Source organism: Ramlibacter lithotrophicus, assembly GCF_012184415.1.
Taxonomy (GTDB): Bacteria; Pseudomonadota; Gammaproteobacteria; order Burkholderiales; family Burkholderiaceae_C; genus Ramlibacter; species Ramlibacter lithotrophicus.
Window position 1 is genome coordinate 1 of the sequence record NZ_VTOX01000006.1, and the last position, 220596, is coordinate 220596.

Genomic DNA, 220596 nt, shown 5'->3' on the forward strand with positions numbered 1-220596 from the left:
TCGTCAGCCAGTTGCCGCCGCCGCGAAAAACGGCCATGCTTAACCCTCGCTCGGGATGCCCGTTTGCAGCCGCAACTGGCTTGAATATGCCGGAAACGGATTGGCTCGAAAACGGTGAGAGGTGACACGCGGGCGCATTCGCCAGTCCGAGCCGGCGAGCGGCCGAGGCGCGAACGGAGTTCAGCTGGAGTTGCTCGCCCTCGATCTGCGCGGTGGCCAGCGCTTCCTGCGTCCAGCCCGCCAGCTGCAGCTCGGCAAGGTCCATCACGCCCAAGCCGCCCGCCAGCCCCAGCATCCGGCCCTGGGCCAAACGCGCCTGCGCCAGTGGCGCCGTGACGGCGCTCGCGTCCCACGTGAGTGCCGGCCAGCCCGGTTCCTGCCAGAGGTACATGAAGCGTATTCTAGGCATTTGCGCTTCACGGATGAAGCGCAAAAATCCAATAGCGCTTCACGACAGCCGCTGACGTTCCTGTGGTCGCTTGCTCCAATACCTTTGGGGGACGGCGCCAAACACTCCCGTGCTTCTCATCTGCCCCCTATCGCGTGCGCCTGCGCTAGCGTGGCCCAAGTCCCCGCAGGCAACGTCACAATTCAGGGTGAACCCGGTCTCGACGTCAACGACTGTTTCAGACGCACATGCAGGTGCACGCTTGCAGATCCTTCCGACATCGGAGCCTCTTTGACGTCCAGATAGTCCTGCTTGCGCATCAACTCGCCGAGCTTGGCGCAACCATAGTTGCGCGAATCGAAGGACGGGTTGTTCTTGGTGATCTGCCCACCGACGGCGGCAAGCGAGGCCCAGCCGTCCTCGCGAGTCGTTGCTTCAATAGCCGCGACGACCATTGGCCGGAGCGGCGGCAGCGCGGCGGCTTCACCAATCTTCTCCTGCGTCGGGACGGGCCGGAGAATCTCCGTGAAGATGAACTTGTCGCAGGCAGCGACAAACGGCGCGGGCGTCTTGCGCTCGCCAAAGCCGTAGACGACCAGGCCCGCCTCCCGAATGCGCGTCGCCAACCTTGTGAAATCACTGTCAGAGGATACGAGGCAAAACCCATCTACGTTGTCGGCATGCAGCACGTCCATCGCATCGATAATCAGAGCGGAGTCGGTCGAATTCTTGCCGGTGGTGTACCGAAACTGCTGAACGGGCTGGATCGCCATTGCGTGAAGGGTTTCCTTCCACGAGACCAGATTGGGCGTTGTCCAATCCCCGTACGCGCGCTTGATGGTGGCAGTACCGTATCGGGACACTTCAGCCAGCAATTCCTGGATGACCAGAGCTTGCGCATTGTCCGCGTCGATCAGTACTGCGAGCTTCGCAGCTTCCCTTGTTGCCATTTCTCTTCCTAGCAGCCTAGCTTTCGGTACTTCTTGCGACTCTCGAAGAGCGCTGCTTCCGCGGCTGCCCCTTCGCCCTGTCCGGCATTGCGCACAGCCATCTCCTGCGCAGGCAGCCGGGAGTCAAGAGTCGCGCATTCGGTCCGGTCCTTCGGCGGCAGCTTGAACCTCTTGTGGCGCAGCTCATATTGGGCCGCCGTCTCTCCGAGGATTGGCTCTAGCGCCTTGGCCATCGCTTTGTTCGTCTCGCTCCTCCGGACGTCTGCGCCCTTCCTGCTTTGGCCGCTTGACTTGTCCAGGCCTTGCGTGGGAGTAGTGTCGACCACCCGTGCACCGACACAGGGCTCGTGCGAGTACGCGACCGTCCCTTGGGGGGACTTGCATTTGTAGACCGGCTGCGCTCCGACTGACGCAACCGCGCCGGTCAGGAAAACCAGCAGGGTCGAGAGCATCAGCGTCAGCGCCATTGCAGCCCCAGGTCACCGCGTGCCGCGACAGGACGGATATTGCGAACAGCCCCAGAACTGCGCGCCTGCATTCGCGCCCTTCCGAGCGGTCCTGCGCACCATTGACGCGCCGCACTGCGGGCACTCGGGTGTCGCCGCCGCTGCGGTCCTGGCGGCGGGTGTCGGCGAGGGTGCACTCGAAGGCTTCGACCGCCCCGCCGTGGCCTGCTGTATGAGCCCGAACAGCTTGGGGCCATCCACCAGATTCACGTTTCGGCCTTTGGCGAATGCGTGCGCATCCGCTGTGAAGGTACCGGAGGTAACGACAAACCCGCCGGCAGCTCCTTGCGCCGCCATGAGCCCGTACAGCTCGCGAACCACCTTCACGTCGACCTTGAATGCCTTCCACTGCTTGCACTGCACGAGGTAAGTTTCGTCGGCTCTGCGCAGGACCAGATCCACTCCCCCGTCAGCGCCACCACCACCTTGCTCGGTGACCCTGTATCCCTGCAGGCGAAACGCCTCGCCTACGAGCATCTCGAACTCCCGCCATGACATTCCATTGAGCGCGTCTGCTCCTTTGGATCGAACCACCCCGCGCACCAGCGATTCGCGTCGTTGACGGCGGAAAAAGGATCCCAGCGCGCCGAGAAGACAGAAGAATGGAATGAGGAACTGCCCGATCGATGCGAGCGACGCCACCATCGCCCGGGTAGCAAACGCCGCCATCTGACCTGGCTGCGCAGCATTCGGACTGGGGTTGCTTCCCGCCATCTGATGCAGCACCAGATAGGACACAAGGGCCAAGGCAACACCGGCCCACCAAGGCATCATGGCTACGAGATCCATGAAATCCTCTGCCGGAGTCGATTTTCTGCGCCCCATTGCTTACCTCGCTGTTGAGCTTCCATGCTAGCCGCGGTCTGGGGGCAGGCTTAAGAAAATTTCTTAGCAGTCAAGACAGTAGACGGACACGCTCGAAGCAGGCGCAGGGGCAGTCCGGCGGGGACGGCATTTCTTCCGGGGCATTTCTCACGCTTTCCCCCACCATCATCCGGCCAAACCGTTCACCGGTGCGCCCTCTCGGCCATTACTGTACGATCATCCAGTGGATCTGAATTCCAAGCTCGCCATCCTCGCCGACGCGGCCAAGTACGACGCGTCGTGCGCGTCCAGCGGCGGCGTCAAGCGCAACTCGGTGGGCGGGCGCGGGCTGGGCTCGAACGAAGGGATGGGCATCTGCCACAGTTACGCGCCGGACGGGCGCTGCATCTCGCTGCTCAAGATCCTGCTCACCAACTTCTGCCAGTACGACTGCCTGTATTGCGTCAACCGCGCCAGCAGCAACGTGCCGCGCGCACGCTTCACGGTCGACGAGGTGGTGCACCTCACGCTCGATTTCTACCGCCGCAACTGCATCGAGGGCCTGTTCCTGTCCAGCGGCATCATCCGCAGCGCCGATTACACGATGGAGCAGGTGGTGGAGGTGGCGCGCTGCCTGCGCGAGGACCACGACTTCCGCGGCTACATCCACCTCAAGACCATCCCCGATGCCGCGCCCGAGCTGCTGCAGCGCGCGGGCCGCTACGCCGACCGGCTGTCGATCAACATCGAGCTGCCCACCGAACAAGGCCTGGCGGCGCTGGCGCCCGAGAAGGACGGCGCGGCCATCAAGCGCTCAATGGCGCGGCTGCGCATCCACATCGAAGAAGCCAAGGCCGAAGCCCAGGAGACGGCGCGGGCGCCGGCCGTCTCGCTGCCGGGCGCACGTCCCAGGCGCGCCAGGCCCAAGGCATTCGCGGCAGCGGGCCAGAGCACGCAGATGATCGTCGGTGCCGACGGCGCCACCGACGCGACCATCCTCGCCACCAGCGCGCAGCTCTATGGCGGCTATCGGCTCAAGCGCGTGTACTACTCGGCATTCAGCCCGATCCCGGATGCGTCCTCGTCGCTGCCGCTGCAGGCACCGCCCCTGCTGCGCGAACACCGGCTGTACCAGGCCGACTGGCTGATGCGCTTCTACGGCTTCGAGGCCGGCGAGATCGCAGCCGGCTCCGGCGGCATGCTGTCGCTGGAGATGGACCCCAAGCTCGCGTGGGCGGTGGCTCACCCGGAGCGTTTTCCGGTCGACCTGAACGCAGCGCCGCGCGAGCTGCTGCTGCGCGTGCCGGGACTGGGCGTGAAGGCGGTCGACCGGCTGCTACTGGCGCGGCGGGTGCGCCGGTTGCGCGCCGACGACCTCAAGCGCCTGCACGTGCCGCAGCGCCGCGTGCTGCCGTTCGTGGTGCTGGCCGACCACCGGCCGGCCGCGACCAGCGCGCCCTTGGCCCAGGCAGTCGCCATGGCCAAGGCGCCACCGGTGCAATCCGCCCTGTTCTGACCATGCGCGCGCAGCTGGCGGGCGACACCGACTTCGCCGGATTCCGCGCCCAGGCGCGGACGCTGCTGGCGCGCCAGGTGCCGCCGGACCAGGTGCACTGGACCACCTCGGCCGACGCCGGCGATCTCTTCGCGCAGGAGCCCGCGCTGCCAACCATGCCGACGGCCGCCGGGAGCGCGGCATCGGTGCCTTCCGCCTTCCTGGCCCTGTGCGAAACGGTGGTGCTGCACGCGGACCCCCAGCGCTTCGCCCTGCTCTATCGGCTGCTCTGGCGCCTGCAGCACGAGCCCACCTTGCGCCACGACCCGCTCGATGCCGACATGTTGCTGGCGCGCCGCATGGCGCACGCGGTAGGGCACGACATCCACAAGATGCGCGCCTTCGTGCGGTTTCGCGAGATGCCCGATGCGCAGGCGCCGGGGCAGGTACTGCACGTGGCCTGGTTCGAGCCCGAGCACCACGTCGTCGAGGCCAACGCGCCATGGTTCATGCGGCGCTTCACGCAGATGCGCTGGGCCATCCTGACGCCCCGGCGCTGCGTGGAGTGGGACGGCCATGAACTCCACTTCCGGCCCGGTGCGCAGCAGCAGGACGCGCCGCCGGCGGATGCGGGCGAGCAGCTCTGGCTCACCTACTACCGCAGCATCTTCAACCCCGCGCGGCTGAAGCTGGCCATGATGCAAAAGGAGATGCCGCGCAAGTACTGGCGCAACCTGCCCGAGGCGCAGCTCATTGCGCGGCTGGCGGCGGACGCACTCGAACGCAGCGGCGGCATGATCGAGCAGGCGCCGACGCAGCCGATGCGGCGGGTGGTCAAGCTGGCGCGGGACGCCGAGCCGTCGGCGGTGGAGCGTCCCTCCTCCTTGCCCGAACTCGCCCAGGCCGTGCAGCGCTGCCGCGCCTGTCCGATTGGTGCGATGGCGACGCAGGCCGTCCCGGCGAAGGCCCCATGCGCCCGGCGCTGATGCTGGTGCGCGAGCAGCCGGGCGACCACGAGGACCTGCGCGGCCGTCCCTTCGTCGGCCCGGCGGGCGAGCTGCTGGCGCGCGCGATGGACCGGGCGGGCCTGGCGCGCGACAGCGTCTTCCTGACCAACGCCGTGCGCCATTTCAAGTTCGAGCCGCGCGGCAAGCGGCGCATCCACAAGACGCCTTCGCAAGCCGAAGCCGCCGCCTGCCGGCACTGGCTGGAAGAGGAGATCGCCATCGTGCAGCCGCACGCGCTGGTGGCCCTGGGCGCGACCGCGGCACGCTCGCTGCTGCGCCGGCCGGTGGCGGTGACGGCCGAACGCGGCCAGTGGCACGAGCGGCCCGACGGCAGGAAGGTGCTGGTGACCTTGCACCCGTCGGCGCTGCTGCGGATGGACCCCGCACTGCAGCCGGACGCCTTCGAGACCTTCGTCAGGGACCTGCAAGCCTCCACGCAGCAAGAGGGACGATGAGGGTCGCACCCCATTCGTGCCGGACCCGCCATCCCTTAAGCTCGCCGCACTCGAACGAGGAGCGGGGAATGGGACGACGGCGATCTCAGGCCGGGGCGAGGAAGTCGCCCGGCAAGCTTTTTGAGGCGGGCATCGCGGCGGTGGCATTGGGCGCAGTGCTGCTGGTGGTACCAGCGTTCATGGGCAATTCCGCGATCGCCGGCGCGTTCGCCACCGGCGTCCGCATCCCCGCTGTGTTCGCCCTGCTGGTCGGGGCCTGCCTGATCGCGTTCCACTTCGCGCTGCGCGCCCGGGTCAAGCCGCAGCAGCCGGTCGCGCCGCGGCAGGAGCCGGACTGGACCTCCTGGGCCCCGCCCGAGACGCTGGCGGCGCTGCAGCGTGCCATCCCGCAAGCGGGGCCGATCTCCGCGTTTCCCGACACCGGCGATACCGGCGCCGCCAGCCTCGAAGCAGCGCCGCAGCGGCGGCGCGAGATCGCCTGGGGCCAGAAGGTGTTCGACGACATCGAGTGGCGCCGCTTCGAGGCGGTGTGCGAGAAGCTGTTCGGGCAAGCCGGGTTCGAGACCCGCACGCAATCGCACGGCGCCGACGGCGGCGTCGACATCTGGCTGCACTCGAAGCACGCGCAAGGGCCGGCGGCGGTCGTCCAGTGCAAGCACTGGAGCGGCAGGCAGGTCGGCGTGAAGGAGGTCCGCGAATTCCTCGGCGTGATGACGGCGCACGGGCTCAAGCGCGGCACTTACGCCACGACCTCCACCTTCACCGCCGACGCGGCGAAGTTCGCCAGGGAGAACGGCATCAACGCGCTGGACGGCGCGCGGCTGCTGGCGCTGGTCGGCAAGCGCTCGCCCGAACAGCAGCTGGAGCTGCTGCAGATTGCCTACGAGGGCGAGTACTGGCGGCCCACCTGCGCCAGCTGCGGCACCAAGATGGTCGAGCGCGAAGCCCGCAAGACGGCGTCGCGCTTCTGGGGTTGCGCGCAGTACCCCAGGTGCAAGTCGATGCTGCCGATGCGCAGCCTGGCCTGACTCAGCAGCGCAATTCGCGAAATCGCCTGCGGCTTTGCTCCAGGGCCGCGGCGGCGCTGGAGACCTCGTGCGGGTCCGGGTTGTCCATGCGCGCCGCTTCGACCGGCATGCGGGTGTCCAGCCGCGCGCATTCGGCGCGATCCGGCGCCAGCATGGCGGCGCGCCGGCGCCGCAGCTCGAACTGCGGCACGGTCTCACCCGGCCGGCGTCGCAACGACTGCGCCAGGATCCGGTTTTCCCTGAGGCGCCGCACGTCCACCTGGCGCGGGTTTGCCCTGGCCGGCACGGGTGCGTCGGCGGTGTCGACGATGCGGCCAGTGCAAGGCCGGTCGGAGTACTTCACGGCGCTGCCGTATCCGCACTTGTAGACCGTCTGTGCCGCGGCCGGCAGGGCCGCGCCGGCGCAGGCCAGTGCGATCAGCACCAGGAGATTCGGGTTGATTGACATGGGTCGCTCGCAAACTGCTGAGCTTCATCGTATCGGCCGCGCCCGCGGCCTCACGTTGCCGATTGCAACGAAGCTTCAGCAGTTGTGAGCGCGGCGCGGTGGCGCCGTCTCGACGGACAGACCCGCGGCCGCAGCCGCCGCGCCGCTACGGCGCCTTGAACTCGAACTTCGCCGTCACCGGAGACGGCATCCCGGCCCGCTTGATCTCCGTTGTGATGTTGTACGAGTTGCCGCTGGTGAACCTGAAGAAGTTGCCGTAGCTCACCGCGTTGTTGGCGGCCAGCCGCTCCAGCGTCTTGGTCTCCACGCTCATGCCGTCGGAAACCTGCATCGTCACCTGCGCGTCGGTGACCGGCGCCCGCGTCTTGTTGTCTTCCACCGAGATGTTCAGGTGGTAGTAGCCGCGTCCGGCGGGGATGGACAGCTTCGTTCCGCCGGCCTTGGCGCCCTGCGAGCGCAACGCGTCGGCCCGCATCATGCCGAAATAGACGTCCAGCCCGGAGACCAGCTTGTGGTGCGGGTCCGGCGCCGCCGGCGGCTGCGGCGCGGCCACCGCCGGCAGGCCGTAGTTGAACATGTACAGCGTGGCGTCGCGGATGTCCTCGCGCTCCAGGTCCGGCATCCCGCCGCGCGCCGGCATCGCGCCGTGGCCGTGGACGGCCGAAGCGACCAGCCGGTCGAGGCCCTTGGCAAAGCGCGGCGTCCAGGCGGCGCGGTCGCCGATCCTGGGCGCACCGTCCTTGCCTCCCTGGTGGCACGCAGCGCATTGCTGCTGCACGATGGTCTCGCTGGTGAGCGTCGACGTCCGCATCGCGGCGGGCTCGATCCAGCGGCCACCGGAGTTGTTGACCATGTACACGATGGCGCGCTGCAGCTCGAGGTCGCTTACGCCGGTGCTGCCGCCGTGCGCCGGCATCTTGCGGATGCCCTTGAGCGCGTGCTCGGTCAGCATCGTCAGGCCCTGTCCCGTGCGGGCGGCCCAGGCTGCGGCGTCGCCGATCCTGGGGGCTCCGTCCTTGCCGGAAAGATGGCACGCGCCGCACGCGGCGTCGACCACTTCCTTGCCGGGGCGCTCGCGGCGCTGCGCGTCGGCCGGCCCGCTGAAGGCCGAAAGTGCGGTGAACAGGACGACGGCGGACACCGATGCCCAGGCGGGAACGGATGCGAATGGCAGACCCATGACAACTCCTCGATGCAGGGGGCGAGCCCCCTGGCAAGAAGGCTACCCACCCGGTCGGGCGAGGCGTTGACCTGTATCAACGATCAGGAGTCGTGGATGGGCGTCCCCGGCGCCGCGTCCCGTCCTTCGCGCCGCCGCGCGTTCAGTGCGACTTCTTCGCCGCGTTGCGCTTGCGCGTCGCGGCCGCCTTCTTCGCCGAGGCGGAGCGCTCCTCGGCGGAGCGCGAGGCCGAAGCACGGCCGCCGGCCTTGCCGCCCTTCTTCGACGGCCCGGTGTCCATCGCCTTGCCGCGGCCCGATCCGCTCTTCTTGCCGCCGCCCGTTTCCTTGTTGACGGTGGCCCAGGCGCGGCGCTCGGCCTCCTGGTGGCCCACGCCGCGCTCCTCGTAGCCTTCCTCGATGTGCTCGGCCTGGCGTTTCTGCTTGTCGGTGTACGACGACTTGTCACCGCGTGGCATGGCTGTGCTCCCTTGGGATTGAGATGGTTCAATCTAGCGCGCGCATGTGGGCGCCGCTGTAGGAACACGACGGCGCCGCGGGTCGGTGCCGCCGGACCGGACTACGGCTTGCCTTGCTCCAGGGTCCGCGCGCCGGCGCCCCCGCCATGCGCCGCATCGCCGTGGTTCAGGATCAGCGTGACGAGCACCGCGCAGTTGGTGCGCGCGCGCAGCGAATGGCGCTCTTTCGCCGGCAGCACCACCAGGTTGCCGGCCTGCAGGCGCCGCACGCCGCCCGGCCACGCCACCTCGACGTCGCCTTCGAGGCAGTGGATCGTGCACTCTTCCTCGACGTGGTGTTCCGGCTGGTCCTTGTTGGCCGGCAGCACCAGGTGCAGCAGCTGCAACCGGTCGGTCTTGATCAGGCTGGTGCTGACCGCTTCCCGCAGGTCGGGGCCGAGCGGGGAAACGTTGATGATGTCCAGCGGCTGGGCGTGTGGCAGGGCCATGCGAGTCCTTCGGTAGTGACTTCCCGGCATCGAGCGTAGCCCTTCCGCGCGGCCGCGTCTGTCAGCCGGTGCCGCTTGCGGCTCCTTGCACTTTGTGACCTCATCGGTGCACGTCCTCGACCAGCATCACGGCTGGGTTACCGGAAGCAATCGAAATGGCATCCCCTCGGTCTGCGCATGTTGAGACCGGCGCCACGCGCCGGATGCTGGGCGGCATCGGCCGCACGCTGGCCTTCATGGCGCTCGTGGGCGCCGGCACGACCGCCGCCGCGCTCGCGCCCGAGCTCGTGCCGGCGCGTTTCAATGACGGCACCGACGTCGACGGCACCGCGGTGGGCACCCGCTTGCCGGTGCTGCTCGTCCACGGGCTGGGCGGCTCCAACGAAGGCTGGGAGAGCTTCCTGCGCGCCTACGAGCGCCAACCCGCGTGGCGCGCCGCGTTCAAGCCGTACACGTTCCGGTACAGCACCGGCTCCCAGGAAGTGAACGCCGATCCCGCGGCGCCACGCAGCATTCCGGCGGTGGCCGCCGCGCTGCGCGACGCGATGCAGGCGTTCCAGGACCGGCCCGCGAAACCACCGCACTTCGGCTTCGGCGGCAAGCGCGTGATCGTGCTCGCGCACTCGATGGGCGGCCTGGTCGCGCGCTCGATGATGCAGGAGCACGCGTTCCGCGATGGCCAGCGCGGCGGCGAGAAGGTGCTGCGCCTAGTCACGCTCGGCACGCCCCACCACGGCAGCCCGCTGATGGACGCCGGCCTCGCGCTGGGCCTGGACACGATCGCCGAACTGAGCGACACCCACGCCGGCTTCCTGGCGCAACTGACGTGGACCAACTACGACGGCCTCGACATGTTCCTCGGCCGCTGCAACCCGTGGCTCGCGCAATTGAACAACTACGCGCCGGCCACCGGCGGCCGGCACGGGCGCTGCGGGACGGTCGCGGCGAACCCGCTGGCGGGCTACTACGAGAAGATCGTCGCCTACGGCACGAGCGCGGTGCAGGACGAGGACGTGGACTCGGGGGCCATCGGCGCTTACAAGCCCGGTTCGCCCTCTTCGCTGCGCGCCACCTCGCAGTACCTGCTCAGCGCGTATGGGCGGCCGTACCCCAACGACGGCATCGTGCCGATGGCCAGCGCGCAGTTCGCCGGCGCCCCGCTCGCGCAGCGCCGTGCGGCCTTCGCCTGCGACCATCGGTTCATCAAGCGGGGCTACACCGAGCTGGTCCGCAGCGCCACCGGCACCTATTTCGATACGGCGTTCTGCTCCGCCAGCAGCGTGACGCCGACCGTGCCGTCCGGCATGCCGGACGGCTACGCGGTCGCCGGGTCGGTGTTCGGCGATCCGGGCGGGATCGCCGGGATCCTGCGCACGCACTCGCAGGCCGAGCGTGTCTTCGACTGGGCCGAGCAGGCGTATGCCGGACACCTGCAGCCGGCCGGCGCCCGCAGCGACCTGTGGGGCGGCTACATCTACCGCTGGTATCCGGCGACCAACGCGTACGTCGGCGTCCGCGACGGCAACGTCTACTACATGGGGCCGGCGTCCAACGGCGACATGCAGTTCATGGGCACGCTGGCGGAGTTGGCCGCGCAGGCGCAGGGCGCCGGCTTCTAGGCGCGGGTCAGCGCTGGATGCGGCAGGCCACCGGCGGCCGCGGCGCCACCGACCACAGGCCGTCGCCGGTGCGCACCTGGAAGCTGTGCGTCGTGGTCGCGTAGAAACCCGATCCCACCGCCTGCAGCGGCAGCTTCAGGTCCAATCCGCTGTTCAGCTTCGCGATCGCGGTGCGCTGCCCATACTGCACGACCACCACCGTGAGGTCCTCGCACAGGTAGGTCACCTCCGGGCCCTGGTTCAGCCGGGCCGGCGTGCCGGCGTAGGGGTCGGCGGGAGACGCGGTGCCGGTGAACGGGCCGGTTGCCGCGCAGGACGCGAGCAGCACAGCAGCGGGCAGGATTGCAGCCAGTCGGATCATGGTTGGCTCTCGGTTGCCGATGAACCTCGATTCTGCACCTGCGCACGCCTCGCGCCGCGGGCGGGCCCGCGTGCGTTCAGCCAGAGACGCCGCCCATCACCATCCAGGGCGTCCCGAAGCGGTCCGTGAGCATGCCGAAAGCCTCGGCCCAGAACGTCTTGGTCACCGGCATCGTCACCTTGCCGCCTTCGGCCAGCTGGTCGAAGATGCGGCGCGCCTCGTCGGCGCCCTGGTACGCCAGCGAGAGCGAGAAACCGCCCATGGCGGCGGCCTGGCCAGCGGGCGTGTCGCTCGCCATCAGGTTGCGCCCGTCGACGATGAGGTTCGCATGCATGATGCGGTCCTTCGATCCGGGCGGGCACTGCTGCGGGTCGGGCGACTCGCCGTAGGTCATCATCATCTCCAGCTTGCCGCCGAGCGTGCGCTCGTAGAACCGCATCGCCTCGGCGCAGGTGCCGTCGAAGAACAGGTAGCTGTCGAGGATAGGCATGGCATCTCCCTTGGTTGGCTGCCGGAAGGGGAGCGACTGTACGAGGATGCGCGGCCGATGACAAGCCAGCTGCAGCGCAGCTCTGCCGTCCTCCGGCAGGAGGATGGGTGTTTGGCTGACAGCCAGGCGCCGCTCGCGGCGCTGCAATGGAGGACCTGCAACCCAAGGAGCTTCCATGTCCCAGCAAGCGGTCATCCGCGGCGAAGTCTCGTTCCGCGCCGGCGACGGCGTGCTGATGCCGATCCCCCCGGGCCCCGTCGACCTCGACGTCGCCGACGACAGCGTGACCCTCGGCTGGACCGAGAGCAACGGCGCCGCCGGATCGACGGCGATCACCCGCGACGAGTACGAGCGCTACGTTCGCGAAGGCAAGATCCGGGTGGTCGAGCACTGAATCGGGAACCCGCGGACCGGTTGCCGATCCATCGGGGCTGTTCTGCCCGTGTTCCCATGCGCCTGCCTGCTTTCCGTCTTGCGTTCTTCGCCGCGCTCTTGTCCGTGGCTGCCATCCCTGCGACCCAGGCGGCCGCGCGCGGCCGGCCGAAGGCGCCGCTGGCCGCCTTCGACGGCCTGTGGTGCGGCACCGGGCTGCTGCACGAGTTCAGCCTGCAGCTGTCGCAGCAGCAACAGGACGTGCAAGGCACGCTGGTGCGGCGCGAGCGGCGCCGGGAACTCGAGGGGCGGGTGGAAGGCGGAACGCTGCATACCCAGGCCACCAGGCACGGATCGCTGGTGCTGCAGCGTGCCGGCGACGAGCTGCGCGTCACGGGGGGCGACGGCTTGCTGGCCATGGCGCGGGGCGCCACCTTCCAGCGCGCGAGCGGCGCCGCCTGCACAGGCTGACGGGCCCGGCCGCACCGCCGCGCGGGCAACGGCGGAGGCGGCCGGCGCACAGCCGGGCGACTGCGGGTAATTACCGAGTCAACCGCGCGGATGAGTGCCGCGTTGATGGGAGGCAGCCTTTCCAGGCGGCATCCTCCCCAACATCGAATGGAAAAGTCTTATATGAACAAGCTCCTTGCTCTCCTGCTGACCTCCTTCTTCGCCGTGTCGTCGTTCGCCGCCTCGCACGCCGGCGCCCCGATGGCTGGCGCCTCCGCCGCCAAGGCCGAAGCCAAGGCCGAGAAGAAGGAAGCCAAGGCCGAGAAGAAGGCCGCCAAGGCCGATGCCAAGGCCGAAAAGAAGGAAGCCAAGGCCGACGCCAAGGCCGAGAAGAAGACCGCCAAGGCCGAGAAGAAAGAAGAAGCCAAGAAGTAATTCCAGGCTTCGCGCAGCGCCCGCTCGAGGCGCCGCGCCGCGAAATGCCCGCCATCGGCGGGCATTTTCTTTTTGGCCTGGAGCGCGGCCCACCCGGGACGGGCTTCGGGGTTTACCCTTGCCGGAATCGAATCGCTGCGAGAATGGTGGGTTTTGCACTGCCACTCGCCGCGCGGCGAACCCCCTGGAGCCCCTCATGTCGAACAAGATCCCAGCCACCTTGATTCCCGGCGACGGCATCGGTCCCGAAATCGTCGAAGCCACCCTGGCCGCCCTGGACGCGCTGAAAGCGCCCTTCGAATGGGACAGCCAGGTCGCCGGCCTCGGCGGCGTCAAGAGCGCCGGCGATCCCCTGCCGCCGGCCACGCTGGACAGCATCCGCCGCACGCGCCTCGCGCTCAAGGGCCCGCTGGAAACGCCCCTGGGCGGGGGTTACCGCTCGTCCAACGTGCGCCTGCGCGAGGAGTTCCAGCTGTTCGCCAACCTGCGCCCGGCCCGCACCATCATCCCGGGCGGGCGCTACGACAACATCGACCTCGTGGTGGTGCGGGAGAACCTCGAGGGCCTGTACATCGGGCACGAGAACTACATCCGGATCGACGACGATCCGCAGGCCGTCGCCATGGCCACCGGCATCAACACGCGCCAGGGCAGCCGCCGGCTGATCGAATACGCCTTCGAGCACGCGGTCGCCACCGGGCGCAAGAAGGTGACGATCGTGCACAAGGCCAACATCCTCAAGGCGCTGACCGGCATCTTCCTGGATACCGGCGTGAAGCTGTACGAGGAGAAGTACAAGGGCCGGTTCGAACTCGAGACCATGATCGTCGACGCCTGCGCGATGAAGCTGGTCCTCAACCCGTGGCAGTTCGACGTCGTGGTCACGACCAACCTGTTCGGCGACGTGCTGTCCGACCTGGTGGCGGGCCTGGTCGGCGGCCTGGGCATGGCGCCAGGGGGCAACATCGGGCGCGACGCGGCCATCTTCGAAGCGGTGCACGGCTCGGCGCCGGACATCGCCGGCAAGGGCATCGCCAATCCCACGGCGCTGCTGCTGGCGGCCGCGATGATGCTCGATCACGTCCGCCGGCCCGAACTCGCCACCCGGCTGCGCCGCGCCATCGACGAAACCCTCAACGTCGACAAGGTCCGCACCGGCGACCTCGGCGGCAGCGCCAGCACGGCCGCGTTCACGAAGGCGCTGGTGAGCCGCATCGCCAACGCCTGATCCGAAGGCCCGCGCGGCCGCGACCGCCGCTGGCGCCGGCCACGCGCGATGCCTCACGCCAGCGGGGGGCGGATTCCTACACTCGCCGGCGCCGCACCGTCCAACAATGAACTTCCATCGTTCCGTTGCCCGGTGCAGGTGCCAAGGTGCAGGAAGTTTCCTTCTGGACCCTCCTCTATCGCTATTTCTTCTTCGACTGGCTGTTCCAGGACGCCGGCCGCGGCGACGCGTTCCAGCGCGCGGCGGCGTGGCGGCACAACCGCGAGCAGGCGCGCTGGCTGCCGCTGTACCTGTGGCGCTGGGTCTGCCTCGGGCTGATGCTCTACGGCCTGGGCAGCTACTTCGAGGTGCTGCTCGAACTGCCGGAGCTCTCTTCCTTTTTCTACGTTCCGGCTTCCCTCAGCGTGCCTGTCAGCGCCGTGATCGCCGCGGCCTGGATCGGCCTGAAGGCGCTGCCGCGGCCCCTGTGAGCGGCGCGGTGCGCGCCGCGTTTCAGTGCCGCCGGGAGACCAGCCCGTAGATGAACAGCAGGATCATCGCGCCGACGACCGACGCGATGAAGCCGGCGCTGCTGCCCTCGGCGTACCAGCCAAGCCCCTGGCCGAGGAAGGTGGCGACCAGCGCGCCCACGACGCCGAGGATCGTGGTCAGGATGAATCCCATGGGATTGGGTCCGGGCATCAGGGCGCGGGCCACCAGCCCGACGATGAAGCCGATCAGGATGCTCCAGATGAAGTGCATGCCAGTGTCCTTCAGATGACCTTGATGGCTGCCGATCGTAGGAGTGGGCCCGCCGGCCCCGTGTAGGACTGCGGCGTCACTGACCCGTGGCTGGGCGACGGCATCGCACGCCGCCGAGCTACCGTTGAGGGACAATGCCCGGCCGCCAACCGGCAACCGGACATTCCCCCGACGGAGACCGCATGACCCAAGACACCGCGCAGCACACGGTGCGCCCCGAAACCGTGGAACGCTTCAGGCGCGTGAGCACGGCCACCATCTGCACCTGCCTCTACAAGCGCGGCCTGCGCCACCAGTTCGTCCAGGACGTGCAGCCGGTAGGCCGCTACGAGCGCAACATGGTCGGTCCGGCCTTCACCCTGCGCTACATGCCGGCGCGCGAGGACCTCAACGCACTGGAGGTGTTCCGCGATCGCGGCCATCCGCAGCGCAAGGCGGTCGAGGAGTGCCCGCCGGGCGCGGTGATGGTGATCGACAGCCGCAAGGACGCGCGGGCCGCGTCGGCTGGCGGCATCCTGGTCGGGCGCCTGCACGCCCGCGGCGTGGCCGGTGTCGTCACCGACGGCGGGTTCCGCGATTCGAGCGACATCGGCAAGCTGCCGATGCCGGCGTATCACCAGCGGCCGAGCGCGCCGACCAACCTGACGCTGCACCAGGCGATCGACATCAACGTGCCGATCGGCTGCGGCGACGCGCCCGTCTTCCCCGGCGACATGGTGGTCGGCGACGGCGACGGCGTGGTGATCGTGCCGGCCCACCTCGCCGACGAGATCGCCGCCGAGGCCACCGAGATGACGGTGTTCGAGGACTTCGTGGAAGACGAGGTCAGGCGCGGCCGCTCGATCCTGGGCCTGTATCCGGCGACCGACCCGCAGACGCAGGTCGACTTCGCCGCGTGGCGCAAGTCCAGGGGCCGCTGACCGCCGGCGCGGCGGATCACTGGCCGACCAGCATGTTGACGATTTCGCCGTTGCGGCCGATCAGGAGGTAGTTGCCGGGCTCCGGCTGCACCCACTGGTGGCCGGGCGGCGGCGCATACAGGCGGTGTGCCCGCCAGTCGTTGACGACGAACTGGCGCTGGCGGTATTCGGAGGGCAACGGATCGCCGGGGCGCAACCGCGGGGCGCGGGGATTCCAGCGCCGCTCGGCGCGGTCGTCGCCACGGCCCTGCCACTGCGGGGACGGCTGGACCTGGGCTGGCGGCTGGACATGAACGGGTGGCTGGACGTAGACCGGCGGCCCGCCTCGGCCGGGGTGGTCCTGCGGCTGGCGGCCCCAGCGCTCGCCCCCCTGGCCGCGCCAGCCGTCGGGGCGCTCGGCTTCGAAGCGCCGCTGCTCGCGCCGGTCCTGCCGGTCGCGTCCGCCGCGCGGGTCGGCTGGCTGCACCCAGCGACGGTCGCCTCCGCGGTCGCCGCGTGGCTCTCCCTGCTGCACCCAGCGGCGCTCGTCGCCGCGGCCGCCCCGACCGCGGTCGTCGGGCTGGGCGACAGCCGGCGTCCCCAGCCCGGCGACGGCCAGGGCGAGGGCGAGCGCGGCGGCTGTGAAGGGCGAAGCTTTCCCGGACATGGGCCCAATGATGCGGCGAAAAGGTGTCCGCCGTGCAAAGACGGCGTGCCGGGCGTGCAAATGCGCAGGCCCCGGCCCTACTCCACGCCCAGCAGTTCGTAGATCCGGCGGACGTACTCGCCGAACTCGGGGCTCGTCTTGACGTGTAGCTTGCGCGGCTCCTCGAGCTCGATCGGGAAGCAGTCCGCCATGCGGGCCGGGCCCGCGGTGAGGACGGCGCAGCGCGAGCCGAGGAACACTGCTTCGTGGATGCTGTGGGTGACGACGACGAACGTGGTCCGGCTCTCGGCCCAGATCCTCAGCATCTCCAGGTTCATCTTCTCGCGCGTGAGGGCATCGAGCGCGCCGAACGGCTCGTCCATCAGCACGAGCTTGGGCGAGTGGATCAGCGCCCGGGCGATGGCGGCGCGCTGCTGCATGCCGCCGGAGAGCTCGTACGGATACTTGTTGTCGAAACCGGCCAGGCCGACCATCTCCAGCAGTTCGTGCGCGCGCTGCGTCGCCTGCCTGCGGTCCAGGTGCAGGATGTCGGCCGGCAGCAGCACGTTCTCCAGGATGGTCCGCCACTTGAGCAGCAACGGCTGCTGGAACACCATGCCGACGTCGCGCCCCGGATTGAAGTTGCCGCCGCCCACCTCCAGCGTGCCGCCGTCGTGGGACTGCAGCCCGGACAGGATCTTCAGCAGGGTCGTCTTGCCGCAGCCCGACGGCCCCACCAGCGACACCATGTCGCCGGGGAAGATGTCCATCGTGACGTCCGAGACGGCGAGGAATTCCTCGTCGCGCTTGCGGTACACCTTGCGCAGGTTGCGCATGCGGATCAGCGGCTCGCCGGCCGCGGCCTGCGGCTCGCGCGCGGCGTTCATGACAGCCATCGCTGCAGGTTCTCGCTGACGAAGGCGTCGTCCGAGAGGTCCGCATGCATGCGGTAGACGCGGTCGATCTCCCCGGCCTGGCCGGGCCCCAGGCCCTCGGCCGGATCGAGGCACCAGATGCCTTCGAGCAGGCCTTGCCGGCGCAGCACCTCGTGGCAGCCGGCGATGCAGCCGTGAAAGTTGTTGGCGACGTCGAAGAACGCGGAGTTGCAGTCGGTCACGCGCGCGTCGAGCGCCAGCAGCTCGGGGCCGAGGCTGCCGCCGCCCTGCGCCAGTTCGGACTTGATGCGAGCGAGCTGCTGCACCGCGCTGCGGGTCCACACCGACCAGTGGCCGAGCAACCCGCCGCGGAACCGCACGCTGACCGGCGCGCCATCGCGCATGGCCACGAACGGCAGCGCGAGGTCCAGCACGATGTGGTCGTCGTTGCCGGTGTACAGGAACACGCGCTCCTCGGCGCGCGCCGCCACCACTCCGCGCACGACGTCGAGCGTGCGATAGCGGTTGAACGGCGCCACCTTGATCGCCAGCGCATTGGGGATCGAGGCGAAGCGCCGCCAGAAGTCGCTGGAGAGCACCGGGCCGCCGACGGCCGTCTGCAGGTAGAAGCCGACCAGCGGGATCTCCCGGGCCACCGCCTCGCAATGCTCGATCAGCTGGTCCTCGGGCGCACCGGCCAGTGCCGCGAGGCTGAGCAGCCCCGCGTGGTAGCCGAGGCCCACGGCGATCCGCGCCTCGTTCTTCGCCTGCGCGGTGCCGCCGCACAGGCCGGCGATCATCGCCATCGGGCGTTGGTCCCAGTCCAGCCGGTCCTGCATGGCGCTGCGCAGCACGGTTTCGTACAGGCCGTGTTCGCGGATCGCGAACTGCGTGGTGTGCACGCCCACGGCCAGCCCGCCGACGCCGGCGTCGACGTAGTAGCGGGTGAGCGCGCGCTGCCGGCGCGCATCGAAGCGGCGGCTGGCGTCGAGCGCCAGCGGGTGCGCCGGGATGACGGCGCCCTGCGCCAACAGCGACAGCACGTTCTCGGGGAGGTCGGATCGGTTCAAGGCCATGGGATGCTCCTGTCGCGCGGCGCCCTCAGGCGAACTCGGGCCCGGCGACGGCGTGGATGAAGTGGGCCTGGCCCTGGGGCACGCATTGCCCGCCGAGCGCCAGCGCCATGCGGGCGAAGCCGCGCTGCGGCGTGAAACCGGCGTGGAGCAGCGCTTCGCGCAGCCGGGGCCGTTCGTCGGGTACGTCGATCAGCAGCGGCCCGCCGTAGCGCGCGGCCGCGTCCCGCAGGACGGCGATCGCCGCGGCCTCGTCGACGGCGACCAGCGGGCCGATGTGGTGCGCCACGCGCCCGCTGCGCACGATCGCGAACCCCTGCGGCTGCCGCACGCAGCGCGAGTCGGGCCGCTCCAGCAGCGCACGCAGCAGCGCGGGCCGCGAGAAGCCGAGCGCCTCCTGGTCCAGTTCGGCGAGGCTGTCGAGATCGGGATGCGACGGCGGCAGTTCCGGGGCCGTGGCCGGCCGCGCCTCGCGCCGCCACCGCGTGAGCCGCCACAGCACCTCGAAACCGAATTTCGCATACAGCGCCTCGCCCGCCGGCGTGGCGTCCAGCATCGCGATGCGGCCCTGCGCCTGGATGTGGCGCAGGCACTCGCGGAAGACCAGGCGGCCGAGCCCGCGCCCGCGGCTGGCGGGGGTCACGAGGATCATGCTGATCCACGCGACGCCGCGGCCGGTCACGCTGGCAAGGCAACCGGGGCGGCTCTCCCCCATCGGCAGCACGGCGCCGCTCGCCAGGAAGCGGCCGGCGTCGTCGCGCACCACGTAGATCGCGCCGCTGTCGAAGAAGACGCGCCAGTCGTCGAAGGTCTGGTTCCAGTGGCTCTGCTCGACGAGCTCGCCCAGCATCGCCAGCGCCTGCGGCGTCAGCTGCGCCAGCCGCTCGACCTCGGTCACCGCGGCCGGGGCTTGGGGCTCAGTACCTGCCATCCCGCGACTCGAACCTGGTCGGCTTGCCCAGCAGCCGCTGCTCGCGCGCGATCCAGTCCGCCATCCAGCCGACCAGCCGCAGCAGCGGGACGCGCGGATAGCCGAACAGCTGCTCGGCCTGGCTGGTGTTCATGAGCCAGGCGGTCGGCGCTTCCTGGCCGGTGATCGTCACCGGCTTGCCGAACCGGCGGCCGAACTCCTCGGCCAGCCAGCGCACCGAGGTCGTTTCGGGACCGCTCACGTTGATCGGCGAGGTCGGCACGGTGGCGGCGGCAAGGCAGCGCAGCGCCTGCGCATTGGCGTCGCCCTGCCAGATCACGTTGACATGGCCCATCGTGACGTCGACGGGCTCGCCGCGCCAGACCTTGAGCGCCACGTCGGCCAGCACGCCGTAGCGCATGTCGATCGCGTAGCTGAGGCGAAAGAGCCGGCCGGGCGTGCCGTACTGCTGCGAGAAATGCTCGAACAGGCGCTCGCGGCCGACGCAGGAGTTGGCGTACTCGCCGGGCGGCGTGAGCGATTTCTCGTCCTCGCTCGCGCCCTGGCTGATCACCGGCACGAACGGGTAGACGCAGGCGGTGGAGAACGCCACGATGCGCGACTGGCGGAAGGTCTCGGCCACCAGCGCCGGCACGTACGCGTTCATCGCCCAGGTGAGCGGCGTGTTGCCCTCGGCGCCGAACTTGCGCCCGGCCATGAAGACCACGTTCCTGCACTGCGGCAGCTTCGCGACCGCCTCGCGATCCATCAGGTCGCAGGAGATCGTCTCGATGCCGTGCGCCTGAAGGCTTTCGCGCACGCCGGGCTCGGAGAAGCGAGCGACGGCGATCACGCGGCGCTCGCGCGGCATCGCGTTGCGCGCCAGCCGCGCCAGGGTCGGCCCCATCTTGCCGCCGACGCCCAGGATCAGGAGGTCGCCGTCGATGCCGGCCAGGTCCCGGACCAGCTCGCGCGACGGCGTGGCGAGGTAGTCCTCGAGCGCCGCCTCGTTCTCGAAGCGCTCCGGGAACGGCAGGTCGTCGAGCAGCGTGGGTTCGGCGGCAGCGGTCATTGCAGTCTCGCGTCTTGGGTGATGAACAGGCGTTCCAGCAGGAGCACCAGCATGTACAGCAGCACGCCCAGGGCGGTGATCAGCAGCACCGCCATGAAGACGGCGGGGATGTCCAGCGATGCCTGCACCTGGATCATCAGGTAGCCCAGGCCCTTGTCCGAGGCGATGAACTCGCCGACGACGGCGCCCGCCACCGCCAGCACCGTGGCGACCTTCATCCCGGAGAAGACATAGGGCAGCGATCCCGGCAGCTGGATGTGGCGGAACAACTGCCAGCGCGATCCCTTGAGCGCGCGGACCAGGTCCAGCAGGTCGGGCTCGGTCTCGTTCAGGCCGCGGATCGTGGTCAGCAGGATCGGGAAGAAGCAGAGGCTGAACGTGATCAGGATGTTGGGGCCGATGCCGTAGCTGAACCAGACGATGATCAGCGGCCCGAGCGCCACCTTGGGGATCATGTTCAGCGTCACCAGCAGCGGGAACACCAGCAGCATCAGCTTGCGGCTGGTCACGAACAGCAGCGCCGCCAGGATGCCAAGCACCACGCCCAGCGTGTAGCCGGCGAACACCTCCAGCGCCGTCACGGCGGTGTTGGACAGCCAGCTGAGGTTCTCGTTGCCCAGCGACGCCAGCACCCGCGACGGCGCGGGCAGGATGAATTGCTGGATGTCGAACACGCGCACCGCCGCTTCCCACAGCGCGATGCCGGCCAGGTGCACCGAAACGATCAGCGCCCAGCGCTGCCAGCGCGGCTGCCCGGCGGCCAGGCCGGGCAGCACCGGGGCCGCGAGCGCGTTGTCGGAGGAGGTCATGCGGGACGGGGAAAAGTGCGCGAAATGATAGGAGCGGCGCCCGGCAGTGTCAACCAGATGGTTGACAACGCGTCAGCCGGCGCCCTCCGGCCGCAGCGCGTTGAGGGTGAAGGCGATCACGTGGCGGCGCCGCGCCGCCAGCGCCGCGCGCGAGCCGAGCTTGCGGCCGAAGATCGCCGACAGCGTGTGGTTGTTGGAGAAGAAGAAGTACGAGATGCCGGCCATCGAGATGTACACGTTGACGGCGTCGAAGTCGGCGCGAAAAACCCCCTGCTCCACCCCCTTGGCGAGCGTGGCATCGAGCATGTCGAGGAACGGCGTGTGCATCCGGCGCAGCTTTTCCGATCCCAGGATGTGCTCGCCCTTGTTGCGGTTCTCGTCGGCCAGCAGCGCGATGAACTCCGGGTGCTCCAGCAGGTAGTCGAACGAAAAGCCCACCAGTTGCGCCATCGCCTCCACCGGGTCGAGCTCGCCGAGCGACAGGCGCCGCTCCTTCTCGCGGATCTGCACGTACACCGATTCGAGCGCGGCCAGGTACAGGCCCTGCTTGCTGCCGAAGTAGTGGTAGACCAGCTGCTTGTTGAGGCCGGCGCCGGCGGCGATCTCGTCCACCCGCGCCCCTTCGAAGCCCTTGCGCGCGAACTGCGCGACGGCCGCCGTCATCAGCGCCTCGCGGCTGGCGGCGGGGTCGCGCCGCGGCGCCGGCGCGGCGCGGACGGGCGATGGGGAGCGCGCGGTCTTGGTCACGGTGGAGTGCGGGTCGGACTGGTTGCCTGTCAACCAGCCAGTTGATACTATCAGAGACACCTCACCTTCCATCTTCCCGGAGCGATTCACCATGAAACACCTGCTGTCGGCGCTGGGCGCCGCCGCGATGCTGGCCGCCGCCCCCGCCGGCGCCGCGGAGTCGATCAACCTGATGCTGAACTGGACGCCGACGGCCGACCACTCGCCGATCTACTTCGCCAAGGCCAAGGGCTGGTATTCGCAGGCCGGGCTCGACGTCAACATCGAGGCCGGGAAAGGGTCGGCCGTGTCGGCGCAGCGGGTCGGCTCCGGCGGCGCGGACCTCGGCATCTCGGACCTCGCCACGTCGATGCAGGCCAGGGGCAAGGGCGCGAACATCACCGCCGTGATGGTGATCTACGCCAACAGCCCGCAGGGCTTCTACTGGCTCAAGTCGTCGGGCATCAAGGGCCCGAAGGACTTCGTCGGCAAGAAGGTCGGCAACCCGCCCGGCGACGCGGCGCGCATCATGTGGCCGGCGTTCGCGAAAAAGGTCGGCATCGACCCGGCCTCGGTCAACTTCGTCAACATCAGCCCGCCGGCCAAGGTCGCCGCGCTGAAGTCCAAGTCGGTGGACATCATCAGCGACTTCTACAACGAGCACGACCTGAAGGCCAGGGAGTTCGGGGCCGACCTCGGCTTCCAGCCGTGGCGCGAGATCGGCGTCAACCCGTACGGCAACTCGATCATCGTGAACAACGCGTTCCTTCAGGCCAACAAGGAGCGTGTGGCCAAGTTCACCTCGATCACGCAGCGCGCCTACGAAGCCTGCGTGAAGGACTTCAATCCTTGCCTGCAGGCGCTCACGGCCGCGGTCAGCGGCCTCAATCCCGACAACCAGCGCGACCAGTGGGAGCGCATCAAGACGCTGATGCGCGACGACACGACCGCGCTCGGCGCGTTCGACCCGGCGCGGGTGAAGGCCGACTACGAACTGGTGTCGTCGCTGATCGGCGTGGACAAGGCGTTCGATCCGGCCACGATGTTCACCAACGACTTCCTGGACAAGAAGCTGAAGATGCCGGCGAAGTAAGGCGTCGCCGGCGACGCTGGAACGGGCGCCGCGGCGCCCGTTTTCACTGGTCACACGGCCAGGTACCGCCCGGGCTTGTGGTTGATCGCCAGCGTCAGGTTCAGCACCACAGCGCCGAGCACGGACAGCGCCACCCGCGGCAGGTCGGCCACGAACAGCGCCGCGAGCAGGATCAGGCCGTCCAGCAGCATCTGCACCTTGCCGGCGCGCCAGCCGAGCCGCTCCTGCAGGAACAGCACCAGCGTGTTGAGGCCGCCCAGGCTGGCCCGGTGCCGGAACAGGATCAGCATGCCGGTGCCGCACAGCAGCCCGCCCAGGACGGCGGCGAGCACCGGCGAGAGGTGCCGGAACGCCAGGCCGAGCGGCAGGTAATGCGCCATCAGCGCCAGCAGTCCCACCGCCGCGAAGGTCTTGAACGTGAACGCCGCGCCCATCCGCGTCCACGCGAGGACGTAGAACGGCAGGTTCACCAGGAAGTAGGCGGGCCCGAAATCGATGCCGCTGGCATAGTGGGCCAGCAACGCCAGCCCCACGGTGCCGCCCGTCAGGAGGCCCGCCTGGTTGAACATGATCACGCCCAGGGCCACGAACAGCGTGCCGGTGGCCAGCGCCTGCAGGTCCTCGTAGGGGCGATGGCGGGCGGTGGGTTCGCTGGCGGGCGGGACGATGGCGACAGGCTGGCTCATGGTGCGCTGCGACGATAGCGGCCGGCGGCGGCGCTGTCGTTGACGGATGTCATGCGTGGCGGGACCGCTCGCGCACGCGGGGCGTGCAACCGAATGTGAGAGGCCGCCTCCTGTTGACGCGGGTCACTGTGGGAGCGGGTGGGCAGACGAAGAATACGGGCATCCACAGGCGGGAGCACAGCGTGAGCGAGAGCGTTGCGGAAGCCGGGCGTCACCACCTCCTCGGGGCCGCCGCCCTGCACGCCCTGATCGACCATGCGCCCGACGGCATCTTCGTGGCGGACGCCGCGGGCAGCTACCTGTACGTCAACGACGCGGGGTGCGCGATGCTCGGCTACACGCGCGACGAGCTGATGCGGCAGCGCATCCAGCAAGCGGTCCCCGACACCGACCTCGGCCGGCTGGACCGCGCCCGCGCCGCGATGATCGAAGGCACCACCGGCGCGACCGACTGGACGCTGCGCCGCAAGGACGGGAGCCTGCTGCCCGTCGAGGTGACCGCGCGCATCCTCCCGGACGGCCAGTGGCAGGGCTTCGTCCGTGACATCTCGGAGCGCCGGGCGCTGCAGGCAGAGCGCGAAGCGCTGTTCCAGCAGGTCGATGCCGACCGCCGCCAGCTGCAGACGCTGGTGGACACCTTGCCGCTTGCGGTGATGCTGTACCAGCCGGACGGCAGCATCGTGGCCAACCGGCGCTGCGAGGAGCTGATCGGCATGGCGGTGGCGCCCGCGGCGGGCAGCGCCCAGTACGCGGACCGGATCTTCTTCGCCGATGGCAGGCCGGTCCCGCCCGACCAGCTGATGTCGGCGCGGGCCCTGCGCGGGGAGACCGTGATCGCCGAGGAGTTCATCGTCCGGCGCCCCGACGGGTTCGAGCTGCCGGTGCTCGCCAGCGCCGCGCCGATCACCGACGCCGGCCGCCGCACCATCGGCGGCGTCGGCGTGTTCCAGGACATGAGCGAACGCATGCGCCTGGAGCGGCAGGTGCACGACAACGAGCAGCTCCTCAAGAGCGTGTTCGACCTGCTCCCGGTGGGGATCTGGATCGCCGACGCGTCGGGGCGGATCGTCGGCCACAATCCCGCCGCGGAGCGCATCTGGTGCGGCGCACCGCATGTCGGGCCGGAGCAGTTCGGCGAGTTCCAGGGCTGGTTCGTGGACACGGGCAAGCCGATCGCGCCGGACGAATGGGCGATGGCGCGCGCCATCCGCAACGGCGAGACCTGCATCGGCGAACTGGTGCGCATCCGCTGCTTCGACGGCAGCCACAAGACCATCATCCACTCGGCGGCGCCGCTGCGCGGCGAGGACGGGCGGATCACCGGCGGGATCGTCCTCAACGAGGACATCACGGCGCTGCACGCGGCCCAGGAGCGCCTGCGGGCCAGCGAGGAGCTGTTCCGCACCGTGTTCGACCTGCTGCCGGTCGGGCTGTGGATCGCCGACCGCGAAGGGCGCATCACGCGCGGCAATCCGGCCGGCCACCGGATCTGGCAGGGCGGCGGCGACATGGGCCCGGAGCACTACGGGCGCCAGATGGGATGGCGGGTGGACACCGGCAAGCCGCTGCTGCCCGAGGAGTGGGGCATCCCGCGCGCGCTGCGCGACGGGGAGACCTCCACGCGCGACCTGGTCCGCATCCAGTGCTTCGACGGATCGATGAAGACCGTGATCAACTGGGCCGGCCCGATCCGCTCCGACTCGGGCGAGATCACCGGCGCAATCGCCGTGAACGAGGATGTCACGGCCCTGCACCAGACGCAGGAACAGCTGCGCGCGGCGGTGCGCGACCGCGAGGAGATCCTGGCGCTGGTCACGCACGACCTGCGCAGCCCGCTGAGCGCGATCACGACGCTGGCCGCCACGGTGGCGCTCAAGGCGCACAAGCTTCCCGGCGGCGAGCCCGTGCGCGCCATGGCCGACAACATGATGGAGATCGCGCGCCAGATGTCGGCGCTGGTGAGCGACCTGCTGTCGGTGGCCGTGGTGCGCTCCGGCGGCGCCACGCTCAAGCTGGTGCCGGCCAGGGCCACTGCCTTGCTGGAGAAGGCGGCCCGGGCGGCACGGCCGCTGCTGGCGCGCGAAGGCATCGATTTCGAAATCCACGCCCACGGCGAGCTGCCGGCCGTCCACGTCGACTCCGACCGCATCCTGCGTGTCTTCGCCAACCTGCTGGACAACGCCTGCAAGTTCACCAGACGCGGGGGCAAGGTGATCCTGGGCGCGGAGGCGCTGTCGGCAGGCGTGCGCTACTGCATCGCCAACAGCGGCCCCGAGCTGCCCGCCAGGGAGCTCGAGGCGATGTTCCAGCCGTTCTGGCAGGCCGGCCGGGGCGACCTGCGCGGCGCCGGCCTCGGCCTGGCGATCTGCCGCGCCATCGTGGAGGCGCACGGCGGGAGCATCTGGGCCGAGCCGTCGGCCGGCCAGCGGGTGCGCATCTGCTTCCTGCTGCCTTGCGCGCCGGCCGCGATGCAACGGCCGTGAGCCGGTGGCGGCGCCTGCCTCAGAGCGGGCGCGTCAGGTAGACCGCCTCGCGCCCGACGGTGGCGGCGCGGGCCGGCATGAAGATGGTGCAGCGGTCGCAGGGCGAACGGATCTCGGCGGGACCGTCGGTCGCGATCAGCTCCCCCTCGCCGAACTCCTCGAAACCGACCACGGGCCGTGCGAAGCGGAACTCCGGCGTCCGGATCATGACGGTCTGCAGCAGCTCGAAGCGGCGCTGCGCCTGGCGCGGCCTCACGTCGCGCTGGATCAGCCCGAAGTGAGCCAGGAAATCCAGCGTGACCTCGACGGCAAGGTCGGCCGTCGCCTGCAGGAAGTGCTGCCCGCACTCGGCGACCAGGGCCACCCCGCCGCCGCCGGGCTCGCCATGGCGGCCATGCTGGATCACCGGGGTGCCGCTGCCCAACCCGCTGGGCATGACCAGGTGCACCGACGGGCGGCCGATGGCCAGCGCCGCGGCCGCGTTCCGCTCGAACGCGGGATAGACCCAGAAAGGCTGCACCGGCTGCGAGGTGGAATGAAGGTCGAGGATGTGGTCGGCCGCGGCCACCACCGGGCGCAGCTCGCGCGCCCGGCGCAGTTCGGGGCTGTCCTCGCTGCCGTCCAGCCATTCCGGCGACCACACGCGATTGAAGTTGTGCACCAGCTGGCGGCTGTCGAACGGCTTGTCGCGGTCGAACGACTCGTAGGCGGCGACGTTGGCGAAGCTCACCGTGAGCGTGCCGGCCGCCGGCCGCACGCCGCCGTCCAGCAGGTGCGTCGCCGCGACCATTCCGCACAGCTCGTTGCCGTGGGTCAGCGCGTTGACCAGCACGTGCGGCCCGGGGCGGCCCGACTCGAAGCGGTGCACGTAGGGGATGCCGGTGTTGCCGGCGCGGTAGGCCGACAGGTCGCGCGGCACGACCTCCAGCAGCGGCTGTTCGGAAATGGGGGCAATGGGTTGTCGCATGGGCTGCGACTGTACCGAAGCCGGGGCGGACGCGCCGCGGGCGTCGCGCCGCCGGCATGTCGCCGGCGCGGCAAGTGACGTACCATCACCGCACATTCACGACGACGGCGGAGGCCATATGCCCAAGGGCGAACAGCGCAGCAACAAGATGACCAAGAAACCCAAGAAGGACAGCACCCCGCCCAAGCCGGCCACCTCGGACCGGCCGATGCCGCCGACCACCGCCGTGATCCCGCGCGGCAAGATCGCCAAGACGAAGTAGCCGCTCGCCGCCCGCCGGCCCTCGGTCCCTACGGGTTCAGCAGGCCGACGATGATGTCGACGATCAGCTGGTTCTCGTTGCGCACCAGCACGATGTCGTTGCCCACCCGCGCGTAGCGGTAGCCGTAGGGCGGCGGCGGCAGCTGGACGATCACCGGCTGGGGCACCGGGTACAGCGTCACGCCGGCCGGCACCGGCTGCCCCGGCACCAGCTTGCGCGCCTGCCCGGGTGGCATGCAACCGTTGTTCTTCTTGGCGAGCCCGGGCGGGCATGCCTTCGCGTTGGAATAGCGTTCGGTGTAGTACTCCCGCGCGTAGCTGCGGTGGCGGTCGCTGAAGTAGCCGCCCACCGGGACGTCTTCCACCCGGCGTTTCCCGGCGTGCCTGCGCTCCTTGTCGTCGCGCTTGTCGGCCTGCTTCTGCTCCTTGTCCCGGCGCTTCTCGGCCTTCTCGCGCTGCTTCTCGGCGTGCTTGCCCTGTCCGCGTCCCTGGCCCTGGCCGGGGCCGTCGCCCTCCTTGTCCTTCGCCAGCACGGGACCCGCCGCGAAGGCGCACGCGAGCGCGAGGGCAATCAGTCGGGGGAAGGTCGGGAAGTTGCGCATGGTCGCTCCGGTAGTGTGTCGGTACTCAACGGCAAGATTCTGCGCCGCGCCGACCGGGCCGTGTAGGACAACGCCGCGCTCCTGGCTCAGCCGTTGCCTTTTCCATGCAAAAGGCGCAGCGGCAGCGCAGGAAATGGAGGCCGGGCCCCCTTGCGGTCCTGCGTCGCCGGCTGCGCCTCGAGCCAAGGCTGCAACCGCCGGTTCACTACCGGCTGGGCGGCGGGCCGTTTCGGCCCGCCAGGTGGCGGAACGTGATCCGGCCCTTCGTCAGGTCGTAGGGCGACATCTCCAGGGAGACGTTGTCGCCCGCGATGATGCGGATGTGGTGCTTGCGCATCTTGCCGCCCGAGTAGCAGATCACCTGGTGTCCGTTCTCCAGGGTCACGCGGTAGCGCGAGTCCGGCAGCACTTCGTCCACGTGGCCTCGCATCTCGATCAATTCTTCCTTGGCCATGCTGAGTCTTCCTCCTGAAAGTGTGGGCCTGCGCACGCCGCGAGTGCCAGCCCCCGTGCGGCAGGCTGGCGACCATCGAACCCCGGTGGCATTGCCTCGCGCTCGAGGCCGGGACTGCGTCCGGAACGCGCCGGCCGTCGTGGCCGGCGCACGGACCTGCGAGGCCCGGCGAAGACGCGTGCACGATGGAAACCCGGCGCGCCCCGAGGCGGCTTGGCGGCCGCCCGGCGCTTCGGATCACCTGCGCAATCGAAGTGGGTATTCTACCGCGCCACGGGTTTTCCCGCCGGGACTACGGACTTTGGCGCCGCCAGCCGCTCAGACCGCGGCGAGGGCAGGCGCGCTGGCGTTGGCCGCCGGATCGAGCAGCTCGGCGGACACGTACTGCTGCCGGAAAGTCTCGAACGGCACGCGGTCCGCGGCCTCGATCTCGCGCTGGTCGCGCACCGACTGCTCGCTCTCCGCCGCGAACCTCGACTGCAGCGCCGCGCCGAACGGCAGCGACAGCAGCTTGCCCCGCGCCTGCTGGGACTGGGCGCAGCCGAACGCGGTGAACGAGTTGCCGAAATCGCGCTCCATCACGGCGAGCACGCGCGCCGACGGCAGCAGCTCCGGGCTGTGCAGGAGAGTCTGGGCGCTGCGCAGTGCGTCGGTGTAGTCGCTCGTCCGATGCGTGGCGTCGAGCACGGCCGCCACCGGCGCGAACGACTCCATCAATTCGCCGCCCCAGTCGACCAGCGCGACCTCGCCCTGGCCCCGCTCCAGCAACAGCCCCGGCTGCCGCCCGAACGCGGCGGTCTGGTGCTGGTTGCGCCCGAGCGCCGCGATCTCCTGCGGCGTGTCCGGCGGGCTGTCCGAGAGCAGGCAGTGCAGCAGGAACACGTCCAGGAAGCGCAGCGTCTGGGCCGTGATGCCGACCGGGACGAACGGGTTGAGATCGAGCAGCCGTACCTCGACGTATTCGACGCCGCGCTCGCGCAGCGCATGCAGCGGTCGTTCGCCGCGGCGGATCACGCGCTTGGGCCGGATCGTCCCGTAGAACTCGTTCTCGATCTGCAGCAGGCTGGTGGCCAGCTGGTTGTATTCGCCGCCGGGATTGACGATACCCACCGCCTCATAGGCCGGATAGGGCCTCGTGAGCGCCTCGTGCAGCGAGGCCGCGTAGCCGTCGAGCCCGTTGTAGCTGACGGCCAGGCTGGCCTGGGCCGCGCTCTGGTAGCCGAGCCGGCCCATGCGCAGGGAGGTGCCGTGCGGCATGTGCAGCGTGCCCGGACCGAGCGGCTGCAGCCCGTGCTCGCGGCCGGCGACGAAGCCCGAGCAGACCGCCGGCGACGCGCCGAAGAGGTACAGCAGCAGGAAGGCGTGGCGCCGGAAGTTGCGGATCAGGGCGAAGTACTGCTCGCTCGACACGTCGGGCAGCGACCAGTTGTAGTGGATGCCGCAGATCGTCTGCATGCGGCGCCCGTAGCGGTGCGCCAGGCCCATGCGGTACACGCTCTTGGCACGCCCGACGTTCGACGACCCGTAGCGGCCGATCGGGATGTTCTCGTCGGCCGGGAGGTTGCACGGCATGCTCGAGACCCACAGCATCTCCTCCTCGCTCAGCGCGCGGTAGGTGAACTGGTGGATCTGCATCAGCTCCTCGAGGCAGGTCTCGGGCGTGGCATGGACGCCCGTGATCAGCTCCAGCTGGGACTCGCTGTAGTCGGTGGTGATGTGCGGATGCGTCAGCGCCGATCCCAGCGCCTTCGGATGCGGGGTCAGCGCCAGGCTGCCGTCGAGGCTCGCGCGCAGGCTTTCCTTCTCGATGCCCCGACGCATGCCCTTGAGGCGCTCGGGCTGGAGCGCGGCGAGGCGGGCCTGGAGGTTGCTCATGTCGGGCGCGGGGTCTTTTCAGTGGTGGACGAAGTTAGCACGGCCGCCGAATGCATGCTGCCGGGAGGCCAAACGCGGGGCGGCCGCCAATCTTCTCACGGCCGTCCGTCGCCTGCGAAATGGCCCCACGGGGGCCGGCTCACGGACGGGCGAGCACGTCCAGCAGCCAGCGGTTGAAGTCGGCGATCTCGTCCAGGCTCACCGAGTGGCCCATCGGGTATTCGTGCCATTCCACCTGGTGGCCCTGCTGGCCAAGCAGGTCGCGCGAAGCCCGCCCGCGCTCGATCGCGACCACTTCGTCCTGCAGGCCGTGGGCCATGAAGATCGGCGTCAGCGCGTTCGCGTCGCTGCGCTCGGCAGCGGTGTGCTGCGCCAGCGGCAGGTAGCCCGACAGGCCCGCGATGCCCGCGAGCCGCCGCCCGTGCCGCAGCCCGGTAAGCAGCGCCATGGCGCACCCTTGCGAGAAGCCGGCGAGCACGATGCGCCCGGCCGGCATGCCGCGCTCGTGCTCGCGCGCGAGCAGCGCCTCGATGTCGTCGCGCGAGCGGCGCAGTCCGGCCTCGTCCTCGCGCCGCACCAGTTCCATGCCGAGGATGTCGTACCAGGCGCGCATGCGATAGCCGTTATTGATCGTCACCGGAATGACCGGCGCATGGGGCAACAGGAAGCGCACGGGACCGACCGCCGTGAGGTCCAGCGCCCGGACGACCGGCACGAAGTCGTTGCCGTCCGCACCCAGCCCGTGCAGGACGACGACGGTGGCCACCGGCTCGGCAGCCGTGTTCATCTCGATCGCTTCAAGGCCAGCCATTGATCCTCCGCAGGCAAACGCGCAGCATACAGGCGGCCGCGCCGGCTCGCCCGGGCCGTCCGAAGGCGATCAGGGGCGCTCTCCTACACAACGGTGCCGGGTGGGCCCGCACACTGGAAGTCGAGCAAAGAAAGGAACTTGACATGCAAGTGCAAGTGAACACCGGCAACGGCGTCCAGAACAAGGAATCCCTCGAGCGCTGGGCCAACGAATTTCTCAACGGGGAACTGGCCCGGTTCCGCCAGGAACTCACCCGCGTCGAAGTGCAGCTCACCGACGAGAACCGCGGCAAGGGCGGCTCGGACGACATGCGCTGCATGCTCGAAGCCCGGCTGACCGGCCACGAGCCGGTGGCGGTGAACCACCGCGGTCAGACCATGGATGAGGCGATCCGCGGCGCGGCGACGAAACTGGTACGCGCGATCGACCACATCCTGGGCAAGCTCGACCGCCATCAGCACCGCGACCGGGAGAGCATCCGCCGGTCGGAGAGCCTGCTGGGCTGAGCTACGCCGTCCAGAAGGCCCGGTTTGATCGGGGTCAACATTTCCAATCTAACTTAGAACTATTCTCATTCCCGCGGCTTGCCTGACTGGCGGCCGAGGAAGGAATGAGATGCCCCCCACTCCACTGAGCAGCCTGCGCCCCGGCATTGCCGGGACGGTGGCTGCCGTGCTGCCGCCCTCGACCCCGCAAGACGAGCCGCTGGTGCGGCGGCTGGCCGAGATCGGATTCCTGCCTGGCGAGGCCGTGCGGGTGATGGCGCGCGCGCCCGGCGCCGAGCCGATCGCGGTGCGGGTGGGCCGCAGCACCTTCGCCCTGCGCCGCTTCGAGGCGGCGTTCGTGCAGGTGGAGACGCGTTGATGGACGCCGCCCTGCACCTGAGAGTGGCCCTGCTGGGCAATCCCAACTGCGGCAAGACCGCCCTCTTCAACCTGCTCACCGGCAGCCGCCAGAAGGTGGCGAACTACGCCGGGGTCACGGTGGAACGCAAGGAAGGCCTGATGCGCACGCCCTCGGGACGGCTGGTGCGGGTGCTGGACCTGCCGGGCGCCTACAGCCTGAGCCCGCTGAGCCCCGACGAGGCGCTGACGCGCGACGTCGTGACCGGCCTGCGCTCGGACGTGGAGCGGCCGGAACTGCTGGTCTGCGTCACCGACGCGACCAACCTGCGCCTGAACCTGCGGCTGGTGCTGGAAGCACGCCGCCTCGGGGTTCCGATCGTCGTCGCGCTGAACATGAGCGACCTCGCGCGCCGTCGCGGCATCGTCATCGACCGGCAGGCGCTCGAGCGGGAACTGGGGATGCCGGTGGTGGAGACGGTCGGTGTGCACGACGACGGCGCGCGGGCGCTGGTGGCGCACCTGGACGCCTGCATCCGCGACCAGCGCCCGGTGCCGGGCGACTGGACGCCGCCCAGCGTCGCGGAAGTCGTGCAGACGCAGCAACAGGTGCGACGCATCCTGCAGGCCGCCGTGCGCGAGCCTGAGGTGGACACGCGCCTGGACGACGCCATCGACCGGGTCGTCCTGCATCCGTTCTGGGGCGTGCCGATCCTGGCGGCGATCCTGTTCCTGATGTTCCAGGCGGTCTTCGGCTGGGCGCAGCTGCCGATGGACGCGCTCGAGCAAGGCATGCAGCACGCCGGCGCCCTGTTGCAGGATGCGATGCCGCCCGGCGTGCTGCGCAGCCTGCTGGTCGACGGCGTCGTCGCGGGTGTCGGCAGCGTCCTGGTGTTCCTGCCGCAGATCCTGATCCTGTTCCTGTTCATCCTGGCCCTGGAGGACTCCGGCTACCTGCCGCGGGCTGCCTTCCTGCTGGATCGCGTGATGGCGGTGGCCGGCCTGTCGGGGCGCTCGTTCATCCCCCTGCTGTCCAGCTTCGCCTGCGCCGTGCCGGGCGTGATGGCCACCCGCAGCATCACGAGCTGGCGCGACCGGCTGGCGACGATCATGGTCGCGCCGCTGATGACCTGTTCGGCACGGCTGCCGGTCTATGCGTTGCTGATCGGGGCGTTCGTGCCCGAGCGGCAGGTGGCGGGGCTGTTCAACCTGCAAGGCATGGTGCTGTTCGCCCTGTACGTCGCGGGCATCGTGGCGGCCATGGCGGTCGCGTGGGCCTTCAAGCACCTGCGCCGCCAGGAAGGAGCCGCGCCGCTGCTGATGGAACTGCCCGCGTACCGGATCCCGCGCCTGCGCAGCCTCGCGCGGGGCCTCGCGGAACGCGCCGGCATCTTCATCAGGCGCGTTGGCACGATCATCCTGGCGCTGATGGTCCTCGTCTGGTTCATCTCCAGCTTCCCGGCGCCGCCGGCCGGCGCGTCCGGCGCGGCCATCCAGTACAGCATCGCGGGCATCCTCGGCTCGGCGCTCGAGCCGCTGTTCCGGCCGATCGGCTTCAACTGGCAGATCTGCATCGCGCTGATCCCTGGCCTCGCCGCGCGCGAGATCGCGGTGGCAGCGCTGGGCACCGTGTATGCCCTCTCCGCCACCGGCGACGCGGTGGCCGACCAGCTCGGCCCGGTGATCGCCGGCAGCTGGCCGCTCGCCACCGCGTTGTCGCTGCTCGCCTGGTACGTGTTCGCGCCACAGTGCATCTCGACGCTCGCGGTCGTCAGGCGCGAGACCAACTCCTGGCGCTATCCGCTCCTGATGGCCGGCTACCTCTTCGGCCTCGCGTGGGTGGCGTCGTTCCTGACCTACCGCATCGCGCTGGCCGTCGGCGCGTGAACGATACCCCTGGAACTCACCATGACCCAGTTGCTGATCGCCGCCTTCATCGTCGCTGCCGCGCTGGCCTACAGCGCCTGGGTGCTGATGCCGGCTTCCTGGCGCCGCGCCGGCGCGGCCCGGCTCGCCCGGCGCGCCTCTCGTGCCGGGCTGGCGCAGGAACACGCACGTGCCATCCAGGCCAGGCTGGAGCGCGCCGGCGGCTGCAGCGAATGTGCCAGCTGCAAGGGCTGCCCGAGTTCGCCGCCGCCGGCGCGCTGAGACGCGCTCAGTTGCTGTCCAGGGCCCGGGAGCGCTCGACCGGCCCGTGGTAGCCGAGCAGCGCGGCGACGCTCGCGCCGGACGGGTTGCCGCCGGCGTTGGGAGACAGTCCGCTGCACGCGGACATCATGGCGACCACGCTTGCGATGGCCAGCAGCTTGTTCATGAGGTGGGCTCCGTTGCTCGAGCAGGCATTTGGCGACACCCTCGGCAGGCGCGGTGTAGGACCTGTTCCAGCCCAACCGTCGGCGCCGCGCGCTGCCCTTTTTTGTGCCAGTGTGTGAGGCATCGTCGCCCCGGCGGCGCAACGCGGACAGGTGGCACACACAAAGGAGGGCGGCACGCGTATATTGGCCCGGCGCCGCGGCGGGGTCGCCGGCCGGCGCCCGTCCGTAACCCTCCCTCAAGGAGCTGAACATGAGAACCACGATGAAGAAGATGACTTGCCGCGCCCTGGTCGTTTCGTTGCTGGCGTTTTCGTTCCAGACCGCGAGCGCGGGCATGATCGGCGCGGACCAGGCGCTGTCCGGCACGGCCAGCGCCGACCGCGGCATGGTACTCACAGTGCTCGGCCGCGCCGAGACCGCGGCGCAGTTGCAGTCGCAGGGCATAGACCCCGAACTGGCGCGCGCGCGTGTCGCCGCCATGACCGACCAGGAGGTGCAGAGCCTCGCCCGCGACATGCAGACGGCACCTGCCGGTGCGGGGCTGGACACCGGCGGCTGGCTCACCCTGATCCTGGTGGCTGGCCTGGTCTGGTACTTCGCCTTCCGCAAGTGACACGCGCCGCATGAGCGGGCGCGCGATCGCGCGCAGCACGGCGCGCCTGGCCGGCGCGCTGCTGCTGGCCCTGGCCGCCGGGTGCGCGCAACTGGTGCCGCAGACGATCGCGCTGCGCACCGACTGGCCCGCGGGCGTGCCGCAGAGCGTCGAGCTCACTGGCGTTCCCTTCTTTCCGCAGGACGAATACCAGTGCGGCCCGGCCGCCCTCGCGACGGTGCTCGTCCACAGCGGCGTCGCGATCGCGCCCGAGCCGCTGGTGCGCGAGGTGTACCTGCCTTCGCGCCACGGCAGCCTGCAGGCCGAAATGGTGGCCACCCCGCGCCGCCACGCCCGCATCTCGTATCCGCTGGCGCCCCGCTACGGCGACCTGTTGCGAGAGGTGGCGTCCGGCAATCCGGTCGTGGTGCTGCAGGAGATCGGCTACCTGCCGCTCGTGCCCAAATGGCATTACGCCGTCGTCAACGGCTTCGACTATCCGTCAGGCACGGTGTGGCTGCGCTCCGGCACCGAGCGCCGGCAGGCGATGCCGTTCACGGCCTTCGAGCGCACCTGGATGAAGAGCGGGTACTGGGCGATGGTGGTCACGGCGCCCGACCGGATCCCCGTCACGGCAACCGAACAGGGGTGGCTGGCGGCCGTGCTCGCGTTTGCCCGCAGCGAGCAAGGCGAGCCGCTCACGCGCGCCTATGCCGCGACCCTCAAGCGCTGGCCGGACAGCCTGCCGGCCGCGGTGGGCCTGGCCAACCAGCACCATGCGCGCGGCGCCATTGCCGAGAGCGTCGCGGTCCTGCGCGCCGCCAGACGCAAGCACCCCCAATCGGCCGTGGTGGCCAACAATCTCGCACAGGCGCTGTCCGACCTGGGGCGCCAGCAGGAAGCACTGGCGCTGATCGACCAGGTCGCCGACCCGGCCCATCCCTTCGCCGCCGAAGTGCGGGCCACCCGCGAGCTGATCCTGCAGCGCATCGGGCGGCAGAAGTCGGGCAACCGCTGATCGCCGCGAGCAAAAGCAAAAGGCCGGGGGCACGCTGCCACCGGCCTTTCTCATTCCTGCGTCCGCTTAGTTGCGGTCGGCGCGCGCGACGCGCGTCGGCTCGGGTTCGGCCGGTGCCGCGCCCATGGTCGACGTCGCCGGTTCCGGAGCCGGCGCGGCGGCGACCGGCTCGGGCGCGGGCGCCGGAGCGGCGGCAACCGGTTCGGGCGCGGGCGCCGGAGCGGCCGCCACGGGCTCGGGCTCCTTCGTCAGCGTGGCCGTGCGGGTTTCGCCCATCCAGGTCAGCACGCCGGTCTCGCCCATCGGCGTGACGTGGGTGCTTTGCTGGCCGGCGCCGATGGCGTGGTTGGGAATCAGCGGGTTGGGCGGCTGGCCCTGTGCGATGGCGACGCCCAGAACGGCGACCGTGGACACACCGGCTGCAACGCCTGCGATTTTCGTGAACAGACTCATGACGAACGCTCCTTGAAATTGGACTGAGTTGAGAGGCCGGCCTTTTCCTGGCCAGCTGGATGCAAGCCTAGTGCTCGGCCAGCCGCGAAGCGTCAGGTCCAGCCGCCATTGCATGTCGGACGACGGCGGCGCGCCGTGCCGCCCTTGACCGACGCCAGCCCCGGAAGGAGCCACCTTCCCATGGATGAGGCATGCGGCCGCGGGGCGGCGCGCGCTGGCCCGCGCTGCCGGAATGTGCCTACACCGCCTCGAGCGGCCGACTTGCGCGCCGCTGCCACGTGATCGAAGGACACTGGCAGCGCCGGCCGGGCTCCGCGCTACAACGACAGGGATCGAGCTTCCGCACCCCGTGCGAAACGCAAGGCCATTGTCCAGCGGCCCGGCTGCACTTTTTCCGGCGGGCTGCCGCGGCACCGGCGGCAGCCGCACCACCACAAGGTAGAACCGCACCGGCATGACGACCCAGCCCCACGAGGCCCGGTTGTCCGCCGGCGCCGGCGTCAGGGTGCGCTCGCCTCGGCCTTGCTGTGCGCGACCTTCAGCGGCGCCGCGACGTCGTGGAAGGAAGCGAAGACTTCCTGCAGCGGGCGCGTTTCGGGCAGGACGTAGATGACGGCGCCGCTACCCTTCACCAGCGGCCGCAGGACGTCCTCGAAGAAGCCGGCGGGCAGGTTGATGCAGCCGTACGACATGCGGTTGTCGTCGTTGGAGGGCGAAGACAGGGCCTGCAGCCGCTCCGGGACCTTGATCACCCGATGCATGGATACCGCTGCGTCGTAGTCGACCCACACCACGTCCTCGCCGCGACTGCTGCTCATCCCCATTTCGGCGACGAAGCGGCCGGCCGGCGTCGTCCGCTCCTCGGGCAGCACCTGCGCGACCGGCTTGTCGCCGATGCCGGGCACCGTGTGGTCGCCACGCGCCGAACCGAGCAAGGCGGGGACCGCGGCCTGCAGCCGGCCGCGCGGATCGAACGCATAGACCTTCGCTTCCTTCTTGTCGACGATGACGAAGGCCATCCGGCGGTGATCGCCGGACTGCACCACCCAGTGGGCCATGCGGCGCACGTCTTGCGATGGCTTCGCGCCGGCGAAATCGGCCAGGCGCTTGCTGCGCACCGCCGGCACGGGGGCGGTCGGCGCGGGCCGCACCGCCGCCTGCGGGGCCTTGGCAGGCGGGCTCACCGTAAGCACAGGCGGCAACACCACCGTGAGAACGGCAGCCCCGATGAGGAGGCCCTTGCGCAAGGCGTCGGCGAATTCGGACCGTGGTGCTGCAGTGTGGTGCGGTCGGTTCATCGATCAGGCTTGCGAAAAGGCCCATCGGGCGCGCGGCCCGATGGACAGGAGCAGGTCCGGTTCAGTTCCGGTCAGCGCGCGTGCGGCCGGAGTCCATGCCGCCGCCGGTCGTCGTGTTGCTGCTGGAGCCCATGCTGGTGGAACCCGAGGTGCTGGTGTCGGTCGAGCCGGTGCCGCTGGCGCCCATCGTGCTGCTGCCCGATCCGGTGGTGCCGCTCGCGCCCATCGTGCTGCCGCTCGAGCCGGTGGTGCCGCTCGCGCCCGTCGTGCTGCTGGTGCTGCTGGTGTCGTTGGGGTTGGTCGTGGCGCTGGTCGAGCCGGAACCCGCCGTGCCCGAGGAACCAGAGGTCTGCGCGACGGCGATGCCGCCCAGTGCCATGGCGGCGGCCGCGGCCAGCGCGGTCAGCGTCTGCTTGGTGGTGATCATCTTTACTCCTTGAATGAGAACCCCGAAGGGCGTGCTTGGAAGAAGCCGGCCTCCCAGCCGACTGCCACGCAGATTAGGGGGCGCCCCAGCCGTCGGAAGTGGGCCATTCCAGACCCCGTCTGTAGGACACTTGCTGTCACGATTCGATAACGAGCCCGGCAGCAGCGCCGGCAGAGGCGGCCTCGTCGGCGCCCCAGGACTCGATCTGCAGCGCCGGATTCGCGCATTCCCAGCCGAGCGGGACATCCTCGTCCTCGGCGCTGCGAAGGAACACGGTCGCGGCGGCGGCCGGAATCGGTGCGGGAACGTTGTCCATGGGGCCCTCCCAGGCAGTCGTGGCAGGCATCCATGGTGACCTGCAGAGCTTGCGCGGTCGCTTCCGCGGCAGCGCGAGACAGCGTCGGACGATGCCTACTTCGGGGCGGTCTCGGTCTTCGAAACACCACGGACGTTGAGCCCGGCGAGCGCCACCTGCAACGCGATCAGCGCGTACGCACCATCGTGCCAGCCCCACAGCCCCCACAGCACATTGCTTGCGAGAAACACCCAGAACCCGGCGTTGCGCCGGCCCTGTTGATTGGAGGCCACCAGCCATGCGGCCAGCACGGTGGCGACCATCGCGGGCCATTGGAGCAGGTCCAGCCATTCCGGAGAGAAATCCATGCGCCACCGTACCGTGCATCGCCGGCGGCGCACGGCGGAACGCACCGGCCCGCGATGTAGGACCGCGCGCTCAGCGAACCGCGAGCCGCCAGAGGGAGGTGCGCTCCCTCGCCCGCGCTGCGTGCAGCGGATCGGCGGGATCGGTGCTCTTCGGATGGCGCGGCTGCACCTGGGTGCGCGCCAGCACGCGCAGGCCGGCGGCCTCGATCCAGCCGGCGAGTTCGCCTGGCGCGCGCAGGCCGAGGTGCTCGGCCAGGTCGGACATGACCAGCCAGCCTTCGCCGCCGGGCAGCAGGTGGTCGGCCAGTCCCGCGAGGAAACTCCGCAGCATCCGGCTGTCTTCGTCGTAGACCGCGCGCTCGACCGGGGCGCTGGCACGCGCCGGCAGCCATGGTGGGTTGCACACGACCAGCGGGGCGCGACCGTCCGGGAACAGATCCGCCGCCACCACCTCCACCTGCGACTGCAGGCCAAGGCGCGACACGCTCTCGCGGGCGCAGGCCAGGGCGCGCGGGTCGAGGTCGGTGGCGACCACGCGCCGCACGCCGCGCCGCGCGAGGATCGCCGCCAGCACGCCGGTGCCGGTGCCGACGTCGAACGCGAGGTCCGTCGCCGGCAGCGGCGCCGCGGCGACCAGTTCCAGGTACTCGCCGCGCACCGGCGAGAAGACCCCGTAGTGGGGATGGATGCGGTTGTCCGGCGGCGGACCGAGCGCCGGAATGGCCACGCCCTTCTTGCGCCACTCGTGCGCCCCGACCAGGCCCAGCAGCTCGCGCAGCGCCGCCACCGAAGGCTCGCCGTCCGGCGGGCCCCAGGCCTCGCGGCAGGCGTGGCGCAGGTCCGGCGCCCGCGGCAGCGCGATCCCGTAATCGCCATCCAGTTCGATCAGCACCTTGCCCAGGATGCCGGCACGCTGACCTTGCGCCTGCCGGTGCTGGTGGAACGCTGCCAGCGGGGACGTGGCCGGCGCGCGCGCGCCGGGCCGCGCGGCGCGCTGGTCGATGCGGCGGCCGATCGCCTGCAGCAGCTGGCGCGCGTTGTGGAAGTCGCTGCGCCACAGCATGGCCGTGCCTTCGCTGGCCAGGCGCACGGCCTGCGCCGCGGACAAGGTGTCGTCGACTGGCTGCACGCGCGCCGGCGGCGGCAGGCCCGCTTCCGAGCGCCAGCGGGCACGATGCGCGGCGCCGCCTTCGGTCCACTCGAGGACCGGCGGGTTCACGCGGCGGCCTTGCGTCCCGCCAGCCGCTGTCCCAGCGTGACGACCCCGAGCACGATCGCGCCGGCCACGACGCCCGCCAGGCCGTTCATGACGGACGACACCAGCAGGCCGACGCCGGCGGCCATGTCGTGCGCCAGCGCTTCGATCGCGTGGGCGAGCGCCGGAAAACCGTGCACCAGGATGCCGCCTCCCACCAGGAACATGGCGGCGGTGCCGGCGATCGACAGCGCCTTCATCAGCCAGGGCGCGAGGCGCAGGATGCCGCCGCCGACCGCGCGCGCGGCAGCGGACGTCCTTCGGCTCAGGTACAGGCCCAGGTCATCCAGCTTCACGATGCCGGCCACCAGGCCATAGACGCCCACCGTCATCAGCAGGGCGATCGCGGTGAGCACCGCCACCTGCACCATGAACTCGCTCTGCGCCACCGTGCCGAGCGTGATCGCGATGATCTCCGCGGAGAGGATGAAGTCGGTGCGCACGGCGCCCTTGATCTTGTCCTTTTCGACCGCGCGCAGGTCGACCTGCGGGTCCACCACCGCCCGCGTCAGCTCCTCGTGGTGCGCTTCGTCCTCCGCGCGGCTGTGCAGGAACCTGTGCGCCAGCTTCTCGAAACCCTCGTAGCAGAGGAACGCCCCGCCGACCATCAGCAGCGGCGTCACCGCCCATGGCGCGAACGCGCTGATCGCCAGCGCCGCGGGCACCAGGATCGCCTTGTTCACGAACGAGCCGCGCGCGACCGCCCACACCACCGGCAGCTCGCGCTCCGCGTTCAGCCCCACCATCTGGTTGGCGTTGAGCGCGAGGTCGTCGCCGAGCACGCCGGCCGTCTTCTTGGCGGCCACCTTCGAGAGGATGGACACGTCGTCGAGAATGGTCGCGATGTCGTCCAGCAGTGCCAGCAGGCTCGATGCCATCAGGTCCCCTTCAGTTCAATGGGCGCCGCAGGCGGATCTCTTCGAGCTTGACGCCGCCGACAGGGGCGGTCTTGGCGGTGTTCAGCTCGCGCTTGAAGCCGGCGTGCTCCGCGAAGCGCAGGGCGCGTTCGTTGACGAGCGGAATCCACATCGTCACCTCGGTGCAACCTTCCTCCATCAGCCCCTCGCGGGCGGCATCCCACAGCGCCAGCCCGGCCCCCTTGCCCCAGGACCCGGGCTCGACGTACAGCGCCCAGATCTCGCCGGTGGTCGGCTTGGACTTCGGGTCGCGCGAGCGGTCGTAGCCGACGAAGCCGACCACCTGCCCGCCGGCCGCGGCCACCTGCAAGAGCGGCTCGCCGTATTCGATCGCATCGCGCCAGAAGGCGCGGCGCTGCTCGATCGGCGGCACCTTGGGCTGGTCCTGCACGAGGCCCTCGTAGGCGGCGTGGGAAGACGCCGCGTGGACGTCGGTGATGCGGGTTGCGTCGGCGGCCTGCGCGGGCCGCACCTGGTAGCTGGTCATGGGCAGTTTCGTTCCTTCGGCCTGATTATGATGGGCCATGAGCCACGAAGAGCGCGACGCGCCGGCCGCAGCGCGCGAGTCCGCCGCAGTTTTCAAGGTGCAGTTCGAGGACGGCGGCGACGCTTTCACGGTCGGGCCCGACGAGGCGCTGCTGCACGCCGCGGCGCGTGCCGGCATCGAGCTGCCCAGTTCCTGTCGCAACGGCACCTGCCGCACCTGCATGTGCCAGCTGGTGAGCGGCGAGGTCGGCTACAAGATCCGCTGGCCGGGCCTGCTGCCGGAGGAAAAGGCCGCGGGCTGGATCCTGCCGTGCATCGCCCATGCGCAGTCCGACCTCGTGCTGCGGCGCGACCGGCCGCGCATCGACTGGCGGCATCAGCGCGATCAGTAATTGCCGGTCGTGTAGGGGCTGCGCTTGACGTAGCGCTGCTCCCCGTCGGGCTTGTGGTCGGCGCTGGGATCGGGTTCGTGCTCGACCTCGTTGGTCCCCCGGTCCTCGTTGCCGGGCGGCGACTGGCGCTGCTGCTCGTCGGCGGCCTCGGGCGGTTGCGGCTTCGGGGTGGTCATCGTCGCTCTCCAGGTTGGTGGCTCGGCTCCAAATCTAGCGGCGAGGCCGCGGAGGCCATGTAGGACTGGCCCGCGGGCGCCCGTGCGATGGCATAGTCAGCGCGTCGTGAAACACCTGCTTTGCCTCGCGCTGGCGCTGGCCGCGCCCGCCGCCCTCGCCACCCCCGCCTTCGAGGACACCATGGCCCAGCGGATGCTTGCCTGCAGCGCCTGCCATGGGAAGGAAGGGCGCGCCGGGCCCGACGGCTATTACCCGCGCATCGCCGGCAAACCGGCGGGCTACCTCTACAACCAGTTGCTGAACTTCCGCGATGGCCGGCGGCACTACGGACTGATGGCGCGCCTGCTCGATCCGCTCTCGGACGATTACCTGCTGGAGATCGCGCGTCACTTCGCCTCCCTCGACCTGCCGTACCCGCCGCCACGGCCGGCGAATGCGCCGGCCGCACTGCTGCACCGCGGCGAAGCGGTGGTGCGGCGCGGCGATGCGGCGGCCGGGCTGCCGCCTTGCACCGAATGCCACGGCGAGCGCCTGACCGGCGTCGCGCCGAATGTCCCCGGCCTCCTGGGACTTCCGCGCGACTACCTCAACGCCCAGCTGGGCGCCTGGCGCACCGCGCAGCGGCAGGCGCATGCCCCCGACTGCATGGCGCAGATCGCGCGGCGACTGCCGGCCGCGGACCTCACGGCGGCGACGGCCTGGCTGGCCGCCCAGCCGGTGCCGGCCGACGCCAGGCCCGCGGCTTCCCTGCCGCGCCCGCCCTCCATCGCCTGCGGCAGTGCAGTGCTGCCGGCGGGAAGGCCGCGACGATGACACGCCGGTCCATCGCATTTGCGGCGGTGCTGCTCGCGGCGCTGGCGGCCCTCGCCTGGTGGGCGTGGCCGGATCGCGTCGCCGACAACGGGGCCGCCGCCGGGCGGCCTGCGACGGCCGAATCCGTCGCGCGCGGCGCCTACCTCGTGCGGGTCGGCAACTGCACGGCCTGCCACACGGAGCGCGGCGGCGTCCCGTTCGCCGGCGGGCGGCCGATCGAAACGCCCTTCGGCACCGTGTACTCGACCAATCTGACGCCCCACCCCGAAGCGGGCCTGGGCGCGTGGTCGCGCGAGGACTTCTGGCAGGCGTTGCACGACGGCCGCTCGCGCGACGGCCGCTTGCTGACGCCCGCGTTTCCATATCCCAATTACACGGTGGTGGCACGCGCCGATGCCGACGCGATGTACGACTACCTGCGCAGCCTCCCGGCCGCCGGCGAGCCGAACCGGCCGCACCGCCTGCGCTGGCCATATCGCACGCAGGCGGCGCTCGCGCTGTGGCGGGCCCTGTATTTCGAGCGCGCACCGCGGCTGGAGCAGGCGCCGGCAGCGGGGCGCGAACGTGGCGCCTACCTGGTGCAGGGGCTGGGCCACTGCAGCGCCTGCCATGGCCCGCGCAACGCGCTGGGCGCAGGCAGCAACCTGATGGACCTGTCGGGCGGCCTGATCCCGATGCAGAACTGGTACGCGCCGTCGCTCACGTCGCCGGCCGAGGCCGGCGTCGCCAACTGGCCGCTGGCGGAAATCGAACGCCTGCTCGCCACCGGGGTTTCGGCTTCCGGCACGGTGCTCGGGCCGATGGCCGAAGTGGTCCTGCACAGCACCCAGCACCTGGCGCGGTCCGACCTGCGGGCCATGGCGATGTTCCTGCAGTCGCTGCCGCAGGCGGCGGCCCCGGCTGTCCAGCCGGCCGTGCCGACGCCACGCGAGATGGCCGAGCGTGGCTCGAAACTGTACGAACGGCATTGCGCCGCCTGCCACGGGGCGCGCGGCGAAGGCGTGCCCGGCGCGTACCCCGCCCTCGCCGGCAACCGCGCGGTGACCCTCCCCGTGACGGCCAACCTGGTGCAGGTCGTCCTGCACGGTGGCTTTGCCCCGGCCACGGCGGGGAACCCGCGGCCATTCGGCATGCCGCCGTTCGCGACCCTGCTCGGCGACCGTGACGTGGCGGCGGTGCTCACCCACGTGCGCACGTCGTGGGGCAACCGGGCAGCGCCCGTGGCCGAAGTGGACGTCGTCCGCCAGCGGGGCACCACCTACTGACGGATCAGCTTGCACTGGGCACAATGGAACACGGAAGACGAGAAGTGCCATGGAACTGCGCCCAGTGGACCTGCCTGCCAGCGTGAAGGGCACGCTGCTGCTCGGCGGCATGCCGGCGCGCTTCGAGCCCTGGAGCGCCTTCGAGGTGCGGGCACGGGCCGCCTCGCTGGGCCTGGTCGTATGCCTCACGCCGCGCATCGAGGTCGAGGAGCTGTCGCCCGCCTATCATGCCGCCGTCGCGCAGGGCACGCTGCCGTTCCGCTGGCTGAACGTGCCCATGCGCAATTTCGGCCTCCCCGAGGACGCCGCGGCCTTCCGCGACGGCGTCCACCAGGTGGCGCAGGCACTGCGCGCCGGCGACGCCGTGATGCTGCATTGCGCCGCCGGCCTGGGCCGCACCGGAACCACCGCCGCCTGCGTGCTCAAGGCCCTGGGCCTGGGCGCCGAGGAGGCAATGCACCGGGTGCGCGAAGCCGGCTCGAATCCGCAGAACGCCCAGCAGTCGGGCCTGGTCACCTGGTTCTGATCAGGCCACCCGCTCGATCCGCTGGCCAGCCACGGCCTCCAGTTGCGCGGGCGTCACCAGCGCCGGCGCGATGTCGGCCAGCGGCACGAGGACGAAGGCACGCTCGTTCATGCGCGGATGCGGCACCGTGAGGCGCTCGCTGGCCAGGCGCGCCGACCCGAACAGCAGCAGGTCGAGGTCCAGCGTGCGCGGTGCGTTGCGGTAGGGCCGCTCGCGGCCCGCCCGCGCCTCGATGGCCTGCAGCTGCGCCAGCAGTTCGGGTGCGCCGAGCCGGGTGGCGATCTCCGCCACCGCGTTGATGTAGTCGGGGCCGCTCGCTTCCAGCGGCGCCGTGCGGTACAGCGGCGAACTGCGCACCAGCTGCGTGTCCGGCAAGGCGCGCAAGGCTTCGATGCCCTGGCGCACCGCCTGCACCGCGTCGCCGAGGTTGGCGCCGAGGGCCACGTAAGCGGTGACCGGCTCCCGCCGCACGGCCTCAGCTCTCGTCGCTGGGGGCGCTCGGTTCGCCCGCGGCGGCGCCACCCGCGCCGGTCGGCTTGCGGCGGCGGCGCCGGCGCTTGCGCGGAACGTCGGCGCCGGCTTCGGCGCCCTCGGGCGACGGCTCCGCGCCCTCGCCTTCCGCAGGCGGCATCGGCTCGCCGGCGGGCGGTGCCGGCGGCCGCGGTGGACGGACGCGGCGCTGCCCGCGGTGCTGCTCCTGGCGCAGTTGCGCGACGAGGTCCTCGCGCAGCTCGTCGCTGGCCTGGCTGAACTCCTGCCACCAGTCGGCCAGCACCACGTCGACCTCGCCGGTTTCGGCGCGCAGCCGCATGAAGTCGAACGCCGCCCGGAAGCGCGGCTGCTCGACCAGGCTGAACGGCGTCTGGCCGACGCGTTTCTCGAAGCGAGGCTGCATCATCCAGATCTCGCGCATGTCCGCGCCCAGCTTGCCGCGGCCGGACACGTCGCCGATGCGGGCGTTGAAGACGTCGTCGATCGCGTCCTGCAGCGCCGGGAACGGATGCTGCTTGCGCTCCAGGCGCTGCGCCCAGCCGTCGCGAACGTCGGACCACAGCACGCAGGCGAGCAGGAAGCTGGCCGCCACCGGCTTTTCCTCGCTGACCCGGCGATCGGTGTCCTGCAGCGCCGCCTTCACGAACGGCTGCTCGGCCCGCTCCACGACCAGGTCCAGCAAGGGGTAGATGCCCTTGGCCATGCCCAGCGCCTGGAGCTGCTCGATGGTCGCCAGCGAATGGCCGGTCTGCAGCAGCTTGAGCATCTCGTCGAACAGGCGGCTTTGCGGCACGTCGGCGAGCAGTGCCCGGCACTCGAGCAGCGGTTTGGCCGTCTTCGGTTCGATCTTGAAGCCGAGGCCGCTGAGCTTGGCCACGAAGCGCACGGCGCGGATCAGGCGCACCGGATCCTCCCGGTAGCGCGTGAGGGGGTCGCCGATCATGCGGATGACGCGCTTCTTCGCATCCTTGATGCCGCCGTGGTAGTCGACCACCGTCTGCGTCTCGGGGTCGTAGTACATGGCATTGATCGTGAAGTCACGCCGTGTCGCGTCCTCCTCCTGCGGTCCCCACACGTTGTCGCGCAGCACGCGGCCGCTCGAATCGACCGCGTGCTTGAGGCCGGCCAGTTCGTTCTTGCTGGTCTTCTCGTTGCCGGCCACCGCTTCGGCGGCCGCGTTGTCCATGTAGGCGCGGAAGGTGGAGACCTCGATCACCTCGTGCTCGCGCCCGCGCCCGAACACCACGTGGACGATGCGGAAGCGCCGCCCGATGATGAAGGCGCGCCGGAACAGCGCCTTCACCTGCTCCGGCGTCGCGCTGGTGGCGACGTCGAAGTCCTTGGGCCGCAACCCGACCAGCAGGTCGCGCACGGCGCCGCCGACGATGTACGCCTCGTGCCCGGCTTCCTTGAGCGTGTGCACCACGTTGGCGGCGCGTTCGTCCACCAGCGAGGGATCGATGCCGTGCTCCTGGGGCCCCACCTCCTGGCGCTTGCCGAAACTGGGACGCGCGGGTCCGTTGCCGAACAGATTGGCGATGAATTTCTTGATCATGTGTGCGTGAAGAGGTCCAGGATACGCCAGCCGCGCTGGGTGGCGATGGCGCGCAGCCGCGCCTCGGCGTTGGTGGCCACCGGATGGTCGACCCGCTCGAGGAGCGGCAGGTCGTTCATGGAGTCGGAATAGAAGACGGTCTCTACGCCGTGCCAGTCCAGCCCGCGTTCGACCAGCCACCTGGCGACGCGGGTGATCTTGCCTTCGCGCAGCGAGGGAACGCCGAGGATCTCTCCGGTGATCCAGCCGTCGGCCCCGCGCTCGAGTTCGACGGCGATCAGTTCCTCCACCCCGAAAGCGTCGGCGATCGGGCGAGTCACGAACTCGTTGGTGGCGGTGACGATCACCGTGAGGTCGCCGGCCTGCTGGTGGCCGCGCACCAGGTCCAGCGCCGCCGGACGGATCGCCGGCTCGATCACCGACTGCATGAACTGGCGGTGCGCGGCCTGGGCTTCGTGCGGGCTGCGCTGGCGCAACGCCTCGGTGGCGAAGCGCACGTAGTCGTGCACGTCCAGCGTGCCGGCCTTGTAGTGCTCGTAGAACTCGTCGTTGCGCTGCTTGAAGCGCACCGGGTCGGTCCAGCCCAGGACCTGGGTGAACTCGCCCCAGGCGTGGTCCGAATCGATCGGCAGCAATGTGTGGTCCAGGTCGAACAGCGCGATCCTGGGTTTCGTTCGGGTCACCGGTTCTCCAGCATCGATCTGATCAGCGGAATGGTGATGGCCCGCTTGGTCTGCAGCGCATAGCCATCCAGCTGGTCGAGCAGCTGCATCAGGCTGCCCAGGTCACGCGAGAAGCGCGTGAGCATGAAGTCCATCACCTCGTCGCCGAGGAAGATGCCGCGGTCGTCCGCCGCCTGCCGCAGCACGGCGCGGCGCTCGGGCTCGCTCAGCACCTGCAAGTGGAACACATGGCCCCAGCCCAGGCGCGTGCGCAGGTCCTCGCGCAGGCGCAGGTCGGCCGGCGGCAGCGCCCCGGCGGCCAGCACGCCGCGCTGCAGCGTCTGCGCGTTCACGAACCAGTTGAAGGCCGCATGCTGCTGCACCGCGCTGTAGCGATCGACGTCGTCCATCAGCACGACCGCCCACGACTCGTCGAACTCGGGCGGCTCGTGCAGCGACGGGTCGAGCCATCCGGCCGCGGCGCCCTGCTCGCGCAGCGCCTGCGCCACGGCTTCCAGCAGGTGCGTCTTGCCGCTGCCGCTGCCGCCCCACAGGTAGGTCGGCACCGGGGACCGCGTCGGGCTGCCGGCCCACAGGCGCAGGTGCGCCAGCGCGGCCTCGTTGGGGCCGGCGCAGAAGTTCGCCAGCGTCGCGCCGCGCGCGAGGCCGATGTCCAGCGCGATCTGCTTCATCATGCTCAGCTCTGGTACAGGTTGCTGCGGATATAGCCCGCGCGCAGCCGCCGGATGGCGACCAGCAGCACCGCGCTGGCGGGAAGCGCGACCAGCACGCCGACGAACCCGAAGAGCTGGGCGAAGGCGAGCAGTGCGAAGATCACGAGCAGCGGATGCAGCCCGATGCGCGTGCCCACGAGTTTCGGCGTGAGGTACAGGCCCTCGATGACCTGGCCGCTGCCGTAGACCACCGCCACCATCACCAGCGCCTTGGCGGAGGCGAACTGCAGGAGCCCCGCCAGCAGCGCCATGATCAGGCCGATGCCGAACCCTACGTAAGGCACGAACATCGCCAGCCCGGTGAACAGGCCGATCGGCAAGGCAAGGTCGAGGCCGAACAGCGCCAGGCCGGTGCTGTAGTACATGCCCATGGTGAGCATCACCAGCAGCTGCCCGCGCAGGTACTGGCCCAGTACCTGGTCGGCTTCCGCGGTGAACGAATCGAAGGCGGGACGCGCGCGGGGCGGGACCAGTTCCACGATCCGGGCCACGAAGGTCTCCCAGTCAAGCAACAGGTAGAACAGCGCGACCGGCACCAGCAGCGTATAGGCGACGACGATGATCGCCAGGCTGCCGCCCACCTTCAGCGACGAGAGCACGGACGCCACGGCGGCATCGTAGTTGTCGTTGAGGTACTCGAGCAGGCGCGTCTTGAGGCTGTCCAGGTCCAGCGGCACGTAGATGCCGTATTGCTCGAGCCAGGGCGTCAGGCTCGCGTTGAGTCGGTCGAACAGCACCGGGAGCTGCTCGCGCACCAGCGGAACCTCCTTGACCAGGATCGGCGCGATCAGCAGCACCAGCCCGATGAGGACGAGGATCAGGAGCAGTTCCACGACGATCACGGCCAGCAGTCGCGGCATGCGCCCGCGGCCCACTTCGTCCAGCCGGTCGACCAGCGGCGTCAGCGCGTACGCCAGCACCGCGGCGATGACGAACGGCGTCAGCACCGGCCCCAGCAGCCACAGCGCCAGGAATGCCAGGAAGCCGATCAGCAGCCAGGCCGAAACGCGCTTCTGGGAGGTGGTGAACTGCATCGACGATGGCTTGGGGTGGGGAGTTGCCGAGGCGGCCAGGAGCGGCGGCGCCGGCGGGTGCGAAAGCTAGAATCTCCCAAATTCTATCGGGCCCGCCTCAGCCGGGCCCGCCGCCCGATCCAATGAGCTCCTCCCCCCTCTCCTACAAAGACGCCGGCGTCGACATCGAAGCCGGCGACGCGCTGGTCGAGCGCATCAAGCCGTTGGCGAAGAAGACCATGCGCGAAGGCGTGCTGGGCGGCATCGGCGGCTTCGGCGCCCTGTTCGAGGTGCCCAAGCGCTATCGCGAGCCGGTGCTGGTGAGCGGCACCGACGGCGTCGGCACCAAGCTGAAGCTCGCGTTCGAGTGGAACATGCACGACACCGTGGGCATCGACCTGGTCGCCATGAGCGTCAACGACGTGCTGGTGCAAGGCGCCGAGCCCCTGTTCTTCCTCGACTACTTCGCCTGCGGCAAGCTGGACGTCGACACGGCGGCAGCCGTGGTCGGCGGCATCGCCCGCGGCTGCGAGCTTTCCGGCTGCGCCCTGATCGGCGGGGAAACCGCCGAGATGCCGGGCATGTACCCGGCCGGCGAATACGACCTGGCCGGCTTCGCCGTCGGCGCGGTGGAGAAGTCGAAGATCCTCACCGGCGCCACGGTGCAGCCGGGCGACGTCGTGCTGGGGCTCGCCTCGAGCGGCGCCCATTCCAACGGCTTCTCGCTGGTGCGCAAGTGCATCGAGCGGGCTGGCACGGCCCTCCCGGCGACGCTCGACGGCAAGCCGTTCAAGGAAGCGGTGATGGCTCCGACCCGCCTGTACGTCAAGAGCGTGCTGGCGGTGCTGGCGCAGCATCCGGTCAAGGCCCTGGCCCACATCACCGGCGGCGGCCTGCTGGAAAACATCCCGCGGGTGCTGCCCGATGGCTGCGCCGCCCACCTGAAGGCGGGCAGCTGGCCGCAGAGCGAGCTGTTCGCCTGGCTGCAGCGCACGGCCGGCGTTGACGACCAGGAGATGAACCGCACGTTCAACAACGGGATCGGCATGGTGGTCGTGGTCGCGGCCGCCGACGTGCCGGCCACCGCCGCGATGCTGCGCGAGCAAGGCGAGACCGTCCACGAGATCGGCGCCATCGCGCCGCGCGACGGTGGCGCCGCGGTGGTGATCGCCTGACCATGGCCAGCCCGGGCGCCGCCCGGCCCCGCCTGCCGCCCGCCATCTGGGCGCTGGGCTTCGTCAGCCTCCTGATGGACGTCTCCTCGGAGCTGATCCACAGCCTGCTGCCGGTGTTCCTGGTCGCCGGCCTCGGTGCGAGCATGCTCACCGTGGGCCTGATCGAAGGTTTCGCCGAGGCGACGGCCCTCATCGTGAAGGTCTTCTCCGGCGCGATCAGCGACTACTGGGGGCGCCGCAAGCCGATGGCGGTGCTGGGCTACGGGCTGGGCGCCTTGTCCAAGCCGCTGTTCGCGCTGGCGACCACCGCCGGCATGGTGCTGGGCGCGCGCCTGATCGACCGCATCGGCAAAGGGTTGCGCGGCGCGCCGCGCGATGCCCTGGTGGCGGACATCGCGCCGCCGGCGATCCGCGGCGCGGCCTTCGGCCTGCGGCAGTCGTTGGACACGGTAGGCGCGTTCCTCGGCCCCTTGCTTGCGATCGGCCTGATGCTGCTGTGGGCCAACGACTTCCGGGCGGTGTTCTGGGTGGCCGTGGTTCCGGGCGTGCTCTCGGTGGCGCTGCTGGTGTTTGGCGTCCGCGAACCCGCGCATCCGGACGGCAAGCCGCGCACCAATCCGATCCGCCGTGAGAACCTGAGGCGCCTGAGCCGGGCGTACTGGTGGGTGGTCGGCGCCGGGGCGGTCTTCACCCTGGCGCGCTTCAGCGAGGCCTTCCTGGTGCTGCGAGCCCAGCAAGGCGGCCTGGCGCTGGCCTGGACGCCGCTGGTGCTGATCGCGATGAACGTCGTCTACGCCGCGGGGGCGTACCCGTTCGGCAAGCTGGCAGACTCGATGAGCCATCGGGCGCTGCTCGCGTGGGGCCTGGTGGTGCTGGTCGCGGCTGATCTCCTGCTCGCCGCGGCCGAGGCGGGCCCGCTGCTGTGGGCAGGGATTGGATTGTGGGGCCTGCACATGGCCATGACCCAGGGACTGCTCGCGACGATGGTGGCCGACACCGCCCCCTCCGACCTGCGCGGAACCGCCTTCGGCTTCTTCAACCTCGTCAGCGGCGTGGCGCTGCTGGTGGCGAGCGCGCTGGCCGGCTTGTTGTGGGACCGGTGGGGGGCGCCGGTCACTTTTCTGGCGGGCGCCGGATTCAGCGCGCTGGCGCTGGTGCTGCTGGTACTTCGGAAAGGCTAGTTCTTTGCCCGCCGCAGGTGCGCCACCCGTTCGGCGATGGCGTCGATGTCCAGCGCGTCCTGGGCGTGCACCAGGTAGGTTTCGAGATCACTGACCGCCAGGCTGCTGTGCCCCTGCTCGGCGTGGGCCAGGCCGCGGTCGCGGTACTCGCCCCAGGCTTCGGGCAGCAGGATGATCAGGCGGTCTTCGACGGCGATCAGCCGGGTCCAGTCTTCCTGCGCCTGGTGGATCTCCTTCAGGTTGCGCAGCATGCGGGCGATGATGTCGCGCGCCGGCGCGGCCTGCAGGTACAGGCCCAGCGGCACCTCGAATTCGTCGACCAGGCCGCTGCTGCGCTTGTACGGCTCGAGCCGCTCCGCCAGCTCCTCGCGCGACAGCGACTGCCCGGTGAACGGGTCGATCACGACCTGCCCCTTCGGCAGGTTCACCTTGACCATGAAATGGCCCGGGAAGCACACGCCGCGGGCGTGCAGCCCGAGGCCCTGGGCCAGCTCGATCCAGAGCACCGCCAGCGAGATCTGGATGCCGCGCCGGGTGCGCAGCACCACGTTGATGTGGCTGTTGTCCGGGTCGCAGTAGTCGTTGACGTTGCCGCCGAAGCTCAGGTCGCGGAAGAAGAACTGGTTGAGCGCCCGCAGCCGCTGCAGCGGCGCCGCGTCGGCCGGGATCCGGCGCTTGAGGCGGGCCAGCAGCTGGTCGACGTCGCCGAGGACCTGCTGCACGTCGAGGTCGGGGTATTCGTCCTGGGCGATGCTGGCCGCGGCCTCCAGGAGCGGGAACTGCTCGTCGCTCTGCACCAGGACGCTGAAGTACTCCAGGGGCGTCGGATCTGACAGGTTCAACCGCATGAGTTCTTTGTAATGGAGCCGCATGGGCGCGTCAAGAGCGGCAGCGCTCGCCCGTTGATCCAGGCAAGCCCAGGATGAAATCCGTCGCGCCGGCGTGCCGGGGGCCCGCGCGCGCCCGGGCGGCGCAGGCCCTCAGCGCGCGGCGAACTGCCGCAGCTTGACGCCGCCGGCCCACAGCGCGGCGAAGTAGATGACGGCCGATGCGGCCAGCATCGCCGCCATGATCCCGATGCGCTCCCAGTGCTGCGCCCGCAAGGCCACCCAGGCGAAACTGCGCGCCGCCCACAGCAGGAACACGGCCAGCAGCGCGCTGGCGGCCAGTACCTGCAGGCCGAACCGGGCCCAGCCGGGCGCCGGACGGTAACTGCCGCGCCGGATCAGGCCCACCAGCAGCCAGCCGGCGTTGATCAGCGCGCCCAGCCCGATCGACAGCGCCAGGCCCGCGTGCTTGAGGGCCGGCACCAGCGCGACATTGAGCAGCTGGGTGATGACCAGGACCACGATGGCGATGCGCACCGGCGTGCGGATGTCCCGGCTGGCGTAGAAGCCGGAGGCGAGCACCTTCACCGCGACCAGCCCGAGCAGCCCGGCGCCGTAGCCGGCCAGTGCGAGCGACACCTGCGCCACGTCGCGGTCGGTGAACGCACCATAGTGGTACACCGTCGCCACCAGCGGCTGCGCGAACAGCAGCAAGGCGATGGACGACGGCACGGCCAGCAGCACGACCAGCCGCAGGCCCCAGTCCAGCATCGCCGAATAGCGCTCGCCATCGCCGCTGGCGCGGGCGCTCGCCAGCTGGGGCATCAGCACCACGCCCAGCGCGACGCCAAGCATCGCGGTCGGGAACTCCATCAGCCGGTCGGCGTAGGTGAGCCAGGTCACGCTGCCGGTGGGCAGCCACGAAGCGATCTGGGTGTTGATCAGGAGCGAAACCTGCGCCACGCCGACGCCCAGCAGCGCCGGCAGCATCATGCGGGCGACCCCGCGCATGCCCGGGTCGGCCCACGCCGCCCGCAGGCGGGACCAGCCCAGGCCGATCCGCGGCAGCAGGCCCAGGCGTGCCAGCGCCGGAATCTGCACCGCCAGCTGGAGGACGCCGCCCAGCATCACGCCGGCGGCCATGGCGTAGATCGGCTCGATCCCCTGCCGCGCGAACCAGGGTGCGCCCAGCCAGGCGGCGGCAATCATGGCCAGGTTCAGCAGGACCGGCGTGGCGGCCGGGACGGCGAAGCGCTTCCAGGTGTTGAGGATCCCGGAGGACAGCGCCACCATGGACATGAAGCTGATGTAGGGGAACATCCAGCGGGTCATGAGCACGGCCGCCTCGAAGCTGTCGGGGCTCTTCTGGAAGCCGCTGGCGAGCGCCCAGACCAGGATCGGGGCGCCGGCCACCCCGATGATGCAGGTCACCAGCAGCGCCCAGGCCAGCGCCGTGGCGACGCTGTCGATCAGCCGCCGCGTGGCCGCCTCGCCGTCCTGCTCCCGGGAATGGGCCAGCGCCGGCACGAAGGCCTGGCTGAACGCCCCTTCCGCGAACAGGCGCCGGAACAGGTTCGGGATGCGAAAAGCGACGTTGAAGGCATCGGTCAGCCCCGACGCGCCGAAGGTGGCCGCCATCAGCAGCTCGCGCACCAGCCCGGTGATGCGGGACGCCAACGTGAACAGGGAGACGGTGGATGCGGCTTTGAAGAGGCTCATGGAGCGTGCCGAGTGTATCTGCCGCCCTCGCGCCCGCCCGCGGCGCGCCGCCGGACGGCCTTTTCCCCACGGCAGCGCGGCCGGGCCTGGGGGCTATAATGGCGGGCTTTGCTGCGCATCATCCTCAGACACAAGGACACATCACCATGGCATCAGCCAAACCCAAGAAAAAGAACCCGCGCCTGGCGTCGGGCCGCAAGCGCGCCCGCCAGGACGTCAAGCTCAACGCCGCGAACACCTCGCTGCGCTCGAAGTACCGCACCGCGGTGAAGAACGTCGAGAAGGCCGTCGCCGCCGGCGACAAGACCAAGGCGACCGAAGCGTTCGCCAAGGCGCAGAGCATCGTCGACACGGTCGCCGACAAGCAGATCTTCCACAAGAACAAGGCCGCTCGCGACAAGAGCCGCCTGGCCGCCAAGGTGAAGGCCCTGGCGACCGCCGCCGCCTGAGGCACTCCAGGCAACCAGCCCGGATTCCTGCCGGGGCCCGCCCCCAGGAACCCGCCGTTTGAAATGGGTGCGCTGCCAGCAAAGCAAGAAGCCGTCCGCGAGACGGCTTTTTTGTTGCCCGCGGCCGGCGCCGCTTCCGCGAGCCGGACGGCGCTCTGTGCCTAAAATCACGCTTCAACGGCTCACTTCGTTGAGCCGCTTCTTTTTGGAGATCCAGAGATGGCATTGATAGCGGCTGCTTCGCCCCACGTCATGAACACCTACGGCCGCGTGCCGATCGCCCTTTCGCATGGGGCAGGCGTGCGCGTGTGGGACGTGAACGGCAAGGAGTACCTCGACGCCTTGGGCGGGATCGCCGTCAACACGTTGGGCCATGGACACCCCAAGCTCGTGCCGGCGCTGCAGGACCAGGTCGCCAAGCTGATCCACACCTCCAATTACTACCACGTGCCCCTGCAGGAGCAACTGGCGGCCAGGCTGGTCGAAATGTCGGGGATGACCAACGTCTTCTTCTGCAACAGCGGCCTGGAGGCCAACGAAGCCGCGCTCAAGATCGCGCGCAAGTACGGGCACGACCGCGGCATCGCCCTGCCGCAGATCGTCGTCTACGAGAAGGCGTTCCATGGCCGCAGCATCGCGACCCTGTCGGCCACCGGCAACGAGAAGGTGCAAAAGGGCTTCGAGCCGCTGGTGGAAGGCTTCATCCGCGTGCCGCTCAACGACATCGAGGCCTTGAGGAAGGCGACGGAAGGCAACCCGAACGTCGCCGCCGTGTTCTTCGAGACCATCCAGGGCGAAGGCGGCGTGAATCCGATGCGGATCGAGTACCTGCAGCAGGTGCGCAAGCTGTGCGACGAGCGCGAGTGGCTGCTGATGATCGACGAGGTGCAATGCGGCATGGGCCGCACCGGCAAGTGGTTCGCGCACCAGTGGGCCGGCATCCGGCCGGACGTGATGCCGCTGGCCAAGGGCCTGGGCTCGGGCGTGCCGATCGGCGCCGTGGTGGCCGGCCCGCGCGCGGCCGGCGTCCTGCAGCCGGGCAACCACGGCACGACCTTCGGCGGCAATCCCCTCGCCATGCGCGCCGGCGTCGAGACGATCCGGATCATGGAAGAGGACAAGCTGCTGGAGAACGCGGCCACGGTGGGCGCGCACCTGAAGGCGGCGCTCGAGCGCGAGCTCGGCGGCCTGCGGGACGTCAGGGAGATCCGCGGGCAAGGCCTGATGCTGGGCATCGAACTGGGCAAGCCCTGCGGTGCGCTGGTCCAGCGCGCGGCCGACGCCGGGCTCCTCATCAGCGTGACGGCCGACAGCGTGATCAGGCTGGTGCCGCCGCTCATCCTCAGCGTGGCCGAGGCCGACGAGATCGTCGCCCGGCTCGCGCCGATCGTGCGGGGATTCCTCGCGGAACCACAATGAAGTTGCAGCACTACCTCCAGTTCAGCGACCTCACGGCCGACGACTACGGCTGGGTGTTCGAGCGGGCGTCGATCATCAAGCGCAAGTTCAAGGCCTACGAGACCTACCACCCGCTGGCCGACCGGACGCTGGCGATGATCTTCGAGAAGGCGTCGACCCGCACCCGCGTGAGCTTCGAAGCCGGGATGTACCAGCTGGGCGGCAGCGTGGTCCACCTGACCACCGGCGACACCCAGCTGGGCCGCGCCGAGCCGATCGAGGACACGGCGCGCGTGATCAGCCGCATGGTCGACCTGGTGATGATCCGCACCTACGGCCAGGACAAGATCGAGCGCTTCGCCGCCCACTCGCGCGTGCCGGTGATCAACGGTCTCACCAACGAGTTCCACCCGTGCCAGATCATGGCGGACCTGTTCACGTTCATGGAGCACCGCTGCGCCGGCCCCGACGGCAAACTGGACCTGGCGGCCCTCAAGGGCAAGGTCGTTGCCTGGGTGGGCGACGGCAATAACATGGCCAACACCTGGCTGCAGGCGGCCGAGCTGCTCGGCTTCACCGTGCACGTCAGCACCCCCAGCGGCTACGAAGTCGACCAGGCGGTGGCCGGCCTGCGCAGCAACGAGAGCTACAAGGTCTTCAAGGACCCGATGCAGGCCTGCCGCGACGCCGACCTCGTCACCACGGACGTGTGGACCAGCATGGGCTACGAAGCCGAGAACGAGGAGCGCAAGAGGGCCTTTGCCGACTGGTGCGTCGACCAGGACATGATGCGCGTCGCGAAGTCGGACGCGTTGTTCATGCACTGCCTGCCGGCCCACCGCGGCGAGGAAGTCGAGGCCGAGGTGATCGACGGCCCCCAGTCCGTCGTCTGGGACGAGGCTGAAAACAGGATGCATGTGCAGAAGGCACTCATGGAGTTCCTTCTGCTGGGCAGGGTTGGCTGAAAGCCGCCTGCCGTACGCCTACGCCGGCGCGCTGGTCCCGAACCGCATGCCGCTGCGCGGCGGCAGGCGCCCCAGCTTCACGAGGCGGGCTTCCAGCGCGAACGTCGTGCGTCCGAGTTCCTGCGCCAGGGGCTTGAGGTCGGCGCCGTCGACGAAGGCCGCTTCCAGCTTCGCATCGTCTTCCGGCGCCCAGGGCTTGCCCTGGTTGGGCGCGCCGGAGCGGCGCTCGCCCGCCTCCCTGGTTGCCTTGCCCTCGCCGCCCTCCAGCGCCCGCGCGACCGTGAACAGCGCCCGGATCACCACCGGTTCGTTGTAGGGACCGTCGGCGTCCATGAGCTCCCCGGTGACCGGGTGGATACCTTGCGCCAGCGTCTCCACGATGGCGCGCGCCTGTTGCAGTTCCATGATCGGCTCCTTTGAGCTGTATGTGCATACAGCTTCCATGGAACGCGCCGGCGCAACCGGCGGTTGACAACGCCCCGCCCGCACACGGGTCGCGCCCGCCGAGGCACACTGCCTCCATGAGCAGGATCTGGGACATTTCGCCGCCGGTCGGCCCCGGCTCGCCGGTGTTTCCCGGCGACACCCCGTACGCGCAGGAGTGGTCGGCGACGCTGGCGCCGGGCTGTCCGGTGAACGTCGGTCGGATCACCATGTCGCCGCACGTCGGCGCGCATGCGGACGCGCCTCTGCACTACGCCCCGGGCGGGGACGCCGCCGGCGCCCTCGATCTCGAGCCCTACCTCGGCCCGTGCCGCGTGATCCATGCCATCGGCCGCGGGCCGCTGGTGCGTTGGGCCGACCTCGAGCACGCGTTGCGCAACCTTCCGCCACGGGTGCTGGTGCGCACCTACGAGCGGATGCCGATCGAGCGCTGGGACCCGGATCTGTCCGCATTCGCGCCCGACACCATCGAACGCCTGGCGGCCCTCGGGGTGCGGCTGGTCGGCATCGACACCGCCAGCATCGATCCCGCGGACAGCAAGGACCTGCCCAGCCACCAGGCGATCCGCCGCCACGGCCTGCGTGTGCTGGAGAACCTGGTGCTCGACGACGTGGCCGAAGGCGATTACGAGCTGATCGCCCTGCCCCTGAAGCTGATGGCGGCGGACGCCTCGCCGGTGCGCGCCGTGCTGCGTCCGCTCCCGGAGAGCCCGCGATGACGACCTTGCAGGACTGCCGCACGATGGACGCGCAAGATCCCTTGCGGGAATTGCGCGACCTGTTCGCCCTGCCCGAGGGCGTGATCTACCTCGATGGCAACTCGCTCGGCGTGCTGCCGCGCGCCACGGCCCAACGTGTCGCCCGCACGGTCACCGACGAATGGGGCCAAGGCCTCATCGGCTCCTGGAACGGCGCCGGCTGGTTCGACCTGCCGCGACGGCTCGGCGACAGGATCGCACCGCTGATCGGCGCGCAGCCGGGCGAGGTGGTCGCCACGGACAGCACGTCGATCAACCTCTACAAGGTGCTGAGTGCCGCGCTCCACCATGCCCAGGCCGAGGCGCCCGGGCGGCGGGTCGTGCTCAGCGAGCGCGACAACTTCCCCACCGACCTGTACATCGCGCAGGCGCTGTGCCGGGACCGCGGCTTCGAGCTGCGCCTGGTGGATGGCGCGCAGGTTCAGTCGTCCTTGTCGACCGACGTCGCGGTCGTGATGCTCACGCACGTGAATTACCGCAGCGGCGCGATGCACGACCTGGCCGCGGTCACCACCGCGGCCCACCACGCCGGCGCGCTCACCATCTGGGATCTGGCGCACAGCGCGGGCGCCGTGCCGGTCGAGCTCGCCGGCGCGGGTGCCGACTTCGCCGTCGGCTGCGGCTACAAGTACCTCAATGGCGGTCCGGGCGCGCCGGCGTTCGCCTGGGTCCATCCGCGCCACGCGGACCGCTTCGAGCAGCCGCTGGCCGGCTGGTGGGGCCATGCCGCTCCGTTCGAATTCACGCCCCACTACCGGCCGGCTGCCGGCATCGCCCGCTATCTGTGTGGCACACAGCCGATCCTCAGCATGGTGGCCCTCGAGTGCGGCATCGACACCGTGCTGGCGGCGCAGCCCCTGGGGGGCATGGCGGCGCTGCGCCGCAAGTCGCTCGCGCTGACGGACCTGTTCATCGCACTGGTGGAGGAACGCTGCGCCGGCCATGGCCTTGCGCTGGTCACGCCGCGCGAGCACGCGCGCCGCGGCTCCCAGGTCTGCCTGTCACGGACCGACGGCGCCTACGGCATCGTGCAGGCGCTCATCGCCCGGGGCGTGATCGGCGACTTCCGCGCCGGCTCGGCAGACGGCGGGACACCCGACATCCTGCGCTTCGGGTTCACGCCGCTGTACACCGGCTTCGAGGAGGTGTGGCACGCCGCCGACCATCTCCAGCAGGTATTGCAAGGCGGCGAATGGCGCCGACCGGAATTCAACCGGAGGCACGCCGTCACATGAACAGCCGCAAGCCGCAGGACATCGTGCGCGAGGAAGAGGCGCAGCTCGATTTCAGCCGTTCGATGAGCTACGGGGACTACCTTCAGCTCGACACGATCCTGGCCGCGCAGCACCCGCGTTCGCCCGACCACAACGAGATGCTGTTCATCGTCCAGCACCAGACCAGCGAGCTGTGGCTGAAACTGATGCTGCACGAACTGCGCGCGGCGAACGCCGCCATCGCCGGCGACGAGCTCGGGGCCGCGTTCAAGATGCTCGCGCGCGTGAGCCGCATCATGGAGCAGCTGGTGCACGCCTGGGACGTGCTGGCGACGATGACGCCGACCGAGTACAGCGCGATCCGCCCATACCTCGGCAACTCGAGCGGCTTCCAGAGCGCCCAGTACCGCTGCCTCGAATTCGCCCTGGGCAACAAGAACGCGACGATGCTGCAGCCGCATGCCCATCACCCGCAGCGGCTGGCCGCGGTGCAGCAGGCCTTCGAGGCTCCCTCGCTCTACGACGAAGCGCTGCGGCTGCTGGCCCGGCGCGGACTGCCGGTGCCGGCGACGCACGTCGATCGCGACTGGAGGCAGCCGTACGCGGAAAGCGCCGACGTGGAGCAGGCCTGGCTCATGGTGTACCGCGACCCGAAGCGGTACTGGGACCTGTACGAACTCGGCGAGGAGCTCACCGACCTGGAAGACGCTTTCCGCCTGTGGCGCTTCCGCCATGTCACCACCGTGGAACGCATCATCGGATTCAAGCGCGGCACCGGCGGCACCGGCGGCGTGAGCTACCTGCGCAAGATGCTGGACGTGGTGCTGTTTCCGGAGATCTGGCGGCTGCGCACGGATCTCTAGGAGCCTGGGCGGCAGAGAGACGGGCACCGCGTTGGGCCTGCAAGGGGGCCCAGGCTCCAGGTTCAGCGGCCGTAGAGCCACGGCTGGTCGAGCAGCCGCTCTCCCAGCAGGCGCAGCGACAGATCGCGCCCCCAGCGCACCGGACCGGTGGCGTGGAAGATGCGGCCGTTGCGCTCCGCGCGCGACTGCACCCGGGCGCACCGCCTCCAGCGGTTCTCGGCGTAGGAGCGCAGTGCGCCAGCCACTTCGGCCGGCCGGCCGGCGACCGGCGCCAGCACGCGTCCGAGTTCCGCGGCATCCTCGATCGCCATGCCCGCGCCTTGCGCGAGGTAAGGGCGCATGGGATGCGCCGCGTCGCCCACCAGCGCGATGCGGCCGCTGGCCATCTGGTCGGCGCTCGCCAGCGGCGGCCGGTCGTGCAGGGCCCACAGGCGCCAGCCCGGCATCGCGGCCACCAGGTGCTGCAGCGGCCTGGCGAGCGGCCCCATCGCCGCTACCAGGTCGGCCACCGCGGCGGCCTGGTCCCAGTCCTCGGGCGCGCCGCCGGTGCTGCCCTGCACGACGGCCACCACGTTGAGCATCTCGCCGGCGCGCACCGGATAGGCGACCACATGCAGCCTCGGTCCCAGCCAGACCGTCACGTCCTCGCTGCGCAAGGCGGCCGGCAGGTCCCGCTGCAACGCGAGGGTGCGATATGCGAGGTGGCCGGTGGCCCGGGGCGGGCCGTCGTTGCACACCTGCTGGCGCACCTGGCTCCAGACGCCGTCCGCGCCCACCAGGACAGCGCCCAGGTCGTGCCCGGACTCGGCGACCTCGACCCGCACCTCCTGCGGTCCCGGCAACACCGTCGCTATGCGCGACCCGAGGTGCAACTCGGCGCCGGCCCGCTGCGCGCCTTCCAGCAGCACCGCCTGCAGGTCGGCCCGGTGCACGGTGAGGTATGGGGCGCCGTAGCGCTGCGTGAACGTCGGCCCGAGCCGCAGCGTGCCCACTTCCTGCCCGCCGACACCGTCACGTACGTGCAGTTCGCGCGGCTGCGCAGCCACGGCGCGCAGGGCGTCCCCGAGGCCCCACTCGCGCAGGATCCGGGTGGCGTTGGGGCCGAGCTGGATGCCCGCGCCGACCTCGCGCAGGGCTTCGGTGCGCTCGTACAGGCGGGCCTGCCAGCCCGCGCGCCGGCAGGCGATCGCGGCGGCGAGCCCGCCCATGCCGCCGCCGGCAATGAGCAACTGGTCGGTCACGCCCGCCCCCATGGCGTTGCCCCACCGCATGGCGGCGGACTGCGCCCTGCGGCGGGCGCGGGCGTCATGCGGCGGCGAGCAATTGTTTCAACACGAACGGAAGGATACCGCCATGCCGGTAATAGTCGGCCTCGATCGGCGTGTCGATGCGCAGCGTCACGGTGACCTCCTGGCGGCTGCCGTCCGGCCGCGTCACCACGACCTGGGCGTCGCTTTGCGGCCGCAACTGCGTATCCGGGATGACGTCGATCGTTTCCTCGCCCGTCAGGCGCAGCGACTGCCAGGTGTCGCTGTTCTTGAACTGCAGCGGCAGCACGCCCATGCCCACCAGGTTGCTGCGGTGGATGCGCTCGAAGCTGCGCGCGATCACGGCCCGGATGCCCAGCAGCTGCGTGCCCTTGGCGGCCCAGTCGCGCGACGACCCCGTGCCGTACTCCTCGCCGGCGAAGATCACGGTGGGACGGCCCTGCGCGACGTACTTCATGGCCGCGTCATAGATGAACATCTTCTCGGCGCGCCCGTCCTCATCGCGGTAGATCGTGAGGCCGCCCTCTTCGCGCGAACCGTCCGGCCCGGCCGGGATCATCAGGTTCTTGATGCGCACGTTGGCGAAGGTGCCGCGCATCATCACCTCGTGGTTGCCGCGGCGCGAGCCGTAGCTGTTGAAGTCGGGCTTGGCGACCCCGTGCGCCAGCAGCCACTGCCCGGCCGGCGAGCTCTCCTTGATCGAGCCCGCCGGCGAGATGTGGTCGGTGGTGATCGAGTCGCCGAACAAGGCCATGATGCGGGCGCCGCGCACCGAGATGCCGGCCCCGCTGCCGGGGTGCGCCACCTGCGCCGGCGGTTTCAGGTCGAAGTCCTTGAAGAAGGGCGGCTCGGCGATGTAGGTGCTGGCGGGCCAGGTGTAGGTCTCGCCGCCGACGCCCTCGATGCCCTGCCACAGCGCGCCGGGGTCGCTCTTGACCTTGGCGTAGTTGTCGCGATAGGCGTCGCCGTCCAGCGCGTACTTCATCAGCTTGTGGACCTCGTCGCTGGTCGGCCAGATGTCGCCCAGGTACACGTCCTTGCCGCCATGCCCCTGCCCGACCGGCTCGGTCATGAGGTCCCGGAGCACCGTGCCGGCGATCGCATAGGCCACCACCAGCGGCGGGCTGGCCAGGAAGTTGGCCTTGATGTTGGGATGGATGCGCGCCTCGAAGTTGCGATTGCCAGACAGCACGGCGGCGCAGATCAGGTCGTTCTTGGTGATCGCCTCGTTGATCTCCGTGGTGAGGTCGCCGGAGTTTCCGATGCAGGTGGTGCAGCCGTAGCCGACGACCGAGAATCCGAGCTGCTCCAGGTACGGCAGCAGCCCGGTCTTCTGGTAGTACTCGGTGACGATGCGCGAGCCCGGACCGAGCGAGGTCTTCACGTGCCTCTTGACCCGCAGGCCCTTCTCGACGGCCTTCTTCGCCAGCAGGCCCGCCGCGAGCAGCACGCCGGGATTGGAGGTGTTGGTGCAGCTCGTGATCGCGGCGATCAGCACGTCGCCATGGCCGATGGTGACGTCCTCCACCTTCACTTCCGGCGGCGGCGCCTCGTGCTGCGCCGACGCGAGCGTCGGCTTGTTCGCCTCCATCTCCATCTCGAAGCGCTCGGCGGCCGGGCGCGTGTCCGGGGTCTGCGGCACCTTGGGCGCCGGCTCCTCGCCGCCCATTCGCACCAGCGCGCGCGTCTGCAGCAGTTCGGCGGGCTGGTTGAAGCCGTTTTCGCCGATCGGCCTGCTGAAAAGTCCGGTGAACGTGCTCGCCACCTTGCCCAGCTCGATGCGGTCCTGCGGCCGCTTCGGGCCGGCGAGGCTGGGCGTCACGTTGCCCAGGTCGAGGCGCACCACCTGCGAATAGTCGATGTCGCCCGCCCTGGGCACGCCGAAGAGCTCCTGGGCGCGGAAATACGCTTCCAGCGCCTCGATCTGCTCGCGCGTGCGCCCGGTGCCGTGGTAGTAGTCGATGGTGCGCTCGTCGACCGGGAAAAAGCCCATCGTGGCGCCGTACTCGGGCGCCATGTTGGCGATGGTCGCGCGGTCCGGCACCGCCAGCGTCCGCGTGCCCTCGCCAAAGAACTCGACGAACTTGCCCACGACCTTGTGGCGGCGCAGGATCTCGGTCACCGTGAGCACCAGGTCGGTGGCCGTGCAGCCTTCGCGCAGGCGCCCGGTCAGCTCGAAGCCGACGACGTCGGGCGTCAACATGTACAGGGGCTGCCCCAGCATGGCCGCCTCGGCCTCGATCCCGCCGACGCCCCAGCCCACCACGCCGATGCCGTTGATCATCGTCGTGTGGCTGTCGGTGCCAACCAAGGTGTCGGGGTAGTACACGCCATCCTGGGGCCGCTGGTGCAGCCCGCGCGCCAGGTACTCGAGGTTGACCTGGTGCACGATGCCGAAGCCGGGCGGCACCACGCCGAAGGTGCTGAACGCCTGCATGCCCCACTTCATGAACTGGTAGCGCTCGCGGTTGCGCTGGAATTCCAGCTTCATGTTGAGGTCCAGCGAATCCTTGCTGCCGTAGTGGTCCACCATGATCGAGTGGTCGACCACCAGGTCCACCGGCACCAGCGGCTCCACCCGGCTGGGGGCCTTGCCGAGCCGTGCCGCGACGCTGCGCATGGCCGCGAGGTCGGCCAGCAAGGGCACGCCGGTGAAGTCCTGCAGTACCACGCGCGCGACGACGAACGGGATCTCCTCGGTGCGGTCGGCGTTGGGCAGCCAGTTGGCTACCTGGCGGACGTGCTCGGCGGTGACTTTCCGCCCGTCGCAGTTGCGCAGGACCGACTCCAGCACGATTCGCATGGAGACCGGCAGCCGGTTGATCTTCGGAAACTTCTTCGCCAGCTCCGGCAGCGCGAAGAATTTCCCGGTGCGCCCGGACTTGGTCCTGAAGGTCTTCAGCGTCTCGGCAAAGGCATGCGGCATCGCGATCTCTCCCGGTTGTTTTCGCCGATTCTGCCCCGAGACGACTGACGAGGTGCTCCGCTGCAACAAGATGCGGCACGCGCGCCCAGGCGCAGCAGGTCAGGCGTGGCCGGCCTCGAACTCCTCCATGTACGCCACCAGGGCCCGGATGCCTTCCATCGGCATGGCGTTGTAGATGGACGCGCGCATGCCGCCGACCGAGCGATGGCCCTTGAGCTGGACCATGCCGCGGGCCTGGGCGCCTTGCAGGAAGGCGTCGTCGAGCGACTCGTCCTTCAGGCGGAACGGCACGTTCATCAACGACCGGTCCTCGCGGGCGACGGTATTGCGATAGAACGCGCTGCGGTCGAGGTAGTCGTAGAGGATCGCGGCCTTGTCGCGGTTGTGCCGCTCGATCGCGGCGAGCCCGCCCTGCGCCTTGAGCCAGCCGAACACCAGGCTCGCGATGTAGATCGCGTAGGTGGGCGGCGTGTTGTACATGGAGTCGTTCTCGGACTGGACCTGGTAGTTGAACGCCGACGGCGTCGCCGGCAGCGCATGGCCGAGCAGGTCTTCGCGCACGATCACCACCGTGAGGCCCGACGGTCCCATGTTCTTCTGCGCGCCGGCGTAGATCAGACCGTACCGGCCGACGTCGATCGGCCGCGACAGGATGTTGGACGACATGTCCGCCACCAGCGGCACCTTTCCGGCGTCCGGCGTCCAGTGGTATTCCACGCCGCGGATGGTCTCGTTGGAGCAGATGTGCACGTACGAGGCGCCGGGGTCGAGCTTCCAGGTGGCCTGCGGCGGCACCTCCGTGTAGTTGCTGCCCTCGGCCGAGGCCGCGAGGTTCACCTTGCCGTAGCGGGCGGCTTCCTTGGCCGACTTGGCCGACCAGTCGCCGGTAACGATGTAGTCGGCGCGGCCGGTGCGGCCGATCAGGTTCATCGGCACGATCGCGTTCTCGCCGATCGCGCCGCCCTGCATGAACAGCACCCTGTAATTCGGGGGAATCGAGAGCAGTTCGCGCAACAGGCTCTGCGCCTGCGCATGGATCGACATGAACTCCTTGCCGCGGTGGCTCATCTCCATCACCGACATGCCCGAACCCTGCCAGTCCAACATCTCCGCGGCGGCCTGGCGCAGCACCGGTTCGGGCAGGGCGGCGGGGCCGGAGCTGAAGTTGAAGACGCGGGTCATGAGGGATCTCTTTCGGGCAGCCAGACAAGAGGGGCCGCGGCGTTCCGGCGGCCCACTGCCGCAAAGCATACAAGAGATGCGCGGCAGCTCAGCGCGCGGCCGCGGCGGGAACCGAGAATGCGCACATGAACACCGTCCATGTTCTCGCTACCGCGGACGTTCCCCGGCCCTTCGGCAACCACCTGCGGCACTGGCGCCAGCAGCGGCGCCTGAGCCAGCTGGAACTGGCGGCGCTGGCCGACATTTCGCCGCGGCACCTGAGCTTCGTCGAGACCGGCCGCTCCTTGCCCAGCCGGGAGATGGTGCTGCGGCTGGCCGCCCGCCTGGACATTCCGCTGCGCGAGCGCAATGCCTTGTTGGTTGCCGCCGGCTATGCGCCGATGTACCGTGAGCGGCCGCTGGACCATCCGGACCTCGCCGATGCGCGGCGCGCCGTGGAGACAATCCTCGCGAGCCACGAGCCTTATCCCGCGCTGGCCATCGACCGGCACTGGAACCTGGTGGCCGCCAACCGCATGGTCCCCCTCCTGCTGGCCGGCGCGGACCCGGCGCTCCTCGCCCCGCCGGTCAACGTGCTGCGCATCAGCCTGCACCCCCGCGGCCTGGCTCCCGCGATCGTGAACCTGGGCCAGTGGCGCGCGCACCTGTTCGAGCGGCTGGCGCAGCAGATCCACGCCACGTCCGATCCGGCGCTGGTGGCGCTGCGCGACGAGCTGCGCGCGTATCCGGCGCCAGAGGGCGCGCAGGACGTGCACCTGCCCGGCGAGCACCTGGGCGTCGTGATGCCGTTGCGCTTTCGCACGCCGGCCGGTGAACTGAGCCTCATCAGCACGACGACGGTGTTCGGCACGCCGGCCGACGTGACCTTGCAGGAGCTGGCGCTGGAAACGTTCTTCCCGGCCGACGCCAGCACGGGCGACGCGTTGCGGCAGCTCGCCGGGACAGCCTGAAGACCTTGTTCATGTGGCATGTCAAGGAAGTCGGCGCGAACGGAGGTAGTGTTCGCGTGCCGACGAAGAAGGATCGCAATATGGATCGCCGCCAATTCAACTCGCTTCCCGCGCTGGGGTTCGGCCTGTACGCACTGGGGCCTGTTCGCCATGCCACCGCCTTTGGTTTGGCCGACCTGAGCAGCACCGAGGCGAACCAGGGCCTGCGCACGGCGCTCGAGCGTGGCGCGCTCTCGGCCGTGGGCCTGCTCGGCCGTCCGGGCGGCTTCCTCGACAACCCGAAGGTGCGCATTCCCCTGCCGGGCTTCCTGGAGGATGCCGCCAGGCTCCTGAAGGCGATCGGCCAGAAGAAACGGGTCGAAGAACTCGAAGTCGCGATGAACCGTGCCGCGGAGGGCGCCGTGCCCCTGGCGAGGGACTTGCTGGTGAACGCGGTGAAGACGCTCACCGTCACGGACGCCAAGAAGATCCTGACGGGCGGACCGACCTCCGTCACCTCGTTCTTCGCCGACAAGACCCGGGAGCCGCTGTTCGTGCGCTTTCTTCCGGTGGTGACCGATGCCACCCGGAAGGTGGCGCTGGCCGACAAGTACAACCGCCTCGCCAGCAAGGTGCCGGCCGGACTGATCCGGAAGGAGGACGCGACGATCGAGCAGTACGTAACGCGCAAGTCGCTCGACGGCTTGTACTTCATGATCGGGGAAGAAGAGAAAAGCATCCGGCACAACCCGCTCGCCACCGGCAACGCGCTCCTGGGCAAGGTATTCGGCGCCATCCGGTAACCCTGGGCACGCGCAGCATGAAAAAAAGCGGCCGGTGGGCCGCTTTCATTGCGCCTGGACGACTCAGGCCGGCACGCTGTCGGCGGCCTTCCTGAAGTCCTCGATCTGGTCGAAGTTCAGGTACTGGTACACCTTGCCGCTGGCGGCCGTGAGCACGCCCATGTCGGCCATGTACTCCTCGCGCGTCGGGATGCGCCCCAGCTTGGAGCAGATCGAGGCCAGTTCGGCGCTGCCCAGGTACACGTTGCTGTTCTTGCCCAGGCGGTTCGGGAAGTTGCGGGTCGACGTGGAGAAGACCGTCGCGCCTTCGCGCACCTGTGCCTGGTTGCCCATGCACAGCGAGCAGCCCGGCATCTCCATGCGCGCGCCGGCCGAGCCGAGCACGCCGTAGTGGCCCTCCTCGGTCAGCTGCTGCGCATCCATCTTGGTCGGCGGCGCGACCCACAGGCGCACCGGGATGTCGCGCTTGCCTTCCAGCAGCTTCGACGCCGCCCGGAAGTGGCCGATGTTGGTCATGCACGAGCCGATGAACACCTCGTCGATCTTCGTGCCGGCCACGTCGGACAGCGTCTTCACGTCGTCCGGGTCGTTGGGGCAGGCCAGGATCGGCTCGGCGATCTGGTCGAGGTCGATCTCGATCACCGCCGCGTATTCCGCGTCGGCATCGCGCTCCAGCAGCTGCGGATTCTTCAGCCACGCTTCCTGGGCGGCGATGCGGCGGCCCAGCGTGCGCGCGTCCGCGTAACCGTTGGCGATCATCCAGCGCATCAGCGTGATGTTGCTGTTGATGTACTCGATCACCGGCTCCTTGTTCAGGTGCACCGTGCAGGCGGCCGCCGAACGCTCGGCCGACGCGTCCGACAGCTCGAACGCCTGCTCCACCTTCAGGTCGGGCAGTCCTTCGATCTCGAGGATGCGGCCGGAGAAGATGTTCTTCTTGCCCTTCTTCTCCACCGTCAGCAGGCCCTGCTTGATCGCGTACAGCGGGATCGCGTTGACCAGGTCGCGCAGCGTGACGCCCGGCTGCAGCTTGCCCTTGAACTTGACGAGCACCGATTCGGGCATGTCCAGCGGCATCACGCCGGTCGCGGCGGCGAAGGCCACCAGGCCGGAGCCGGCCGGGAAGCTGATGCCGATCGGGAAGCGGGTGTGGCTGTCGCCGCCGGTGCCCACGGTGTCGGGGAGCAGCAGGCGGTTGAGCCACGAGTGGATCACGCCGTCGCCCGGCCGCAGCGCCACGCCGCCGCGGGTGGAGATGAAGTCCGGCAGCTCGTGGTGCATCTTCACGTCCACCGGCTTCGGATAGGCCGCGGTGTGGCAGAACGACTGCATCACCAGGTCCGCCGAGAAGCCCAGGCACGCCAGGTCCTTCAGCTCGTCGCGGGTCATCGGGCCGGTGGTGTCCTGCGACCCCACCGACGTCATCTTCGGCTCGCAGTAGGTTCCGGGACGCACGCCCTGCCCTTCCGGCAGTCCGCACGCGCGGCCGACCATCTTCTGCGCCAGCGTGAAGCCCTTGCCGCTGTCCTTGGGGGCCTGCGGCAGGCGGAACAGCGTGGACGGCGGCAGGCCCAGGGCCTCGCGCGCCTTGGCCGTCAGGCCGCGGCCGACGATCAGCGGGATGCGGCCGCCGGCGCGCACCTCGTCGAACAGCACGTCGCTCTTGACCTGGAACTTCGCGACCACGTCGCCGTTCTTGAGGGCCACGCCTTCGTACGGCCGCAGCTCGATGACGTCGCCCATCTCCATCCTGTTGACGTCGAGCTCGATCGGCAGCGCGCCGGCGTCTTCCATCGTGTTGTAGAAGATCGGCGCGATCTTGCCGCCCAGGCAGACGCCGCCGAAGCGCTTGTTCGGGACGAACGGGATGTCGTCGCCGGTCCACCACAGCACGGAGTTGGTGGCCGACTTGCGCGACGAGCCGGTGCCGACAACGTCGCCGACATAGGCGACCGGGTGGCCCTTGGCCTTGAGTTCCTCGATGAACTTGACCGGGCCGCGCTTGCCGTCTTCCTCGGGCGTGATGCCGGGCCGCGCGTTCTTCAGCATCGCCAGGGCGTGCAGCGGGATGTCGGGGCGGCTCCACGCGTCGGGCGCCGGCGACAGGTCGTCGGTGTTGGTTTCGCCCGTGACCTTGAACACCGTCACCTTCAGGCTCTGCGGCACTTCGGGGCGGCTGGTGAACCACTCGGCGTCGGCCCAGCTTTGCAGCACGGCCTTCGCGTTGGCGTTGCCCTTGTCGGCCTTTTCCTTGACGTCGTGGAACTGGTCGAACATCAGCAGCGTGTTCTTCAGCCCGGCGGCGGCGGCGGCGCCGACCTCGGGGTCGTCGAGCAGGTCGATCAGCGGGCCGATGTTGTAGCCGCCCAGCATGGTGCCGAGCAGCTCGGTCGCCTTCTCGCGGCTGATGATCATGCACTTCTCGGTGCCATGCGCCACCGCGGCGAGGTAGCTCGCCTTGACCTTGGCGGCGTCGTCGACGCCGGCCGGCACCCGGTTGGTAATCAGGTTCAGCAGGAAATCGGCCTGGGCCGCCGACGGGTTCTTCAGCAGCTCGATCAGGTCGGCCGTCTGCTTCGCCGAGAGCGGCAGCGGCGGGATTCCGAGCGCCGCGCGTTCGGCGACGTGGTCAACATAGGCTTTCAACATGGGTTCTCTCTCTTGGTCTTCGATCAGGGTGGTGATCACTTCGCTGCGTCGGCGGCCGGTGCCGCGGCCGCCGGTGCGACGGCCGGCGCGGCCGCCGGGTCGGCGGGCGCGGCCGGCTTGGCCGCCGGCAAGGGCTCCAGCAGGCTGGGCAAGGGGTTGTTCTTCAGGTGCGCGTCCAGCACGGCCTGGTCGGGCGCCTTGCAGTCGTCGGCCAGGCGCCGGCCCATCTTCTGGCTCATCAGCATCGACTTGTTGCCGAGCTGCAGCCACATCGCGCCGGCCCGCGGGTCCTCGAGCCGGATCGCGCCGGTGCGGCTGGCGACGGGTTGCATGCGGAAACGCTGGATGCCGGCGCGCACGATGAAGAAGCCGGCGCGCTTCTTGTGCGGCGTGATGTGCACGGTGGCGCCCAGTTCGCACGGGATGTCGCCGACGTAGACCTTCTTTGCCACCTCGAGTTCGCCGGGGGAGAGCTCCACGTGCGGATCGTCGTCGACCTCGACCGCCTCCTCGATGGCCTTGACGCCGTTGGCCGGCTTCGCGTTCTTGCGCGGCGCCTTCTTCGGGGCCGGCTTGGTCGCGGTGGTGGCGGCCTGCTTGCCGTTGGCCGCCTGGGCGCCGGCCGACATTGGCGCGGCCGCGATCAGCAGTGCGCACGGCAAGATGGCAAAAACGAAATTCATACTGCTGTCTCCTTGAGTGTTCTAGTGTCCGGGCGCGGAGTCGAACCACCTTTGCGCCTCGGGCGGCAAGTGGCGTCCGGTCTGGTGGGCCCGCTCGAGTACCTGCCAGTAGTAGCGGTAGCTGGCGCGGTCCTCCAGCTTCCCGCGAAAGCTGATCGGCGCCCACTGCGCCTGCTGCGCGGCGGCGATCACGGCCGCCGCGGTTTCGACCTCCTGGCCGGCCGGCGCGAACGCCTCCACGATGGGACGGATCTGGTCCGGATGGATGCTCCACATCCGGGTGAAACCGAGCTCGCGCGCCGCCTTGCGGGCGGCTTCCGCGAAGGCCGCATGGTCCTTGAATTCGGTGACCACGCCGTGCGATGGCACCTTGCCGTGGGCATGGCAGGCGGAGGCGATCTCCAGCTTGGCGCGGACCACCAGCGGATGCGTGAACTGGCCGGCGATGCCCATGCCGGCCGACGGGATCGCGCCGCCGTGCGCCGACACGAAGTCCATCAGCCCGAAGCTGAGGGACTGCAGCCGCGGATGGGCCGCAATGTCGAAGGCGCGGTGCACCGCCGCCGGCGACTCGATCAGGGCGTGCAGCGGCAGGTGGGGCGCACCGGCGGCATCGAGCGCGCGGCCGGCGCGCTCGAGGTCGGCGGGCGATTCCACCTTGGGAATCATGATGTGGGCCAGGCGCGCGCCGGCCTTGCCGGCCACGATGGCGACGTCCTGGTCGAAGGCCGGATGGTCCACCGGGTGGACCCGCGCCGCCACCCGCGCGCCATCGGCCGCCTGCAAGGCCAGTGAAACGACGAGCTCGGCGTGCTCGGCCTCGCCTCCGACCGGCGCGCCGTCCTCGCAGTCGAGCGTGACGTCGAAGACGCAGGCGCCGAACTCCTGCATGAGCTCCGCCTGCAGCTGCAGGCTCTTGCGCATGCGGGCCTCGACGCCGCTGTAGTGGTCGCACACCGGCAGGAAGCCGGTGCTGGCCTGCGCGCCAAGAAGAACTGCCCGCGGATGCTTCACTGGCGCGCGGCCCGCTGCTTACAGGAGGTGGGCGACGCCGGCCTGCTCTTCCTGCAGTTCCTTCAGCGTCTTGTTGATGCGCTCCTGGCTGAAGGCGTCGATGTCGAGCCCCTTGACGACCTCGTACTTGCCGTTCGAGGTGACCACCGGGAAGCCGAACATGATGTCCTTCGGGATGCCGTAGTCGCCGTTGGACGGAATGCCCATCGTGACCCACTTGCCGTTGCTGCCCAGCGCCCAGTCGCGCATGTGGTCGATCGCGGCGTTCGCGGCGGAAGCCGCCGACGAGAGCCCGCGCGCCTCGATGATGGCGGCGCCGCGCTTGCCGACCGTGGGCAGGAACGTGTTGGCGTTCCATTCCTGGTCGTTGATCATGTCCTTGATCGACTTGCCGCCCGCGGTGGCGAAGCGGTAGTCGGCGTACATGGAGGGCGAATGGTTGCCCCAGACGGTGAGCTTCTCGATGTCACCCACGGCAACGCCGGTCTTGGCGGCGATCTGCGAAGCGGCCCGGTTGTGGTCCAGGCGCAGCATGGCGGTGAAGTTCTCGCGCGGCAGGCTCGGCGCGCTCTTCATGGCGATGTAGGCGTTGGTGTTGGCGGGGTTGCCGACGACCAGCACCTTCACGTTGCGGCTGGCCGACTTGTCCAGGGCCTTGCCTTGCGCGGTGAAGATCTGGGCATTGGCGGCGAGCAGGTCGGCGCGCTCCATGCCGGGGCCGCGCGGACGGGCGCCCACCAGCAGCGCATAGTCGGTGTCCTTGAACGCGGCGACCGGGTCGGCGTAGGCTTCCATGCCGGCCAGCAGCGGGAACGCGCAGTCCTGCAGTTCCATCATCACGCCCTTGAGCGCCTTCTGCGCCTTCTCGTCCGGGATCTCCAGCAACTGCAGGATGACGGGCTGGTCCTTGCCCAGCATCTCGCCCGCGGCAATGCGGAACAGGATGGCGTAACCGATTTGACCGGCGGCGCCGGTGACAGCGACTCGGACGGGCTTCTTGCTCATGGGGAATCTCCAAAACGAGTGGGGGAACAGGTCCGCTGGCAGGGGCCGGGGCTCGTGGACCCGACCCGCTGGAAGCCCTTCAGTTTACCCGCACGCCCCGTCGAGGGTCAACTTGTCTTGTATCTTATATAAGATTAAGATGACCCCATGGCCCACCTGCCTTCCTCCTCCGCCGGACCCGGCCTGGCCGACGCCGCGACGCCGGCCTTCAGTCCCCTCTACCAGCAGATCAAGGCCCTGATCCTGGAGAGCCTGCAGGCCGGCGAGTGGAAGCCGGGCGAGGCCATCCCCAGCGAGATGGACCTGGCGGGGCGCTTTCGCGTCAGCCAGGGAACGGTGCGCAAGGCGATCGACGAGCTGGCGGCCGAGAACCTCCTGTTGCGCCGGCAGGGCAAGGGCACCTTCGTCGCGACCCATTCCGAGCAGCAGGTGCGCTATCGGTTCCTCAAGCTCATGCCCGATGCCGGCGACCTCGCCAGCGAAGGCCAGCCGCAGCGCGAGGTGCTCGAATGCCGGCGCGTGCGCGCCCCGGCGGAGGTCGCTCGGATGCTCGCCCTGCGCGCGGGCGACGCGGTGGTGCAGGTCCGACGCGTGCTGTCGTTCGGCACGGTGCCCACCATCCTCGAAGACCTCTGGCTGCCCGGGGCGTTCTTCAAGGGCCTGACGGCGCAGCAGATGGCCGGCTACCACGGCCCGACCTACGCGATGTTCGAAGTCGAGTTCGGCGTCCGCATGGTGCGCGCCGAGGAAAAGATCCGCGCCGTGGCGGCCGACGCCGTCCAGGCCGAACTGCTGCAGGTGCCGCACCACACGCCGCTGCTGAGCGTCGAGCGGGTGGCCTACACGTACAACGACGCGCCCATGGAATTGCGGCGCGGGCTGTACCGCACCGACACGCACCACTACCGCAACGAACTGAACTAGCGGCGGGCACGGCGCGGCCGCGGTCTTGTTACAGCGTTGCAATAGAATTTTGGGTTTGCATCGCGCAGCCCGCCCCTGCGAAAACAACACGAGAAGGACCAATCCATGCCCGAGATCGCGAAGAAGCGCCCGGAATTCCGCAACATCAACGCGTTCCGGGACCTCCCGACATACCGGTGGCCGCTCGCGTCGATCGTGTCCGGCATGCATCGCATCAGCGGCGTGCTGATGTTCGTGCTGCTGCCGTTCGTGATCTGGCTGTTCGACACGTCCATTTCCTCGGAAATCTCCTTCGCCCGGTTCCGCTCGGCATTCCAGAACGGGGTCGGCTTCGTGCCGGGCGTGCTGGTCAAGCTGGTGGTGCTGGCCCTGATCTGGGCCTACCTCCACCACCTCTTCGCGGGCGTGCGCCACCTGTGGTCCGACGTGAGCCACGCGGCGGTCGCGAAGGCAGCCGGCGCCAGGTCCGCGCAGATCGTGCTGGTCGCCACCATCGTGCTCACCGTGGCCCTGGGGGCCAAGCTGTTCGGACTCTATTGATGACTCTTTCCCTCGGGGGCCCGTCCGCGGGCCCCTTCCGCCAAGCACCAGGAAACCACCCATGGCAGTGAATTACGGATCCCGGCGCGCCGTCAGCGGCGCGCACTACGGCATGCGCGACTGGCTCAGCCAGCGCGTCACCGCCGTCCTCATGGCGCTGTTCACGCTGATCGTGCTCGCGCAGGTGATCTTCACCCGCGGGCCGATCGGCTACGACAAGTGGGCCGGCATCTTCGCCGCCCAGTGGATGAAGGTGCTGACCTTCGCCGTGGTCGCCGCGCTGCTCTGGCACGTCTGGGTCGGCATGCGCAACGTGTGGATGGACTACATCAAGCCGGTGTGGCTGCGCCTGACCCTGCAGATCGTCACCATCGTCTGGCTCACGGCCTGTGCCGGCTGGGCCATCCAAGTGCTCTGGAGAGTGTGAACCCGATGTCCTATACGTCCAACAACATCGCCCGCCGCCGCTTCGACGTCGTCATCGTCGGCGCCGGCGGCTCCGGCATGCGCGCCTCGCTGCAGCTCGCGCGCGCCGGCCTCAACGTGGCCGTGCTCTCCAAGGTGTTCCCCACCCGTTCGCATACCGTCGCGGCGCAGGGCGGCATCGGCGCGTCGCTCGGCAACATGAGCGAGGACAACTGGCACTACCACTTCTACGACACCATCAAGGGCTCCGACTGGCTGGGCGACCAGGACGCGATCGAGTTCATGTGCCGCGAGGCGCCCAAGGTCGTGTACGAGCTGGAGCACATGGGGATGCCGTTCGACCGCAACCCCGACGGCACCATCTACCAGCGCCCGTTCGGCGGCCACACCGCCAACTACGGCGAGAAGCCGGTGCAGCGCGCCTGCGCCGCGGCCGACCGCACCGGCCACGCCATGCTGCACACGCTGTACCAGCAGAACGTCAAGGCCCGCACCAGCTTCTTCGTGGAGTGGATGGCGCTGGACCTGATCCGCGACGCCGACGGCGACGTAGTCGGCGTGACGGCCCTCGAGATGGAGACCGGCGACCTGCACATCCTGGAAGCCAAGACGACGCTTCTGGCCACCGGCGGCGCCGGCCGGATCTTCGCCGCCTCGACCAACGCCTTCATCAACACCGGAGACGGCCTGGGCATGGCGGCGCGCGCCGGCATCCCGCTGGAGGACATGGAGTTCTGGCAGTTCCACCCGACCGGCGTCGCCGGCGCCGGGGTGCTGCTGACCGAAGGCTGCCGAGGCGAAGGCGCCATCCTCCTGAACAGCAACGGCGAGCGCTTCATGGAGCGCTATGCACCGACGCTGAAGGACCTGGCGCCGCGCGACTTCGTCTCGCGGTCGATGGACCAGGAGATCAAGGAAGGCCGCGGCTGCGGGCCGAACAAGGACTATGTCCTGCTCAAGCTCGACCACCTGGGCGCCGAGACCATCCACAAGCGCCTGCCCTCGGTCTACGAGATCGGCGTCAACTTCGCCAACGTCGACATCACCCGCGAGCCGATTCCGGTGGTGCCCACCATCCACTACCAGATGGGCGGCATCCCGACCAACATCAACGGCCAGGTGGTCGTCCAGCGCGGCGGCGACGACAACGCCGTCGTCAGCGGGCTGTATGCCGTCGGCGAGTGCTCGTGCGTGAGCGTCCACGGCGCCAACCGGCTCGGTACCAATTCGCTGCTCGACCTGCTGGTGTTCGGCCGCGCCGCCGGAAACCACATCGTGGAATTCGCGAGCAGCACCAAGGCCCACAAGCCGCTGCCGGCCGACGCCGCCGAGCGCACGCTCGCCCGCCTGAACCGCCTGGAAAGCGACAGCAGCGGCGAGTACGCACAGGACGTGGCCAACGACATCCGCAGCACCATGCAGCGCCACGCCGGCGTGTTCCGCACCCAGGCCAGCATGGACGAGGGCGTAGGCAAGATCGCCGCGCTCCGCGGCCGGGTCGACAGCCTGGGGCTGAAGGACAAGTCACGGGTCTTCAACACCGCCCGGATCGAGGCGCTGGAGGTGGAAAACCTGATCGAGTGCGCCCAGGCCACGATCGTCTCGGCCGCCGCCCGCAAGGAATGCCGCGGCGCCCACACCGTGAGCGACTACGAGCGCCCGGCCGACGACGCCACGGCGCCGCTCGGCCGCGACGACGCCAACTGGCTCAAGCACAGCCTCTGGTACAGCGAGGGCAGCCGCCTGGCTTACAAGGCGGTCAAGCTGAAGCCACTCTCCGTCGACTCCGTCCCGCCCAAGGTCCGGACCTTCTGACGCCGCCGCCCCAGACGTTCCAGAGAACACACCATGCAAAAGCGCACTTTCCAGATCTACCGCTACGACCCCGACAAGGATGCCAAGCCGTACATGCAGACCATCGAGATCGAACTCGAGGGCAACGAACGCATGCTGCTTGACGCCCTGGGCAAGCTCAAGGCGGTCGATCCTTCGCTGTCCTTCAGGCGCTCCTGCCGCGAAGGCGTCTGCGGCTCGGACGCCATGAACATCAACGGGAAGAATGGCCTGGCGTGCCTGACCAACATGCGCACGCTGAAGGGCACGATCGTCCTCAAGCCCCTGCCCGGCCTGCCGGTGATCCGCGACCTCATCGTGGACATGACGCAGTTCTTCAAGCAGTACCACTCCATCAAGCCTTATTTGATCAATGACAATGTGCCGCCCGACCGTGAGCGGCTACAGTCGCCCGAGGAACGTGAGGAGCTGAACGGTCTCTACGAGTGCATTCTGTGCGCCAGCTGCTCGACCAGCTGCCCGAGTTTCTGGTGGAACCCGGACAAGTTCGTCGGACCGGCCGGGCTGCTGCAGGCCTACCGCTTCATCGCCGACAGCCGCGACGAGGCCACCGGCGAGCGGCTGGACAACCTGGAAGACCCGTACCGCCTGTTTCGGTGCCACACGATCATGAATTGTGTGGATGTGTGCCCCAAGGGACTCAATCCGACCATGGCGATCGGCAAAATCAAGGAATTGATGGTCCGCCGCGCGATCTGAAGCAGTACTGGAACCCGAACTTTCATGAGCGATCGGCCACCCCCTGGCGCAGACACCCTCGACGGCGCGGGCGCGGCGGCCGTGTCCAGCGCGGCCAGCCGGCCGATCACCCAGGGCGAGCTCAGCAAGCTGAAGTGGCGGTGCCGCCGCGGCTTGCTCGAAAACGACCTCTTCGTCGAGCGCTTCTTCGATCGCTACGAGGAGACGCTCACCGCCGGCCAGGCACAAGCGCTCGGACGGCTCATGGAGTTGGGCGACAACGACCTGCTGGATCTGCTGCTTCGCCGCCGGGAACCGCAGGGCGACATAAATACAAGCGAAGTGAGACAAGTGCTGGAGATGCTGCGCACTCGGGGCGCATCGCCGGATGTTGTGCAATGAAACTCTAGGAAGACCATATGAAACTCGCTGACAACAAAGCAACCCTCTCCTTCAGCAACGGCAGTCCGGCCGTCGAGTTGCCCGTCTACCACGGCAGCGTGGGTCCGGACGTCATCGACATCCGCAAGCTCTATGCCCAGACGGGCATGTTCACCTACGACCCGGGCTTCCTGTCGACCGCCTCGTGCCAGTCGGCGATCACGTACATCGACGGCGACAAGGGCGAGTTGCTGTATCGCGGCTACCCGATCGAGCAGCTCGCCACGAAGTGCGACTTCCTGGAGACCTGCTACCTGCTGCTGTACGGCGAGCTGCCGAATGCGGAAGCGAAGAAGAAGTTCGACCGCACGGTGACCATGCACACGATGGTCAACGAGCAGATGCAGTTCTTCCTGCGCGGCTTCCGCCGCGACGCGCACCCGATGGCCGTGATGACCGGCCTGGTGGGCGCCCTGTCGGCCTTCTATCACGACAGCACCGACATCAACAATCCGCAGCACCGCGAGATCGCCGCGATCCGCCTGATCGCCAAGATGCCGACGCTGGTCGCCATGGCCTACAAGTACTCCATGGGCCAGCCGTACATGTATCCGCAGAACGACCTCTCGTACACCGAGAACTTCATGCGGATGATGTTTGCCACGCCGTGCGAAGACTACAAGCCCAACGACGTGCTGGTGCGCGCGATGGACCGCATCTTCATCCTGCACGCCGACCACGAGCAGAACGCCTCGACCTCGACGGTCCGCCTCTGCGGCAGCTCGGGCACCAACCCGTTCGCCGCGATCGCGGCCGGCGTGGCCTGCCTGTGGGGCCCGGCGCACGGCGGCGCGAACGAGGCGTGCCTCAACATGCTGGGCGACATCCAGGCCCAGGGCGGCGTCGAGAAGATCGGCGAGTTCATCAAGCAGGTCAAGGACAAGAACTCCGGCGTCAAGCTGATGGGCTTTGGCCACCGCGTGTACAAGAACTACGACCCGCGCGCCAAGCTGATGCAGGAAACCTGCAAGGAAGTGCTGGGCGAGCTCGGCCTGGGCAACGACCCGCTGTTCAAGCTGGCGATGGCGCTCGAGAAGATCGCGCTGGAAGACGAATACTTCGTGTCGCGCAAGCTGTACCCGAACGTCGACTTCTACTCCGGCATCGTGCAGCGCGCGATCGGCATCCCGGTGTCGCTGTTCACCGCGATCTTCGCGCTGGCCCGCACCGTCGGCTGGATCGCGCAGCTCAACGAGATGATCAGCGACCCGGAATACAAGATCGGCCGCCCGCGCCAGCTGTTCACGGGCGCCACCAAGCGCGACGTGAAGGCGATCGCCCAGCGCTGACCGCCCGCGCCCGCCCCGGGCGGGCGGCGACGAAAGCCCGCGCCTGCGCGGGCTTTTTTCATGGTCCGGTGCTTCCACGACCGGCGCAGGCGCAGGCCCGGGCGATGGTTGACCCGCAGGAAAGACCCCAGGGCCGCGCTACGAATAAAATCGCGCGCTACAGGAAGGCACCATGGGACGAACTCTCTACGACAAGATCTGGGACGAGCATGTCGTCCACACGGAGGAAGACGGCACGTCCATCCTCTACATCGACCGCCACCTGGTCCACGAGGTGACGAGCCCGCAGGCCTTCGAGGGCATCCGGCAAGCCGGCCGCAAGGTCTGGCGCGTGAGTTCCATCGTCGCTACGGCCGACCACAACACGCCGACCACCGGCTGGGAACTGGGCTACGACGGCATCACCGACCCGATCAGCAAGGAGCAGGTCACCACGCTCGACAAGAACCTGGCGGAGTTCGGCGCGGCCGCCTACTTCCCGTTCCTGTCGAAGCGCCAGGGCATCGTGCACGTGATCGGCCCGGAGCAGGGCGCGACGCTTCCAGGCATGACGGTGGTCTGCGGCGATTCGCACACGTCCACCCACGGCGCGTTCGGCGCGCTGGCGCACGGCATCGGCACCAGCGAGGTGGAGCACGTGATGGCCACCCAGACGCTGCTGGCCAGGAAGATGAAGAACATGCTGGTGAAGGTCGAGGGCCGGGCCGGCCGCGGCGTCACCGCCAAGGACATCGTGCTGGCAGTCATCGGCCGGATCGGCACCGCCGGCGGCACCGGCTACACCATCGAATTCGCGGGCTCCGCCATCCGCAACCTGTCGATGGAAGGCCGCATGACGGTCTGCAACATGGCGATCGAAGCCGGAGCCCGCGCCGGCCTGGTCGCCGTCGACGACAAGACCATCGAATACGTCAGGGGACGCCCGCTGGCGCCCACCGGCGTGGAATGGGACCAGGCCGTGGCCTGCTGGCGCACGCTGCACTCCGACCCGGACGCGAAGTTCGACGCGGTGGTGGAACTGGACGCCGCCGACATCGTTCCCCAGGTCACCTGGGGAACGTCGCCCGAGATGGTGCTGCCGGTCGACGCGCGCGTGCCGGACCCCGACAAGGAGAAGGACGCCAACAAGCGCGACGCGATGGAGCGCGCGCTGGCCTACATGGGACTGGAGCCCGGCAAGCCGCTGGCCGACATCCATGTCGACAAGGTGTTCATCGGCTCGTGCACCAACAGCCGCATCGAGGACATGCGCGAGGCCGCGGCGATGATCAGGAGGCTCGGGCAGAAGGTCGCGAAGAACGTGAAGCTCGCCATGGTCGTGCCGGGGTCCGGCCTCGTGAAGGAACAGGCGGAGCGCGAAGGCTTGCACGAGGTCTTCAAGGCCGCTGGCTTCGAATGGCGCGAGCCGGGCTGCTCGATGTGCCTGGCGATGAACGCCGACCGGCTCGATCCGGGCGAGCGCTGCGCTTCCACCAGCAATCGCAACTTCGAGGGACGCCAGGGCGCCGGCGGGCGCACCCACCTGGTAAGCCCCGCCATGGCCGCGGCCGCCGCGGTCCACGGCCATTTCGTCGACGTCCGCCAGTTCGCATGAAGAGGAGCCTTCCCATGAAAACGATCGCCACCCTGCTCGCCGTCTCCTTCGCGCTGCTCGCCGCCGGCTGCGGCACCATCCGCGGCGCCGGCGAGGACATCCAGAAGGCCGGCTCGGCGATCGAGAACGCGGCGAAGAAAAAGTAATGACATCGGGGACAGACCGCGAAGCGAAGCGAGCCTCTGTCCTTGACTGATCGGAAAGCCATGCAGAAATTCACCGTGCACAAGGGGCTCGTGGCCCCCATGGACCGCGAGAACGTCGACACCGACGCGATCATCCCCAAGCAGTTCCTCAAGTCGATCCGCAAGACCGGCTTCGGGCAGAACCTGTTCGATGCGTGGCGCTACCTCGATCCCGGCGAACCGGGCAAGGATCCGGCCAGCCGCAAGCCCAACCCGGATTTCGTCCTGAACCAGCCGCGCTACCAGGGCGCCTCGATCCTGCTGGCGCGCAAGAACTTCGGCTGCGGCTCCTCCCGCGAGCACGCACCCTGGGCCCTGGACCAGTACGGCTTCCGCTGCGTCATCGCGCCCAGCTTCGCCGACATCTTCTTCAACAACTGCTTCAAGAACGGCCTGCTGCCGATCGTGCTCGGCGACTCGCAGGTCGACCGGCTGTTCAACGAGGTGGCGGCGTTCCCGGGCTACCAGCTCACCGTCGACCTGGAGCGCCAGGTGGTGGTCCTGCCGCAAGGCGACGAGATGGCATTCGACGTGCAGCCGTTCCGCAGGTACTGCCTGCTCAACGGCTTCGACGACATCGGCCTGACGCTGCGCCACGCCGACAAGATCAAGGCCTTCGAAGCCGAACGCCTGGCCACCAAGCCCTGGCTGGCTCATACGCTGTAGAAAGACTCACAATGAAAATCGCAGTCCTCGCCGGCGACGGCATCGGCCCCGAGATCACGGCCGAGGCCGTCAAGGTGCTCCAGGCGCTCGACCTGAAGTTCGAGATGGAGCGCGCGCCCGTCGGCGGCTGTGCCTACGACGCGCATGGCCATCCGCTGCCGGAGGCGACGCTGAAGCTCGCGAAGCAGGCCGACGCCGTGCTGTTCGGCGCCGTGGGCGACTGGAAGTACGACAAGCTCGATCGGCCGCTACGGCCGGAGCAGGCGCTGCTGGGACTGCGCAAGAACCTCGGGCTGTTCGCCAATTTCCGCCCCGCCATCTGCTACGAAGAGCTGGTGGGCGCCTCCAGCCTGAAGCCCGAGCTGATCGCGGGGCTGGACATCCTCATCATCCGAGAGCTGACCGGCGACATCTACTTCGGGCAGCCGCGCGGCCGGCGCAGCGCGCCCGACGGCCACTTTCCGGGCAGCGAGGAAGCATTCGACACGATGCGCTATTCGCGCCCCGAGATCGAGCGCATCGCCCACGTCGCCTTCCAGGCGGCCCGCAAGCGCAGCAAGCGCGTGACCAGCGTCGACAAGGCCAACGTGCTGGAGACGTCGCAGCTGTGGAAGGACGTGGTCTCGGAAATCGCCGCGCAGTACCCCGACGTCGCGCTGGACCACATGTACGTGGACAACGCTGCGATGCAGCTGGTCAAGGAGCCCAAGCGCTTCGACGTGGTGGTCACCGGCAACATGTTCGGCGACATCCTGTCCGACGAAGCGGCCATGCTCACCGGCTCGATCGGGATGCTGCCGTCGGCCAGCCTGAACGAGCGCAAGCAAGGCCTGTACGAGCCGAGCCACGGCAGCGCCCCGGACATTGCCGGCAAGGGGGTTGCCAACCCGTTGGCTACAATACTGTCTGCTGCCATGATGCTCCGTTTTTCGCTGGAACAGCCCGAAGCCGCCGACCGGATCGAGTCCGCGGTGAAGGACGTGCTCGCCTCCGGACTGCGCACGGCGGACATCCATTCCGAAGGCACGAAACGGGTCGGCACCCGTGAGATGGGCGACGCCGTCGTCGCCTCCCTGACCAAGAAGACAACCAAGGGCTGATCCAGCTCCGGTTCGTTGCGCGCCTTCTCCCCGGCCCGACGAGCCGGAGAGACAAAGTTAACTGCAACTTTCGACAAAGGCGGACTCATGAAAATCGCGAACGGACAACAACCCCTGGTCGGCCTGGTCGGCTGGCGTGGCATGGTGGGCTCGGTCCTGATGGACCGCATGCAGGCTGAAGGCGACTTCGGCCTGATCGAGCCCCTCTTCTTCTCGACCTCCAACGCCGGCGGCGCGGCGCCGGCCCAGGCGAAGAACGAATCGAAGCTCCAGGACGCCTTCGACATCGAGGCGCTCAAGCGCTGCGACGTCGTCATCACCTGCCAGGGCGGCGACTACACGACCGAGGTCTTCCCCAAGCTGCGCGCGGCCGGCTGGACCGGACACTGGATCGACGCCGCCTCCACGCTGCGCATGAAGGACGACGCGGTCATCATCCTCGACCCGGTCAACCTGCCGGTCATCAGGAACGCGCTGGCCAGGGGCGGCCGCAACTGGATCGGCGGCAACTGCACCGTCAGCTGCATGTTGATGGGCGTGGGCGCGCTGTACAAGGCGGGACTGGTCGAGTGGATGACCACGATGACCTATCAGGCAGCTTCCGGCGGCGGTGCGCAGCACATGCGCGAGCTGCTGACCCAGTTCGGCACCCTGAACGGCGAGGTGAAGGACCTGCTCGCCGACCCGAAGTCCGCCATCCTCGAGATCGACCGCAAGGTGCTGGCGAAGCAGCAGTCGCTGTCGGCGGACGAGATGGCCAACTTCGGCGTGCCGCTCGGCGGCTCGCTGATCCCCTGGATCGACAAGGACCTGGGCGGCGGCGTCTCGCGCGAGGAGTGGAAGGGCGGCGCGGAGACCAACAAGATCCTCGGCCAAGGCGCGGGCTTCGGCACCGCCGCGACGCCGGTGGACGGATTCTGCGTGCGCGTCGGCGCGATGCGCTGCCATAGCCAGGCGCTGACGTTCAAGCTGAAGAAGGACGTGCCGGTGGCCGAGATCGAACAGATGATCGCCGCCGACAACGCCTGGGTGAAGGTGGTGCCCAACACGCGCGAGGCGACGCTCAAGGATCTGACGCCGGTCGCGGTCACCGGCACGCTCTCGATTCCGGTGGGCCGGATCCGCAAGCTGGCGATGGGGCCGGAATACCTGGGCGCGTTCACCATCGGCGACCAGTTGCTGTGGGGCGCCGCCGAACCGCTGCGCCGCATGTTGCGCGTCCTGCTCGAGGCGTGAACGCGTCTCGGTGTCGAACCGACGGCCTGTAATCAGCGGTTACAGGCCGTTGTCGCATCGCCACAGGCAGGAAGCCGGAGCTAGCCTCGACGGCAGGGCCGGGAAGTTAACAGGTGTCTCAGCTTGTCACGCTAAGACGTTGATGTTATGGTCCTTTTAGCAAATCCAGCCCCGAGGCGATGGTTCGCATGATGAGAAAAAAATGCCAAGCAGACCCGGCAGGCGCGGTCTGCACCTCCACGAAGAGACCGAGCTGGCGGGCCACGGCGTTGGCCGTAGCCGTCGCCGCTGCGCTCGGGTCCGCTTCGTTGGACGCCAACGCCCTGGCGCTGGGCAACGTGAACGTGCGTTCGGCACTCGGCGAGCCGCTGCGCGCCGAGATCGACATCGTCGAGATCACGCCTGAAGAGCTTGCGAGCCTGCGGGCCAACGTGGCGCCGCCCGAAGCATTCCGTGCCGCCGGGCTCGAGTACAGCCCCGCGCTTTCGAACGTGCAGGTCAGCCTGCAGCAGCGCGCCAACGGCCGTCCGTTCCTGCTGGTGACGAGTCCGCGCGCGGTGAACGACCCGTTCGTCGACCTGATCCTGGAAACCCAGTGGGCGTCGGGTCGGGTCGTGCGTGACTACACGATGCTGTTCGACCCGCCGCAGCTGCGGCAGGCCGCTCCGGCAACGGCCCAGGTCGCCCCGATGCCGCCGGCGGCAGCCACCCCGGCGGCGCCTGCGGCCCGCACCACGCCCGCCCCGGCGGCTGCGGCTCCGGCAGCGCCGGCCAGCCAGCCCCGGGAGGCGCGAACGGCGCCGGTCGCGCCCAGGGCGGCGACCGCCCCGGCGCCGACCCCAGCCGCGGAAGGCGAGAAGGTAACGGTGGAGCGCGGGGACACGGCGGGCAAGATCGCCGCCGCCCACAAGCCGCCAGCGGTGTCGCTGGACCAGATGCTGGTGGCGTTGCTCCAGGCCAATCCGGACGCGTTCATCGCCGGCAACGTCAACCGGCTCAAGGCCGGGACCGTGCTGCAGATGCCCAGCGCGCAGGACGCCGCCCAGGTCACGCCGGGCGAGGCGACGCGCACCATCATCGCGCAGAGCCGCGACTTCAACGAGTTCCGTCGCCGGCTTGCCGAGGGCGTGCCGACGACGCAGGTACCTGCGTCCGAGCGCCAGGCATCGGGCAAGGTCCAGACCGAGGTCCAGGACAAGACGCCGGCAGCGCCGACGCCGGACAAGCTGACGCTTTCCAAGGGTGCGGTGCAGGGCAGGACGGCCGAAGAACGGATCGCCCGCGAACGCGAGGCGAAGGATGCCGCCACCCGCCTGGCCGAGCTGAACAAGAACATCGCCGAGCTCAACAAGCTGCAGAGCTCGACTGCCGCGCCGGCAGCGGCCGCTGCGGCCAGGCCCGGCAGCGCGCCGGCTCCGGTGGGCGGCCCGGCCGTCACGGCGCAGGTTCCCGCCGCCCCCGTGCCCACCGCCCCGGCGTCCGCACCGGCCGCCAGCGCACCCGTAGCACAGGTGGTCCCCGCGACGGCGGCGAGCGCGTCCGCGCCGGCGCCAGCCGCCACGGCCTCGGCACCCGGCGCCCCTGGCTCCGCCCCCGTCTCTGCGGCCGCTTCGCCGGCGGCCTCTGCCCCCTTGGCCGCGGCTGCGTCGGCGCCGGCCAAGCCCCCGGCCACGGTAGCGACCAAGCCGGCGGCGCTGCCGCCGATGGAAGAGCCGAGCATCCTGGACGAGTTCCTGGAGAACCCGCTGCTGCTCGCGCTGGCGGGAGGAGCCTTGGCTGCCCTGCTCGGCTTCGGCGCCTACCGCCTGCGCCAGCGCAGGAAATCGCCGCAGGTCGACAGCTCGTTCCTCGAGAGCCGGCTGCAGCCCGACTCCTTCTTCGGCGGCAGCGGTGGCCAGCGCATCGACACCAACGAGGGCGGCGCGACCGGTTCGTCGATGGTGTATTCGCCGAGCCAGCTCGACGCCGCCGGCGACGTCGATCCGGTGGCCGAAGCGGACGTGTACCTGGCGTATGGGCGCGACCTCCAGGCGGAGGAAATCCTGAAGGAGGCGCTGCGCGTGTCCCCGCAGCGCGTCGCGATCCATTCCAAGCTGCTCGAGATCTATGCCAAGCGGCGCGACGCGAAGGCATTCGAGGTGACCGCCACCGATGCCTACGCGCTGACGCACGGGGAAGGCCTGGAGTGGGAGCACATCTGCGAGCTCGGCCGCGAACTCGACCCGAACAACCCGCTGTACCGTCCCGGCGGCGCGCCGAGCGGCGGAGCGGCGGCGCCCGCGCTCGGCGCCGCGGCGGCGGCCCGCATCAGCGCGCTGGACGCCCCAGCCACGACGTCACCCGACCTCGATCTCGACCTCGACTTCTCGACCGGCGACGAATCGCCTGGTGCCGGGGAAGGCGCGTCGCGCGCCGTGCACCTGCACTCGGCGCCGGAACCGGTGCACGGCCTCGACCTGGAGTTCGAGGAAGCACAGGCCGAAGCCGCGACCGAGGCCAGCGCCAAAGCTACCGCGGCCACTGCCGCGCCGCCGTTGGACGAACCACTGGCGTTCGAGCTCCCGTCGATCGAGGAGCCGGCGACGGACGAGCCCGCGCGCGCTGCGCAGGCCCCGGCTGCGTCCAACCCTGCGTCCGACGCGGCGCCGGGTGACGAGGGTCTCACGTTCGACCTGGAGTCGCCCGAGCCCAGTGCGGCTCCGGTAGCGGCCGCGCCGGTCGCGGCCGCGCCCGCGGCCAGGGACGACAAGATGATCGAGTTCGACCTGGACTCGCTGTCGCTCGATCTCGACACCCAGGCGCCAGCCGACGCTGCGCCGCCGCAGCAGGAACCCCCTCCCCTGCCCATGGTCTCGGCCGCCGCGCCGGAGCCGGCCGCCGACGACACGCTCAGCACCCAGGGCCTGGAAGAGGCTGGAAGCGATCCGCTCGCCACCAAGTTCGCCCTGGCCCAGGAGTTCAACGCCATCGGCGACCCGGACGGCGCCCGCAGCCTGGCCGAGGAAGTGCTGGCAGAGGCCTCGGGCGAACTCAGGACCCGCGCCCAGAAGTTCCTCGCCGAAATCGGTTGATCACGGCGGCGGACGCGCGCCGCGCAGGGAGCGGCCGGTGAGGCTGGCGCTGGGCATCAGCTACGACGGCCGCCCTTACCAGGGCTGGCAGAGCCAACCCTCGGGCCAGACCGTCCAGGACCACCTCGAGCGCGCCTTGTCGCAGTTCGCCGCGCAGCCGGTCGGCACCGTCTGTGCCGGCCGCACCGATGCCGGCGTCCATGGCCTGATGCAGGTCGTGCACTTCGACACCTTCCTCGCGCGCGAACCGTTCTCCTGGGTGCGCGGCACCAACCGCTACCTGCCCGCCGACATCGCGGTGCAATGGGCGCAGCCGGTCCCAGACGCCTTCCATTCGCGCGCCAGCGCCATCAGCCGCCGCTACGCCTACCTCCTGCTCGAATCCGCGGTGCGGCCCAGCCTCGAAGCCGGCCGGGCCGGGTGGGTGTTCCGCAGCCTGGACGGCAATGCGGTCCGCGAGGCGGCGGCCCTGCTGCTGGGCCAGCACGACTTCACTTCCTTTCGCGCCGCGCAATGCCAGGCGAAGTCGCCCGTGAAGACCCTGCGGCGGGTCGAGGTCAGCCGCCGCGGCGCCTACTGGCGATTCGATTTCGAAGCCGACGCCTTCCTGCACCACATGATCCGCAACATCATGGGTTGTCTCGTTGCCGTCGGCCAGGGGCTGCATCCGCCCGCGTGGATCAGCGAAGTGCTGGCCGCGCGCAGCCGCGACGCGGCCGCCCCGACCTTCGCCCCGGACGGCCTGTATTTCCTCGGCCCAGTGTACGAATCGCGCTGGAACCTGCCGGACCGCACCCCTGCGTATGATTGGTTGCCATGACCCCGAATCCGCTGGCCGGCCGTACCCGGATCAAGATCTGCGGACTCACCCGCGAACAGGACGTGGAGGCCGCGGCCGCCGCCGGAGCCGACGCCGTCGGCTTCGTCCTGTACCCCAAGAGCAAGCGCTACGTGACGTCGCAACGAGCCGCCGAGCTGGCCCGCCGCCTGCCGCCCTTCGTCACGCCGGTGCTGCTGTTCGTCAACGAAAGCCCTGGCAACGTGCAGGCCGCCTGCGCCCTCGTGGCCAATGCGTGCGTGCAGTTCCATGGCGACGAGACGCCGGCCGATTGCCTGTCGGCCACCGGCGACGGCGCGCGGCCGTTCATGCGGGCCGCCCGCATCCCGCTCGGCGACGCGAATTCCTTCGACTTGCTAGAATTTGCGGCACGGTATCCCCAGGCCCAGGCCATCCTCCTCGACGCCCATGTCGAGGGCTACGGCGGCGGCGGCAAAACCTTCAATTGGTCACTTCTTCCTCCAAGCGTCGGCTGTCACCTCGCCTTGTCTGGTGGGTTGACGCCTGCAAACGTGGGCGATGGCATCGCGCAGGTGCGGCCGCGTTGCCTGACACTGGCCGTCGACGTGAGTTCCGGCGTCGAGCTTGACGGCCAGCCCGGCCGCAAGGACCCGGCCAAGATCCACAGCTTCGTCGCGGCCGTGCGTGCCGCCGACGCGCTCATTGCCCAGTCCACCCATGCCCAGTTCCCAGCAACCTGACGCCGCCGGCCACTTCGGCATCTATGGCGGCAGCTTCGTCAGCGAAACGCTGACTCACGCCATCGACGAGCTGCGCGAGGCCTACGCGAAGTACCAGCACGACCCGGAGTTCCTGGCGGAATTCCGCTACGAGCTGAAGCACTTCGTCGGGCGGCCCTCGCCCGTCTACCACGCCGCCCGCATGAGCCGCGAGCAGGGTGGCGCGCAGATCTACCTCAAGCGCGAGGACCTCAATCACACCGGCGCACACAAGATCAACAACGTGATCGGCCAGGCCCTGCTGGCCCGCCGCATGGGCAAGCCGCGCGTCATCGCCGAAACCGGCGCCGGCCAGCACGGCGTCGCCACGGCCACGATCTGCGCCCGCTACGGCCTCGAGTGCGTGGTCTACATGGGCAGTGCGGACGTCAAGCGCCAGAGTCCCAACGTCTACCGCATGAACCTGCTCGGGGCCACGGTGGTGCCGGTGGAGTCCGGCAGCAAGACGCTGAAGGACGCACTCAACGAGGCGATGCGCGACTGGGTGACCAACGTCGAGAACACGTTCTACATCATCGGCACCGTCGCCGGGCCGCATCCGTATCCGATGATGGTGCGGGACTTCCAGAGCGTGATCGGCCAGGAGTGCCTGACGCAGATGCCCGAGATGACCGGCGGCCAGCCCGACGTGGTCATCGCGTGCGTCGGCGGCGGCAGCAATGCGATGGGCATCTTCCATCCGTACCTCCCGTACGCGAACACGCGCCTCGTCGGCGTCGAGGCTGCCGGCGAGGGCCTGGAGAGCGGCAAGCACTCGGCGTCCCTGCAGCGCGGCTCGCCGGGCGTGCTGCACGGCAACCGGACCTACATCCTGCAGGACGAGAACGGCCAGATCACGGAAACGCACAGCGTCAGCGCCGGCCTCGACTATCCCGGAGTCGGCCCCGAGCACGCATGGCTGAAGGACACCGGGCGGGCCGAATACGTCGGCATCACCGACGCCGAGGCGCTCGCCGCCTTCCACTACCTGTGCCGCACCGAAGGCATCATCCCGGCGCTCGAGTCGAGCCACGCCATCGCGTACGCGATGAAGCTGGCGCGCACCATGAAGCTGGAGCAGTCCATCCTGGTGAACCTGTCCGGCCGTGGCGACAAGGACATCGGCACCGTGGCCGACCTCGCCGGCGTCGACTTCTACGACCGGCCTTCGATGCGCGGCCTGCAGGTCAAGGGCGCCGGGAAGGCCGGTTCATGAGCCGCATCGCGCAGACGTTTGCCGCGCTGCAGGCGAAGGGCCGCAAGGCGCTCATTCCGTATGTCACCGCCGGCTTTCCGTTCGCGGACATCACGCCGGAGCTGATGCACGGCATGGCCGCGGCGGGCGCCGACATCATCGAACTGGGCGTGCCCTTTTCGGACCCGATGGCCGACGGCCCGGTGATCCAGCAGGCCGGGGAACAGGCGCTGGCGGCGGGCGTGGGCATGAAGCAGGTGCTCGGCATGGTGCGCGCGTTCCGCGAACGCGACGGCCGCACGCCGGTGGTGCTGATGGGGTATGCGAATCCGGTCGAGCGCTACGACCTGATGCATGGGACCGACGCCTTCGTGCGCGACGCGGCGGCCAGCGGCGTTGACGGCATCCTCATCGTCGACTATCCGCCCGAGGAATGCGAGGCGTTTGCCGGGAAGCTCAAGGCGGCGGGGCTGGACCTGATCTTCCTGCTCGCGCCGACCAGCACGGCGCAGCGCATGGACCAGGTCGCGCGCGTGGCGAGCGGCTACGTCTATTACGTCTCGCTCAAGGGTGTCACCGGCGCGGGGCACCTGGACACCGCCGCCGTCGCGCAGATGCTGCCTCGCATCCGCGAACACGTGCGCGTCCCGGTGGGCGTCGGCTTCGGCATCCGCGACGCGGCCACGGCCGGCGCGATCGGCAAGGTCGCCGACGCGGTGGTGATCGGCACGCGCATCATCCAGCTGCTGCAGGACCAGCCGCGCGAGCAGGCGGTGGCGACCGTCGCCGGCTTCCTGCGCGGAATCCGGGCCGCGCTCGACGCATAAAATCGACTCTCAGGACTCCAAGGACCACGACACCATGAGCTGGCTCGAAAAACTGCTCCCGCCCAAGATCCAGCGGACCGACCCCGCCGACCGCCGGCAGGTGCCCGAGGGGCTCTGGGTGAAGTGCCCGAGCTGCGAGAGCGTGCTGTACAAGACCGACCTGGAGCAGAACCAGAACGTCTGTCCCACCTGCGCCCACCACCACCGCATGGGCGCCCGCGCCCGCCTCGACCGCTTCCTCGACGCCGAGGGCCGCTACGAGATCGGCCAGGAAGTGCTGCCGGTCGACGCGCTGAAGTTCAAGGACAGCCGCCGCTATCCGGAGCGCCTGCAGGAGGCGCTGGAGAACACCGGCGAGACCGACGCGCTGGTGGTGATGGGCGGCGCAGTGCACAGCATCAGCGTTGTCGCCGCGGCCTTCGAGTTCGACTTCATGGGCGGCAGCATGGGCAGCGTGGTCGGCGAGCGCTTCGTGCGCGGCGTCGAATCGGCCGTCGAACAGAAGGTCCCCTTCATCTGCTTCACCGCCACGGGCGGCGCGCGGATGCAGGAGGGCCTGCTGTCGCTGATGCAGATGGCCAAGACCAACGCGGCGCTGACGCGCCTGGCGAAGAAAGGGCTGCCGTACATCAGCGTCCTGACCGACCCCACGATGGGCGGTGTGAGCGCCGGCTTTGCGTTCGTCGGTGACATCGTCATCGCCGAGCCGAAGGCGCTGATCGGCTTCGCCGGGCCGCGCGTGATCGAGTCGACGGTGCGCGTGACGCTGCCGGAGGGCTTCCAGCGCGCGGAGTTCCTGCAGACCAAGGGTGCCGTCGACTTCATCTGCGACCGCCGCGACCTGCGCAAGACTGTTGCGCACGCGCTGGCGATGCTGCAGCGGCAGCCCGCCGACGCAGTGAGCTGAGGCCCCGGCCGGGACAGCCCGCGTCACCGGCCCTGCCGCCAAAGGCGGCCTATGACGACCTGGACGTGCGAGCGCGGCCTGCGGATGGCGCAACGCCGGGGCGCGCCCTCGGTTGCACCGGTGGCGCGGCAGGCACGCTCGGCCGCGCGGCCAGGCTCTGCAGCAGGTAAGGCAGGATGCTGGCACTCCCGGCGCCGCTGCGCCGGCCGGGTGGCGGCAAGGCGGGGTCGTCGAGGATGCGTTCGGCCATGACAGCACAACCTTAGCACGGGTCCGCCTGCCCCATGGAAGCCCCTGCCGTGGTCAGGGGAGGCACGGCCCAGCCGTGCAATTCTTCCGCAAGTCGCGGTCCGCATCGCCTTCCCGGCCCCTTCCCCGCGGCGCCCGGAGGTGTGCACTCGACAATTCCGGCCTGGACGGCAGGAATGACAAAGACTTCGAGGATGGGGCTGCGCGCGGCGGCCTGGTGGATGGCGGCGATTCTGGCGGGCTGCGGCGGGGGTGGCGACGACCCCGCGGCAAGGGGCGGCCCGCTGCGCGCGCGGGTCGAAAGCATGACCCTCGGTTCGCCCTCCGATGCACCGCCGCAGGTGCCGACGGCCGAGCGCCGCGCCGCCGATGGCGGAGGCCGGGTCGCCCTGGAGGCGCTCGTTCCGCTGGGCGCGCTGCGCGGGGCGAAACCCGGCGAGCCGAGGCGGATCGGCTACGGCCGCGACGTGCCCCACACCGACTCGGCCGCCAAGACCGGCAGCCAGCTCGCCTGGCGGCCCGTGCCCGGCGGCGGTCTGGCCGGGCAGATCACGTTCGCCTCCCCGCAGGCGCTGGGATTGCGCCTGGGATTGCTGGTGCAGCGGTTGCCGGCGGATGCGACGCTGCGCTTTTACGCCCTCGCCTCCCCCGCCACCCTGGAGGTGCCGGCGCGCGAAGTACTGGCGGTGCTCGAACGCAATCGCAACGCGGGGGACGACTCCGAGGCCGGCCGCCTCTACTGGAGTCCCCAGGTCGAAGGGGACGAGATCACGATGGAAGTGGAACTGCCGCCCGGCGTTCCCGCCGCCGCCGTGGAGCTGTCCGTGCCGCGCCTGTCGCACCTGTTCCGCGATGCGCTGGCCGGCGGCGAGAACACGCCGCAGGCGATCGGCGACTCGGCCGCCTGCGAGGCCGACGTCAGCTGCCACGGCTACGGCACCGAGAGCAACGCGGTGGCCCGCATGTCCTTCGTCGGCAGCGACGGCGGCAGCTACTGGTGCAGCGGCACGCTGCTGAACGACCGGGCCTCCAGCGGAACGCCTTACTTCCTCACGGCCAACCACTGCATTTCGAAGCAGGCGGTCGCCTCGACCCTGGAGACCAACTGGTTCTTCCGTTCCTCCGCCTGCAACAGCGGCGCGCTTCATCAGGGCACGCGCACGCTGCGCGGCGGCGCGACCCTGCTGTGGTCGAGCGCCGCGACGGACACGGCGTTCCTTCGGCTCGCCGGCACCCCGCCGCCCGGCGTCACGTATGCGGCCTGGTCCCCCGACGCCGTCGCGCTGGGGACGGACGTCGCGGGCGTGCACCACCCGCGCGGCGACCTGCAGAAGATCAGCCTCGGCAGCGTGACCGCGTACGGCGACTGCCGCGTCACCGACGCGTCCGGCAGCTTCAGCTGCGCCCAGGCGAGCCAGTCCACCGGCGAATTCGTCAACGTGCGCAACGCCGTGGGTACCACCGAAGGCGGCAGCAGCGGCTCGGCGCTGTTCCAGTCCATCGGCGGCTCGCGCTACGTGGTGGGCCAGTTGTACGGCGGCAATTCCAGCTGCACCAACGCGGCGGGCAGCAACTTCTACGGACGCTTCGACATCGCCTACAACGCGGCACTGCACCAGTGGCTGGATGGCGGCGCCGGCATCTCGCTCGCGGTGAACCGCGCCGGCACCGGCCAGGGCAGCGTGGATTCGGCGCCGCGGGGCATCAGCTGCGGGGCGACCTGCACCGCGCCGTTCGCCGCCGGCACGGCGGTCACCCTGTCCGCGACGCCGGCGCCAGGTTCGGTCTTCACCGGCTGGGGCGGGGCCTGCAGCGGCACTGGTGACTGCGTCGTGGCCATGACCAGCGCCCGCAGCGTCGTCGCGACGTTCGCAGTGCCGGTCGTGCCGCTGGCGGCCGCCGCCGACAACCCGGACCTGGCGTGGTCGACCGGCGGCAGCGCCCCGTTCGGCGCCCAGGGCGGTGTGGTGAACCACGGCACGTCCGCGCTCCAGAGCGGCCCGGTCGGTCATTCGCAGAGCAGCTGGCTCGCCGCCTCCATCACCGGGCCCGGCCTCCTCGCCTTCGACTGGAAGGTGTCGTCGGAAGCGAATTACGACTTCCTGACGCTCTCGCTCGACGGCGTCAAGCAGGGGGCCGTCAGTGGCGAGGCGGGCTGGACCCGCAGTTCGCTGTGGATCCCCGCGGGCATGCACACGGTTCGCTGGCAATACACCAAGGACCAGGCGGTGATTTCGGGCCGCGATGCCGCGTGGATCGATCAGGTCACGTTCGTGCCTGACGGTGTCGCGACGGACACGGCCCGGTTGTTCAACTGGGCGGAGTTCGCCTTTCCCGCCTTTTTCGCGGGTGAGTGGACGACAGGCAGCTACGCGGGTTTCACGTTCCGCCACTACCCCGCCACCGGCAACTACGTGGCGGTGCGCGAAGGCCGCGTCGTCGTGCACAACGGTGCGGACTGGAATTTCCTCGACGTGGGCGGACTGGACGAGTACCTGGTGAGCGCGAGCGCCGCCGGATTCTGAGGGCATCGCGCCGGCGCGCAGCGCGGCCGCAACGGCACAACTGGAGCGCTTGTCGGACAAGGGAGCGACCGGGCGTCAGCGCGCGCGCCAGCGGCTCAGTTCGCCGGGTGCGGCCATTAGACTTTTCCGATTGCAACCAGCCAGCTTTTGGGAGAGACCCTAGTGCGCCAATCCGTTCGCCGCCGTGCCGTTCTGAAATCGTTCATGGGCGCCGCCGTGGCCTCGGGCCTCGCGGCCTGCGGCGGCGGTGGCGGCGACAGCGCCGCTGCGCCGGCTCCGGGCCCCACGCCGGCGCCGACTCCGGCCCCGGTGCCAACGCCCGCTCCTTCGCCCGTGCCGACGCCGGCTCCCACGCCGGCGCCGACGCCCACTCCGGCCCCGACCCCGGCGCCGACGCCCGCGCCCACCCCGGCGCCGAACCGTTTCCATGCCTCCTGGACCGCCGCCGCCGTCGATGCGACGGCGAACCTGCCCGGCGCCGCGCCGCAACGGGCGCCGACGTTCGACAACCAGACCGTGCGCCAGGTCCTGCGGCTCTCGCTCGGCGGCAACACGCTGCGGGTGAAGCTGTCCAACCGCTTCGGCACGGCACCGCTCACGGTGACCGCGGCACGCGTGGCCAGGAGCGCGGGACAGTCGGACATCGACGCCGCCACCGACCGCGCATTGACCTTCGGCGGCCAGGCGTCCGTCACGATCCCCGCCGGCGCCGAAGTCACCAGCGATGCCGTCGCCGTCGCGGTGGCGCCGCTCACCAACCTGGCGGTGAGCCTGTATTTCGCCGGACCGGTGACGATAGCCACCATCCATCCGGTCGCGCGCCAGACGGCCTGGACGATCGCCGGCAACCAGGTGTCCGCTGCGATGCTGGCCGGCGCCAGCGTCGATCCGTTCGCCGCGTACTACGCGCTCGCGGCGGTCGAAACGTCGAGCACGGAAGCAACCAGGCTGGTGGTGGCCTTCGGCGACTCGCATACCGACGGCATCGGCTCGACCGTCGACGCGGCGAAGCGCTTTCCCAACCAGCTCGACGACCGGCTGAAGGCTGCCGGCCGCGCTCGCACCGGGGTCGTCAACACCGGCATCGGCGGCAACCGCTGGCTCAACGACTTCGCGGGCCCGAATGGCCTCGGACGGTTCGACCGCGACGTGCTGGACGTGGCCGGCGTGACGCATGCGCTGATCCTCATGGGCATCAACGACATCGGCTTCTCGGTCAGCCCGGTGCCGAGCCAGGAGGTCACGGCCGACCAGATCACCGCCGCGATCGCGAGCGCCGTGGGCCGTGCCAGGTCGCGCGGCATCAAGGTGATCCTGGGCACGCTGCTGCCCTACCGCGGCGCCGACTACTACTCGGCAGCGGGCGAGAGCAAACGCCAGGCGGTCAATGCCTGGATCAGGAGCAGCAGCGGCGCCGACGCGGTGGTCGACTTCGACCTCGTCATGCGCAGCGCGTCCGATCCCTCCATCCTCAACCCGGCCTACGACAGCGGCGACCACCTGCATCCCAACGACGCCGGCTACGCGGCGATGGCCGGCGCGGTGGATCTCGGGCTGCTGGCGTAGGCCGCCGGTCGGCAAGGCGCGGGCCAAGGGCGCCGCGGCAGCCGCCCTGCGGATGGCCCGGCCCTTGCCTGCTTCGGGAATCCCGGGTGGCGCATTCCGGGATCCGGGAACCCCGTGACCGCAGCAGCGGGGCTTTGAGCCAGCCCAGCCGTCGCAGCCCGCTGGCACGCAACCTGCATTCCCCGGGTCAGCCGGCTTGCGCCGGCCACCATCCGCATGAATCCCGACGAGCAACCGATCTTTCCCAACCGCCTGGCCGCGTCGCACCAGCCGGGCGCCTTCCCGGCGGTCGCTTGCCTGTCCTACCTCGTCGTCGGCACGCTGTGGATCTGGTACTCCGACCACGCCGGCGCCGCGCTCTTCACGAATGTCGAGCGCCTCACGCTGTTCCAGACCTACAAAGGTGCGCTCTTCGTCGCGGTCTCGGCGCTCTTCCTGTTCCTGTCCCTGCAGCTCGCGTATCGCATGCTCGACCGGCTGCCGGTCGTGGAGCGGCTGTTGCGCGACAGCCGGCGCCAGTACCTCGCCTCCGTCGAGCTGTCGCCCGACGGCGTGGTGGTGCACTGCGAGGGGCGGATCCTCCATGCCAACCAGCGCTTTCGCGAGATGCTCGGCATCGGGGAACAGGTGGCGCTGCAAGGGCTGCCCCTGGTGAGCCTGGTGCGCTCGGACGAGCAGGAGACGATCGAGACGCAGCTGAACCGCCTGTCCGCCGTCGCCGACGCCAGCATCCCGGTCGAGCTGACCATCCACGCCCCGGGCGGCAGGCAGGTCGAGGTCGAGCACGCGAGCCGCTCGGTGCGCGTGGGGAACCGCATCATCATCCAGACCCACTTGCGCGACCTGGGCATGCGCAACCAGGCCCGCCGCGAACTGGAACGGGCGAACCGCGAACTGGAACAGCGCGTCGAGGTACGAACCCGGGAAGTGCGGGCCGCGAACGAGGCCCTGACCTCGTTCAGCCACTCGGTCGCGCACGACCTGCGCGCGCCGGTGTCGCGCGTGGAAGGCTTTGCCCGTGCCCTGGACGCCGCCATGGCGCAGAACGACTGCGCCAAAGTGGCGCACTACACCGGCCGGATCCGCGCCAATGCCCAGCTGATGGAGCAGATGATCGACGGCCTGCTGAAACTCTCGCGGGCCGAGCGCGCCGAACTGGACGTCAAGCTCGTGGAGACGCGAGCGGTCGTGGAGCACGTGGTCCACGAACTCCTTCCCGCGGCGCCGGCCGGCCGGGTGCTGATCGGCGAACTGCCCGCCGTCCACGCGCATCACTGCACCTTCCAGCAGGTCTGGACCAACCTTCTCTCCAACGCGTTGAAGTACAGCACCGGTGCCGCGGACCCGACAGTGCGCGTCGCCGCGGAGGATCGCGGTGACGAACTCGTCTTCAGCGTCAGCGATCGCGGCATCGGCTTCGACCCGGCCGAGGCGGGAAACCTGTTCGGCCTCTTCCAGCGGTTGCCCGGCGCGGCCGGCTTTCCGGGCACCGGCATCGGGCTCACCGTGGTGCGCCGGATCGTCGAGCGGCACGGTGGCCGCGTGTGGGCCACCGGCCGGCCCGGCCACGGCGCCACGTTCTCCTTCTCGCTTCCGAAACAGAACTGACCGGGGCGCGGCCACCGGATCCGCCAGGCGCTGCGGATAGACTCGACGCCTCGTGAACCCCGATGCCGATCAACTCTGGCGCGCGCCGCGCTGGGCCCTTGCCGCGCTGCTTGCCCTGCTCGGCATGCTGGGGCCGTTCTCCATCGACACCTACATTCCGGCCTTCGCTGGCATCGCCCGCGCGCTCGACGCGTCGCCCGTGCAGATGCAGCAGACGCTGTCGGCCTACCTGTTCGGCTTCGCCTTCATGAACCTGTTCCACGGTGCGCTGGCCGACAGTTTCGGCCGGCGGCCGGTGGTGCTGTGGGGCATCGCGATGTTCACCGTCGCCTCCGCCGGCTGCGCGCTGTCGCAGACCATCGGCCAGCTCGTGCTGTTCCGCGGCCTGCAGGGCCTGTCCACCGGCGCCGGCATCGTCGTCTCGCGGGCCGTGATCCGCGACATGTTCCCGCCGGCGGAGGCGCAGAAGGTGATGAGCCAGGTCACCATCTATTTCGGCGTCGCGCCGGCCATCGCGCCGATCATCGGCGGCTGGCTGTTCGTGCATGCCGGCTGGCACAGCATCTTCTGGTTCCTCACCGGCGTCGGCATCGTCCTGTGGACGGCCAACTTCCGGCTGCTGCCCGAGACGCTGCACGTCACACAGCGCCAGCCGTTCAACGTGCGCAACCTGATGCAGGGCTACTGGCAGCTCGGATCCAGCCCGCGCTTCCTGCTGCTGGCGTTCGCCAGCGGCGTCCCGTTCAACGGGATGTTCCTCTACGTGCTGTCGGCGCCCGCCTTCCTCGGCGAGCACCTGCGGCTGGCGCCCACCGAGTTCTTCTGGTTCTTCGTGCTCACCATCAGCGGGATCATGGGCGGCGCGTGGGCGAGCGGGCGGCTGGCGGGCAAGATCGCGCCGCGGCGCCAGATCCGGCACGGCTTCGTGATCATGGTCGTGGTATCGCTCGCGAACGTCGCGGCGAACTTCGCCTTCGAGCCGCACCCGGGCTGGGCATTGCTGCCGATCGCCATCTTCGCGTTCGGCTGGGCGCTGATGGTGCCGGTCGTCACGCTGCTGGTGCTGGACCTGTATCCCGAACGGCGCGGGCTCGCGTCGTCGCTGCAGGCGGTGATCGGCTCCACCGCCAACGGGCTGGTCGCCGGCGCCATCGCCCCGCTCGTGATGCACTCCACCCGCGCGCTCGCCCTGGCGTCGCTGGCGATGATGTCGATCGGCCTCGTCGCATGGGTCTGGGTGAAGCAGTACGCACCGGAAATCGGACGCCTGCACGCGGGCCATCCCGCCCAGTAAGAAGAACGGCAGCGCGGGAGGCACCTGCGCGACACCGCGGCGGCCCGCGGCATTGGGACTTTCCCTCTGGAGTTCCGCCGTGCAGCACGGCGCGTTGATCGGGCACGTGCACGGCGGCTACAGTGGCGCGGCCGCCCTTCGCGGTTTCGATCGCACCGCTTCACCGTCGCTCGCGCCCACGCCGTCACGCCGTTCTTCCCATGGATCTCTTTCTTCAACAAGTCCTCAACGGGCTGACGCTGGGGGGCATCTACAGCCTCGTGGCGCTCGGGCTCACGCTGGTCTACGGCATCCTGCACGTGCCGAACTTCGCCCACGGCGCCTTCTACATGGCCGGCGCGTTCGCGTCGTTCCACCTGATGAAGGTGTACGGCTTCAACTACTGGCTGGCGATGCTCGGCTCGGCGCTGTTCGTCGCCGTGATCGCGACGCTGGCCGAGCGGCTCGTGTTCCATCCGCTGCGCAAGGCTTCGGGGCTGCACCCCATGATCGCCGCGATCGGCGTGCTGCTGTTCCTGGAAGCCGGCGCCCAGGCGATCTGGGGCGCCGACTTCCACCGGCTGCAGACGCCGTACACGGGCATCCTGGACCTGGGCGGCGTCACGGCCCCGGTGCAGCGGCTGCTGATCATCGGCGCGGCGTTCACGCTGATGGTGGTGCTGCACCTGTTCCTGCGCAAGACCGTGACCGGCTCGACCATCATCGCGATGGCCCAGAACCGCGACGGCGCGTCCCTGGTCGGCATCGACGCCAACCGCGTCGCGATGCTGACGTTCGCGATCTCGGGCATGCTCGCCGCAGTCGCGGCCACCTTGTATGCGCCGATCAACCTGGTCTATCCGGCGATGGGCCACCTGGTGATCACCAAGGCCTTCGTCATCATCATCCTGGGCGGGATGGGCAGCGTGCCCGGCGCCATCGTCGGCGGCCTGATCATCGGGTTCGCCGAGAGCTTCGGGGCCTTCTACATCTCGACCGACTACAAGGACATCATCGCCTTCGTGCTGCTGGTGGTGATCCTGTCGCTGCGCCCCGAAGGGCTGTTCACGAAGGGGGCGAACTGATGAAGTACCTCACCGGCAAGCCCGGCTGGCTGCTGCTGCTGGCGCTCGGCCTCGCCTTCCCGTTCTTCGCGAAAAACGACTACCACCTCACGGTGATGTCCACCGCCTACATCTTCGCCATCGCCACCCTGGGTTTGAACCTGATCACCGGCTACACCGGGCAGTTCAACCTCGCGCACAGCGGTTTCATGGCCGTCGGCGCATACACCGTCGGCATCCTCACGGTGGACTACCAGGTGCCGTTCTGGATCGCGTTCGTCCTCTCCGGCGTGGTGGCGGCCTTCCTGGGCATCTTCATCGGCCTGGTGTCGCTGCGGCTCAAGGGCCACTACTTCTCGATCTTCACGATGTGCGTCGGCTACATCATGTTCCTGGTGATCGAGAAGTGGGAGAGCCTGACCCACGGCACGGTAGGCATCATCGGCATCCCGGCGCCCACGGGCGTCGGCTCGTTCACCTTCGACACGCCGCGGTCCCTGTACTACCTGGTGTTCTTCTTCCTGGTGCTGGGCACCTGGGTGATGCACCGCATCGCCACTTCGCTGCTGGGCCGCACGTTCGTCGCCATCCGCAACAGCGACAACCTGGCCGAATCGCTGGGCATCGACCTGATGCGCAACAAGCTGCTGGCCTTCCTGCTGTCGGTGTTCTATGCGGGCCTCGCCGGCGGCCTGTATGCCGGCTTCGTGCGCTTTCTCGGCCCCGGCATCGCCGGCATCGAGCACACCTTCGACATGACCATGTACATGCTGATCGGCGGACTGGGCACCTTGCTCGGGCCGCTGCTGGGCGCGTTGTCCGTGCCGTGGCTGACGCAGTACCTGCAGTTCCTGCAGGAGTACCGCTTCATCGTCTTCGGCCCGATCCTGGTCCTGCTGGTGATCTTCGTCCCGCACGGCATAGTCGGCACTTACATGGGCTGGCGCGCCCGCCGCGAGGCAGGAGCGATCGCGCCCAGGTCCGAGGCCGCGCTGGCGGCCAAGACCCAACCGGAGGCCGGCCGTGCTTGAAGTGCGCAACCTGACCAAGCGCTACGGCGGTCTGTCCGCCGTGAGCGAAGTGACCACCACGATCGAGAAGGGCAGGATCCACGCGGTCATCGGCCCCAACGGCGCCGGCAAGACCACGTTCTTCAACCTGATCAGCGGCGCGCAGCGCGCCACGGCCGGCTCGATCGTGTTCGAAGGCCAGGACGTCACCGGCCTGCGCGCCGACCAGGTGGCGCGGCTGGGGATCTCGCGGACGTTCCAGACGACATCCCTCTTCGACATGGCCAGCGTCGTCGACAACCTGATCGTCGGCCACCGCCTGCGCACCCGCTCGGGCCTGCTGGACGTGCTGGTGAATTCGCCCCGGCTGCGCCGCGAGGAAGCGTTGTGCCGGCAAAAGGCGCGGGAGGCGCTGGACTTCGTGGGACTCTCGCACGTCGCCAACCGCATGGCGGGCGACATCTCGCAGGAGGAGCGCAAGCGCGTCGCCTTCGCGCTCGCCATCGCCACCGAGCCGCGCCTGGTGCTGCTGGACGAGCCGGCTGGCGGCGTGAATCCCGAGGAGACCGTTGGACTCGCGGACCTCATTCGCAAGATGGTGCGCCACGGCCTCACCGTGTGCCTGGTGGAACACAAGATGGACATGATCATGAGCCTGGCGGACCGCATCACGGTCCTGAATTACGGCGAAAAGATCGCCGAAGGCACGCCGGCCGAGATCCGTGCCAACCCCGCCGTGATCGACGCCTACCTGGGGAGCGAGCATGCTGACGTTTGAGAACGTTTCCCAGCATTACGGGAGCTTTCGCGCGCTGCACGGGGTGACGCTGAACGCCAAGGAAGGCGAACTGGTGGTCCTGCTCGGCGCCAACGGCGCCGGCAAGAGCACGATCTTCCTCACGGCCAGCGGGCTGCCGAAGGCCACCGGCGGCAGCATCCGCTTCCGCAACCAGGAACTGGTGGGCATGAAGCCCTCGCAGATCGTGCAGCAGGGCATCGTCCACTGCCCGGAGGGTCGCAAGCTCTTCCCGCAGATGTCGGTGCTGAAGAACCTGATGCTGGGCGCCTACGTGCACCGCCGCGACCGCGCCGGCAACCAGAAGATGCTGGACGAGGTGTTCAAGCTCTTTCCGATCCTCGCCGAGCGCCGCGAGCAGGCCGCCGGCTCGCTCTCGGGCGGGCAGCAGCAGATGGTGGCGATCGGCCGGGCGATGATGGGCCGGCCCAAGGCGCTGCTGCTCGACGAGCCCTCGCTGGGCCTCGCCCCGCTGGTCGTCAAGCAGGTGTTCGAGGTGATCCAGCGCATCAACCGCGCCGGCACCACCGTGCTGCTTGCCGAGCAGAACGCCTACGCGGCGCTGAAGATCGCGCACCGTGCCTACGTGATCGAGGGCGGCCGCATCGTGCTGGAGGGCGACCCCGCCAGCCTCATGAACGACCAGGCCGTGCGCAAGGCGTACATCGGCGCCTGACCATTCTTTCCAACGCAAGGAGACCGTGAAAGTGAAATCATCCCTGAAGCGCCTCGCCGCAGCCGCCGCCACCACCGCTGCCCTGGCGAGCGTCCCCGCGCTCGCGCAGGAAGTCGTGAAGATCGGCTACTCGGGCCCGCTGTCCGGCGGCGCCGCGCTGTACGGCAAGAACGTCCTCGACGGCATGCAGATGGCTGCCGCCGAGGTCAACGCCGCCGGCTTCGAAGTGGCCGGCAAGAAGTACAAGCTGGAGATCGTCCCGCTCGACGACAAGTACAACCCGAGCGAGACCGCGATCAACGCCCAGCGGCTGGTGCAGGAGCACAAGACGCCGGCGATCCTGGTGCCGCATTCGGGCGGGAGCTTCGCGCTGCAGACCAACAACGAGGCGCAGAAGTACCTGCTGCTGTCGTACACCAGCGTGCCGCAGGTGACCGCGCGCGGCAACAAGCTGACGCTGCGCATCCCGCCCGAGTTCACCGGCTACATCGGGCCGTTCACCAAGTACGCGATGGGCAAGTACGGCAAGAACGTGGCGATCGCCAATGCGGATCACGACTACGCCAAGGCCTGGACCGCCGCGTTCAAGCCGGCCTGGGAAGCCGCTGGTGGCAAGGTCGTCGCCGAGAACCCGATGTCGTACAACCGCGCGACGGACTTCTACAGCGGCGTGAGCCGCGTGCTGGCCTCCAAGCCGGACGTGCTGTTCATCGGCGGCGCCTCCGAGCCGACCGGCCTGGTCGTCAAGCAGGCGCGTGAGCTCGGCTTCAAGGGCGGCTTCGTCATCATCGACCAGGCCAAGATGGACGAGATCAGCCAGGTGACCGGCGGCTATGGTCCGCTGGAAGGCTCCATCGGCGTGCTGCCGGTGGTGGACGACCCGGCGCCGGTGACCAAGGCGTTCGTCGAGCGCTTCCGCAAGGCGTACCCGGGTCGCAATCCGAGTTCCGAGGTGTCGCTGAACTACACCGCCGTGCACGCGACCGTGCAGGCGATGAAGCTGGCCGCCACCGTGAGCGACGCCGCGAAGATCCGCGCGAACCTGGACAAGGCGATGAAGGCCCTGCCGGACCAGTACAACCCGCACGGGCTGGACGGGGTGGACGAGCGCGGTGGCTCGCTGGCGAACACCCGCGTCGCCACCGTCGAGGGTGGCAAGGTCAAGGAGCGCGCGCTGCGCGACTTCAAGTAAGGCGCTCCGGGCCCGCGGCAGACGGGCATCAGGCAAAAAGCCGGCATCGCTGCCGGCTTTTTCACTGGTTGGCGCCGATCAGGCCGCCTTGTACGGCCGCTTCTTCAGATCGCGCGGCACGAACACCTTGCCGCCGTTGCCCAGCCGGGCCGGCTGGTCGAAGGTGGCGCGGCGCGGCCCGCCATCGCCGTGGCGCGCCGCCGCTTCGTGGCGGCCGGCCGGAAAGCGAGGATCGAAGCCGCCCTTGCGCGGGTCGGCAAAGCGGTCGCGCTCGCGGCCACCCTGGCCGCCGAAGCCGCCGCCGGCGTGCCGCGCACCATCGAACGGACCGCGCGCCTGGCGCTCGGCATCGAACGGGCCGCGCGCCTGGCGGTCACCGAAGCCCTTGCGCGGCGCGCCGAACTTGCGATCGCGCGATGGCGTTTCGCGGCCACGTCCGAAGTCGCCACGCCCGCCCTGGGGCGCACGCTGCTGCGGCTCGAGTCCGGGAATCTGCTCGGGCTTGAACTGCTGCCGGGTGTAGGCTTCGATGTCGAAGATCTTGCGCCGGTCGCGGAACTCGGCAAACGTCACGGCCAGGCCGTCGCGGCCCGCACGGCCGGTGCGGCCGATGCGGTGCGTGTAGTCCTCGGCCTTCATCGGCAGCCCGTAGTTGAAGACGTGCGTGATGGTCGGCACGTCGATGCCGCGCGCGGCCACGTCCGTGGCCACCAGCACCTGCACCTGGCCGTTGCGCAGCGCCATCAGGCGCCGGTTGCGCAGGCCCTGGCTCAGCGCGCCATGCAGCGCCACGGCGTCGAAGCCGGCCTGCTGCAGGTCGCCCGCAAGCCCATCGCACTCGACCTGGGTGCTGGCGAACACGATCGCCTGGTTGATCGACGTGTCGCGCAGCCAGTGATCGAGCAGCTTGCGCTTGTGCTGCGGGTTGTCCGCCCAGAACAGCACCTGCTTGATGTTGACGTGCTTTTCCTGCGGGTTGTCGATCTGCACGCGGCGCGGCTGACGCATCACGCGGGCCGCGAGTTGCTGGATGCGCGGCGCGAAGGTGGCGCTGAACATCATCGTCTGCTGGCGCTCGATGGTGAGCTGGTTCACTTCGGCCAGGTCGTCGGCGAAGCCCAGGTCCAGCATCCGGTCGGCCTCGTCGACCACCAGGAACTGCACCTTGTCGAGCTTGATCTGCGACGAGCGCTGCAGGTCCAGCAGGCGGCCTGGCGTCGCCACCACGAGGTCGGCGTTCTGCAGCTTCGCGATCTGCATCTGGTACGGCATGCCGCCCACCACGTTGGCGATCCGCAGCCCCTTGCAGTGCTTGACCAGGTCGATGGCGTCGTGCGCGACCTGCTGCGCGAGTTCGCGCGTCGGGCACAGGATCAGCGCGCCGGGCGTCGCGGCCTTGAAGTTGCGCGGGCTGGTCGGGTCCTTGCGCTTGGCGCGCTTCGGGGCAGGCTCGCCCCTGGCCGCGGCTTCGGCCGCCGCGCGCTCGTACTCGGCGCGCTCGGCGGCGCGGGCCGCTTCCTGCTGGCGCAGCAGCGTGTGCAGCACCGGCAGCAGGAAGGCCACGGTCTTGCCGCTGCCGGTCTGGCTGGAGACCATCAGGTCGGTGAAGCCGGCGGCTTCGTCGTCCGCGGGCATGGCCTGCGGGATGGTTTCTTCCTGGACGCGGGTCGGCTGGGTGAAGCCCAGGTCGTCCAGCGCACGCAGCAGCTCGGGCTCCAGGCCCATCTTCAGGAAGCCGTTGGGGGCCAGGGCGACGGCCGCGCCGTCGATGGTGATGTCGTCCTGCGCAGGCAAAGCGTCGCCGCGCACGTCAATCGTGTCGTTCATGAATGCTCACACGCACACGCCGCCGGGATGGGCGGTCGCGGTCGTCAATGGTTAAAAAACATCAACCATCAGACGACGTTCAGGCCGCGAAGGCACTGCGGGCTCCAGCTTGTGTGCTGTGTCGGCCGGAAAACCGGCCGGGCGAGCCAATGTGTGAAGGGAGATGCACGAGGGCTGCGAAGTGCAGCCAAGCCCGCTATTGTCGCACAGTCAGGGTTTTCCTGCAGGCGGCTGCGGACTTTCGAGCCGCAGGAAGTGTTCGCGGTAGTGCGCGAGCTCGTCGATCGACTCGTGGACGTCGGCCAGCGCCGTATGCTTCTGTGCCTTCTTGAAGGAGTTGCACAGGTCCGGCCGCCAGCGCTTGGCCAGCTCCTTGATCGTGCTGACGTCGACGTTGCGGTAGTGGAAGAAGGCTTCCAGCTTCGGCATGTACTTCACGAGGAAGCGCCGGTCCTGGCTGATGCTGTTGCCGCACATCGGCACCGCGTTCTTCGGCGCATAGCGCGCGATGAAATCCAGGACCTCCTGCTCAGCCTCGGCTTCGGTCACGGTGGAAGCCTTCACCTTGTCGATGAGGCCGCTGCGGCCGTGGGTGCCCTTGTTCCAGGCGTCCATCCGGTCGAGCTGCTCGTCGCTCTGGTGGATGGCGAAGACGGGGCCTTCCACGCGGGGGCTGAGTTCGGGACCGGTGACAATGACCGCGATCTCGATCAGCCGATCGTTCTCGGGGTCCAGCCCCGTCATTTCGCAGTCGAGCCAGATGAGGTTCTGATCGCTCTTGGCCAGAGCCGGCAATAGGGTGTCGGACATCCTTGCAATTGTCGCCGATGGCCTAAACTCGCCCGCAATGCAAGCCAATGCCTCCTCCACGCTGACCCTCGCATTCGCCGTATTCCTGCTGGCGGGGCTGGCGGTGAAATTCTGGCTCGCCACGCGGCAGGTCCGCCATGTCGCGGGCCACCGCGGCAGCGTTCCCCCGATGTTCCAGTCCACGGTGAGCCTTTCGGCGCACCAGAAGGCGGCCGACTACACCATCGCGAAAACGCGCTTCGGCCTGCTCGAACTCGCTTTCGGCGCGGCCGTGCTCCTCGGGTGGACGCTGCTGGGCGGGCTCGACGCGTTGAACCGGTCGCTGCTCGACTGGCTCGGCCCCGGCATGACGCAGCAACTGGCGCTGATGGGCGCCTTCGCGGCGATCGGCGGCCTGCTGGAACTGCCGTTCGCGCTGTACCAGACCTTCGTCATCGAGGAGCGCTTCGGCTTCAACAAGATGAGCCTGAAGCTGTGGCTGGCCGACCTCGCGAAATCCACGGCCGTCGGCGCCGCGATCGGACTGCCCATCGCGGCGCTGATCCTGTGGCTGATGGGCGCGACCGGCCGCTACTGGTGGTTGTGGGCATGGGCCGTGTGGATGGCCTTCAACCTGCTGCTGCTGGTGATCTATCCGACCTTCATCGCCCCGCTCTTCAACAAGTTCCGCCCGCTCGAGGACGAATCGCTGAAGGCGCGCGTCACCGAGCTGATGCAGCGCTGCGGATTCGCGGCCAAGGGGCTGTTCGTCATGGACGGCAGCAAGCGCAGCGCGCATGCCAATGCCTATTTCACCGGCTTCGGCGCCGCCAAGCGCGTGGTCTTCTACGACACGTTGCTGGCCAAGCTGTCGCCGGGCGAAGTCGATGCCGTGCTCGCCCACGAGCTGGGCCACTACAAGCACAAGCACATCGTCAAGCGCATCGGCGCGCTGTTCGCGCTGAGCCTGGCCGGGTTCGCGCTGCTAGGATGGCTCTCGACGCAGGTCTGGTTCTACACGGGCCTGGGCGTGCGGCCGAACCTCGACGGCGGCAACGACGCCCTGGCCCTGCTGTTGTTCCTGCTGGCCGTGCCGGTGTTCTCGTTCTTCCTGTCGCCGCTGATGGCGCTGGTGTCGCGCCGCCACGAGTTCGAGGCCGACGCTTATGCCGTGCAGCAGACCAGCGGGCTGGATCTCTCCAGCGCCCTGCTGAAACTGTACGAGGACAACGCCTCGACGCTCACGCCCGATCCGGTCTTCGTCAAGTTCTATTACTCGCACCCGCCGGCGTCGGAGCGATTGGCGCGGATGGCGCCGGCCTGAAGCGAATAGAGCCGGCGATGGCGAGCATGCTGAAGAAGAAGGATTGGTCCAAGGTGGCGCGCCGGGCGCTCGGGCCGACCCAGGTCGTCAGCCGCCTTTCGTCGCTGGACGGCTGGCAACTCACCGGCGACGGCCCGGACGTTGCCATCGAGAAGGCCTACCGCTTCGCGAACTGGCACGAGACCATGTCGTTCGTGAATGCCGTGGCCTTCATCGCGCACGCGCAGGATCACCATCCCGAGCTGTCGGTCCGCTACGACCGCTGCGTCGTGCGTTTCAGCACCCACGACGTCAAGGGCCTCTCGGACACCGACTTCGAATGCGCGGCGCAGGTCGACGCGCTGCTGGCGTGAAGGGGCGCGTTTGAGCCCGGGCAATCCGCTGCAGCCGGGGCTGGTGGTCGCCAGCCACGGCCGGCACTGCCTGGTGGAAGCGCCGGATGGCACCCGGCTGATCTGCCACCCGCGCGGCAAGAAGAGCCAGGCCGTCGTCGGCGACCGGGTGCTCTGGCAGGGCTCGCACGACGAAGGGACGATCGAGCGCGTGCAGGAGCGGCGCAACCTGTTCTATCGCCAGGACGAGGTCCGGACGAAGTCCTTCGCCGCCAACCTGGACCAGGTCCTGATCCTGGTCGCGGCCGAACCCGAATTCTCCGAGCACCAGCTGGCGCGCGCGCTGATTGCCGCCGAAGCCGAGGGGATCAAGCCGCTGATCGCGCTGAACAAGAGCGACCTGGTCGAGCCGTTCGAGCGGGCCTGGGCCCGGCTGCTGCCGTACCAGCGGATGCACTACGGCGTGCTCCCGCTCTCCCTGCGGCTCTCCGGCGACGTCGACCGCGCCAAGCTGCTCGCGCTGATGCAAGGCAGGACGACGCTGGTGCTGGGCCCGTCGGGCGCCGGCAAGAGCACGCTGATCAACCTGCTGGTGCCGGGTGCCGCGGCGCAGACCGGAGAGATCTCGAAGGCGCTGCAGTCCGGCAAGCACACGACGACCACGACGACCTGGTACTGGGTGGACGCCGAGCGCCGCACCGCCCTCATCGATTCGCCCGGTTTCCAGGAATTCGGACTGCACCACATCGAGCCGACCCGGCTCGCCGCCTGCATGCCCGACCTCAAGGCCCACCTGGGCGACTGCAGGTTCTACAACTGCACCCATCTGCACGAGCCCGGCTGCGGCGTGATCCCCAGCGTCGGCGCCGCCGGCGACGGCGGCATCTCGCCGTCGCGCTACCGGATCTACCAGGATCTGTTCGCGGAGCTGTCGCAGCCCCGGTTCTAGACGCTCGCGGCGGCGGGCCGCCCCGGTTCAGCCCAGCAGCCGCGCCAGCGTCAGCAGCGCCAGCAGCACCATCCACAGCACCACCGATCGCCATACCAGGCCGACGATGCTGCGCAGGTGCGCGACTTCGGCCTCGCGCCCCGGGGTGCTCTCGGTATCGACCATGCCTTCCACGCCGCTGGTGCGGAATGCCTGGGGCGCGCCGGCGGGATAGGCCGACTTCAGCGCCTCGCCGCCGAGCCGCACGTTCACCGCGCCCGACGTCGCGGCAAGGATCACGCCGTCGTTGTCGTTGGGGAACCGCTGCGCGTAGTTGCGCCAGCAATCGATCGCGTCCTCGAAGCTGCCGACCACCGCGAAGGCCAGCGCGGTGATGCGCGCCGGCAGCCAGTCGATGGCGGCCCATGCCTTGGCCGCCGTCGTCTGCAATGCGGGGCTGGCCGGCTGGCTGTGCACCTGCGCCCGATGGCGCCAGTACCGGGCGACGAACTCGCTCATGCGATAGAGCACCGGCCCCGCCGGCCCCAGGCCGAAGGCGGCCAGCACCGAAAACCACGCGAGGACGCCGAACACGTGGCGGTGGGCGGCCAGCACCGAATACTCGATCACGTGGCGCACGATCTCGCTGCGCGGCAGTTCGCTGGCATCGACCTGCTGCCATTCCGCCAGGAGCTGCCGGGCCTGCGCTTCGTCGCCTCCGTCCAGGGCGTCCCTGATCGCGGTGAAGTGGTGGCTGAACTGGCGGAAACCGAGCGTCACGTACAGCACCGCCACGCTCCACAACACCGCGAACGGCCACCCGGCCAGCAACGTCAGGGCCCAGTGCACGCCCAGCGCCAGCAGCGCCGGCACCACCACGGCCAGCGTCCAGGCGACCACCGCATGCTGCCGCTTGCCGGTGTCGAAGTTGCGGCTGACCGAGCGCGCCCACACCCGCAAGCCGGCGTGGATCGGGTTGTGGCGGGCGAGCGGGCGCACCTGTTCGATCAGCAGCGCGAACAGGATGGCGAAAAAGCTCATTCGCCAATGATACGGGCAGCCGCAAGGCTCCCCCTGGCAGCGCTCAGGCGATCAGGAAGCGGTAGAAATTGCGCAGCATGGCGGCCGTGGCGCCCCAGACGAAGCGCTCGACCTCGCCCTCGCGGTACGGCATGGAGATCCACTCGCGGCGCACGCCCCCGACCTCGATGGCATGCCGGCGATGGTGCGCCGGGTTCATCAGGAACTCGAGCGGCACCTCGAAGGCGTCCGCGACTTCGAAGGCGTTCAGCGTGAGCCGGTGCCGCGGGTCCACCAGGCCGATCACCGGCGTGATGATGAACTGGCTGCCCGTCGTATAAGTGGGCAGCCGCCCCACCACCTCCACCAGTTCCGGGGCGAGTCCGATCTCCTCCTGCGCCTCGCGCAACGCGGTGTGCGCCTCGTCGGTGTCGGTGTCGTCGCGCTTGCCGCCGGGGAAGGCGACCTGCCCCGAATGCGTCGACAGGTGCGTGGTGCGCTCGGTGAGCAGCACCATCGGCCGCTCCCGCATCACGATCGGCACCAGGACCGAGGCCAGGGCCGGCGCGCGGTCGGCGAAGCGGCGCTCCGTCGACAGTTCCGGCTGCCAGTCGGGCGGTGCCTGGAAACGCGCCCGCAGCGCCTGCGGCTGCAGCGCCGGCGCGCTCACGGGCGGCAGGTGCGCGTCCACCCCGAGCACCGGCACTTCGCGCGGGTCGAAGTTCGGCAGCTTGGACAGCGGCAGGTGGGCGGGGGCCGGATTGATGGGTGGCGACATGTCGGGCCGGAATGAAAAAGGCCGCCTTCAGCGCGTGGCTGCGGCGGCCCGTTCCGAAGCGCTGCTGCTTATTCGGCGGCAGGCTTGTTGCGGTGGGCCAGCTTTTCCTTGATGCGCGCCGACTTGCCGCTGCGCTCGCGCAGGTAGTACAGCTTGGCGCGGCGCACGTCGCCGCGGCGCTTGACTTCGATGCCGGCGATCAGCGGGCTGTAGGTCTGGAACGTGCGCTCCACGCCTTCGCCGCTGGAGATCTTGCGCACCGTGAAGCCGCTGTTGAGGCCCCGGTTGCGCTTGGCGATCACCACGCCTTCGTAGGCCTGGACGCGCTTGCGCGTGCCTTCGACCACGTTCACGCTGACGATGACGGTGTCGCCGGGGGAGAACTCGGGAATGTTCTTGCCCAGGCGGGCAATCTCTTCCTGCTCGAGGGTCTGGATCAGATTCATGGGTTACCTTGCATTGATCGTGCCCGCGCTACACGAGGGGCGGCGTTCAGGCTCGAAAGCGGGCCGCGGCCGGGCAGAGGATCGGAAAGCCCGCTATTATAGCGCGTCAGCCCAGCTGCGCCAGGAAAGCCTCGTCCGACCCGGTCAGGCGCCCCGCCGCACGGGCGGCGGCGATCAGGTCCGGCCGCTCGCGGGCCGTGGCTTCCAGCCGGCGCTCGCGCCGCCAGCGCTCGATCCGGGCATGGTGGCCGGAGAGCAGCTCCGCGGGCACCCGCTGCCCCTCCCACTCCTCGGGCCGCGTGTAGTGCGGGCAATCCAGCAGCCCGTCCAGGGCCGGATTGAAGCTGTCGAACTGGTGGCTGTCCTCGTCGCCCAGCACCCCCGGCTGGAGCCTGGCCACGGCATCGAGCAGTGCCATGGCGGCGATTTCACCGCCGGAGAGCACGAAATCGCCGAGGCTGAGCTGCAGGTCGACGTGGCGGTCGATGAAGCGCTGGTCCACGCCTTCGTAGCGGCCGCACAGCAGGATGGCGCCCTCGCCGGCGGACCAGCGCTCCGCGCCCGCGTGGTCCAGCTTCCGGCCGACCGGCGAAAACAGCACGACCGGCGCGGGCTCCGCGCGGTCCGCCCGGATCGCCTCGAGGCAGCGCGCCAGCGGCTCCGGCATCATCACCATGCCGGGACCGCCGCCGAACGGCCGGTCGTCCACGCGCCGGTAATTGCCGGCGGCGAAATCGCGGGGATTCCACAGCCGCACCTGCACCTGGCCCGACTCGTACGCGCGGCGCGTGACGCCGCATTCGAGGAAGGGTCCGAACAGCTCCGGAAAGAGGGTGACGACGTCGAAGCGCATGGCGATGGCCCGGCTCAGTAGTCCGGCTGCCAGTCCACGATGATGCGCCTGGCGGCCAGGTCGACCGTGTCGACGTAGGCGGCCACGAACGGGATCATCCGCTCGGCCGGCTGGCCGTCTGCCTGGTATTCGATCACCAGCACCGTCTGCGGTCCGGTGGAGAGCAGGTCCTTGACCTGGCCGAGCGCAACGCCTTCGCGGTTGACGACGTCCAGGCCGATCAGGTCGACCCAGTAGTACTCGTCCTGGCCCGGCGTGGGAAAGCTCGACCGGGCCACGAAGACGCGCGCGCCCTTCAGTGCTTCGGCGCCGGTGCGATCGTCGACCTCCTGGGCCGAGGCGACCACGCTGTCCGAATGCTCCTTCGCCTCGCGGATGCGCAGCAGGACCGGACCCGCGAAGGCCTTCGGCCCGCGCTCCGGGGGCAGCAGGTACCAGCGCCTGGAAGAAAAAAGCGCTTCCGGGGAAGCGCTGTGGGGCAGGACCTTGAACCAGCCCTTGATGCCCCAGGCATCGGCGATGCGCCCGACTTCGACGGCGTCCGCGGGCAGTTCCGCGGGCTCGAGCCCGGGCGTCGCCATCGACCTCAGGCGGCGGCGGGAGCCGGAGCGGCGGCGGCCTTGGAGGCGGCCTGCTTGATCAGGCGTTCGACCGTGGGGGACGCCTGCGCGCCCACGCCGCGCCAGTACGTCAGGCGGTCCTGGGCGATGCGGATGCTTTCCTCGTTGTCCTTGGCGATCGGGTTGTAGAAGCCGATGCGCTCGATGAAGCGGCCATCGCGGCGCACGCGCTTGTCGGCGACCACGATGTTGTAGAACGGCCGCGCCTTGGCGCCGCCGCGGGAGAGTCGAATGACGACCATGATTTATCCTTCGGGTGGAGGGGTTTTCTCCCAGCGTTGAGACACGCGACATGGCCACCCGGCCAGCGACACGCTGAAGAACCTGAGATTATAACCTTCAGCGCCATGACCATCATCCGCCCCAGCCGCGACGAGGACGTTCCGGCCATCGCCGCCATCTACGCCCACCATGTGTTGCACGGCACGGGCACGTTCGAGACCAGCGCGCCCGCCGAGGCGGAGATGGCGGCCCGGCGGGCCGACGTCCTGGGCAAGGGCCTGCCCTATCTGGTGGCCGAGGACGGCGGCCGCGTGACCGGCTTCGCCTATTGCCAGTGGTTCAAGCCGCGCCCGGCCTACCGGTTCTCGGCCGAGGACTCGATCTACCTGCACCCCGACGCCGCCGGGCGCGGCCTCGGGCGCCAGTTGCTCGACGAGCTGTGCTCGCAGGCGCAGCAGCGCGGCATCCGCAAGCTGATCGCCGTGATCGGCGATTCCGCCAACACGGCGTCGGTGGGCGTTCATCGGGCGGCAGGCTTCACCCCGGCCGGCGTCATCACGTCATGCGGCTGGAAATTCGAGCGCTGGCTCGACATCGTCCTGATGGAGAAGTCGCTCGGCGACGGCGACGGCTCGCCACCGCGGGATCCCGCATGAAGAACAAGACGCTGGCCGCCTGGCTGGCCTTCCTCGGCGGTCCGCTCGGCCTGCACCGCTTCTACCTGCACGGCTGGCGCGACGCGCCGGGCTGGATCCTGCCGCTGCCCACCTTGCTGGGAGCGTACGGCGTGCTGCGGGTGCAGCGGCTGGGCGTCGACGACCAGCTCAGCTGGATGCTCGTGCCGCTGCTGGGATTCACGATTGCCGGTTGCGCGCTGACGGCGATCGTTTACGGCCTGAGCAGCCGTGAGAAGTGGAACGCCCGCTTCAACGCCGGGGCGGACGAGCAGGCCCCGGCCGGCGGCACCAACTGGTTCACCATCCTGGCCGTGGCCGCCGCGCTGATGGTCGGCACGGGAATCCTGATGGCCACGATCGCGTTCAGCTTCCAGCACTATTTCGAATACCAGGTCGAGGAAGGCCGCGCGATCTCGCAGTAGCGGCCTTCGCGCATCGACCGATGCCGTCAGCGCATTGGCGCCAACCGCAGAGCTTGTGTAGATTGAGCGTCCAACCATCCACACCAGGAGAGCGCCATGGACCAGGCTCACGAGGCCGACCCCGTCACGATCCGCGCCCAGGAACCCGAGGATGCGGCCGCCGTTTCGGCTTTGTTGGGCCGGCCCGGCAGCTTCGAAGGCACGCTGCAACTGCCGGACATGCCCGTCGCGTCGCGGCTGGAATTGCTCCAGAAGGTGGACACGCACAGCTGCAAGCTGGTCGCCGTGGCCGGTGGCGCCATCGTCGGCGCCGCCGGCCTGCATCCGGCGGGCCTGTCGCTGCGCCGCAGTCACGCGCGGATGCTGGGCATAGGCATTGCCCGGGAGTGGCAGGGCCGCGGCCTCGGCCGGCGGCTCATCGCGCGCCTGCTGGACTGGGCCGACAACTGGACCGGCGTGCTGCGCGTGGAACTGACGGTGCATGCCGACAACGAGCGCGCCATCGCCTTGTACCGCGCCATGGGGTTCGTCGAGGAAGGACGGATGCGTGGCTATGCGCTGAAGGACGGCCGCTACGTGGACGCCTTGTGCATGGCGCGGCTGCACCCGGCACCACCACGGCTCGCGGCCTGATCAGTAAAGCTGCAGGCTCAGCCAGTAGGCGATGGCGGCGACGAACGCGCTGGCCGGGATCGTGAAGATCCAGGCCCAGACGATGTTGCCGGCCACGCCCCAACGCACCGCGCTGGCCCGCTGGGTCGAGCCGACCCCGACGATCGCCCCGGTGATGGTGTGGGTCGTCGAGACCGGAATCCCGAGGGCCGTCGCCAGGAACAGCGTGATCGCCCCGCCGGTCTCGGCGCAGAAACCGCCCACCGGCCGCAGCTTGGTGATCTTCTGGCCCATGGTCTTGACGATGCGCCAGCCGCCGAACATGGTGCCCAGGGCAATCGCCAGGTAACAGGTGACGACCACCCACATGGGCGGCATCGCTTCGCCGGCCGAGTGGTAGCCGGTGGCGATCAGCAGCATCCAGATGATGCCGATCGTCTTCTGCGCGTCGTTGCCGCCGTGGCCCAGGCTGTAGGCGCCGGCCGAGACGAGCTGCATGCGGCGAAACCACCGGTCGATGCGCGACGGCGCCGCGCGCCGGAACACCCGCGAGACCAGCACCATCATCAGCGACCCGAACAGGAAGCCGAGGAAGGGCGAAACGAAGATGAACAGCACCGTCTTCCAGATGCCGGCGCCGATCAGCGAACCGGCGCCCGACTTCGCGAGCACGGCGCCGACGATGCCCCCGATCAGCGCGTGCGAGGAACTGCTGGGAATGCCGTAGTACCACGTCAGGACGTTCCAGGTGATCGCCCCGATCAGGGCGCCGAACACCACGTGCGTATCCACCACGCCCGGCTGGACGATCCCCTTGCCGACGGTGGCTGCCACGCTGAGGTGGAAGATGAAGATGGCGACCAGGTTGAAGAAGGCGGCGAACAGCACCGCCGTGGTCGGTTTCAGGACGCCGGTGGAGACGACGGTGGCGATCGAATTCGCCGCGTCGTGGAAGCCGTTCATGAAATCGAACGCGAGCGCCAGCGCCACCAGCAGGATCACCAGCCAGAGGGCGGCTTGCACGTTTTCCATCTTTGCTCCGGACCTTACGAATGCTCGATCACGATGCCTTCGATCACGTTGGCAACGTCTTCGCACTTGTCGGTGATGGTCTCCAGCAGCTCGTAGATGGCCTTGAGCTTGATGACTTCGCGCACGTCCGGTTCCTCCCGGAACAGCTTGCTCATCGCCGAACGCATGACGCGGTCGGCGTCGGACTCGATCTTGTCGATCTCCTCGCAGCTCTTCAGCGCCGCCTCGACCGAGGCCGCCTGGGACAGCGTGCCCAGCATGGCCACCGCCTCCTTGACGCGGTCGCAGCAGCGCACGCTGAGGTCGGTGAGGCGCGTGATTTCCTCGGTCATGTGCCGCACGTCGTAGAGCGCCATGGTTTCGGCCGAATCCTGGATCAGGTCCGCCACGTCGTCCATGGTGTTGATCAGCTTGTGGATCTGGTCGCGGTCGATCGGCGTGATGAAGGTCTTGTGGATGAGCTTGTTGACCTCGTGGGTCACCCGGTCCGCCGCCCGCTCCGCGTTGTCAACGTCCCGGTTGTACTGCTCGCGCAGGTGCGGGTCGTTGTAATTGGCCACCAGCTGGGAAAAGGCGCGGGCCGCTTCGACGATGCGGTCCGCGTGGTGGTTGAACAGCTCGAAGAAATTACCTTCGCGCGGCAGCAGCTTGCCGAAGAACATCTGGCTCCTCCGAGTCGTGATCCGGGTTGCGGCGAGTGTACCTGCCGCCTCCGGTCACCCGTTGCGGAATATGAAATACACGGCGCCGACCATGCACAGTGCGGCCCACAGGTAGTCGAGCTTGAGCGGCTCCTTCAGGTACAGCACGGCGAACGGCACGAACACCGACAGCGTGATCACTTCCTGCATGATCTTGAGCTGCCCGACCGAGAACCCGGCCTCGCGGAAGCCGATCCGGTTCGCCGGCACCTGCAGCAGGTATTCGGCCAGGGCGATGCCCCAGCTCACCAGCGCGGCCAGGTACCAGGGCGCCGTCGCGAGATTCTTCAGGTGGCCGTACCAGGCCATCGTCATGAACACGTTGGAGGCGACCAGCAGCCCGATCGTCTGCAGGGAAAATGGCAGGGCTGACAACGTACTCATGCATGGATTATCGGATTGACGCGCTGCCGCTGGTCTACGGCGACCGGCACCTCCTCGTCGTGGACAAGCCGGCCGGCCTGCTCAGCGTCCCCGGCCGCGGCCCCGACAAGCAGGACTGCGCACTGGCGCGGGTGCGCCGCGACCATCCGGACGCGCTGGTCGTGCACCGGCTCGACATGGCCACCTCGGGGCTGCTGCTGATGGCGCGCGGGCCGGCGGTGCAGCGCGCGCTCAGCCGCGCGTTCGAGCAGCGGCGCGTCGGCAAGCGCTACCTCGCGCTGGCGGCAGGCCGCATCGGCGCGCCCGCGTCGGTGGACGATGACGGCTGGGGCTGCGTCGACCTGCCTCTTGCGGCCGACTGGCCCAACCGTCCGCTGCAGGTCGTCGATCCGGTCCATGGCCGACCGAGCCAGACCCGCTGGCGCATCCTGGGCTACGACGCTGCACGCGACGCAACCCGGGTCGAACTGGAACCCGTCACGGGTCGCTCGCACCAGCTGCGCGTGCACCTGCTGGCGCTGGGGCACCCGATCCTCGGCGACGCGCTCTACGCCCCGCCCGCAGTGCGCGAGCGCGCGCCGCGGCTGCTGCTGCACGCCAGCGTGCTCGAGCTCGTGCATCCGGCCACCGGCGAACGGCTGCGCTGGTGCAGTCCCGTCCCCTTCTGAGCGCGGTGTCGCGCCTTGCGGCACCATCCGGGTTCGCGAGGAAAGACCGATGCCGCCGAAACTGTTCCACCGCCGCCATGTCACCGCCGTCCTGATCGCGGCGCCGTTCGCGTGGACCGGCCTGCGCGCCCAGCCGGCACCCGCGCGCCGCCCCACGCCCGCCCAGACGGAGGGGCCGTTCTATCCCGTGACCTTGCCGAGAGACACGGACTTCGACCTGCTGCGCAATGGCGACCTCGCCTATGGCCAGGGCCAGCCCGCGTGGCTGGAAGGCAGCGTCACCGACCTGCAAGGGCGGCCGCTGGCCGGCGCGCAGGTCGAGATCTGGCAATGCGACGAGGCCGGCCACTACCACCATCCGGGCGACGGCGGCCGCGCCGACTCGGCGTTCCAGGGCTTCGGGCGGGTCGGCGTCGCCGCCGACGGCCGCTATCGCTTCCGCACGATCCGGCCCGCGCCGTACTCCGGGCGCACGCCGCATATCCACGTCAAGGTGCGGCTCGGCCAGCGCGATCTGCTGACCACCCAGCTCTATGTCGCTGGCGACCCGCGCAACGAGCGCGACTTCCTCTGGCGCCGGCTGGACGCGGAGCAGCGGCGCGCGCTGACGGTGCCATTCGAGCGCACGAGAGACGGCCTGCGCGCGGCATTCCCCATCGTCATCGCGGCGTGATGCGGGCGCGCGCTACCATGCGCGGATGACGCACCACCTCACCATCATCACGGGCGCTTCGCGCGGCATGGGCCTGGCCATGGCCGAACAGCTGCTCGATGCAGGGCACGACCTGTTGTGCATCGCACGCCGCCACAACGACGAACTGGGCCAGCGCGCGACCCGCGCCGGACGGCGGTGCGAGCAGTGGGCGCTCGACCTGGGACAGCCGCAGGCCGCGGCGACCCGGCTGGAAGTGTGGCTCGCATCGACCGACGTCGCTTCGCTCGCATCCGTGACGCTGATCAACAACGCCGGCGTGCTGCCGCGCATCGCGCCGATCGCGGCGGTCCCGGCGCTGGAGCTCACGAATGCGCTGCGCGTGGGGCTGGAGGCGCCGATGCTGCTCACCTCCGCGTTCCTGCGCGCCACGCAGGGCTGGGCCGTGCCGCGCAAGGTGCTCAACATCTCCTCGGGCCTGGGGCGGCGCGCGATGGCCTCGCAGGCCGCCTATTGCGCCGCCAAGGCGGGCATGGACAACTTCACGCGCAGCGTCGCGCTCGAGGAAGCCGGCCAGCGCAACGGCGCGAAGGTCTGTTCGCTCGCGCCGGGCGTGATCGACACCGACATGCAGGTGCAGATGCGCGGCGCCGACGCGAAGGAGTTCCCGGACATCGGCACCTTCGTGGGGCTGAAGGAAAAGGGCGCCCTCACCTCGCCGCAGGAGGCCGCGCAGCGGGTGCTGGCGTTTCTTGCGCGGGCCGATTTCGGGGACAACCCGGTGGCCGACGTGCGGGGTTGAGCCGCCGCTTCAGGGCTCGATCTGCACGCCTTTCCAGAACGCGACGCGGTCCTTCACCATTTCGGCGTCCGGTTTCGGGTCCGGGTAGTACCAGGCCGCATCCGGGTTCAGCTCGCCGTCGACCAGCAGCGAGTAGTAATGCGCCTGGCCCTTCCATGGGCAGGTGGTGCGGTGGTTGCTGAACGTCACGTACTGCCGGTCGAGCGAAGCGGCCGGGAAATAGTGGTTGCCTTCCACGACGACGGTGTCGTCGCTGCGCGCGATCACCGCGCCGTTCCAGGTTGCCTTCATGCGTCGTCTCCTTCCTGCGGCGCCTGCAGCCAGTGCACGCTGAACAGCCGCTTCGCATCGGTCCACACCGGGCCCGGCCGGAATCCGGCGCGGCTGGCGAGGTCCCGCAGGCCGGCCACCGTGAACTTGTGCGAATACTCGGTGTGCAGCGACTCGCCTTCTTCCAGTTCCCAGGCGCGGCCGCCCAGCGCCACCCGCTGCCGGCAGCGGCTGACGAGATGCATCTCGATGCGTTGCCGCGGCGCGTTGTAGAAGGCGCTGTGGAAGAACTGGTCCAGCGCGAACGTGGCCCCGAGTTCGCGGTTGGCGCGCGCCAGCAGGTTCAGATTGAATTCGGCGGTGACGCCCTGCGCATCGTTGTAGGCCGCGTGCAGGATGGCCGGGTCCTTCACCAGGTCGACACCCAGCAGCAGGGCGCCCCCGCGCAGCACCCGGGCGGCCACGGCGAGGAATTGCACCGCCTCGTCCGGCGTGAAATTGCCGATCGTCGATCCCGGGAAAAAGCCCACGCGCCGCCCCGCGCCCGGCAGCGGCGCCGGCAGCAGCAGGCGCTGCGTGTAGTCGGCCACTACCGGCTGCACGGCCAGCCCGGGGTAGTCGCGCTGCAGGACGCCGGCCGCGCCGGCGAGATGCTCGCCCGAGATGTCGATCGGCAGGTAGCGTGCCGGCCGGTCCAGCGCATCGAGCAGCAGCCGCACCTTGCGCAGCGATCCCGCGCCGAACTCCACGATCTCCGCGCGCGGCCCCATGCAGGCCGCGATCTCGCGCGCATGGGCGGTGAGGATCGACACTTCGGTGCGCGTCGGGTAGTACTCCGGCAGTTCGCAGATGCGGTCGAACAGCTGCGAGCCGCGCTCGTCGTAGAAGTACTTGGGCGAGATGCTGTGCGGCCGCTCGGCCAGGGCCGCCGCCAGGTCGCGGGCGAAGGCGCAGGCGTGGCCGGCCGTCGCCGTCGCCGGATCGTCAGGCAGCGCCGCCGCTGCCGCCGTCGTGGGGCGGTGCATCAATTCACCCCGTCTCGCGCCAGCCGCAAGCCGGAGAACTGCCAGCGCGCCGCGGCCGGAAAGAAGTTGCGGTAGGTGGCACGCGTGTGCCCGTCCGGCGTGGCGACGCTGCCGCCGCGCAGCACGACCTGCCCCACCATGAACTTGCCGTTGTATTCGCCCACAGCGCCCGCGAGCGGGCGAAAGCCCGGGTACGGGTCGTACGACGAGCGGGTCCACTGCCACACGTGATCTGTCATCTGGCTGATCCCCGGCGCGCCATGCGCCGCCTCCCATTCGAATTCCGTCGGCAGCCGCGCGCCGGCCCATTGCGCGTACGCCGCTGCTTCGTAGAAGCTCAACTGGCTCACCGGCGCCGCCGGCTCGAGCGGCCGCACCGCGTGCAGTCCGAACACCTGCCATTGTGCGGCCGGCGCGCGCGGATCGCCCGGAGCCATCCAGTACAACGGCGCTTGCCAGCCACCGGCCTGGACGGCGGCCCAGCCGTCCGACAGCCACAGCGAGGGCTGACGATAACCGCCGTCCTGCACGAATTGCAAGTACTCACCGCAGGTGACGAGCCGGTCGGCGATGCGGTGGTCCGCGAGCAGCGCACGATGGCGCGGCGTTTCGTTGTCGAAGGCAAAGCTGGCGGCGCCGTGGCCCACCTCGACGATGCCGCCCGGGCGCTGCAGCCAGCGCTGCGGCGCCGGCGCAGCCGCAGCCGACGCCGGGTCGGACCGGTACGCGGGCAGCATCGGATTGCACCAGAACGCATGCAGGATGTCGGTCCAGATCAGTTCCTGGTGCTGCTGCTCGTGGTGCAGCCCCAGCTCGACCAGGGGCGCCGCGGCCGCCCAGGTGTCGGCGTCGGCGCGCTCGATGAAGCGCTGCAGCGCCACCTCCACGTGTTCGCGATAGCGATGCACCTCCTCCACGCCGGGACGCGTCAGGAGGCCGCGCTGCGGCCGCGGATGGCGCGATCCCAGCGCCTCGTAATAGGAGTTGAAGAGATGGAAGAAGCGCCCGTCGAAGGCTTCGTAGCCGGGCGCATGCGGCGCCAGCACGACCGCCTCGAAGAACCAGGTGGTATGCGCCAGGTGCCACTTGCCCGGGCTCGCCTCGGGCATCGACTGGACGCACTGGTCCTCCGCCGACAGCCCGCCGGTGCGGGCGCGGGTTTCGGCACGAACCTGGCGGAACTGCAGGGCCAGGCGGTGACGGGAGGCTTCGGGCTGTTGCTGCAACGCGCCTGGCCCGTCAGAACGGCGAGTCGGCGCCGGCCGCCGGGCCCGCGGCCCCTGCGGCAGCCTTGCTGCGCTGCTTCCAGCTTCCGAGCTTGAACGGCGCGTTGTCCACGCGGACGAAATAGACCGGACGTTCGCAGGCGTCGTAGCGGTCGCAATAGCGGCTCCACCGGCGCACCTGGCCCGCGGGGACGTAGAGGTACACCGGCTCGAGCCGCGACGGCCCGAGCGCCCTCGAGGCGACGACCGGACGCGGGGACAGCAGCGGCGGCGGCGGCGCATTGCGCACCTCGATCCGGCCGTAGACACCCGCCCGCAGCGGACCCCCCGCCGTCGCGTTGACGTAAGCGTGCGGCTGCGCGTCGGCGGCGCCGGCCGCCGACAGCAGCAGGCCGCCGAGCATCTGGTGCGTCGCCGCCATGGCCGCGCTACCCCCGCCCCGGCCGGCTCGACAGGACGCGGACGGAACCGCCTGCCACCATGACGCGCGAACCGGCGGGCAGGGGCCCGCGCTGCTCCACGGTGCGCGTGCTCCCGTCGTCCATGCGGATGCGCATCCGCCACGCCGGGCCGGACTCCGCAGCCGACGGTCCCATGGGAACGGCAGCCTCGACCACGCCGCACTCCGCACACACCGGCGCCAGCGCGGGCGCCTGGCCCACCCCCCTCGCATCCGCGCCAACCTGGGTGGCATGCGTGGCCGCCGCGAGAACGGCTGCAATGGCCACCGCACCGACCGCCAGCACCGTCACCACCAGCTCGCGACGCTGCGGCTCGCCCGGTGGCGAGGACTCTTCATCGGCGATGGCGCGGGCGTGTCGCTGCATGCGGGGTCTTCCTCCCCGGAGGTTTTAGCGAAAGATTCCCGCGCGCGCCCGTAGGCGCACGTGACGTTCGTAAGGGAAAATTGCTGAGCTTCGCGTAGGACGCGACTGACGCCGGGCTGGTTCGCTGTCAGTCGACGGCAGCGTAGACGAGGTGGCGGAACAGGTTGCGGTAATGGATCCGCTGGTTCGGCGCCTGCAGGAGCAGGAGCGCGAACAGGTCTTCGGCGGGGTCGACCAGGAAGTACGTGCCGCCTATTCCGCTCCAGAAGTACTGCCCCACGGACCCCGGCTGGGGCGCCAGGCCGGCGGCGGTACGGACGGCCACGCCGAGCCCGAAGCCGTGCCCCGGCGGCAGCAGGTCATGGCGTACCGGAATCGGGCCGAGGTGGTCCGCGGTCATCCATTCGATGGTCTTGCGCGACACGAGCCGCGTCCCTTCGAAGCGGCCCTGGTTGCGCAGGAGACGCAGGAAGCGCAGGTAGTCGTCCGCCGTCGAGACCAGGCCGCCACCGCCGGATTCGAACGCGGGCACCTTGCGCACGTCAAGCAACGTGACGGCCTCGCCCGTGTCGGGATCGCGGTCCAGCGGCTCCGCGATGCGATGCCATTGCGTGCGCGGCACGGCAAAGGCCGTGTCCTTCATGCCGAGGGGCTCGAACAGGCGCTCGCGCAGCAGCGTCGCGAGCGACTGGCCCGTCACCACCTCCAGCACCGCGCCGAGGACGTCGGTGGCGCGGCTGTATTCCCAGCAGGCGCCCGGATGATGCGCGAGCGGCAGCGCCGCCAACACCTTGCAGAACCCGGCGTTGCTGCGCGAACGATCGGCAAGGCGCGCGTCGCGGTATTGCCGCTGCAACGCGGACTCGCCGAGGAACTCGTAGGTGAAGCCCGCCGTGTGGCGCAACAGGTCGTGTACCGAGGCGTGGCGGCACGCCGGCACCAGGCGCACCCCGCCGCCCTCCTCGACGGCCACCTGCTGACTCCCGAACTCAGGCAGGAAATCGGCAACCGGATCGGTCAGCTGCAGCCGCCCTTCTTCGGCCAGCATCAGCGCCGCCAGCGACACCAGCGGCTTGGTCATCGAGTAGATCCGGAAGATCGCGTCCGCCGGCATCGGCGTGCCGGCCCGCGCGTCGAGCGAGCCGACGGCCTCGAAGCACTCCACGTGCCCGCCCAGGGCGACCACGGCGATGGCGCCAGGAATGCGGCCGCGGTCCACGTGCGACTGCAGCACCGAGCGCAGCCGCTGCAGCCCGGCGGCGTTCAGCGCCGCCATCAGCCGAACTTCCGCCGCGCCAGCGCTGCCCCGCGCGCCAGCGCCTCGAGTTTCCTCAGCGCCACCTCGCGGTCCATCGGCGCCAGTCCGCAGTTGGTGCAGGGGAACAGGCGGTGCCTGGGCACGAACTGGAGCGCGGTGCCTATCGTTTCGGCCACCTGTTCCGGCGTCTCGATGTCGTCGCTGGCGACGTCGATCACCCCCACCAGCACGTCCTTGCCTTCGAGCAGCCGCATCAGCTGCGGCGGCACATGCGAATGGAAGCACTCCAGGCTCACCTGCGCGATCGAACTGGCCGCCAGCGCCGGGAAGACCTGCTCGTACTGCCGCCACTCTTCCCCCAGGCCGTGCTTCCAGTCGATGTTGGCCTTGATCCCGTAGCCATAGCAGATGTGGACAGCCGTGGTGCACGTCAGGCCCTGCGCCGCGCGCTCCAGTGCCTGCACGCCCCAGTCGGCCGCCTCCTTCATGTACACGTTGAAAGCCGGCTCGTCGAACTGGATGATGTCGACGCCGTCCGCTTGCAGCGCCAGCGCCTCCTGATTGAGCAGTTCCGCGAAGGCGAAGGCCATCTTCACGCGGTCCCCGTAATGCGCATCGGCCACGGTGTCCACGATCGTCATCGGGCCCGGCAACGTGAACTTCAGCTGCCGCGTCGTGTGGGCGCGCGCCAGCCGCGCCTCGAACCCGTGCACCCGCCCCTTCAGGCGCAATGGCCCCACCACCTGCGGCACCAGCGCCTCGTAGCGGTTGTTGCGGATGCCCATCTTCACCTTGTGCTCGAAGTCGATGCCCTCGACCTGCTCCAGGAAGCCGTGCACGAAGTGCTGCCGCGACTGCTCGCCGTCGGTGACGATCGCCAGCCCGGCGTCCTCCTGCAGCTTGATCCACAGCAGCGTCGCGTCGGCCTTGGCCTGGCGCAAGGGCTCGCCCTCGAGCCGCCACTGCGGCCACAGCTTGTTGGTCTCCGCGAGCCAGCCCGGCTTGGGCAGGCTGCCCGCGATCGAAGTTGCGAACATGGCTTCTCCTGGTGCGCTGCAGCGTCGCATTTTGCACCGCCGGCGCGTGCGGCGCGGCCCGTATCATCGCCCGCATGCCCGTCCACGGTGCTCCGGTGAGTCCGCCGGTCCTGCACGCGCGCGCGGCCCTGGCGTTGCTGGTGCTGGGTTGCGGCGCTTTCGCCGCCCTTGCCGCCGACCTGCTGCTGCAAGGGCCGGTGACGGCCGCCGATGCCGGCGTCAGCCGCTGGCTGTACCGCAATGCCGGCGCGGCGTTCACGGCGCTGATGGCCGCGGTCAGCGCCCTCCACGGCACCTGGCCGCTGCTGGCGATGTCGGCTGCAGCCGCGCTGGCACTGTGGTGGCGGCACCAGCGTGCGTGGGCCGCGGCGCTGGTGCTTTGCGTACCGGGCGGCATGCTGCTCAACTACGCCGTGAAGCACGCCTTCCAGCGCGCGCGCCCGGCCTTCGACGAGGCCGCGGCCATCGCCAGCTACAGTTTTCCAAGCGGTCACACCGCGGGCGCCACGCTGTGGTGGGGTTTCATGCTGGTCTGGTTGTTTGCCCATCGCGCCGACGCGGGGACGCGCATCGCGGGCGCGACGCTGGCGGCCGCCATGGTGCTGCTGACGGCGTTGTCGCGCGTGTACCTGGGCGTGCACTACCTGAGCGACGTGCTGGCGGCGATCGGCGAAGGGGCGGCCTGGCTGGCGCTGTGCTTCCTGGTCCTGGCACGCCGGCCGTGGCGCCGTACGGAATCCTGAACGCGCGGCATTGTGGCGGGTGCCGGACGGTGCCAGAATTCCCGCCGCTACAGGAGAACACCATGGGGATTCGCATCGTGCGGCTCGGCATGCCGCGCGCGCCCGGCGAAGGCGTGCGCCTCGGGACCGTGCGCCGGCCGCCGCGGGGCGTGCCGAAGTCGGAATTCGCCAGCCGCGACTTCTACGACAGCTGGCTGCCCAATCTGTCTCCCAGCGCGCCGCTGATGGCGCAGGGGCAGGCCGCCACCGACGACAAGTCGTGGGCGGCGTTCAAGCGCAAGTTCCACGCGGAGATGAAGCAACCCGAGGCCAGCCACCTGCTGGACGCGCTGGCGGCGCTTTCGCACCAGGCTTCGTTCTCGATGGGCTGCTATTGCGAGGACGAGAATCGCTGCCACCGCTCGGTGCTGCGCGAACTGCTGACGGAGCGCGGCGCGGCCATCGAGTAAATCAGCGGCTCACGTCGGCCGGAATCGAATGGACGCCGGGCACCACGTCGGGCAGCGCGCTGCCGCACTGCTGGCAGAACCTCGCCTCCGGCCCGTAGCCGGCGGCCCCGCACCCGGCGCACTGGCGCGCGCCGAGCGGCGGCCGGACGTGGCGGCGCACGGTCATCTCCGCCGTGACGATGCCGGTTGGCACCGCCAGGGTGCCCCAGCCCACCAGCATCATGAAGGATGCGATGAACCGGCCGAGATCGGTTTTCGGCGTGATGTCGCCGAAGCCGACGGTGGTCATGGTGGTGATCGCCCAGTACACCGACGTCGGGATGTCGACGAAGCCGTTGGCCGGTCCCTCGACGACGTACATGACGGTCCCGACGACCAGGTCGATCATGAGCACGGCGACCAGGAACACGAGAATCTTGCGGCGGCTGGCCAGGAGCGCGCTGCCCATGTACTGGTACTCGCTGATGTAGGCCGTGAGCTTGAAGATCCGGAAGATGCGCAGCAGCCGCAGGATCCGCACGTCGATCAGTGCGTGCAGTTCGGGGAAGAACAGCGCGAGCCAGGTCGGCATCACCGCCAGCAGGTCCACGATGCCGAAGAAGCTGCGCGCGTAGCGCCAGCGGTTTTCCACGGTGGCGAGCCGGGCCAGGTATTCCACCGTGAACAGCAGGGTGAAGAACCACTCGACGCCGACGAAGAAGCGCCGATACTCGACGTGCCAGCCGGCCACGCTGTCGGCGATCACGACCACGACGCTGACGACGATGGCTGCCACCAGGATCTTGTCGAACAGCCGCCCCGCCGGCGTGTCCGACTCCCAGATCACCCGTGCCAGCCGCTGGCGCCACGAAGCGGCCTGCCGAACCGGGTCGAATCCCGGGTCTGCCATCGCGTCAGGCGACCGGACGGCTGAAGCGCTCCCACGCGTCCTGGGTGGGCGTCGTCCCCGCGCCCGGCTGCTGCGGCAGCCGGAAGCTGCCGTCCACCACCTCCGCCGGTTCGGTGAAGCAGTCCTTGATCCAGGGGATGTACTCGAGCACCTGGCAGGCCGGATGCGCGTAGCTCAGGTGCACGTGGACCTGGCTCATGTCGCCGGCATGCAGGGCCACCGGCAGCCTGTAGGCGTGCGCCGTCTCGCACACGCGCATCACCTCGCTGACGCCGCCCATGCGGGTGGAGTCGGGCTGGACCCAGTGCACGGCTTCCTGGTGGAAGAACTCGGAGAAGGCGTCCTGCGTGTACAGCTGCTCGCCCAGCGCCACCGGGATCCGCGTGGCACGCGCCAGCTGCGCATGGCCCTTGACGTCGTCGTGCCACAGGGGCTCCTCGAACCAGTACACGTCGAAGGGCTCGGCGCCGCGGCAGAAACGCAGGCAGGTCGCCAGGTCCCACTTGCCGTTGCCGTCGACGGCCAGCGTGACGTCCGGGCCGATCGCGCGGCGGACCGCCTCCAGGCGCCGCAGGTCGCGCTCGACGGTGGAGCCCACCTTGATCTTGATGCCGGTGAAGCCCTGGCCCACCGCCCGCTGCGCACCTTGCACCAGCTTGTCGTCGGCGATGCTGAGCCAGCCGATGTCGGTGTTGTAGGCACGGACGCGATCCCGCACCTGGCCGCCGAGCAGCTTCCACAGCGGCACGCCGGCCTGCTTGGCCTTGAGGTCCCACAGCGCCACGTCGACGGCCGCGTGCGCCAGGGTCGTGATGCCGGCGCGGCCGATCCACTGCAGCGCCGGGTTGCGCGCGATCTTCAGCCACAGCCGCTGGACGTCGGACGCGTCCTCGCCCACCAGCAGCGGCGCGAGGCAGGTCGCGATGCAGCGCGTGATGAGGTGGTCGCCCGCCAGCTCGGCGTGGGTGCCGGTGAAGCCGTAGCCGGCCAGGCCGTCTTCGGTCTCGATGCGGGCCCCGACCACGCCCCAGTGGGTGATGCTGTGGGTGCTGTCGGCGATCTGCGAGCCGGTGACCGGCACATGCAGCACGAAAGGTTCTACGGACTTGATCTTCACTTGGGATTTCCTGGGTCGACGGACCAGGCGATGGTAGACCAGGCCGGCGCCGTCACAGGCTGTTGTGGATCGCGGTGGCGGCGATGGCGGCCTGGCCGGCGGCGACGTTGATCTGGTTCAGGTCCACCGCCACGTCACCCGCGGCGTAGAGGCCCGGCACGGTCGTCTCGTAATGGTCGGACACTTCGAGTTGCCCGTCCGCACGGCACTGCGCGCCCATGCCCGTCGCGAGTCCGCATGCATGCACCAGGCCCAGCGCCGGATACAGCACGTCGAACTCCAGCGACTCGCCGTCCGCGAGTTCCACCATGACCTTGCTCGTGCCGCAGCGGATCTCGCGCGGGGCGCGGTCCTCGATCCGCACGCCGGCCGCCTGCAGCCGGGCAAGCTCGGCGGCGGCGACGTGCTGCCGAGACTCCATGGCGAGCCAGGTCACCTCGTTGTCGAACCCGGCAACGAACACCGACTCGCGCACGCCGTGCTTCGCCCGCCCCAGCACCGCGACCCGCTGGCCTTGGGTTTCATAGCCGTCGCAGACCGGGCAGTAGCGCACCACCCCGGCCTGGAGCGCCGGCGCCAGCCCCGGGATGTCGGGCTCGACGTCGCGCGCGCCGGTGGCGAGCAGCACGCGCCGGGCGCGCACCGTGCGCGACCCGGCCACGGCTTCGAAGCCGCCGTCCTCGTGGCGCCGCAGGCCCTCGACCCGGCCCATCTCCAGCACCGTGCCGTAGCGGCCGGCGTGCACCCGCATGCGCTCCAGCAGCTCCGGCCCGGCGATGCCGTCCGGAAAGCCCAGGACGTTGCGCGTCTTCGGAATCCGGACCACGCGGCTGCCGCCGTCGTCGATCAGCACCGAGCGGCGCCGGTAGCGTCCGAGGTAGACGGCGGCGGTGAGCCCCGCGGCGCCGCCGCCGATCACGAGGCAGTCGAAGATCTCCGAGTTCAATGGTTCCTTTCTTCTTCAGCCGGCGAACGGCAGCTGCCTGGCGACCATCAGCCAGAAGATCGCGAGGAACGCGACGAAGGCGACCACGCCCAGCCCCGCCCACCAGCCGAAGAACCGCCAGTACGCCGGCGGCAAGCGCGAATTGGCCGACGCGGCCTGGGCGGCGATGTCGCGCAGCCGCAGCTGGATCCAGACCACCGGCAACCAGCATGCCAGCGCCAGGACGTACAGCGCCAGCGACCAGGCGATCCACGGCGTCGACCAGGACAGGCCGGCCAGGGACAGCATCCAGAAGCCGCTCAAGGGCTGGAACACGGCCGTGGTTGCGGTGAACACCCAGTCGGTGACGACGACATAGCGGCTGACGGTCGCGACCTTCAGCGAGTCGCGGCTCATGGTCGCAAGCAGGAGGTAGAAGGCAGAGCCGATCCCGGTGCCGAACAGCATGGTCGACGACAGCACGTGCAGCCACTTGGCGATGAGGTATTCCATTCAGCGCGTCCCCGGCAGGGCCAGTCGCGGCTCCATGGCCCACAGCAGCGCGATCGCCGCCAGCAGTGGCAGGTTCTTGCTGATCGGCCCATAGGGATGCAGCCAGTACTCGGGCAGGAACAGCGTGATCAGCGCCGTGTAGCCCAGGATCAGCAGGAGCTGCGCCGCCCACACGGGGCCGCGCCGCCCCGCCGGCACCAGCAGCGTGGCGAGGCCCAGGGCGAGGTCGAGCGCCGCCGCACCGTACAGGGCGAGCCTGGCCAGCGGCCCTTCGAGCCCGACGCGCGCCAGCAGCGCCAGGCTGTCGGCGACCGGATACAGGCCCAGCGAAACGATGCCGGTCCAGATCCAGAGCAAGGCCACCGACCAGCGCAGCGCCGGCAGCCACGTGCCCAGCACGGCCTCGTGCCGCAGCGCATCGGCGCGGTCCGGCTCGACGAAAGCGCTGACTGGTCGGGGTGAACGGCCGAGCAGTTCCGCGAACGGCGCCGCCGGGGAGGTATTCCCGCGCAGCAACATGCCCGCCGTTTCCCTGTCGAGGAAGCTGCCCGGCACCCGGCCGGCCACGCTGGCGCCCCAGCGAAACAGGCGCTCGGGCAGGGGCAACACGCGCAGCCCGCTGCGAAACCCGAGCTGTCGCCGCAGCTGCGCGAGGAAGTCGCGCAGCGTCATCGGCTCGGGACCCACGAACGCGACGGTTTCGCTGCGTGGCGGTGGCGACTGCAGGGCTGCCAGCACGCCGGCCACCACGTCGGCTACGTGCACCGGCTGTACCTGCATCGCGCCGCCGCGCGGCAGCGCCAGCGCCGGCAGCGCGGCCATGCCGTTGAACATGCTCGCGCTGGCCCCGCCGCCGCCGTAGACCAGCGACGGCTGCACGATCGCCGAGCGCAGCGGCAACTGCCGCAATGCGTCGTCCGCGGCCCGCTTGGTGAGGTGGTAGCGGCTCTGTGCGCCGGCGTCGGCGCCCAGCGCGGAAATCTGCACGACGAACGGCACGCCCGCGCGGTCACAAGCTTCGAACAGCGCAATCGGCGCCTGCGCATGCAAGGCCTGGAAGGTCTGCCCGTCCTGCTCGCGCAGGATGCCGACCGCGTTCACCACGGCATCGACGCCGGCCAGGTGCGGCAGCCACCAGTCGGCACCGGGAACCGCCGCGAAGTCGACCGAGAGCGGCTCGCAGCGCGGCTCGCCGGTCGCGGGACGGGCATGGCGAGAAGCGCAAACCACGGCATGTCCGGCGCGCAGCAACGCGGCGACCAGGGACCGGCCGATGAAGCCGGTGGCGCCGGTCACGAGAACACGCACGGTGTGCCTTCCTGCATGGTGGTGGCCAGTCTAGCTTCCGAGGCGGGCGGCCGGGCCGGTGCTGTTACGCCTTGAGAGCCTGAGCCACGCATCGCCGCTCAGCCGCGTAGAGTGGGATCCATGAGCACCTGGAAGCAAGCGCTGCGCGAGGGCGCCATCTCGGGCGCAGTCGCCAGCGTCCTGTCGACCGTGGTGCTCGTGCTCGCCGGCGCGCGCCAGAACCGGGCGCCGGCCGCGCCCGTGAATGCCATCAGCCACTGGGTCTGGGACCGGCCGGCACTCACCGCGGACGGTGCCAGCGCGCGCCACACCCTGGCGGGCTACCTGATCCACCACGCCGCTTCGGTCTGGTGGGCCACCTTGCATGCCAGGGCATGGGGAACCCGGGCTCGCGCGAAACGTCCCGCTCCGGCGCTGGCCGGGGCCGCCGCCGCCGCGGCGGTCGCCTGCTTCGTCGATCTCGTGGTGACGCCGCGACGGTTCACGCCCGGATTCGAGCACCGGCTTTCGCCGGACGCCTTGCTCGGCGTCTATGCCTGCTTCGCGCTCGGGCTGGCACTGGGCAGCATGGCCATGCCGCCGGTTCCGGAGGAGGAGCGCGAGGACCCGCCGGCGGATGGCGCAGCGGCTGCCTGAGCGTCGGCGCGGATCGCGGGATCAGGCGCTCACGACGCGCTGGCGCTCGGCGTCGCGCTCGAGCGCATTGGCGACGGCCGTTCCCAGCGAGTTGATGTCGAACGGCTTGCGCAGGATCGCCGGCTTGCCGGCCAGCCGTTCGACGGCCGCCATGTCGGCATAGCCGGTTGCGAGGATCACCGGCAGGTCACCGACCAGGGCGCGGGCCTTGGAGATCACTTCGGCGCCGGTCATGTCCGGCATGGCGTAGTCGACCACCAGCAGGTCGGGCTTGCTGCTCGCGATCGCCGCCAGCCCCTCGGTGCCGTTCGGCGCCTCCGTCACCGCGTAGCCGATCAGGCCCAGGCACTCGACGATCACGCGGCGCACGTCGGCGTCGTCCTCGACAACCAGGATCCGCCGCGGCGCCGCCGGCGCCGGAATCTCGGGCGCCTGGCTGGGCTCGGGCGTCGGCTGGGCGTCGGCCGGCGCCGCCGGGAAATGCAGTTCCACGGTGGTCCCCTTGCCCAGTTCGCTCTTGATGGAGGCGGTGCCGCCGGACTGCCGCGCGAATCCGTACACCTGGCTCAGGCCCAGCCCGGTGCCGCTGCCCAGCGGCTTGGTCGTGAAGAATGGATCGAAGACCTTGGACAGCAGCTGCGTGGGGATCCCGCTGCCGGTGTCGGTCACGCGGACGACGACGTAGCGGCCGGGCTCCAGGTGTTCCTCGGCCTCGCTGCGTTCGTCGGTGCAGGTCGAGATCGTGAGGGTGCCGCCGTCCGGCATCGCGTCGCGCGAGTTCACGGCGAGGTTGAGCACAGCCATTTCGAGCTGGCTCGCGTCGACGACCACCGCCGCCTGCTCCTCGCACAGGTCCAGTTTCACCTCCACCGCCGAACCGGCCGAGATTTCCAGCAGGTCCTTCATCCCGAGCAGCAGCTTGTTCACGCTCGTCAACTTGGGCAGCAGCGACTGGCTGCGGGCGAACGACAGCAACTGGCCGGTCAGCTTGGCGCCGCGCCGGGCCGCGCTCTTGGCGCGGTCGACCACCGGCTTGACCTTTTCCTCCTTCGCGTACAGCGAAATGAGTTCCAGGTTCATGTTGACCACGTGCAGCAGGTTGTTGAAGTCGTGGGCGATGCCGCCGGTCAGGCGGCCGATCGCCTCCATCTTCTGCACCTGCGTCAGCGCGGCCTGGGCCCGCTCGCGCTCGGCGATCTCCTTCATCAGCCGGTCATTGGCACTGGCGAGCTCCCGGGTGCGCTCGAGGATGCGCGCCTCCAGCTGGCTGTTGAGCCGCTCCACTTCGGTGCGGGTGCGGCTGAGTTCGTCCAGGTGCTGGCGGGTCGCGTACTGGCGTTTGCGCGCCCGCACCGCGGCGTCGGCCGCGCTCAGCAGCGTTTCGGAATTGAGCGGCCGCTCCAGCAGGATCACGTTGCCCAGCCGGTGCAGCGACTGGATCGCCTCGGCGGAGCGCCCGGCCACCTGCTTGGTGGCGAGCACGATGAACGGGAAGTCCGACCACGAAGGCTGCGCCGCGAGCCAGCCGGAGAGCGAGCGGATCAAGGTCCCGTCGGCGAGCGCCTCCTCGGTGACGATGGCCGCGGCCGCGCCTTCGTTGATGCAGCGCAGCAGCTGGGCCGGCTCGTCGCACACCACGCCCACGTGCGCCTGGCCCAGCACGCCCTGGACGACGGTGGCGTCGCGACCGCGCGGCGCATGGATCAGGACACGCAATTCCATCAGGCGGCCGGCTCCTCGCGGTCGCTCAGCAGCGGCAGGCGACCCTTGTACGACGTGACCCCGCTCAACACGCCTTCGAAATCGGTCAGTGCCTCGCCGACCTGGATGCCCGCGGTACCGAGTCCGAACTCGCGGATCGTCATTTCGTGGGCGCTGGTGCGGCTCTTGACCACCGAAACCGCCTTCAGCAGGCTGCCGCGTGCCTCGAAGAACCGGAACAGCAGGATCGCATCGCTCAGGTAGCTCAGGTCGACGTCGGTGCGCACGTCCCCCAGGACCCCGTGCAGGCCCAGGATCATGATGGTCACGACCCCGCGCCGGTTCAGGTATCCCAGCAGCTCGTGCATCTGCAGCAGCAGGTGCTTGTCCCCCGACATCGCCTGCAGGTAGGCGTTCAGGCTGTCGATCACCACCATGCGCGCGCCGCGCTCCTCCACCGCCCCCCGCACCATGTTCGCGAAGGCCCCCGGCGAGACCTCGGCGGGATCGAGCGTGAGCATCTCCAGCTGGCCGCTGTCGAGGTACTCCTCCACGCCGAGATCCAGCGCCTGCGAGCGGGCGAGCAAGGTCGCCAGGCCCTCGTCGAACAGGTAATACGCCGCCACCTCGCCGCGCTGCAGCGCGGCGCGCACGCAGGCCACCGCCGTGGTGGTCTTGCCCACGCCCGAGGGCCCGCTGAACAGCGTGTTGCTGCCGCGCGCCAACCCGCCGCCCAGCAGGGCGTCGAGGGCCTGCGTCCCGGTACTCACCATGGACGTATCCATCGATCGGCGATGCTCGGCCGCGACCAGGCGCGGGTACACGGCCAGCCCCCCGGTGTCCAGGCTGAAATCGTGGTCACCCCCGCGGAAGCGGATGCCGCGCATCTTCACCACGCGCAGGCGCCGCCGCTCGGGACCGTACTGGTCCACCACCTGTTGCAGCTGTACCACCCCATGGGCGATGCTGTGCAGTTGCACGTTGTCGTATTCGGCGCTGCGGTCGTCCAGCAGCAGCACGGTGCAGCCGCGACTGGCGAAGAAGCCCTTCAGGGCCAGCACCTGCCGCCGGTAGCGTAGCGGGTTCTGCGCCAGCAGCCGCATCTCGGACAGGCTGTCGAACACCACCCGTGAAGGCTGGAGGCGCTCGACGGCGGCCATGACGCCGCGGGTGGTCTCGCCGAGCTCAACCTCGGCCGGGTGCAGGATCGACTGCTCCGAAGCGGGGCTGAGCCCTTCCTCGGTGACCAGCTCGAACACCTCCACGCCGTCGAGCGACCAGCCGTGCGACGCGGCCACCGTATGCAGTTCGGCGGCTGTTTCGGACAAGGTGATGTACAGCCCCTTCTCGCCGGCCTCCACGCCGCGCCGCAGGAACTGCAACCCCAGCGTCGTCTTGCCGGAGCCGGGCGTGCCTTCCACGAGGTACAGGTGATCCGCCGGAAGCCCGCCTCCCAGGATGTCGTCGAGGCCGGGAATGCCGGTCGACGCCCGCTCCTGTTCCGGAATGTCGATGCTCTTGGGTGCTTGTCTCATGTCAGTGGATGCCAACCGTGCATCGTAGAGGTGCCGGCGGCGAAAGGATGTAGTCCGTTTCCGACACATCCTTCCGTGAAACGCTCGTTGTCCGGTGAGTGTCAGCCCCGGCCGGTACGGAAGGGGCGGCGGGCGCGCCCTGGAACGTTCGTGCTCGTCGCGCGGCGCCCTTCACGCGGGCCTGCGTGCTTCGGCTTCCTGCAAGGTGCGCCACATCACCTTGCCGCTGCCGCTCTTGGGCAACGCGTCGGCGAACTCGACGATACGCGGCACCTTGTACACCGCCATGTGATCCCGGCACCAGTCGATCACGTCCTGCTCGCTCACCTGGCCGCGATGCCCGGCGCGCAGGACGACCACGGCCTTGACGGTCTCGCCGCGATAGGCGTCGCGGGTGGCGATGACGCAGGCTTCCTGGATCGCCGGATGCCGGAACATCAGCGCTTCCACCTCCGCCGGCCACACCTTGAAACCCGAGGCGTTGATCATCCGCTTGAGCCGGTCGGTGATGAAGAAGTAGCCGTCCTGGTCGACGCGGCCGAGGTCGCCGGTGCGGAAGAACTTTCGGCCGTCGAACTCGATGAAGGCGGCGGCGGAGGCCTCCGGCTGCTTCCAGTAGCCGGAGAACACCATCGGGCCGTGGACGATGATCTCGCCCTGTTCGCCAACCGGCATCTCGTCGCCGGTTTCGGGGTCGATGACCCGCGCATCGCAACTCATGAACGGAATGCCCAGGCACTGCTGCTTGGGGGCGTCGGGCGGATTGCTGTGGCTGGGCGCCGCGGTCTCCGTGAGTCCGTAGCCTTCCACGTACCGCAGCTGGAACTGCTCGAGCAGGCGCTGCGCCACGGCCTGCGGCATGGCCGCCCCGCCGCCGCCGATGTAGGCGAGGCTGGTGAGGTCGTACTGGTCGAAATTGGGGCTGGCCATCAGGTCGATGACCATGGTCGGGATGTTCGTCCAGGCGGTCACCTGCCAGCGCGAGATCAGACGCCCGGCCAGTTCGCGGTCCCAGCGCGGCATCACGACCTGGGTCGAGCCGGTGTAGATCGCGTTGTGCATCAGGCTCACCATGCCGGTGATGTGGAACATGGGTACCACCAGCAGCGATACCGTCTCGCAGGTCGCGTTGCCCCAGGCGGAACTCGCCACCGCGTTGTGCATGATGGTGCGGTGCAGGTGCATGCATCCCTTGGGCAGGCCCGTCGTTCCGCTGGTGTACGGCAGCAAGGCAAGGTCGTCGGGGCCGACGTCGAGCGTCGGCGCTGGCGAGTTGCCGGCCAACGCGTCCGCCCACGTCGAGGCGGCGCCGCCGGCCAGCGCAGGCAGATCGTGGCGCGGCAGCAGCCAGGCGCGCCAGGCCGACGGCAGCGGGTCCGCTTCGGGGGCGTCGGGATCGAAGGCGTCGGTGAAGTGGGTGACGACCAGGTGCTGCAGCCCCTGCCCCGCCGGCAGTTCGTTGCTGGCGCGCGCCAGTTCGGGCGCCAGGTCGGACGTCGTGATCGCCACCCTGGCGTCCGGGTCCTGGATGTAGTGCTTCAGCTCCTCGGCCCGGTTCATCGGGTTCACCGGCACCACCACGGCGTTGGCCCGCAGGATGCCGAAGTGCGCGATCACCAGTTGCGGGCAGTTCTGCATGTCCAGCAGCACGCGGTCGCCCTTGCGAACCCCCAGCGCATGCAGCCGCGCCGCGATCCGTTCGGCGCTGTCGCGCACCTCGCGATACGTGAAGACGCGACCGAGGAAGATCAGCGCCGCCCGCTCCGGATAGCGCCGCGCGCTGATGTCCAGGTTGTCCCACAGGGAGGTGGCAGGCGGGGAGAGGCGGTGCGGCAGGCGCTTGGGCCAGAACTGGTGGTGCGGACGCTTCGGGGCAGTGGACACGGGTGGGCTCCTGAAGCGGCGAGCCTAGCGGCGGGGCCGCCCGCAGGCATCGGGAAAGCCCCGGGGGCTTCATTCCGCTGTGCAGGCGCGCCCGGCCGGGATCGCACTGGCGGCGGCGCCGCGTGCCGGCACAATCGGACGATGCCATTGTCCAGGACCTTGCTCGCGCCCCTGATGGCCGCGCTCGCGATCGCCGGCGCGGCGCCCTGCCTCGCCTTCGACCTGCAAGGCCACCGCGGCGCGCGCGGCCTCGCGCCGGAAAACACCGTGCCGGCCTTCGAGCGGGCGCTGGAGATCGGCATCACGACGCTGGAGCTGGACGTGGGAGTCACCGCCGACGGCGTGGTCGTCGTCCTGCACGACCCGTTCCTGAACCCGGCGATCACGCGCGATGCCGCCGGCCACTGGCTGCCCGGCGGACAGGGGCCCCTGGTGCGGTCGCTGACGCTTGCGCAGGTGCAGGCGCACGACGTCGGACGCATCAGGCCCGATACGGCGTATGCCAGGACATTCCAGGCGCAGGAGGGCCGCGACGGCGTGCGCGTGCCGACGCTCGCCGCGGTCTTCGAGCGCGTGAAGTCGCTCGCGGCCGACCACGTGCGCTTCAACATCGAGACCAAGCTGAACCCGCTGCGGCCGCAGGAAACAGTGACGCCCGAAGCGATGACGCGCGCCGTGCTCCGGGTGGTCGCCGACGCCGGTATGGCGCAGCGGGTGGCGATCCAGAGCTTCGACTGGCGCAGCCTGCAACTGGTACGCCAGCTCGCGCCGTCGATTCCGACGGTCCATCTGACGATCCAGACCGCGAACAACGACAACGTGCGCGACGGCGCCTGGACGGCTGGACTGCGCATCGGCGACCACGGCAGCGTGCCCAGGCTGGTGCAGGCCGCCGGCGGCAGGATCTGGTCGCCCAACCAGGGCGCGCTCACCGAGGCCCTGGTGCGGGACGCGCACTCGCTGGGACTGCAGGTAGTGCCCTGGACGGTCAACGAACCAGCCGACATGGAGCGGCTGATCGCCTGGGGCGTGGACGGGCTCATCAGCGACTACCCCGACCGCCTGCGCGCCGTGCTCGCAGCCCGGGGCATGCCGCTGCCGCCGCCGGTTCCGGCGAGATAGATCCCGGACCGGCGCCTTCAGTGGCGCGTGTTCAATGCAGCACGCAGTGGCAGTAGACGAACTGCTGGACCGCGCCGGCCGGCGTGCGGTGCTGTTCTGTCAGGCGGTCCACCAGTTCGAACGAATCCCCGAACTGCGCATGCAGGGCGCCCGGCTCGTAGCGCACCACGGGCAGGCCGCTGCACTGTTCCGGACCCTCGGGGCCGAACGCGGCCACGATGACATGGCCGCCCGGCCGCACGGCGCGGCGCACCTGCGCGACGTAGGCGGCACGGTCGGCCGGGTCGGTGAGAAAGTGGAACACGGCCCGGTCATGCCAGATGTCGTAGGCGGCCGGCTCGAGCTGGACGCGGGTGATGTCGCCGGCGATCCAGTGCACGCCCTTCGCGGCGGCCCCCAGGCGCTGCCGGGCCACCTGGAGGGCCGCGGCCGAGATGTCGAGGACCGTGACGTCGCCCATCCCGTGCAGCAGCAGGTCGTCGACCAGCGTGGAGGCCCCGCCGCCCACGTCGATCACGCGCGTGCCGGGGCCGGCGCCGATCCGCCGGATCAGGTCCAGCGACAGCGCGGCATGCGGCTGGTACCAGCTCACCGCGTCGGGCGAGCGGCTGGCATACACGTGTTCCCAATGGGCGGCCGTTTCCATCGACTCCTCCTGCAAGAGAACCGATCTTACGGCCACCGCGGCCGGGCGGGCGAGCGCCCGGGCTCCGGTCAGCGGGTCAGCTTGGCCAGGACGAAGCCGACGACGAAGGCGCCGGCCACCACGGCCAGCGGGTTGGCGCGGACCTGCTCGCGCGCCATGTCGCCGTATTCCTGCTGCCATCCCATCATCTTCTCGCCGCTGGAGCCGATGGTCTGCTCGAGGCGGTCGACCGCTTCGTGGGCTTTCTGCGCGACGCGGCGGACGGTGGTCTCGTTGCCGCTGCCGTTCAGGCCGGTGGACCCCATCGACGTGTTCATGCTGCTCATGCTCTCGCTGGTTTCGCTGTTCATGGTGCTTCCTCTTCTCGGGCTGTCGAAAAAATCGCCAGCGGCGCCGGCGAAACACCACTGTAGGAAGCTCGGCGTCAGCAACGTGTCGGCCAAACCGCCGCAGCGGTTGTAGGACAATCGCCTGCCGCTGCAAGCGCGGCCGTGCGAACTGCGTATCATCGCGCGATGCTTCGCTGGCTCCTCATCCTCGCAATGGCCGTGCTGCCCTGGCACGGGTGGGCCGGCGGCGGGCTGGCGGCCGTTCCCGCGCCACTCCAGCAGCAGGCGGCGCAGGCCAGCACGTTCGCCACCGGGTCCTCTCACGAGGCCCACCCCGGGCATGCCAGTGCCGACTGCCTGGACGAAGTCGCTGCCGCGGACCACCACGCGGCGGCCGGCACGGATGGCGGCTGCCCGGGCTGCTCCATGTGTCACTCCTGCTCACCCGTCGGCCTGCCGGCCATGACGGCGGTGCCGCCGGCCGACTCCGCCCCGCCCCAGCGCCTCGCGAGCGCCGCGAGCCGCTTCGCCAGCGCCGAGCGCCTTCCCGGCCTGAAGCCGCCCATCTCCTGACGCCCAAGCCCGAGGTGCGTCCGCTGCCGACATGAAAGGCCGCGGCGGACGCGATGTTCGTCGTCCAGGGAGAGTCAGTCTTGAAGATCATCGTCTTGGCGGCCGCAGCGGCCGCAGCGGCCGCAGCAGCGGGGGGCGCCGCCATGGCCCAGCCATCCGCCGGTCCGTCCGATCCAGCCGCGCCCGTGCCGGCGTCCGTCCATCGCTCCGTGTTCGAGGGCCTGCCGGCAGGCGTGGAGCAGGAACAGCTGGACTGGAGAGAGGCCAACGCCGACGTGGCCCGGTTTGCGCGCGGCCATGCCGACTACGTGAAGTGGGAGGAGCAGCAGCTGGGCGGCGCACCGGCGCCATCCGCGGGCATCGCGCCACCTGCCGGGGCCACCCCACCTGCCCGCCAGCAGGGCCACCGCCATCACTAGGGGCTGCGCGATGGAACACCTGGGAAAAGGACTGGCGCCGCTGGCGCTCGCCGTGCTGGCGGGCTGCAGCACCGTCTCGCCGGATGCATTGCGCGGGGACGTCGACCGGCTCGCACAAGGCAGGGTCGGCGACGTGGCGCCGGCGCCGGCCGGCCAGAGCCGGAACGAAGCCGTGCAGGCCCTGCTGGCCAAGGGGCCGCTGGACGCCGCGGCCGCCGTGCGCGTGGCGCTGCTGAACAGCCAGTCGCTGCAGGCCAGCCTGGCGACCCTGGAAATCAGCGAAGCCGAGCGCGTGCAGGCCGGCATCCTGCCCAATCCGCTGCTCGCGGTCGGTCGGCTGCGCGAGGACCAGTTCGTCGAGATCGAGCGGCTGATCAGCTTCAACGTGCTGAACCTGGTGACGCTGCCCTGGCGCACCCGTTTCGCCGGCCAGCAGGCCGAGCTGGCCCGGCTGCGGGCGGCGCAAGTCCTGATCCAGCACGCGGCCGACACCCGCAAGGCCTGGTTCAGCGCCGTCGCCGCGCAGCAGACGGCCAACTACCTGCGCGATGCCATGGAAGCCGCCGAAGCCGGCGCGGAACTCGCGCGGCGAATGGCCAAGGTCGGCAACTGGAGCCGCCTGCAGCAGGCGCGGGAGCAGGCGACGCTCGCCGACATCGCGGCGCAGCTCGCGCGGGCGCGGCAGTCGGCGCTCGCCGAACGCGAGAAGCTCACCCGGCTGATGGGGCTGTGGGGTGCGCAAGCCCGGTACACCCTGCCCGAACGCCTGCCCGACCTGCCCCGGGAGCTGCCGCAGCGCACCGACGTCGAAGCGCAGGCGCTGCGCGAGCGGCTCGACGTGCGCGCGGCGAAGGACGAGGCCCGCTACGTGGCGGACTCGCTGGGGTTCACCCGCGTCACCGGCGCGATCAACGTGCTGGAACTCGGGTACCAGCGCAACACGACGTTCGACCACGCGAGCGGCCACAAGGAGATCGCCCGCGGTCCGGAAATCGAGGTCACGCTGCCGCTGTTCGACTGGGGCCAGGGGCGCGCCGCCCGCGCCGAGGCGACGTACCGGCAGGCTGCCGCCAAGGTCGGCGCCGTGGCGGTGCAGGCGCGCAGCGAGGTACGCGAGTCGTGGCATGGCTGGCGCACCAGCTACGACGTGGCACGCCACTACCGCGACGAGATGGTTCCGCTCGCGAAGTTCATCAACGACGAAACGGTGCTGCGCTACAACGGCATGCTCTCCAGCGTGTGGGAGTTGCTGCGCGAGGCGCGCAACCACGTGGCCGCCGTGAACGGCGCCATCGCCGCGCAGCGCGACTTCTGGATCGCGGACACCGACCTCAACACCGCCCTCACCGGCACCTCGCCGGGCGCGCTCGCTGCCATGACCGCCGCCCCCGGACCAGCCGCCGCTGCGCAAGGACACTGAGCATGGACAGAAGAAGATTCTTCGGTGGCGCCGCGGTCGGCGCGATGGCCGCCGCCTCCGTCGCCAAGGTGGCGATGGCCGCGTTGCCCGAGCCGGTGACCACCGACAGCGCCGACACCGCGCCGCCGCTGGAGCCGCCGACCGGCCGCCCGTACCGGCCGGTGGTCACCCTCAACGGCTGGACCCTGCCCTGGCGCATGAACAACGGCGTCAAGGAGTTCCACGTCGTGGCCGAGCCCGTGGTGCGCGAGATCGCGCCCGGCATGAAGGCCAACCTGTGGGGCTACAACGGCCAGAGCCCCGGGCCGACCATCGAGGTGGTGGAAGGCGACCGGGTGCGCATCTTCGTGACCAACCGGCTGCCGGAACACACCAGCATCCACTGGCACGGGCAGCGCCTGCCCAACGGCATGGACGGGGTCGGCGGCATCACGCAGCCACAGATCCCGCCCGGCAAGACATTCGTCTACGAGTTCGTCGCCAGCCGGCCCGGCAACTTCATGTACCACCCGCACGCCGACGAGATGGTGCAGATGGCGATGGGGATGATGGGCTTCTGGGTGACGCACCCGAAGGGCCGGCATCCGCTGATCGAGACGGTGCAACGCGACTTCTGCTTCCTCATGGCCTCGTACGACATCGAGCCGGGCAGCGCCACGCCGCGCGTGAACACGATGCTGGACTTCAACCTGTTCACGTTCAACAGCCGCGTCTTTCCCGGCATCGCGGCGATGAACGTGCGCCAGGGCGACAAGGTGCGCATCCGGATGGGCAATCTCACGATGACCAACCACCCGATCCACCTGCACGGCCATGAATTCATGGTCACGGGCACCGACGGCGGGCCGACGCCCAGGCCGGCGCGCTGGCACGAGGTGACGACCGACGTCGCCGTGGGCCAGATGCGCCAGGTGGAATTCGTGGCCGACGCGCCGGGCGACTGGGCGTTCCACTGCCACAAGAGCCACCACACGATGAACGCGATGGGCCACGACGTGCCGACGATGATCGGCGTCGAGCACCGCGGCCTGGTCGGCAAGATCCAGAAGCTGGTGCCCGACTACATGGTGATGGGCGAACGCGGCATGGCCGACATGGGCGGCGAGATGGAGATGCCGCTGCCGGACAACACGCTGCCGATGATGAGCGGGCGGGGCCAGTTCGGACCCGCCGAGATGGGCGGCATGTTCACCCTGGTGAAGGTGCGGCGCGACCAGCGCCCGGGCGACTTCAGCGACCCCGGCGACTACAGGCATCCGCCAGGCACCGTCGCCTACGAGTTCACCGGCGCGCTGCCCGAACCGGCTCGTGCCGCGGCCCCGCCCGGCCAGGCGCCGGCGCAGCTGAACGTCCGCAAGCCGAAACCGTCCGGCCATTCCGGCCATCACTGAACACGAAAGGAACTGCATTCATGACATACCAGGCAGTGGCCACGGCGGCCATCCTCACGTTCTCCGCAGCCGCGGCGCTGGCCGGGGCCGGCCACCACGGGCACGGGCAAGGGGCCAGGAAGGCCGGCGTGCCCGCCAGGGAGCAGACGGCGTGGGGCGTGGCCGGCGACGCCAGGGGCGCGCGCACGATCGAGGTGACGATGACCGACGACATGCGGTTCACGCCCCAGCGCATCCAGGTGCGCCAGGGCGACACCATCCGCTTCGTCGTCCGCAACAACGGAAAGATGCTGCACGAGATGGTGCTGGGGACCAAGGCATCGCTCGAGGAGCACGCGGCCCTGATGGTGAAGTTTCCCGGCATGGAACACGACGAGCCCTACATGACCCATGTCAAGCCGGGTGCACGCCAGGCGATTGTGTGGAACTTCAACCGTCCGGGAGAATTCCACTATGCATGCCTCATAGCCGGTCACTACCAGGCCGGCATGGTCGGCACCATCAGCGTGGTGCCGGCGGGCACAACAACCGCAAGGAACTGAAATGACCGAGACCACAACGCCCCTCGCATCCCGCCGACGGCTGCTGCTGGCCATGGGGCTGCTGCCGCTCGCCGGCGCCGTGCACGCCGCCGCGCCGGCCGCCGCCCTGCCGCCGGTGGAGGTCTGGAAGGAGCCGACCTGCGGCTGCTGCAAGGACTGGATCGCCCACATGGAGGCCAACGGCTTCAAGGTGTTCGTCAACACCGGCGGCACGCAGGCGGCCAAGCAGCGGCTCGGCATTCCGCAGGACATGGGGTCGTGCCACACGGCCAAGGTCGGCGGGTATGCCCTCGAAGGACATGTGCCGGCGAAGGACATCAAGCGCCTGCTCAAGGAAAAGCCCAATGCCGTGGGCCTGGCCGCACCGGGCATGCCGATCGGATCGCCCGGCATGGACACGCCGGCCTACAACGGCAAGAAGAACCCGTACAACGTGATGCTGATCGCGAAGAACGGGAAGCACACCGTCTACCAGAAATACGAAGGAAACAACCTGTGAAGAACGTCCACGCCATCCTCATCGCCGCGGCCACGGCCGCCATTGCCGCCGCCTCGCTGCCGGCCCGTGCCCAGAGCCACGCCCACGGACACGACGCGCCGGCGAAGGCAGTCAAGGTCGCGGACACCGCTGGCGAGCTGAGCGAGGGCGAAGTCCGCAAGGTGGACAAGGCGGGCAAGAAGATCACCCTGCGCCATGGGCCCCTGAAGAACCTCGACATGCCGCCCATGACCATGGTGTTCCAGGTCGGCGATCCGGCCATGCTGGACAAGGTCAAGGCCGGCGACAAGGTGCGCTTCGTCGCGGCGAACCCGGGCGGCAAGCTGACCATCACCCGGATCGAAGCGGCCAGGTAGACGGCCCACCGCAGAGGCGCCCTGGATGGGTCCGGCCATTGCCGGGCCCATCACGCCTGCCGGGCGGCGCGAGGCAAGGAGGGACATGAAGATCCTGGTCATCGAAGACGAGGTCAAGGCCGCGGCGTACATCCGCCAGGGCCTGGCCGAGAGCGGCCATGCGGTCGACGTCGCGCACAACGGCACCGACGGCCTGCACGCGGCCGCCACCGGCGACCATGACCTCGTGATCCTCGACGTCCAGTTGCCCGGCATCGACGGCTTTGCCGTGCTCTCCGCGCTGCGCACCTCGAAGCAGGTGCCCGTGCTGATGCTCACGGCGCGCGGCAAGACCGACGACAAGGTGCGCGGCTTCGACCTGGGCGCCGACGACTACCTGGTCAAGCCCTTCCAGTTCCCCGAGCTGCTGGCCCGGGTGCGTGCGCTGCTCAAACGCGGACAGCCGGCGCACGCCGATCCGGTGGTGCGGGTGGCCGACCTCGAGCTCGACGCCGTACGGCACCGGGCCACCCGGGGCGGCCAGCGCATCGACCTCACCGCCAAGGAATTCGCCCTGCTCACGCTCCTCAGCCAGCGCAGCGGCGAGGTGCTCTCCCGCACGCAGATCGCCTCGCTGGTCTGGGACATCCATTTCGACTCCGACAGCAATGTCGTCGAGGTCGCGGTGCGCCGGCTGCGCTCCAAGATCGACGACCCCTTTCCCGAAAAGCTGATCCACACCGTGCGTGGGGTCGGCTACGTGCTGGAGCGGCGCGACGAGTGACCAGGACGCCGCGCCTGTGGCCTGGCCGTCACCGCGGCTCCCTGGCGGTGCGGCTTGCCATCGCCAGCGCCCTGTTCGGACTGGTGGTCGCTGCCGGCGCAATGCTCGTCGGCGTCTGGACGCTCCTGAATCAGCTGGACGAGCGTGCGGCGGTGCAGGTGCAAGGGCGGCGCGAACTGCTGGTGCACGTGCTGGCCAGCCTGCCTTCGCTGGCGGCGGTGCCCGAATCGCAATCGCGCTTCGACGAGCTGTTCTTCGGCCACGACGACCTGCACCTTGCCCTGGTCGAGCGCCGCAGCGATCGCCTGCTGTTGACTTCTTCCGAGGTGGCGACGCACTCGCTCACCGCCCTCGGCCACGCCGCCGCCGAAGCCGACATCGTGCACTCGTGGATCACGCCGGACAATGTCCGTTTCAGCGGCCTCCACGGGACCGCGCTGGTCGGGGACGGCGGCGAAGTGGAGTTCTTCCTGTCCGTCGATCGCCGCCACGACGCAGCCCTGCTGGCAGGCTTCGTCAAGTCCACCTTGCTGGCACTGCCGCTGCTGCTGCTGCTGGTGGCCCTCGGCGCCGGCCTGGTGGCGCGCATGGGGCTGGCGCCGCTGCGTCGGCTGAACAAGGTCGCCGCGTCCATCGGCACCAGGTCCCTGAACCAGCGCCTGACCGTCGACGGCCTGCCGGCGGAGCTTGCCGACGTGGCGCTGGAGTTCAACCGGATGCTGCAACGCATCGACGACGGCTACCGCCAGTTGCAGGACTTCGCCGGCGATCTCGCCCACGAGATGCGCACGCCCGTGGCGACGCTGGTCGGACGCACGCAGGTCGCGCTCTCGCACGGGCGCAGCGCCGACGAACTGCGCGAGGTGCTCGAAGGCAACGGCGACGAACTGGAGCGTCTCGCGCGGCTGATCTCCGACATGCTGTTCCTGGCGCAGGCCGATCATGAGACGGTCAAGATCCAGCCGGAGCCGGTGGACCTCGCCGCCGAGTCGCAGCGCGTGGCCGAATACATCGGCGTGGTCGCCGAAGAGAAGAACGTGGCTCTGCAGGTCCAGGGCAGCGCGCCGGCCATCGCGGCGGACCGCCTGCTGGTGCAGCGCGCGATCACGAACCTGCTGTCGAACGCCGTGCGGCATGCCAGCGCCGGCTCGCGCGTCGAGGTCGCCCTCGAGGCCGGCGCCGACGCGGTCACGCTTTCGGTCGCCAACCGCGGCGAGACGATCGCGCCGGAACACCTGGATCGCATCTTCGAGCGGTTCTGGCGCGGCGACACCGGCAGGGCCCGCCGCGAGGGCGGCACGGGGCTCGGGCTGGCGATCGTGCGCTCGATCATGAAGGCCCATGGCGGCAGCATCCGCGTGCAAAGCGGCGCTGGCCGGACCACGTTCACCCTGAAGTTTCCCCGCGCGCGCGCCGCTGCGGCTCGGTCCTGACCGGCCATGCGCTGGCGCATGTCGGGTGCCATGTCCTTCATGTGCTCCTGCATCAACGCCTGCTGCTCGGCGGCACCCTTGCCGGACATTTCCTTGCAGTCCATCTCGCACATCTTCGTGGCACGGCGCGCAGTGCCCCGCCTGATCTCCGCCCCGAGCCGTGAGGGCGGCCCGGCTTTCCGCGCCGCCTTCATTGCCGCGCTTCACCCCGCTGGCGCGGCAGCTCCGCGCAGCCGCAGTGCATTGGTCACCACCGACACCGAACTCAGGCTCATGGCCAGCGCGGCGATCATCGGCGACAGCAGCAGTCCGGTAAACGGGTAGAGCACGCCGGCCGCGAGCGGCACGCCCAGCGCGTTGTAGATGAACGCGAACCCGAGGTTCTGCCGCATGTTGCGCACGGCGTCCAGGGAAATCCGCCGCGCGCGTGCGATGCCGCGCAAGTCGCCGCGCACCAGCGTCAGGTGAGCGCTGTTGATCGCGACGTCGGTTCCGGTGCCCATCGCGATGCCGACGTTGGCCTTGGCCAGCGCCGGCGCGTCGTTGATGCCGTCGCCGGCCATGCCGACGATCCTGCCTTGCGCCTGCAGCCGCTCCACCAGGTCCAGCTTGTCGCGCGGCTTCACCTCGCCGTGCACTTCGGCTATGCCCAGGCGCGCGGCGACCGAGCGCGCGGTGGTGACGCCGTCGCCGGTGGCCATGATCACCTCGATCCCTGCCGCGCGCAGTTGCTCCATGGCTTCCATGGTGCTGGCCTTCACCGGATCGGCCACGGCGAGCACTCCCGCCAGCCGCCCGTCGACGGCGAGATACATGGCGCTGGCGCCTTCGGAGCGCAGCGACTCGGCTCGCGTCGCCAGCGGCTGCCAGTCGACGCCCTCGCCTTCCATCAAGGCGGTGTTGCCGAGCGCCAGCGACCGGCCCTCGACGCGGCCGCGCACGCCGATGCCGCTCGCCGACTCGAAGCTTTCCGGCCTGGCCAACGCGAGCCCTGCCGAGCGGGCATGCGCGACGATGGCATGCGCCAGCGGATGCTCGCTGCCCTGGTCCAGGCTGGCCGCCAGGCGCAGCACCTCGTCCCCGGCGAAGCCCGGCGCGGGCGCCACGCTGTGGAAGGCCGGCTTGCCCTCGGTGAGGGTGCCGGTCTTGTCGACGATCAGCGTGTCCACCTTGCGCAGTCCCTCGATCGCCGCGGCGTCGCGGAACAGGATGCCCTGGGTGGCGGCGCGGCCAGTGGCCGCCATGATGGACATCGGCGTGGCCAGCCCGAGCGCGCACGGGCAGGCGATGATCAGCACCGCCACGGCGTTGATGAAGCCATAGACCCAGCTGGGCTGCGGTCCCCAGAGGCCCCACGCCGCGAGCGTCAGCACGGCGACCAGCACCACGGCCACGACGAAGTAGCCCGCCACCACGTCCGCCAGCCGCTGCATAGGCGCGCGGGAGCGTTGCGCCTGGGCCACCATCTGCACGATCTGCGAGAGCATGGTCTGCGCGCCGACCCGCTCCGAGCGCATGACGAGGCTGCCACTGGTGTTGATGGTGGCACCGATCACCTTGTCGCCGGGGCGCTTGCTCACCGGCAGCGGCTCGCCCGTCAGCATGGACTCGTCCACGGCGCTCTCGCCTTCCGTCACCTCGCCGTCCACCGGCACTTTCTCGCCCGGCCGGATCCGCAGGACGTCGCCCGGATGGACATGGGCGATCGGCACGTCCTCCTCGGCGCCGTCGGCGGCGATGCGGCGTGCCGTCTTCGGCGCGAGCCCCAGCAGCGACTTGATCGCGGCAGAGGTCTGAGAGCGGGCCTTCAGCTCCAGGATCTGCCCCAGGAGCGTCAGCGAGACGATCACGGCCGCCGCCTCGAAATAGACGCCGATCCGTCCACCGTGACCGCGGAAACTGTCCGGAAACGCGCCGGGTACGAGGGTCGCGAGCACGCTGTAGGCGAAGGCGGCGAACACGCCCAGGCCGATCAGCGTCCACATGTTGGGGCTGCGCCGGCGCACCGAGCGCCAGCCGCGCACGAAGAAGGGCCAGCCGGCCCACAGCACCACCGGCGTCGTGAGCACGAGTTCCAGCCAGCTTTGCCCCGGCAGGCCGCCTTCGCGCCAGCGCACGGCGAACATCGCGATCAGCGTCGCGACCACCGTGAGCGGCAATGTCCACCAGAAGCGGAGGCGGAAGTCCTTCAGCTCGGGGTCCTCGCCTTCGTCCAGCGCCGATAGCACCGGCTCCAGCGTCATGCCGCATTTCGGGCAGTTGCCGGGCGCCGGCTGGCGGATCTCCGGATGCATAGGGCAGGTGTAGACGGTCCCCTCCGCGGCCGGCTGCGCGTCCGGCCGCGGCACGGCCTGGGCCGGCGAAGGGTGGTGGTGCGCCTGCGTATGCTCGCCGTGGTGCTGGTGCGCCTGCGGTGTCGTCATCCTGTCGTGCTCCGGCTGTCGTCGATGTGGTCATGGCCGCGCTCGTCGCGTCCGTCCGGCCGGCGGTGCGAGCCATGGCGGTGGCCCAGCAGGTGCATCAGAGGGCACGCGAGCAGCAGCAGGAATGGCCAGACCTCGCCCAGGTGGGCGCTGTGGCGCCACACCAGCCACACCACCGCGGCGGCGAGGCCCAGCCACAGCAGCCACTGCTTGACCCGCGCAATGACGGCTTTGCGGTCGGCGCCGTCGGACGGGAGGCGTGTCATGGCGATCTCCTGGCGGGCGCGCCATGCAGCGCGTCCTCCAGGGAATCCTAGGCGAAGGGCCGCCGCGCCGGAGCCAGATGACGAAATTGTCATCGGCAGGTCAGCTCGGCGCCGCGGGCGTTTTCTACAGTCGCCCCGTGGGCTTCCTCAAGCCCGGCTCCGCCGGGCTCGCTCGTGCCGGGGTGCCGCCAGCCGCAGATCCTCACCGTTGCCGGTCCAGCCGCGCGCGGATCGCATCCATCTGCCTGATCTCCTCGCGCTGGGCGCGAGCGATTTCGCCGCACAGCTTCACCAGCTCCGGGTCACTTAGCCGGGCCTCGCGGCACATGAGGATCGCGCCGGAGTGGTGCGGAATCATCGATGCGATGAACTGCCCGTCGCCCACGGACGCCTGCGTCCGGGTGCCGCCGAACGCCGCGGCGAACAGGAGCACCAAGCCGGCGTACAGCGCCACGTTCAGGGACTTGTTGCGGTACATGCCGCCCATGGTGGCCAGCATGATGATCCCCATCGGCGCCACCATGGTCAGCGCCATGTAGAGCATGTTGATGTTGTTCCGGAAATCGCGCCAGCCGTCGATCATCGAGAACATCACCAGGTACATCGCGGCCAGGCTGAGCAGCATGTTCAAGGCGAACATGCCATAGGGATGCCTGGCGTGGTGCTGCATGGGTTCTTCTTTCACGATGGAGGTCCTTTCGCTGGGGGTGCCGGCTCGTACGCCCGCGCAGCGGCCGGCGAATCGACAAGACAAGGCTCCTGATCCTGCGCAAGACCGGCGCCGCCGCATGCCGGACTGTCCCTCGTCGCGGTGCAGGACCCGGCGCTTGCGGCAGTGCAGCGCCCCCGGATAGGGATCTTTCCCTATCCCGATCGCTTCTTATGACAATTTCGCCGCTGTGGGCCCGGTCCTAAGCTCGTCTTCACTCATACGGAGCCTTGCGATGAAAGACCAACCACTGCCCAGCCGCCGCATGTTCCTGGCGGCGTTGCCGGTCGTGACCGCGGGCCTGGCGGCCTCGCCGCCGGCACGCGCCGCAGGCGGTGTCCAGCCGCGCTGGGGCATGCTGATCGACACCCGGCGTTGCATCGGTTGCCAGGCCTGCACGATCGGCTGCTCGATGGAGAACGCGCTGCCCATCGGGCAGTTCCGCACCACCGTCGCCACCTACGCCGTCACCAATGGCTACGGCCGCACCGGCGTCGCCATGGTGCCCCGCACCTGCAACCACTGCGACGAGCCGCCGTGCATCCCGGTCTGCCCCGTGGGCGCCACCTACAAGCGCGACGACGGCGTGGTGCTGGTCGACGGCGACAAGTGCGTCGGCTGCGCGTACTGCACGCAAGCCTGTCCGTACGAAGCGCGCTTCATCAACCACGAGACCGGCAAGGCCGACAAGTGCACTTTCTGCAGCCACCGGGTGGATGCCGGCCTGCTGCCGGCCTGCGTCGAAACCTGCGTCGGCGGCGCCCGGGTGTTCGGCGACCTGAACGACGCCAACAGCGAGATCAGCCGCCGCATCAAGGCCGCCGCGGGCCGCACCAGCGTGCTCAAGCCGGAGGCGAACAGCAAGCCCAACGTCTTCTACATCGGCCTGGACAGCGAACTGGACGGTCGCGTCGAAGGCGAATCCGCCGCCGAGATGATGTGGCGGCCCGGCCAGACCACCCACGGAGCATGACCATGAACAGCACCGTTGAAATCCTCGGCTTCGCCCGCGAGGCTTCCTGGCTGCCCTGGGCGGTCCAGTACTTCTTCCTGGTGGGCATCTCCGCCGCCGGGTTTTTCCTGTCCGTCCCGGGCCTGGTCTTCGGCCGCGCGCGCTGGTCGGCCGTTTCGCGGCAGGCGCTGCTGGTGGCCCTGGTCTGCGGGCTCACCGCGCCGGTCGCGCTCCTGTCCGACCTGCACCAGCCGGGACGATTCCTCAACTTCTACCTGCACCCGAATCTGCGGTCGTGGATGGCCTGGGGCTCGTTCTTCATTCCCTTGTACCTGGGCGGCCTGCTGCTGTACGCGTGGCTGTGCCTGCGGCCGCAACTGGCGGCGCTGGCGCAGTCCGAGTCCGGCACGCGCCTCGCTGCGGTGTACCGCGCGCTCGCCTACGGCGGCCATGACAACCGGGCGGCAGTGAAGCTCGCCGCCTTGGTCACCGCGATCGGCGCCGTGCTGATCCTGCTGTACACGGGCATGGAAGTGATGGTGGTGCATGCCCGTGCGCTGTGGAACACGCCGTTGCTGCCGCTGCTGCTGGCGACGACGGCTTTCACGGGTGGGCTGGGCATGACGGCACTCTTCGCGGCGATCACGCGCCAGGACGCTGCGGCGCCCCTGCTCAACCGGGGGATCGCGCTCACGCAGTGGCTGCTGCTCGCGCTGCTGGCCGGGTGGCTGGTCTCCGGCCTCTCCGGCATCTCGCCGGCGGCCGCCGAGGCGCTGGCCGCGGTTCGCGGTTCCGCCGGCTGGGCGATGACCTTCGCCTGGCTGCTGGCGGCCACGCTCCTGACGATCTGGGTTGCGCAGCGCCGGCCGCACTCGCTGGTGCTCGTAGCTCTGCTCGCGCTGCACGGCGCCTGGGCCTTCCGCTGGATCCTGTTGATGGGCGGCCAGGCGATTCCCAAGATGGGCAGCGCCTTCCACCCCTATTCGCTCACGCTGACGCGGGACGGCCTGCTCGGCATCGTCGGCACCACCGGCCTGTTCCTCGCCGTCTACATCGTCCTCACCAGCTTCATTCCGTGGAATGAGCCGGCCAGGGCGTAAAGGAGTCCAGTCATGAAGATCAGCAGACGTCGCCAGGTGCTCGCCGTCGGAGGCGTCGCCGCCTTCGCCGCCGGGTTCTCGGAAACCGCGGGCCGCATGGTCGGCAAGCTCATGGGGCAGGACAAGCCCAAACACAAGACCGCCGGCAATGCGCCCGCGCCCGAGTTCACCGTGGACCGCAACGGGCACGTCGCCGTGAACACGGCGCAGCAGGTGAGTTACACCACCTGCCTGGGTTGCACCACGATGTGCGGCGTGCGGGTGCGCACCGACCGCGCCACCGGCAAGGTGCTGCGCGTGGCCGGCAATCCGTACAGCCCGCTGTCGACCGACCCGCACCTGCCGATGAAGGCCAGCGTGCGCGAGAGCTTCGCCGCGATCTCCGCCTTCGAGGGCAAGGGCCTCGCCGGCCGTTCGACCGCCTGCGGCCGCGGCAACGCGGTGGCGCAGCAGATCGACTCCCCGTACCGCGTGCTGACGCCGCTCAAGCGCGTCGGGCCGCGCAACGGCGGCAAATGGGAGCCGATTTCCTTCGAGCAACTGGTCAAAGAAGTCGTGGAAGGCGGCAACCTGTTCGGCGAAGGCCCGGTGGCCGGCCTGGCCGCGTTGCGTGACACGAAGACGCCGATCGACGCCGCCCAGCCCGAGTTCGGGCCGCGCGTGAACCAGGTCGCGGTGCTGTCCAGCGTCAACGACGGCCGCGAGAGCTTCGCGCGCCGCTTCTTCAACAAGTCCTACGGCACGATGAACTTCTTCGGCCACGGCTCCTACTGCGGCGGCGCCTACCGCTCGGGATCGGCGGCGCTGTTCGGCGACCTGAAGGGCCTGCCGCATGCCAAGCCCGACTTCGCCAACGCCGAGTTCGTCCTGTTCGTCGGCACCGCGCCCGGGCAGGCCGGCAACCCGTTCAAGCGCCAGGGCACGCTGGTGGCCAAGGCCCGCACCGAAGGCAAGCTGTCCTATGTGGTCGTCGATCCGGTGCTCACCCACGCCAGCAGCCGCGTGAGCGGCGACCGCGGCCGCTGGGTGCCGATCCGCCCCGGCACCGACGGGGCGATGGCGATGGCGATCATGCGCTGGATGTTCGAGAACGAGCGCATCGACGGCCGCTTCCTCTCCTTCCCCAACGCGGAACTCGCCAAGGCCAATGGCGAACCGTCCGTCTCCAACGCCACCCACCTCGTCATCGTCGAAGCGAAGCATCCGCGCGAAGGCCGGATGTTGCGGGCGTCCGACCTCGGTGCGGCCGTGGCCGAGGACCAGCGCTACAAGGAAGGCGACGCCTTCGTGTGCCTCGACGAGGCCGGCAGGCCGGTGTTCCACGACAAGGCGACCGGCCCGGCCCAGCTGTTCGTCGACACCGTGCTGCAGGTCGGCGAGCAGCCCCTGCGAGTCAAGTCGTCCCTGCAACTGCTGAAGGAAGAAGCGCTGCGGCTGGACCTGGCCGCCTACTCGCAAGCCTGCGGCATCGACGTCGCGACGCTGGAAGGCCTGGCGCGCGAACTCACGGCGCACGGCAAGAAGGCGTCGGTGATCGCGCACGGCGGGATGATGAGCGGCAGCGGCTTCTACAACGCCTATGCGCTGATGACGATCAACGCGCTCCTGGGCAACCTCAACTGGAAGGGCGGCCTGGTCGCGAACGGCGGCGGCTTCAAGCCCGACGGCGAAGGGCCGCGCTACAACCTCGACACGTTCCCGGGGATGGTCAAGCCGGGCGGCACGCCGATCGGGCGCAACGTGCCGTACGAAAAGACTTCCGAGTTCGCGGCGCGCAAGGTGCAAGGCAAGCCGTACCCGGCGAAGGCGCCGTGGTTCCCGAACGCGCCCGGCCTCACGACCGAGGCGCTGCCCGCCGCCGTGAACGGCTACCCGTACGGCCTGAAGGCGCTGGTCCTGTGGTCGTCGAATCCGATGTACGGCATTCCGGGGCTGCGCGAACGCATCGGCCGCGACCTGGCGGACCCGAAGAAGCTGCCGCTGATCGTATCGGTCGATCCGTTCATCAACGAGAGCAACGCCTACGCGGACTACATCGTGCCGGACTCGCTGATGTACGAGAGCTGGGGCTGGGTGGCGCCGTGGAACGGCGTACCGACCAAGTCCATGGGCGCCCGCTGGCCGGTGGTCGAGCCGAAGGCGAGCAGGACGCCGGACGGCCAGCCGATCGGCATGGAGACATTCTTCATGGCGCTGGCCAAGGCGATGAAGCTGCCCGGGTTCGGCGCGGAAGCCCTCACCGACGCGGAAGGCAACAGCTATCCGCTGGAGCGGCCCGAGGACTGGTACCTGCGGGCCGGCGCCAACATCGCGTGGCTCGGCAAGGAGCCGGTTGCCGACGCGACCGAGGAGGACATCCTGCTGTCCGGCGTGCAGCGCATCGCCCCGGCGCTGCAGCGCACGCTCAAACCGGAGGAGGTCGCGAAGGTGGCGTTCCTGCTCACGCGCGGCGGCCGCTACCAGCCGGCGAAGGAGGCCTACGACGAAGAGAACGCCGAGTGGATGCGCAACCCGCTCAAGCAGATGTGCCATCTGTGGAACGAGAGCCTCGGCACGACGAAGAACAGCCTTTCGGGCAAGCGCAACACCGGCTGCGCCACGTGGAAGGAAGCGACGTTCGCCGACGGCACGCCCATGCGCAAGCTGTACCCGGCGTCCGAGTGGCCGCTGGAACTGGTGAGCTACAAGTCGGCGTTGCAGAACCCGTACTCGATCGGCGCGACGCGGCTGCTGGCGGTGCATCCGGAGAACCCGGTGCTGGTCCATCCGGACGACGCGAAGCGGCTGCGCCTCGAAATGGGTGACCTGGCCGAGATCGCGACGCCCAACGGCAGCGTGCGGGCGCGGATCATGGTGCACCCCGGCGTGATGCCGGGCGTCGCGGCCTTCGAGCACGGCTTCGGCCATCGCGAGCTCGGCGCCCGCGCCCACCGCATCGGCAGGGAGCGCCAACCCGAGGACGCGCGGCTCGCCGCGGGCGTGAACCTCAACGACGTCGGCGTGCTCGATCCCACCCGCGCCGATCGCGCGCCCTGGGTCGATTCGGTGTCGGGCACCTCGGTGCGCAACGGCCTGCCCGCGCGGATCAGGCTCGTGTGAAGCGTTTGGGTGGGCACTCGCGCTGCCCGCCTCGAAGACTGCGTGGAACAACGTGCAACGCAGTCTCCCTTGCGGCCAGGATCCGGCTTCGCCGGTCCTGGTCGCACCGATCAGCCTCCGCGAAATCGCTTCGGCGATTTCACGGAGATCAATCCAGCGCCGCCGGATCGGCCCGCAGCATGAGGCGGGCCAGTTCGGCGGCCGACGACACGCCCGCCTTCTCCATCACGTGCTGGCGATGGATGTGGACGGTCTTCTCGCTGATACCCAGGTTGGCGGCGATCAGCTTGTTGGGCTGCCCCTGCGCCACGAGCTGCGCCACCTCGCGTTCCCGCGGCGACAGCGCGCCCAGCAGCCGCACCGCCTCCTCCCGGACCTGCTGCTCGAGCAGCGCCTCCGCGCTGCGCCGCATCGCGGCCGCGACCGCGTCGAGCACCACCTGGTCCTTGAACGGCTTCTCGATGAAGTCGGCGGCGCCCGATTTCATGGCCTGCACGGCCATCGACACGTCGGCATGTCCGGTCATGAACACGATCGGCACGGCGATGCCGCGCGCCTGGAGCACCTGCTGCAGCTCGAGCCCGCTCATGGCCGGCATGCGGATGTCCAGCAGCACGCATGACGGCTGCCGGGCCTGGCCCACCGCCTCCAGGAACTCCTCGGCCGATGCGTGCAGCTGCACCTTCCACTCCACCGATTCGAGCAGGAAGCGCAGCGAGCGCCGCAGCGCGGGGTCGTCGTCGACGACGTGAACGACGCATTGGTCAGGCTGGTAGTTCATGGCAGGGGAGCGAAAAAGTGAAGCGCATGCCGGCTCCGCCGGCGTTGGGTTCGGCCCAGAGCCGGCCCCCGTGCGCTTCGATGATGGTCTTGCAGATCGGCAGCCCCAGGCCCAGGCCGTCGGGCTTGGTGGTGAAGAACGGCTCGAACAGGCGCGCGCGCTGCGCCTCGTCCAGACCGACCCCGCGGTCGATGACGTGCACCAGCACGCGGCTGCCGGCCGCTTCGATGTCGACCTCGATCGCCTGGCGCGCCGGTGGCAGGCCGCGCGCGGCGTCGATCGCATTCTTGACCAGGTTCAGCAGCACCTGCTGGATCTGCTGCGGGTCGGCGAGCACGGCGCGCCCGGGTGACGACCGGTCGTGGATCGCGATCTCGGGCGCGTGCGCGAGCATGCCCGTGACGAGGCGCCTGGCTTCGGCGGCGATCGCGGCGAGGTCCACCGGTTCGCGCACCGCCGCGCGCTTCCTGGCGAAATGGCGGATCCGCTGGACGATTCCGCCCGCCCGCTCGGCCTCGTCGGCGATCTCGGTGCAGGCCTGCGACAGCGCCTCCGGCGTGAGCGTCCGGTTGTCCTGGCGCCGCAGCAGGCTGCGGGCATAGGTGCCGATGGTCGTCAGCGGCTGGTTGATCTCGTGGGCCAGGCTGCCCGAGAGCTCGCCCAGCACCGACAGCCGGGACAGGTGCTCCATCTGTTCCTGGTTCTCGCGCATGCGCGCTTCGGCCAGCTGGCGCGCCTGCAGCGATTCGCGCAGTTCGGCCGTGCGCCTGTGCACCTGGTACTCGACCCGCACCGTGTGCACGATGCCCGCGATGAGCAGGACCACCAGCCCCAGCAGCCAGGGCCAGAAACGGCGCGCCAGCGCCTCCGGGGTCAGGCGGTGCAGGTCGGCGTACGGCCCCACGCCCAGTCCCTGGTACAGCTCGTGCACGGGCCGATAGTCGGCCGGCACCGTCCAGCTCAACAAGCCTTGCCCATCCGGCATGGCCAGCAGCGCGCGGGCGACGGCCTTGGCCAGCGCCGGATCGGTCTGCCGGGTGACGGCAATCGGCCAGTCCGGATAGAGCGGCGTCGAGGTCGCGCACGGGAAGCCGTCCTCCTGGCGCGCGCCAACCACCCGCAGGTCGCCCGGCCGCACGTACTCCTCGTCCAGCAACTGCTCCAGCAGACAGGTGCGCACGATGCCCGCATCGACGTCGCCGCGGCGGACGGCATCGACGATGTTGTTCATCGGCAGGCCCATGAAGCGCACGGCGAGGTCGGATTCGGGGTCCAACCCCCGCCGTTTCAGCTCGCCGGCCACGATCAGCCAGCCGCCGAAGGCGTCCGGGGCCACGGCCGCCACCCGCCGCCCGGCCAGCGCGGCGAGGTCGGGCAGGTCGGCGCGGTCGGCGCGCGCAATCACCACCGAACCGATGGCCCGGTCCGGCGAGCGCACGTTCGGGGCGGCGAGCGTGGCGATGCGGCTGAGTCCGAACTCGGCCTCCATGGTCACGTAATAGCCGGGGTTCGTGATGACGAGGTCCACCCGGTGCTCCGCGATGGCGCGCCGCAACCCGGCCGCGTCGTAATGGTCCAGGCGGAACCGGTGCTCAGGCAGGGCGGCGTTCAGGTCGCGGATGACCGGCGACCAGTCGGCGATGGCGGCGCGCTCGCCCTGCCACGCGAAGACGCCGATGGCGACTTCGCGGGCGGTCGCCTGCCCGGCCGCCAGCAGGCCGGCCAGCACGGCCGCGCCCAGCAGGCGCAGGCCCGCGCCGGCGCGAGCCCACGCGGTCCCGGGCGCGCCGCGACCCGCTGCCGTGGTGACGAGTGGCGTTTTCAAGATAGACCCGCCGACTATTGGCGCTGGCGGCGCCCGCTCCATTGATGACTGTCAAGCACGGCCACATTCCGCGCGCGAGCTGGGCAGCACCTGTCACGAACGCTTGCCGCAGTCCCACGGCCGGCGCCCGACGGCCTAGACTGAAAGCGCTTGGCACGTCTTCAGGAGAACCTTGATGTCGCACGAGAAATACGAGGAATACCAGGAATGCATCGCGGCCTGCCATGCCTGCGCCGTCGCCTGCAACCATTGCGCCGCGTGCTGCCTGCAGGAGCCCGACGTCAAGATGATGGCGCGCTGCATCGCGCTGGACAGCGACTGCGCCCAGATCTGCGAGCTGGCGGTCGCCTTCATGTCGGGCGGCAGCGAGTATTCGCCCGCCCTGTGCGCGCTGTGCGCCGATGTCTGCCGCGACTGCGGCGCGGAATGCGCCAGGCACGACATGGACCATTGCCAGCAGTGCGCCGAGGCCTGCCGCCGCTGCGAGCAGGCCTGCCGCGAGATGGCGCAGCGCTCGCGCGCAGGGGCGGTGGAGGTCTGAGGCTGCAGCCCGGCCATGGATAATTCCGATCCATGGCCAGCACCGCATCGCCTTCGCCACGCCAGCGCCGCAAGGCCGGCGCGATCACCGACGTCGCCGGCATAGCGGTCGGCCACTTCACCGACAGCCGCCGCCCCACCGGCTGCAGCGTGATCATCGCCCGCGACGGCGCCGTGGCCGGCGTCGACGTCCGCGGCGCCGCCCCGGGCACGCGCGAGACCGACCTGCTGGATCCCACCCACCTGGTCGACAAGGTCCATGCCGTCCTGCTGGCCGGCGGCAGCGCCTGGGGCCTGGACGCCGCCACCGGCGTGGTGCGGTGGCTGGAGGAACAGGGCGTCGGCTTCGACGTCGGCGTCGCCCGCCTGCCGCTGGTCCCGGGCGCCGTGCTGTTCGACCTGATGGTGGGCGACGCGTCGATCCGCCCCGACGCTGCCGCCGGGTATGCGGCCTGCGAAGCGGCCGCCACCAGGACGCCCGCGGAGGGCAACGTGGGCGCCGGTGCCGGCGCCTGCGTCGGCAAGATCTTCGGCATGAATCGCGCCATGAAGGCCGGTATCGGCACGGCCAGCGTGACCGTCGGCGGCGTCACCGTGGGCGCGCTGATCGCCGTCAATGCGCTCGGCGACGTGGTCGATCCGGAAACGGCGCAAGTGGTCGCCGGCGCGCGCACCCGCAACGGCAAGGCGCTGCTGGACAGCCGGCGCGCCCTGCTGCGCGGCGAGGCCCCGATCCCGGTGCTGGCCGGCACCAACACGACGATCGGCGTCGTCGCCACCGACGCCACGCTCACCAAGGCGCAGGCGACCCGGCTGGCCGTGATGGCCCACGACGGGCTCGCCCGCAGCATCAACCCCGTGCACACGATGTCCGACGGCGACACGCTGTTCGCGCTGGGCACCGGCCGCGCCGGCCAGGCCGTCGGCATGATGACGCTGGGCACGATGGCCGCCGAAGCGACGGCCATGGCCGTGGTCCGGGCGGCGCGCGCGGCCACCGCCCTCACGCTCGGCAAGCTGCGCCTGCCGGCCGCCGCCGACCTCTGAATCGCGTGCCCAAGGCGCTCCGCTTCACGCTGCTGTCCCTGCGCGACCTGCTGGTCTCGGCCGGACCGTTCGTGCTGGCGGCCGTCGCGCTCATCGCGCTGGCCTACCTGTGGCTCGACCCCACGCCGCCGCGGCAGGTGCGGCTCGCGACGGGACCGGCGCAAAGTGCGTACGACGAATTCGGCAGGCGCTATCGCCAGGCGCTGGCGTCCAACGGCATCGACGTGGTGCTCGTGCCCAGCCAGGGTTCGTCGGACAACCTGCGGCTGCTGCGCGAAGGCCGGGCCGACCTGGGATTCGTGCAGGGCGGCAGCAACGAGCGCGCGACGCGCGAGGAGCACGGGCTCGAGTCGCTGGGCAGCCTCTTCGTCGAACCGCTGTGGCTGTTCTACCGCGAAGGCGCGACGCGCGCCGCCATCACGTCGCTCACCCAGCTGCAAGGGCTGCGCCTGAACGTCGGCAGCCCCGGCAGCGGGGTACCGGCGCTGATGCACAAGCTGTTCGAGGCCAACCGCGTCGCCCCCGCCGGCATGGCCTTGTCGCAACTGGCGGAGACGCCGGCCACGATGGCGTTGCTCGCCGGCCAGATCGACGCGATCGTCTTCGCCTCGGCGCCCGAGTCGCTGATGGTGCAGATGCTGCTGCAGACGCCCGGCATCCGCTTGATGGACTTCGCGCAGAGCGAAGCCTATTCGCGCCGCTTTCCGTTCCTGACCCCGGCGGTGCTGCCGCAAGGCGTGGTCGACCTCGCGCGCAACCTCCCGCCGGCCGACCTGCGGCTGGTGGCGACCACGACGTCCCTGCTCGCGCGGGCGCAGACTCACCCCGCCCTGCTGCAGCTGTTCTCCCAGGCGGCCCTGGACCTGCACGGCCCGGCGGGCTGGTTCAGCCGCGCCGGCAGTTTTCCCAACACGCAGCACAGCGAGTATCCGGTCTCGCGCGAGGCCGAACGCGCCATCACGGGTGGACGGCCGTTCCTGCAGCGATACCTCCCGTTCTGGCTGGCCAACCTGGTCGAACGCATGTGGCTGGCACTGGGCCTGATCGCCGCGCTCCTGCTGCCGCTGTCGCGCGTGGTGCCGCCGTTGTACGAGTTCCGCATCCGCTCGCGCGTGTTCCGCTGGTACGGGCAACTGCGCGAGCTGGAGCTGCGGATGCAGCGTGAAGACGCCGACGCCGCGCAGCTGGAGCGCGAACTGGCCGCGCTCGAGCGCAAGGTCGCCGCCATTGTCGTGCCGTTGTCCTACGCCGACGAGCTCTATGCGCTGCGCAACAACATCAACCTGGTGCGCGGTCGCCTGCGGGAGCTGGCGGCGTGAGCAAGCCCTCGATGGACAGCGGCGTCGCGGCCCGCGTCAGGGTTTTCCCGGCAACGATGGACTACCCCGTCGGCCTCCCCGGCTTCGGACGATTCCCACAAGGTGTCGGCAGGATGGAAGGCAAAAACGGGACGCCGCCGACCGCCTGATTCAGCGCCCGCCTATGTTCCGGCACCGCGCCAGCCGCGATAGTGACCATACGCGATGCACAGGAGACATCACATGGTCACCGAATACGAACTGCGCTTCCAGTCCCTCTTCGACAGCGGCCGGGGCTTCGCCTTTCCCTGCGATCCCATGGGCCAGGTCGACCTGGACAAGCTGAGCGACCGGGCGCGCAACAACTACCTGTACGCCCGCGCCATGGTCGGCCGCGAGCTGGCCTGCCCGGCCGTGAAGCCGGCGGCCATGCACTGACGCGGCCGGGCTGGCAAAACAAAGGCGCCCGAAGGCGCCATGTGCGGGACGGAACGGCCGACCGGCCGCTTGATGGTCGGGCAGCCGACGCAGCAACCTTACTTCAGCGCCTTGAACCGCATCCGGTGCGGCCGGGCGCCCTCCTCGCCCAGGCGCTTGAGCTTGTCGGCCTCGTACTCGTGGAAGTTGCCGTCGAAGAAGGTCCACTTGCCTTCGTCCTCGGCGGCCAGGATGTGGGTCGCGATCCGGTCCAGGAACCAGCGGTCGTGGCTGATCACCAGCACGCTGCCCGCGTACTCGAGCAACGCGTCCTCCAGCGCCCGCAGCGTCTCGACGTCGAGGTCGTTGGACGGCTCGTCGAGCAGCAGCACGTTGGCGCCCTGCTTCAAGGTCTTGGCCAGATGCAGCCGGCCGCGTTCGCCGCCGGAGAGCGTACCCACGCGCTTTTGCTGGTCGCCGCCGTTGAAGTTGAAGCGGCCGCAGTAGGCACGGCTGGGCATCTGGAACTTCCCGACGTTGATCATGTCCAGGCCGTCGGAGATGTCTTCCCACACCGTCTTCTCGTTGGACAGGTCGTCGCGGCTCTGGTCGACGAACGCCAGCTGCACCGTCTTGCCGAGCTTCACCGTGCCCGAATCGGGCTGCTCGCGGCCGGCGATCATCTTGAACAGGGTCGACTTGCCGGCGCCGTTGGGCCCGATGATGCCGACGATCGCGCCGGCCGGGATCTTGAAGCTGAGGTTGTCGATCAGCACCCGGTCGCCGAAGGCCTTCGAGACGTTCTCGAACTCGATCACCTCGTTGCCCAGGCGCTCGGCCACCGGGATGAAGATTTCGTTCGTCTCGTTGCGCTTCTGGTATTCGACATCCGACAGCTCCTCGAAGCGGGCCAGGCGCGCCTTGCTCTTCGACTGGCGGCCCTTCGCGTTCTTGCGCACCCACTCCAGCTCGCGCTTCATCGCCTTGGCGTGGGCTTCCTCGCCCTTCTGCTCCTGCTCCAGGCGCGCCTCCTTCTGCTCCAGCCAGGTCGAGTAATTGCCCTTCCACGGAATGCCGTGCCCGCGGTCCAGTTCCAGGATCCACTCGGCGGCGTTGTCCAGGAAGTAGCGGTCGTGGGTGATGCCAACCACCGTGCCCGGATAGCGCTGCAGGAACTGCTCCAGCCATTCCACCGATTCGGCGTCCAGGTGGTTGGTGGGTTCGTCGAGCAACAGCATGTCGGGCTTGGACAGCAGCAGCTTGCACAGCGCCACGCGGCGCTTCTCGCCGCCGGAGAGCAGCCCGATCGTCGCGTCCCAGGGCGGCAGGCGCAGCGCGTCGGCTGCGATCTCGAGCTGGTGCTCGGAATCGGTTCCGGCCGTGGCGATGATGGCCTCCAGGCGCGTCTGCTCGGCGGCCAGCGCGTCGAAGTCCGCATCCGGCTCCGCGTAGGCGGCGTAGACCTCGTCGAGCTTCGCCTTGGCGGTGTTGACCTCCGCCATGGCCTCTTCCACCTCCTCGCGCACCGTGTGCTCCGGATTCAGCTGGGGCTCCTGAGGCAGGTAGCCGATCTTCAGCCCCGGCATCGGCGTGGCTTCGCCCTCGATCTCCTTGTCGATGCCGGCCATGATCTTCAGGAGCGTGGACTTGCCGGAGCCGTTGACGCCCAGCACGCCGATCTTGGCCCCGGGGAAGAAGGACAGCGAGATGTCCTTGAGGATCTGGCGCTTCGGCGGCACGATCTTGCCGACGCGGTTCATGGTGTAGACGTATTGAGCCATTGCCTTGTCTTGCGGTGGAGGAGCACGGCCGCGGCGGCCAGAAACGGCCCGGGCTTTGCGCTGCGAACCCTCGATTATCGCGGGGCGGCGGGATTCGCGGATTTCCCGTTCACACCGGACGCGAATGGCCTTGCCGCGCGCGGCGGCCAAGTGTCAGGTCTTGCCCTGCACGCTGTTGTGCAAGGCGGCCTTGGCCACCTGGTCCAGGGCCTCGTCGACCAGGTTGCGCTCGGCGACGATGCGGATGTGCCCTTGCGCCAGCAGGCGGTCCAGGCTGCGGCGGGACATCGAATGGGCCGAGCCGGATTGCGCCGTGAACATGTAGAGCGTGGCGTGCGGGCTGGCCCAGGTCAGTTGCGCCCGCACCCAGGCGCCGTTGACCAGCAGCTCGACCCAGGTGCCCGTGTGCCATTCGCCGGGGCGCACGGGGCCGGCCGGCTCCTGCTGCTCGAGCTGGGCTGCGGCCGGCTTTTCCGCGCTGAACGCCTCGTCGGGCACGAAGCCGGACTCCTCGCTCTCCTGGCTGTCGAGCCAGATGCTCTGCTCGCTGTCGTCGAAGCGCGACGCTTCGGCTTCCACGGCGTCGGCGGCGGCCTTGCTGGTCTTGTCGCGCCCCTCGTGCACGGCGGCGCGGTGGATCGTGATCAGGTTGTTGAAGAAGCGCGCCGTCAGCTCCGGTGGGTACTGGATCCGGTCCAGCCCTTCGCGCAGCTTGGACAGCAGGCCGGGAATCATCTGCACCAGGCGCCGGGCGCGGCCGCGCTGGGCCGTGCTCTTCTGCACGCTCCAGACCAGGTCGTCGACGAGCGCGCGGTAACCATAGGGGTCGTCGGAGCCGTCCGCGCAACTGAGCTGGACCTCGGCCACCACCTGGCTCCAGGAGCCCTTGAGGAAGTCGATCACGAAATCGGCGACGCCCAGGCCCTCCGCCGCCTGCGCGAACTCGGCCGCCAGCTTCTGCGCGAGCAGGTTGCGCTGCTCGGCGTGCAGCAAGGCGCGCGCCGCTTCCTCGCGCTTGCCGCGCACCACGTCGTCGTGGCCGGTCCACTGCTCGTCCAGGTGCCTGATCAGCTCGTCGAAGGTCTCGGCGTCGACCACCTTGCTGCCCAGCCAGCGCACCGAATCCTCCACGGTCACGACGAAGCGGCGCCAGCCCGGGTCCTTTTCGTCGGTGAACGCGAGGCTGCGCTGGGTGATCCGGTCGAGGAACTGCCGCGCCGGATGGGTGCGATCGCTGAAGAAGCGCGAATCCTGCTTCGCCAGCTTGTGCACGCCCGGCTCCATGGCCTTGAGCTGGCGCTTGAATTCGGGCAGCAGGCGCTTGTCGCGTTCGAGGTTGTCGAACATCATGCGCACCACCTCTTCGCCCAGCTGCAGCCCGATACGCGGAGTCTCGGCGGGGGCGGGTGCCTCCGCCAGCATGTCGCGTTCCGCCGGATCCGGGGCAGGCGGCCTGGGCCGCTGCTCCAGTTTCTGCACCAGGGCGTCGACGCCCTTCATCTCCTGCAGCATCGCCATCGACGCCGGCACGGTGTAGAGGAACTCGGGCCGGCCGGCCTGCGGGTCGAAGTCCCCGGCCAGGAGCTTGCGCAGGCGATCCAGCGTCAGCAGCGTCCTGGCCACCGAGTCCGCCACCGGCTTGCCGTGGGCGCCCGTGCCTTGTTCCAGGCGGCCGCCCAGCGGCACGGCCGGCTCCACGCCGCAGGAGCGCAGCCAGTCGGCCAGTTCGCGATACAGCTTGTTGAGGTTGACGCCGAGCAGGCCGGCGGCCGGGGCGATCAGGACCTCGCGCACGGCCGCATCGGGGACGTGCGTGGCCAGGCACGCCTGGAGCGCCCGCACGAACGCGTCGGGCCGCAGCGGATTGAGGCCCGGCTGGATCGTGCGCCAGCCGAGTAGCGTGCTCACCAGCGCGTCGAGCGGCGGCAGCACGTCGTCGACGGCGTGCGAGACCTCCTGGTGCGCGCGCGCCACCTCGATGCTCTGGTCGATCTCGGATTGCTCGAACAGCCGCAGGTCCTCGAAGCGCAGCGCTTCCGTGTGCACCTGCTCCTTGCCGCCGCCTTCATAAACGATGCGGGTCAGCTCCGTGCGCCAAGTGGCGCCCACCGCCTTCGCGTTGGCGGACAGCTGCTGGATCGCCGCCTGCGTCCCCGGCGCCTGCAGCAGGGCGGAGCGGCGGGCGGCCGTCGGCGCCGAAGCGAAGACCAGGCCGTTCAGCACGTCGGTGATCAGGAGGTCGGCCTGCTGCAACACCGCGTCCAGGCAGTCGTTGAGCGACGGCTCGCGGGCGGTGGGATCGTCGGAGACGCCGATGCGGAACTTCAGGAGCTTGGCCATGGCTGAGCTTGTGAGCCAACCGATTATGAGTCCCGCAACGCGGCTCGCACCAGCGTTTTCCGGTCTCGTCGTCTCCGGGCGGGGGCCGGACGCGACAGGCAGCCGATCGACCGGTAAACCTTTGTTCCGCCGCGTAACGAGGTGAGAACCGCGCGCCGGGATCACGCCGTCGGGGGGCTTTCAGCAGGTTTGGCCAGCCCATGCGACAATACCGGCTGTTGCGGACTCCAGTTGCCCGCAACTCCAGCGTTTCGCTGGGGACCCCAGCCGGCTCGCATGCCGGCAGCGCGGGCTCCCACTCTCCTGAAACTCATCAGCCTTTGACTGGCACGGTGCGCCGCACCGTACAGGCCGATGCCCAGCGCCACGGATGGCGCCTCTTCAATGACTTTTGACGAACTGAACCTGGCACCTGCCATTCTCAAGGCCGTGCGCGAGCAAGGCTACGAAAACCCCACCCCCATCCAGGCCCAGGCGATCCCCGCCGTGCTGGCCGGCCATGACCTCCTCGGCGGCGCGCAGACCGGCACCGGCAAGACCGCGGCCTTCACGCTGCCCATGCTGCACAAGCTCTCCAAGGGCCAGGGCAAGACCAACAAGTTCGGCAAGGACGGCATCGCCGCCCTGGTGCTCACGCCCACGCGTGAACTGGCCGCGCAGGTGGAAGAGTCCATCCGGACCTATGGCAAGTACCTGCCGCTCACCTCGACGGTGATCTTTGGCGGCGTCGGCATGAACCCGCAGATCGACCGCATCCGCGGCGGCGTGGACATCCTGGTCGCCACCCCCGGCCGCCTGCTGGACCTGCAGCAGCAGGGCCACCTGGACCTCTCCACCGTGGAGATCCTGGTGCTCGACGAAGCCGACCGCATGCTCGACATGGGCTTCCTGCCCGACGTGAAGAAGATCCTGGCGCTGGTGCCCAGGGAAAAGCAGAGCCTGCTGTTCTCGGCCACCTTCAGCGACGAGATCCGCCAGCTGGCCAATGGCCTGCTGCGCGATCCGCAGACCATCCAGGTCACCCCGCGCAACACCACGGTGCAGCGCATCACCCAGGTCGTGCACCCGGTCGGCCGCGGCAAGAAGAAGCAGCTGCTCGCCCACATCATCCAGGAGCACGACTGGAGCCAGGTGCTGGTGTTCACGCGCACCAAGTTCGGCGCCAACAACGTCGCCGAGTACCTGACCAAGAACGGCATCAGCGCCCTGGCGCTGCACGGCAACAAGAGCCAGTCGGCGCGCACCCAGGCGCTGGCCGGCTTCAAGAGCGGCGAGCTGCGCGCGCTGGTGGCGACCGACATCGCCGCCCGCGGCATCGACATCGACGACCTGCCGCACGTGGTGAACTACGAGATCCCCAACGTGCCGGAAGACTACGTCCACCGCATCGGCCGCACCGGCCGGGCCGGCAACGACGGCGCGGCCGTCAGCCTGGTCTGCCTGGACGAGGAAGGCTTCATGCAGGAGATCGAGCGCTTCACCAAGCAGCAAATCCCGGTGCAGGTGGTCGACGGCTTCGCCCCCGAGCCGGGCGAGCGCGCCGAGCCGATCGCCATGGGCCGCCAGACCATCTGGGGCGGCGCCGGCAAGCCGCCGGGCCGCGAGGTGATGCAGGCCGCCGCGAAGGCAGCCCGCCAGGAGATGATGCAGCGCATCCGCGACAACAAGGCCGCCGATGCCGAACGCGGCCGCAGCCGCGGCGCCGGCAACGGGTCGGGCAACGGCGGGCGCGGCGCCCAGCCGCAGCCGCAAGGGCAACGTGCCGGCAACGGCCAGAAGCCGGCGCGCGGTCCGGCGCCGATCCAGACGCGCAACGGCAACGGCAAGGGCCAGCGTCCGCCGCAGCAGCCGCGCCGCGACTACGAGGAGCAGCCGCGTCCGGGCGCGCACGAGAGCGCGAGCCCGTTCGTGCAGCGCGACGCCACGCCACGCCACAGCGGCGACGGCCAGCCCGATCCGCTGCGCACCAGCGTCGACACCATGGGCGGCCGCGGCCGCCGTGGCGGCGGCGGTGGCGGTCGGGGCGGCCGCGGCGGCGCCGGCTACGGCAACCGCGGCGGCGGCAGCGGCGCGCGCAGCTACGGCCGCTGAAGCCGGCCGCTGGCCGTGCCACCGGCGCACGCGGGCCGGCTGAGGATCCTCAGCCGCCCGCGAGTTCCACCAGCCGCCGCGCGAGTTGCGCGAGCGGCAGCACTTCGCGCACCGCGCCGGCGGCGATCGCCTGGCGCGGCATCCCGAACACCACGCAACTCGCCTCGTCCTGGGCCAGCGTGTAGCCACCGGCGGTGCGCAATCGCAGCATCGCCTCGGCACCGTCGGCGCCCATGCCGGTCAGCATGACCGCGATCGCGCGGCCGCCGGCGGCGTCCGCCACCGTGCGAAACAAGGCATCCACCGACGGCCGGTGCCGGTTGACGGGCGGGTCGTCGTTGACGCGGACCACGTACCCGCCCCCGCGTCGCGCGAGCGCGAGGTGGCGACCGCCTGGCGCGATGTAGGCGACGCCGGGCAGGGCCGCCTCGCCTTCCTGGGCTTCCTTCACGGTGATGCGGCAGATCGCATCCAGCCTGCGGGCAAACGTTTCGGTGTAGCCGGCAGGCATGTGCTGGGCGACCAGGATCGGTGGCATGGCCGCGGGCAGCGCCGACAGCACTTCGCGCAGGGCTTCGACGCCGCCGGTGGAAGCGCCGATCGCGATCACCCGGTCGGCGCCGGCGGGCAGCACGCGCGGCGGCGGCAGCGGTGCCGCGACGGCGTGCGGCATCACGACGGCCGCGGCGCGCCGCGGCAGGCGCGCCAGGCTCGCGGCGCGGATCTTGTCGGCGATCTCACCGGCGCTCGCCTCGAACTGGGCCCGATCGGCCGGCTTCGCCACGAACTCGACCGCGCCGAGCTCCAGCGCGTGCAGCGTGGTCTGCGCCCCCTCCCGGGTCAGCGACGAGATCATCACCACCGGCAGCGGCCGCACGCTCATCAGCTTGCGCAGGAATTCGAGCCCGTTCATGCGCGGCATCTCGACGTCGAGCGTGATGACGTCCGGCGAGCGCAACCGGATCTGCTCGATCGCGATCAGCGGATCGGCAGCCACGGCGGCCACTTCCATGTCGGGCTGCGCCTCGACGACGCCCGCCAGGAACGCGCGCATCAGGGCCGAGTCGTCGACGATGAGGACCTTGATCATCGGGGCGGCGCGAAGATCTCGATCGAGCCGGCGCCCGCCGCGGCGCGCAGCCGCGTGAGGTACTCGCGCTCCTGCCGCTGCACCTGGTCGTCACCGGTCGGGTCCAGCTTCTTGAGCAGTACCTTGCCGCTGGCCGGACAGAAGTGCAGCTTGCGCGCGCAGTTGTCCAGCAGGTCGCTGCCGACCACCGGGATCGCCTCGGTCGCCAGGAAGCCCAGCACGAACTCGCAGTTGGCGGCACCGACGTCCAGTGACGCGAAGCCGCGCAGGACCCGCCCGCCGCCGAACACCTTCGCCACCAGCCGCCGGCGGTCGGCGCCGAGCTTGAGCATCTGGTTGATCAGCAGTTCCATTGCGTGCACGCCGAAGCGCGCGGACCGCGGCACCGGCGACGCGGCCGTGCCGTTGTCGCCCGGCAGCATGAAGTGGTTCATGCCGCCGATGCGCCGCTGCGGATCCCACAGGCAGGTGGAAACGCAGGACCCGAGCAGCGTCGTCATGCCCAGCGGCCCGGAGCCGGCGTGGTATTCGCCGGGCAGGATGCGGATCGCCTCGAGCCTGAAGTCGCGGTCGAAATAGCGGGCGGACTGGCCGGACTGCATGGTGCGCGCGTCAGCAGCCGCTCGACTCGTAGGCGGTGCGGCCGCAGGGGCGGAAGGCCGGATGGGCCGAAGGGAAGCTCTCGGCGTGCCCCACCAGCAGCAGTCCGCCCGGGGCCAGCGCCGCCGCCAGCCGGCCGGCCAGCCGCCGCTGCGCCTCGCGCTCGAAGTAGATCACGACGTTGCGGCAGAAGATCGCGTCGAAGCGGCCGGGCGCCGGCCATTGCTCGCCCTGCAGGTTGAACTGCGCGAAGCGCACCATGGTCCGCAGTTCCGCTCGGATGCGCACGAAGCCCTCCTTGCCGCCGGTGCCGCGCAGGAAGTGGCGCTGCAGCCGCTCCGGTGCCAGGCCCGACACCCGCTCGGCCGGATACACCCCCTCGCGCGCCGCCGCCAGCACGTCCGAATCGATGTCGGTGGCGAGGATCTCGGCCGGCTGGCCCGCCTCGCGCATCACCATCGCGATCGACCATGCTTCCTCGCCGGTGGAACAGGCGCTGCTCCAGATGCGCATTGCGCCGGCGCCGCGTTCGCGCGCGGCGCGGGCCCGGCGTGCCAGCAGCTCGAAATGGTGCGGCTCGCGGAAGAACGCAGTGAGGTTGGTCGTCAGCGCGTTCACGAAGGCCTCGCGCTCGCCGGAGCCGGCGTCCTGCACCAGGTCCAGGTAGCGCTCGAACGCCACCCCGCCGTGCGCCCGCAGCCGCCGCACCAGCCGGTTGTAGACCATGCTGCGCTTCTGCTCGCCCAGGCTGATGCCGGCGTAGTCGTGGATCAGCCGCCGCACGCGCTCGAAGTCGCGGTCGGTGAGCGCGAACGGCTCGGCAAAGGACACTAGAACTCCTGCCACTCCTTGGCCGACTGCGGCGCGCCCAGCGCCACCGCGGCGCCGCCGTGCCATTGCGGGGGACGCTCGGACCAGGTCCGCGCCGGCAGGGGCACCGCCGCTTCCGGCCGCGGCGGCGGCTGCGGCTGCGTGTCCTGCTCCTCTTCGTCGCCAAGCTTGAAGCGCGCCACGCTGCGCAGCAGGCCGGACGCCTGATCCTTCATCGATTCGGTGGCGGCCGTCGCCTCTTCGACCAGCGACGCGTTCTGCTGCACCACCTGCTCCATCTGCGTCACGGCCATGTTCACCTGCTCGATGCCCGAGCTCTGTTCCTGGCTGGCGGCCGCGATCTCGGCGATCAGCTCGGTGACGCCCTTGACCGAGCCGACGATGTCGTCCATGGTCTTCCCGGCCGCGTCCACCAGCCGGCTGCCGGCTTCCACCTTGCCGACCGAGTCGCCGATCAGCGCCTTGATCTCGCGCGCCGCCGCCGCGCTGCGCTGGGCCAGGTTGCGCACTTCCGAGGCGACCACGGCGAACCCGCGGCCCTGCTCGCCGGCGCGCGCCGCCTCGACCGACGCGTTGAGCGCCAGGATGTTGGTCTGGAACGCGATGCCGTCGATCACGGCGATGATGTCGCCGATCTTGCGCGACGAGCCGCTGATGTCGGTCATGGTGGCGACCACCTGGCCCACCACCTCGCCGCCGCGCCGTGCCACCTCCGAGGCGTCCAGCGCCAGCTGGCTCGCCTTGCGCGCGCTCTCGGCGTTCTGCATCACCGTCGTGGTCAGTTCCTCCATCGAACTGGCAGTTTCCTCCAGCGTGCAGGCCTGTTCCTCGGTGCGCTGCGAGAGGTCGACGTTGCCCTGGGCGATCTGGGTGCTGGTGTCCGCGACCACGCGCGCGCCGCCGGCCACTTCGCCCACCAGCTGCCGCAGGCTGGCCGCCATCCGGCTCATCGCGTACAGCAGGCTGTCCTGGTCGCCCGGCTGCAGGTCGACCTGCACCGACAGGTCGCCGCGGGCGATGCGGCCGGCGACGTGCGCCGCGTAGTCGGGCTCGCCGCCCAGTTGCAGCCGCAAGCGGCGCGAGAAACGCCAGGCGACGGCGGCCGCAAGGACGATGGCCAGTGCCGACAGCGCGAACATGAGGTCGCGGCTGCGCTGGTAGGCGACTTCCCCGTCGCGCGACCATTCGCGCGCTTCGTCGGCCAGGTCGCCGGTCAGCCTGGCCAGCGCCTCGCTGTAGGCGTCTTCCGCCGCACGCACGCGGACCAGCACCTCGCTCCAGGCCTGGTCCTGCCCGCTGCCGCCGGCGTTCAGGAACTCCTGTTCCAGCGCGTCGTAGACCCGCGCCGCCTTCACGATCTCGGTCAGGAACGCGGCGCCACGCCCATCTGCCAGCAACCGCCCGAGCTGGGCGACCAGGCCGGCGCGCTCCCCGCGCGCGTCGCGCGCCCGCGCCAGTTCGTCGCGCACCTGTTGCGGCTCGACGATAGTCGGCAGCAGGCGCAGCCTCGAGGATGCGCGCAGCAGGTCCTCCTGCAGGCGGCTGGCCACGACCAGCGCCGGAATCCCGATGCTGGCCTGGGCCTGGATCTTCTGCTGCAGGAGATGGATGCTGAACAGGCCGAGGCCGGCGCCGCCGATCATCATGCAGATCATCAGGCCGAAGGCGAGCGCCAGGCGTGCGGCCACGCTCATCTTGCGATCGGGTGCCAGGACCCTGGCGAGGCGTTTGTCGGTCGACATAACTGCTCCCGTTGAAAGTGATCTCACGGCATGCGCTCCTCCACCAGGGCCATGTCGGCCCCGGTGACCAGTTTCTCGATGTCCAGCAGGATGAGCATGCGGCCGTCCACCGTCGCCAGTCCCGTGATGTAGCTGGTGTCGAAGACCGAGTCGGCGAATTCCGGCGGCGGCTGGATGGCTTCGCCGGCCAGCGGCAGGACGTCGGAGACGGCGTCGACCACCACCCCGACCACGCGGTCGGCGACGTTGAGCACGATCACCACCGTGCCTTCGTCGTAGGAGAACGGCAGGTCGAAGCGCACGCGCAGGTCGACGATCGGCACGATCACGCCGCGCAGGTTCATCACGCCCTTGATGAAGGCCGGCGCATTGGCGATCGCCGTCGGCCGCTCGTAGCCGCGGATCTCCTGCACCTTCAGGATGTGGATGCCGTACTGCTCATCGCCGAGCCGGAAGGTCAGGAATTCGCGGCACTCCGGGGCACTCTCCGCCGCGTACGGCGCCTGCATGGTCGTCTGGTTCATGTTGCGGTTCCTTCCGGTCCGGGTCCGTGCGCGACCGGCCTACTTCGCGGGCTGGAAGCCGCCGCCGACGGCCTTCAGGTGCACGGTGGCATCCAGGTCGACGCCATCGCTGTCGCGCTGGCTGGCCACGAGCGACGAGCTCCATCCCGGCTCCGACATCGCGTACGGCGGCACCACCCGGGTTTCGTCGGCGGTCACCGAGCCGACCATGTACAGCCCCGCCAGTTGCCGCGCGAGGTCGGCCGCGGCGGCGCCGGTGCGCGCGAGCAATTCGTTGAAGGTCGCGGGGGCGCGCTCGAGCTCGCGCACCACCAGCAGGCAGCGGTCGCTGAGCAGGCGCGGCGGCAGCTGCGGCGGACGGCGCAGGTACAGGCGCTTGCGCCGGTAGTGCCTGGGCAGGCAGTCGCGCGTCGTGCGCGTCGCGTACTGCCACATCGTTTCGGCGACGCTGGAATGCACGAAGCTGGCGGGCATCGCGTCGGCCGAGTCCGGCCGGCGGTTCCACTCGGCCTGGGCCAGCTGCGCCGGGTCGGCCAGCGGCCACACGCCGACGCCGCCGCGGCGGCTCACGACGGCGTACAACTTGCCTTGCACCGTCACGTGGTACACGCCGGCGCCCAGGTCGATCCTGCGCTGCACGATGTGCGCCGCCAGGTGGAACTGCACCATCGCCGGGCGCAGCCAGCCCTCGAGATGTCCGAGGAGGGTCTGGATGCCGGCCGGCGAGTCCAGGTCGAACAGGTGCGCGGGCTGGAAGTCGGGCGGTCCCGCCGGCGTGGAGAACGCGACCGGCCACTCCAGGTGTTCCGGGTTGATGTGGATCGGATGGTCGGTGACGCGCACCGGGACGATCCGCCAGCTGCCGTCGGGCAGCCGGCGCAGCCGCGGACCGCTGACGCACCAGGCATCGGCTTCGCCGAGCGGCGCGAGCTGCCAGACCATCTGCCGCTCGCCGGCGCGCCGGGCGAGCTCCACGCACAGCAGCGCCTCCTCTTCGGGTGCGAAGCCGACGAGCCCCAGGCGCAGCAGCGGAACCTCGGCGGTGCTGCGGGCGGCGGTATACATGGTGTTCCTCGCGTTCTTCAGCCCGCCAGCAGCGGGCGCGCTGCGTGGCACATCTGGATCACATGGGAGACGTCGAGGATCAGCGCCACGGAGCCGTCGCTCATGATGGTCGCGCCGGTGGCGCCCGGCACCTTGCGGAAGTTGGTCTCCAGGCTCTTGACCACGACCTGCTGCTGCCCGACCAGGGCGTCCACCAGCAGCGCGGCGCAGGCGCCTTGCGCCTCGACGACGACGGCGATGTCCTCGCCTTGCGGCGACGGCGTCTCCGGCGGGAACAGCGCTCCCAGCCGCAGCACCGGCAGGTACGTGCCGCGCACGCACAGCGTCTCGCCCTGTCCCGGCAGCATGTGCAGGTCGCCCGGCGCCAGGCCGCGCGACTCGACCACCGACGCCAGCGGCAGCACGTAGACCTGGCCGGCCAGCGACACCGTCATGGCTTCCATGATCGCCAGCGTCAGCGGCACGGTCATCGTCACGGTGACGCCGCGCCCGGCACGCGACGCGACGTCGACGGTCCCGCCGAGCGAGAGGATGTTGCGGCGCACGACGTCCATGCCGACGCCGCGGCCGGAGACCTCGGTCACCTCCTGCGCCGTGGAAAAACCCGCTTCGAACAGCAACTGCCACACGTCGCCGTCCGCGGCCTCCGGCGGCAGCACCCGGCCGCGCTCGGCGGCGCGGGCGAGGATCAGGTCGCGGTCCAGGCCGCGCCCGTCGTCGCTCACTTCGATCACCACCTTGCCCCCGCGCTGGCTCGCGGCCAGCGTCACCGTCCCTGTCGGCTGCTTGCCGGCCGCGATGCGGGCCTGCGGCGTCTCGAGGCCATGGTCGACGGCGTTGCGTACCAGGTGCGTCAGCGGGTCGAGGATCTTCTCGATCAGGCCGCGGTCCAGCTCGGTCGATTCGCCCAGCGTCTCCAGCGCCACCTGCTTGCCGAGCCGGGCCGACAGCTCGCGCACGAGCCGCGGGAACCGTGCGAATGCGTCGGAGATCGGCACCATGCGGATCGCCAGCACGGCCTCCTGCAGGTCGCGCGTGTTGCGCGCGAGGTCCGCCAGGCCGGCCTCGGCGCCGCCCGCGGCCAGGCCGGCCAGCCCGGCCTGCCGCGACAGTACCGACTCCGTGATCACCAGCTCGCCCACCAGGTTCACGAGCTGGTCGATCTTCGCGGTGGCGACGCGGATCGAGCTGGCGCCATGGGCGGCCGGCATGGCTGGCCCGGGTGGTGCCGCGGCCGCGACGGTGGAGCCCGCCTTGCGTGCGTTGAAGATCTCCGGCGTGACGAACAGGTCGACGGACTGCTGCTGGCCGCCGCCCGCGCCGGCCGGCGTCGCTGGCGGATTGGCCGCGGCGCCCGCTCGCGCCCGGCGGAATTCGTCGGGATCGACGAAGAGTTCGTTGGCCTCGTCGTGCCCGGCCGCGGCAGCCATGGCAGCGGCGGCGGGCGGCGCCCCGCCGCCCGCGGGCGATGGCACTGGCCCCACGTGCGTGAGGTCGGGCGGCACCACCAGCGCCAGCACGCTGCGCAGGTCGGTCTCGGTCCCCTCCAGCGTGACGTCGAAGGCGACGCTGCCGCCGGGGACGTTGTGCACCGCTTCGTTCGCCACCGCACCCATTTCCGCCAGCCCCGACAGCATCATCTCCAGCTCGGCGGCGTCGACCGGCGCCGGCAGCGGGCCCATGCGCACGTGGAAACTGCGGCTCGTCGCGCCGGTGCTGCCACCGCCGGCCGCGGGCACCTGCACCCGTTCGCGCAGCAGCGCTTCCGCCGGCCCGGCGTCGGGCGCCGCATCGAGCTCGCCGCGGCGCCATGCGACCTGGGCCTTGACGACGTCGCCGGCCTGCAGCATCACGTCGACGTCCTCGCGTGTCACGGCCCGCTCGCCCTTGCGCAACAGGTCGAGCAGGTTCTCGAAGACGTGGGCCAGCACGCCGATCTCCTGGAAGCCCAGCATGGCTGCGCTGCCCTTGATCGAATGCACGGCGCGGAAGATCGCGTTCAGTTCGTCGGGACAGGGCGCGCACGGATCCAGCTTCAGCAGGCTCGCCTCGGTCGCCTCCAGGTGCTCGCGGGCCTCCTCGAAGAAGATCTCGCGGAACGCGCCGCCGTCGCCGAAGGGGAACCCCTGCTTCACCGCGGCGCCCCTAGATGAACGCCCGCACGATGTCGAGCATTCGTTGCGGATCGAAGGGCTTGGCCATCCAGCCGGTGGCGCCGGCTTCGCGACCGCGCTGCTTGAGCTCCGGATTGACCTCGGTGGACAGCACCAGCAGCGCCACCGGGTCGTACGCGGCGAGGCAGCGCAGCTCCCGGATCAGGCTCACGCCGTCCATGCGCGGCATGTTCTGGTCGGTCACCACCAGGTCGTACACGCGCCGCCGTGCGAGTTCCAGCGCTTCCACGCCGTCCCCCGCTTCCTCGACGGCGTAGCCGGCCGTCTCCAGCACGGCCGTCACCATCTTGCGCATCGAGCGCGTGTCGTCCACCACCAAGATCGATTTGGGCATGTCTCACCTGTGCCTGGAATGGTGCTTGCGGCTGCTGGGCAGGAACCTGGCGATCACCTCGAGCAGGCGGTCCTCGTCCAGCGGCTTGGTCAGGTACTCGTCGCACCCGGCGAGCGAGCCGCGCAACTTGTCGAAGGGCGAACTGCGGCTGGTGAGCATCACCACCGCCGTCTTCTTGATCGCCTGCTTGTTGCCCTTGATCAGCTTGCAGACCTGGTAGCCGTCGATGCCGGGCATCACGACGTCGAGGAACACGCACGCGTATTCGCGGCCACCGGTCAGGCCCACGGCCTCCTCGCCGTTCTCGGCGAAGTCGACCTCGAACCTGAACGGCGCGAGCTTGGCCTGCATGAACGCGCGGACCGTGGCGTTGTCGTCGACCACCAGCACGGCGTCGCCCAGCGCGCGCCGGATGTCCGAGCGGTTCGCATCCGGCGCCAGCGGATTGGTGCGCAGCGGCCCGGCCCCGGAGCGGCGCGACCAGGTATTGACCCCGGCCGCCTCGGCAGTGCGCGCCACCAGCGGCGCGGGGGCCGTCTCGTCGAGATCGGCGACCGCATCCTCCATCGCCTGCAACAGCCGGGCCCATTGCAGCGGCCGCTCCACCACCTCCTGGGCGCCGCCGTGCCCGGGCGAGGCCACCAGCACGGCAGGCAGGGCGTCGCGGCGGTTGAGGGCGCGGAATTCGCCGAGCGCGGTCGCGTCGTCCACGTCGACCAGGTACAGGTCCGGCGTCAGCGCCGAGACCGGGTCGTATTGCACGAAGCCCGGGTCACGCCGGGCGGCGAGCGCGAAGATGCTGGTCAGCATCGCGCGTTCGGTCGGATTGAATCCGATCACGTCGACGAGGTACTGGTGGTTGTGGGGCACGGCTGGCTCGCTTTCCTTCAATCGCTGCCGGACCCGTGCCAGGGAGCCAGGCGCTGGATCTCCTGCAGAACGCCGTCGGCGTCGGCGGGGCGGTGCTGTGGCTGCTTGGCCAGCATCCGGTCGACGAGGTCCTGCCAGGCGCGCAGCGGCCGGGGCAGGCGCGGCACCGGCGCGACCAGGTGCTGCGCCAGCAGCTCGGTGGCGGTGCGGCCGGAGAACGGCGGCTGCCCGCACAGCATCTCGTGGAACACGACGCCCAGGCTGTACACGTCGGCCTGCGGTTGCGGCGCCGCGCCTTGCGCCTGTTCCGGCGCGGCGTAGCAGGCCGTGCCGACCAGGCGGCCGGCGCCGGCTCGCGCCGATGCATCCCCGGCACGGGCTGCCACGCCGAAGTCGGCCAGCACGAGCTGGCCCTCGCGCAGCAGCAGGTTGCGCGGCTTCACGTCCCGATGCACGATGCCGCGGCGATGCGCGGCGGCGAGTCCGCACGCAGCCTGCCGCAGCAGCGACACCGCGTGCTCCGGCGCGATGCCGCCACGCAGGTGGTCGCCCAGCGTTCCGCCGGGCAGGTACTCCATGGCCAGGTAGGCCACGTCGCCCACGGCGCGGTGCTCGTAGGCGCGCACGACGTGCTGGTCGCGCACCGCGCTCACCAAGGCGCATTCCGAGGCGAACCAGCGCCAGCTCGCGTCGCCGGGGCTGGGGGCGCGGTGCACCACCTTCAACGCCACGTGCCGCCCGCGCCGGTCGTGCGCGACGTGGACGACCGCGGCGCCTCGGCCGCCGAGCTTCCGGCCAAGGCAGTAGCCACCGATGATGCGGCCAGCCACTTCCTGCTGCCAATCCACCGGCGACGAGCCCGCCGTCAGGAAAGCGTCGTTGCCGGCGTCGGGCCACATGGTCAGAGCTCCCGCCGTTCGAGGTCGTCGAGCAGCGCCAGGGCCGACGGATAGCGCTGCTCGCGGTCCTTGGCCATCAGCCGGTTCAGCACCGGCTGGAACGCCTTGTGCGGCGCCGGCAGCTGCGGCACCAGCGCGTTGATGTGCAGGTCAAGCATCGCCTGCGCCGTCTCGGCCTGGTACGGGCGGCGGCCCGTGAGCAGCTCGTAGGCGAGCACGCCCAGGCTGTAGAGGTCGCAGCGGGCGTCGACGCGTTCGCCGCGCGCCTGCTCCGGGCTCAGGTAGGACGGGGTGCCCACGATGTCGCCGTGGCCCGTGTTCATGATCAGCATGGCCACCTGCTTGGCGACGCCGAAATCGGCCAGCGCCAGGGTGCCGTCCTGCCGCAGCATCAGGTTGTCCGGCTTCAGGTCGCGGTGCACGATGCCCTGAGCGTGGATGGCCGCCAGCCCTTCCGCCGTCTGCCGCACGTAGCCCATTGCCTCCCGCGGCGTGATCCCCTTCGCGATGCGCGCGCGCAGGTCGCCGCCGGGAAAGTACTCCATGGCGATGTAGGCGTGGCCCGCGGAGAAGTCCTGGCGGTGGATGCGCGCGACGTGCGGGCTGTCGACCTGCGCGAGCAGCGCGTACTCCTGGATGAAGCGCTGCAGGCCGTCCTCGCCGGAGAAGCTGTCCAGCGGCATGATCTTGAGCACCTGCGGCGGCCCGTCCTCTTGCGCTTGCGCCAGGAACACGTTGGCCATCCCGCCGGCCCCGATCTGGCGCAGGATGCGGTAACCCTCGATCAGCAGGTGGGCCGGCGCCTGCGCCGGCACGCCAGGCAGCGAGACCTCGTGCGGCCGCTCCCGCGCCTGGCCGTTCCCGGCGATGGCCTCGCGCAGCAACTGGTACATCTCCGGCTTGGTGCGGGAACCGCGCCGCGGAACCAGCCCCGTGACCTCGACGATGTCGACGAACGAGTTGTCCGGCGGCGCGACCGACCCGATGCGCCCGCCCTCGGCCCGGCCGGCTGCCGCGCGCATGGTGCGCCCGGAACTGGCGATGCTCCAGCCCAGGTCGCCGGCCGTCACCTCCAGCAGCCGCGCGATCTCGACCGCCTCACCGGTGGCATGCACCATGCCGTTGCTGCGAGCGCCCCGTCCGCTGATCTCGGCGTTGCCCAGGTTCACGCCGGCCGCCACGGTGAGCGGCGGTGCCTGCGGGTCCGCCAGTTGCTGGGCGACGCGCCTGGCCAGCTCGACCGCCTCGTACACCACCAGGATGGCGGCGTGCAGGCCGCGCTGCGCGTGGTCGGGCTTGCGCGCATCAGGTTTGTTCGAGAACACGGCCAGGATCGAATCGGGCCGCCGCTGCGCGATTTCACCGCCGAGCTTGAGGACCGGCTCCGACAAGGCGCGGCGCGCCTCGTTCAGGAACCCGGTGAGGTCTTCGGCGGAGAGATGCCGGCAGATCGGCGCGAAATTCTGCAGCCGCGCATACACGAAGGTGGCCACTGTCGTGCGCGCCCACTGCCCGCTGCGGTGACGCGCGCCAGCCGCCGCCGGGGGTGGCGTCAGGACGGCTGGTGCGGACTCCAATGTAAGCATCGTTTCAAATTTACACACGCTCAGCAATTGTTTTCTTGCCGATGCGGTGTTGCCGTGCGGTAAGCCGATGCCTCCTCTGACCAGCAATTTACGCCAACTTCTGGGGCTTTACCTTAACTAGGAAGCACTATCTCGCTGCGATTAGGCGTCATAGTGAGAGGAATGTCACGAATCGCACCTTGATCAGGATCAACGCAGCCGAACAAAGACGAACAGCAAAACTGCTCTGCCGATACGGTTAACCCAGGTTAAAGACGTGACGAAATGAAACAACTGTATCTACAGCGCGGGGTCGTTCGAGTCGCGGCGTTCCTCCCTGACGGAGTCGGCCCGTGAAGTCCGCGCGGCTTGCCTCGGTCGGACAACGGGTGCGCGACCTGCTGCCCCCGACGGTCTTCGGCCGTTGGCCGCTCGGTTGTGGCGCGGCCGGTGCGGTCCTCATCATCGGTGTCGGAGGTGCGAAGGCACCAGCCGTCCTGGCGGCCGGCACCATGGCGCTCATCGGACTGCTGGCCGCCCGCGCGCTCGAGCAGCGTCACGCGTCGGCCCTCGCTGCCGCCGAGCGCCGCGCGCGAGCGGAGACCGACCGCGTGACCAGATTGTGCGGCCAGGCGGCGCCGGTCTGGGTGCGCCAGATCGAGACGGTGCGCAGCGAGGCCGACCACGAGGTCGGCGAGCTCGCCCAGGTCTTCGGCGAGCTGTGCAGCAAGCTCGACCGCGTCCTCGGTCCCGTGGGCGCCGACGGCGGCTCGCCCGAGGAGATCCTGGCCGGACTGGAGCGCAACGGCCGGCAGCTGGAACACCTCGTCGCCGCCCTGCGCCAGCTGCAGGCGAGCAAGGACCGCATCGTCCAGGAAGTCGGGCTCCAGGCGGCGCAGCTGCGGGAGAGCGCGTCCGACATCCGCCAGATCGCGCTGAACATCCGCATGGTCTCGCTCAACGCGACGATCGAGGCGGCCCGCGCCGGCGCGGCGGGCAAGCCCTTCGGCGTGATCGTGGCCGACATGCGCGGCCTCGCGGCGCGCACCGCCGAGGCGAGCGACCAGTTTTCCAGACAGACCGAGCACCTGCACCGCACCCTGAGCGGCGTCTTCGCCGGCCAGCAGGATTCCGGTGCGCAGGCGTTCTCGATCGGTGCCGCCGAGGACCTGGTTCACCACGTCGTCGCCAGCTCCGAAGCCATGACGCGCCAGCTCACCGAGGCCATCGGGGCGATGGAGGACGAGCGCCGCAACGTGCGCGGCGACCTCTCGCGCGCGCTCGTCGCGCTGCAGTTCCAGGACCGCGTCAGCCAGATCCTGTCGCACGTGACGCACAACCTCCAGGAGATGCAGGCACGCATCGCGGCCGGGCACTGGCACACGCTGGACGAGCGCGAGTGGCTGGCGCGGCTGGCCAGCGACTACTCGACGCACGAAGAGTTCACCAACCACGCGGCAGGCCCGCTGCCGGCCGCGCAGCCGGCCTCGGCGATCACGTTCTTCTAGGGCAGCAAGGAGCACCCCATGACCCGCAAACGCATCATGGTCATCGACGATTCCGTCTCGCTGCGCGAGGTGGTCGGCATTTCGCTGCGCAGCGCGGGCTACGAGGTCACCGAGGCGTGCGATGGGCAGGACGCGCTGTCCAAGCTGAACGGCAGCCGCTTCCACCTGATGATCTGCGACGTGAACATGCCGGTGATGGACGGCATCAGCTTCGTCAGGGAAGTCAAGCAGCTGCCGCGCCACCGCTTCGTGCCGATCATCATGCTCACCACGGAGTCGCGCGAGAGCCGCAAGGCCGAAGGGCAGCTGGCCGGCGCGAAGGCCTGGGTGGTCAAGCCGTTCCGCCCCGACCAGATGCTGCAGGCCGTGGCCAAGCTGATCCTGCCATGAACGCCGACCGAGCCACCGCCATGGACGACGCCCCGGCCCGGATCTCGCTGGCCGGCAGCATGACCATCTACGAGGCGCCCGCGCAGAAAGCCCAGCTGCTGGCAGCGCTGGCCGGCGCCGCCGCACTCGACCTCGACCTCGCCCAGGTCGACGAGGCGGACACGGCGGGACTGCAACTGCTCCTGCTGCTCAGGCGCGAAGGCGCCCGGGCCGGCAAGCCGGTGCGCGTGCTGGGCCTCGGCCCCGCCCTCCTCGACGTGCTGGACCGCTACGGGCTGGGCACCGCCTTCGCCGATCCCTCGCCGCGGCGTGCCGATGGCGCAGCCGGAGGACAACCATGACCCACGAAACAGCCGCACCGCACACCTTCATCGTGGAAAGCCGTGAACTGCTGCGCGACATGGAAGCCGCGCTGCTGACGCTGGAGCAGTCGCCCGCCGACCGGGAGGCGATCAGCGCGGTGTTCCGTGCGATGCACACGATCAAGGGATCCTCCGGCGTGTTCGGCTTCGACGTCATCGTCGAATTCACCCACGCGATGGAGAGCGTGGTCGAGGAAATCCGCGCCGGACGGCTGGCCGTCGACGACGTGCTGGTGGCGTTGCTCCTCACCTGCGGCGACCACGTGGCGGCGCTGATCGACTGCCTCGAGCCGCCGGACCGGCTCGAGCGGCTGGAGGCCGCCCGGGGCGCCGGCGCCGACCTGCTGCAGCAGCTCGGGTGCTACGTCGCGGTCGACGGCGCGGCGCCGCGGTCGATCGCGCGCACTGGCGCGAACCTGTCGCCACCGGAAGGCGGCTGTGCCGGCGGCGGCGCGTGGCATGTCTCGGCGCGTTTCGATCCGGACGTGCTGCGGCACGGCATGGATCCCCTGTCGTTCCTGCGCTACCTGGCCACGCTGGGCGAAGTCAGGTCGGTTGCCTGCCTGTGGGATGCCATGCCGGACGCAACGGCGATGGATCCGCAAGCCTGCTACGTCGGGTTCGAGCTCCAGCTGGCCGGCGAGCTCGAACGCGACGCGGTGGAGGATGCGTTCGAATTCGTGCGCGAGGACAGCAGCATCGTCGTCCTGCCGCCGCTGGCCCCGCTGGCCAGCTGGGCCGGACTGCTGCGCGAACGCGGCGAAGGCGAGCGGCTCGAAGCGGCGCTGGTGGCGAGCGGCGCGCTCACCCCGCTCGAACTGGAGCAGGTGCTCGCGCTGCAGCGGCGCGATCGCGCAACGCAGCCGGCCGCCGCGCCGGCGGCCGCGTCCGCGCCGGGAAAGATTCCTTCGCGGGCGGCCGCCGAAGCGCGCTCGGTGCGCGTGCACGCCGGCAAGCTGGACGCCCTGATCGACCTGGTCGGCGAACTCGTGATCGCCAGCGCCGGCGTGAGCCTGGGCGCCCGGCGCACGGTGGACGGCGAACTGCGCGAAGCCACCGCCAGCATGACCCGGCTGGTCGAGGAAGTGCGCGACGCGGCGCTGTCCCTGCGCATGGTGCCGATCCGCGAGACCTTCAACCGGTTCAACCGCGTCGTGCACGACCTCGGACGCGAGCTGGGCAAGGACGCCGAGCTGGTGATCAGCGGGGCCGACACCGAGCTGGACAAGTCGCTGGTCGAGAAACTGAGCGATCCGCTGATGCACCTGGTGCGCAACGCGCTGGACCACGGCATCGAATCGCCCGGACAGCGGCTGCTGCGCGGCAAGCCGGCGTGCGGCCGCGTCCAGCTGCACGCGTACCACGAGACCGGCAGCATCGTCGTCGAGGTCGTCGACGACGGCGGCGGGCTGGACCGCGATCGCATCCTGGCGCGCGCGCAGGACGCGGGCCTGGTCCAGCCGGGACAGACGCTCGCCGACCGCGACGTGTACCAGTTGATCATGGAGCCGGGCTTCTCGACCGCGGATACGGTCACCAGCGTGTCCGGCCGCGGCATCGGCATGGACGTCGTGCGCCGCAACATCGAGAGCCTGCGCGGGACCATCCACATCGACAGCGTCGCCGCGCAAGGCACCGCCATCGCGCTGCGGGTGCCGCTGACGCTGGCCATCATCGACGGCTTCCTGGTCGATGTCGGCCGCTCCACCTACGTCATCCCGCTCAAGATGGTCGTCGAGTGCCTCGAGCTGCCGCCCCAAGACCGGGCGCGGGTGCGCGAGAGCGGCTACGTCAACCTCCGCGGCGAAGTGCTGCCGCTGCTGCGGCTGCGCGACGTCTTCGATGTCGCCGGCGACGCCGGCAAGCGCGAGAACGTCGTCGTCGTGAACTACGGCGACCAGCGGGCGGGCTTCGTCGTCGACGCGCTGCTCGGCGAGTTCCAGACCGTGATCAAGCCGCTCGGGCGGCTCTTCGACGGACTCGCGGGCATCAGCGGCTCCACGATCCTGGGCAGCGGCGAGGTGGCGCTGATCCTCGATGTGCCGGGGCTGGTGCAGCGGGCGACCCAGGCGGGCGGTCCGCGCCAGTCGCAGGCAACCGCCTCGACTGTCGAAAGGGGATGAGGGGGTCGAAATGAAGATGAGTCTGAAAGCCAAGTTTCTTGGGTTCGCCCTGGCCATCCTCGCCACCGTGGGGATCGTGGCGGCGGGCGCCTTGTTCATCGCGAATACGCTCAACGGCACCTTCGCCGCCTATGCGTCCAGCAGCAGCGCCGTGCAGCGCCAGCTGAAAGTCGACATGGAGCATGAGGGCATCCTCGCCTACGTGTACCTCGCGGTGGCAGGCGCCCACGCGCAGGACGCGGCCCGGCTGAAGGAGGCGCGCGTCGAGCTCGACGAGCACGTGGGTGCAGTTCGCAGGCACCTCAAGGAGGCCGCGGGCGACGGAACCACCGAGGCCAGCCGGCACGCCGCCGCGAAGCTCGAGCCGGGGTTGGCGGCCTATGGCGACAGTGCCTTCGCCGTGCTGGCGGCGGCGCAGAAGGATGCGGCCGCCGCGGAAGCAGCCCTTCCCGCCTTCGTGCAGCGGTTCAAGGCGCTGGAAGTGGAACTGGCCCAGTCCGCCGAGCAGATCCAGAAGCAAGCGGACGATGCGCTCGCCGCCGGCACCTCGGCCGCGCAGCGTTCGACCGTCGCCCTGCTGATCGTCGCCGCGGTGGCGGCCCTGGCCGCCACCGCCTTGTGCTTCCTGCTGGCACGGACGATCCTGCGCCAGCTCGGCGGCGACCCCAGCTATGCGGCCGACGTGGTCCGCGCCGTGTCGCAGGGCGACCTGACCGTGGACGTGGCCACCGGCCGGGACGATCGCGGCAGCCTCCTGTTCGCCATGCGCGGCATGGTCGAGCGTCTCTCGCAGGTGATCGGCGAGGTTCGCAGCGGCGCGGGCAACCTGTCCTCGGCGTCCGAGCAGGTCAACGCGACGGCCCAGTCGCTGAGCCAGGCCTCCAGCGAGCAGGCCGCCAGCGTCGAGGAGACCAGCGCCTCGGTCGAGCAGATGACCGCCTCGATCACCCAGAACGGCGAGAACGCCAAGGTCACCGATGCGATGGCCGTGCAGGCGTCCCAGCGCGCGGCCGAGGGCGGCCAGGCCGTGCAGCAGACGGTCCAGGCGATGAAGGACATCGCCAAGAGGATCGGGATCATCGACGACATCGCCTACCAGACCAACCTGCTGGCGCTCAACGCCGCGATCGAGGCGGCACGCGCCGGCGAACATGGCCGGGGCTTCGCCGTGGTCGCCGGCGAGGTGCGCAAGCTGGCCGAGCGCAGCCAGGTGGCCGCGCAGGAGATCGGCGAGATGGCCGCCGGCTCGGTGGCCGTGGCCGAGAAGGCCGGCCAGTTCCTGGCCGAGATCGTGCCGGCGACCAGGAAGACCTCCGATCTGGTGCAGGAGATCGCCGCCGCCTCGCAGGAGCAGTCCTCCAGCGTCGCGCAGATCAACACCTCGATGACGCAGCTGGCGCAGATCACGCAGCAGAACGCGTCCTCCTCCGAGGAGCTGGCGGCCACCGCCGAGGAAATGAGCTCGCAGGCCATCAACCTGCAGGAAGTCGTCGCGTTCTTCAAGACGCAAGCACGCGACGCGCCGGCCGCGCCGCCGGCCACGCCTGCCGCAGCCCGCACCGCGGGCGCCCAGCCGGCGCTGCCAGTCCTGACGCACCTGGCCGGCCAGCTGTCGCCGGCCGTGGTGCAGGACCGCGACTCGTTCGTGAAGTTCTAGGGAAGGGAGCAACGCAATGAGCCCGTTTGCGAAATTCGTCCTTCGAACTCGTGTTGCGGCGGCAGGCGCATTGGTCTTCGCGGCGGCCGCCCTGGTCGCGGTGGTCATCGAACCGCCAGCCGCCCTCCCCGGCGCAGCGGTGATCGGCGCCCAGCAGGGAAAGACGCTCGCCGACCTCGGCGCCCCGCTGATCGACACGCGCTCCCCGAGCGAATTCGCCCGCGAGCACATCCCCGGCGCCACTAGCCTGCCTCATGGCGCGGACCGCACCCAGCAAGGCGGCGAGCAAGCGGCGGCGTACGGCGTCGACCTGGCGCAGGTGGCGGCCGGGAAGGACTCGCCGCTGGTCTTCTACTGCGGCGCGAGCGAGTGCTGGACCAGTTACGAGGCGGCGCGGCTGGCGGTGCAGGCCGGCTACCGGCAGGTCCACTGGCTGCGCGGAGGGCTCGCGGCCTGGCGCGCCCGCGACTACCCGACGACTTTCGCCGCCCCCACGAGGAGAAGCGATCGTGAACCTTCAGAGATGGCTCAGCGCTGAACACGCGCCGTGGCCGGTCCGCCCCGGTCTGTTGTCGCGCCGCCTGGCTGCGGGCGCATCGGCGGGGCAGGTGCTGATACCGGCGCCCGGCTCCGCCCGCCTGCGCGCCGAGCCGACCTGCTGCGCCACGGTGCTGGGCGAGCTGCCGCGGCTGCTCGCGCACTCCGCCGCCTCGTTCGTCAGGTCATGACAAGGGGCATGCACCCGGAACCGATCGACAGAGTTTTCAACCCACCGAAGGAGATCCCATGAGACCCGTCAACGCCATCAGGAATGTGTTCGCGCTGGTCGTGATGTTCGCTGTCGCGGCATTCGCGCTGCAGGCGCGGGCGCAGGACCACAGCCGCGGCAGTCCGGCCGAAGCGCAGGCCATGGTCAAGAAGGCCATCGAGTTCTACCAGAAGAACGGCAGGGAGAAGGCCCTTGCCGAATTCGTGAAGAAGCCGGGCCCGTTCGTCGACCGTGACCTGTACGTGACCGTCTACACGCTGCAGGGCGACTCGCTGGCGCACATCAACCCGAAGATGGTCGGCAAGAACATGATGGAACTGCGCGACGGCGACGGCAAGTACCACATCCGCGAGCGGATGGAATCGGCCGCCAAGGGCACGTCGGGCTGGCAGGACTTCAAGTTCTTCAATCCGGTCAACAAGCAGATCGAACCCAAGCAGATGTACTGGGAGAAGCACGACAACCTCGTCTTCGCCGCGGGCGCCTACAAGCCCCTCTGATCGTCGCGCGTACACCGGCGACAGCACCCGATGGGAACGCTGTCCTCCCAACCACCAACCGAAGGAGATATCCAATGAGAACCGTCAACGCCATCCGGAACGTGCTCGCGCTGGTCGCGATGCTCGCGGTCGCGGCATTCGCGCTGCAAGCGCAGGCCCAGGACCCCAGCCGCGGCAGTCCGGCCGAAGCGCAGGCCATGGTCAAGAAAGCGCTCGAGTTCTACCAGAAGAACGGCAGGGAGAAGGCCCTCGCCGAATTCATGAAGAAACCCGGGCCGTTCGTCGAACGTGACCTGTACGTGACCGTCTACACGCTGCAGGGCGACTCGCTGGCGCACATCAATCCGAAGATGGTGGGCAAGAACATGATGGATCTGCGCGATCCGGACGGCAAGTTCCTGATCAAGGAGCGGATGGATGCGGCCGCACGAGGCAGCTCCGGCTGGCAGGACTACAAGTTCTTCAATCCCGTGAGCAAGAAGATCGAGCCCAAGCAGATGTACTGGGAGAAGCACGACAACCTCGTCTTCGCCGCAGGCGCCTACAAACCCCTCTGATCGTCGTGCGCGACGCCGGCGGCAGCGCACCACGGTGCCCGCCGGCCGCGGCCCAGGAGACATATCCATGCAGTTACGTTTTCTCAAGATCGGCACGCGGCTGGGCGTCGGTTTCGGCGCCGTCCTCGCGCTGATGACCGCCGTCGCGCTGACCGGCAGCTATTTCCAGAACCAGAGCCGCGAGGACCTGGCCGCCTCCCTCGGCGCCGCGTCGGCAAAGGAGGCGCTGGTATCGAAGATGAAGTTCCTGATGCTCGAGCAGTCGGCCGCGATGCGCAACATCGGCCTGCACTCCGAGGTCAAGGCCATGAACCAGGAGGCGGATCGGGCACGCGAGCTGGGAAAGAAATACCACGAGCCCCTGCAGCGACTGGAGAAGTTCGACCTCACCCCGGCGGAGAAGCAGCTGCTGGCGGAGATCGACAGGATGGACGACGAGCTGGAGAAGCCGCTGAGCGCCGCCTTCTCGCTCTCGACCGGCCTGCGCACCGAAGAAGCCGCGCAGGTCATCGTGAAGGAGATCGATCCGGTCGTGCAACGCATCGTGTCGGGACTCGACCGCCTCGCCGAGCTGCAGACCCGCGACAGCGAGGGCGCGATCGCCGCGGCACGGCTGCGCGGCGACCAGGTGGTGAAGCTGCTCACCGCGGTCGTGGCCGTCGTCCTCGTGGCGGCTGCGTGCCTGGCGTATGTCGTGACGCGCAGCATCACGGTGCCGATCTCGAAGGCGGTCCGGATTTCGCAGCGGGTCGCCGCCGGCGATCTCGCCGCCGACGACGTCGACGGGAAGATCTCCGCGGATGCGGGCCGGGACGAGGTCGGCCAATTGCTCGTCGCGATGGACGCCATGGTCGAGCGTCTCTCGCAGGTGATCGGCGAGGTGCGCAGCGGCGCGGGCAACCTGTCCTCGGCGTCCGAGCAGGTCAACGCGACGGCCCAGTCGCTGAGCCAGGCCTCCAGCGAGCAGGCCGCCAGCGTCGAGGAGACCAGCGCCTCGGTCGAGCAGATGACCGCCTCGATCACCCAGAACGGCGAGAACGCCAAGGTCACCGACGCGATGGCCGTGCAGGCGTCCCAGCGCGCGGCCGAGGGCGGCCAGGCCGTGCAGCAGACGGTCCAGGCGATGAAGGACATCGCCAAGAGGATCGGGATCATCGACGACATCGCCTACCAGACCAACCTGCTGGCGCTCAACGCCGCGATCGAGGCGGCACGCGCCGGCGAACATGGCCGGGGCTTCGCCGTGGTCGCCGGCGAGGTGCGCAAGCTGGCCGAGCGCAGCCAGGTGGCCGCGCAGGAGATCGGCGAGATGGCCGCCGGCTCGGTGGCCGTGGCCGAGAAGGCCGGCCAGTTCCTGGCCGAGATCGTGCCGGCGACCAGGAAGACCTCCGATCTGGTGCAGGAGATCGCCGCCGCCTCGCAGGAGCAGTCCTCCAGCGTCGCGCAGATCAACACCTCGATGACGCAGCTGGCGCAGATCACGCAGCAGAACGCGTCCTCCTCCGAGGAGCTGGCGGCCACCGCCGAGGAAATGAGCTCGCAGGCCATCAACCTGCAGGAAGTCGTCGCGTTCTTCAAGACGCAAGCACGCGACGCGCCGGCCGCGCCGCCGGCCAGGGCTGCCGCAGCCCGCACCGCGGGCGCCCAGCCGGCGCTGCCAGTCCTGACGCACCTGGCCGGCCAGCTGTCGCCGGCCGTGGTGCAGGACCGCGACTCGTTCGTGAAGTTCTAGTGCATTTCGAAGGAGACGACCGTGAAGCCGCCCGCGACGCTGACCATCCGGCACAAGCTGTACCTCCTTGGCGCGGTCTGCTTCGCCTGCGCGGTCTCGCTGGGCGTCGCCGCGATCCTGTTTGCCGGCGAGGTGGAGCGCGGCTGGCGCATCCTCGGCGAAGGGCGCGCGCTGACCGCGGAGGCGGGCGCCCTGCAGGCTTCGGCGAACCGGTTCCGCAACTTCGCAGCGGCCGTGGCCCTGGCCGGCGGCGTGGCATCCATGACCATCGTCGTGCTGATCTACGCCTCCCTCATGGGCGGACTGCGGCGCGCGCTGCTGGCCGCCCGGGCGATGGCGCACGGCGACTTCGTGTCGCCGGTCGAGGTCGGCGCCCGCGACGAGATGGGCCTGCTGCTGCGAGCGCTGCGGGGGGTGCGCGACGGCTTCGTGCAGGCGATCGGCGAGGTGCGGGCCAGCGCCGACGCCCTCGGCGCCGCCTCGGCCGAGATCGGCACGGCGGCGGGCTCCCTCAGCCGGGAAGCGGCGCAGCAGGCGGCCGGCGTAGCCGCAACCACCGCCTCGGTGCAGGAGATCACGGCCTCGATCGTGCGCAATGGCGAGAACGCGCAAGTGACCGACCGCGTGGCCATCGCCTGCGCCATGCAGGCGGCGGACGGCGGCGCGGCCGTGGACGGGACGCTCGCCGCGATGAAGCAGATCGCCGCCCGGATCGGCATCGTCGACGAGATCGCCTACCAGACCAACCTGCTGGCGCTCAACGCCGCCATCGAGGCCGCGCGCGCCGGCGAGCAGGGCAAGGGCTTTGCCGTCGTTGCCGGCGAAGTGCGCAAGCTGGCCGAACGCAGCCAGTTCGCGGCGCGGGAGATCGGCGAGCTGGCGGGCAATTCGCTGGCGGTGGCCGACAAGGCCGGGCAGTTGCTCTCCGACATGGTGCCGGCCATCCAGAAGACGTCGCACCTCGTGCGGGAGATCGCCGCGGCCTCACAGGCGCAGTCGCTCGGCGTCGGGCAGATCAACGACACCATGGGCCGGCTGAACGGAACGACGCAGCGCAATGCCGCGTCGTCGCAGCAGCTGGCGACCATCGCGCAGGCGATGAGCGGGCACGTCGAAGTGCTGCAGCGCCTGGTGGGAATGTTCCGCGTGCCGGCGCTGCAGGGCTCGACCGCCGCCGTCCCCGTCCACGCCCCGGTTGCGGCGCCCCCCGCATCCCGGCCATCAACAGGTTCCAGGAAGGAGCATCCATGACCGAACTCGCCAGAAACGGCAAGCACCAGTCCGCGGCGGCGGGCACGGAGGCGGCGCCGCAGCGAAGCCGCCAGTACCTCACCTTCCTGGTGGGCGGCGAACCCTTCGCGGTCCCGATCGCCGCCATCAAGGAGATCATCGAATACCGGCAGCCGACCGACGTGCCGATGATGCCGGCCTTCATGCGCGGTGTGATCAACCTGCGCGGCCGGGTGGTGCCGGTGGTCGACCTGTCGTCGCGCTTCGGCCGCGGCAGCGGCCAGGTCACGCGGCGCAGCTGCATCGTCGTGGCGGAAATCCGCCACGACGAGGAGCTGCACGACATCGGGGTGGCCGTCGACGCCGTCAACGCGGTGCTCGACATCGCCGACGAGGACATCGAGCCGCCGCCCGCCTTCGGCGCGAAACTGCGCGCGGAGTTCATCAGCGGCATGGGCAAGCTGGGCGAGAAGTTCGTCATCGTCCTGGACATCGACAAGGTGCTGTCCGTCGACGAGCTGTCGCTGCTCGCCGGGGCCGGCGCGTTCCACGACGCCCCCGCCCCGCCGGCCGCGGACACGACCCGCCCGGCGCCGGAGCCGGCCTCCTCGCCGCCCGACGCGTGACGGCGCCGGCCCGCCAACCCAACGAAAGAGCACCATGTTCAACACGCTGCGCGTATCCACCCGCCTCGTCCTCCTCAACGCGGTCGTGGCGCTGTTCACCGTCACGCTGGTGGCGGTCGCCTACTCCATGATCTCCGGCATCGCGGCGTCGCTCGCGGACGTCCGGGGCCTGGAGGGCAACCGCGTGCTGTACAAGGGCAGCGACGCCATCTGGGAGCTGCGGTTCGGCATCGCCAACTACACCCTCGCCACGCCTGAAAACAGGAAGAAGATCCTGGCCGGGCGGCCGAAGCTGTACGAGACCCTCGACCAGAGCCTGCAGGCGTATTCCGACCTGGGCGCGTCCAGCGAGCAGAAGGCGGTCCTGAAGCAGCTGGGGGAGCAGTACCGCCGCTACCGCGAGGGCGCCCCACGCTGGTTCGAGCTGATCGACGCCGGCCAGCTGGAGGAGGCGGCCGCTTACCGGGCGAAGGTGACCAACGACGCCGCCAGTGCCATGGTCAGGCACTTCAACGTCCTGCTCGAGAACCAGTCCAGGCTCAACCAGGAGCTGTCGGCGGAATCGATGGCGATGGCCAGCCGCGCACGCGACGTGATGCTGGCGATTTCGATCGCTGGCCTGGTGCTGGCGGTGGCGATCGGGTATCTCATCACGCGCAGCCTGCTGCGGCAGCTGGGTGGCGAGCCGGCGGACGCGGCGCGCATCATGGGCGAGGTGGCCGAGGGCGACCTGACGGTGGACGTGCCACTCAGGCCCGCCGATACGTCGAGCATGCTGTTCGCGCTGAGGAACATGGCGGCCAGGCTCGCCCGGACGATGGACGAGGTGCGTGCCAGCGCGCAGGCGCTGTCGTCGGCGTCGCAGGAGGTCAGCGCGACGGCGCAGGCCATGAGCCAGGGAGCCAGCGAGCAGGCCTCGAGCGTGGAAGAGACCAGCGCCTCGGTCGAGCAGATGACCGCCTCGATCACCCAGAACGGCGAGAACGCCGGGGTCACCGACCGCATGGCCGTCCAGGCTTCGCAGCAGGCGGCCGAGGGCGGGCAGGCCGTGCAGCAGACGGTGCGGGCGATGAAGGACATCGCCCGCAAGATCGTGATCATCGACGACATCGCCTACCAGACCAACCTGCTGGCGCTCAACGCCGCGATCGAGGCGGCACGCGCCGGCGAACATGGCCGGGGCTTCGCCGTGGTGGCCGGCGAGGTGCGCAAGCTGGCCGAGCGCAGCCAGGTGGCCGCGCAGGAGATCGCCGAAATGGCGAGCGCCTCGACCTCCGTCGCGGAACGGGCGGGCTCCATGCTGGACGAGATGGTGCCGGCGATCCAGAAGACCTCCGCGCTGGTGCAGGAAATCGCCGCGGCGTCCCGGGAACAGTCGGCCAGCGTCGGCCAGATCAACACGGCGATGGGACAGCTGAACCAGATCACGCAGCGCAACGCATCCTCGTCGGAGGAACTCGCCGCCACCTCGGAGGAGATGAGCGCCCAGGTCGAGAACCTGCAGCGGCTGATCGCCTTCTTCAAGGTGCCCGGCGAGGCGGCTCAGCCGCCCGGCGGGCCCGGACCGCGACGGGCAGCAGCGCTGGCGACCCCCTCCCGGCTGGCGCTGGAGGCCGCGCCGGCATGAGCACCCTGGTGCTGCCGTCCGCGCCGCAGATCACCGACGGCGAGTTCCGCGACCTGCGCGGCTGGATCCACCGCCAGGCGGGCATCCACCTGTCGGACCAGAAGAAGGCGCTGGTGTGCGGCCGACTGGCGCCGCGCATGCGCCATTACCGGCTGTCGCGCTTCGCCGACTATTTCCGGCTGCTGCAGGAGGGCGCGCAGCCGGGCGAGCCCCAGGTCGCCGTGGACCTGCTGACCACCAACGAGACGCACTTCTTCCGCGAGCCCGCCCACTTCGACTACCTGCGCGAGCAGATCGTGGCGGCGCACCGCTCGTCGGGCAAGCCGCTGCGCGTGTGGAGCGCCGCGTGCTCCAGCGGGGAGGAGCCGTACAGCATCGCCATGACGCTCGCGTCGGCCATGGGCGGCGTGCCGTGGGACATCGTGGCGTCGGACCTGAGCTCGCGCGTGCTGGAGCGGGCGCGCACCGCGCATTACCCGATGGCCCGCGCCAGGACCATCCCGCGCGAGCACCTGCTGGCGTTCTGCCTGAAAGGGACCGGCGCGCACGAAGGGTCCTTCATCGTGGCGCCGCAGCTGGCCAGCCGCGTGCGCTTCATGCAGGTGAACCTCAACCAGGCGCTGCCGCGGCTGGGCGAGTTCGACCTGGTCTTCCTGCGCAACGTGATGATCTACTTCGATGCGCCCACCAAGCAGCAGGTGGTGGAGCGGATCGCCTCCTGCCTGCGGCCCGGCGGCCACCTGATGATCGGCCACTCGGAAAGCCTCGCCACGATCGCCTGCAGCCTGAAGCCGCTCGCCCCTTCGATCTACCGCCGGCCATAGGGCCGGTCCAGGCCCTTCCCCGTGCCGTTGCCCGCCGCCCCCGACGTCCTGGAGGTGTTCCTCGCGCCGGGCGAGTTCTGGTTCGGCGACGAGAAGACGCGCATCCGCACCCTGCTCGGCTCGTGCGTGGCGATCACGCTGTGGCATCCGCGCCTGCGCATCGGCGGCATGTGCCACTACATGCTGCCGCATCGGCCGCACGCCGCCGCCGGGGAGCCGCTGGACGGGCGCTACGGCGACGAGGCGATGGAGCTGTTCGTGCGCGAGCTGCGGCGTTCCGGCACCGCCGCGCCCGACTACCACGTCAAGCTGTTCGGCGGCGGCAGGATGTTCGCGCACCAGCACGCCGCCAGCCGTCACGCCGACATCTCCGCCCGCAACATGGACGCCGGCCGCGAACTGGTCGTGCGCCACGGCTTCCGGCTGCACGCCCACGACATGGGCGGCGAAGGCCACCGCAACGTGATCCTCGACCTGTGGACCGGCGACGTGTGGCTCAAGCGCGCGCCGCGCGGCGTCCAGGGCGGCTCCTGATGGCGGCGTCGAGGATCGAGGTGCTGGTGGTCGACGACTCGGCCGTCGTGCGCCAGGCCGTTTCCGCGGTGCTGGCCGCCGATCGCACGATCCACGTCCTGGGCGCCGTCGCCGACCCGCTGTTCGCGATGCAACGCATGCGCGCGCAGTGGCCCGACGTGATCGTGCTCGACATCGAGATGCCGCGCATGGACGGCATCACCTTCCTGCGGCAATTGATGGCCGAGCGGCCGACGCCGGTGGTGGTGTGCTCCACGCTCACGACGCGCGGCGCGGCCACCACCATGCAGGCGCTCGCGGCCGGCGCCGTCGCCATCGTCGCGAAGCCGCGGGCCGGCGTGCGGGACTACCTGCTCGACGCCTCGGCCGGCCTGGTGCGCACCGTCAAGGCGGCCGCCCGGGCCAACCTGCGCAACCTCGTCGCGCCCGCGAACGCACCGGCACCCGTGCCGCTGCCCGGGGAGGCGCAGCCCCTGACGGACACCACCGAGAAGGTGGTGGCCATCGGCACCTCCACCGGCGGAACCCAGGCGCTCGAAGCGATCCTCGCGGCGCTGCCGGCCGCGACGCCGGGCATCGTCATCGTCCAGCACATGCCGGAGAAGTTCACGGCCGCCTTCGCCGGCCGGCTCGACATGCTGTGCCGGATCGAGGTGCGCGAAGCGCGCGACGGCGACCGCGTGCGGCCCGGCCGCGCGCTGATCGCCCCCGGCGGGCGCCACATGACGCTGGTGCGCAGCGGCGCCCAGTACGTGGTGGCCGTGAAGGACGGGCCGCTGGTCCACCACCATCGTCCTTCGGTCGACGTGCTGTTTCGTTCGGTCGCGCAAACGGCCGGCCAGAACGCGCTGGGCATCATCATGACGGGCATGGGTGCCGACGGCGCGCGCGGGTTGCAGGCGATGCACCAGGCGGGCGCCCGCGCCGTCGCGCAGGACGAGGCGACCTGCGTCGTGTTCGGCATGCCCAGGGAGGCGATCAAGCTCGGCGCCGTCGACGCGGTGCTGCCGCTGCAGGAGCTGCCGCGCGAGATCATGCGCCTCGCGTGAGCGGCGGCGGCCGGCGCACAATCGGCAGCCGGCGCCGGTGGCGCGCCGGGAAAGGCACGACATCCATGACGTCCTCACCGGGCCAAACGAGGGCTCCCGTCGCGGCCGGCGGATTCAGCGTGCTGTTGGCGGGGGGCTCCGGCCTCGTCGGCCGCGAGCTGCTGCGACTGCTGCTCGCCGATCCTTCAGTGGCGGCGGTGCATGCCCTGGGCCGCCGCGAACTGCCGCTGCGCGATGCCGGGCTGGTCCAACACCGGGTGGATTTCGCCGCCCTGCCCGCGCTGCCGCCCGTGGACGAGGCGTTCATCGCCCTGGGGACCACGATCAAGGTGGCCGGCAGCCGGGCGGCGTTCCGCACCGTCGACTTCGACGCCGTGCTGGCCGTCGCCAAGGCGGCGCGGACGGCCGGCGCCACCCGGCTGGGCGTGGTCAGCGCGATGGGCGCCGATGCGCGGTCACGCGTCTTCTACAACCGGGTCAAGGGCGAGATGGAGCAGGCGCTTCCGGCGCTGGACTTCGACACCCTCGTGATCGCCCGCCCCTCGCTGCTGGCGGGCGACCGCAAGGCGCTGGGCCAGCCGCTGCGCTCCGGCGAGGAAATCGGCCTCAAGGTCTCGCGCTGGCTGACGCCGCTGGTTCCCGCCAACTACCGCCCGATTCCCGCGGCGGCGGTCGCCCGCGCGCTGGTGCGGGCGGTGCGCGAGACGAACGGGCAGCGCGTGCTGCTGTCGGGTGAAATGCAGCCCTGAGGCGTTCAGGCCTGCGACACCCGCACCATCGCGTCGGCGCGCTTCGTCAGGTCCGGCAGCAGTTCCAGCCCCAGGCCCGGCTTGTCGTTCAGGCTGATCATCCCGTTGCGTACCTGCGGCAGCTCGGTCACCAGCTCCTGGTACCAGCCGGTGTAGAAGGCACGAACGCTTTCCTGGATCAGCGCATTGGGCGCATGCAGCGACAGGTGCGTGGACGCGGCCCACACGACCGGCCCGGTGCAGTCGTGCGGCGCGACCGGCAACTGCCACGCGTCCGCCATGCCGGCGATCTTGCGGGCTTCGGTGAGGCCGCCGCACCAGCTCAGGTCCAGCATCACCACGCCCGCCACGCCGGTCTCGAGGTAATCCTTGAAGCCCCACTTGTAGCTGAGCGTCTCGCTGGCGCAGATCAGCGCCTCGCAGTCCTTCGCGTACTGCTTCAGCAGGTCCAGCGAGTCCATCCGGATCGCGTCCTCGTGCCAGAACGTGTTGAACGGCTTGAGCGCGCGGGCGATCTTCTGCGCCATCGGCAGGCGCCACAGGCTGTGGAACTCCACCATGATGTCCATGCGCTCGCCCACCGCCTTGCGGATCTTGCGGAACGGCTCCAGCGCAGCGTCGAGCTGCTCGCTGCTGATGTACTGGCCGTGGCTGGCCTCGGCGGCCGGGTCGAACGGCCAGATCTTCATCGCCGTCACGCCTTCGGACAGCAGCGACTCCGCCAGTTCGTCGGCGTGGTGCAGGAAGCCCTGCAGGTCTTCGTACGGCCCGGCGTTGTTGCCCAGGCCCCAGTTCGACGACGTCTGGTTGGCGTTGCTGCGGATGTACTGGTAGCCGGCGCAGGTGTTGTAGATGCGGATCGCGTCGCGGCTGCGCCCACCCAGCGCCGTGTGCACGGGCATGTTCGCGGCCTTGCCGAACAGGTCCCACAACGCGATGTCGACGGCGGAATTGCCGCGCGTCTCGACGCCGGAGCCCCGCCAGCCGAGATAGCCGGTGAGGTCGCGGGCCCGCGCCTCGATGGCCAGCGGGTCCTGCCCCAGCAGCCGCTGGGCCGCCCATTCATGCAGGTAGGCCTCCACCGCCTGCGCGCCCATGAAGGTCTCGCCCAGCCCGACGAGCCCCTCGTCGGTGTGCAGGCGGACCCACAGGATGTTGGGAAATTCGCCGAGACGGATGGTTTCGAGTTTCGTGATCTTCATGGCAAAAGGCCCGCGCAAGGCGGGCCATCATCAACTTGCAAGTCGCCGTCGAAGTCGCCGGTGGCCGAAGCACCGACCAGGGGGTCGGTGGCGACGGCCATCCGGCTTATCCTCCAAAAGTTCCTTATTTTCCGCGCGCCTTCTTCAGCGCGTCCAGCACCTGGTTCACCGCGTCGGCGCCGATCGTCGGCACGTTCTTGGCATAGACCGGCTGCACCTTGGCGAACATCCGGGCCTGCTCGGCTGGCGTGACGTCGTTGACGACCATGCCCTTGGCCTTGAGGCTCGCCAGCGACTTCTCGTTCAGCTGGCGGTTGGCGATGCGCTGCACCTTCTGGCCTTCGATCGCCGCTTCACGCAGCACCGACTGCTCCTGCGGGCTCAGCTGGTCCCACAGCTTCTTGGAGTACAGCACCAGGAATGGCGTGTAGGCGTGGCGCGTGACCGACAGGTACTTCTGCACTTCGTTGAACTTCGACGTCTCGATGGTGACGAACGGGTTTTCCTGGCCGTCGATGGTCTTGGTCTCGAGCGCCGTGAACACTTCCGGGAACGCCATCGGCACGGCGTTGGTGCCGAGCGTCTTGAACGTGTCGAGGAAGATGTTGTTCTGCATCACGCGGACCTTCACGCCTTCGAAGTCCTCGACCTTGGCGACCGGGCGCTTGCTGTTGGTGAGGTTGCGGAAGCCGTTCTCCCAGTAGGCCAGGTTCACCAGGCCCGCTTCTTCCAGCTTCTTGTTGAAGTAGACGCCCGCCGGGCCGTCCAGCACCGCGTCGGCTTCCTTCTCGTTGGCGAACAGGAAGGGCAGGTCGAACACGCCCAGTTCCTTGACGATGCCCACGAGCGGCGACGACGAGGTGCACACCATCTCCTGGGTGCCGGCGCGCAGCGCCTGCGTGGCCTGCAGGTCGTTGCCCGCGGAGCCGCCCCAGAACGCGTTGATCTTCATCTTGCCGCCGGTCTTGGCGGCCAGGATCTCCTGCATCTTCTTGACGCCGACGCCGACCGGGTGGTCCTCGTTCACGCCGTTGGTGAACTTGATCGTGCGGTCGGCGAACTGCGCGAACGCGGGCGCGGCGGCCAGCAGGGCGGTGGCGGCAAAGGCCACCAGGGTGCGTCGTTGGATCATGAAATCTCCTTGGGATGAACGACAGGGTGGGAAAAAGGGGGCGTCCTCATTGCATCAGGAACTTCAGCGGCACGAGGACGATGTCGGGGAACAGCACCAGCAGGAACAGCACGGCCAGCTGGGCCAGGAAGAACGGCATCACGCCCTTGAACGCGTCGTCCAGGCTGATGCGGGCGACGCCGGAGACCACGTTCAGCACGGTGCCCACCGGCGGCGTGATCAGGCCGATGGCGTTGTTCATGATGAACATCACGCCGAAATAGACCGGGTCGATCCCGGCCTTGAGCACCACCGGCATCAGCACCGGCGTGAGGATCAGCACCGTGGGCGTGAAGTCCAGCGCCGTGCCGATCACGACCACCAGCACCATCATGATGAACATGAGCAGCGTCTTGTTGTCCAGGAACGGCTCGAGCAGCTTCACGACCTCGCCGGGAATGTTGGCGACGGTGATCAGCCAGGCGCTCACCATGGCCGCCGCCACCAGGAACATCACGACGGCGGTGGTCTTGCCGGCGGCGAGGATCAGCCCGTACAGCTCGCGCACCTTCAGCTCGCGGTAGATGAACATCCCGACCACGAAGCTGTAGACCGCGGCGACGACCGCGGCTTCGGTCGGGGTGAACACGCCCATCTTCATGCCGCCCAGGATCACGACCGGCAGCGCCAGCGCCCAGAAGCCCTCGACGGTGATCTTGAGGCGCTGCTTCATGGCGACCCGGGGCGCGGGCCGGATGTCGTCGCGCTTGGCGATCCACCACCAGGTGACGCCGATCGCCAGTCCCATCAGGATGCCGGGCACGATGCCCGCCAGGAACAGCTTGGTGATGGAGACGTTGCCGGCCACGCCGAACACGATCATGCCGATCGAGGGCGGGATCACCGGCGCGATGATGCCGCCGGCCGAGATCAGCCCGGCCGAGCGGTTCACCTCGTAGCCGGCGCGCTTCATCATCGGGATCAGCAGCGCAGCGAGCGCCGCCGTGTCGGCGACGGCCGAACCGGACAGCGAGGCCATGATGATCGCGGCCATCACCGCCACGTACCCCAGCCCGCCGCGGAAATGCCCGACCCAGGCCGTGGCGAGATTCACGATGCGGCGCGAGAGCCCGCCGGCGTTCATGAACTCGCCGGCCAGCAGGAAGAACGGCACCGCCAGGAGCGGGAAGTTGTCGGCGCCGTCGACGAAGCGCTGGGCCAGGATCTGGCTGTCGAACGCCGGTAGCGCCCCGGTCGCCGCCATGAACCACATGAGGGCGAGGCCGCAGACCAGCAGGGCATACGCGATCGGCATGCCGATGGCCATGGCCCCGAGCAGGCTGAAGACGAAGACACTGACGGTCATGGGCGCACCCCGTCCTTCAGCAGCGCCTCGGTGTCCGTGAGGTCGCCGTGCGGCATGTCCTCGGACTCGACCACCTGCACCAGTTCGTCCTCCGTGATCCGGCCGCTGACGAGCCGCCACAGGACGTGCAGGTTGAACAGGGCCATGACCGCGGCCACCACGTAGCCGATGCCGTAGATCCAGATCATCGAGATGCCGACCACCGGCGAGACGTTGGTGACCTGGAGTTCGTGCATCTTCCAGGTGCCGACGAAGAACAGCACGTTGCACAGGAGCATCAGCGCCTCGCTGATGAACAGGCAGACCTTCTTGCCCAGCCGCGGCAGGTGCTTGACCAGCGTATCCACGCCGAGGTGGCCACGCTCGCGCATCGCGATCATCGCGCCGATGTACGTCAGCCAGATGAAGCAGTACCGCGACATCTCCTCCGACACCAGGATGCCGGAGTTGAAGGCATAGCGCAGCACGACGTTGCCGAACACCATGATGACCATCGCCACCAGGCTGACGACGACGAGCAGTTCCAGCAGCTTGAAGAACAGGTCGACCGGTTTTTTCATGTTGTTTGCGAGTCAGGCGGCCTTCAGCAGGACCGTTGCGCGAGCAACCGGATCGCCGCCGCGGCTGGCCAACACGTCCTCGATGTCCTCGTTGGCGCCGGCGATCAGGACCAGGATGGCCTGCTCGGCGGCAGCCGGATTGTGCGCGATCACGGCATCCAGCACCGCGCGGTGCAGCGGCAGCGAATGGCGCGGACCGTCCTCCCGCGTCGTCGAGATCTCGAAACTGGTCCGCAGCAGGGCACTGAGCACCTTGCTCATCTGCACGATCATCCGGTTGTGCGAGGCTCGCAGCAGCCCCTGGTGAAAGCGCAGGTCGCAGGCCACGTAGTCGCCGCCGCCGCCCTCGGCCGCGCTGCGCATCGATTCAAACGCGGCTTCGATCTCTGCCAGGTCCTCGTGCGTGGCGCGTTCGGCCGCGAGCCGCACGGCGGCCGGCTCCATCACCCGGCGCAGGTCCTGCAGGTCGCGCAGGAAGTCGCGCGTCAGCCCCGCCTTGGACTTCCAGGCGATGACGTCGGGATCGAACCAGTTCCACTGGTCCTCGCTCAGGACGCGGGTGCCGACCTTCGGCCCGGTCGAGACGAGTCCCTTGGCGATCAGGGACTTGACGGCCTCGCGCACCACGGTGCGGCTCACGCCGAGTTCCTCGCACAGCATCGGCTCCGGCGGCACGACGGCGCCCGCGGCGTACTGCCCGGCGACGATGGCGGCGCCGAGGTGGTCGACAGTGTTGCCGTGGACGTTCTTGATCATGGTTTGCCCTAGGTTGGGGCGCACCAATGGTATGACGATAATACGAATGCACCATCCCGGACTAACCCTATGACCCAACCCAAACCCAAGAAGAACCCCTCCGAGTTGCGCAGCCAGCAATGGTTCGGACGCCAGGACCGCGACGGCTTCGCGTACCGGAGCTGGGTCAAGGGCAAAGGGGTGCCGCACGACCAGTTCGACGGCCGGCCGGTGATCGGCATCTGCAACACGTTCAGCGAACTGACCCCCTGCAACTCGCATTTCCGCACCCTCGCCGAACAGGTGAAGATCGGCGTCTACGAGGCCGGCGGCTTCCCGCTGGAATTTCCGGTGATGTCGCTGGGCGAGACGCTGCTGCGGCCCACGGCGATGCTGTATCGCAACCTGGCCAGCATGGACGTCGAGGAAAGCATCCGCGGCAACCCGATCGACGGCGTGGTGCTGCTCATGGGCTGCGACAAGACGACCCCGTCGCTGGTGATGGGCGCGTCCAGCGTCGACCTGCCGACCATCGGCGTGTCGGGCGGCCCGATGCTCAATGGCAAGTGGCGGGGCCAGGAACTGGGCTCGGGCACGGGCGTCTGGAGCATGAGCGAGCAGGTCCGCGCCGGCACGCTGAAGCTGCAGGACTTCTTCGAGGCCGAGAGCTGCATGCACCGCAGCCACGGCCACTGCATGACCATGGGCACGGCCTCGACCATGGCCTGCATGGTGGAAGCCCTGGGCCTGGGCCTGCCGGGCAACGCCGCCTATCCGGCCGTCGACGGCCGCCGCAACGTGCTGGCCCGGATGGCGGGACGCCGCATCGTCGACATGGTGCACGAGGACCAGAAGATCTCGCAGGTCCTCACGCGCGAGGCGTTCGAGAACGCGATCCGCACGCTGGCCGCCATCGGCGGCTCCACCAACGCAGTGATCCACCTGATCGCGATCGCCGGGCGCCTGGGCGTGAAGCTGTCGATCGAGGACTTCGACCGCCTGGGCAGCGAACTGCCTTGCCTGGTGAACCTGCAGCCTTCGGGCGAGCACCTCATGGAAGACTTCTGCTACGCCGGCGGCCTGCCGGTCGTGATGAAGGAGATCTCGCAGTACCTGCACCTGGACGCGGTAACGGCCAACGGCAAGACGGTGCGGGAGAACATCGAAGGCGCGGTGAACTACGAGCCGCAGGTGATCCAGCCGCTGGACAAGCCGTTCAAGGAAAAGGCCGGCATCGCCGTGCTGCGCGGCAACCTGGCGCCGCGCGGCGCCGTCATCAAGCCGAGCGCCGCGACCCCCGCCCTGATGGTGCACCGCGGGCGCGCCGTCGTGTTCGAGGACAGCGACGACTTCCACAAGCGCATCGACGACGAGAACCTGGACGTCGACGAGACCTGCGTCCTGGTGCTGAAGAACTGCGGCCCCAAGGGCTACCCCGGCATGGCCGAGGTCGGCAACATGCCGCTGCCGCCCAAGGTGCTGCGCAAGGGCATCACCGACATGGTCCGCATCAGCGACGCCCGCATGAGCGGTACCGCCTACGGCACGGTGGTGCTGCACACGGCGCCCGAGGCGGCTGCCGGCGGCCCGCTCGCGATCGTGCGCAACGGCGACATGATCGAGCTGGACGTGCCGAACCGCCGCATCCACCTGGACATCAGCGACGCGGAACTGGCCGCGCGCCTGGCCGACTGGAAGAAGCCCGAGCCGCCCCTGTCGTCTGGCTACTGGAAGCTGTACGTCGACCACGTGCTGCAGGCCGACCAGGGCGCCGACCTGGACTTCCTGGTCGGCAAGCGCGGCTCCTTCGTTCCGAAAGATAACCATTGACGGACTGCCGCGGCGCGACAGCGCGGCGCTGCAGGGCAACGATCGGCATTCCATGAGCACCCTCATCGGCGTCGACTGGGGCACCTCCTCGCTGCGCGCGGCGCGGCTGGACGCCGCCGGCGAGGTGCTCGAGGAGCGCTCGCTGCCGCGCGGCATCCTCACCGTGCCGGCCGGCGGCTTTCCCGCGGTGTTCGACGAAGCGTGCGGCGACTGGATGCGCGAACCCGGTGCGCTGGCCCTGCTCTGCGGCATGGCCGGCAGCCGGCAAGGCTGGGTCGAGGCGCCGTACGCCGGCTGTCCCGCGGGTTTCGCCGACGTCGCGGCGCAACTCACGTGGATCGAACCGGGCCGCATCGCGCTGGTGCCCGGCCTCACGTGCCACGAGCACGGCGTGCCCGACGTCATGCGCGGGGAGGAGACGCAGGTCTTCGGCGCCCTGGAGTTGCTGGGACTGCAGTCGGCGCTGCTGGTGCTGCCCGGCACGCACAGCAAGTGGGTGCGGGTGATCGACGGCGGCATCGACCGCTTCGCGACTTTCATGACCGGCGAGTGCTACGGCCTGCTGCGCCAGCATTCGATCCTCGCGCGCATGATGCCGGCCGGCGACGGCGAGCTCGATGCGGCCGCCTTCGTGCAAGGGGTGCACCACGCGCGCCGCAGCGGCACCTTGCTGCACGCGGCTTTCAGCGCCCGCACCCTCGCCTTGTTCGAGCGTCTGGCGCCGGCCGCCGTGCCGAGCTACCTGTCGGGCCTCGTCATCGGCGAGGAACTTCGGGTGCAGGACCTGCGCGGCACGCTCAGCGTCGCCGTCATCGGGGCGCAGGCGCTCACCTGCCGTTACGAACTCGCGCTCGCCACGCTGGGCGTCACCGTCACCCGCGTCGGCTCGCAGGCGACGTGGCGCGGCCTGCGGGCGATCGCCTCCACATTGCAGGGAACATCGTGAGCCCCGGCACCCCATTCCGCGACGCCTTCGCCGCCTGCCCGCTGGTGGCCATCCTGCGCGGCATCACGCCGCCGGAAGCGCAGCCGGTCGGCCAGGCCCTGGTCGCGGCCGGCTGGCGCCTGATCGAGGTTCCGCTCAATTCGCCCGATCCGCTGGCCAGCATCGCCGCGCTCGCCGCGGCCTTCCCGCAGGCGATGGTCGGCGCCGGCACGGTGCTGCACCCGGCGCAGGTGGCCCTGGTGCATGCGGCCGGTGGCCGGCTGATCGTGGCACCGAACTTCAATCCCGAAGTCGTGCGCGAGGCCATGCGCCTGGGCATGCAGTGCCTGCCCGGCGTGTTCACCGCCACCGAAGCCTTCGCCGCGCTGGACGCCGGCGCGACCGGCCTGAAGCTGTTTCCGGCGGAGATGATCCCGCCGGCGGGCGTGAAGGCGCTGCGCGCGGTGCTGCCGCGCGAGACGCTCGTGCTCCCGGTCGGCGGCATCACGCCGGGCAACATGGCAGCGTACCGGGCGGCCGGCGCCGACGGCTTCGGCATCGGCTCGGCGCTGTACAAGCCCGGTGCCACGGCCGCGCAGGTCGAGCGCAGCGCCCACGAGTTCCTCGCGGCATGGGCAGGTACCATGCGCGCATGAACCCGCCCGCACCTTCCAACACCGTTTCCTTCGGCCTCGGCGATCGGGTCTGCGTCGTGACCGGCGGCGCGCAAGGCATAGGCGAGGCGTGCGCACGGCGCTTCGCGGGGGAAGGCGCGCACACCGTCATCGCCGACGTCGCCGACGAGCGCGGCCAGGCGCTGGCGGCCGAACTCGGCGCGATCTACGTGCACTGCGACGTGGGCGACAAGGCGCAGGTCGACGCCGCCGTGGCCCGGGTGCTGCAGGCGCACGGGCGCATCGACGTGCTGGTCAACAACGCCGGCATCTTCAAGGCCGCGGACTTCCTCGACGTGACCGAGGCCGACTACGACGCCGTGCTGCGCGTGAACCTGAAGGGATCCTTCCTGATGGGACAGGCCGTCGCGCGCGAGATGGCGAAGGCGGCGCCGCGGACCGCGGCCGCAGGCCAGGCCACGCGGGGCGCGATCGTCAACATGAGTTCGGTCAACGCGGTGCTGACGATCCCGACGATCTCCACCTACAACATGAGCAAGGGCGGCGTGAACCAGCTCACGCGCGTGATGGCGCTGTCGCTTGCCGACAAGGGCATCCGCGTGAACGCCGTCGCGCCGGGCACCATCGCGACCGAACTGGCCGCGAAATCCGTGCTCACCAGCGAGGAAGCGAAGCAGCGGATCATGAGCCGCACCCCGATGCGGCGCTTCGGGGAGCCGTCGGAGGTCGCCGACTGCGTCGCCTTCCTGGCCAGCGATGCGGCCAGCTACATCACGGGCGAAATCGTCGTGATCGACGGCGGTCGCATGACGCTGAATTACACGGTCCCGACGTAACAAGCGCTTACAGTCAGACTCTACCGTAGAAACCGCTCGTCGGTAGCGCGCTGCCTGCTGTCCTCCCGCCGCCGTGCCGCGCCGGGCGCGCCGCCAAGATCGGGGAGTGAACGAGCTCCTGACCTCCCCCTTGCTGCTGCTGCCAGTCTTCGCCGTGGTGGTGGCCGTGCTGCACACGCTGATCCAGCGCATCCGGCGCCGGCGGCGACAGCGCCGCGAGCGCGGGGGCCAGCTGATACACGAGCTCAAGGCCTATTCGGCCTGGGTCGAATCGCTCCGTGGCGAGCCGCCGCCGACCGGCGAGGCCGAAGAGCTCACGCCCGCGCAGGCGCTGCGCGACGCCCGGACAATCGCACAGGCGCACTTTCCGCAGCTGGCACAGAGCATGCTGCGACTGCTGCGGGCCGACAGCGAGCTGATGCGCCACCTCTGGGAGCAGAAGCTGCTGCGCCTGAGCGAACCGGGCGCCTGGGTGTCCTACGAGCGCGACCCCGAGTACCGCGCGTTGCGCGACGCGCAGGAAGACCTGATCGACGCGATCATCGCGCGCTGCCAGGCGCTGACCGGCGACCGCGGCCCCCGCTGGCACAACACGCGGCTGGACCCCGAGTTCTTTACGTCGATGGGAGTGACCTCCAGTCCGTCCCGCTGAACGGCGCGGACTGGAGACCCGCGGCGCGGCTCTACTGTGCCGGCGCCTGCAGCCCCAGGCGGGCCGCCAGTTCCGCCGTCGGCATCGAACCTTCGGCCGTCACCAGCTGGCCGGTCTGCGCGTGCAGTGCGACGATCGAGGGCACCGACGCGAATCCCATGCGCGTGAGCAGATCGGTGTTCTTCTTGACCTGCTCCTTCTGGGCGTCGACGCCGCTGGCGGCCGTGATGCCGCCGGTCTTGGCCAGGATCGACGCCTCGTTCTCTTCCATCTTCGCCACCGGGTCGGACGCGGCCAGGATGGTGGCGCCTTGCGCCATGCCCGTGGCGCCGCTGAACGCCACCGGGATCCAGACGAACTTGGCCTGGTTCTTCAGCGGCTTGGCCTGCTGCCAGAGCACGGCGCAATGCGGGCACTGCGGGTCGAAGAAAACGTACACGGTGCGCGTGGCCATCGGCGTGCCGACGACGAAGCCCTTGGCTTCGGCTTCGATCGCGGCCGTGGTGACCGGCGTCTTGGCGGCCGGGGCCGCAGCGGGCTCGGCCGGGGCGGCTGCGTCCTTGCAGCCGGCGAGCAGCATGGCCGCGGCCAGCAGGGCGCCGGCGAACTTCAGGAGTTTCATGGGAGAAAGCCTCGAGGGAAGACGAAGGAAACGCCGACGATACCAAACCGGGGGCGGACGCTGCTGCGCTATCTCAACCGAACGGCCAGGCGGCGGCGGCGGCGGGCTCTGGGACCTGGCCGGGGCGCGGGGCGCTGCGCAGTTGGCCGCAGCGCTGGCGCAAGCCGTCGCGCAACTGGCGATGGCGCTGCGCGAACGGATCGGCGCCCACCGGTGGCGGCCAGGCGGCGAGCTTGTCCAGGCAGTTCGCGGCGGTCAACTCCGGCCCCAGGGACACCAGCGTGCGCTCCAGGGCGGCCAGGCTGCCGTCGCCCCGCCCGCCCCGGTAGCGCTCGAGGTCCGCGGCGGCCGCCTGCCAGCGCTGCACGGCCGGCTCGCCGGCGAACGTCCCCGCCGCCGCCAGCAGCGGGGCCACCTGGCGCACGGCCGCCTCCAGCCGGCTCACCTGCGGCGCCAGGACGTGGCGCAGCGTGAGCCCGTCCATCGCGCCCAATGCCGCCAGCAGCGGCGAGCCTTCACCGGTCCACCAGCCGAAGTCCTGCAGCCGCGGCGAGGCGAAGTCCGACCGGGCGAGCGCCTGCTCGGCGACGCCCAGGCGGGCCACGAGATCGCCGGTCACGAGCATCCGCAGCAGGTGCGCGCGGTCGCGAGCGCCGAGCTGCACCAGCAGCGACTCGACCCGGGCGACCAGCTGCTGCTGCGCGCCCCACGCCGCGAGGTCCGGCGGGGCGTCGGCGCTCGCCGTCACCAGCGCCTGCGCCGCGGCGTGCTCGACGTGCCGGGCGAACTGGCGGTCCACCGCCTGCGCGATCCCGCTGCGTGCGCCGGCCGGGAATCGCGGCAGGTGCTCGGCCCGGAACCGGCGCCGCGCCTGCGCGAGCTCCAGCGCGCCGGCCAGCCGCTGCAGGTCCCACCTGATCGCGCCCGGCGGCGCATCGGGAAAGGCAGCGTCCCCCGGCATCGCCATGTACGGCTCCTGCAGCAGCGCCGCCAGCCGGTCGCGCAGGACCAGGCGCTGCGGCGACAGCACGTAGCGGCCCTCGCCTTCGCGCCAGACCAGTGCCGGCTCGAGACCGGCACCGAGCGATGTCGCCAGCCGGCCGCGCAATCGCTGCAAAGCCCGGCCCGACTGCTGGCTCAGCTGCTGCACGGTTTCGCTGCCCAGCAGGCCGATCCGGGCCACCCGGGCGAGCGCCGCGTCGTGCGCCGGGCCGAGACCGCGGCTGGCGCCGCCCAGCCAGCCGCTGTCGCCGGCATCGAGCAGGCGTTCCTGTTCGCCGATCAAGGCGACCATCGCATGCCAGCGCTCCAGCGTCTGTGCCGGAAGACGCCCCGCCCCCGGCCGCAGGAACGCGGCCAGGTGCGGTGCCAGTTGCTGCTCGCTCGCCAGCAGATCGTTGCGCTCGAACACGCGCGCGTCGAGCAGCGCCATGCGCCTGGCGAGGCTGCAGCGCACCGCCTGCTGCAGCCGTGCCGTGCGCAGACCGTGCTGCGGCCGCTCGGACGGGCGCAGCACCTGCCGCACCCGCGCGGCGCTGTGCGACAGGCGTTCCGGCGGCTCCGCGGCCAGCGCGTACCGCACCAGCAGCCGCAGCGGCTCGGCGCCGTCCCCGCTGCCGGGCGACTGCAGTTCCTCCAGCGCCTGCACGGCGCGGTCGAGTTGCTCGATCTGGTCGAGGTGCGCGAGGACACTGCGCAGCTCCGGCAGTTCATCGCCGCGCGCCCCGGGCTGGAAGAAGCTCGGCGCGAGTGCCGGCGCGGCGCAGCCACCAGCCGTGAGCAGTTCACCGGTCGCGGGATGACGCGCGACGCCGGACAGTTGCCCGGCCCGCTCGTCCAGCTCGCGGCGGATGGTGTCGACGGCAATCTCGCTGAATTCGCGCTCGATGCGCTGCGCAAGCCGTTCGCGCAGGTCGTCGAAGCGGGGCCAGGCGCCCGGCATGAACACGGTCCACCGGCCGTCGTCGTGCAGCCGGTCGCCGGCGGCCAGCAGGGCCAGCGCCTTGCTGCGGTACCACTCGCGCGGAATCGGCTCGCGCCGTTCGGCCATGCGCACCCGGAAGGCCCGGTCCGCCCGGATCTGCAGCAGCACCTGCACCAGCTCGCGGTCCCAAGCAGCCAGATGGACCGCCGCCGTCGCCAGTCCCAGCGCCCAGGCCGCCAGCAGCGCGATGGCCACGCCCCGCGCGAGCCATGCCAGCTTCACGGCAAGCCTCCGCCGGCCACGTCCGTGTCGAGCAGTTCGCGCACCGGCCAGGAATGCCAGAGCCACAGCGTTTCGGACAGCCCCAGCAAGGTGCACGCCGCCAGCACCCACAGCAGCCAGAACCAGCGCGACCGCCACGCCCGCACCAGCCACGAGCGGCTGTCCCCGGCGGCCGCATCGTCCGAGGCGGAGTGCTCAACAGCCATGATGCGTCCTGCCTGCCGGTGAATTGCGAGCAGGAAATTATGGGTTGCGCGTGACGGGCCGTGTGCCGGACGGCACGAGAGTTTCGAAGATCGCGGATGCTTACGCGGGGGGCGCGGCGCGGCCGGTCAGGCGCGCAGCGACACCGCCGGTGCGGCCCGCGGCACGGCAGCTTCCCGGATGGGGAGATGGACGAGCGCCGCGCCCGCGGCCAGCACGATGTCGACGTACCAGACCCAGTCATAGGAGCCGGTGGCGTCGAACACCTTGCCGCCCAGCCACGCGCCCAGGAACCCGCCCACCTGGTGCGCGAGCATGACGATGCCGAACAGTGTCGCCATGTTGGCCGGGCCGAAGAAGCGCGCCACGAGCCCGGCCGTCGGCGGCACCGTGGACAGGAAGGTCGCGCCCATCACCGCCGCGAACAGCAGCACGATGGGACCGGTCTTCGGCGCGAACAGGAACGCCAGCACCGCCAGGCCGCGCGCCGCATAGACCAGCGACAGCAGCGACTTCATGCGCCAGCGGCCCACGGCCCAGCCCATGGCGATGCTGCCGGCGATGTTGAACAGGCCGATCATCGCGAGCGCCCAGCCGGCCCACTGCGTTGGCAGGCCGCAGGAGGCGATCACGCCGGGCAGGTGGGTCGCAAGGAAGGCCACATGGAAGCCACACACGAAAAAGCCCGCCGACAGCATCAGGTAGCTGGGGTGCCGCAGCGCGGTGCGGATCGCCTCGCGCGTGCCGACCGGTGCCTGGGCAGCCGCGCCGTGCTCCATCGGGCTGCCGCGCAACACGAAGGCGGCCGGCAGGCACAGCAGCACCAGCACGCCGAGGATCTGCATGGCGGCGCTCCAGCCGAAAGCGCCCATCAGCGCGGCCGCAAGCGGCGCCATCACGAACTGGCCGAAGGAGCCACCGGCGTTCACGACGCCGGTCGCGAGCCCCCGGCGCTGGGGCGGGACCAGCCGGGTGGTGGCCGCCATCAGCACGGCCGGTCCCGCCATGCCGGCGCCGCCCGCGGCCAGCACGCCCACGGCGAGGATCAGCCCCGCGGTGCTGGTCATGAACGGCGTGATCACGGTCCCCAGCGCGACCAGCGCCACGCCCGCGAAGAGCACCCGGCCGGCACCGACCCGGTCCGCCATCGCCCCGGCGAAAGGCTGCGTGAGGCCCCACCAAAGCTGGCCGAACGCGAAGGCCAGGCTGATGCTGCCGACGCCCAGCCCGGTCGCGGTGTTCAGGGGCGAGACGAACAGCCCCATGGTCTGGCGCGTTCCCATCGTCAGGGCGAAGACGCCCGCGGCCGCCGCGAGGACGACCAGGAACGGCAGGGCCTGGCGTGGCGCGGCATCACTCTTCATGGGCTTCTCCGGGAGCGGGTGACAGCAGATCCAGGCATTCGTCGATCAGCGCGTGCAAGGCCGTCACGCGCGGCACGCCGAGCACCATGTTGATGCCCTCCTGGGCCACGCGCCAGCGGCGCTGCGCCTCCCGCCGCTTCTCGCGCCCGGCGTCGGTCGCCGTGACGAGCCGGCTGCGGCCGTCGGCGCCGGGGCCCAGCTCGAGCCAGCCGGCGTCGACCAGCGGCCGCAGGTTGCGGGTGAGCGTCGAGGCGTCGACCTTCATCGCCCGCGCAAGATCGCCGGGGCGGATCGGCCCCAGCTTGACGACGTACGACAGCAGCGAATACTGCGTCGTCTTGAGCCCTGTCTTGCCGAGCTCGCCGTCATAGTGCTGCGCCACCCGGCGCATCAGCTGGCGCAGCTTGAGATTGGTGCAGCCCTGGGGCTTGACGGTGTGGTCCATCGCGATTATTGTAGCTGCAACTCTTGCAACTGCAACTCTTCACGATCCACCATGACGACCATGAACCAGCTGGAGGCCTGGCTTGCCCAGGAACGCGAACAAGGCGCCCGCTACGAGGCCGGCGCCGGGCCCGGCGTGGCGACCGCGGCCCAGGTCGCGGGCCGCGGCGGGCTGGACCTGATGCGCGCGATGCTGGCCGGAGAACTGCCGTACGCGACGATCGCCAGGACGCTGGACTTCATGCTTCTGGAAGCGGACGAGGGCCGCGCCCTGTTCCAGGGCACGCCCGGCCCGGCGCACTTCAACCCGATGGGGACCGTGCACGGCGGCTGGTACGCGACGCTGCTCGACTCCGCGCTGGGCTGCGCTGTCCATACCATGCTGCCGCCGGGCCGCGCCTACACGACGGCGGAACTGGGCGTCAACCTGGTCCGCGCCATCGGCCCCAAGGCCCCGCGCGTGCGGGCCGAAGGCAAGGTGATCCACTGCGGGCGCCAGCTCGCCACCGCCGAGGGGCGGCTGTTCGGCCCGGACGGCACGCTGTACGCGCACGCAACCACCACCTGCCTGGTGTTCGACCTGCCCCCGGCGCGATAATCCCGCGCATGAGACTCCTCCACACCATGCTGCGCGTGGGCGACCTGCAGCGCTCGATCGACTTCTACACCCGCGTGCTCGGCATGAAGCTGCTGCGCACGACCGACCGCCCGGAGCAGAAGTATTCGCTGGCGTTCGTCGGCTACGGCAGCAATCCGGAGCAGGCCGAGATCGAGCTCACCTACAACTACGGCGTCGACAAGTACGACCTGGGCACGGCCTACGGCCACATCGCGCTGGGCGTGCCGGATGCCTATGCCGCGTGCGAGAAGATCCGCGCCGCCGGCGGCGCCATCACGCGCGAGCCGGGCCCGGTCAAGGGCGGCAACACGGTGATCGCGTTCGTCACCGATCCGGACGGCTACAAGATCGAGCTGATCCAGCGCGACGCCTGAGCGGCGTCACCCGTGGCGGTGCACCGCGGCAGCCTGCCTGGCCAGCTGCGTGATGTGCGCCCAGTCGCCGCGCGCGACCACTTCCGGCGGCGTGAGCCAGGAACCCCCGACGCACACGACGTTCGGCAGGCGCAGGAAATCGCCGGCATTGCCGCCCGTGATGCCGCCGGTGGGACAGAACTTCACGTCGCCGAACGGCCCTTGCCAGGCCTTGAGCATGGCGACGCCGCCGGCCTGCAGCGCCGGGAAGAACTTCAGCGCGGTGTAGCCGTCCTCCTGCGCCGCCATGATCTCGCTGCCGGTGGCCACGCCGGGCAGCAGCGGCAGTTCCAGGTCGTGGCAGGCCTTGCCAACCGACTGGGTGTAGCCGGGGCTCACGGCAAAGCGTGCGCCGGCCATCGCGGCGGCCTGCGCATCGGCGGCGCTGCGCACCGTGCCGGCACCGACGACCGCCTCCGGCACTTCCCTGGCCATGGCCTCGATGCAGGCCAGCGCCACCGGCGTGCGCAGCGTGACCTCCAGCATGCGGATCCCACCTTCGACCAGCGCCCGCGCCAGCGGCACCGCGTGGGCGACCTCGGTCAGCACGATCACCGGAATCACCGGCGCGTCGCCCATCACCTCCAGCGACGTCAGTTTCACAGCCATGTACAGGCACCTTCCTCAGCGGACAGTGCGTTGCGGCGGAAGGAGGCGAACAATTCGCGTCCGGTTCCATGGCCATCGGCCTGCCGCAGCGCCTGCGGCATTGTCGCAGCCTCGCGCGCCGACCATTCCGCGTCGGTCACCAGTGCCTGCAGGACACCGGCGTCGGCGTCCAGCCGCACGACGTCGCCGTCGCGCAGTTTCGCCAGCGGCCCGCCAGCCGAGGCTTCCGGGCAGACGTGGATCGCCGCCGGCACCTTGCCCGAGGCGCCGCTCATGCGGCCGTCGGTCACCAGCGCCACGCGAAACCCGCGGCCCTGCAGCACCGCGAGCGGCGGGGTCAACTTGTGCAGCTCCGGCATGCCGTTGGCCCGCGGCCCCTGCCAGCGGACGACACAGACGACGTCGCACTCGAGTTCGCCCGCCTTGAAGGCGGCAAGGAGTGCCTCCTGGCCGTCGAAGACGCGGGCCGGCGCTTCGACCAGATGGCGGTCGGCGGGCACCGCCGACACCTTGATCACGCTGCGGCCGAGGTTGCCGGTGAGCAGCTTCAGGCCGCCGGTGCGGCTGAACGGCTCGCTGGTGGGGCGCACCACCTGCGGATCGCGCGATGGCCCGATGTCGTGCCACACGATGCCCCCACCCCCACCCTCCCCCAGCGGGGGAGGGAGTGAACGCCCCTGCCCGTGTTCCTCCCCCTCCGTCGGCGAGGGAGGGGCTGAACGCCCCTGCCCGTGTTGCTCCCTCTCCCCCTGGGAGAGGGCTGGGGTGAGGGCTGGCGCCAGCGCCGGTTCGCAGGTGAACTCCCGGATGCCGCCCTCGCGCACCGTCAGCACGTCCTCGTGCATCAGGCCCGCATCGAGCAGTTCGCGGATCACGAAGCCAGGCCCGCCGGCGGCCTGGAACTGGTTGACGTCGGCGCTGCCGTTCGGATAGACGCGGGCCAGCAGCGGCACCACGGCCGACAGCTGTGCGAAGTCGTCCCAGTCGATGGTGATGCCGGCGGCGCGCGCCACGGCGACCCAGTGGATCAGGTGGTTGGTGGAACCGCCGGTGGCCAGCAGCGCGGCCATCGCGTTGACGATTGCCCGCTCGTCGACCAGCCGGCCCACCGGCGTGTGGCGCCGCCCCTTGGCAATGGACAGCGCCGTGCGCACCGCCTCGCGCGTGAGCTGCTCGCGCAATTCGCCGCCCGGATTCACGAAGGCCGTGCCAGGCACGTGCAGGCCCATCGCCTCCATCAGCATCTGGTTGCTGTTGGCCGTGCCGTAGAAGGTGCAGGTGCCCGGCGAGTGGTAGGCGCGCGACTCGGCGCCCAGCAGTTCCGCGCGCCCGACGAGCCCCTGGGCCGCCTGCTCGCGCACCTTCGCCTTCTCGCTGTTGGACAGCCCGCTGGCCATCGGCCCGCCGGGCACGAACACCGCCGGCAGGTGGCCGAAATGCAGCACGCCGATCATGAGTCCCGGCACGATCTTGTCGCAGATGCCCAGCAGCAGCGCCGCGTCGAAGACGTCGTGGCTCAGCGCCACGGCCGTGGCCTGCGCAATCACGTCGCGCGAGAACAGGCTCAGCTCCATCCCGGGCAGGCCCTGCGTGACGCCGTCGCACATCGCCGGGACACCGCCGGCCACCTGCGCGGTCGCGCCGCGCTGTCGTGCCTCGTCCTTGATGATGTCGGGATAGGAGGCGAACGGCGCGTGCGCGGACAACATGTCGTTGTACGACGTGACGATGCCGATGTTGGGCACGCGCTCGGCGACCACGCGGAACTTGTCCCGGCCCGGCAGCGCCGCGAACGCATGGGCCACGTTGGCGCATCCCATCCGGTCGGCGCTGCGCTCGCGGGCGGCGGCCGCGTCGACGCGTTGGAGGTAATCGCCGCGGGTGGCGGCGCTGCGCTGGCGCATGCGCTCGGTCACGCGCGCCACGACAGGGTGAAGGCTCATCGGCAGACAGCAGGAATCGCGGACTCGCGGCAGCCCATGCTACGTGAAGGCGCGCTCGCGCGGACCGCGCCGTTACCACCTGAAGGCATTCGAGCCAGAGCTGGCGCTACAGTTTGGGCATGAGCATGACGAGCGAGCCGCCGAAGCCGCTGCGCGATCCCGCCGCGCTGCTGGAGAAGGTCCTGCAGGAGTGGGGCGGCGCCGGCGACCTGTGGATCTTCGGCTATGGCTCGCTGATCTGGCGGCCGGGCTTCGAGTTCGCCGAGCAGCGGCGCGCCAAGGTGCACGGCTGGCACCGCGCGCTCAAGATGTGGAGCCGCATCAATCGCGGCACGGCGCAGCGGCCAGGACTGGTCTTCGCGCTGCTGTCCGGCGGGTCGTGCCATGGGATGGTGTTCCGCGTACCCAGGGAACAGGGCGAGGCCGTGCTGCGCCAGCTCTGGCCGCGCGAGATGCCGCTGGCGACCTACGATCCGCGGTGGCTCGCCTGCCAGACCAGCCATGGGCCGGTGCGGGCGCTGGCGTTCACCCTCTCGCGCAAGAGTCCCAGCCACACCGGGCTGCTGACGGAGGCGGAATACCGGCGGATCTTCGCCGAGGCCAGCGGCATCTACGGCACGACGCTGGACTATGCCCACCGCACGCACGAGGAACTGCGGCGCCACGAGATCCGCGACCGGGCGCTGGAACGGTTGCTGAAGCTGCTTCAGGATCGCGGGTCCTGACCCAGCAGCCGGACGCTCTGCGTCCGGCTGCTGGATTTGAGCATCAAGGCACCGGCGTCAGTTTCGCCACCGCCAGCGCCAGCCACTTGATGCCGTGGCGGGGGAAGTTGATCTGCGCCCGCGCGTCGTCGCCCTGCCCTTCGATCGACAGTACCGTGCCCTCGCCGAACTTGGTGTGGAACACCTTCATGCCTTGCTTGAGTCCATGCGAGGGCGCCGCCTTCTGCGCCGGCACCGGCGGGCTGGCGATCGACTCGCGCTGGAACCCGCCGCCGTAACTGCCGCCGCGCGTCGTCGGGTATCCCGCGCCGTAGCCGAACGCGGAGCCGCCGAAGGTCTGGTGCTTGGGCGTCAGCCACTTCAGCGCGCCTTCCGGCAGCTCGTCGAAGAAGCGGCTGCGCACGTTGTAGCGGGTCTGGCCGTGCAGCAGCCGCGTCTGCGAGTGGCTCAGGTACAGGCGCTTGCGCGCCCGCGTGATCGCCACGTACATCAGGCGCCGCTCCTCCTCCAGCCCGGCCGGGTCGGACAGCGAGTTCTCGTGCGGGAACAGGCCCTCCTCCAGGCCGCTGATGAAGACGCAGTCGAACTCGAGGCCCTTGGCCGAGTGCACCGTCATCAGCTGGATTGCATCCTGCCCGGCCTCGGCCTGGTTGTCGCCCGATTCGAGCGCTGCATGGGTCAGGAACGCGGCCAGCGGCGACAGCGTCTCGCCGGTCTCGGCGTCCGGCGGCACGTAGTCGGGCGCCGGTTCGTTGATCTCGGGCTGGCTCGGATCCAGGCCCTGGCTGGCCGGCGACTGGCGCAACATGCCCGGGGACAGCTCGTCCACCGGCAGCGCCACCGCGTCGCGGCCGAACCCTTCCTGGCTGACGAAGCTCTCGGCGGCGTTCACCAGTTCCTGCAGGTTCTCGACCCGGTCGGCGCCTTCGCGCTCGGCCTTGTAGTGTTCGACGAGCCCCGACTCCTGCAGCACCAGCTCGATGATCTCGCGCAGCGTGAGGTCGATGGTGCGTTCGCGCAGCACGTCGATCTTCGCGACGAACGCCGTGAGGTTGGCGCCCGCCTTGCCGGTGGTGGCGCTCACCGCGTCGTGCAGCGAGCAGCCGGCGGCCCGCGCGGCGTCCTGCAACTGCTCGATGCTGCGCGTGCCGATGCCGCGCGGCGGGAAGTTGACGATGCGCAGGAAACTGGTGTCGTCGCTCGGGTTCTCCAGCACGCGCAGGTAGGCCAGCGCGTGCTTGATCTCGGCCCGCTCGAAGAAGCGCAGGCCGCCGTAGACCCGGTACGGCACCGCGGCGTTGAACAGGCCCGTCTCGATCACCCGGCTCTGCGCGTTGCTGCGATACAGGATCGCGATCTCCTTCCGGTCGAAACCTCCCTCGGGCCCGTCGCCGCGCACCAGGTGCCGGATCTCCTCGACGATCCACTGCGCCTCGGCCAGGTCGGTGGGCGCCTCGTAGACCCGCACCGGCTCGCCGGCGCCCTGGTCGGTGCGCAGGTTCTTGCCGAGGCGGTTGCGGTTGTGGCTGATCAGCTCGTTGGCCGAATCCAGGATGTTGCTGTAGCTGCGGTAGTTGCGCTCCAGCTTGATCTGGTGCGCGACCTGGAACTCGCGCACGAAGTCGGCCATGTTGCCGACGCGGGCGCCGCGGAACGCATAGATGCTCTGGTCGTCGTCACCCACCGCGAACACGGAATTCGGCTGGGCGCCGGGCGACCCGTCGCGCGGCTGCGCGAACATCTTGATCCAGGCGTACTGCAGCTTGTTGGTGTCCTGGAACTCGTCGATCAGGATGTGCCGGAAGCGCCGCTGGTAGTGGTCGCGGATCGGATCGTTGCCCTGCAGCAGCTCGTAGCTGCGCAGCATCAGCTCGCCGAAGTCGACCACGCCTTCGCGCTGGCACTGCTCCTCGTAGAGCTGGTAGATCTCGACCTTCTTGCGATCGTCCTCGCCGTGCACCTCGACCATGTTGGGCCGCAGCCCGTCCTCCTTGCATCCGGCGATGAACCACTGCGTCTGCTTGGCGGGGAAGCGCTCGTCGTCGATGTTGAACTGCTTCATCAGCCGCTTGATGGCGGAGAGCTGGTCCTGGGTGTCCAGGATCTGGAAGCCCTGCGGCAGGTTGGCCAGCTTGTAGTGGGCCCGCAGGAAGCGGTTGCACAGGCCGTGGAAGGTACCGATCCACATGCCGCGCACGTTCAGCGGCAGCATCGCCTGCAGCCGCGTCATCATCTCGCGCGCCGCCTTGTTGGTGAAGGTGACGGCCAGCACGCCGCCGGGCGAGACCTGCCCCGTCGACAGCAGCCAGGCGATGCGGGTGGTGAGGACGCGGGTCTTGCCGGAGCCGGCGCCGGCCAGGATCAGCGCGTGCTCGTTCGGCAAGGTGACCGCCGCGCGCTGCTCGGGGTTGAGGTTGTGTAACAGCGGCGAGACCGCGTCGGCTTCTGGGAACATACGGCATTGTAGGAAGCCACCATGAAGGATTTGTCCCGTCCCGCGATCATCGCGGCGCTGCTGGCGCTGGCTGCGGCCGCGGCCGCCCAGCCGGCCTGCTCCAGCGACGGGCAGCCGCCGGCGGCCGCACTGCTGGAACGGTTCATCAATGCAGATTGCGACGGCTGCTGGACCGACGTGAAGACGGCCGAGCCCGGCCGCGGCGAGCTGGTGCTGGACTGGATCGTCCCCGGCCGGCGCGGGGACGACGCGCCGCTGTCCGCCGCCGCCCGCGACGAGGCCCTGGCCCGGCTCCAGGCCCTGGGCCAGGACGTTCCGGCCCACAGCCAGGACTGGCACCGGCCGCGCAGCGGCCGGCCGCTGGCGCTGCGGGTGGCCCACGGACTGGCGTTCAACGGCTACATCGGCACCTCGATCGAACTGCGCGAGACCGCCCCCGGTCCCTGGCGCGCGTGGCTGCTGCTGGTCGAGGCGCTTCCCCCCGGCGGCGAGCGGTCGCCGGTGGCCCGCAACGTGGTGCGCAACGTGTTGCACGTGTCCTGGGACCCGGCGCGCGGCGAGCGGCCGTCCACAGCGCGCCCCATGAGCATTCCGGAGGGCGCGCGGCCGGAGCGGCTGCGGGTGGTCGGCCTGCTGGAAGACGCCCGCGGCCGGATCAGGGGCATCGCGCAGTCGCGCTGCGCCGGCCGCTGAGCGCTACCGCCGTGCGACGAACTCGTATGCGTAGTGGCTGCTCTGCTTCTGCTCCCACTTGTCGGCGAGGTGGTAGGTGCGCTTCCAGATCCAGCGCTTGCAGTAGAACCTGAAGGCGCCCTGGCGCACGCAGTTGCCGATGTTGAACGGCATGTGGAAGCTGATGCGCTTGCCGCGCTCCACCACCCGCATGTCGACCGGCTTGGCCAGGCGGGTGCCGTGCGCATCCAGCGTGACGGCATAGATCCCGGCGTCGGTGACCACGCGGCTCTCCTCCACGTTGATTCCCGACACCGCCGTCGTGCCGGTCGCGTTCAAGGGCGCGTACTGGCGCAAGTCGGACGCCGCGCCGCCCGTGTAACTGGGCCACAAGCTGGGGATCGGGCTGCCGCCGCCGTCGTAGGAATGCTCGGCCAGGCTCTGGATGAACGAGTAGTGGTTGGCGTAGCGCCGGCGCGCGTCCAGCGCCGTGCCGCCGAACGCGTTCGCGACCGGCATCACCATCCCGGACGGCGACAGGTATGGCGTGCACCCGCCGGCGAGGTAGGACGGCTGCACGCCCGGCAGCATCAGGTGTTTCTGGCTCACCCACAGCTTGGTGCCGCGGACCAGCCGCGGCAGCCAGTCGGAGAATTCGAACGCCTTCACCAGCTGCGAAACGGACAGGCCGCTGGGCGCCGAGATGTTGGGAAACACCGGGTTGGGATTGCCGCAGGCCGAGTTCATCGTGACCACGCCGTCATCGAGCCCGGGCAGGAACCACTGGGTCAGGCCCGCCGCCTGGTTGCCGCGGGGATGGCCGCCCGCCAGCGTCACCGTGGGCACCGGCGAGTTCTCGACGTCGCGTCCCCACACGCCCTGCGCCACGGCCGGAATCAGGTCGCGCAGGATGCTGCCGGCGACGAAGGAGAGGTCGGCGTTGCAGGTGTTGGAGGTCCCGAACAGTTCGTCGACCAGCGGGCACAGCACGTTGGAGGCGGCTGCAATCGGCGCGCCGACGGTGGCCACGGCCATGCCGACGGTCGCGATGCGGCTGCCCGAAATCGCGCCCGCCAGCGACACATGGGCCACCATGCGGCGCGCGATCAGTTCTCCGCCGGGACCGAAGTCGCCGGCGCGCGCCCGGCCCATCGCACTGCTCGTGACGAGCGGCCCGGTGGAATGGCCGATGAGAATGCAGCCGTTGGCGCAGAACGGGCGCACGTGGCCGGCCGGATAGGTGGGCGGCGTGACCACGTTCAGGTTGCTGGCCATGGCCTGCTGGATCTGGGTCAGCAGCGCATGTTGCGCGTACTCGATGGTCTGGTTGCTGGACCAGGCGACGACCAGGTAGCGGTTGGCCTTGGGAACGTAGACCGGCGCCGCGTCCGCGGACGTCCACTGCCAGCCGGTGCCCGGCCAGGGACTCGGCGAGCCGGCCGGCACCGGCGCCGAGAGGTGCTCCACCAGGTGCGCCGTCCAGTACTTCTCGGCCTCGGCGCGGAAATAGCCGCTGCTGTTGACGAACTCGGCGGCATCGGCCGGCCAGGTCTTGCTGGCCGAACCCGTCGGGTTGCCGATGCGATCGAAGAGATGGCTGGTCTGCAGGCCATGGACGTAGATGATGTCGCGGCCCTCGAACGGCATCGCCGAGTCCAGGAACGACGCGTCGTTGCAGTCGACCTGCTTGCGGGTGCCCGGCGAGCCGGCCGTGCCCTCGGTGCGCTGGAAGCAGTCGCCCATGGAAAACGACGGCAGCGCCTCCAGGCCCGGGCGCGGCGCGGCCAGCAGCGTGTCGAGCAGGGCGCGGCCCTCGTTGTCCTCGTACTTGGCCACGAACTCCTCCGCCGCCACGGTGTCAGCGTCCGGCGCCTCCTCCGCCGGCAACGTCCCGCCGATCGACGGCTCGCACGGCAGGCTGGGATAGAAGGCGTCGGTGGTCGTGTCGAGGTCCGGATAGAGGGCCGCCAGCGAACCGAGGTCGGCGTCCACCGATTCGGGCGCTCCGACCTCGAAGGCCTCGGTCGGCAGGACGGCGTTGCCGCGCGCGTCGACCTTCGCCGCCTGGTCGCAGCGTGAGATGCGCGCTGCGAAATCCGCCACGGCCGCGACCGCCGTCACGCGTCCTGCGGTGTAGTCCCTGCCCAGCAGGTAGACGATGCCGTCGGCGATGCCGATGTACAGGTCGGTGCCGGGGTAGTAACGGTACTGGTACTGCTCCAGGGTCCGCGTGTCCTCGCGGCTGGGGAACAGCGACGGATACATCGACTCAGCCCAGTCCAGCACTTGGTCCGCCGCCAAGGGCTCGGCGGCGCCGGCATCGGCCCGGCTCGGCGCTCGCGGCTGCAACGCGGCCCGGAAGGCGCTCGCCTGCGCGTTGAGGTCGCTGCCGGAGCCCTTGGGGGATGCCAGCAAGGGATGTTCACTCGAGCCGCCGCCGCAGCCGCTGGCCAGGACGGCGGATACGGCCAGCACACGCAGGACTGCACGGAAGTTCATGGGTTTCTCCTCGCGCCGCCTCGGCCGGCGGCGAAGCCGACTGCTTCGCTCGGAGGCGCAGGTGCGCCGTGGGAGGAACCCAGCAGCCCGGGCACGCCTCGCGGCGGCCGCCGGACGGTGAGAACCAGGAGAGCTTGTAAATGGCGGGTAACAGGATGTCAATGAGACCTACCCGCGTCCCGATCCACATGCCCCGGCGGGGAAATCCGGCCGGCCCGGCCGCCGCCGGGCGGCACGGATAGAATCAATCACCGGGCCCAAGCATTTGCGGCCCGGTTTTTTGTTTCCGCCGCCTCCGGTGGCGGTGGACGGACACCGGGTCTGAAGTCCAAGCGCTCACCTGTTCTCTCAACAGCTTTCTGGAGCCTGGAATGGAAATCTTCGACTACGACAAAGTATTGCTGCTGCCGCGCAAGTGCCGCGTGACCAGCCGCTCCGAGTGCGACGCCAGCGTCGAACTGGGCGGGCGCAGCTTCCGCATCCCGGTCGTGCCGGCCAACATGAAGACCGTGGTGAACGAGCAGATCTGCCTCTGGCTCGCACGCAACGGCTACTTCTACGTGATGCACCGCTTCGACCTGGACAACGTGAAGTTCGTCCGCCAGATGAAGGCCGAGGGCGTCTACGCCTCGATCTCGCTGGGCGTCAAGCCGGCGGACTACGAGACGGTCGACCGGCTGGCCGCCGAAGGGCTCGTGCCCGAGTACGTCACCATCGACATCGCGCACGGCCACGCCGACACGGTGAAGAACATGATCGCGCATCTCAAGGAGAAGCTGCCGGCGACCTTCGTCATCGCCGGCAACGTGGGCACGCCCGAGGCGATCATCGACCTGGAGAACTGGGGCGCGGACGCCACCAAGGTCGGCATCGGCCCCGGCAAGGTGTGCATCACGCGCATGAAGACCGGCTTCGGCACCGGCGGCTGGCAGTTGTCGGCGATGAAGTGGTGCGCCCGCGTCGCCACCAAGCCGATCATCGCCGACGGCGGCATCCGCGAGCACGGCGACATCGCCAAGAGCATCCGCTTCGGCGCGACGATGGTGATGATCGGCTCGATGCTGGCCGGCCACGAGGAGTCGCCGGGCCAGACCGTGGACGAAGGCGGCAAGCTGTACAAGGAGTACTACGGCAGCGCGTCGGACTTCAACAAGGGCGAGTACAAGCACGTCGAGGGCAAGCGGATCCTGGAGCCGGTGAAAGGCAAGCTGGCGGACACGCTGCGCGAGATGGAAGAAGACGTGCAGAGCTCGATCAGCTATTCCGGCGGGCGCAAGCTGATGGACATCCGCAAGGTGAACTACGTGATCCTGGGCGGCGACAACGCGGGCGAGCACCTGCTGATGTAAGCAGGCTTCCTGCGTACGGATGTTCGGCTATTCGACGAACATCCCGCGAGGCCACGGGTCGCCGATCGTCTCGGGCGGCAGCGGCTTCGGCGCCCGCAGCGCGGCGGGGGCGCCGCAGCTGCCGGTCGACACGTAGTTCAGCGCGGTACGGGTGCGAGCCTCCTGCGGGTCGCCCAGCTGGTGGTCCAGGTCGTCCGCCACCGCGCAGGTCGGCGGGAACCCGGACGTGAAGCCCCCGACGCCGTCGGCATTGAGCGTCTCGAACTGCACCGCCTGGTACGTGGTGCCGCACAGCTCGTACGGCACGAAGCCGTACGGCTTGCCGTAGGTCGGCTCGCCCACCAGCACGACGTCCACGAACGGCTGCAGCCCGTTGATCACGAGTTCGCTGGCGGACGCCGTCCCGCCGCCGGTGATCACGAACACGCGCCGCAACCCGTCGCCCAGCGCCGTGCCGGCCGTCGCGTCGGGCATGTCGAACAGCAGCCGCTGCGTGCTGCCGGCCTGCTTGTCGTTGAAGCGCAGGAACGCGTAGAGCTTGCTCGCCGTCGCCGCACCGCCCACCAGGCTGGCCAGCTCGCGCGACACATTGACGCTGCCGCCGCCGTTGTAGCGCAAGTCCAGGATCAGCTCACCGACGCCGGCCTGCGCGAACTCGACGAACGCGGCCCGCAGCCGTTCGCGGCTGTAGGTCACGAACTGGTGATACGCCAGGTAGCCCACCCTGGCCCCGCCCGCCGGCCCGGGCACCTCGAAGACCTTGGTCGCCGCCACCGGACTCAGGAGGTACTCCTCCGACGCCGCGGTGAGCAGCTTCCACTGGCCCGCCGCCGTGACCACGTTGAACGTGCGCGGCACGCCTGGGGTGGTCACCGCCGGCAGCAGGCCGGCCGCAATGTCGGCCGGCGCGTAGCCGTCGATCGACTGGATGCGGTCGCCGCGCGCGAGGCCGGCCCGCGCCGCGGGGCTGAGCGGCTCCACGTTGCGCACCCGCAGTTGCGTGCGCGCCATGTCGGCCCACGCCAGCGTGTAGCCGTAGCCGACGCGCCGCCCTTCCGTGAACACCTGCCGGTAGTCCTCGGTCCGCTGGCTGTAGCTGAAGCGGTCCAGCGGCCGCACCAGCATCGACTGGAAATAGGCATCCATCGTCGCCGC

229 protein-coding genes (1 of these 229 only partly in view) are annotated in these 220596 nt (G+C 69.9%); 120 read left to right on the plus strand and 109 right to left on the minus strand.

Going from position 1 to position 220596, the window contains the following annotated elements:
* The 4 genes from RAMLITH_RS16055 to RAMLITH_RS16070 form a co-directional block, all read right to left on the minus strand.
* Positions 1-391: DUF4172 domain-containing protein (locus tag RAMLITH_RS16055; RefSeq protein ID WP_168108455.1), on the minus strand; the 391-nt coding region annotated here is incomplete at its 3' end.
* Positions 392-591: 200 nt separating this feature from the next.
* Complete coding sequence (locus tag RAMLITH_RS16060; RefSeq protein WP_168108456.1) at positions 592-1338, minus strand: NYN domain-containing protein; 747 nt, start codon at positions 1336-1338, stop codon at positions 592-594.
* 8 nt (positions 1339-1346) lie between these two features.
* Positions 1347-1805 (minus strand): DUF4124 domain-containing protein, encoded by a 459-nt coding sequence (locus tag RAMLITH_RS16065; RefSeq protein WP_168108457.1) that lies wholly within the window; start codon positions 1803-1805, stop codon positions 1347-1349.
* A gap of 12 nt (positions 1806-1817) precedes the next feature.
* Complete coding sequence (locus tag RAMLITH_RS16070) at positions 1818-2669, minus strand: restriction endonuclease (RefSeq protein WP_168108458.1); 852 nt, start codon at positions 2667-2669, stop codon at positions 1818-1820.
* 223 nt (positions 2670-2892) lie between these two features.
* Here RAMLITH_RS16070 and RAMLITH_RS16075 point away from each other — a divergent pair, with 223 nt between their 5' ends.
* The 4 genes from RAMLITH_RS16075 (at position 2893) to RAMLITH_RS16085 (ending at position 6633) form a co-directional block, all read left to right on the plus strand.
* Positions 2893-4164 carry a putative DNA modification/repair radical SAM protein gene (locus RAMLITH_RS16075; protein ID WP_168108459.1) on the plus strand — a complete coding sequence of 424 codons (1272 nt, stop codon included), beginning with the start codon at positions 2893-2895 and terminating at the stop codon, positions 4162-4164.
* Between the two features lie 2 nt (positions 4165-4166).
* Entirely contained in the window at positions 4167-5129 is a 963-nt protein-coding gene (locus RAMLITH_RS16080; protein ID WP_202883279.1) for a TIGR03915 family putative DNA repair protein, read from the plus strand.
* Positions 5114-5605 carry a UdgX family uracil-DNA binding protein gene (locus RAMLITH_RS25555; protein ID WP_202883280.1) on the plus strand — a complete coding sequence of 164 codons (492 nt, stop codon included), beginning with the start codon at positions 5114-5116 and terminating at the stop codon, positions 5603-5605. The genes RAMLITH_RS16080 and RAMLITH_RS25555 overlap by 16 nt, the downstream gene beginning before the upstream one ends.
* A gap of 140 nt (positions 5606-5745) precedes the next feature.
* Positions 5746-6633, plus strand: coding sequence for a restriction endonuclease (locus RAMLITH_RS16085; protein ID WP_337786162.1), 888 nt, complete (start codon positions 5746-5748; stop codon positions 6631-6633).
* 1 nt (position 6634) lies between these two features.
* Here RAMLITH_RS16085 and RAMLITH_RS16090 read toward each other — a convergent pair whose 3' ends face one another.
* From RAMLITH_RS16090 to RAMLITH_RS16105, 4 genes are all read right to left on the minus strand, one after another.
* On the minus strand, positions 6635-7081 hold the full coding sequence (locus RAMLITH_RS16090) for a hypothetical protein (protein WP_168108461.1): 447 nt from the start codon (positions 7079-7081) through the stop codon (positions 6635-6637).
* Positions 7082-7226: 145 nt separating this feature from the next.
* Positions 7227-8261 (minus strand): c-type cytochrome, encoded by a 1035-nt coding sequence (locus RAMLITH_RS25485; RefSeq protein WP_181017789.1) that lies wholly within the window; start codon positions 8259-8261, stop codon positions 7227-7229.
* 142 nt (positions 8262-8403) lie between these two features.
* Positions 8404-8718: a plasmid stabilization protein gene (locus tag RAMLITH_RS16100; RefSeq protein ID WP_168108462.1), complete on the minus strand. Its 315-nt coding sequence runs from the start codon at positions 8716-8718 to the stop codon at positions 8404-8406.
* 101 nt (positions 8719-8819) lie between these two features.
* Positions 8820-9206, minus strand: coding sequence for a cupin domain-containing protein (locus RAMLITH_RS16105; protein WP_168108463.1), 387 nt, complete (start codon positions 9204-9206; stop codon positions 8820-8822).
* Positions 9207-9361: 155 nt separating this feature from the next.
* Between RAMLITH_RS16105 and RAMLITH_RS16110 the strand changes: the two genes are divergently transcribed.
* Entirely contained in the window at positions 9362-10825 is a 1464-nt protein-coding gene (locus RAMLITH_RS16110; RefSeq protein WP_168108464.1) for an esterase/lipase family protein, read from the plus strand.
* Positions 10826-10832: 7 nt separating this feature from the next.
* On the opposite strand, the gene RAMLITH_RS16115 is transcribed toward RAMLITH_RS16110, so the two are convergent.
* Positions 10833-11186 carry a hypothetical protein gene (locus tag RAMLITH_RS16115; RefSeq protein ID WP_168108465.1) on the minus strand — a complete coding sequence of 118 codons (354 nt, stop codon included), beginning with the start codon at positions 11184-11186 and terminating at the stop codon, positions 10833-10835.
* Positions 11187-11262: 76 nt separating this feature from the next.
* On the minus strand, positions 11263-11676 hold the full coding sequence (locus tag RAMLITH_RS16120) for a VOC family protein (protein WP_168108466.1): 414 nt from the start codon (positions 11674-11676) through the stop codon (positions 11263-11265).
* A 175-nt stretch (positions 11677-11851) separates the two neighbouring features.
* Here RAMLITH_RS16120 and RAMLITH_RS16125 point away from each other — a divergent pair, with 175 nt between their 5' ends.
* The 5 genes from RAMLITH_RS16125 (at position 11852) to RAMLITH_RS16145 (ending at position 14631) form a co-directional block, all read left to right on the plus strand.
* Positions 11852-12070 (plus strand): hypothetical protein, encoded by a 219-nt coding sequence (locus tag RAMLITH_RS16125; protein WP_168108467.1) that lies wholly within the window; start codon positions 11852-11854, stop codon positions 12068-12070.
* 104 nt (positions 12071-12174) lie between these two features.
* The gene (locus tag RAMLITH_RS16130) at positions 12175-12519 is read left to right on the plus strand and encodes a hypothetical protein (RefSeq protein WP_168108468.1); all 345 of its coding nucleotides are present in this window, start codon (positions 12175-12177) and stop codon (positions 12517-12519) included.
* A 162-nt stretch (positions 12520-12681) separates the two neighbouring features.
* Positions 12682-12933 (plus strand): cell envelope biogenesis protein TolA, encoded by a 252-nt coding sequence (locus RAMLITH_RS16135; RefSeq protein WP_168108469.1) that lies wholly within the window; start codon positions 12682-12684, stop codon positions 12931-12933.
* A 196-nt stretch (positions 12934-13129) separates the two neighbouring features.
* Positions 13130-14161, plus strand: a complete 1032-nt coding sequence (locus RAMLITH_RS16140) for an isocitrate/isopropylmalate dehydrogenase family protein (RefSeq protein ID WP_168108470.1) — start codon at positions 13130-13132, stop codon at positions 14159-14161.
* A gap of 146 nt (positions 14162-14307) precedes the next feature.
* A complete protein-coding gene (locus tag RAMLITH_RS16145; RefSeq protein WP_168108471.1) occupies positions 14308-14631 on the plus strand; it encodes a hypothetical protein in 324 nt (107 codons plus the stop codon).
* Between the two features lie 22 nt (positions 14632-14653).
* Here the strand turns inward: RAMLITH_RS16145 and RAMLITH_RS16150 are convergent, their stop codons facing one another.
* The gene (locus tag RAMLITH_RS16150) at positions 14654-14902 is read right to left on the minus strand and encodes a GlsB/YeaQ/YmgE family stress response membrane protein (protein ID WP_168108472.1); all 249 of its coding nucleotides are present in this window, start codon (positions 14900-14902) and stop codon (positions 14654-14656) included.
* Positions 14903-15111: 209 nt separating this feature from the next.
* On the opposite strand from RAMLITH_RS16150, the gene RAMLITH_RS16155 reads away from it, so the two are divergent.
* On the plus strand, positions 15112-15822 hold the full coding sequence (locus tag RAMLITH_RS16155) for a ribonuclease activity regulator RraA (RefSeq protein ID WP_420376920.1): 711 nt from the start codon (positions 15112-15114) through the stop codon (positions 15820-15822).
* 16 nt (positions 15823-15838) lie between these two features.
* On the opposite strand, the gene RAMLITH_RS16160 is transcribed toward RAMLITH_RS16155, so the two are convergent.
* From RAMLITH_RS16160 to RAMLITH_RS16190, 7 genes are all read right to left on the minus strand, one after another.
* Positions 15839-16468, minus strand: a complete 630-nt coding sequence (locus tag RAMLITH_RS16160) for an RcnB family protein (RefSeq protein ID WP_168108474.1) — start codon at positions 16466-16468, stop codon at positions 15839-15841.
* A 77-nt stretch (positions 16469-16545) separates the two neighbouring features.
* Positions 16546-17334, minus strand: a complete 789-nt coding sequence (locus RAMLITH_RS16165; protein WP_168108475.1) for an ABC transporter ATP-binding protein — start codon at positions 17332-17334, stop codon at positions 16546-16548.
* Complete coding sequence (locus RAMLITH_RS16170; protein WP_181017790.1) at positions 17331-18398, minus strand: dihydrodipicolinate synthase family protein; 1068 nt, start codon at positions 18396-18398, stop codon at positions 17331-17333. Before RAMLITH_RS16170 ends, RAMLITH_RS16165 begins: the two co-directional genes overlap by 4 nt.
* A 25-nt stretch (positions 18399-18423) precedes the next feature.
* Positions 18424-19326 (minus strand): GNAT family N-acetyltransferase, encoded by a 903-nt coding sequence (locus RAMLITH_RS16175; protein WP_168108476.1) that lies wholly within the window; start codon positions 19324-19326, stop codon positions 18424-18426.
* On the minus strand, positions 19313-20377 hold the full coding sequence (locus RAMLITH_RS16180) for an NAD-dependent epimerase/dehydratase family protein (protein ID WP_168108477.1): 1065 nt from the start codon (positions 20375-20377) through the stop codon (positions 19313-19315). Before RAMLITH_RS16180 ends, RAMLITH_RS16175 begins: the two co-directional genes overlap by 14 nt.
* Positions 20374-21186, minus strand: a complete 813-nt coding sequence (locus RAMLITH_RS16185; RefSeq protein WP_168108478.1) for an ABC transporter permease — start codon at positions 21184-21186, stop codon at positions 20374-20376. The genes RAMLITH_RS16180 and RAMLITH_RS16185 overlap by 4 nt, the downstream gene beginning before the upstream one ends.
* Before the next feature lie 72 nt (positions 21187-21258).
* Positions 21259-21933 carry a TetR/AcrR family transcriptional regulator gene (locus RAMLITH_RS16190; RefSeq protein WP_337786163.1) on the minus strand — a complete coding sequence of 225 codons (675 nt, stop codon included), beginning with the start codon at positions 21931-21933 and terminating at the stop codon, positions 21259-21261.
* Positions 21934-22024: 91 nt separating this feature from the next.
* Here RAMLITH_RS16190 and RAMLITH_RS16195 point away from each other — a divergent pair, with 91 nt between their 5' ends.
* Positions 22025-23005, plus strand: a complete 981-nt coding sequence (locus RAMLITH_RS16195) for an ABC transporter substrate-binding protein (protein ID WP_168108479.1) — start codon at positions 22025-22027, stop codon at positions 23003-23005.
* Between the two features lie 50 nt (positions 23006-23055).
* On the opposite strand, the gene RAMLITH_RS16200 is transcribed toward RAMLITH_RS16195, so the two are convergent.
* The gene (locus RAMLITH_RS16200) at positions 23056-23691 is read right to left on the minus strand and encodes a YitT family protein (protein ID WP_168108480.1); all 636 of its coding nucleotides are present in this window, start codon (positions 23689-23691) and stop codon (positions 23056-23058) included.
* Between the two features lie 182 nt (positions 23692-23873).
* Between RAMLITH_RS16200 and RAMLITH_RS16205 the strand changes: the two genes are divergently transcribed.
* Entirely contained in the window at positions 23874-26174 is a 2301-nt protein-coding gene (locus tag RAMLITH_RS16205; protein WP_168108481.1) for a PAS domain S-box protein, read from the plus strand.
* 19 nt (positions 26175-26193) lie between these two features.
* On the opposite strand, the gene RAMLITH_RS16210 is transcribed toward RAMLITH_RS16205, so the two are convergent.
* On the minus strand, positions 26194-27141 hold the full coding sequence (locus RAMLITH_RS16210; RefSeq protein ID WP_168108482.1) for a M14 family metallopeptidase: 948 nt from the start codon (positions 27139-27141) through the stop codon (positions 26194-26196).
* A gap of 118 nt (positions 27142-27259) precedes the next feature.
* Here RAMLITH_RS16210 and RAMLITH_RS16215 point away from each other — a divergent pair, with 118 nt between their 5' ends.
* A complete protein-coding gene (locus tag RAMLITH_RS16215) occupies positions 27260-27403 on the plus strand; it encodes a hypothetical protein (protein ID WP_168108483.1) in 144 nt (47 codons plus the stop codon).
* A gap of 28 nt (positions 27404-27431) precedes the next feature.
* Here RAMLITH_RS16215 and RAMLITH_RS16220 read toward each other — a convergent pair whose 3' ends face one another.
* From RAMLITH_RS16220 to RAMLITH_RS16235, 4 genes are all read right to left on the minus strand, one after another.
* Complete coding sequence (locus tag RAMLITH_RS16220) at positions 27432-28004, minus strand: RcnB family protein (RefSeq protein ID WP_168108484.1); 573 nt, start codon at positions 28002-28004, stop codon at positions 27432-27434.
* Positions 28005-28209: 205 nt separating this feature from the next.
* Positions 28210-28458, minus strand: coding sequence for a translation initiation factor IF-1 (infA, locus tag RAMLITH_RS16225; RefSeq protein ID WP_168108485.1), 249 nt, complete (start codon positions 28456-28458; stop codon positions 28210-28212).
* A 318-nt stretch (positions 28459-28776) separates the two neighbouring features.
* Positions 28777-30333: a glutamate--cysteine ligase gene (gene gshA, locus RAMLITH_RS16230; protein ID WP_168108486.1), complete on the minus strand. Its 1557-nt coding sequence runs from the start codon at positions 30331-30333 to the stop codon at positions 28777-28779.
* A gap of 139 nt (positions 30334-30472) precedes the next feature.
* The gene (locus RAMLITH_RS16235; protein ID WP_168108487.1) at positions 30473-31144 is read right to left on the minus strand and encodes an alpha/beta hydrolase; all 672 of its coding nucleotides are present in this window, start codon (positions 31142-31144) and stop codon (positions 30473-30475) included.
* Between the two features lie 143 nt (positions 31145-31287).
* On the opposite strand from RAMLITH_RS16235, the gene RAMLITH_RS16240 reads away from it, so the two are divergent.
* The 4 genes from RAMLITH_RS16240 (at position 31288) to RAMLITH_RS16255 (ending at position 34134) form a co-directional block, all read left to right on the plus strand.
* Positions 31288-31650, plus strand: coding sequence for an HPF/RaiA family ribosome-associated protein (locus tag RAMLITH_RS16240; RefSeq protein ID WP_168108488.1), 363 nt, complete (start codon positions 31288-31290; stop codon positions 31648-31650).
* A gap of 109 nt (positions 31651-31759) precedes the next feature.
* Complete coding sequence (locus RAMLITH_RS16245) at positions 31760-32008, plus strand: FeoA family protein (protein ID WP_168108489.1); 249 nt, start codon at positions 31760-31762, stop codon at positions 32006-32008.
* Positions 32008-33873, plus strand: a complete 1866-nt coding sequence (gene feoB / locus RAMLITH_RS16250; RefSeq protein WP_168108490.1) for a ferrous iron transport protein B — start codon at positions 32008-32010, stop codon at positions 33871-33873. Before RAMLITH_RS16245 ends, feoB begins: the two co-directional genes overlap by 1 nt.
* Positions 33874-33894: 21 nt before the next feature.
* A complete protein-coding gene (locus tag RAMLITH_RS16255; protein WP_181017791.1) occupies positions 33895-34134 on the plus strand; it encodes a DUF6587 family protein in 240 nt (79 codons plus the stop codon).
* Between the two features lie 7 nt (positions 34135-34141).
* Here the strand turns inward: RAMLITH_RS16255 and RAMLITH_RS16260 are convergent, their stop codons facing one another.
* Positions 34142-34300: a hypothetical protein gene (locus RAMLITH_RS16260; protein ID WP_168108454.1), complete on the minus strand. Its 159-nt coding sequence runs from the start codon at positions 34298-34300 to the stop codon at positions 34142-34144.
* Positions 34301-34551: 251 nt separating this feature from the next.
* Here RAMLITH_RS16260 and RAMLITH_RS16265 point away from each other — a divergent pair, with 251 nt between their 5' ends.
* A complete protein-coding gene (locus RAMLITH_RS16265; protein ID WP_168108491.1) occupies positions 34552-34914 on the plus strand; it encodes a PA2779 family protein in 363 nt (120 codons plus the stop codon).
* Positions 34915-34924: 10 nt separating this feature from the next.
* On the plus strand, positions 34925-35911 hold the full coding sequence (locus RAMLITH_RS16270) for a PA2778 family cysteine peptidase (RefSeq protein WP_168108492.1): 987 nt from the start codon (positions 34925-34927) through the stop codon (positions 35909-35911).
* A 66-nt stretch (positions 35912-35977) separates the two neighbouring features.
* Here RAMLITH_RS16270 and RAMLITH_RS25490 read toward each other — a convergent pair whose 3' ends face one another.
* Positions 35978-36364 carry a hypothetical protein gene (locus RAMLITH_RS25490; RefSeq protein WP_181017792.1) on the minus strand — a complete coding sequence of 129 codons (387 nt, stop codon included), beginning with the start codon at positions 36362-36364 and terminating at the stop codon, positions 35978-35980.
* A gap of 500 nt (positions 36365-36864) precedes the next feature.
* Positions 36865-37662 (minus strand): hypothetical protein, encoded by a 798-nt coding sequence (locus RAMLITH_RS16280; RefSeq protein ID WP_238344234.1) that lies wholly within the window; start codon positions 37660-37662, stop codon positions 36865-36867.
* Positions 37663-37757: 95 nt separating this feature from the next.
* On the opposite strand from RAMLITH_RS16280, the gene RAMLITH_RS16285 reads away from it, so the two are divergent.
* Positions 37758-38102 (plus strand): hypothetical protein, encoded by a 345-nt coding sequence (locus tag RAMLITH_RS16285; RefSeq protein WP_168108493.1) that lies wholly within the window; start codon positions 37758-37760, stop codon positions 38100-38102.
* Positions 38103-38225: 123 nt separating this feature from the next.
* Here RAMLITH_RS16285 and RAMLITH_RS16290 read toward each other — a convergent pair whose 3' ends face one another.
* The 5 genes from RAMLITH_RS16290 to RAMLITH_RS16310 all read right to left on the minus strand — a co-directional run bounded on the left by RAMLITH_RS16290 (position 38226) and on the right by RAMLITH_RS16310 (position 41411).
* The gene (locus RAMLITH_RS16290) at positions 38226-38405 is read right to left on the minus strand and encodes a hypothetical protein (RefSeq protein ID WP_168108494.1); all 180 of its coding nucleotides are present in this window, start codon (positions 38403-38405) and stop codon (positions 38226-38228) included.
* Between the two features lie 95 nt (positions 38406-38500).
* Positions 38501-38752, minus strand: coding sequence for a hypothetical protein (locus RAMLITH_RS16295; protein WP_168108495.1), 252 nt, complete (start codon positions 38750-38752; stop codon positions 38501-38503).
* 70 nt (positions 38753-38822) lie between these two features.
* Entirely contained in the window at positions 38823-39971 is a 1149-nt protein-coding gene (locus RAMLITH_RS16300) for a methyltransferase (protein WP_168108496.1), read from the minus strand.
* Positions 39968-40885 (minus strand): DUF808 domain-containing protein, encoded by a 918-nt coding sequence (locus RAMLITH_RS16305; RefSeq protein WP_168108497.1) that lies wholly within the window; start codon positions 40883-40885, stop codon positions 39968-39970. The genes RAMLITH_RS16300 and RAMLITH_RS16305 overlap by 4 nt, the downstream gene beginning before the upstream one ends.
* Before the next feature lie 10 nt (positions 40886-40895).
* Positions 40896-41411, minus strand: coding sequence for a GNAT family N-acetyltransferase (locus RAMLITH_RS16310; RefSeq protein WP_168108498.1), 516 nt, complete (start codon positions 41409-41411; stop codon positions 40896-40898).
* Positions 41412-41448: 37 nt separating this feature from the next.
* On the opposite strand from RAMLITH_RS16310, the gene RAMLITH_RS16315 reads away from it, so the two are divergent.
* Entirely contained in the window at positions 41449-41802 is a 354-nt protein-coding gene (locus RAMLITH_RS16315) for a 2Fe-2S iron-sulfur cluster-binding protein (RefSeq protein WP_168108499.1), read from the plus strand.
* On the opposite strand, the gene RAMLITH_RS16320 is transcribed toward RAMLITH_RS16315, so the two are convergent.
* Entirely contained in the window at positions 41796-41978 is a 183-nt protein-coding gene (locus RAMLITH_RS16320) for a hypothetical protein (protein ID WP_168108500.1), read from the minus strand. The two genes, RAMLITH_RS16315 and RAMLITH_RS16320, sit on opposite strands and share 7 nt — an antisense overlap.
* Before the next feature lie 106 nt (positions 41979-42084).
* Here RAMLITH_RS16320 and RAMLITH_RS16325 point away from each other — a divergent pair, with 106 nt between their 5' ends.
* Genes RAMLITH_RS16325 through RAMLITH_RS16335 form a run of 3 tightly spaced genes read left to right on the plus strand, consistent with a single transcriptional unit; the run spans position 42085 to position 44583 of the window.
* On the plus strand, positions 42085-42792 hold the full coding sequence (locus RAMLITH_RS16325; RefSeq protein ID WP_168108501.1) for a c-type cytochrome: 708 nt from the start codon (positions 42085-42087) through the stop codon (positions 42790-42792).
* Positions 42789-44057, plus strand: coding sequence for a c-type cytochrome (locus tag RAMLITH_RS16330; RefSeq protein WP_168108502.1), 1269 nt, complete (start codon positions 42789-42791; stop codon positions 44055-44057). Before RAMLITH_RS16325 ends, RAMLITH_RS16330 begins: the two co-directional genes overlap by 4 nt.
* A 49-nt stretch (positions 44058-44106) precedes the next feature.
* Positions 44107-44583, plus strand: coding sequence for a protein-tyrosine phosphatase family protein (locus RAMLITH_RS16335; protein WP_168108503.1), 477 nt, complete (start codon positions 44107-44109; stop codon positions 44581-44583).
* On the opposite strand, the gene folK is transcribed toward RAMLITH_RS16335, so the two are convergent.
* From folK to RAMLITH_RS16360, 5 genes are read right to left on the minus strand one after another with little or no spacing between them, the layout of a single operon-like run.
* Positions 44584-45054, minus strand: a complete 471-nt coding sequence (gene folK / locus RAMLITH_RS16340) for a 2-amino-4-hydroxy-6-hydroxymethyldihydropteridine diphosphokinase (RefSeq protein WP_168108504.1) — start codon at positions 45052-45054, stop codon at positions 44584-44586.
* Positions 45055-45058: 4 nt separating this feature from the next.
* A complete protein-coding gene (gene pcnB / locus RAMLITH_RS16345) occupies positions 45059-46630 on the minus strand; it encodes a polynucleotide adenylyltransferase PcnB (RefSeq protein ID WP_168108505.1) in 1572 nt (523 codons plus the stop codon).
* Entirely contained in the window at positions 46627-47313 is a 687-nt protein-coding gene (locus RAMLITH_RS16350) for a histidinol-phosphatase (protein WP_168108506.1), read from the minus strand. The genes pcnB and RAMLITH_RS16350 overlap by 4 nt, the downstream gene beginning before the upstream one ends.
* Positions 47310-47984 (minus strand): DnaA regulatory inactivator Hda, encoded by a 675-nt coding sequence (gene hda / locus RAMLITH_RS16355; RefSeq protein WP_168108726.1) that lies wholly within the window; start codon positions 47982-47984, stop codon positions 47310-47312. The genes RAMLITH_RS16350 and hda overlap by 4 nt, the downstream gene beginning before the upstream one ends.
* A gap of 5 nt (positions 47985-47989) precedes the next feature.
* Positions 47990-49060, minus strand: a complete 1071-nt coding sequence (locus RAMLITH_RS16360; protein WP_168108507.1) for an AI-2E family transporter — start codon at positions 49058-49060, stop codon at positions 47990-47992.
* A 122-nt stretch (positions 49061-49182) separates the two neighbouring features.
* On the opposite strand from RAMLITH_RS16360, the gene purM reads away from it, so the two are divergent.
* Positions 49183-50214 carry a phosphoribosylformylglycinamidine cyclo-ligase gene (gene purM / locus RAMLITH_RS16365; protein ID WP_168108508.1) on the plus strand — a complete coding sequence of 344 codons (1032 nt, stop codon included), beginning with the start codon at positions 49183-49185 and terminating at the stop codon, positions 50212-50214.
* 2 nt (positions 50215-50216) lie between these two features.
* On the plus strand, positions 50217-51395 hold the full coding sequence (locus RAMLITH_RS16370) for an MFS transporter (protein ID WP_168108509.1): 1179 nt from the start codon (positions 50217-50219) through the stop codon (positions 51393-51395).
* Here the strand turns inward: RAMLITH_RS16370 and RAMLITH_RS16375 are convergent.
* Positions 51392-52243: a SirB1 family protein gene (locus RAMLITH_RS16375; protein ID WP_168108510.1), complete on the minus strand. Its 852-nt coding sequence runs from the start codon at positions 52241-52243 to the stop codon at positions 51392-51394. The genes RAMLITH_RS16370 and RAMLITH_RS16375 overlap by 4 nt on opposite strands.
* Positions 52244-52375: 132 nt before the next feature.
* Positions 52376-53941 (minus strand): murein biosynthesis integral membrane protein MurJ, encoded by a 1566-nt coding sequence (gene murJ, locus RAMLITH_RS16380; RefSeq protein ID WP_168108511.1) that lies wholly within the window; start codon positions 53939-53941, stop codon positions 52376-52378.
* A 146-nt stretch (positions 53942-54087) separates the two neighbouring features.
* Between murJ and rpsT the strand changes: the two genes are divergently transcribed.
* From rpsT to argF, 3 genes are all read left to right on the plus strand, one after another.
* On the plus strand, positions 54088-54390 hold the full coding sequence (gene rpsT, locus RAMLITH_RS16385; RefSeq protein WP_168108512.1) for a 30S ribosomal protein S20: 303 nt from the start codon (positions 54088-54090) through the stop codon (positions 54388-54390).
* A 219-nt stretch (positions 54391-54609) separates the two neighbouring features.
* Positions 54610-55809, plus strand: coding sequence for an aspartate aminotransferase family protein (locus RAMLITH_RS16390; RefSeq protein WP_168108513.1), 1200 nt, complete (start codon positions 54610-54612; stop codon positions 55807-55809).
* Positions 55806-56753 carry an ornithine carbamoyltransferase gene (gene argF, locus RAMLITH_RS16395; protein WP_168108514.1) on the plus strand — a complete coding sequence of 316 codons (948 nt, stop codon included), beginning with the start codon at positions 55806-55808 and terminating at the stop codon, positions 56751-56753. Before RAMLITH_RS16390 ends, argF begins: the two co-directional genes overlap by 4 nt.
* A gap of 18 nt (positions 56754-56771) precedes the next feature.
* Here argF and RAMLITH_RS16400 read toward each other — a convergent pair whose 3' ends face one another.
* Positions 56772-57158 carry a hypothetical protein gene (locus RAMLITH_RS16400; protein ID WP_168108515.1) on the minus strand — a complete coding sequence of 129 codons (387 nt, stop codon included), beginning with the start codon at positions 57156-57158 and terminating at the stop codon, positions 56772-56774.
* Between the two features lie 116 nt (positions 57159-57274).
* On the opposite strand from RAMLITH_RS16400, the gene kynB reads away from it, so the two are divergent.
* Genes kynB through kynA form a run of 3 tightly spaced genes read left to right on the plus strand, consistent with a single transcriptional unit; the run spans position 57275 to position 60032 of the window.
* Positions 57275-57916 (plus strand): arylformamidase, encoded by a 642-nt coding sequence (gene kynB / locus RAMLITH_RS16405; protein WP_168108516.1) that lies wholly within the window; start codon positions 57275-57277, stop codon positions 57914-57916.
* Complete coding sequence (gene kynU, locus RAMLITH_RS16410; RefSeq protein ID WP_168108517.1) at positions 57913-59190, plus strand: kynureninase; 1278 nt, start codon at positions 57913-57915, stop codon at positions 59188-59190. The genes kynB and kynU overlap by 4 nt, the downstream gene beginning before the upstream one ends.
* Complete coding sequence (kynA, locus tag RAMLITH_RS16415; protein WP_168108518.1) at positions 59187-60032, plus strand: tryptophan 2,3-dioxygenase; 846 nt, start codon at positions 59187-59189, stop codon at positions 60030-60032. Before kynU ends, kynA begins: the two co-directional genes overlap by 4 nt.
* Before the next feature lie 62 nt (positions 60033-60094).
* On the opposite strand, the gene RAMLITH_RS16420 is transcribed toward kynA, so the two are convergent.
* The 3 genes from RAMLITH_RS16420 to serC form a co-directional block, all read right to left on the minus strand.
* On the minus strand, positions 60095-61303 hold the full coding sequence (locus RAMLITH_RS16420) for an FAD-dependent monooxygenase (protein ID WP_238344235.1): 1209 nt from the start codon (positions 61301-61303) through the stop codon (positions 60095-60097).
* 34 nt (positions 61304-61337) lie between these two features.
* Complete coding sequence (locus RAMLITH_RS16425; RefSeq protein ID WP_168108519.1) at positions 61338-64226, minus strand: aconitate hydratase; 2889 nt, start codon at positions 64224-64226, stop codon at positions 61338-61340.
* A 99-nt stretch (positions 64227-64325) separates the two neighbouring features.
* Complete coding sequence (serC, locus tag RAMLITH_RS16430) at positions 64326-65408, minus strand: 3-phosphoserine/phosphohydroxythreonine transaminase (protein WP_168108520.1); 1083 nt, start codon at positions 65406-65408, stop codon at positions 64326-64328.
* A 125-nt stretch (positions 65409-65533) separates the two neighbouring features.
* Here serC and RAMLITH_RS16435 point away from each other — a divergent pair, with 125 nt between their 5' ends.
* Together RAMLITH_RS16435 and RAMLITH_RS16440 are read left to right on the plus strand one after the other, a co-directional pair.
* The gene (locus RAMLITH_RS16435) at positions 65534-66358 is read left to right on the plus strand and encodes a helix-turn-helix domain-containing protein (RefSeq protein WP_168108521.1); all 825 of its coding nucleotides are present in this window, start codon (positions 65534-65536) and stop codon (positions 66356-66358) included.
* An 80-nt stretch (positions 66359-66438) separates the two neighbouring features.
* Complete coding sequence (locus tag RAMLITH_RS16440) at positions 66439-67140, plus strand: DUF4197 domain-containing protein (protein ID WP_168108522.1); 702 nt, start codon at positions 66439-66441, stop codon at positions 67138-67140.
* 63 nt (positions 67141-67203) lie between these two features.
* Here RAMLITH_RS16440 and acnB read toward each other — a convergent pair whose 3' ends face one another.
* The 4 genes from acnB to RAMLITH_RS16460 are packed head-to-tail and all read right to left on the minus strand — an operon-like array spanning position 67204 to position 72491.
* Positions 67204-69789: a bifunctional aconitate hydratase 2/2-methylisocitrate dehydratase gene (gene acnB / locus RAMLITH_RS16445; protein ID WP_168108523.1), complete on the minus strand. Its 2586-nt coding sequence runs from the start codon at positions 69787-69789 to the stop codon at positions 67204-67206.
* A gap of 35 nt (positions 69790-69824) precedes the next feature.
* Positions 69825-70472 carry a hypothetical protein gene (locus RAMLITH_RS16450; RefSeq protein ID WP_168108524.1) on the minus strand — a complete coding sequence of 216 codons (648 nt, stop codon included), beginning with the start codon at positions 70470-70472 and terminating at the stop codon, positions 69825-69827.
* A 21-nt stretch (positions 70473-70493) separates the two neighbouring features.
* Entirely contained in the window at positions 70494-71486 is a 993-nt protein-coding gene (locus RAMLITH_RS16455; RefSeq protein WP_168108525.1) for an aldolase/citrate lyase family protein, read from the minus strand.
* Between the two features lie 18 nt (positions 71487-71504).
* Positions 71505-72491, minus strand: coding sequence for a malate dehydrogenase (locus tag RAMLITH_RS16460; RefSeq protein ID WP_168108526.1), 987 nt, complete (start codon positions 72489-72491; stop codon positions 71505-71507).
* A 147-nt stretch (positions 72492-72638) separates the two neighbouring features.
* On the opposite strand from RAMLITH_RS16460, the gene RAMLITH_RS16465 reads away from it, so the two are divergent.
* From RAMLITH_RS16465 to RAMLITH_RS16595, 27 genes are all read left to right on the plus strand, one after another.
* The gene (locus RAMLITH_RS16465; RefSeq protein WP_168108527.1) at positions 72639-73415 is read left to right on the plus strand and encodes a GntR family transcriptional regulator; all 777 of its coding nucleotides are present in this window, start codon (positions 72639-72641) and stop codon (positions 73413-73415) included.
* Between the two features lie 105 nt (positions 73416-73520).
* The gene (sdhC, locus tag RAMLITH_RS16470) at positions 73521-73955 is read left to right on the plus strand and encodes a succinate dehydrogenase, cytochrome b556 subunit (RefSeq protein ID WP_168108528.1); all 435 of its coding nucleotides are present in this window, start codon (positions 73521-73523) and stop codon (positions 73953-73955) included.
* A gap of 61 nt (positions 73956-74016) precedes the next feature.
* Entirely contained in the window at positions 74017-74382 is a 366-nt protein-coding gene (gene sdhD / locus RAMLITH_RS16475; protein ID WP_168108529.1) for a succinate dehydrogenase, hydrophobic membrane anchor protein, read from the plus strand.
* A 5-nt stretch (positions 74383-74387) separates the two neighbouring features.
* A complete protein-coding gene (sdhA, locus tag RAMLITH_RS16480; RefSeq protein ID WP_168108530.1) occupies positions 74388-76196 on the plus strand; it encodes a succinate dehydrogenase flavoprotein subunit in 1809 nt (602 codons plus the stop codon).
* A 33-nt stretch (positions 76197-76229) separates the two neighbouring features.
* Positions 76230-76934, plus strand: a complete 705-nt coding sequence (locus RAMLITH_RS16485; protein WP_168108531.1) for a succinate dehydrogenase iron-sulfur subunit — start codon at positions 76230-76232, stop codon at positions 76932-76934.
* 24 nt (positions 76935-76958) lie between these two features.
* Complete coding sequence (locus tag RAMLITH_RS16490; RefSeq protein WP_168108532.1) at positions 76959-77315, plus strand: FAD assembly factor SdhE; 357 nt, start codon at positions 76959-76961, stop codon at positions 77313-77315.
* A 17-nt stretch (positions 77316-77332) separates the two neighbouring features.
* Positions 77333-78643 carry a citrate synthase gene (gltA, locus tag RAMLITH_RS16495; RefSeq protein ID WP_168108533.1) on the plus strand — a complete coding sequence of 437 codons (1311 nt, stop codon included), beginning with the start codon at positions 77333-77335 and terminating at the stop codon, positions 78641-78643.
* A gap of 172 nt (positions 78644-78815) precedes the next feature.
* Positions 78816-80237: a 3-isopropylmalate dehydratase large subunit gene (leuC, locus tag RAMLITH_RS16500; RefSeq protein ID WP_168108534.1), complete on the plus strand. Its 1422-nt coding sequence runs from the start codon at positions 78816-78818 to the stop codon at positions 80235-80237.
* Positions 80238-80251: 14 nt separating this feature from the next.
* A complete protein-coding gene (locus tag RAMLITH_RS16505; protein WP_168108535.1) occupies positions 80252-80383 on the plus strand; it encodes an entericidin A/B family lipoprotein in 132 nt (43 codons plus the stop codon).
* 60 nt (positions 80384-80443) lie between these two features.
* Positions 80444-81088 (plus strand): 3-isopropylmalate dehydratase small subunit, encoded by a 645-nt coding sequence (leuD, locus tag RAMLITH_RS16510; protein ID WP_168108536.1) that lies wholly within the window; start codon positions 80444-80446, stop codon positions 81086-81088.
* Positions 81089-81099: 11 nt separating this feature from the next.
* Positions 81100-82188, plus strand: coding sequence for a 3-isopropylmalate dehydrogenase (gene leuB, locus RAMLITH_RS16515; RefSeq protein WP_168108537.1), 1089 nt, complete (start codon positions 81100-81102; stop codon positions 82186-82188).
* A gap of 87 nt (positions 82189-82275) precedes the next feature.
* On the plus strand, positions 82276-83424 hold the full coding sequence (gene asd / locus RAMLITH_RS16520; protein WP_168108538.1) for an aspartate-semialdehyde dehydrogenase: 1149 nt from the start codon (positions 82276-82278) through the stop codon (positions 83422-83424).
* Positions 83425-83732: 308 nt separating this feature from the next.
* On the plus strand, positions 83733-86495 hold the full coding sequence (locus RAMLITH_RS16525) for a FimV/HubP family polar landmark protein (protein ID WP_337786164.1): 2763 nt from the start codon (positions 83733-83735) through the stop codon (positions 86493-86495).
* Positions 86496-86532: 37 nt separating this feature from the next.
* Entirely contained in the window at positions 86533-87315 is a 783-nt protein-coding gene (gene truA, locus RAMLITH_RS16530) for a tRNA pseudouridine(38-40) synthase TruA (protein WP_168108540.1), read from the plus strand.
* Positions 87312-88034 (plus strand): phosphoribosylanthranilate isomerase, encoded by a 723-nt coding sequence (locus RAMLITH_RS16535; RefSeq protein WP_168108541.1) that lies wholly within the window; start codon positions 87312-87314, stop codon positions 88032-88034. Before truA ends, RAMLITH_RS16535 begins: the two co-directional genes overlap by 4 nt.
* A complete protein-coding gene (trpB, locus tag RAMLITH_RS16540; RefSeq protein WP_168108542.1) occupies positions 88012-89268 on the plus strand; it encodes a tryptophan synthase subunit beta in 1257 nt (418 codons plus the stop codon). Before RAMLITH_RS16535 ends, trpB begins: the two co-directional genes overlap by 23 nt.
* On the plus strand, positions 89265-90074 hold the full coding sequence (trpA, locus tag RAMLITH_RS16545; RefSeq protein WP_168108543.1) for a tryptophan synthase subunit alpha: 810 nt from the start codon (positions 89265-89267) through the stop codon (positions 90072-90074). The genes trpB and trpA overlap by 4 nt, the downstream gene beginning before the upstream one ends.
* 34 nt (positions 90075-90108) lie before the next feature.
* A complete protein-coding gene (gene accD, locus RAMLITH_RS16550) occupies positions 90109-90981 on the plus strand; it encodes an acetyl-CoA carboxylase, carboxyltransferase subunit beta (protein WP_168108544.1) in 873 nt (290 codons plus the stop codon).
* A gap of 425 nt (positions 90982-91406) precedes the next feature.
* The gene (locus RAMLITH_RS16555) at positions 91407-93755 is read left to right on the plus strand and encodes a trypsin-like peptidase domain-containing protein (RefSeq protein WP_168108545.1); all 2349 of its coding nucleotides are present in this window, start codon (positions 91407-91409) and stop codon (positions 93753-93755) included.
* A 204-nt stretch (positions 93756-93959) separates the two neighbouring features.
* Complete coding sequence (locus tag RAMLITH_RS26090; RefSeq protein WP_168108546.1) at positions 93960-95321, plus strand: SGNH/GDSL hydrolase family protein; 1362 nt, start codon at positions 93960-93962, stop codon at positions 95319-95321.
* 216 nt (positions 95322-95537) lie between these two features.
* Positions 95538-96929, plus strand: coding sequence for a sensor histidine kinase (locus tag RAMLITH_RS16565; protein WP_168108547.1), 1392 nt, complete (start codon positions 95538-95540; stop codon positions 96927-96929).
* A 52-nt stretch (positions 96930-96981) separates the two neighbouring features.
* Positions 96982-98223 (plus strand): Bcr/CflA family efflux MFS transporter, encoded by a 1242-nt coding sequence (locus RAMLITH_RS16570; RefSeq protein WP_168108548.1) that lies wholly within the window; start codon positions 96982-96984, stop codon positions 98221-98223.
* 200 nt (positions 98224-98423) lie between these two features.
* On the plus strand, positions 98424-99287 hold the full coding sequence (locus tag RAMLITH_RS16575) for a branched-chain amino acid ABC transporter permease (protein ID WP_168108549.1): 864 nt from the start codon (positions 98424-98426) through the stop codon (positions 99285-99287).
* Positions 99287-100297 carry a branched-chain amino acid ABC transporter permease gene (locus RAMLITH_RS16580; protein ID WP_168108550.1) on the plus strand — a complete coding sequence of 337 codons (1011 nt, stop codon included), beginning with the start codon at positions 99287-99289 and terminating at the stop codon, positions 100295-100297. Before RAMLITH_RS16575 ends, RAMLITH_RS16580 begins: the two co-directional genes overlap by 1 nt.
* Positions 100290-101054 (plus strand): ATP-binding cassette domain-containing protein, encoded by a 765-nt coding sequence (locus RAMLITH_RS16585; RefSeq protein WP_168108551.1) that lies wholly within the window; start codon positions 100290-100292, stop codon positions 101052-101054. Before RAMLITH_RS16580 ends, RAMLITH_RS16585 begins: the two co-directional genes overlap by 8 nt.
* The gene (locus RAMLITH_RS16590; RefSeq protein ID WP_168108552.1) at positions 101041-101748 is read left to right on the plus strand and encodes an ABC transporter ATP-binding protein; all 708 of its coding nucleotides are present in this window, start codon (positions 101041-101043) and stop codon (positions 101746-101748) included. The genes RAMLITH_RS16585 and RAMLITH_RS16590 overlap by 14 nt, the downstream gene beginning before the upstream one ends.
* Positions 101749-101773: 25 nt before the next feature.
* Positions 101774-102940, plus strand: coding sequence for an ABC transporter substrate-binding protein (locus tag RAMLITH_RS16595; RefSeq protein ID WP_168108553.1), 1167 nt, complete (start codon positions 101774-101776; stop codon positions 102938-102940).
* Between the two features lie 78 nt (positions 102941-103018).
* Here RAMLITH_RS16595 and RAMLITH_RS16600 read toward each other — a convergent pair whose 3' ends face one another.
* Together RAMLITH_RS16600 and orn are read right to left on the minus strand one after the other, a co-directional pair.
* On the minus strand, positions 103019-104767 hold the full coding sequence (locus tag RAMLITH_RS16600; protein WP_168108554.1) for a DEAD/DEAH box helicase: 1749 nt from the start codon (positions 104765-104767) through the stop codon (positions 103019-103021).
* Positions 104768-104977: 210 nt separating this feature from the next.
* Positions 104978-105577 carry an oligoribonuclease gene (orn, locus tag RAMLITH_RS16605; protein ID WP_168108555.1) on the minus strand — a complete coding sequence of 200 codons (600 nt, stop codon included), beginning with the start codon at positions 105575-105577 and terminating at the stop codon, positions 104978-104980.
* A 37-nt stretch (positions 105578-105614) separates the two neighbouring features.
* Between orn and RAMLITH_RS16610 the strand changes: the two genes are divergently transcribed.
* From RAMLITH_RS16610 to rsgA, 3 genes are read left to right on the plus strand one after another with little or no spacing between them, the layout of a single operon-like run.
* Complete coding sequence (locus RAMLITH_RS16610) at positions 105615-106880, plus strand: M48 family metallopeptidase (RefSeq protein ID WP_168108556.1); 1266 nt, start codon at positions 105615-105617, stop codon at positions 106878-106880.
* A 17-nt stretch (positions 106881-106897) separates the two neighbouring features.
* A complete protein-coding gene (locus RAMLITH_RS16615; RefSeq protein ID WP_168108557.1) occupies positions 106898-107233 on the plus strand; it encodes a 4a-hydroxytetrahydrobiopterin dehydratase in 336 nt (111 codons plus the stop codon).
* A 10-nt stretch (positions 107234-107243) separates the two neighbouring features.
* Positions 107244-108161, plus strand: a complete 918-nt coding sequence (gene rsgA / locus RAMLITH_RS16620) for a ribosome small subunit-dependent GTPase A (protein WP_168108558.1) — start codon at positions 107244-107246, stop codon at positions 108159-108161.
* A gap of 27 nt (positions 108162-108188) precedes the next feature.
* Here rsgA and RAMLITH_RS16625 read toward each other — a convergent pair whose 3' ends face one another.
* The 6 genes from RAMLITH_RS16625 to rpsP form a co-directional block, all read right to left on the minus strand.
* Positions 108189-109181, minus strand: coding sequence for a CobD/CbiB family protein (locus tag RAMLITH_RS16625; protein WP_168108559.1), 993 nt, complete (start codon positions 109179-109181; stop codon positions 108189-108191).
* Between the two features lie 43 nt (positions 109182-109224).
* Positions 109225-109938, minus strand: coding sequence for a CoA pyrophosphatase (locus RAMLITH_RS16630; RefSeq protein ID WP_168108560.1), 714 nt, complete (start codon positions 109936-109938; stop codon positions 109225-109227).
* Positions 109939-110006: 68 nt separating this feature from the next.
* Positions 110007-110384, minus strand: a complete 378-nt coding sequence (gene rplS, locus RAMLITH_RS16635) for a 50S ribosomal protein L19 (RefSeq protein WP_168108561.1) — start codon at positions 110382-110384, stop codon at positions 110007-110009.
* A gap of 106 nt (positions 110385-110490) precedes the next feature.
* Entirely contained in the window at positions 110491-111237 is a 747-nt protein-coding gene (trmD, locus tag RAMLITH_RS16640) for a tRNA (guanosine(37)-N1)-methyltransferase TrmD (RefSeq protein ID WP_168108562.1), read from the minus strand.
* Between the two features lie 14 nt (positions 111238-111251).
* Positions 111252-111818 (minus strand): ribosome maturation factor RimM, encoded by a 567-nt coding sequence (gene rimM, locus RAMLITH_RS16645; protein WP_168108563.1) that lies wholly within the window; start codon positions 111816-111818, stop codon positions 111252-111254.
* Positions 111819-111823: 5 nt separating this feature from the next.
* Positions 111824-112099, minus strand: a complete 276-nt coding sequence (rpsP, locus tag RAMLITH_RS16650) for a 30S ribosomal protein S16 (RefSeq protein ID WP_168108564.1) — start codon at positions 112097-112099, stop codon at positions 111824-111826.
* 105 nt (positions 112100-112204) lie between these two features.
* On the opposite strand from rpsP, the gene RAMLITH_RS16655 reads away from it, so the two are divergent.
* From RAMLITH_RS16655 to RAMLITH_RS16665, 3 genes are all read left to right on the plus strand, one after another.
* On the plus strand, positions 112205-112735 hold the full coding sequence (locus tag RAMLITH_RS16655; protein WP_168108565.1) for a GNAT family N-acetyltransferase: 531 nt from the start codon (positions 112205-112207) through the stop codon (positions 112733-112735).
* Entirely contained in the window at positions 112732-113178 is a 447-nt protein-coding gene (locus RAMLITH_RS16660) for an NINE protein (RefSeq protein ID WP_168108566.1), read from the plus strand. The genes RAMLITH_RS16655 and RAMLITH_RS16660 overlap by 4 nt, the downstream gene beginning before the upstream one ends.
* Positions 113179-113274: 96 nt before the next feature.
* A complete protein-coding gene (locus RAMLITH_RS16665) occupies positions 113275-113811 on the plus strand; it encodes a GNAT family N-acetyltransferase (RefSeq protein WP_168108567.1) in 537 nt (178 codons plus the stop codon).
* On the opposite strand, the gene RAMLITH_RS16670 is transcribed toward RAMLITH_RS16665, so the two are convergent.
* The 3 genes from RAMLITH_RS16670 to RAMLITH_RS16680 are packed head-to-tail and all read right to left on the minus strand — an operon-like array spanning position 113812 to position 115907.
* The gene (locus RAMLITH_RS16670; protein ID WP_168108568.1) at positions 113812-114822 is read right to left on the minus strand and encodes an inorganic phosphate transporter; all 1011 of its coding nucleotides are present in this window, start codon (positions 114820-114822) and stop codon (positions 113812-113814) included.
* A 14-nt stretch (positions 114823-114836) separates the two neighbouring features.
* Positions 114837-115484: a DUF47 domain-containing protein gene (locus RAMLITH_RS16675; protein WP_168108569.1), complete on the minus strand. Its 648-nt coding sequence runs from the start codon at positions 115482-115484 to the stop codon at positions 114837-114839.
* 54 nt (positions 115485-115538) lie between these two features.
* The gene (locus RAMLITH_RS16680; RefSeq protein ID WP_168108570.1) at positions 115539-115907 is read right to left on the minus strand and encodes a DMT family protein; all 369 of its coding nucleotides are present in this window, start codon (positions 115905-115907) and stop codon (positions 115539-115541) included.
* 2 nt (positions 115908-115909) lie between these two features.
* Here RAMLITH_RS16680 and RAMLITH_RS16685 point away from each other — a divergent pair, with 2 nt between their 5' ends.
* Genes RAMLITH_RS16685 through RAMLITH_RS16695 form a run of 3 tightly spaced genes read left to right on the plus strand, consistent with a single transcriptional unit; the run spans position 115910 to position 118029 of the window.
* A complete protein-coding gene (locus RAMLITH_RS16685) occupies positions 115910-116575 on the plus strand; it encodes a pseudouridine synthase (RefSeq protein ID WP_168108571.1) in 666 nt (221 codons plus the stop codon).
* 49 nt (positions 116576-116624) lie between these two features.
* Positions 116625-117248 (plus strand): dioxygenase family protein, encoded by a 624-nt coding sequence (locus RAMLITH_RS16690; RefSeq protein ID WP_168108572.1) that lies wholly within the window; start codon positions 116625-116627, stop codon positions 117246-117248.
* A gap of 25 nt (positions 117249-117273) precedes the next feature.
* Positions 117274-118029: an SDR family NAD(P)-dependent oxidoreductase gene (locus tag RAMLITH_RS16695; protein WP_168108573.1), complete on the plus strand. Its 756-nt coding sequence runs from the start codon at positions 117274-117276 to the stop codon at positions 118027-118029.
* 9 nt (positions 118030-118038) lie between these two features.
* Here RAMLITH_RS16695 and RAMLITH_RS16700 read toward each other — a convergent pair whose 3' ends face one another.
* From RAMLITH_RS16700 to RAMLITH_RS16725, 7 genes are all read right to left on the minus strand, one after another.
* On the minus strand, positions 118039-118320 hold the full coding sequence (locus tag RAMLITH_RS16700; protein WP_168108574.1) for a DUF427 domain-containing protein: 282 nt from the start codon (positions 118318-118320) through the stop codon (positions 118039-118041).
* Entirely contained in the window at positions 118317-119324 is a 1008-nt protein-coding gene (egtD, locus tag RAMLITH_RS16705) for an L-histidine N(alpha)-methyltransferase (protein ID WP_168108575.1), read from the minus strand. Before egtD ends, RAMLITH_RS16700 begins: the two co-directional genes overlap by 4 nt.
* Complete coding sequence (egtB, locus tag RAMLITH_RS16710; protein ID WP_420376917.1) at positions 119324-120550, minus strand: ergothioneine biosynthesis protein EgtB; 1227 nt, start codon at positions 120548-120550, stop codon at positions 119324-119326. The genes egtD and egtB overlap by 1 nt, the downstream gene beginning before the upstream one ends.
* A gap of 13 nt (positions 120551-120563) precedes the next feature.
* Positions 120564-120971, minus strand: coding sequence for a hypothetical protein (locus tag RAMLITH_RS25810; protein WP_238344236.1), 408 nt, complete (start codon positions 120969-120971; stop codon positions 120564-120566).
* 7 nt (positions 120972-120978) lie between these two features.
* On the minus strand, positions 120979-121377 hold the full coding sequence (locus tag RAMLITH_RS16715) for a hypothetical protein (RefSeq protein ID WP_168108577.1): 399 nt from the start codon (positions 121375-121377) through the stop codon (positions 120979-120981).
* Between the two features lie 127 nt (positions 121378-121504).
* Positions 121505-122653 (minus strand): serine hydrolase domain-containing protein, encoded by a 1149-nt coding sequence (locus tag RAMLITH_RS16720; RefSeq protein WP_168108578.1) that lies wholly within the window; start codon positions 122651-122653, stop codon positions 121505-121507.
* Positions 122653-123672 carry a methionine synthase gene (locus tag RAMLITH_RS16725; RefSeq protein ID WP_168108579.1) on the minus strand — a complete coding sequence of 340 codons (1020 nt, stop codon included), beginning with the start codon at positions 123670-123672 and terminating at the stop codon, positions 122653-122655. The genes RAMLITH_RS16720 and RAMLITH_RS16725 overlap by 1 nt, the downstream gene beginning before the upstream one ends.
* 74 nt (positions 123673-123746) lie before the next feature.
* On the opposite strand from RAMLITH_RS16725, the gene RAMLITH_RS16730 reads away from it, so the two are divergent.
* Together RAMLITH_RS16730 and RAMLITH_RS16735 are read left to right on the plus strand one after the other, a co-directional pair.
* Positions 123747-124415, plus strand: coding sequence for a phosphatase PAP2 family protein (locus tag RAMLITH_RS16730; protein ID WP_168108580.1), 669 nt, complete (start codon positions 123747-123749; stop codon positions 124413-124415).
* A 62-nt stretch (positions 124416-124477) separates the two neighbouring features.
* Entirely contained in the window at positions 124478-124864 is a 387-nt protein-coding gene (locus RAMLITH_RS16735) for a DUF488 domain-containing protein (protein WP_168108581.1), read from the plus strand.
* 1 nt (position 124865) lies between these two features.
* Here the strand turns inward: RAMLITH_RS16735 and RAMLITH_RS16740 are convergent, their stop codons facing one another.
* Genes RAMLITH_RS16740 through RAMLITH_RS26200 form a run of 5 tightly spaced genes read right to left on the minus strand, consistent with a single transcriptional unit; the run spans position 124866 to position 129616 of the window.
* Positions 124866-125753: an ion transporter gene (locus RAMLITH_RS16740; RefSeq protein WP_168108582.1), complete on the minus strand. Its 888-nt coding sequence runs from the start codon at positions 125751-125753 to the stop codon at positions 124866-124868.
* Positions 125754-125757: 4 nt separating this feature from the next.
* Positions 125758-126870, minus strand: coding sequence for an enolase C-terminal domain-like protein (locus tag RAMLITH_RS16745; protein WP_168108583.1), 1113 nt, complete (start codon positions 126868-126870; stop codon positions 125758-125760).
* 52 nt (positions 126871-126922) lie between these two features.
* Positions 126923-127816: an NAD(P)/FAD-dependent oxidoreductase gene (locus RAMLITH_RS16750; protein WP_168108584.1), complete on the minus strand. Its 894-nt coding sequence runs from the start codon at positions 127814-127816 to the stop codon at positions 126923-126925.
* 15 nt (positions 127817-127831) lie between these two features.
* Complete coding sequence (locus RAMLITH_RS16755) at positions 127832-128308, minus strand: DUF2269 family protein (RefSeq protein ID WP_168108585.1); 477 nt, start codon at positions 128306-128308, stop codon at positions 127832-127834.
* Complete coding sequence (locus tag RAMLITH_RS26200; RefSeq protein ID WP_168108586.1) at positions 128309-129616, minus strand: DoxX-like family protein; 1308 nt, start codon at positions 129614-129616, stop codon at positions 128309-128311.
* A 120-nt stretch (positions 129617-129736) separates the two neighbouring features.
* Between RAMLITH_RS26200 and RAMLITH_RS16765 the strand changes: the two genes are divergently transcribed.
* Positions 129737-130252 carry a hypothetical protein gene (locus RAMLITH_RS16765; protein ID WP_168108587.1) on the plus strand — a complete coding sequence of 172 codons (516 nt, stop codon included), beginning with the start codon at positions 129737-129739 and terminating at the stop codon, positions 130250-130252.
* Positions 130253-130273: 21 nt separating this feature from the next.
* On the opposite strand, the gene RAMLITH_RS16770 is transcribed toward RAMLITH_RS16765, so the two are convergent.
* The 3 genes from RAMLITH_RS16770 to RAMLITH_RS16780 form a co-directional block, all read right to left on the minus strand.
* A complete protein-coding gene (locus RAMLITH_RS16770; RefSeq protein WP_168108588.1) occupies positions 130274-131974 on the minus strand; it encodes an ATP-binding protein in 1701 nt (566 codons plus the stop codon).
* Entirely contained in the window at positions 131974-133488 is a 1515-nt protein-coding gene (locus RAMLITH_RS16775) for an ATPase domain-containing protein (protein ID WP_168108589.1), read from the minus strand. The genes RAMLITH_RS16770 and RAMLITH_RS16775 overlap by 1 nt, the downstream gene beginning before the upstream one ends.
* Positions 133489-133659: 171 nt before the next feature.
* Positions 133660-135372 carry a long-chain-fatty-acid--CoA ligase gene (locus tag RAMLITH_RS16780; protein WP_168108590.1) on the minus strand — a complete coding sequence of 571 codons (1713 nt, stop codon included), beginning with the start codon at positions 135370-135372 and terminating at the stop codon, positions 133660-133662.
* A 141-nt stretch (positions 135373-135513) separates the two neighbouring features.
* Here RAMLITH_RS16780 and RAMLITH_RS16785 point away from each other — a divergent pair, with 141 nt between their 5' ends.
* Complete coding sequence (locus tag RAMLITH_RS16785; protein WP_238344237.1) at positions 135514-136494, plus strand: glycerophosphodiester phosphodiesterase; 981 nt, start codon at positions 135514-135516, stop codon at positions 136492-136494.
* Between the two features lie 31 nt (positions 136495-136525).
* Here the strand turns inward: RAMLITH_RS16785 and RAMLITH_RS16790 are convergent, their stop codons facing one another.
* A complete protein-coding gene (locus tag RAMLITH_RS16790; RefSeq protein ID WP_168108591.1) occupies positions 136526-137140 on the minus strand; it encodes a class I SAM-dependent methyltransferase in 615 nt (204 codons plus the stop codon).
* Positions 137141-137208: 68 nt separating this feature from the next.
* On the minus strand, positions 137209-137490 hold the full coding sequence (locus tag RAMLITH_RS16795) for a hypothetical protein (protein ID WP_168108592.1): 282 nt from the start codon (positions 137488-137490) through the stop codon (positions 137209-137211).
* A 165-nt stretch (positions 137491-137655) separates the two neighbouring features.
* Here RAMLITH_RS16795 and RAMLITH_RS16800 point away from each other — a divergent pair, with 165 nt between their 5' ends.
* The 9 genes from RAMLITH_RS16800 to RAMLITH_RS16840 all read left to right on the plus strand — a co-directional run bounded on the left by RAMLITH_RS16800 (position 137656) and on the right by RAMLITH_RS16840 (position 144865).
* Positions 137656-138042, plus strand: coding sequence for a hypothetical protein (locus RAMLITH_RS16800; RefSeq protein ID WP_168108593.1), 387 nt, complete (start codon positions 137656-137658; stop codon positions 138040-138042).
* An 80-nt stretch (positions 138043-138122) separates the two neighbouring features.
* A complete protein-coding gene (locus RAMLITH_RS16805) occupies positions 138123-138461 on the plus strand; it encodes a hypothetical protein (protein ID WP_168108594.1) in 339 nt (112 codons plus the stop codon).
* A gap of 10 nt (positions 138462-138471) precedes the next feature.
* Positions 138472-139881, plus strand: coding sequence for a TolC family protein (locus RAMLITH_RS16810; protein ID WP_168108595.1), 1410 nt, complete (start codon positions 138472-138474; stop codon positions 139879-139881).
* A 2-nt stretch (positions 139882-139883) separates the two neighbouring features.
* Positions 139884-141272: a multicopper oxidase family protein gene (locus RAMLITH_RS16815; protein WP_168108596.1), complete on the plus strand. Its 1389-nt coding sequence runs from the start codon at positions 139884-139886 to the stop codon at positions 141270-141272.
* A 20-nt stretch (positions 141273-141292) separates the two neighbouring features.
* Positions 141293-141814 carry a cupredoxin domain-containing protein gene (locus RAMLITH_RS16820; protein WP_168108597.1) on the plus strand — a complete coding sequence of 174 codons (522 nt, stop codon included), beginning with the start codon at positions 141293-141295 and terminating at the stop codon, positions 141812-141814.
* Between the two features lies 1 nt (position 141815).
* On the plus strand, positions 141816-142313 hold the full coding sequence (locus tag RAMLITH_RS16825) for a DUF411 domain-containing protein (RefSeq protein WP_168108598.1): 498 nt from the start codon (positions 141816-141818) through the stop codon (positions 142311-142313).
* Positions 142310-142669: a copper-binding protein gene (locus RAMLITH_RS16830; RefSeq protein ID WP_337786165.1), complete on the plus strand. Its 360-nt coding sequence runs from the start codon at positions 142310-142312 to the stop codon at positions 142667-142669. The genes RAMLITH_RS16825 and RAMLITH_RS16830 overlap by 4 nt, the downstream gene beginning before the upstream one ends.
* 85 nt (positions 142670-142754) lie before the next feature.
* A complete protein-coding gene (locus tag RAMLITH_RS16835) occupies positions 142755-143432 on the plus strand; it encodes a heavy metal response regulator transcription factor (protein WP_168108599.1) in 678 nt (225 codons plus the stop codon).
* Positions 143429-144865, plus strand: a complete 1437-nt coding sequence (locus tag RAMLITH_RS16840) for a heavy metal sensor histidine kinase (protein ID WP_337786166.1) — start codon at positions 143429-143431, stop codon at positions 144863-144865. Before RAMLITH_RS16835 ends, RAMLITH_RS16840 begins: the two co-directional genes overlap by 4 nt.
* A 203-nt stretch (positions 144866-145068) precedes the next feature.
* Here the strand turns inward: RAMLITH_RS16840 and RAMLITH_RS16845 are convergent, their stop codons facing one another.
* From RAMLITH_RS16845 to RAMLITH_RS16855, 3 genes are all read right to left on the minus strand, one after another.
* Positions 145069-147288 carry a copper-transporting P-type ATPase gene (locus tag RAMLITH_RS16845; protein ID WP_168108600.1) on the minus strand — a complete coding sequence of 740 codons (2220 nt, stop codon included), beginning with the start codon at positions 147286-147288 and terminating at the stop codon, positions 145069-145071.
* Positions 147285-147554: a DUF2933 domain-containing protein gene (locus RAMLITH_RS16850; protein WP_168108601.1), complete on the minus strand. Its 270-nt coding sequence runs from the start codon at positions 147552-147554 to the stop codon at positions 147285-147287. Before RAMLITH_RS16850 ends, RAMLITH_RS16845 begins: the two co-directional genes overlap by 4 nt.
* Before the next feature lie 202 nt (positions 147555-147756).
* A complete protein-coding gene (locus RAMLITH_RS16855) occupies positions 147757-148239 on the minus strand; it encodes a DUF305 domain-containing protein (RefSeq protein WP_337786167.1) in 483 nt (160 codons plus the stop codon).
* A 259-nt stretch (positions 148240-148498) separates the two neighbouring features.
* On the opposite strand from RAMLITH_RS16855, the gene dsrO reads away from it, so the two are divergent.
* The 3 genes from dsrO to RAMLITH_RS16870 are packed head-to-tail and all read left to right on the plus strand — an operon-like array spanning position 148499 to position 153414.
* Positions 148499-149236, plus strand: a complete 738-nt coding sequence (dsrO, locus tag RAMLITH_RS16860) for a sulfate reduction electron transfer complex DsrMKJOP subunit DsrO (protein WP_168108602.1) — start codon at positions 148499-148501, stop codon at positions 149234-149236.
* Positions 149237-149238: 2 nt separating this feature from the next.
* Complete coding sequence (gene nrfD / locus RAMLITH_RS16865) at positions 149239-150315, plus strand: NrfD/PsrC family molybdoenzyme membrane anchor subunit (RefSeq protein ID WP_168108603.1); 1077 nt, start codon at positions 149239-149241, stop codon at positions 150313-150315.
* 12 nt (positions 150316-150327) lie between these two features.
* Entirely contained in the window at positions 150328-153414 is a 3087-nt protein-coding gene (locus RAMLITH_RS16870; protein WP_168108604.1) for a molybdopterin dinucleotide binding domain-containing protein, read from the plus strand.
* Between the two features lie 148 nt (positions 153415-153562).
* On the opposite strand, the gene RAMLITH_RS16875 is transcribed toward RAMLITH_RS16870, so the two are convergent.
* Together RAMLITH_RS16875 and RAMLITH_RS16880 are read right to left on the minus strand one after the other, a co-directional pair.
* Complete coding sequence (locus tag RAMLITH_RS16875; protein WP_168108605.1) at positions 153563-154195, minus strand: response regulator transcription factor; 633 nt, start codon at positions 154193-154195, stop codon at positions 153563-153565.
* On the minus strand, positions 154179-156020 hold the full coding sequence (locus RAMLITH_RS16880) for a sensor histidine kinase (RefSeq protein WP_202883281.1): 1842 nt from the start codon (positions 156018-156020) through the stop codon (positions 154179-154181). Before RAMLITH_RS16880 ends, RAMLITH_RS16875 begins: the two co-directional genes overlap by 17 nt.
* Positions 156021-156195: 175 nt before the next feature.
* Between RAMLITH_RS16880 and RAMLITH_RS16885 the strand changes: the two genes are divergently transcribed.
* The 5 genes from RAMLITH_RS16885 (at position 156196) to RAMLITH_RS16905 (ending at position 159343) form a co-directional block, all read left to right on the plus strand.
* Positions 156196-156561: a four-helix bundle copper-binding protein gene (locus RAMLITH_RS16885; protein ID WP_168108607.1), complete on the plus strand. Its 366-nt coding sequence runs from the start codon at positions 156196-156198 to the stop codon at positions 156559-156561.
* A gap of 32 nt (positions 156562-156593) precedes the next feature.
* Positions 156594-157607, plus strand: coding sequence for a P1 family peptidase (locus RAMLITH_RS16890; protein ID WP_168108608.1), 1014 nt, complete (start codon positions 156594-156596; stop codon positions 157605-157607).
* Positions 157604-158926, plus strand: a complete 1323-nt coding sequence (locus tag RAMLITH_RS16895; RefSeq protein WP_168108732.1) for a TAXI family TRAP transporter solute-binding subunit — start codon at positions 157604-157606, stop codon at positions 158924-158926. Before RAMLITH_RS16890 ends, RAMLITH_RS16895 begins: the two co-directional genes overlap by 4 nt.
* Positions 158923-159075, plus strand: coding sequence for a hypothetical protein (locus tag RAMLITH_RS16900; protein WP_168108609.1), 153 nt, complete (start codon positions 158923-158925; stop codon positions 159073-159075). The genes RAMLITH_RS16895 and RAMLITH_RS16900 overlap by 4 nt, the downstream gene beginning before the upstream one ends.
* A gap of 73 nt (positions 159076-159148) precedes the next feature.
* Positions 159149-159343 carry a hypothetical protein gene (locus tag RAMLITH_RS16905; protein ID WP_238344238.1) on the plus strand — a complete coding sequence of 65 codons (195 nt, stop codon included), beginning with the start codon at positions 159149-159151 and terminating at the stop codon, positions 159341-159343.
* A gap of 98 nt (positions 159344-159441) precedes the next feature.
* Here RAMLITH_RS16905 and ettA read toward each other — a convergent pair whose 3' ends face one another.
* On the minus strand, positions 159442-161103 hold the full coding sequence (ettA, locus tag RAMLITH_RS16910; RefSeq protein WP_168108611.1) for an energy-dependent translational throttle protein EttA: 1662 nt from the start codon (positions 161101-161103) through the stop codon (positions 159442-159444).
* Positions 161104-161256: 153 nt separating this feature from the next.
* Positions 161257-163443 (minus strand): DUF1631 family protein, encoded by a 2187-nt coding sequence (locus tag RAMLITH_RS16915; RefSeq protein WP_168108612.1) that lies wholly within the window; start codon positions 163441-163443, stop codon positions 161257-161259.
* A 384-nt stretch (positions 163444-163827) separates the two neighbouring features.
* Here RAMLITH_RS16915 and RAMLITH_RS16920 point away from each other — a divergent pair, with 384 nt between their 5' ends.
* A complete protein-coding gene (locus RAMLITH_RS16920) occupies positions 163828-165534 on the plus strand; it encodes a DEAD/DEAH box helicase (protein ID WP_168108613.1) in 1707 nt (568 codons plus the stop codon).
* A gap of 49 nt (positions 165535-165583) precedes the next feature.
* Here RAMLITH_RS16920 and RAMLITH_RS16925 read toward each other — a convergent pair whose 3' ends face one another.
* The 11 genes from RAMLITH_RS16925 to RAMLITH_RS16975 are packed head-to-tail and all read right to left on the minus strand — an operon-like array spanning position 165584 to position 177249.
* Positions 165584-166624, minus strand: a complete 1041-nt coding sequence (locus tag RAMLITH_RS16925) for a protein-glutamate methylesterase/protein-glutamine glutaminase (RefSeq protein WP_168108614.1) — start codon at positions 166622-166624, stop codon at positions 165584-165586.
* Positions 166621-167226, minus strand: coding sequence for a chemoreceptor glutamine deamidase CheD (cheD, locus tag RAMLITH_RS16930; protein WP_168108615.1), 606 nt, complete (start codon positions 167224-167226; stop codon positions 166621-166623). Before cheD ends, RAMLITH_RS16925 begins: the two co-directional genes overlap by 4 nt.
* A 10-nt stretch (positions 167227-167236) precedes the next feature.
* Complete coding sequence (locus RAMLITH_RS16935; protein ID WP_337786168.1) at positions 167237-168055, minus strand: CheR family methyltransferase; 819 nt, start codon at positions 168053-168055, stop codon at positions 167237-167239.
* The gene (locus RAMLITH_RS26105) at positions 168055-169797 is read right to left on the minus strand and encodes a methyl-accepting chemotaxis protein (protein WP_272954195.1); all 1743 of its coding nucleotides are present in this window, start codon (positions 169795-169797) and stop codon (positions 168055-168057) included. The genes RAMLITH_RS16935 and RAMLITH_RS26105 overlap by 1 nt, the downstream gene beginning before the upstream one ends.
* Positions 169798-169820: 23 nt before the next feature.
* On the minus strand, positions 169821-170321 hold the full coding sequence (locus tag RAMLITH_RS16945; protein WP_202883282.1) for a chemotaxis protein CheW: 501 nt from the start codon (positions 170319-170321) through the stop codon (positions 169821-169823).
* Positions 170322-170360: 39 nt separating this feature from the next.
* Positions 170361-171386, minus strand: coding sequence for a hypothetical protein (locus RAMLITH_RS16950; protein ID WP_168108617.1), 1026 nt, complete (start codon positions 171384-171386; stop codon positions 170361-170363).
* A gap of 17 nt (positions 171387-171403) precedes the next feature.
* On the minus strand, positions 171404-173521 hold the full coding sequence (locus RAMLITH_RS26205) for a chemotaxis protein CheW (protein ID WP_168108618.1): 2118 nt from the start codon (positions 173519-173521) through the stop codon (positions 171404-171406).
* 10 nt (positions 173522-173531) lie between these two features.
* Positions 173532-173894, minus strand: a complete 363-nt coding sequence (locus RAMLITH_RS16960) for a response regulator (protein WP_168108619.1) — start codon at positions 173892-173894, stop codon at positions 173532-173534.
* A 3-nt stretch (positions 173895-173897) separates the two neighbouring features.
* On the minus strand, positions 173898-174764 hold the full coding sequence (locus RAMLITH_RS26120; protein WP_168108620.1) for a response regulator: 867 nt from the start codon (positions 174762-174764) through the stop codon (positions 173898-173900).
* Positions 174765-174781: 17 nt separating this feature from the next.
* Positions 174782-175663, minus strand: a complete 882-nt coding sequence (locus tag RAMLITH_RS16970) for a serine/threonine-protein kinase (protein ID WP_168108621.1) — start codon at positions 175661-175663, stop codon at positions 174782-174784.
* A gap of 2 nt (positions 175664-175665) precedes the next feature.
* On the minus strand, positions 175666-177249 hold the full coding sequence (locus tag RAMLITH_RS16975; protein ID WP_168108622.1) for a protein kinase domain-containing protein: 1584 nt from the start codon (positions 177247-177249) through the stop codon (positions 175666-175668).
* Positions 177250-177581: 332 nt separating this feature from the next.
* Between RAMLITH_RS16975 and RAMLITH_RS16980 the strand changes: the two genes are divergently transcribed.
* The 17 genes from RAMLITH_RS16980 (at position 177582) to RAMLITH_RS17060 (ending at position 193465) form a co-directional block, all read left to right on the plus strand.
* Entirely contained in the window at positions 177582-178736 is a 1155-nt protein-coding gene (locus RAMLITH_RS16980; protein ID WP_168108623.1) for a methyl-accepting chemotaxis protein, read from the plus strand.
* A gap of 18 nt (positions 178737-178754) precedes the next feature.
* Positions 178755-179126 (plus strand): response regulator, encoded by a 372-nt coding sequence (locus tag RAMLITH_RS16985; protein WP_168108624.1) that lies wholly within the window; start codon positions 178755-178757, stop codon positions 179124-179126.
* Complete coding sequence (locus tag RAMLITH_RS16990) at positions 179123-179467, plus strand: STAS domain-containing protein (protein ID WP_202883283.1); 345 nt, start codon at positions 179123-179125, stop codon at positions 179465-179467. The genes RAMLITH_RS16985 and RAMLITH_RS16990 overlap by 4 nt, the downstream gene beginning before the upstream one ends.
* Complete coding sequence (locus RAMLITH_RS16995; protein ID WP_168108625.1) at positions 179464-181611, plus strand: chemotaxis protein CheA; 2148 nt, start codon at positions 179464-179466, stop codon at positions 181609-181611. The genes RAMLITH_RS16990 and RAMLITH_RS16995 overlap by 4 nt, the downstream gene beginning before the upstream one ends.
* A 16-nt stretch (positions 181612-181627) precedes the next feature.
* Complete coding sequence (locus RAMLITH_RS17000) at positions 181628-183268, plus strand: methyl-accepting chemotaxis protein (protein WP_168108626.1); 1641 nt, start codon at positions 181628-181630, stop codon at positions 183266-183268.
* A 16-nt stretch (positions 183269-183284) separates the two neighbouring features.
* Complete coding sequence (locus RAMLITH_RS17005) at positions 183285-183806, plus strand: rhodanese-like domain-containing protein (RefSeq protein ID WP_168108627.1); 522 nt, start codon at positions 183285-183287, stop codon at positions 183804-183806.
* Positions 183778-183996 carry a hypothetical protein gene (locus RAMLITH_RS17010; protein ID WP_168108628.1) on the plus strand — a complete coding sequence of 73 codons (219 nt, stop codon included), beginning with the start codon at positions 183778-183780 and terminating at the stop codon, positions 183994-183996. The genes RAMLITH_RS17005 and RAMLITH_RS17010 overlap by 29 nt, the downstream gene beginning before the upstream one ends.
* 58 nt (positions 183997-184054) lie before the next feature.
* The gene (locus RAMLITH_RS17015) at positions 184055-184537 is read left to right on the plus strand and encodes a cache domain-containing protein (RefSeq protein WP_168108629.1); all 483 of its coding nucleotides are present in this window, start codon (positions 184055-184057) and stop codon (positions 184535-184537) included.
* Between the two features lie 74 nt (positions 184538-184611).
* Entirely contained in the window at positions 184612-185094 is a 483-nt protein-coding gene (locus RAMLITH_RS17020) for a cache domain-containing protein (RefSeq protein WP_168108630.1), read from the plus strand.
* Positions 185095-185161: 67 nt separating this feature from the next.
* On the plus strand, positions 185162-186826 hold the full coding sequence (locus RAMLITH_RS17025) for a methyl-accepting chemotaxis protein (RefSeq protein WP_168108631.1): 1665 nt from the start codon (positions 185162-185164) through the stop codon (positions 186824-186826).
* A gap of 21 nt (positions 186827-186847) precedes the next feature.
* Positions 186848-188077 (plus strand): methyl-accepting chemotaxis protein, encoded by a 1230-nt coding sequence (locus RAMLITH_RS17030; protein WP_337786169.1) that lies wholly within the window; start codon positions 186848-186850, stop codon positions 188075-188077.
* Positions 188074-188682, plus strand: a complete 609-nt coding sequence (locus RAMLITH_RS17035; RefSeq protein WP_168108632.1) for a chemotaxis protein CheW — start codon at positions 188074-188076, stop codon at positions 188680-188682. Before RAMLITH_RS17030 ends, RAMLITH_RS17035 begins: the two co-directional genes overlap by 4 nt.
* A gap of 34 nt (positions 188683-188716) precedes the next feature.
* Entirely contained in the window at positions 188717-190309 is a 1593-nt protein-coding gene (locus tag RAMLITH_RS17040; protein WP_238344239.1) for a methyl-accepting chemotaxis protein, read from the plus strand.
* Positions 190306-191133, plus strand: coding sequence for a CheR family methyltransferase (locus tag RAMLITH_RS17045; RefSeq protein WP_168108633.1), 828 nt, complete (start codon positions 190306-190308; stop codon positions 191131-191133). Before RAMLITH_RS17040 ends, RAMLITH_RS17045 begins: the two co-directional genes overlap by 4 nt.
* 21 nt (positions 191134-191154) lie before the next feature.
* Positions 191155-191667, plus strand: a complete 513-nt coding sequence (locus RAMLITH_RS17050) for a chemotaxis protein CheD (RefSeq protein WP_337786170.1) — start codon at positions 191155-191157, stop codon at positions 191665-191667.
* A complete protein-coding gene (locus tag RAMLITH_RS17055; protein ID WP_168108634.1) occupies positions 191667-192716 on the plus strand; it encodes a protein-glutamate methylesterase/protein-glutamine glutaminase in 1050 nt (349 codons plus the stop codon). Before RAMLITH_RS17050 ends, RAMLITH_RS17055 begins: the two co-directional genes overlap by 1 nt.
* 119 nt (positions 192717-192835) lie before the next feature.
* Positions 192836-193465: a Rossmann-fold NAD(P)-binding domain-containing protein gene (locus RAMLITH_RS17060; RefSeq protein ID WP_475493627.1), complete on the plus strand. Its 630-nt coding sequence runs from the start codon at positions 192836-192838 to the stop codon at positions 193463-193465.
* Positions 193466-193470: 5 nt separating this feature from the next.
* Here RAMLITH_RS17060 and RAMLITH_RS17065 read toward each other — a convergent pair whose 3' ends face one another.
* From RAMLITH_RS17065 to RAMLITH_RS17085, 5 genes are all read right to left on the minus strand, one after another.
* Entirely contained in the window at positions 193471-194667 is a 1197-nt protein-coding gene (locus RAMLITH_RS17065; protein ID WP_168108636.1) for a mandelate racemase/muconate lactonizing enzyme family protein, read from the minus strand.
* A 124-nt stretch (positions 194668-194791) separates the two neighbouring features.
* Entirely contained in the window at positions 194792-195799 is a 1008-nt protein-coding gene (locus RAMLITH_RS17070) for a TRAP transporter substrate-binding protein (protein ID WP_168108637.1), read from the minus strand.
* A 46-nt stretch (positions 195800-195845) separates the two neighbouring features.
* Positions 195846-197144: a TRAP transporter large permease subunit gene (locus RAMLITH_RS17075; protein ID WP_168108638.1), complete on the minus strand. Its 1299-nt coding sequence runs from the start codon at positions 197142-197144 to the stop codon at positions 195846-195848.
* On the minus strand, positions 197141-197704 hold the full coding sequence (locus RAMLITH_RS17080) for a TRAP transporter small permease (RefSeq protein ID WP_168108639.1): 564 nt from the start codon (positions 197702-197704) through the stop codon (positions 197141-197143). Before RAMLITH_RS17080 ends, RAMLITH_RS17075 begins: the two co-directional genes overlap by 4 nt.
* 12 nt (positions 197705-197716) lie before the next feature.
* Positions 197717-198460, minus strand: coding sequence for a FadR/GntR family transcriptional regulator (locus RAMLITH_RS17085; RefSeq protein WP_168108640.1), 744 nt, complete (start codon positions 198458-198460; stop codon positions 197717-197719).
* A gap of 69 nt (positions 198461-198529) precedes the next feature.
* On the opposite strand from RAMLITH_RS17085, the gene RAMLITH_RS17090 reads away from it, so the two are divergent.
* The 5 genes from RAMLITH_RS17090 to RAMLITH_RS17110 all read left to right on the plus strand — a co-directional run bounded on the left by RAMLITH_RS17090 (position 198530) and on the right by RAMLITH_RS17110 (position 203317).
* Positions 198530-200269 (plus strand): IlvD/Edd family dehydratase, encoded by a 1740-nt coding sequence (locus tag RAMLITH_RS17090; RefSeq protein WP_168108641.1) that lies wholly within the window; start codon positions 198530-198532, stop codon positions 200267-200269.
* Positions 200270-200321: 52 nt separating this feature from the next.
* Entirely contained in the window at positions 200322-201215 is an 894-nt protein-coding gene (locus tag RAMLITH_RS17095) for a 2-dehydro-3-deoxygalactonokinase (RefSeq protein ID WP_168108642.1), read from the plus strand.
* A complete protein-coding gene (locus RAMLITH_RS17100) occupies positions 201209-201850 on the plus strand; it encodes a 2-dehydro-3-deoxy-6-phosphogalactonate aldolase (protein WP_168108739.1) in 642 nt (213 codons plus the stop codon). Before RAMLITH_RS17095 ends, RAMLITH_RS17100 begins: the two co-directional genes overlap by 7 nt.
* Positions 201847-202665 carry an SDR family NAD(P)-dependent oxidoreductase gene (locus RAMLITH_RS17105; RefSeq protein ID WP_168108643.1) on the plus strand — a complete coding sequence of 273 codons (819 nt, stop codon included), beginning with the start codon at positions 201847-201849 and terminating at the stop codon, positions 202663-202665. Before RAMLITH_RS17100 ends, RAMLITH_RS17105 begins: the two co-directional genes overlap by 4 nt.
* A gap of 106 nt (positions 202666-202771) precedes the next feature.
* Entirely contained in the window at positions 202772-203317 is a 546-nt protein-coding gene (locus tag RAMLITH_RS17110) for a hypothetical protein (protein ID WP_168108644.1), read from the plus strand.
* Between the two features lie 31 nt (positions 203318-203348).
* Here the strand turns inward: RAMLITH_RS17110 and RAMLITH_RS17115 are convergent, their stop codons facing one another.
* The 5 genes from RAMLITH_RS17115 to RAMLITH_RS17135 form a co-directional block, all read right to left on the minus strand.
* Complete coding sequence (locus RAMLITH_RS17115) at positions 203349-203939, minus strand: thioredoxin domain-containing protein (protein WP_168108645.1); 591 nt, start codon at positions 203937-203939, stop codon at positions 203349-203351.
* Positions 203940-204012: 73 nt separating this feature from the next.
* A complete protein-coding gene (locus RAMLITH_RS17120) occupies positions 204013-206145 on the minus strand; it encodes a hypothetical protein (RefSeq protein ID WP_168108646.1) in 2133 nt (710 codons plus the stop codon).
* A complete protein-coding gene (locus RAMLITH_RS17125) occupies positions 206142-206351 on the minus strand; it encodes an amiloride-sensitive sodium channel family protein (protein WP_168108647.1) in 210 nt (69 codons plus the stop codon). The genes RAMLITH_RS17120 and RAMLITH_RS17125 overlap by 4 nt, the downstream gene beginning before the upstream one ends.
* Positions 206352-206477: 126 nt before the next feature.
* On the minus strand, positions 206478-207713 hold the full coding sequence (locus RAMLITH_RS17130; protein ID WP_168108648.1) for an MFS transporter: 1236 nt from the start codon (positions 207711-207713) through the stop codon (positions 206478-206480).
* Positions 207703-208158, minus strand: coding sequence for a MarR family winged helix-turn-helix transcriptional regulator (locus tag RAMLITH_RS17135; protein WP_168108649.1), 456 nt, complete (start codon positions 208156-208158; stop codon positions 207703-207705). The genes RAMLITH_RS17130 and RAMLITH_RS17135 overlap by 11 nt, the downstream gene beginning before the upstream one ends.
* 51 nt (positions 208159-208209) lie before the next feature.
* On the opposite strand from RAMLITH_RS17135, the gene RAMLITH_RS17140 reads away from it, so the two are divergent.
* Positions 208210-208755, plus strand: a complete 546-nt coding sequence (locus RAMLITH_RS17140) for a PaaI family thioesterase (protein ID WP_168108650.1) — start codon at positions 208210-208212, stop codon at positions 208753-208755.
* An 8-nt stretch (positions 208756-208763) separates the two neighbouring features.
* Entirely contained in the window at positions 208764-209150 is a 387-nt protein-coding gene (gloA, locus tag RAMLITH_RS17145) for a lactoylglutathione lyase (RefSeq protein ID WP_168108651.1), read from the plus strand.
* A gap of 6 nt (positions 209151-209156) precedes the next feature.
* On the opposite strand, the gene eda is transcribed toward gloA, so the two are convergent.
* Positions 209157-209798, minus strand: a complete 642-nt coding sequence (gene eda / locus RAMLITH_RS17150; RefSeq protein ID WP_168108652.1) for a bifunctional 4-hydroxy-2-oxoglutarate aldolase/2-dehydro-3-deoxy-phosphogluconate aldolase — start codon at positions 209796-209798, stop codon at positions 209157-209159.
* On the minus strand, positions 209789-211741 hold the full coding sequence (locus RAMLITH_RS17155) for a dihydroxy-acid dehydratase domain-containing protein (protein WP_168108653.1): 1953 nt from the start codon (positions 211739-211741) through the stop codon (positions 209789-209791). The genes eda and RAMLITH_RS17155 overlap by 10 nt, the downstream gene beginning before the upstream one ends.
* Before the next feature lie 119 nt (positions 211742-211860).
* Here RAMLITH_RS17155 and RAMLITH_RS17160 point away from each other — a divergent pair, with 119 nt between their 5' ends.
* A complete protein-coding gene (locus tag RAMLITH_RS17160; protein WP_168108654.1) occupies positions 211861-212466 on the plus strand; it encodes a gamma-glutamylcyclotransferase in 606 nt (201 codons plus the stop codon).
* A gap of 43 nt (positions 212467-212509) precedes the next feature.
* On the opposite strand, the gene RAMLITH_RS17165 is transcribed toward RAMLITH_RS17160, so the two are convergent.
* Positions 212510-214921: a UvrD-helicase domain-containing protein gene (locus tag RAMLITH_RS17165; protein WP_168108655.1), complete on the minus strand. Its 2412-nt coding sequence runs from the start codon at positions 214919-214921 to the stop codon at positions 212510-212512.
* Positions 214922-214942: 21 nt separating this feature from the next.
* Between RAMLITH_RS17165 and RAMLITH_RS17170 the strand changes: the two genes are divergently transcribed.
* Positions 214943-215614, plus strand: coding sequence for a hypothetical protein (locus tag RAMLITH_RS17170; RefSeq protein ID WP_168108656.1), 672 nt, complete (start codon positions 214943-214945; stop codon positions 215612-215614).
* A 3-nt stretch (positions 215615-215617) separates the two neighbouring features.
* Here RAMLITH_RS17170 and RAMLITH_RS17175 read toward each other — a convergent pair whose 3' ends face one another.
* Entirely contained in the window at positions 215618-218092 is a 2475-nt protein-coding gene (locus RAMLITH_RS17175; protein ID WP_168108657.1) for a hypothetical protein, read from the minus strand.
* 371 nt (positions 218093-218463) lie between these two features.
* Between RAMLITH_RS17175 and RAMLITH_RS17180 the strand changes: the two genes are divergently transcribed.
* Positions 218464-219441, plus strand: a complete 978-nt coding sequence (locus RAMLITH_RS17180; protein ID WP_168108658.1) for a GMP reductase — start codon at positions 218464-218466, stop codon at positions 219439-219441.
* Between the two features lie 27 nt (positions 219442-219468).
* On the opposite strand, the gene RAMLITH_RS17185 is transcribed toward RAMLITH_RS17180, so the two are convergent.
* A protein-coding gene (locus tag RAMLITH_RS17185) for a S41 family peptidase (RefSeq protein ID WP_168108659.1) crosses the window boundary here: on the minus strand, positions 219469-220596 show its 3' portion. It continues 183 nt past the right edge of the window; 1128 of the gene's 1311 nt are visible here — the last part of the coding sequence; its start codon lies beyond the right edge, outside the window; its stop codon occupies positions 219469-219471.

Coding starts and splice junctions, on each gene's coding strand:
- RAMLITH_RS16060 (WP_168108456.1), bottom strand. CDS start 1,338: ATGGCAACAAGGGAAGCTGCGAAGCTCGCAGTACTGATCGACGCGGAC.
- RAMLITH_RS16065 (WP_168108457.1), bottom strand. CDS start 1,805: ATGGCGCTGACGCTGATGCTCTCGACCCTGCTGGTTTTCCTGACCGGC.
- RAMLITH_RS16070 (WP_168108458.1), bottom strand. CDS start 2,669: ATGGGGCGCAGAAAATCGACTCCGGCAGAGGATTTCATGGATCTCGTA.
- RAMLITH_RS16080 (WP_202883279.1), top strand. CDS start 4,167: ATGCGCGCGCAGCTGGCGGGCGACACCGACTTCGCCGGATTCCGCGCC.
- RAMLITH_RS25555 (WP_202883280.1), top strand. CDS start 5,114: ATGCGCCCGGCGCTGATGCTGGTGCGCGAGCAGCCGGGCGACCACGAG.
- RAMLITH_RS16090 (WP_168108461.1), bottom strand. CDS start 7,081: ATGTCAATCAACCCGAATCTCCTGGTGCTGATCGCACTGGCCTGCGCC.
- RAMLITH_RS25485 (WP_181017789.1), bottom strand. CDS start 8,261: ATGGGTCTGCCATTCGCATCCGTTCCCGCCTGGGCATCGGTGTCCGCC.
- RAMLITH_RS16100 (WP_168108462.1), bottom strand. CDS start 8,718: ATGCCACGCGGTGACAAGTCGTCGTACACCGACAAGCAGAAACGCCAG.
- RAMLITH_RS16105 (WP_168108463.1), bottom strand. CDS start 9,206: ATGGCCCTGCCACACGCCCAGCCGCTGGACATCATCAACGTTTCCCCG.
- RAMLITH_RS16110 (WP_168108464.1), top strand. CDS start 9,362: ATGGCATCCCCTCGGTCTGCGCATGTTGAGACCGGCGCCACGCGCCGG.
- RAMLITH_RS16115 (WP_168108465.1), bottom strand. CDS start 11,186: ATGATCCGACTGGCTGCAATCCTGCCCGCTGCTGTGCTGCTCGCGTCC.
- RAMLITH_RS16120 (WP_168108466.1), bottom strand. CDS start 11,676: ATGCCTATCCTCGACAGCTACCTGTTCTTCGACGGCACCTGCGCCGAG.
- RAMLITH_RS16125 (WP_168108467.1), top strand. CDS start 11,852: ATGTCCCAGCAAGCGGTCATCCGCGGCGAAGTCTCGTTCCGCGCCGGC.
- RAMLITH_RS16135 (WP_168108469.1), top strand. CDS start 12,682: ATGAACAAGCTCCTTGCTCTCCTGCTGACCTCCTTCTTCGCCGTGTCG.
- RAMLITH_RS16140 (WP_168108470.1), top strand. CDS start 13,130: ATGTCGAACAAGATCCCAGCCACCTTGATTCCCGGCGACGGCATCGGT.
- RAMLITH_RS16150 (WP_168108472.1), bottom strand. CDS start 14,902: ATGCACTTCATCTGGAGCATCCTGATCGGCTTCATCGTCGGGCTGGTG.
- RAMLITH_RS16160 (WP_168108474.1), bottom strand. CDS start 16,468: ATGTCCGGGAAAGCTTCGCCCTTCACAGCCGCCGCGCTCGCCCTCGCC.
- RAMLITH_RS16165 (WP_168108475.1), bottom strand. CDS start 17,334: ATGAACGCCGCGCGCGAGCCGCAGGCCGCGGCCGGCGAGCCGCTGATC.
- RAMLITH_RS16170 (WP_181017790.1), bottom strand. CDS start 18,398: ATGGCCTTGAACCGATCCGACCTCCCCGAGAACGTGCTGTCGCTGTTG.
- RAMLITH_RS16175 (WP_168108476.1), bottom strand. CDS start 19,326: ATGGCAGGTACTGAGCCCCAAGCCCCGGCCGCGGTGACCGAGGTCGAG.
- RAMLITH_RS16180 (WP_168108477.1), bottom strand. CDS start 20,377: ATGACCGCTGCCGCCGAACCCACGCTGCTCGACGACCTGCCGTTCCCG.
- RAMLITH_RS16185 (WP_168108478.1), bottom strand. CDS start 21,186: ATGACCTCCTCCGACAACGCGCTCGCGGCCCCGGTGCTGCCCGGCCTG.
- RAMLITH_RS16195 (WP_168108479.1), top strand. CDS start 22,025: ATGAAACACCTGCTGTCGGCGCTGGGCGCCGCCGCGATGCTGGCCGCC.
- RAMLITH_RS16200 (WP_168108480.1), bottom strand. CDS start 23,691: ATGAGCCAGCCTGTCGCCATCGTCCCGCCCGCCAGCGAACCCACCGCC.
- RAMLITH_RS16210 (WP_168108482.1), bottom strand. CDS start 27,141: ATGCGACAACCCATTGCCCCCATTTCCGAACAGCCGCTGCTGGAGGTC.
- RAMLITH_RS16215 (WP_168108483.1), top strand. CDS start 27,260: ATGCCCAAGGGCGAACAGCGCAGCAACAAGATGACCAAGAAACCCAAG.
- RAMLITH_RS16220 (WP_168108484.1), bottom strand. CDS start 28,004: ATGCGCAACTTCCCGACCTTCCCCCGACTGATTGCCCTCGCGCTCGCG.
- infA (WP_168108485.1), bottom strand. CDS start 28,458: ATGGCCAAGGAAGAATTGATCGAGATGCGAGGCCACGTGGACGAAGTG.
- gshA (WP_168108486.1), bottom strand. CDS start 30,333: ATGAGCAACCTCCAGGCCCGCCTCGCCGCGCTCCAGCCCGAGCGCCTC.
- RAMLITH_RS16235 (WP_168108487.1), bottom strand. CDS start 31,144: ATGGCTGGCCTTGAAGCGATCGAGATGAACACGGCTGCCGAGCCGGTG.
- RAMLITH_RS16240 (WP_168108488.1), top strand. CDS start 31,288: ATGCAAGTGCAAGTGAACACCGGCAACGGCGTCCAGAACAAGGAATCC.
- RAMLITH_RS16245 (WP_168108489.1), top strand. CDS start 31,760: ATGCCCCCCACTCCACTGAGCAGCCTGCGCCCCGGCATTGCCGGGACG.
- feoB (WP_168108490.1), top strand. CDS start 32,008: ATGGACGCCGCCCTGCACCTGAGAGTGGCCCTGCTGGGCAATCCCAAC.
- RAMLITH_RS16255 (WP_181017791.1), top strand. CDS start 33,895: ATGACCCAGTTGCTGATCGCCGCCTTCATCGTCGCTGCCGCGCTGGCC.
- RAMLITH_RS16260 (WP_168108454.1), bottom strand. CDS start 34,300: ATGAACAAGCTGCTGGCCATCGCAAGCGTGGTCGCCATGATGTCCGCG.
- RAMLITH_RS16265 (WP_168108491.1), top strand. CDS start 34,552: ATGAGAACCACGATGAAGAAGATGACTTGCCGCGCCCTGGTCGTTTCG.
- RAMLITH_RS16270 (WP_168108492.1), top strand. CDS start 34,925: ATGAGCGGGCGCGCGATCGCGCGCAGCACGGCGCGCCTGGCCGGCGCG.
- RAMLITH_RS25490 (WP_181017792.1), bottom strand. CDS start 36,364: ATGAGTCTGTTCACGAAAATCGCAGGCGTTGCAGCCGGTGTGTCCACG.
- RAMLITH_RS16280 (WP_238344234.1), bottom strand. CDS start 37,662: ATGAACCGACCGCACCACACTGCAGCACCACGGTCCGAATTCGCCGAC.
- RAMLITH_RS16285 (WP_168108493.1), top strand. CDS start 37,758: ATGCCGCCGCCGGTCGTCGTGTTGCTGCTGGAGCCCATGCTGGTGGAA.
- RAMLITH_RS16290 (WP_168108494.1), bottom strand. CDS start 38,405: ATGGACAACGTTCCCGCACCGATTCCGGCCGCCGCCGCGACCGTGTTC.
- RAMLITH_RS16295 (WP_168108495.1), bottom strand. CDS start 38,752: ATGGATTTCTCTCCGGAATGGCTGGACCTGCTCCAATGGCCCGCGATG.
- RAMLITH_RS16305 (WP_168108497.1), bottom strand. CDS start 40,885: ATGGCATCGAGCCTGCTGGCACTGCTGGACGACATCGCGACCATTCTC.
- RAMLITH_RS16310 (WP_168108498.1), bottom strand. CDS start 41,411: ATGACCAGCTACCAGGTGCGGCCCGCGCAGGCCGCCGACGCAACCCGC.
- RAMLITH_RS16315 (WP_168108499.1), top strand. CDS start 41,449: ATGAGCCACGAAGAGCGCGACGCGCCGGCCGCAGCGCGCGAGTCCGCC.
- RAMLITH_RS16320 (WP_168108500.1), bottom strand. CDS start 41,978: ATGACCACCCCGAAGCCGCAACCGCCCGAGGCCGCCGACGAGCAGCAG.
- RAMLITH_RS16330 (WP_168108502.1), top strand. CDS start 42,789: ATGACACGCCGGTCCATCGCATTTGCGGCGGTGCTGCTCGCGGCGCTG.
- RAMLITH_RS16335 (WP_168108503.1), top strand. CDS start 44,107: ATGGAACTGCGCCCAGTGGACCTGCCTGCCAGCGTGAAGGGCACGCTG.
- pcnB (WP_168108505.1), bottom strand. CDS start 46,630: ATGATCAAGAAATTCATCGCCAATCTGTTCGGCAACGGACCCGCGCGT.
- hda (WP_168108726.1), bottom strand. CDS start 47,984: ATGAAGCAGATCGCGCTGGACATCGGCCTCGCGCGCGGCGCGACGCTG.
- RAMLITH_RS16360 (WP_168108507.1), bottom strand. CDS start 49,060: ATGCAGTTCACCACCTCCCAGAAGCGCGTTTCGGCCTGGCTGCTGATC.
- purM (WP_168108508.1), top strand. CDS start 49,183: ATGAGCTCCTCCCCCCTCTCCTACAAAGACGCCGGCGTCGACATCGAA.
- RAMLITH_RS16370 (WP_168108509.1), top strand. CDS start 50,217: ATGGCCAGCCCGGGCGCCGCCCGGCCCCGCCTGCCGCCCGCCATCTGG.
- RAMLITH_RS16375 (WP_168108510.1), bottom strand. CDS start 52,243: ATGCGGTTGAACCTGTCAGATCCGACGCCCCTGGAGTACTTCAGCGTC.
- murJ (WP_168108511.1), bottom strand. CDS start 53,941: ATGAGCCTCTTCAAAGCCGCATCCACCGTCTCCCTGTTCACGTTGGCG.
- rpsT (WP_168108512.1), top strand. CDS start 54,088: ATGGCATCAGCCAAACCCAAGAAAAAGAACCCGCGCCTGGCGTCGGGC.
- RAMLITH_RS16390 (WP_168108513.1), top strand. CDS start 54,610: ATGGCATTGATAGCGGCTGCTTCGCCCCACGTCATGAACACCTACGGC.
- argF (WP_168108514.1), top strand. CDS start 55,806: ATGAAGTTGCAGCACTACCTCCAGTTCAGCGACCTCACGGCCGACGAC.
- RAMLITH_RS16400 (WP_168108515.1), bottom strand. CDS start 57,158: ATGGAACTGCAACAGGCGCGCGCCATCGTGGAGACGCTGGCGCAAGGT.
- kynB (WP_168108516.1), top strand. CDS start 57,275: ATGAGCAGGATCTGGGACATTTCGCCGCCGGTCGGCCCCGGCTCGCCG.
- kynU (WP_168108517.1), top strand. CDS start 57,913: ATGACGACCTTGCAGGACTGCCGCACGATGGACGCGCAAGATCCCTTG.
- kynA (WP_168108518.1), top strand. CDS start 59,187: ATGAACAGCCGCAAGCCGCAGGACATCGTGCGCGAGGAAGAGGCGCAG.
- RAMLITH_RS16420 (WP_238344235.1), bottom strand. CDS start 61,303: ATGCGGTGGGGCAACGCCATGGGGGCGGGCGTGACCGACCAGTTGCTC.
- RAMLITH_RS16425 (WP_168108519.1), bottom strand. CDS start 64,226: ATGCCGCATGCCTTTGCCGAGACGCTGAAGACCTTCAGGACCAAGTCC.
- serC (WP_168108520.1), bottom strand. CDS start 65,408: ATGACCCGCGTCTTCAACTTCAGCTCCGGCCCCGCCGCCCTGCCCGAA.
- RAMLITH_RS16435 (WP_168108521.1), top strand. CDS start 65,534: ATGAACACCGTCCATGTTCTCGCTACCGCGGACGTTCCCCGGCCCTTC.
- RAMLITH_RS16440 (WP_168108522.1), top strand. CDS start 66,439: ATGGATCGCCGCCAATTCAACTCGCTTCCCGCGCTGGGGTTCGGCCTG.
- acnB (WP_168108523.1), bottom strand. CDS start 69,789: ATGTTGAAAGCCTATGTTGACCACGTCGCCGAACGCGCGGCGCTCGGA.
- RAMLITH_RS16450 (WP_168108524.1), bottom strand. CDS start 70,472: ATGAATTTCGTTTTTGCCATCTTGCCGTGCGCACTGCTGATCGCGGCC.
- RAMLITH_RS16460 (WP_168108526.1), bottom strand. CDS start 72,491: ATGAGCAAGAAGCCCGTCCGAGTCGCTGTCACCGGCGCCGCCGGTCAA.
- RAMLITH_RS16465 (WP_168108527.1), top strand. CDS start 72,639: ATGGCCCACCTGCCTTCCTCCTCCGCCGGACCCGGCCTGGCCGACGCC.
- sdhC (WP_168108528.1), top strand. CDS start 73,521: ATGCCCGAGATCGCGAAGAAGCGCCCGGAATTCCGCAACATCAACGCG.
- sdhD (WP_168108529.1), top strand. CDS start 74,017: ATGGCAGTGAATTACGGATCCCGGCGCGCCGTCAGCGGCGCGCACTAC.
- sdhA (WP_168108530.1), top strand. CDS start 74,388: ATGTCCTATACGTCCAACAACATCGCCCGCCGCCGCTTCGACGTCGTC.
- RAMLITH_RS16485 (WP_168108531.1), top strand. CDS start 76,230: ATGCAAAAGCGCACTTTCCAGATCTACCGCTACGACCCCGACAAGGAT.
- RAMLITH_RS16490 (WP_168108532.1), top strand. CDS start 76,959: ATGAGCGATCGGCCACCCCCTGGCGCAGACACCCTCGACGGCGCGGGC.
- gltA (WP_168108533.1), top strand. CDS start 77,333: ATGAAACTCGCTGACAACAAAGCAACCCTCTCCTTCAGCAACGGCAGT.
- leuC (WP_168108534.1), top strand. CDS start 78,816: ATGGGACGAACTCTCTACGACAAGATCTGGGACGAGCATGTCGTCCAC.
- RAMLITH_RS16505 (WP_168108535.1), top strand. CDS start 80,252: ATGAAAACGATCGCCACCCTGCTCGCCGTCTCCTTCGCGCTGCTCGCC.
- leuD (WP_168108536.1), top strand. CDS start 80,444: ATGCAGAAATTCACCGTGCACAAGGGGCTCGTGGCCCCCATGGACCGC.
- leuB (WP_168108537.1), top strand. CDS start 81,100: ATGAAAATCGCAGTCCTCGCCGGCGACGGCATCGGCCCCGAGATCACG.
- asd (WP_168108538.1), top strand. CDS start 82,276: ATGAAAATCGCGAACGGACAACAACCCCTGGTCGGCCTGGTCGGCTGG.
- RAMLITH_RS16535 (WP_168108541.1), top strand. CDS start 87,312: ATGACCCCGAATCCGCTGGCCGGCCGTACCCGGATCAAGATCTGCGGA.
- trpB (WP_168108542.1), top strand. CDS start 88,012: ATGCCCAGTTCCCAGCAACCTGACGCCGCCGGCCACTTCGGCATCTAT.
- trpA (WP_168108543.1), top strand. CDS start 89,265: ATGAGCCGCATCGCGCAGACGTTTGCCGCGCTGCAGGCGAAGGGCCGC.
- accD (WP_168108544.1), top strand. CDS start 90,109: ATGAGCTGGCTCGAAAAACTGCTCCCGCCCAAGATCCAGCGGACCGAC.
- RAMLITH_RS16555 (WP_168108545.1), top strand. CDS start 91,407: ATGACAAAGACTTCGAGGATGGGGCTGCGCGCGGCGGCCTGGTGGATG.
- RAMLITH_RS26090 (WP_168108546.1), top strand. CDS start 93,960: ATGGGCGCCGCCGTGGCCTCGGGCCTCGCGGCCTGCGGCGGCGGTGGC.
- RAMLITH_RS16565 (WP_168108547.1), top strand. CDS start 95,538: ATGAATCCCGACGAGCAACCGATCTTTCCCAACCGCCTGGCCGCGTCG.
- RAMLITH_RS16575 (WP_168108549.1), top strand. CDS start 98,424: ATGGATCTCTTTCTTCAACAAGTCCTCAACGGGCTGACGCTGGGGGGC.
- RAMLITH_RS16580 (WP_168108550.1), top strand. CDS start 99,287: ATGAAGTACCTCACCGGCAAGCCCGGCTGGCTGCTGCTGCTGGCGCTC.
- RAMLITH_RS16590 (WP_168108552.1), top strand. CDS start 101,041: ATGCTGACGTTTGAGAACGTTTCCCAGCATTACGGGAGCTTTCGCGCG.
- RAMLITH_RS16600 (WP_168108554.1), bottom strand. CDS start 104,767: ATGAACGACACGATTGACGTGCGCGGCGACGCTTTGCCTGCGCAGGAC.
- orn (WP_168108555.1), bottom strand. CDS start 105,577: ATGTCCGACACCCTATTGCCGGCTCTGGCCAAGAGCGATCAGAACCTC.
- RAMLITH_RS16610 (WP_168108556.1), top strand. CDS start 105,615: ATGCAAGCCAATGCCTCCTCCACGCTGACCCTCGCATTCGCCGTATTC.
- RAMLITH_RS16615 (WP_168108557.1), top strand. CDS start 106,898: ATGGCGAGCATGCTGAAGAAGAAGGATTGGTCCAAGGTGGCGCGCCGG.
- RAMLITH_RS16625 (WP_168108559.1), bottom strand. CDS start 109,181: ATGAGCTTTTTCGCCATCCTGTTCGCGCTGCTGATCGAACAGGTGCGC.
- RAMLITH_RS16630 (WP_168108560.1), bottom strand. CDS start 109,938: ATGTCGCCACCCATCAATCCGGCCCCCGCCCACCTGCCGCTGTCCAAG.
- rplS (WP_168108561.1), bottom strand. CDS start 110,384: ATGAATCTGATCCAGACCCTCGAGCAGGAAGAGATTGCCCGCCTGGGC.
- trmD (WP_168108562.1), bottom strand. CDS start 111,237: ATGCGCTTCGACGTCGTCACCCTCTTTCCGGAGCTGTTCGGACCCTTC.
- rimM (WP_168108563.1), bottom strand. CDS start 111,818: ATGGCGACGCCCGGGCTCGAGCCCGCGGAACTGCCCGCGGACGCCGTC.
- rpsP (WP_168108564.1), bottom strand. CDS start 112,099: ATGGTCGTCATTCGACTCTCCCGCGGCGGCGCCAAGGCGCGGCCGTTC.
- RAMLITH_RS16655 (WP_168108565.1), top strand. CDS start 112,205: ATGACCATCATCCGCCCCAGCCGCGACGAGGACGTTCCGGCCATCGCC.
- RAMLITH_RS16660 (WP_168108566.1), top strand. CDS start 112,732: ATGAAGAACAAGACGCTGGCCGCCTGGCTGGCCTTCCTCGGCGGTCCG.
- RAMLITH_RS16665 (WP_168108567.1), top strand. CDS start 113,275: ATGGACCAGGCTCACGAGGCCGACCCCGTCACGATCCGCGCCCAGGAA.
- RAMLITH_RS16670 (WP_168108568.1), bottom strand. CDS start 114,822: ATGGAAAACGTGCAAGCCGCCCTCTGGCTGGTGATCCTGCTGGTGGCG.
- RAMLITH_RS16675 (WP_168108569.1), bottom strand. CDS start 115,484: ATGTTCTTCGGCAAGCTGCTGCCGCGCGAAGGTAATTTCTTCGAGCTG.
- RAMLITH_RS16680 (WP_168108570.1), bottom strand. CDS start 115,907: ATGAGTACGTTGTCAGCCCTGCCATTTTCCCTGCAGACGATCGGGCTG.
- RAMLITH_RS16685 (WP_168108571.1), top strand. CDS start 115,910: ATGGATTATCGGATTGACGCGCTGCCGCTGGTCTACGGCGACCGGCAC.
- RAMLITH_RS16690 (WP_168108572.1), top strand. CDS start 116,625: ATGCCGCCGAAACTGTTCCACCGCCGCCATGTCACCGCCGTCCTGATC.
- RAMLITH_RS16695 (WP_168108573.1), top strand. CDS start 117,274: ATGACGCACCACCTCACCATCATCACGGGCGCTTCGCGCGGCATGGGC.
- RAMLITH_RS16700 (WP_168108574.1), bottom strand. CDS start 118,320: ATGAAGGCAACCTGGAACGGCGCGGTGATCGCGCGCAGCGACGACACC.
- egtD (WP_168108575.1), bottom strand. CDS start 119,324: ATGCACCGCCCCACGACGGCGGCAGCGGCGGCGCTGCCTGACGATCCG.
- RAMLITH_RS25810 (WP_238344236.1), bottom strand. CDS start 120,971: ATGGCGGCGACGCACCAGATGCTCGGCGGCCTGCTGCTGTCGGCGGCC.
- RAMLITH_RS16715 (WP_168108577.1), bottom strand. CDS start 121,377: ATGCAGCGACACGCCCGCGCCATCGCCGATGAAGAGTCCTCGCCACCG.
- RAMLITH_RS16720 (WP_168108578.1), bottom strand. CDS start 122,653: ATGGCGGCGCTGAACGCCGCCGGGCTGCAGCGGCTGCGCTCGGTGCTG.
- RAMLITH_RS16725 (WP_168108579.1), bottom strand. CDS start 123,672: ATGTTCGCAACTTCGATCGCGGGCAGCCTGCCCAAGCCGGGCTGGCTC.
- RAMLITH_RS16730 (WP_168108580.1), top strand. CDS start 123,747: ATGCCCGTCCACGGTGCTCCGGTGAGTCCGCCGGTCCTGCACGCGCGC.
- RAMLITH_RS16735 (WP_168108581.1), top strand. CDS start 124,478: ATGGGGATTCGCATCGTGCGGCTCGGCATGCCGCGCGCGCCCGGCGAA.
- RAMLITH_RS16740 (WP_168108582.1), bottom strand. CDS start 125,753: ATGGCAGACCCGGGATTCGACCCGGTTCGGCAGGCCGCTTCGTGGCGC.
- RAMLITH_RS16755 (WP_168108585.1), bottom strand. CDS start 128,308: ATGGAATACCTCATCGCCAAGTGGCTGCACGTGCTGTCGTCGACCATG.
- RAMLITH_RS16765 (WP_168108587.1), top strand. CDS start 129,737: ATGAGCACCTGGAAGCAAGCGCTGCGCGAGGGCGCCATCTCGGGCGCA.
- RAMLITH_RS16770 (WP_168108588.1), bottom strand. CDS start 131,974: ATGGAATTGCGTGTCCTGATCCATGCGCCGCGCGGTCGCGACGCCACC.
- RAMLITH_RS16775 (WP_168108589.1), bottom strand. CDS start 133,488: ATGAGACAAGCACCCAAGAGCATCGACATTCCGGAACAGGAGCGGGCG.
- RAMLITH_RS16785 (WP_238344237.1), top strand. CDS start 135,514: ATGCCATTGTCCAGGACCTTGCTCGCGCCCCTGATGGCCGCGCTCGCG.
- RAMLITH_RS16790 (WP_168108591.1), bottom strand. CDS start 137,140: ATGGAAACGGCCGCCCATTGGGAACACGTGTATGCCAGCCGCTCGCCC.
- RAMLITH_RS16795 (WP_168108592.1), bottom strand. CDS start 137,490: ATGAACAGCGAAACCAGCGAGAGCATGAGCAGCATGAACACGTCGATG.
- RAMLITH_RS16800 (WP_168108593.1), top strand. CDS start 137,656: ATGCTTCGCTGGCTCCTCATCCTCGCAATGGCCGTGCTGCCCTGGCAC.
- RAMLITH_RS16810 (WP_168108595.1), top strand. CDS start 138,472: ATGGAACACCTGGGAAAAGGACTGGCGCCGCTGGCGCTCGCCGTGCTG.
- RAMLITH_RS16815 (WP_168108596.1), top strand. CDS start 139,884: ATGGACAGAAGAAGATTCTTCGGTGGCGCCGCGGTCGGCGCGATGGCC.
- RAMLITH_RS16820 (WP_168108597.1), top strand. CDS start 141,293: ATGACATACCAGGCAGTGGCCACGGCGGCCATCCTCACGTTCTCCGCA.
- RAMLITH_RS16825 (WP_168108598.1), top strand. CDS start 141,816: ATGACCGAGACCACAACGCCCCTCGCATCCCGCCGACGGCTGCTGCTG.
- RAMLITH_RS16835 (WP_168108599.1), top strand. CDS start 142,755: ATGAAGATCCTGGTCATCGAAGACGAGGTCAAGGCCGCGGCGTACATC.
- RAMLITH_RS16845 (WP_168108600.1), bottom strand. CDS start 147,288: ATGACGACACCGCAGGCGCACCAGCACCACGGCGAGCATACGCAGGCG.
- RAMLITH_RS16850 (WP_168108601.1), bottom strand. CDS start 147,554: ATGACACGCCTCCCGTCCGACGGCGCCGACCGCAAAGCCGTCATTGCG.
- dsrO (WP_168108602.1), top strand. CDS start 148,499: ATGAAAGACCAACCACTGCCCAGCCGCCGCATGTTCCTGGCGGCGTTG.
- nrfD (WP_168108603.1), top strand. CDS start 149,239: ATGAACAGCACCGTTGAAATCCTCGGCTTCGCCCGCGAGGCTTCCTGG.
- RAMLITH_RS16870 (WP_168108604.1), top strand. CDS start 150,328: ATGAAGATCAGCAGACGTCGCCAGGTGCTCGCCGTCGGAGGCGTCGCC.
- RAMLITH_RS16875 (WP_168108605.1), bottom strand. CDS start 154,195: ATGAACTACCAGCCTGACCAATGCGTCGTTCACGTCGTCGACGACGAC.
- RAMLITH_RS16885 (WP_168108607.1), top strand. CDS start 156,196: ATGTCGCACGAGAAATACGAGGAATACCAGGAATGCATCGCGGCCTGC.
- RAMLITH_RS16890 (WP_168108608.1), top strand. CDS start 156,594: ATGGCCAGCACCGCATCGCCTTCGCCACGCCAGCGCCGCAAGGCCGGC.
- RAMLITH_RS16905 (WP_238344238.1), top strand. CDS start 159,149: ATGGTCACCGAATACGAACTGCGCTTCCAGTCCCTCTTCGACAGCGGC.
- ettA (WP_168108611.1), bottom strand. CDS start 161,103: ATGGCTCAATACGTCTACACCATGAACCGCGTCGGCAAGATCGTGCCG.
- RAMLITH_RS16915 (WP_168108612.1), bottom strand. CDS start 163,443: ATGGCCAAGCTCCTGAAGTTCCGCATCGGCGTCTCCGACGATCCCACC.
- RAMLITH_RS16920 (WP_168108613.1), top strand. CDS start 163,828: ATGACTTTTGACGAACTGAACCTGGCACCTGCCATTCTCAAGGCCGTG.
- RAMLITH_RS16925 (WP_168108614.1), bottom strand. CDS start 166,624: ATGATCAAGGTCCTCATCGTCGACGACTCGGCCCTGATGCGCGCGTTC.
- cheD (WP_168108615.1), bottom strand. CDS start 167,226: ATGCAGTCCGGCCAGTCCGCCCGCTATTTCGACCGCGACTTCAGGCTC.
- RAMLITH_RS26105 (WP_272954195.1), bottom strand. CDS start 169,797: ATGTCGACCGACAAACGCCTCGCCAGGGTCCTGGCACCCGATCGCAAG.
- RAMLITH_RS16945 (WP_202883282.1), bottom strand. CDS start 170,321: ATGAACCAGACGACCATGCAGGCGCCGTACGCGGCGGAGAGTGCCCCG.
- RAMLITH_RS16950 (WP_168108617.1), bottom strand. CDS start 171,386: ATGTATACCGCCGCCCGCAGCACCGCCGAGGTTCCGCTGCTGCGCCTG.
- RAMLITH_RS16960 (WP_168108619.1), bottom strand. CDS start 173,894: ATGCCCAAATCGATCTTGGTGGTGGACGACACGCGCTCGATGCGCAAG.
- RAMLITH_RS16970 (WP_168108621.1), bottom strand. CDS start 175,663: ATGTGGCCCGACGCCGGCAACGACGCTTTCCTGACGGCGGGCTCGTCG.
- RAMLITH_RS16975 (WP_168108622.1), bottom strand. CDS start 177,249: ATGCTTACATTGGAGTCCGCACCAGCCGTCCTGACGCCACCCCCGGCG.
- RAMLITH_RS16985 (WP_168108624.1), top strand. CDS start 178,755: ATGACCCGCAAACGCATCATGGTCATCGACGATTCCGTCTCGCTGCGC.
- RAMLITH_RS16990 (WP_202883283.1), top strand. CDS start 179,123: ATGAACGCCGACCGAGCCACCGCCATGGACGACGCCCCGGCCCGGATC.
- RAMLITH_RS16995 (WP_168108625.1), top strand. CDS start 179,464: ATGACCCACGAAACAGCCGCACCGCACACCTTCATCGTGGAAAGCCGT.
- RAMLITH_RS17000 (WP_168108626.1), top strand. CDS start 181,628: ATGAGTCTGAAAGCCAAGTTTCTTGGGTTCGCCCTGGCCATCCTCGCC.
- RAMLITH_RS17005 (WP_168108627.1), top strand. CDS start 183,285: ATGAGCCCGTTTGCGAAATTCGTCCTTCGAACTCGTGTTGCGGCGGCA.
- RAMLITH_RS17015 (WP_168108629.1), top strand. CDS start 184,055: ATGAGACCCGTCAACGCCATCAGGAATGTGTTCGCGCTGGTCGTGATG.
- RAMLITH_RS17020 (WP_168108630.1), top strand. CDS start 184,612: ATGAGAACCGTCAACGCCATCCGGAACGTGCTCGCGCTGGTCGCGATG.
- RAMLITH_RS17025 (WP_168108631.1), top strand. CDS start 185,162: ATGCAGTTACGTTTTCTCAAGATCGGCACGCGGCTGGGCGTCGGTTTC.
- RAMLITH_RS17035 (WP_168108632.1), top strand. CDS start 188,074: ATGACCGAACTCGCCAGAAACGGCAAGCACCAGTCCGCGGCGGCGGGC.
- RAMLITH_RS17040 (WP_238344239.1), top strand. CDS start 188,717: ATGTTCAACACGCTGCGCGTATCCACCCGCCTCGTCCTCCTCAACGCG.
- RAMLITH_RS17045 (WP_168108633.1), top strand. CDS start 190,306: ATGAGCACCCTGGTGCTGCCGTCCGCGCCGCAGATCACCGACGGCGAG.
- RAMLITH_RS17055 (WP_168108634.1), top strand. CDS start 191,667: ATGGCGGCGTCGAGGATCGAGGTGCTGGTGGTCGACGACTCGGCCGTC.
- RAMLITH_RS17065 (WP_168108636.1), bottom strand. CDS start 194,667: ATGAAGATCACGAAACTCGAAACCATCCGTCTCGGCGAATTTCCCAAC.
- RAMLITH_RS17070 (WP_168108637.1), bottom strand. CDS start 195,799: ATGATCCAACGACGCACCCTGGTGGCCTTTGCCGCCACCGCCCTGCTG.
- RAMLITH_RS17075 (WP_168108638.1), bottom strand. CDS start 197,144: ATGACCGTCAGTGTCTTCGTCTTCAGCCTGCTCGGGGCCATGGCCATC.
- RAMLITH_RS17080 (WP_168108639.1), bottom strand. CDS start 197,704: ATGAAAAAACCGGTCGACCTGTTCTTCAAGCTGCTGGAACTGCTCGTC.
- RAMLITH_RS17085 (WP_168108640.1), bottom strand. CDS start 198,460: ATGATCAAGAACGTCCACGGCAACACTGTCGACCACCTCGGCGCCGCC.
- RAMLITH_RS17090 (WP_168108641.1), top strand. CDS start 198,530: ATGACCCAACCCAAACCCAAGAAGAACCCCTCCGAGTTGCGCAGCCAG.
- RAMLITH_RS17095 (WP_168108642.1), top strand. CDS start 200,322: ATGAGCACCCTCATCGGCGTCGACTGGGGCACCTCCTCGCTGCGCGCG.
- RAMLITH_RS17105 (WP_168108643.1), top strand. CDS start 201,847: ATGAACCCGCCCGCACCTTCCAACACCGTTTCCTTCGGCCTCGGCGAT.
- RAMLITH_RS17115 (WP_168108645.1), bottom strand. CDS start 203,939: ATGAAACTCCTGAAGTTCGCCGGCGCCCTGCTGGCCGCGGCCATGCTG.
- RAMLITH_RS17125 (WP_168108647.1), bottom strand. CDS start 206,351: ATGGCTGTTGAGCACTCCGCCTCGGACGATGCGGCCGCCGGGGACAGC.
- RAMLITH_RS17130 (WP_168108648.1), bottom strand. CDS start 207,713: ATGAAGAGTGATGCCGCGCCACGCCAGGCCCTGCCGTTCCTGGTCGTC.
- RAMLITH_RS17135 (WP_168108649.1), bottom strand. CDS start 208,158: ATGGACCACACCGTCAAGCCCCAGGGCTGCACCAATCTCAAGCTGCGC.
- RAMLITH_RS17140 (WP_168108650.1), top strand. CDS start 208,210: ATGACGACCATGAACCAGCTGGAGGCCTGGCTTGCCCAGGAACGCGAA.
- gloA (WP_168108651.1), top strand. CDS start 208,764: ATGAGACTCCTCCACACCATGCTGCGCGTGGGCGACCTGCAGCGCTCG.
- eda (WP_168108652.1), bottom strand. CDS start 209,798: ATGGCTGTGAAACTGACGTCGCTGGAGGTGATGGGCGACGCGCCGGTG.
- RAMLITH_RS17155 (WP_168108653.1), bottom strand. CDS start 211,741: ATGAGCCTTCACCCTGTCGTGGCGCGCGTGACCGAGCGCATGCGCCAG.
- RAMLITH_RS17160 (WP_168108654.1), top strand. CDS start 211,861: ATGAGCATGACGAGCGAGCCGCCGAAGCCGCTGCGCGATCCCGCCGCG.
- RAMLITH_RS17165 (WP_168108655.1), bottom strand. CDS start 214,921: ATGTTCCCAGAAGCCGACGCGGTCTCGCCGCTGTTACACAACCTCAAC.
- RAMLITH_RS17170 (WP_168108656.1), top strand. CDS start 214,943: ATGAAGGATTTGTCCCGTCCCGCGATCATCGCGGCGCTGCTGGCGCTG.
- RAMLITH_RS17175 (WP_168108657.1), bottom strand. CDS start 218,092: ATGAACTTCCGTGCAGTCCTGCGTGTGCTGGCCGTATCCGCCGTCCTG.
- RAMLITH_RS17180 (WP_168108658.1), top strand. CDS start 218,464: ATGGAAATCTTCGACTACGACAAAGTATTGCTGCTGCCGCGCAAGTGC.